Annotated in this window: 148 protein-coding genes and 5 pseudogenes (2 of these 153 cut by a window edge); 77 read left to right on the top strand and 76 right to left on the bottom strand. The window is 74.3% G+C overall.

Going from position 1 to position 230,686, the window contains the following annotated elements:
• Positions 1-179, top strand: the final stretch of a protein-coding gene (locus AC3CHW_RS02860; RefSeq protein WP_459250291.1) for a 2OG-Fe(II)-dependent halogenase WelO5 family protein. Its footprint begins 646 nt before the window's first position; 179 of the gene's 825 nt are visible here — the last part of the coding sequence; the start codon falls outside the window, past its left edge; it ends in the stop codon at positions 177-179.
• A complete protein-coding gene (locus tag AC3CHW_RS02855) occupies positions 176-817 on the top strand; it encodes a LysE family translocator (protein WP_488470946.1) in 642 nt (213 codons plus the stop codon). Before AC3CHW_RS02860 ends, AC3CHW_RS02855 begins: the two co-directional genes overlap by 4 nt.
• A 966-nt stretch (positions 818-1,783) precedes the next feature.
• Here AC3CHW_RS02855 and AC3CHW_RS02850 read toward each other — a convergent pair.
• The 6 genes from AC3CHW_RS02850 to AC3CHW_RS02825 all read right to left on the bottom strand — a co-directional run bounded on the left by AC3CHW_RS02850 (position 1,784) and on the right by AC3CHW_RS02825 (position 6,445).
• Positions 1,784-2,752, bottom strand: coding sequence for a pirin family protein (locus AC3CHW_RS02850; protein WP_459250289.1), 969 nt, complete (start codon positions 2,750-2,752; stop codon positions 1,784-1,786).
• A 32-nt stretch (positions 2,753-2,784) separates the two neighbouring features.
• The gene (locus tag AC3CHW_RS02845) at positions 2,785-3,585 is read right to left on the bottom strand and encodes a phosphatase PAP2 family protein (protein WP_488469448.1); all 801 of its coding nucleotides are present in this window, start codon (positions 3,583-3,585) and stop codon (positions 2,785-2,787) included.
• A gap of 134 nt (positions 3,586-3,719) precedes the next feature.
• Positions 3,720-4,652 carry a M56 family metallopeptidase gene (locus tag AC3CHW_RS02840; protein WP_398606991.1) on the bottom strand — a complete coding sequence of 311 codons (933 nt, stop codon included), beginning with the start codon at positions 4,650-4,652 and terminating at the stop codon, positions 3,720-3,722.
• Positions 4,653-4,835: 183 nt separating this feature from the next.
• The gene (locus tag AC3CHW_RS02835) at positions 4,836-5,009 is read right to left on the bottom strand and encodes a DUF6191 domain-containing protein (RefSeq protein ID WP_488469447.1); all 174 of its coding nucleotides are present in this window, start codon (positions 5,007-5,009) and stop codon (positions 4,836-4,838) included.
• A gap of 168 nt (positions 5,010-5,177) precedes the next feature.
• Positions 5,178-5,570 (bottom strand): VOC family protein, encoded by a 393-nt coding sequence (locus AC3CHW_RS02830; protein WP_488469446.1) that lies wholly within the window; start codon positions 5,568-5,570, stop codon positions 5,178-5,180.
• Between the two features lie 191 nt (positions 5,571-5,761).
• Complete coding sequence (locus tag AC3CHW_RS02825) at positions 5,762-6,445, bottom strand: glycerophosphodiester phosphodiesterase (protein WP_459250287.1); 684 nt, start codon at positions 6,443-6,445, stop codon at positions 5,762-5,764.
• A 391-nt stretch (positions 6,446-6,836) separates the two neighbouring features.
• Between AC3CHW_RS02825 and AC3CHW_RS02820 the strand changes: the two genes are divergently transcribed.
• The 3 genes from AC3CHW_RS02820 to AC3CHW_RS02810 are packed head-to-tail and all read left to right on the top strand — an operon-like array spanning position 6,837 to position 10,116.
• On the top strand, positions 6,837-8,234 hold the full coding sequence (locus AC3CHW_RS02820) for a DUF6421 family protein (protein ID WP_488469445.1): 1,398 nt from the start codon (positions 6,837-6,839) through the stop codon (positions 8,232-8,234).
• Positions 8,235-8,269: 35 nt separating this feature from the next.
• Complete coding sequence (locus AC3CHW_RS02815) at positions 8,270-9,049, top strand: SDR family NAD(P)-dependent oxidoreductase (RefSeq protein WP_488470945.1); 780 nt, start codon at positions 8,270-8,272, stop codon at positions 9,047-9,049.
• Positions 9,028-10,116, top strand: a complete 1,089-nt coding sequence (locus AC3CHW_RS02810; RefSeq protein ID WP_176165217.1) for a threonine aldolase family protein — start codon at positions 9,028-9,030, stop codon at positions 10,114-10,116. The genes AC3CHW_RS02815 and AC3CHW_RS02810 overlap by 22 nt, the downstream gene beginning before the upstream one ends.
• A 102-nt stretch (positions 10,117-10,218) precedes the next feature.
• Here the strand turns inward: AC3CHW_RS02810 and AC3CHW_RS02805 are convergent, their stop codons facing one another.
• The gene (locus AC3CHW_RS02805; protein WP_488469444.1) at positions 10,219-10,938 is read right to left on the bottom strand and encodes a lysophospholipid acyltransferase family protein; all 720 of its coding nucleotides are present in this window, start codon (positions 10,936-10,938) and stop codon (positions 10,219-10,221) included.
• Between the two features lie 226 nt (positions 10,939-11,164).
• Here AC3CHW_RS02805 and AC3CHW_RS02800 point away from each other — a divergent pair, with 226 nt between their 5' ends.
• The 6 genes from AC3CHW_RS02800 to AC3CHW_RS02775 all read left to right on the top strand — a co-directional run bounded on the left by AC3CHW_RS02800 (position 11,165) and on the right by AC3CHW_RS02775 (position 17,485).
• A complete protein-coding gene (locus tag AC3CHW_RS02800; protein WP_176165219.1) occupies positions 11,165-11,479 on the top strand; it encodes a TlpA family protein disulfide reductase in 315 nt (104 codons plus the stop codon).
• A gap of 242 nt (positions 11,480-11,721) precedes the next feature.
• Positions 11,722-12,228 (top strand): flavin reductase family protein, encoded by a 507-nt coding sequence (locus AC3CHW_RS02795; protein ID WP_488469443.1) that lies wholly within the window; start codon positions 11,722-11,724, stop codon positions 12,226-12,228.
• Between the two features lie 187 nt (positions 12,229-12,415).
• Positions 12,416-13,201 carry an electron transfer flavoprotein subunit beta/FixA family protein gene (locus AC3CHW_RS02790; RefSeq protein WP_176165221.1) on the top strand — a complete coding sequence of 262 codons (786 nt, stop codon included), beginning with the start codon at positions 12,416-12,418 and terminating at the stop codon, positions 13,199-13,201.
• Positions 13,202-13,357: 156 nt separating this feature from the next.
• Positions 13,358-14,320 carry an electron transfer flavoprotein subunit alpha/FixB family protein gene (locus tag AC3CHW_RS02785; RefSeq protein WP_488469442.1) on the top strand — a complete coding sequence of 321 codons (963 nt, stop codon included), beginning with the start codon at positions 13,358-13,360 and terminating at the stop codon, positions 14,318-14,320.
• A gap of 190 nt (positions 14,321-14,510) precedes the next feature.
• Positions 14,511-15,884 (top strand): DUF6986 family protein, encoded by a 1,374-nt coding sequence (locus AC3CHW_RS02780; protein WP_488469441.1) that lies wholly within the window; start codon positions 14,511-14,513, stop codon positions 15,882-15,884.
• A gap of 140 nt (positions 15,885-16,024) precedes the next feature.
• The gene (locus AC3CHW_RS02775) at positions 16,025-17,485 is read left to right on the top strand and encodes an AAA family ATPase (protein ID WP_488469440.1); all 1,461 of its coding nucleotides are present in this window, start codon (positions 16,025-16,027) and stop codon (positions 17,483-17,485) included.
• A gap of 123 nt (positions 17,486-17,608) precedes the next feature.
• On the opposite strand, the gene AC3CHW_RS02770 is transcribed toward AC3CHW_RS02775, so the two are convergent.
• Positions 17,609-18,256: a maleylpyruvate isomerase N-terminal domain-containing protein gene (locus AC3CHW_RS02770; RefSeq protein WP_488469439.1), complete on the bottom strand. Its 648-nt coding sequence runs from the start codon at positions 18,254-18,256 to the stop codon at positions 17,609-17,611.
• An 83-nt stretch (positions 18,257-18,339) separates the two neighbouring features.
• Positions 18,340-19,410: a LacI family DNA-binding transcriptional regulator gene (locus AC3CHW_RS02765; protein ID WP_488469438.1), complete on the bottom strand. Its 1,071-nt coding sequence runs from the start codon at positions 19,408-19,410 to the stop codon at positions 18,340-18,342.
• A gap of 216 nt (positions 19,411-19,626) precedes the next feature.
• Between AC3CHW_RS02765 and AC3CHW_RS02760 the strand changes: the two genes are divergently transcribed.
• From AC3CHW_RS02760 to AC3CHW_RS02745, 4 genes are all read left to right on the top strand, one after another.
• A complete protein-coding gene (locus tag AC3CHW_RS02760; protein WP_488469437.1) occupies positions 19,627-20,634 on the top strand; it encodes an ROK family protein in 1,008 nt (335 codons plus the stop codon).
• 104 nt (positions 20,635-20,738) lie between these two features.
• Positions 20,739-22,877: a serine/threonine-protein kinase gene (locus tag AC3CHW_RS02755; protein WP_488469436.1), complete on the top strand. Its 2,139-nt coding sequence runs from the start codon at positions 20,739-20,741 to the stop codon at positions 22,875-22,877.
• A gap of 698 nt (positions 22,878-23,575) precedes the next feature.
• Positions 23,576-24,610: an NUDIX hydrolase gene (locus AC3CHW_RS02750; RefSeq protein ID WP_398607003.1), complete on the top strand. Its 1,035-nt coding sequence runs from the start codon at positions 23,576-23,578 to the stop codon at positions 24,608-24,610.
• Between the two features lie 716 nt (positions 24,611-25,326).
• Positions 25,327-26,187 (top strand): MerR family transcriptional regulator, encoded by an 861-nt coding sequence (locus AC3CHW_RS02745; RefSeq protein ID WP_488469435.1) that lies wholly within the window; start codon positions 25,327-25,329, stop codon positions 26,185-26,187.
• A gap of 199 nt (positions 26,188-26,386) precedes the next feature.
• On the opposite strand, the gene AC3CHW_RS02740 is transcribed toward AC3CHW_RS02745, so the two are convergent.
• Positions 26,387-26,734 carry a hypothetical protein gene (locus AC3CHW_RS02740; protein ID WP_488469434.1) on the bottom strand — a complete coding sequence of 116 codons (348 nt, stop codon included), beginning with the start codon at positions 26,732-26,734 and terminating at the stop codon, positions 26,387-26,389.
• A gap of 280 nt (positions 26,735-27,014) precedes the next feature.
• Entirely contained in the window at positions 27,015-28,403 is a 1,389-nt protein-coding gene (locus AC3CHW_RS02735) for a dipeptidase (RefSeq protein ID WP_398607006.1), read from the bottom strand.
• 169 nt (positions 28,404-28,572) lie between these two features.
• On the opposite strand from AC3CHW_RS02735, the gene AC3CHW_RS02730 reads away from it, so the two are divergent.
• Positions 28,573-29,784 carry a geranylgeranyl reductase family protein gene (locus AC3CHW_RS02730; protein WP_176166587.1) on the top strand — a complete coding sequence of 404 codons (1,212 nt, stop codon included), beginning with the start codon at positions 28,573-28,575 and terminating at the stop codon, positions 29,782-29,784.
• A 371-nt stretch (positions 29,785-30,155) separates the two neighbouring features.
• On the opposite strand, the gene AC3CHW_RS02725 is transcribed toward AC3CHW_RS02730, so the two are convergent.
• Entirely contained in the window at positions 30,156-30,740 is a 585-nt protein-coding gene (locus tag AC3CHW_RS02725; RefSeq protein ID WP_488469433.1) for a nitroreductase/quinone reductase family protein, read from the bottom strand.
• A 162-nt stretch (positions 30,741-30,902) separates the two neighbouring features.
• Between AC3CHW_RS02725 and AC3CHW_RS02720 the strand changes: the two genes are divergently transcribed.
• From AC3CHW_RS02720 to AC3CHW_RS02710, 3 genes are read left to right on the top strand one after another with little or no spacing between them, the layout of a single operon-like run.
• Positions 30,903-31,607 carry a TetR/AcrR family transcriptional regulator gene (locus AC3CHW_RS02720; protein ID WP_459250273.1) on the top strand — a complete coding sequence of 235 codons (705 nt, stop codon included), beginning with the start codon at positions 30,903-30,905 and terminating at the stop codon, positions 31,605-31,607.
• A gap of 57 nt (positions 31,608-31,664) precedes the next feature.
• Positions 31,665-32,918, top strand: a complete 1,254-nt coding sequence (locus AC3CHW_RS02715; RefSeq protein ID WP_488469432.1) for a sensor histidine kinase — start codon at positions 31,665-31,667, stop codon at positions 32,916-32,918.
• Entirely contained in the window at positions 32,915-33,580 is a 666-nt protein-coding gene (locus AC3CHW_RS02710) for a response regulator (protein WP_488469431.1), read from the top strand. Before AC3CHW_RS02715 ends, AC3CHW_RS02710 begins: the two co-directional genes overlap by 4 nt.
• A 144-nt stretch (positions 33,581-33,724) precedes the next feature.
• On the opposite strand, the gene AC3CHW_RS02705 is transcribed toward AC3CHW_RS02710, so the two are convergent.
• From AC3CHW_RS02705 to AC3CHW_RS02695, 3 genes are all read right to left on the bottom strand, one after another.
• Positions 33,725-34,666 carry a DUF2797 domain-containing protein gene (locus AC3CHW_RS02705; RefSeq protein ID WP_488469430.1) on the bottom strand — a complete coding sequence of 314 codons (942 nt, stop codon included), beginning with the start codon at positions 34,664-34,666 and terminating at the stop codon, positions 33,725-33,727.
• A gap of 546 nt (positions 34,667-35,212) precedes the next feature.
• On the bottom strand, positions 35,213-35,848 hold the full coding sequence (locus AC3CHW_RS02700; RefSeq protein WP_488469429.1) for a GNAT family N-acetyltransferase: 636 nt from the start codon (positions 35,846-35,848) through the stop codon (positions 35,213-35,215).
• A 120-nt stretch (positions 35,849-35,968) separates the two neighbouring features.
• Positions 35,969-37,294: an MFS transporter gene (locus tag AC3CHW_RS02695; protein WP_488469428.1), complete on the bottom strand. Its 1,326-nt coding sequence runs from the start codon at positions 37,292-37,294 to the stop codon at positions 35,969-35,971.
• A gap of 17 nt (positions 37,295-37,311) precedes the next feature.
• Between AC3CHW_RS02695 and AC3CHW_RS02690 the strand changes: the two genes are divergently transcribed.
• Complete coding sequence (locus tag AC3CHW_RS02690) at positions 37,312-38,580, top strand: ROK family protein (RefSeq protein WP_488469427.1); 1,269 nt, start codon at positions 37,312-37,314, stop codon at positions 38,578-38,580.
• A 232-nt stretch (positions 38,581-38,812) separates the two neighbouring features.
• Here the strand turns inward: AC3CHW_RS02690 and AC3CHW_RS02685 are convergent, their stop codons facing one another.
• Together AC3CHW_RS02685 and AC3CHW_RS02680 are read right to left on the bottom strand one after the other, a co-directional pair.
• Positions 38,813-43,891, bottom strand: coding sequence for a trypsin-like peptidase domain-containing protein (locus AC3CHW_RS02685; RefSeq protein ID WP_488469426.1), 5,079 nt, complete (start codon positions 43,889-43,891; stop codon positions 38,813-38,815).
• Between the two features lie 23 nt (positions 43,892-43,914).
• Positions 43,915-44,241, bottom strand: a complete 327-nt coding sequence (locus tag AC3CHW_RS02680) for a trypco2 family protein (RefSeq protein ID WP_488469425.1) — start codon at positions 44,239-44,241, stop codon at positions 43,915-43,917.
• Between the two features lie 234 nt (positions 44,242-44,475).
• Here AC3CHW_RS02680 and AC3CHW_RS02675 point away from each other — a divergent pair, with 234 nt between their 5' ends.
• Positions 44,476-44,769 (top strand): SHOCT domain-containing protein, encoded by a 294-nt coding sequence (locus AC3CHW_RS02675; RefSeq protein WP_488469424.1) that lies wholly within the window; start codon positions 44,476-44,478, stop codon positions 44,767-44,769.
• Positions 44,766-45,026 (top strand): annotated as a pseudogene (locus AC3CHW_RS02670) (ATP-binding cassette domain-containing protein); the annotation flags it as partial. The gene AC3CHW_RS02675 and the pseudogene AC3CHW_RS02670, both read left to right, overlap by 4 nt.
• Before the next feature lie 55 nt (positions 45,027-45,081).
• Here AC3CHW_RS02670 and cds1 read toward each other — a convergent pair.
• Positions 45,082-46,185, bottom strand: a complete 1,104-nt coding sequence (gene cds1, locus AC3CHW_RS02665; RefSeq protein WP_488469423.1) for an L-cysteine desulfhydrase Cds1 — start codon at positions 46,183-46,185, stop codon at positions 45,082-45,084.
• A 179-nt stretch (positions 46,186-46,364) separates the two neighbouring features.
• On the opposite strand from cds1, the gene AC3CHW_RS02660 reads away from it, so the two are divergent.
• The gene (locus AC3CHW_RS02660) at positions 46,365-46,691 is read left to right on the top strand and encodes a hypothetical protein (RefSeq protein ID WP_398607018.1); all 327 of its coding nucleotides are present in this window, start codon (positions 46,365-46,367) and stop codon (positions 46,689-46,691) included.
• A gap of 180 nt (positions 46,692-46,871) precedes the next feature.
• Entirely contained in the window at positions 46,872-47,432 is a 561-nt protein-coding gene (locus AC3CHW_RS02655; RefSeq protein ID WP_488469422.1) for an ATP-binding protein, read from the top strand.
• 138 nt (positions 47,433-47,570) lie between these two features.
• Here AC3CHW_RS02655 and AC3CHW_RS02650 read toward each other — a convergent pair whose 3' ends face one another.
• Positions 47,571-48,410 (bottom strand): DeoR/GlpR family DNA-binding transcription regulator, encoded by an 840-nt coding sequence (locus AC3CHW_RS02650; protein ID WP_381159886.1) that lies wholly within the window; start codon positions 48,408-48,410, stop codon positions 47,571-47,573.
• A gap of 198 nt (positions 48,411-48,608) precedes the next feature.
• On the opposite strand from AC3CHW_RS02650, the gene AC3CHW_RS02645 reads away from it, so the two are divergent.
• The gene (locus AC3CHW_RS02645) at positions 48,609-51,209 is read left to right on the top strand and encodes a hypothetical protein (protein ID WP_488469421.1); all 2,601 of its coding nucleotides are present in this window, start codon (positions 48,609-48,611) and stop codon (positions 51,207-51,209) included.
• A 12-nt stretch (positions 51,210-51,221) separates the two neighbouring features.
• Here AC3CHW_RS02645 and AC3CHW_RS02640 read toward each other — a convergent pair whose 3' ends face one another.
• The 5 genes from AC3CHW_RS02640 to AC3CHW_RS02620 form a co-directional block, all read right to left on the bottom strand.
• Positions 51,222-53,654, bottom strand: coding sequence for a right-handed parallel beta-helix repeat-containing protein (locus AC3CHW_RS02640; RefSeq protein ID WP_488469420.1), 2,433 nt, complete (start codon positions 53,652-53,654; stop codon positions 51,222-51,224).
• Positions 53,655-53,948: 294 nt separating this feature from the next.
• Entirely contained in the window at positions 53,949-54,326 is a 378-nt protein-coding gene (locus AC3CHW_RS02635; RefSeq protein ID WP_488469419.1) for an ATP-binding protein, read from the bottom strand.
• Positions 54,327-54,367: 41 nt separating this feature from the next.
• Positions 54,368-55,177 carry an MEDS domain-containing protein gene (locus AC3CHW_RS02630; protein WP_488469418.1) on the bottom strand — a complete coding sequence of 270 codons (810 nt, stop codon included), beginning with the start codon at positions 55,175-55,177 and terminating at the stop codon, positions 54,368-54,370.
• 213 nt (positions 55,178-55,390) lie between these two features.
• Complete coding sequence (locus AC3CHW_RS02625; RefSeq protein WP_398607023.1) at positions 55,391-56,221, bottom strand: MOSC domain-containing protein; 831 nt, start codon at positions 56,219-56,221, stop codon at positions 55,391-55,393.
• Positions 56,222-56,456: 235 nt separating this feature from the next.
• Positions 56,457-56,915, bottom strand: coding sequence for a DUF6643 family protein (locus AC3CHW_RS02620; RefSeq protein WP_176165249.1), 459 nt, complete (start codon positions 56,913-56,915; stop codon positions 56,457-56,459).
• A 219-nt stretch (positions 56,916-57,134) separates the two neighbouring features.
• Here AC3CHW_RS02620 and AC3CHW_RS02615 point away from each other — a divergent pair, with 219 nt between their 5' ends.
• The gene (locus AC3CHW_RS02615; RefSeq protein ID WP_398607122.1) at positions 57,135-58,457 is read left to right on the top strand and encodes a TerD family protein; all 1,323 of its coding nucleotides are present in this window, start codon (positions 57,135-57,137) and stop codon (positions 58,455-58,457) included.
• Between the two features lie 51 nt (positions 58,458-58,508).
• On the opposite strand, the gene AC3CHW_RS02610 is transcribed toward AC3CHW_RS02615, so the two are convergent.
• The gene (locus AC3CHW_RS02610; RefSeq protein WP_488469417.1) at positions 58,509-59,759 is read right to left on the bottom strand and encodes a glycosyltransferase; all 1,251 of its coding nucleotides are present in this window, start codon (positions 59,757-59,759) and stop codon (positions 58,509-58,511) included.
• 291 nt (positions 59,760-60,050) lie between these two features.
• Here AC3CHW_RS02610 and AC3CHW_RS02605 point away from each other — a divergent pair, with 291 nt between their 5' ends.
• Both AC3CHW_RS02605 and AC3CHW_RS02600 read left to right on the top strand, forming a co-directional pair.
• Positions 60,051-60,833, top strand: coding sequence for a glutamate racemase (locus AC3CHW_RS02605; RefSeq protein WP_488469416.1), 783 nt, complete (start codon positions 60,051-60,053; stop codon positions 60,831-60,833).
• A 107-nt stretch (positions 60,834-60,940) separates the two neighbouring features.
• Positions 60,941-61,510 carry a hypothetical protein gene (locus AC3CHW_RS02600; protein WP_488469415.1) on the top strand — a complete coding sequence of 190 codons (570 nt, stop codon included), beginning with the start codon at positions 60,941-60,943 and terminating at the stop codon, positions 61,508-61,510.
• A 32-nt stretch (positions 61,511-61,542) separates the two neighbouring features.
• Here AC3CHW_RS02600 and AC3CHW_RS02595 read toward each other — a convergent pair whose 3' ends face one another.
• A complete protein-coding gene (locus AC3CHW_RS02595; RefSeq protein WP_488469414.1) occupies positions 61,543-62,550 on the bottom strand; it encodes an O-antigen ligase family protein in 1,008 nt (335 codons plus the stop codon).
• A gap of 350 nt (positions 62,551-62,900) precedes the next feature.
• On the opposite strand from AC3CHW_RS02595, the gene AC3CHW_RS02590 reads away from it, so the two are divergent.
• A complete protein-coding gene (locus AC3CHW_RS02590; protein WP_488469413.1) occupies positions 62,901-63,383 on the top strand; it encodes an NUDIX hydrolase in 483 nt (160 codons plus the stop codon).
• 141 nt (positions 63,384-63,524) lie between these two features.
• Here AC3CHW_RS02590 and AC3CHW_RS02585 read toward each other — a convergent pair whose 3' ends face one another.
• Positions 63,525-64,805 (bottom strand): MFS transporter, encoded by a 1,281-nt coding sequence (locus tag AC3CHW_RS02585; protein WP_488469412.1) that lies wholly within the window; start codon positions 64,803-64,805, stop codon positions 63,525-63,527.
• A gap of 55 nt (positions 64,806-64,860) precedes the next feature.
• Between AC3CHW_RS02585 and AC3CHW_RS02580 the strand changes: the two genes are divergently transcribed.
• Positions 64,861-65,388, top strand: a complete 528-nt coding sequence (locus AC3CHW_RS02580) for a CGNR zinc finger domain-containing protein (RefSeq protein WP_398607030.1) — start codon at positions 64,861-64,863, stop codon at positions 65,386-65,388.
• Positions 65,389-65,535: 147 nt separating this feature from the next.
• Here AC3CHW_RS02580 and AC3CHW_RS02575 read toward each other — a convergent pair whose 3' ends face one another.
• The 7 genes from AC3CHW_RS02575 to AC3CHW_RS02545 all read right to left on the bottom strand — a co-directional run bounded on the left by AC3CHW_RS02575 (position 65,536) and on the right by AC3CHW_RS02545 (position 75,262).
• Complete coding sequence (locus AC3CHW_RS02575) at positions 65,536-66,888, bottom strand: preATP grasp domain-containing protein (protein ID WP_488469411.1); 1,353 nt, start codon at positions 66,886-66,888, stop codon at positions 65,536-65,538.
• Positions 66,889-66,926: 38 nt separating this feature from the next.
• Positions 66,927-67,349 carry a thioesterase family protein gene (locus tag AC3CHW_RS02570; RefSeq protein ID WP_398607032.1) on the bottom strand — a complete coding sequence of 141 codons (423 nt, stop codon included), beginning with the start codon at positions 67,347-67,349 and terminating at the stop codon, positions 66,927-66,929.
• Positions 67,350-67,368: 19 nt separating this feature from the next.
• Positions 67,369-68,514, bottom strand: coding sequence for an acyl-CoA dehydrogenase family protein (locus tag AC3CHW_RS02565; protein WP_488469410.1), 1,146 nt, complete (start codon positions 68,512-68,514; stop codon positions 67,369-67,371).
• A 99-nt stretch (positions 68,515-68,613) separates the two neighbouring features.
• Complete coding sequence (locus AC3CHW_RS02560) at positions 68,614-69,861, bottom strand: aminotransferase class III-fold pyridoxal phosphate-dependent enzyme (protein WP_488469409.1); 1,248 nt, start codon at positions 69,859-69,861, stop codon at positions 68,614-68,616.
• Positions 69,862-69,917: 56 nt separating this feature from the next.
• Positions 69,918-70,898, bottom strand: coding sequence for a 3-oxoacyl-ACP synthase III family protein (locus AC3CHW_RS02555; RefSeq protein WP_488469408.1), 981 nt, complete (start codon positions 70,896-70,898; stop codon positions 69,918-69,920).
• A gap of 1,144 nt (positions 70,899-72,042) precedes the next feature.
• A complete protein-coding gene (locus tag AC3CHW_RS02550; protein WP_488469407.1) occupies positions 72,043-73,623 on the bottom strand; it encodes an amidohydrolase in 1,581 nt (526 codons plus the stop codon).
• Between the two features lie 316 nt (positions 73,624-73,939).
• Positions 73,940-75,262, bottom strand: a complete 1,323-nt coding sequence (locus tag AC3CHW_RS02545) for a lysine N(6)-hydroxylase/L-ornithine N(5)-oxygenase family protein (RefSeq protein ID WP_488469406.1) — start codon at positions 75,260-75,262, stop codon at positions 73,940-73,942.
• A 136-nt stretch (positions 75,263-75,398) separates the two neighbouring features.
• Here AC3CHW_RS02545 and AC3CHW_RS02540 point away from each other — a divergent pair, with 136 nt between their 5' ends.
• The 8 genes from AC3CHW_RS02540 (at position 75,399) to AC3CHW_RS02505 (ending at position 132,584) form a co-directional block, all read left to right on the top strand.
• Complete coding sequence (locus AC3CHW_RS02540) at positions 75,399-76,355, top strand: methionyl-tRNA formyltransferase (protein ID WP_488469405.1); 957 nt, start codon at positions 75,399-75,401, stop codon at positions 76,353-76,355.
• Between the two features lie 171 nt (positions 76,356-76,526).
• A complete protein-coding gene (locus AC3CHW_RS02535) occupies positions 76,527-77,513 on the top strand; it encodes a FecCD family ABC transporter permease (RefSeq protein ID WP_488470944.1) in 987 nt (328 codons plus the stop codon).
• Positions 77,510-78,658: a FecCD family ABC transporter permease gene (locus tag AC3CHW_RS02530; RefSeq protein WP_488469404.1), complete on the top strand. Its 1,149-nt coding sequence runs from the start codon at positions 77,510-77,512 to the stop codon at positions 78,656-78,658. Before AC3CHW_RS02535 ends, AC3CHW_RS02530 begins: the two co-directional genes overlap by 4 nt.
• Before the next feature lie 121 nt (positions 78,659-78,779).
• Entirely contained in the window at positions 78,780-78,998 is a 219-nt protein-coding gene (locus AC3CHW_RS02525; protein WP_277318848.1) for an MbtH family protein, read from the top strand.
• A complete protein-coding gene (locus tag AC3CHW_RS02520; protein ID WP_488469403.1) occupies positions 78,995-81,013 on the top strand; it encodes a multicopper oxidase family protein in 2,019 nt (672 codons plus the stop codon). Before AC3CHW_RS02525 ends, AC3CHW_RS02520 begins: the two co-directional genes overlap by 4 nt.
• 150 nt (positions 81,014-81,163) lie before the next feature.
• Positions 81,164-98,962 (top strand): amino acid adenylation domain-containing protein, encoded by a 17,799-nt coding sequence (locus tag AC3CHW_RS02515; protein WP_488469402.1) that lies wholly within the window; start codon positions 81,164-81,166, stop codon positions 98,960-98,962.
• Complete coding sequence (locus AC3CHW_RS02510; RefSeq protein ID WP_488469401.1) at positions 98,959-115,188, top strand: non-ribosomal peptide synthetase; 16,230 nt, start codon at positions 98,959-98,961, stop codon at positions 115,186-115,188. The genes AC3CHW_RS02515 and AC3CHW_RS02510 overlap by 4 nt, the downstream gene beginning before the upstream one ends.
• Positions 115,185-132,584, top strand: a complete 17,400-nt coding sequence (locus tag AC3CHW_RS02505; protein WP_488469400.1) for an amino acid adenylation domain-containing protein — start codon at positions 115,185-115,187, stop codon at positions 132,582-132,584. The genes AC3CHW_RS02510 and AC3CHW_RS02505 overlap by 4 nt, the downstream gene beginning before the upstream one ends.
• A gap of 258 nt (positions 132,585-132,842) precedes the next feature.
• On the opposite strand, the gene AC3CHW_RS02500 is transcribed toward AC3CHW_RS02505, so the two are convergent.
• Positions 132,843-133,838 (bottom strand): ABC transporter substrate-binding protein, encoded by a 996-nt coding sequence (locus AC3CHW_RS02500; RefSeq protein WP_488469399.1) that lies wholly within the window; start codon positions 133,836-133,838, stop codon positions 132,843-132,845.
• Positions 133,839-133,966: 128 nt separating this feature from the next.
• Between AC3CHW_RS02500 and AC3CHW_RS02495 the strand changes: the two genes are divergently transcribed.
• From AC3CHW_RS02495 to AC3CHW_RS02475, 5 genes and pseudogenes are all read left to right on the top strand, one after another.
• On the top strand, positions 133,967-134,770 hold the full coding sequence (locus tag AC3CHW_RS02495; RefSeq protein ID WP_488469398.1) for a siderophore-interacting protein: 804 nt from the start codon (positions 133,967-133,969) through the stop codon (positions 134,768-134,770).
• 143 nt (positions 134,771-134,913) lie between these two features.
• A complete protein-coding gene (locus AC3CHW_RS02490; RefSeq protein WP_488469397.1) occupies positions 134,914-136,656 on the top strand; it encodes an ABC transporter ATP-binding protein in 1,743 nt (580 codons plus the stop codon).
• Complete coding sequence (locus AC3CHW_RS02485; RefSeq protein ID WP_488469396.1) at positions 136,649-138,487, top strand: ABC transporter ATP-binding protein; 1,839 nt, start codon at positions 136,649-136,651, stop codon at positions 138,485-138,487. Before AC3CHW_RS02490 ends, AC3CHW_RS02485 begins: the two co-directional genes overlap by 8 nt.
• Positions 138,488-138,854: 367 nt before the next feature.
• Positions 138,855-139,806 (top strand): annotated as a pseudogene (locus tag AC3CHW_RS02480) (serine/threonine-protein kinase); the annotation flags it as partial.
• 104 nt (positions 139,807-139,910) lie between these two features.
• Complete coding sequence (locus AC3CHW_RS02475; protein ID WP_488470943.1) at positions 139,911-141,461, top strand: WD40 repeat domain-containing protein; 1,551 nt, start codon at positions 139,911-139,913, stop codon at positions 141,459-141,461.
• A gap of 87 nt (positions 141,462-141,548) precedes the next feature.
• Here AC3CHW_RS02475 and AC3CHW_RS02470 read toward each other — a convergent pair whose 3' ends face one another.
• The 5 genes from AC3CHW_RS02470 to AC3CHW_RS02450 form a co-directional block, all read right to left on the bottom strand.
• Positions 141,549-141,932 (bottom strand): VOC family protein, encoded by a 384-nt coding sequence (locus AC3CHW_RS02470; protein ID WP_488469395.1) that lies wholly within the window; start codon positions 141,930-141,932, stop codon positions 141,549-141,551.
• Between the two features lie 194 nt (positions 141,933-142,126).
• On the bottom strand, positions 142,127-142,534 hold the full coding sequence (gene dhaM / locus AC3CHW_RS02465) for a dihydroxyacetone kinase phosphoryl donor subunit DhaM (protein ID WP_488470942.1): 408 nt from the start codon (positions 142,532-142,534) through the stop codon (positions 142,127-142,129).
• Positions 142,535-142,557: 23 nt separating this feature from the next.
• Positions 142,558-143,169 carry a dihydroxyacetone kinase subunit DhaL gene (gene dhaL / locus AC3CHW_RS02460; RefSeq protein ID WP_488470941.1) on the bottom strand — a complete coding sequence of 204 codons (612 nt, stop codon included), beginning with the start codon at positions 143,167-143,169 and terminating at the stop codon, positions 142,558-142,560.
• Between the two features lie 211 nt (positions 143,170-143,380).
• Positions 143,381-144,373, bottom strand: a complete 993-nt coding sequence (gene dhaK / locus AC3CHW_RS02455) for a dihydroxyacetone kinase subunit DhaK (RefSeq protein ID WP_488469394.1) — start codon at positions 144,371-144,373, stop codon at positions 143,381-143,383.
• 470 nt (positions 144,374-144,843) lie between these two features.
• Positions 144,844-146,025 carry a PP2C family protein-serine/threonine phosphatase gene (locus AC3CHW_RS02450; RefSeq protein WP_488469393.1) on the bottom strand — a complete coding sequence of 394 codons (1,182 nt, stop codon included), beginning with the start codon at positions 146,023-146,025 and terminating at the stop codon, positions 144,844-144,846.
• 98 nt (positions 146,026-146,123) lie between these two features.
• Between AC3CHW_RS02450 and AC3CHW_RS02445 the strand changes: the two genes are divergently transcribed.
• Positions 146,124-146,621 (top strand): MarR family winged helix-turn-helix transcriptional regulator, encoded by a 498-nt coding sequence (locus AC3CHW_RS02445; protein ID WP_398607051.1) that lies wholly within the window; start codon positions 146,124-146,126, stop codon positions 146,619-146,621.
• Positions 146,622-146,782: 161 nt separating this feature from the next.
• On the opposite strand, the gene AC3CHW_RS02440 is transcribed toward AC3CHW_RS02445, so the two are convergent.
• From AC3CHW_RS02440 to AC3CHW_RS02420, 5 genes are read right to left on the bottom strand one after another with little or no spacing between them, the layout of a single operon-like run.
• Positions 146,783-148,006 carry a PP2C family protein-serine/threonine phosphatase gene (locus AC3CHW_RS02440; protein ID WP_488469392.1) on the bottom strand — a complete coding sequence of 408 codons (1,224 nt, stop codon included), beginning with the start codon at positions 148,004-148,006 and terminating at the stop codon, positions 146,783-146,785.
• A 13-nt stretch (positions 148,007-148,019) separates the two neighbouring features.
• Positions 148,020-149,048 carry a SpoIIE family protein phosphatase gene (locus tag AC3CHW_RS02435; RefSeq protein WP_488469391.1) on the bottom strand — a complete coding sequence of 343 codons (1,029 nt, stop codon included), beginning with the start codon at positions 149,046-149,048 and terminating at the stop codon, positions 148,020-148,022.
• Positions 149,033-149,497 carry an ATP-binding protein gene (locus AC3CHW_RS02430; protein WP_398607054.1) on the bottom strand — a complete coding sequence of 155 codons (465 nt, stop codon included), beginning with the start codon at positions 149,495-149,497 and terminating at the stop codon, positions 149,033-149,035. The genes AC3CHW_RS02435 and AC3CHW_RS02430 overlap by 16 nt, the downstream gene beginning before the upstream one ends.
• Positions 149,481-149,891, bottom strand: a complete 411-nt coding sequence (locus AC3CHW_RS02425; RefSeq protein WP_387596297.1) for an STAS domain-containing protein — start codon at positions 149,889-149,891, stop codon at positions 149,481-149,483. Before AC3CHW_RS02425 ends, AC3CHW_RS02430 begins: the two co-directional genes overlap by 17 nt.
• A complete protein-coding gene (locus AC3CHW_RS02420) occupies positions 149,888-150,766 on the bottom strand; it encodes an STAS domain-containing protein (protein WP_488469390.1) in 879 nt (292 codons plus the stop codon). The genes AC3CHW_RS02425 and AC3CHW_RS02420 overlap by 4 nt, the downstream gene beginning before the upstream one ends.
• Before the next feature lie 352 nt (positions 150,767-151,118).
• Between AC3CHW_RS02420 and AC3CHW_RS02415 the strand changes: the two genes are divergently transcribed.
• Positions 151,119-151,580 (top strand): hypothetical protein, encoded by a 462-nt coding sequence (locus AC3CHW_RS02415; protein ID WP_488469389.1) that lies wholly within the window; start codon positions 151,119-151,121, stop codon positions 151,578-151,580.
• 181 nt (positions 151,581-151,761) lie between these two features.
• Here AC3CHW_RS02415 and AC3CHW_RS02410 read toward each other — a convergent pair whose 3' ends face one another.
• Complete coding sequence (locus tag AC3CHW_RS02410; protein ID WP_488469388.1) at positions 151,762-152,280, bottom strand: hypothetical protein; 519 nt, start codon at positions 152,278-152,280, stop codon at positions 151,762-151,764.
• Positions 152,281-153,113: 833 nt separating this feature from the next.
• Complete coding sequence (locus tag AC3CHW_RS02405; RefSeq protein ID WP_488469387.1) at positions 153,114-154,373, bottom strand: MFS transporter; 1,260 nt, start codon at positions 154,371-154,373, stop codon at positions 153,114-153,116.
• Between the two features lie 89 nt (positions 154,374-154,462).
• Here AC3CHW_RS02405 and AC3CHW_RS02400 point away from each other — a divergent pair, with 89 nt between their 5' ends.
• A complete protein-coding gene (locus AC3CHW_RS02400; protein ID WP_488469386.1) occupies positions 154,463-155,440 on the top strand; it encodes an ArsR/SmtB family transcription factor in 978 nt (325 codons plus the stop codon).
• Positions 155,441-155,536: 96 nt separating this feature from the next.
• Here the strand turns inward: AC3CHW_RS02400 and AC3CHW_RS02395 are convergent, their stop codons facing one another.
• Entirely contained in the window at positions 155,537-156,661 is a 1,125-nt protein-coding gene (locus AC3CHW_RS02395; RefSeq protein ID WP_488469385.1) for a GlxA family transcriptional regulator, read from the bottom strand.
• A 70-nt stretch (positions 156,662-156,731) separates the two neighbouring features.
• On the opposite strand from AC3CHW_RS02395, the gene AC3CHW_RS02390 reads away from it, so the two are divergent.
• Complete coding sequence (locus AC3CHW_RS02390; RefSeq protein WP_488469384.1) at positions 156,732-158,087, top strand: MFS transporter; 1,356 nt, start codon at positions 156,732-156,734, stop codon at positions 158,085-158,087.
• Positions 158,088-158,228: 141 nt separating this feature from the next.
• On the opposite strand, the gene AC3CHW_RS02385 is transcribed toward AC3CHW_RS02390, so the two are convergent.
• The 11 genes from AC3CHW_RS02385 to AC3CHW_RS02335 form a co-directional block, all read right to left on the bottom strand.
• Positions 158,229-159,143, bottom strand: a complete 915-nt coding sequence (locus tag AC3CHW_RS02385; protein WP_398607062.1) for a sulfotransferase — start codon at positions 159,141-159,143, stop codon at positions 158,229-158,231.
• Between the two features lie 8 nt (positions 159,144-159,151).
• On the bottom strand, positions 159,152-160,054 hold the full coding sequence (locus tag AC3CHW_RS02380; protein WP_398607063.1) for a family 3 encapsulin nanocompartment shell protein: 903 nt from the start codon (positions 160,052-160,054) through the stop codon (positions 159,152-159,154).
• 154 nt (positions 160,055-160,208) lie between these two features.
• On the bottom strand, positions 160,209-161,357 hold the full coding sequence (locus AC3CHW_RS02375) for an NAD-dependent epimerase/dehydratase family protein (RefSeq protein ID WP_488469383.1): 1,149 nt from the start codon (positions 161,355-161,357) through the stop codon (positions 160,209-160,211).
• A gap of 110 nt (positions 161,358-161,467) precedes the next feature.
• Complete coding sequence (locus AC3CHW_RS02370; RefSeq protein ID WP_488469382.1) at positions 161,468-162,754, bottom strand: transaldolase family protein; 1,287 nt, start codon at positions 162,752-162,754, stop codon at positions 161,468-161,470.
• Positions 162,751-163,440 (bottom strand): HAD-IA family hydrolase, encoded by a 690-nt coding sequence (locus tag AC3CHW_RS02365; RefSeq protein ID WP_488469381.1) that lies wholly within the window; start codon positions 163,438-163,440, stop codon positions 162,751-162,753. Before AC3CHW_RS02365 ends, AC3CHW_RS02370 begins: the two co-directional genes overlap by 4 nt.
• 94 nt (positions 163,441-163,534) lie before the next feature.
• Positions 163,535-164,977, bottom strand: a complete 1,443-nt coding sequence (locus AC3CHW_RS02360) for a sulfate adenylyltransferase subunit 1 (RefSeq protein ID WP_488469380.1) — start codon at positions 164,975-164,977, stop codon at positions 163,535-163,537.
• Between the two features lies 1 nt (position 164,978).
• Positions 164,979-165,932 carry a sulfate adenylyltransferase subunit CysD gene (cysD, locus tag AC3CHW_RS02355; RefSeq protein ID WP_488469379.1) on the bottom strand — a complete coding sequence of 318 codons (954 nt, stop codon included), beginning with the start codon at positions 165,930-165,932 and terminating at the stop codon, positions 164,979-164,981.
• Positions 165,929-166,489, bottom strand: a complete 561-nt coding sequence (gene cysC, locus AC3CHW_RS02350) for an adenylyl-sulfate kinase (protein WP_488469378.1) — start codon at positions 166,487-166,489, stop codon at positions 165,929-165,931. The genes cysD and cysC overlap by 4 nt, the downstream gene beginning before the upstream one ends.
• 1,686 nt (positions 166,490-168,175) lie before the next feature.
• Positions 168,176-168,643, bottom strand: a complete 468-nt coding sequence (locus tag AC3CHW_RS02345) for a MarR family winged helix-turn-helix transcriptional regulator (protein ID WP_488469377.1) — start codon at positions 168,641-168,643, stop codon at positions 168,176-168,178.
• Positions 168,644-168,830: 187 nt separating this feature from the next.
• Positions 168,831-169,496 carry a hydrolase gene (locus AC3CHW_RS02340; protein WP_488469376.1) on the bottom strand — a complete coding sequence of 222 codons (666 nt, stop codon included), beginning with the start codon at positions 169,494-169,496 and terminating at the stop codon, positions 168,831-168,833.
• A 115-nt stretch (positions 169,497-169,611) separates the two neighbouring features.
• Positions 169,612-170,292 (bottom strand): SDR family NAD(P)-dependent oxidoreductase, encoded by a 681-nt coding sequence (locus AC3CHW_RS02335; RefSeq protein WP_488469375.1) that lies wholly within the window; start codon positions 170,290-170,292, stop codon positions 169,612-169,614.
• 501 nt (positions 170,293-170,793) lie between these two features.
• Between AC3CHW_RS02335 and AC3CHW_RS02330 the strand changes: the two genes are divergently transcribed.
• Positions 170,794-171,189 (top strand): winged helix-turn-helix transcriptional regulator, encoded by a 396-nt coding sequence (locus AC3CHW_RS02330; RefSeq protein ID WP_488469374.1) that lies wholly within the window; start codon positions 170,794-170,796, stop codon positions 171,187-171,189.
• 318 nt (positions 171,190-171,507) lie between these two features.
• Positions 171,508-172,050 carry a VOC family protein gene (locus AC3CHW_RS02325; RefSeq protein WP_398607072.1) on the top strand — a complete coding sequence of 181 codons (543 nt, stop codon included), beginning with the start codon at positions 171,508-171,510 and terminating at the stop codon, positions 172,048-172,050.
• Positions 172,051-172,118: 68 nt separating this feature from the next.
• Here AC3CHW_RS02325 and AC3CHW_RS02320 read toward each other — a convergent pair.
• A pseudogene (locus AC3CHW_RS02320) lies at positions 172,119-172,265 on the bottom strand (alcohol dehydrogenase catalytic domain-containing protein); the annotation flags it as partial.
• A gap of 41 nt (positions 172,266-172,306) precedes the next feature.
• Between AC3CHW_RS02320 and AC3CHW_RS02315 the strand changes: the two are divergent.
• Entirely contained in the window at positions 172,307-174,121 is a 1,815-nt protein-coding gene (locus AC3CHW_RS02315) for a protein kinase domain-containing protein (protein WP_488469373.1), read from the top strand.
• A gap of 58 nt (positions 174,122-174,179) precedes the next feature.
• On the opposite strand, the gene AC3CHW_RS02310 is transcribed toward AC3CHW_RS02315, so the two are convergent.
• The 5 genes and pseudogenes from AC3CHW_RS02310 to AC3CHW_RS02290 all read right to left on the bottom strand — a co-directional run bounded on the left by AC3CHW_RS02310 (position 174,180) and on the right by AC3CHW_RS02290 (position 177,688).
• Entirely contained in the window at positions 174,180-174,611 is a 432-nt protein-coding gene (locus AC3CHW_RS02310) for a PPOX class F420-dependent oxidoreductase (protein ID WP_187089120.1), read from the bottom strand.
• A gap of 190 nt (positions 174,612-174,801) precedes the next feature.
• On the bottom strand, positions 174,802-175,935 hold the full coding sequence (locus tag AC3CHW_RS02305) for an AraC-like ligand-binding domain-containing protein (protein ID WP_488469372.1): 1,134 nt from the start codon (positions 175,933-175,935) through the stop codon (positions 174,802-174,804).
• Positions 175,936-176,220: 285 nt separating this feature from the next.
• Positions 176,221-176,679 (bottom strand): hypothetical protein, encoded by a 459-nt coding sequence (locus AC3CHW_RS02300; RefSeq protein ID WP_488471269.1) that lies wholly within the window; start codon positions 176,677-176,679, stop codon positions 176,221-176,223.
• A gap of 101 nt (positions 176,680-176,780) precedes the next feature.
• Positions 176,781-177,200 (bottom strand): annotated as a pseudogene (locus AC3CHW_RS02295) (alpha/beta hydrolase); the annotation flags it as partial.
• A 341-nt stretch (positions 177,201-177,541) separates the two neighbouring features.
• The gene (locus AC3CHW_RS02290; RefSeq protein WP_176165380.1) at positions 177,542-177,688 is read right to left on the bottom strand and encodes a hypothetical protein; all 147 of its coding nucleotides are present in this window, start codon (positions 177,686-177,688) and stop codon (positions 177,542-177,544) included.
• A 288-nt stretch (positions 177,689-177,976) separates the two neighbouring features.
• Here AC3CHW_RS02290 and AC3CHW_RS02285 point away from each other — a divergent pair, with 288 nt between their 5' ends.
• The 6 genes from AC3CHW_RS02285 to AC3CHW_RS02260 all read left to right on the top strand — a co-directional run bounded on the left by AC3CHW_RS02285 (position 177,977) and on the right by AC3CHW_RS02260 (position 183,434).
• A complete protein-coding gene (locus AC3CHW_RS02285) occupies positions 177,977-180,247 on the top strand; it encodes a serine/threonine-protein kinase (RefSeq protein ID WP_488469371.1) in 2,271 nt (756 codons plus the stop codon).
• A 71-nt stretch (positions 180,248-180,318) separates the two neighbouring features.
• Entirely contained in the window at positions 180,319-180,804 is a 486-nt protein-coding gene (locus tag AC3CHW_RS02280) for a nitroreductase family deazaflavin-dependent oxidoreductase (RefSeq protein WP_488469370.1), read from the top strand.
• Entirely contained in the window at positions 180,804-181,514 is a 711-nt protein-coding gene (gene aroQ / locus AC3CHW_RS02275; protein WP_488469369.1) for a gamma subclass chorismate mutase AroQ, read from the top strand. The genes AC3CHW_RS02280 and aroQ overlap by 1 nt, the downstream gene beginning before the upstream one ends.
• 239 nt (positions 181,515-181,753) lie before the next feature.
• The gene (locus AC3CHW_RS02270; protein ID WP_398607079.1) at positions 181,754-181,993 is read left to right on the top strand and encodes a DUF397 domain-containing protein; all 240 of its coding nucleotides are present in this window, start codon (positions 181,754-181,756) and stop codon (positions 181,991-181,993) included.
• A gap of 201 nt (positions 181,994-182,194) precedes the next feature.
• The gene (locus AC3CHW_RS02265) at positions 182,195-182,743 is read left to right on the top strand and encodes a GNAT family N-acetyltransferase (RefSeq protein WP_488469368.1); all 549 of its coding nucleotides are present in this window, start codon (positions 182,195-182,197) and stop codon (positions 182,741-182,743) included.
• A gap of 193 nt (positions 182,744-182,936) precedes the next feature.
• On the top strand, positions 182,937-183,434 hold the full coding sequence (locus tag AC3CHW_RS02260) for a hypothetical protein (protein ID WP_277318813.1): 498 nt from the start codon (positions 182,937-182,939) through the stop codon (positions 183,432-183,434).
• Positions 183,435-183,544: 110 nt separating this feature from the next.
• Here AC3CHW_RS02260 and AC3CHW_RS02255 read toward each other — a convergent pair whose 3' ends face one another.
• Entirely contained in the window at positions 183,545-185,551 is a 2,007-nt protein-coding gene (locus AC3CHW_RS02255) for an N-acetylmuramoyl-L-alanine amidase (RefSeq protein ID WP_488470940.1), read from the bottom strand.
• A gap of 247 nt (positions 185,552-185,798) precedes the next feature.
• Complete coding sequence (locus tag AC3CHW_RS02250) at positions 185,799-186,908, bottom strand: aminoglycoside phosphotransferase family protein (RefSeq protein ID WP_488469367.1); 1,110 nt, start codon at positions 186,906-186,908, stop codon at positions 185,799-185,801.
• A 422-nt stretch (positions 186,909-187,330) separates the two neighbouring features.
• On the opposite strand from AC3CHW_RS02250, the gene AC3CHW_RS02245 reads away from it, so the two are divergent.
• Positions 187,331-188,809, top strand: a complete 1,479-nt coding sequence (locus tag AC3CHW_RS02245; protein WP_398607082.1) for a DNA-binding protein NsdB — start codon at positions 187,331-187,333, stop codon at positions 188,807-188,809.
• Positions 188,810-189,136: 327 nt separating this feature from the next.
• Here AC3CHW_RS02245 and AC3CHW_RS02240 read toward each other — a convergent pair whose 3' ends face one another.
• Complete coding sequence (locus tag AC3CHW_RS02240) at positions 189,137-190,594, bottom strand: PP2C family protein-serine/threonine phosphatase (RefSeq protein WP_488469366.1); 1,458 nt, start codon at positions 190,592-190,594, stop codon at positions 189,137-189,139.
• Between the two features lie 309 nt (positions 190,595-190,903).
• Here AC3CHW_RS02240 and AC3CHW_RS02235 point away from each other — a divergent pair, with 309 nt between their 5' ends.
• The 5 genes from AC3CHW_RS02235 to AC3CHW_RS02215 all read left to right on the top strand — a co-directional run bounded on the left by AC3CHW_RS02235 (position 190,904) and on the right by AC3CHW_RS02215 (position 200,105).
• Positions 190,904-192,331, top strand: coding sequence for a HEAT repeat domain-containing protein (locus AC3CHW_RS02235; RefSeq protein ID WP_488469365.1), 1,428 nt, complete (start codon positions 190,904-190,906; stop codon positions 192,329-192,331).
• A 364-nt stretch (positions 192,332-192,695) separates the two neighbouring features.
• Positions 192,696-193,841, top strand: coding sequence for a glycosyltransferase family 4 protein (locus tag AC3CHW_RS02230; RefSeq protein ID WP_488469364.1), 1,146 nt, complete (start codon positions 192,696-192,698; stop codon positions 193,839-193,841).
• On the top strand, positions 193,838-195,148 hold the full coding sequence (locus tag AC3CHW_RS02225; RefSeq protein WP_488469363.1) for a glycosyltransferase: 1,311 nt from the start codon (positions 193,838-193,840) through the stop codon (positions 195,146-195,148). Before AC3CHW_RS02230 ends, AC3CHW_RS02225 begins: the two co-directional genes overlap by 4 nt.
• On the top strand, positions 195,145-196,320 hold the full coding sequence (locus AC3CHW_RS02220) for an SGNH/GDSL hydrolase family protein (RefSeq protein WP_488469362.1): 1,176 nt from the start codon (positions 195,145-195,147) through the stop codon (positions 196,318-196,320). The genes AC3CHW_RS02225 and AC3CHW_RS02220 overlap by 4 nt, the downstream gene beginning before the upstream one ends.
• 143 nt (positions 196,321-196,463) lie before the next feature.
• Positions 196,464-200,105 (top strand): hydantoinase B/oxoprolinase family protein, encoded by a 3,642-nt coding sequence (locus AC3CHW_RS02215; protein ID WP_488469361.1) that lies wholly within the window; start codon positions 196,464-196,466, stop codon positions 200,103-200,105.
• Between the two features lie 98 nt (positions 200,106-200,203).
• Here the strand turns inward: AC3CHW_RS02215 and AC3CHW_RS02210 are convergent, their stop codons facing one another.
• A complete protein-coding gene (locus tag AC3CHW_RS02210; protein WP_398607089.1) occupies positions 200,204-200,824 on the bottom strand; it encodes a PadR family transcriptional regulator in 621 nt (206 codons plus the stop codon).
• Between the two features lie 111 nt (positions 200,825-200,935).
• Between AC3CHW_RS02210 and AC3CHW_RS02205 the strand changes: the two genes are divergently transcribed.
• Entirely contained in the window at positions 200,936-202,318 is a 1,383-nt protein-coding gene (locus AC3CHW_RS02205; RefSeq protein WP_488469360.1) for a carotenoid oxygenase family protein, read from the top strand.
• 516 nt (positions 202,319-202,834) lie between these two features.
• Here the strand turns inward: AC3CHW_RS02205 and AC3CHW_RS02200 are convergent.
• The 3 genes from AC3CHW_RS02200 to AC3CHW_RS02190 form a co-directional block, all read right to left on the bottom strand.
• Positions 202,835-203,722, bottom strand: a complete 888-nt coding sequence (locus AC3CHW_RS02200) for a 5-oxoprolinase subunit C family protein (RefSeq protein ID WP_488469359.1) — start codon at positions 203,720-203,722, stop codon at positions 202,835-202,837.
• Positions 203,719-204,483: a 5-oxoprolinase subunit B family protein gene (locus tag AC3CHW_RS02195; protein WP_488470939.1), complete on the bottom strand. Its 765-nt coding sequence runs from the start codon at positions 204,481-204,483 to the stop codon at positions 203,719-203,721. Before AC3CHW_RS02195 ends, AC3CHW_RS02200 begins: the two co-directional genes overlap by 4 nt.
• Positions 204,484-204,590: 107 nt before the next feature.
• Entirely contained in the window at positions 204,591-205,370 is a 780-nt protein-coding gene (locus AC3CHW_RS02190) for a LamB/YcsF family protein (RefSeq protein ID WP_176165397.1), read from the bottom strand.
• Positions 205,371-205,745: 375 nt separating this feature from the next.
• Between AC3CHW_RS02190 and AC3CHW_RS02185 the strand changes: the two genes are divergently transcribed.
• The 7 genes from AC3CHW_RS02185 (at position 205,746) to AC3CHW_RS02155 (ending at position 217,208) form a co-directional block, all read left to right on the top strand.
• Entirely contained in the window at positions 205,746-206,486 is a 741-nt protein-coding gene (locus AC3CHW_RS02185) for a GntR family transcriptional regulator (protein WP_398607092.1), read from the top strand.
• A 294-nt stretch (positions 206,487-206,780) separates the two neighbouring features.
• Positions 206,781-207,491: a DUF969 domain-containing protein gene (locus AC3CHW_RS02180; RefSeq protein WP_176165399.1), complete on the top strand. Its 711-nt coding sequence runs from the start codon at positions 206,781-206,783 to the stop codon at positions 207,489-207,491.
• Positions 207,488-208,456, top strand: coding sequence for a DUF979 domain-containing protein (locus tag AC3CHW_RS02175; protein WP_488469358.1), 969 nt, complete (start codon positions 207,488-207,490; stop codon positions 208,454-208,456). Before AC3CHW_RS02180 ends, AC3CHW_RS02175 begins: the two co-directional genes overlap by 4 nt.
• 108 nt (positions 208,457-208,564) lie before the next feature.
• Positions 208,565-209,356 (top strand): pyroglutamyl-peptidase I, encoded by a 792-nt coding sequence (pcp, locus tag AC3CHW_RS02170; RefSeq protein WP_488469357.1) that lies wholly within the window; start codon positions 208,565-208,567, stop codon positions 209,354-209,356.
• Between the two features lie 56 nt (positions 209,357-209,412).
• Entirely contained in the window at positions 209,413-210,945 is a 1,533-nt protein-coding gene (locus AC3CHW_RS02165) for a hypothetical protein (protein ID WP_488469356.1), read from the top strand.
• A gap of 229 nt (positions 210,946-211,174) precedes the next feature.
• Positions 211,175-212,131, top strand: a complete 957-nt coding sequence (locus AC3CHW_RS02160) for a hypothetical protein (RefSeq protein ID WP_398607096.1) — start codon at positions 211,175-211,177, stop codon at positions 212,129-212,131.
• Between the two features lie 178 nt (positions 212,132-212,309).
• Positions 212,310-217,208: a hypothetical protein gene (locus tag AC3CHW_RS02155; RefSeq protein WP_488469355.1), complete on the top strand. Its 4,899-nt coding sequence runs from the start codon at positions 212,310-212,312 to the stop codon at positions 217,206-217,208.
• Between the two features lie 429 nt (positions 217,209-217,637).
• Here AC3CHW_RS02155 and AC3CHW_RS02150 read toward each other — a convergent pair.
• Positions 217,638-217,988, bottom strand: a pseudogene (locus AC3CHW_RS02150) (hypothetical protein); the annotation flags it as partial.
• A 349-nt stretch (positions 217,989-218,337) separates the two neighbouring features.
• Between AC3CHW_RS02150 and AC3CHW_RS02145 the strand changes: the two are divergent.
• The 4 genes from AC3CHW_RS02145 to AC3CHW_RS02130 are packed head-to-tail and all read left to right on the top strand — an operon-like array spanning position 218,338 to position 222,399.
• A complete protein-coding gene (locus AC3CHW_RS02145) occupies positions 218,338-220,992 on the top strand; it encodes a nitrate- and nitrite sensing domain-containing protein (RefSeq protein WP_488469354.1) in 2,655 nt (884 codons plus the stop codon).
• The gene (locus tag AC3CHW_RS02140) at positions 220,989-221,405 is read left to right on the top strand and encodes a roadblock/LC7 domain-containing protein (RefSeq protein ID WP_176165406.1); all 417 of its coding nucleotides are present in this window, start codon (positions 220,989-220,991) and stop codon (positions 221,403-221,405) included. Before AC3CHW_RS02145 ends, AC3CHW_RS02140 begins: the two co-directional genes overlap by 4 nt.
• 9 nt (positions 221,406-221,414) lie before the next feature.
• On the top strand, positions 221,415-221,810 hold the full coding sequence (locus AC3CHW_RS02135) for a DUF742 domain-containing protein (protein WP_176165407.1): 396 nt from the start codon (positions 221,415-221,417) through the stop codon (positions 221,808-221,810).
• Positions 221,791-222,399: a GTP-binding protein gene (locus AC3CHW_RS02130; protein ID WP_176165408.1), complete on the top strand. Its 609-nt coding sequence runs from the start codon at positions 221,791-221,793 to the stop codon at positions 222,397-222,399. The genes AC3CHW_RS02135 and AC3CHW_RS02130 overlap by 20 nt, the downstream gene beginning before the upstream one ends.
• 100 nt (positions 222,400-222,499) lie before the next feature.
• Here the strand turns inward: AC3CHW_RS02130 and AC3CHW_RS02125 are convergent, their stop codons facing one another.
• Entirely contained in the window at positions 222,500-223,231 is a 732-nt protein-coding gene (locus AC3CHW_RS02125) for an MIP/aquaporin family protein (protein ID WP_488469353.1), read from the bottom strand.
• A gap of 506 nt (positions 223,232-223,737) precedes the next feature.
• Positions 223,738-224,133, bottom strand: a complete 396-nt coding sequence (locus AC3CHW_RS02120) for an Mpo1-like protein (RefSeq protein WP_398607099.1) — start codon at positions 224,131-224,133, stop codon at positions 223,738-223,740.
• Between the two features lie 269 nt (positions 224,134-224,402).
• On the opposite strand from AC3CHW_RS02120, the gene AC3CHW_RS02115 reads away from it, so the two are divergent.
• Positions 224,403-225,212 (top strand): M15 family metallopeptidase, encoded by an 810-nt coding sequence (locus AC3CHW_RS02115; protein WP_488469352.1) that lies wholly within the window; start codon positions 224,403-224,405, stop codon positions 225,210-225,212.
• Positions 225,213-225,277: 65 nt separating this feature from the next.
• On the opposite strand, the gene AC3CHW_RS02110 is transcribed toward AC3CHW_RS02115, so the two are convergent.
• Positions 225,278-227,650, bottom strand: coding sequence for a glycoside hydrolase family 31 protein (locus AC3CHW_RS02110; RefSeq protein ID WP_488469351.1), 2,373 nt, complete (start codon positions 227,648-227,650; stop codon positions 225,278-225,280).
• Between the two features lie 379 nt (positions 227,651-228,029).
• Between AC3CHW_RS02110 and AC3CHW_RS02105 the strand changes: the two genes are divergently transcribed.
• Together AC3CHW_RS02105 and AC3CHW_RS02100 are read left to right on the top strand one after the other, a co-directional pair.
• Complete coding sequence (locus AC3CHW_RS02105; protein WP_488469350.1) at positions 228,030-230,048, top strand: acetoacetate--CoA ligase; 2,019 nt, start codon at positions 228,030-228,032, stop codon at positions 230,046-230,048.
• Between the two features lie 241 nt (positions 230,049-230,289).
• Positions 230,290-230,686, top strand: partial view of a hypothetical protein gene (locus AC3CHW_RS02100; RefSeq protein ID WP_488469349.1) — the beginning only. Its footprint extends 518 nt past the window's final position; only the first 397 of its 915 coding nucleotides appear in the window; the start codon lies at positions 230,290-230,292; its stop codon lies beyond the right edge, outside the window.

Genomic DNA, 230,686 nt, shown 5'->3' with positions numbered 1-230,686 from the left:
CCCGAAGCCTCGTGGAGAACAGTCCGCGCGTGAGTGTCCGAGCGGAGACAGGAGACGCGGTCTTGTTCGATCCGCGTAACTATCATCGTGTCGAGCCAAACGCGGCCGCGGGGCGCCGGGCAACGCTTTCGTTCTTCCTCGGTGTCATGGCCGACGGGACCCTGACGGCTTGGTCGTGACCGCACCGCCCAGCTCCATTGTCAGCTTCGCCGGGATTGCCGCTCTCTTGGTCATGGCTCCAGGCGTCGACTTTGCCCTCGTGTTGCGGGCCTCTTTGATATCCCGGCGAAGGGGTCTTATCAGCAGCCTAGGAGTGGCCAGCGGCCTAGTGCTCCATACCGGCCTCGCGGTGGCCGGAGTCAGCGCACTGCTGATGACGTCAACCGCGCAATTCTGGCTCTACCTGGTGAGTGGCGTCTTCCTCGTCTACCTGGGGGCGCGGGGGTTGGTCGGACTTTCGGCACAGCTGCGTCGTGGGGCTTCCAGCACGCCCGCATCAGGAGAGAGCGACGCCGCCTCCGACAGGTCTGCCTACCAGCGCGGCTTTCTAGTGAACGCGCTCAACCCGAAGGCCCCGGTACTTTTTCTGAGCATCATGCCGCAGTTCGTACCGGAGCGCGGTGACAATCTCATGTATACGACGCTACTTGGCTCCATCGTCGTGATCTGTGCCCTTGTATGGTTCCCGTTGGTCGCAATAACTTCCCACCGGCTAAGTCGGTGGCTGTCCCGGCCATCGGTATCGCTCATGGTGAACACCGTGACTGCGGGAGTCATCCTGACACTCGGTATCCGGCAGCTGCTGGAACTGCTGTAGAAGGCTGTGAGATGGCATGTGTTCTGGCCCCGGCTGTGGAGAGCCAGGGCCAGAATCGTCGGTCAGGGCAGTCCGTTCCTAGCCGTCGAGGTGGAGGCGGAAGTCGAAGAAGGGACAGCACTGCTCTTCGTCGGGGGCGAGAACTGTCACCGCGGCGGGCGGCGCGAGCCGGAGGCCGCCGGAACGGCAGCCCGTACGGCGCCGTCGCCTCGGCATAGTGCCGCTGGGTGGTGCGTTCGCTCAGGCCGTCGCCGGTCAGTGAGCAGGCCACCTGGACGCTGGGCCGTCGTTCGTTCCGCGTCCTGCTCGGCGGCCTGGCGGCTGGGCGAGAGGACAACGTCCGCCGGCCGGGGCCCGGCGGAGGGCGGTGCGGAGGTGAGGAACCCGCACCCGGGGTCGCAAGGCTCGGCCCGGTCGGGGCAGCGCGTCGGAGGCAGGGCGGGGTGGTGTGCAGCGAGGTGGTGAACGCGGCCGGCTCGGCGGCGCGGAGGCCGTCTTCGGCCTGACCAGCGACGATCCGCTGGAACCGTCAACGGCCCGACAGCGCCCTCGAGTACGCCCAGCTGCCTGGGCTCGACGCTGGAAGCCGCCGCGCCAGCCAGCCGGCCAGCTCGGCAGCAGCCTCGTCCCCGCCAGCCGCAAGGCGTCGCAGCAGGGCGACCGCGGCGCACGCCTCGCCCGGTGTCAGCAGCACCCGCTGCTCGCTCGGCGCCTCCAGCTGGATGGGCGGCACCAGCTCGCCGCTGGGCTGTGGCGCGGTGGCCGGCCTCCAGTCGGGGGCGACCGACCCACCGTGCCCGTTCCTCAGCAAGTGGTCTGCGAGACATGGCTACACCGGCCTGAACTTCGGAACGCGCGATGCCCCGACGGGGCGGTGCCGGAGCCTTCGCTCCATCGGCTCCGCCAGGGCCTCGGCGTCTGCGCCGCGCAGCCGCCGCCGCGCGGCTCGCAGCAAGAAACGCCAGCTCAGCGCGTGCGCCCCCGCGCCTTCAGCGGCACCGGTGGCAGTTCGGGGGCCGGTAGGGGCGCGCCCTCGTACGAGCTGACCTCGCCGAAGCGGGTGCCGGATGCCCAGTCCTCGCGGGCCTGGGCGATGTCCTCGTGGGTGCGGCCGACGAAGTTCCACCACATGACGATGCGCTCCTCGAACGGCTCGCCGCCCAGCAGCATGAACGCGCTGTCGACCGTGGCCCGCAGGGGGAGTTCCCGGCGACCGCAGCCGAGGTAGAGCAGGGAGCCGGGGGCCAGGCGTACGCCGTCCACCTCGGCCTCGCCGGACATCGTCAGGGCCGCGTACTCGAAGTCGGGTTGGAGCGGCAGGCGGGTGTCGGTGCCGGCGGCCAGGGTGATGTCGGCGCCCATCAGCGGGGTGAAGGTGGTGCCGGGGGAGCGGGCGCCGTCCAGGTCGCCGAGGATCACCGTGGCGCTGAGCCCGCCGCCGCCGCTCACCTGGGGCAGTTCCGCGTGGTGTTCCCACGACGGGGCTGTGTGCCGGTGGGCGTCGGGCAGGGCGACCCACAGCTGGGCGCCGTGCAGCAGCTTCGCGTGCTCGCGCGGGGACTGTTCGGCGTGCGCGATGGCCCGGCCCGACGTCATCAGGCCCAGTTCCCTCGGCCGCAGGACTTGCTCGCTGCCCAGGCTGTCCCGGTGCAGCACCTCCCCGTCGTGCAGCCAACTCACCGTCTGCAGGCCGATGTGCGGGTGCGGCGGCACCTGCATGCCGGGCTCGCGCTCGATGTCGTCGGGCCCGTAGTGGTCGACGAAGCACCACGCGCCCACCATGCGCCGTCCCATGCTGGGCAGCAGCCGGCGGACCTCGGTGCTCTCGCCGAGCATGACCGGCTTGGCCGCGAGGAGGTCACGCACGGGTTGCGCGGTGACGTCGGCGCGCCCGCCACAGACGGTCGGGGCGGGACGCAGATCCAAGTTGCTCATGAGGAGCACTCTGCCACGCCACCGCCCCGCGCCTACGTCCCGTACGGCCGGTCCGCGCGCGGACTCGGGCGCTCCGTAGCGCCGTCCGGCGCTGGCGTGTCCCCCTTCGGCGCGCCCGCCTGCGGCGCGGGGCCGGGTGCCGGGTCCGCCGCGTACGGGTACAGGAGGATGGCCACCGCCGTGAGCGCCAGGCCGATCAGCCAGCCGGCCAGTACGTCGGTCGCCCAGTGCACGCCCAGGTAGACCCGGGTGAAGCCGACCCCGAGCACGGAGACTGCCGCCGTCGCCGCGGCCAGCCCCCGCCACAGGCGGCGGACCGGGTGCACCGCGAGCAGCCACAGGAGCAGCCCACAGGCCAGGGTCGCGGTGAGGGCGTGGCCGGAGGGGAAGGCGGCGTAGTGCGCGGAGTCCACCGGGTCCGGCCACCTCGGTCGTTCGCGGCCGACCGCGGCCTTGAAGCCCTGTTGGAGCGCCGTGCCGATCGCGGCGGTCGCCGCCAGCCACAGGGCCACCGGCCAGCGCCCCCGCCACAGCAGCCAGCCGGCCACGACGGCGAGCAGCGCGCGCATGGTCCACGGGTCCCAGACCCAGTCGGTGAGGACGCGGTTGGTCCGTGTCCAGTCGTCGTGCGTTACGGCGGAGCGGTGCAGTCCGCTGGCGATGTCGCGGTCCACGGACAGCAGCGGCCCCCACTCGGCGGCGACCAGCACGAGCAGCACCGCGAACAGCCCACCCCACACCGCCGCGGCCACGGCCCAGCCACGTCGTGGCACGGGCGGCCGGGGTGTGGGACGGGTGGGACGGCGGGCGGCGGGGCGGGGCGGCGGTCGCATGGGGGAAATGATCGCGGATCGGAGGGGCGAGCGGCAGCTTGTCGTACGGGTATCGGGTCACTCGCGTGCCGCGTGGCCACCCACCGCCCCGTGCCGCGTACGTCGCCGCGTCCCCAACCTCGCGGGCAGTACAGCTAACCCAGCGCGCGCAGCGCCGGTACGAGGGTGACCAGCACCGGGACCACCGGCACCAGGGCCGCCGCGGCCGTCATCCGCCAGCGGCGGGCCGTTGTGAAGCGCTGCCCGGGAGCCAGCAGGCGGTTGACCCGGCGCGGCACCTCGGCGACCCCGGGGCAGGGGCCGAAGACGCCGCGCTCCTCGTTGAGTTCGACCAGCGCGAGGGCGATGGCCAGCCGGCCGAAGCGGCGTGACGCGACGTCGTCGGCGGCCAGCTCCACCAGCCGGTGCACCTGGTCCCGGAACGCGGCGAACACGGGCACCTGCGGGAAGCCGCCGGCCAGCGCGGACGAGGCGTTCAACAGCCAGTGGTGGCGGGCGTGGGCGTGTCCCTCCTCGTGCGCCAGCACGGCGTCGAGCTGCCGCTTGTTCAACCGGCGCAGCGCGGCTGTCGTGATGACCAACTGTGGCGCCGTACCCGGCAGCCACCACGCGTCGGGGCGGTCACCCTCCAGGACGACCAGCCGGTTGCCGCTGGACTCCTCGCCGGGCAGTTGGGGGGAGCGGACGAGCAGGTCCGCGCGGCGCTGCTTGCGCCGCGCCCGCGAGCCGCGCACCTCTCGGGTGAGCATGACGACGGTCCACACGGCGCCGCAGGCCAGGACGACGGCCACCGGCGCGGCCCACGGCCCGTAGGCGGTGAGCGCGTACGCCTCCATGACGCCGTTCGGCGCCGGGGCGAAGATGTTGCCCCGTACCGCCTCCCAGGCCGCCGCCGCGCTCAGCGACATGGCCAGCGCGCAGCACATGATGACGCCGACCACCACGCACTGCCACACCCACAGGGCGAGCACCGGTTCGCGGTCGGGCCAGTCGGAGCGGGTCAGCATGCGCGGCGCCAGGGCCGCGGCCACTGCTCCAAGCGCCAGCAGCGCCAGCGGGACCATCATGTCGCTCAGCCTATGAGGGGCTGGACGGGCGCCGGTACGGTCACAGCACCGAAGTGACGCACGACACGCGGGGTGGAGGATTGCGGAGGGCGACCCTCCGCGTGCGACCCGCCGCGCGGCGCCGCCCCCGCGGCGAGCATCGGAACACGGCCGCGGAGTGGTGTGCGTGTCGGGTGGGTCGCGCTAGCGGGTCGGGCTCGGCGCGCGGCGTATCGTCACCCGGCCCGAGGCGAGGTCGATGGGGCCCCGGCCCGGGTCGCCGTCGCCGACGTCGTCCACGCACAGCTCCAGCCGCTCGCGTTCGTCCTGGGCGTGCTTGCGGCCGGGTGCGAACAACTCGTCGACCAGGTTGAACACCGTGACCTCCCCTGTGACTGCGGCGGCCGAGCCGCCCCGGCATGAGGTGTCGGGGCGCTTGCCCTCTCGCGAGCGTACCTGGGGGAGTCCCGTAGGCGGCGTGGGTGTGAGGGGGGTGACGGGGCTGGGGTGGGGCGCGGGTCGGGCCGGGGCGGGGGAAGCTGGGAGTCAGAGGCCGGGGCGGTAGCGCAGTGGGTGGTCGACGGGTACCTCGACCAGGGCGATCTTCACGCCGTCGGGGTCGGCGATCCACATCTCCACCAGCCCCCACGGCTCCTGCAGCGGCGGGCGCAGCACCTCCACGCCCTGCTCCGACAGCTCCTTGTGCGCCGCCGCCACGTCCGGAACCTGGAGCCAGAGCTGGAGGCCGGGCGCGGGCGGGGTGTCCGAGCGTCCGGAGACCTCGAGGAAGCCGCCGCCCAGGAAGTAGACGGTGCCGCGCTCGGGCCCGGTGCCGAACTCGCGGGCGACCTCGAGGCCGAGGGCGCGCCCGTAGAAGCGGCGCGAACGGTCGGGGTCGGTGGGCCGCAGGAGGACGCGGCTGCTCAGCACATGCACCATGGTCGTGACCCTACGCATCCGACGGCGCGAATGCGGGCGAATCCGTCAGTTGACGTAGTGCGGCCGGAATCGCCCCCCTGGCGACATCCGCCCCGTACGCCGCTCGCGCGCGCCTGCGCCCGGCGCACGCCCCCGCCAGTGGGCGGTCGTGGGCGGGGAGCGCGCTGGTGGGCAGGGTGGGGCGGGCCAGGTCAGGCCGGGTCGCGCGGCGTGTTCTTCAGCTCCGGGTAGTCGGTGGTGATGCCGTCCAGGTCCATGCCGTGCGCGACCTGGAGGTGCTCGGGCGTGTTCACGGTCCAGGCGGTCACGCGCAGGCCCGCCGCGTGCGCCCGGTCCACCAGCTCCAGGGTGAGCCGGCGGATGTTGAGGGCGAGCAGGCCGGCCTCCGCGGCCAGGGCGCGGTCGATCACGTCGAGGCCGTAGCGGCTGGCCACCAGGCCGGTGCGTACGTCGGGGAGCAGGGTGGCCATCTCGGCGACGGCCTCGTCGTGGAAGGAGATGACCTCGACGCGGTCGGTCAGGCCGCGCTCGGTGAGCACGTCGGCCAGCGCGCGGGCCGCCGCCGCGTCCTTGATCTCGGCCTGAATGGGGGCCTTGACGGCGTCGACGACCTCCTCGAAGACGGGAATCCGCTCGCCCTGGCCGGCGTCCAGCTCGCGCAGCTCGGCCAGGGTGAGATCGCGGATGCGCCCCGAGCCGTCGGTGGTGCGGTCCACCTCGGCGTCGTGCATGACGACCAGCGCCCCGTCCTTGCTCAGGTGCAGGTCGAGTTCGATGACGTCAAGCCCCTCGCGATCAGCGCGGACGAACGAGCGCAGGGTGTTCTCGGGCTCGACGCCCATGACGCCGCGGTGTCCGATGGTGAGGAAGGTCAACGCTGGCTCCTGGGGATCGGCGGCGGTCCGCGCGGGCCGGTGACGCGGTGGGTACGGGGGCGCCCGAGGGGCCGGGTTCGGGGCGTACGCCGCGCTCCGCGCGCGGGGCGGCGGTCAGCCTAACGGTCCCTTTCGTACGGACGGTGTACGGCGCAAAACCATCGGGGAACAGCGCCGGACCGGCCGCCCCGGACCGCTGACGCGGGGCGAGCGGGCGCGGTGCGGAAAAGGGCTCCGACGGCTGTTCTTGATCACCGAACCCGCCCGTGACAGGAAAATCGGCGGTCTAAACCGGGTGTGAGCAGGATAATTTTTCGAGGTCCCACTTGAGGCGGTGATCGCTCCGTGGATACGGTGGCCCCACGCGAGGTTCTTCCGTGGAGGAGTGATCATGACGAAAATTCTCGCGCCGGAGACGGCGATCGATGGCGTTCTGTCCGCGGAGCGCGTGGTGGAGCACCCGGCATGGGCCGTGCTGAAGGATGCCGTCGAGACCATCCGGCCGTGGCAGTCCAAGGACGGTTCGGTCGATCTCACGGCGGAGGGCGCGCCCACGACCGAGGCCCTGCGGCAGCAGGTCGAGCGCTGCGTCGCGGCCATCGGCGAGCTGGCCCCCCTGCTCCCGCACAACGCGGCGTACCACGAGGCGGTCGCCGCCGACCTGCGCCGCTGGGCCGACACCGGCTACGGCGTCCCGGACTTCCTCGACTCCCTGCTGGCCTTCCAGCCCGCGCGGCAGCGCGTCGACGGCCTCCAGCACCTCGTGCTCTTCCCGATGTACACGCAGAACGGGAACCCCGACCGCAACTTCGAGGCCGTCGTACTGCGCGTGGTGTGGCCGGAGTGGCTGGCGGAGCTGGAGCGCACGCGCTACGACAACCCGCTCTTCCTCGGCATCACCTTCGAGGACTTCACCTCCGGCTACGACACCAACTCGGCCGTCCTCTTCCCGGAGACCATCGCCGTGCGCGAGGCGCCCGAGCGGTTCAGCTGGGGCGGCATCTTCTGCGACCGGGAGGCCGCGCGCTTCCGCCGGGTCAGCGAGGCGGCGGTGGAGACGCTGGGCATCGACCTGCCGGCCGAGGCCCGCGACCTGCTGGCCGACCAGCACCGCTGCCAGCAGGCGTTCGTCCTGTGGGACATGGTCCACGACCGCACGCACAGCCACGGCGACCTGCCCTTCGACCCGTTCATGATCAAGCAGCGGCAGCCGTTCTGGATGTACGGGCTGGAGGAGCTGCGCTGCGACCTGACCGCCTTCAAGGAGGCCGTGAAGCTGGAGGCCGAGGGCTACCAGCAGGCGCGGGACGTGCAGTACGCGGTGATCTTCGACCGGATGTTCCGCTTCCCGGTCACCGGCGGCCGGACGCGCAACTACGACGGCCTCGGCGGCCAGCTCCTCTTCGCTTACCTCCACCGGCACGACGTCGTACGCTGGACCGACAACACCCTGCACATCGACTGGGACCGCGCGCCGCAGGTCACCAACCAGCTCTGCGGTGAGATCGAGAAGCTCTACCGCGACGGCATCGACCGGCCCAAGCTCGTGCACTGGTTCAAGGCGTACGAACTGGTCGCCTCGTACCTCGCCCCGCACCCCGGCTCCACGTGGGCCAAGGGGCCCGACGCGCTCGATCTGTCGCTGCCGCCCCGCAAGCTGGTGGACGACGTGCTTCCGGACGAGTTCCCGCTGAGCATGTTCTACGAGGCCCTCGCGAAGAAGCTCAAGACCGTGATCGCCTCGACCAAGGGCATCACGGCCGAGAACGCGGACCGGGTGGCCGCGTGACCCCGTCCGAGCAGTCCGACCAGGAGGCGACGATCATGACCGACAACACGGCGGCCGGTGCGGCGGCACAGGGCAGGGGAGCGCTGGAGGGAGCGGTCGTCGCGGTGGCCGGAGCCGCGGGCCCCGCGGGGCGCGCCGCGCTGCTGCGGCTCGCGGAGGGCGGGGCCACCGTCGTCGCCGCCGACGCGGACGCGGCCCGGCTGGCCGAGGCGGTGGACGCCGCGCGGTACGCGCACGGTGGTGCCACCGTCACGGGCGACACGGTGGACCTGCTCGACCCGCTCGCCGCCCGCGAGTGGGCGACGCGCACCGAGAAGGAGTTCGGCCGCATCGACGGCCTGGTGCACCTGGTCGGCGGCTGGCGCGGCTCCGCGACCTTCGCCGAGACCGACCTCGACGACTGGAACGTGCTGCACGACCTCCTCGTCCGCACCGTCCAGCACACCTCGCTCGCCTTCCACGACGGGCTGCGCCGCAGCGACAACGGCCGGTACCTGCTGATCAGCGCCGCCGGGGCCAGCAAGCCCACCGCGGGCAACGCCGCCTACTCCGCGGCCAAGGCCGCCGCCGAGGCGTGGACGCTGGCGCTGGCCGACGCCTTCCGCAAGGAGGGGGGCGAGGAGGGGCCGTCGTCCGCGGCTGCCATCCTGGTGGTCAAGGCGCTGGTGCACGACGCCATGCGAGCCGAGCGCCCCAACGCGAAGTTCGCGGGCTTCACCGACGTCAAGGAGCTGGCCGACGCCATCGCCGCAGTCTGGGAGCAGCCCGCCCGAGAGGTGAACGGAAACCGCCTGTGGCTGACCGCGAAGCCGTAACGCCCCGCACGACCGACGCCCGTCGCCGACACGACCCGCGGGTACGCGGCTTCGCCAGCGACAACTACGCCGGCGCCCCGCCGGAGATCATGGCCGCCCTCGCCCTGGCCAACGAGGGACACCAGGTGGCCTACGGCGAGGACGACTACACCGTCCACCTGCAGGACGTCATGCGCAGCCACTTCGGCCCGCTGGCGGTGACCTACCCGGTCTTCAACGGCACCGGCGCCAACGTCGTCGCCCTCCAGGCGCTGACCGACCGCTGGGGCGCGGTCATCGCCGCCGACTCGGCGCACATCCACGTCGACGAGTGCGGGGCCCCGGAGCGGGTCGGCGGCCTCAAGCTGCTCACCGTGCCCACCCCGGACGGCAAGCTCACGCCCGAGCTCATCGACCGGGAGGCGTACGGCTGGGAGGACGAGCACCGGGCGATGCCGCAGGTCGTCTCGATCACCCAGAGCACCGAACTGGGCACCCTCTACACGCCCGACGAGGTGCGCGCCCTCTGCGACCACGCCCACGAGCGCGGCATGAAGGTGCACCTGGACGGTGCCCGGATAGCCAACGCCGCGGCCTCGCTCGACGTGCCGATGCGGGCGTTCACCTACGCCGCGGGCGTGGACGTGCTCTCCTACGGCGGCACCAAGAACGGCATGCTCTTCGGCGAGGCCGTGGTCGTCCTGAACCCGGACGCCGTACGCGCGATGAAGCACCTGCGCAAGCTGTCCATGCAGCTCGCCTCCAAGATGCGGTTCGTCTCCGTGCAGTTGGAGGCGCTGCTGGCCAAGGACCTGTGGCTGCGCCAGGCCCGGCACGCCAACACCATGGCCCAGCGGCTCGCCGACGGGGTGCGCGGCGTGGACGGCGTGGAGATCCTCCACCCGGTCCAGGCCAACGCGGTCTTCGCCCGCCTCCCGCGCGAGGTGAGCGAGCGGCTGCAACAGCGCTACCGCTTCTACTTCTGGGACGAGGCCGCCGGCGACGTGCGCTGGATGTGCTCCTTCGACACCACCGAGGAGGACGTGGACGGCTTCGTCACCGCGCTCAAGGAGGAGTTGGGCAGGTAGCCTTCCCGACCCAGCAAGCCCGACGGCCGACCGGACGCCTCGCGTCCGGTCGGCCGTCGCACGTCGCGGCGGCTCGCCGCCGTCGTCAGTGACCCGCTGTCGTCAGTGGCCGGCGGGCTGGACGGGCGCCGGCGCGGTGCCGCCCAGGTGCGCGGGCACCCACCACGTGTCGTCGGGGTCCTTGGGGCGTACGGGGTAGGCCCGCTGCGCCGCCTCCAGGAGTTCCTGCACCCGGGCGCGCAGCCGCTCGGTGAGGGAGTCGACCGACTCGCCGGGCTCCGCGGACATCGGCTCGCCCACCCGCATGGTGATCGGGAAGTGGTTGCGGCCCAGGTCGCGCTTGTGGCCCTTGGTCCACAGCCGCTGCGTGCCCCACAGCGCCATCGGCAGCAGCGGCACGCCGGCCTCCTGCGCCATGCGCGCCGCGCCCGACTTGAACGTCTTGAGCGTGAACGACTGGGAGATCGTCGCCTCCGGGAAGACGCCGATGATCTCGCCGGAGCGCAGCGACTTCACCGCGTGCCGGTAGGCGTCCACGCCCTGCTTGCGGTCGACCGGAATGTGCTTCATCGCCCGCATCAGCGGCCCGGAGACCTTGTGGCGGAAGACCGACTCCTTGGCCATGAAGCGCACCAGGCGCTTGGCCGGGCGCGCGGTCAGCCCGGCGAAGACGAAGTCGAGGTACCCGATGTGGTTGCTCACCAGGACCGCACCGCCACGGCGTGGGATGTTCTCCGTGCCCTGGATGTCAAAGCGCAGGTCGAGCGCTTTGAACATGGTGCGGGCCATGCCGATCACCGGTGGGTAGACGAGCTCTGCCATCAAGGGACCCTTCTGCCATTCCTTTGGGAGGGTTCTCCCGGCGGAAGTTACGCGGCCGTAGGTACGGGCTTTCCGCTGATCGTGCCTGATGTCGGGCGCTGCGGCCAGCCTCTGGAGGACCCGGGAGAGAGATCCTCATCACGGGAGGCAACCAAAAACGCCGTCGCGCGGTCGGCCTTTCGTTGTGACGACACCTGCCCCGCCTCGCGTGCCGCATGCTTGGTGTATGACGCAACGACTGACGGCCGTCGAACTGGAGACCGCCCGGCTCGGTGAGCGCGCCACGCTGGTCCAGTTCTCCAGCGCGTTCTGCCAGCCGTGCCGAGCCACCCGGCGGGTGCTCGCCCACGCCGCCACGCTGGTCGACGGCGTCGCGCACGTCGAGATCGACGCCGAGGCCAAGCTGTCCCTGGTGCGGCGCCTCGGCGTGCGGCGCACCCCGACCGTCCTGGTGCTCGACGCGGACGGCCGGGTGGTGTCCACGGCCGAGGGGCAGCCCCGCACCGCGGACGTCATCGCCGCCATCGGCCGGGCCGTCTGACGGTCCGTGATGGATCTCGCACCGACCGGCACGGTCTTGACCGCGGCGTCCGCGCCTGGTCACCCTGACGTGATGCGGCCTCGTCTCCTTCTGTACGGACGCGCCCACGGGGACCCCGTCCGCCGTGCGAGCGCGTGCTGTCCGCCTCCCTGAGCGCCGACGGCAGGACACCCCGGTGGGCCCGGTCCGAGAGTGAGGGCACTGGTGGACGACAGCACTCCCCGCAGCGCAAGGAACCCTTCATGACCGCCTCGCCCGAACTCGACACCTCCCAGCTCGCCGCCACGGACGTCTTCCGCGCGTTCTTCCGCCGCCAGGCCGCCACCGTCGCCGTGATCACCGCCCACGGGTCGCGCCCCGTGGGGCTGACCGCGACCTCGCTGACGTCCGTCTCGGCCGAGCCGCCGCTGCTCTCCTTCGGCGTGGGCACCGGGTCGTCGAGCTGGCCGGTCCTGTCCACGGCCCGCCACGTCGGCGTCCACCTGCTGGGCGAGCACCAGCGGGGGCTGGCCACCACGTTCGCGACGAGCGGCGTCGACCGGTTCGCCCCGCCCACCCGCTGGCGCCTGGGCCCGGAGAACGTGCCGATCCTCGAAGGCGTGCTGGCGTGGGCGGTGTGTGAGGTGAGCGCGCGCGTGCCCGCCGGCGACCACCGCGTGGTCATCGCGCGGGTGGTGACCGGCGACCCGGCCGGGGCGGGTCGTCCGCTCCTGTACCACCAGGGACGCTTCAACGCGCTGCGGGACTGAACGGCCCGTGGCGCCGTTGGCAAGGTCACAGTTCAACGGCCTTGCGAACGGGGAAAACCGTGGGTGTACTGACGAGTAATATTTCGTTCGAGGGTGCGAACCGCCCCGATCGGGATCTGCCCCTGAAGGCGCCTATGCTGCCAGCACACGGCAGTTTGCGAAGAGACGATGCAGTAGGAGAGCCGGCGTGAGCTTGAGGATCGTTGTCTGTGTGAAGTACGTGCCCGACGCCACCGGCGACCGGCACTTCGCCGAGGACCTGACCACCGACCGCGACGCGGTGGACGGCCTGCTGTCCGAGCTGGACGAGTACGCCGTCGAACAGGCTCTCCAGATCTCCGAGGACGCGGACGACGCGGAGATCACCGTGCTGACCGTCGGCCCCGAGGACGCGAAGGACGCGCTGCGCAAGGCGCTGTCGATGGGCGCCGACAAGGCCGTACACGTAGAGGACGACGACCTGCACGGCACGGACGCGCTGGGCACCTCGCTCGTCCTGGCCAAGGCCATCGAGAAGGCCGGCTACGACCTGGTGGTGTGCGGCATGGCCTCCACCGACGGCGTGATGGGCGTGCTGCCCGCGCTGCTGGCCGAGCGCCTGGGCGTGCCGCAGGTGACGCTGCTGTCCGAGGTCTCCGTGGCCGACGGCAAGGTGACCGGCCGCCGTGACGGCGACACCGCCAGCGAGCAGCTCGAGGCGGCCCTGCCGGCGGTCGTGTCGGTGACCGACCAGTCGGGCGAGGCCCGCTACCCCTCGTTCAAGGGCATCATGGCGGCGAAGAAGAAGCCGGTGGAGTCCTGGGACCTGGAGGACCTGGAGCTGGAGGCCGACGACCTCGGCCTCGCGGGCGCCTGGACCGCCGTCGACGCCGTGGCCGAGCGCCCGGCGCGCACCGCGGGCACCATCGTCAAGGACGAGGGCGAGGGCGGCAAGCAGCTCGCCGAGTTCCTCGCGGGCCAGAAGTTCATCTAGGTCGCGCACGCGCCCGCCAGGCGGCGCGCGGTCCGTGGCGGGCCCGAGCCCCGCGGACCGGCGCCCGCCGGCGCGGCCGGCGACAGCGGCCCCTGGCGGGGCGCACAGCCCACGCCCCCTCACCGTCTCGCACTTTCTTCGCAGGAGAGCAGATCCATGGCTGAAGTACTCGTCTATGTCGACCACGTGGACGGCGCCGTCCGCAAGCCCACCCTCGAACTGCTGACGTTGGCCCGCCGCATCGGCGAGCCGGTCGCCGTGCACCTGGGCCCCGGCGCGGACTCCGCCGCCGCGGTGCTGGCCGAGCACGGCGCCGTCAAGGTGCTGGCCGCCGACGCGCCGGAGTTCGCCGACTACCTGGTCGCCCCGAAGGTGGACGCGCTGCAGGCCGCGTTCGAGGCCGTCACGCCGGCCGCCGTGCTCGTCCCGTCGTCGGCCGAGGGCAAGGAGATCGCCGCCCGCCTCGCGGTGCGCGTCGGCTCCGGCATCATCACCGACGCCGTCGACGTGGAGGCCGGCGACGAGGGCCCGGTGGCCACGCAGTCCGTGTTCGCCGCGGCCTTCACCACCAAGTCCCGCGTCACCAAGGGCACACCGATCATCACCGTCAAGCCGAACTCGGCCCCCGTGGAGGCAGCCCCGGCCGCCGGCACGGTCGAGCAGCTCGCCGTCACCGTCGCCGATGGCTCGAAGGGCACCAAGGTCGTTTCGCGTACCCCGCGCGAGTCGAGCGGGCGTCCGGAGCTGACCGAGGCCGCGATCGTGGTCTCCGGTGGCCGTGGCGTCGGCGGCGCCGAGAACTTCCCGATCGTGGAGGGCCTGGCCGACTCGCTCGGCGCGGCCGTCGGCGCCTCGCGCGCCGCGGTGGACGCGGGCTGGTACCCGCACACCAACCAGGTCGGTCAGACCGGCAAGTCGGTCTCCCCGCAGCTCTACATCGCCGCGGGCATCTCCGGCGCCATCCAGCACCGGGCCGGCATGCAGACCTCGAAGACCATCGTGGCCATCAACAAGGACGCCGAGGCGCCCATCTTCGAGTTGGTCGACTACGGCGTGGTCGGCGACCTCTTCGAGGTCGTCCCGCAGCTCACCGAAGAGGTAAAGTCCCGCAAGGGCTGACCCCGTCGACCGGTCTCCGCGACCGGTGACCGCTCCACCCCGCCAGGCCCCGCGCACGCCCGCGCGGGGCCTGGCGCGTTTCCCCCGGCTGCCGGCGGGAGAGGGGGTGTTGACCCGGGTGAAGGGTGCGGATAGCTTCGCTGCGCGGATGTTGCATTTCGTCTTGCGGAAGTAAGAAAGGGGTGCGGGCATGGAGCGGCACGAGACGGTGGCCACCACTCTGGCGCGTTCGGTGCGCGAGGAGATCGGGGCCGCGCTCGCCGGCGTGGACGCGGAGTTGGCCCGCCGCTACCCCGGCGACCCGGGCACCAGGCAACCCGTGCACACCGTCTACGTCCCCGGCGACGCCTTCGCCGCCGACACCGTGCGCTCCTGGGGCGACCAGGCCCTGCGCGCCCTGGACGCACACGCCCCGGACCCGGCCGCCCTCGCCGCCGTACTCGGACTGCCGGACGACCTCGCCGAGCCGGTGTACGCGCGGGTGCGCGCCAAGCTGGAGCGCGAGCCCGTCGAGGACCTGCGCGTCGACTTCGAGGACGGCTACGGGACGCGGCCCGACGCCGAGGAGGACGCCGCCGCCGCCCGCGCCGCGCGCCTGGTGGCCGCCGCCAGCGCCGGCGCCGGGCCCCGCGAGGCCGCCCCGTACGTCGGCATCCGCATGAAGTGCCTGGAGGCGGCCGTACGCGAGCGGGCCGTGCGGACCCTGGACGTCTTCCTGACCGCACTCGTGGACGCGGGCGGGCTGCCCGCCGGGCTCGTGCTCACGCTGCCCAAGGTCAGCCACCCCGAGCAGGTGCGTGCCATGGTCCGGCTGTGCGAGGAGTTCGAGCGGGCGCGCGGACTCGCGGCGGGCCGCCTCGGGTTCGAGATCCAGATCGAGACCACCCAGGCCATCGTCGGCCCCGACGGCCGCGCCACCGTCGCCCGCCTCATCGACGCCGCCGCCGGCCGCGCCACCGCCCTGCACTACGGCACCTTCGACTACAGCGCCTCCTGCGGCGTCAGCGCCGCCCACCAGTCGCTCGACCACCCGGCCGCCGACCACGCCAAGGCCGTCATGCAGGCCGCCGCGGCCGGCACCGGCGTGCGCCTCTCGGACGGGTCCACCAACGTGCTGCCCGTCGGCCCCACCGCACGGGTGCACGACGCCTGGCGCCTCCACTACGCCCTGGTACGCCGCTCGTTGGCCCGGGCCTACTACCAGGGTTGGGACATGCACCCCGGCCACCTCCCCACGCGGTACGCCGCCGTCTACGCCTTCTACCGGGAGGGGCTCGAAGAGGCCGCCGGCCGCCTCGCGGCGTACGCACGGCGCGCGGGCGGCGCCGTACTGGACGAGCCCGCCACGGCCCGGGCGCTCAGCGGCCATCTGCTGCGCGGCCTGGACTGCGGGGCGCTGGACGGTGCCGAGGTGAGCCGCCTGACCGGCCTGGACCGGGCCGATCTGGACCGGCTCGCGGGCCGGCCCACCCCGACCGCCGACGCGGCCCGGGACGCGGGGGCGGGCCCGCGCGTCGCGAGCGGGCCCGACGCGGGCGCTGACCAGCCCGTACACCGCCGATAAAAGGAGCGGCCCGGGCCGCCGCCCGACCCGTACGATGCGCGGGGTGGTGCCCGCTGGTCGCGCACCACCGGGCCGGCGGCGCGCGGCCCCGGGACAGGCCGGGGGGACCACGGGCGCCGCGGAGGGGGAGTGTCGCAAGCATGGACAACACCGAGATCGCCGAGTTCGGCAAGCTCTTCAGGCAGTTCCTCGACCAGGTCGTCCACCGCGAGCACGTGGACCCGGCACGCTCGCTCGACCGTCGACTGCGCGACCACCTCGGCCAACCGCCGGAGGAGGCGCCCATCGTCAAGGCCAGCTACCCGGCGTACGACCACGCCAACGTGCACCTGGCCGTCGAGCGCTGGTTCACCGAGCCCGGCCGCGGCCACGAACTCATCGGCGTCGCCTCCGAGAGCTACCGCGGGGACTCCCTCGCGGAGATCGTCGAGGCGACCCAGCGCTACGGCCGGCACGCCGTCGGCGCCGTCGACTACGCGTACCTGCCCATCTCCACCGACGAGGAGTTGGCCTGCGTCGCCTTCGGCATCTACCTCGGCACCGACGACGGCGTGCCGTACGTGGTGCTGCTGCGCGGCCCCGACGAGGAGTACGGGCGGAACAAGGTCGAACTCGACGTGCTCACCGCCGACCGGGACGCGGCCAAGCGACTGCTGGCGGGCGTGGACCGGCTGATCCACGAACACAACGTCTTCCGCGGCAAGGTGCTCTCCTTCCAGAGCAGCCCCTTCGGGGACGGCATCGGCCCCTTCCGGTTCCACCCCAGGCCCGCGCTCGCCGCCACCGACATCGTGCTGCCCGACGGGCTGTTGGCGCGCGTGGAGCGGCAGGTCGTGGGCGTGGCCAGGCGCCGCGAGCGCCTGCGCGCGCACGGCCAGCACCTGCGCCGCGGGCTGCTCCTGTACGGGCCGCCCGGCACCGGCAAGACGCACAGCGTGCGCTACCTGCTGTCGCAGTTGCCCGAGTTCACAGTGGTCGTGCTGTCGGGCACGAGCATCCAACACGTCGCCGACGCCTGCTCGCTGGCCCGCCACCTCCAACCCGCGCTGGTCGTCCTGGAGGACTGCGACCTCATCGCGGAGTCCCGCGACTTCGTGGACGACGGGCAGCCGCTGCTGTTCCAGGTCCTCAACGAGATGGACGGACTCGGCGACGACGTGGACGTGGCCTTCCTGCTCACCACCAACCGGGCCGACGTGCTGGAACCCGCGCTGGCCCAGCGCCCGGGCCGGGTCGACATGGCCGTGGAGATCCCCCTGCCGGACACCGACGGCCGGCGCCGGCTGCTCGACCTGTACGGGGCCGGCCTCGGACTGCCCGAGGCGGCGCTGACGGACGCGGTGGCGCGCACCGCCGGCACCACCGCCTCCTTCGCCAAGGAACTGATGCGCCGGACCGCGCTGTTCGCCGCGGAGCGCGAGGCGGCGACCGTGACGGCCACCGACCTCTCCGCCGCCCTGGACGAACTGCTCTCCGACCAGGACGCGTTGACCAGGCGCCTGCTCGGCGTGCCCGACCCGCACGCCACGCCCGGCACCGGCGCCGAGGCGCTCCCGGACGGGGAGGCGGACGAGTTCGACGACGACCGGTTCCTGGAGTAGGTCGCGCTCGGCCCGACGGAATCCGCGTCCGCTGTCGTGCGGCGAGCCGTGTTCGTCACGCGGGGAGAGGCGTGGTCCGCCGGCAGTGACGGCGGACCTGCACGCGGCCCCCGTCTCACGGGGTCAGCGTGGCGCGCCGTACCAGCGCCACTTGGTCAGCCGCGGGTGGTCGGGCAGTTCGGCGCGTCCGGTGGACCAGAGCAGGGTGGGCCAGGGGGCCGTGGTGTGTGGGGCGTCGGGGAAGAGGCGTGCCAGTACCCGTGCGCACACGTCGGCGGGTGGGGTCCAGTCGAGGCCGAGGCCCTCGGCCAGGTCGTGGGTGTGCACCAGCGTCTCCACGAGCCCCATCGCGGCGAAGCCCTCCGGGTCGGAGGCGCCGAAGACGTGGTGGGCGCGCACCTGTGGTGGCTTCGTCCGCACCATGGCGACCAGCAGCGCGCCGCTGGCCTCCAGTACCTGCAACAGGCCGTCGGGCCCCGCCGCGCGGTCGGCGTGGATGGCGTTCGCGGGGCCGCCGGGCCTGCGGCTCTCCCAGACGAACGGGACGTCGCCGGTCAGTGGGGGTGCGGCGGGGCCCAGTTGGGCGGCGTAGGCGAAGAGGTCGTCGCTGAGGTGTTCCACGGTCTCCCAGCAGTCCCACTCCAGCGTGCCGGCCTTGCTCTCCCACGCGGCGGCGGGCGCCTGCCGGAGCGTGGCGACGGATTGGCGTACGGCTTGTTCGAGGTCGTCCGCGGTGACCGGGGCGCGTGGTGCTTCGGTGGGTAGACGCATGTCGGGAACCTTAGCGAGGGGGTTCGGAAGGGCTCCTCCGCGCGGTCCGCCGGAGCCGACCGCGGCGTTGCCGGGGTCGGCCGCTACGAGGCCACGCGGTGTGCGGGCGGGATCTCGCCCGAGCCGCGGGCGATCAGCCGGGTGGGCAGCACGACCTGTCGGGGCTCCTCGTCGGCGCCCTCCAGGCGGCGGAAGAGCATGTTCGCCGCGGTGCGGCCGAGTTGGGCCGCGTCCTGCGCCACGACGGTGACCCCGGGGGAGAGCAGGTCGGCGAGTTCGAAGTCGTCGAAGCCGACCAGCGCGGCCCGGCCGGGCCGGGCCGCCAGCACGCGTACGGCCGTGACCGTGACCCGGTTGTTCCCCGCGAACAGCGCGGTCACCGGCTCCGGTCCGGACAGCATCGCCTCGGCCGCGGCCAGCACCCGGCTCGGGTCGGTGGCGCCCAGCGACATCCACGCCTCGTTCACGGGCAGGCCGGCGACGGACATCGCCGCACGATAGCCGCGCAGCCGCTCGATGGCGGTGTGGATGCGGGGTTGGTCGCCGATGAAGCCGATGCGCCGGTGCCCGTGCGCGATCAGGTGGGCTACCGCGTCCCGGGCGCCGCCGAAGCTGTCGGAGAGCACAGCGTCGCAGTCGATCCGGCCGGCCGGGCGGTCCACGAAGACGGTGGCGACGCCGGCCGAGATCTCCGGCTCCAGGTAGCGGTGGTCGTCGCCGGCCGGGATGACCACCAGGCCGTCCACCCGGCGGGCGCACAGCGCGAGCACCAACTCCTGTTCCCGGGCCGGGTCTTCGGCGCTCGAACCGTTGATGAGCAGTGCCCCGTGGTCCCGGGCGACCTCCTCTACGGCCCGGCTGAGCGGCCCGTAGAAGGGATCGGCCAGGTCCTCGAGGACCAGGCCGACGCTCGCGGTGCGGCCCTTGCGCAGGATGCGGGCGCTGTCGTTGCGGCGGAAGCCGAGGGCGGTGATCGCTTCCTGTACGCGGCGTTCGGTGTCGGGCGTCACCCCGGGCTCGCTGTTCACCACGCGGGAGACCGTCTTCAGGCCGACCCCCGCGCGGGCCGCGACGTCCTTCATGGTGGGCCTGTTGCCGTAGCGAGGAGAGGTGGTGCCGTTGCGTTGTGTGGTGCCCCGGGCCGGGTCAGTCACGGTGCGCTCGTCCTGTCGCTGGATTGTCTGTTGGCGGCGTCGGGTTGAGCATAGCCTCTAGACAACGTTGTCAAATCCGGCGGAGACTATGACCGGAACCGGGGTGCGCACGCCCACGCCCCGCCGCCGGGCCGCGTACATTCGGCTCCCGCCCGTCCCACAGGACCGTTCCGGGCACGCCAACCAGCCCCTCATCGCCTGTCAGGAGACCGCCCCATGTCAGATGAGCTCGTCGCCGCGCTGGACATCGGCGGCACCAAAATCGCGGGCGCGCTCGTGCGGGAGACCGGCGCGCTGACCGTACGGGCACGACGGGCCACGCCGGCACGCGCATCCGGGCCCACCGTGATGGCCGCTGTGCGCGCCGTGCTCGACGAGTTGACCGCGAGCCCCCAGTGGTCGCGGGTGGTCGCCGTGGGCATCGGCAGCGCGGGCCCGGTGGACGCCTCGGTGGGCACCGTCAGCCCGGTCAACATCCCCGGCTGGCGCGACTACCCGCTGGTCAGCCAGGTGCGCCAGGCCGTGGGCGGGCTGCCGGTCACGCTGGTGGGCGACGGCGTCGCGATGGCGGCGGCCGAGCACTGGCAGGGCGCGGCACGCGGCTGCGCCAACGCGCTGTGCATGGTCGTGTCCACCGGCGTCGGCGGCGGCCTGATCCTCGACGGTCGGCCCCACCTCGGCCCCACCGGCAACGCCGGGCACATCGGGCACATCAGCGTCGACCTCGACGGCGACCCGTGCCCCTGCGGCAGCCAGGGCTGCGTCGAGCGCATCGCCAGCGGCCCCAACATCGCGTCGCGGGCCGTCGCGGACGGCTGGCGGGCGGGACCCGAGGGCGCGGGGGCCGCCGCCGTGGCCGCCGCCGCCCGGGCCGGCGACCCCGTCGCCCGCGCCTCGTACGAGCGCGCCGCACAGGCGTTGGCGGCCGGCATCGCGGCCACCGCCACCCTGGTGGAGATCGAACTCGCGGTCATCGGCGGCGGCGTCGCGGGCGCCGGAGAGGTGCTCTTCGACCCCCTGCGCCACGCCCTGCGCGACTACGCGCGACTGTCCTTCGTCCGGGAGCTGTCCGTCCTGCCAGCTCAGATGGGTACGGACGCCGGCCTGGTCGGCGCGGCCGCGGCTGCCGCGCGGGCCAGCGACGTCGCAGGCTTCGGCGCGGCGGCCCAAGCGCGCTCCGAGCGGTGCGTGGGGCCACGAGGTCCGCGACGGCTCGGGGCCTAAGCTGAGCCCCACGCGGCGCCAGCACACCCGCGCGAGGCGCCACCGCGCGCGGGACGCGCGGGGCGGACCAGGGCGCGGCACGAGTGCGTGAGGGGAACAGCACGGTGAGTACGGGGGACGGCGCGGACCTGACCGGCAGGGTGCTGGGCGGGAGATACCGGGTCACACGGCAACTCGGGCGCGGCGGCATGGGGGTGGTCTGCGCGGCCGTGGACGAGGTGCTCGGCCGCGAGGTCGCGGTCAAGGTGCTCCGTGCCTTCACCGATGCCGGGCCGGCGGAACTGGCCGACCTGCGGACCCGGATGCGCCGCGAGGCGCGCGCGGCGGCCCGCATCCGCCACTCCGGCGTGATCACCGTGCACGACGTCGCGGAGGAGAACGGGCTGCCCATCATCGTGATGGAGCTCATCGACGGGCCCTCGCTGGACGACGTGTTGACGGCCGAGGGCGTGCTGGACCCGACGCGGGCCGCCGCCATCGGGGCGCGGGTCGCCGAGGCCCTTGGCGCCGGTCACGAGGTGGGCGTGCTGCACCGCGACGTCAAGCCGGGCAACGTGCTGCTCGACCGCGCGAGCACGCCGGGGGCGTACGGCGGCTCGGCCCAACTCGGCGCCGGCCGGGTCGTCCTCACGGACTTCGGCATCGCCAGCATGGACGCCCCCGACGACGGAGCGGCGACCAAGCTCACCCGCAGCGGCGAACTCATCGGCTCACTCGACTACCTGGCCCCCGAACGTGCCCAGGGACACGAACCGGGCCCGGGCTCCGACGTATGGGCGCTGGGCATGACGCTGTACGCGGCCGTCGAGGGCTCCTCCCCCTTCCGCCGCACCTCGGTGTGGTCGACGCTGACCGCCATCGTGACCGAGCCGCTGCCCGAGCCGCGCCGCGCGGGGCCGCTGACCCCGGTGTTGTGGGCGTTGATGGCCAAGGACCCGGCGGCCCGCCCGACGGCCGCCCAGGCCGCCGCGATGCTCGACGCGGTGGCCGCGGGGCACGCCGCACCGCTCGCCGCGGGCCCGGGCGGTGCGTACGGGGCGCCGGGCGTTCCGGCGCACGGCTCGGGCGGCGACTGGGGCCAGCGGCCCGCCGGCACCGGCCAGCAGGCGCCCGGACCCGGCACCTTCGGCGCGCCGGCCCAGGGGAGCGGGGCGAGCGCGTACGGCGCGGGCCCGGCCCTTGGCGCGGCGGGCACGGGCGGCGCGTTGGGCGGGTTCGGTGGTTCGGGCGTGGCCGGGGCCGCGGGCGGGCCGGGAGATTCTGGCGGGCCGGGGGTTTCCGGTGGGCCAGGGGCGGTTGGGGTTTCCGGTACGTCGGGTGCGGGTGCGGGTGCGGGTGCGGGTGCGGGGGTGCCCGGGGTGGCGGGGGTCGCTGGTGCGACGGGAGCTTTTGGCGCGGCTGGGGTAGCGCGGCAGGCGCAAGGGGCCGGTGGGGCACCCGGGCACGGTGGGCACGGTGAGGGCGCCGGGGAGACGCTGGTGGCCGGCGGCGGTAGGGCCACGCGGCGGCTGCCCGCTCGCCGGCGCGCCCGACGCGGCACGCTGGCCGCGGTGACGGCGGCCACCGTGCTGGTGGGCGGCGGGCTGACGTACGCGCTGATGGACCGGGGCAGCGGCGACGAGACGCGAGCGGGCGGCGGGTCCTCCGGACACCCCACCGACGACGCCGAGCCGGGCGCCGTCGACCCGAACGGCGGGGCGGGCGACCCCGAACAGGGCGGCGCCAAGGGCAAGCGCGGTGCGGAGGCCAGCGCGTCGCCGACGCCCACGGGCTCGGGCGAGCCCACGGAGCGGGGCGACGACGAGCGGGACAAGGACGACGCCGACAAGCGCGACAAGGGCGAAGGGGACGGCGCGAAGGACGCGGACCGGGACGCGGCGGGGGAGGAGCGCGAGGGCCGCGACCGGCCGAGCGCGTCCGAGCCCGGGCCCGGCGCCTCGTCCCAGGCCCCGGCGCCGGCGTGCCACCCCTCGGGCGCCGGTGCCGGCAAGCACGACTGCACGGTCTGGAAGTCCGCCTCCTCCTACACCCGCGACGGCGCCCAGGTGGGGACCCTGAACCAGGGCACCAACTACTTCTTCTGCCAGGAGAACCTGGGCCGCCGCGAGACGTCGGGCGCTTGGACCAACGTGTGGTGGGCCAAGACCGACGACGACAGCGGCAATGCCGGTGTGTACGTCAGCGTCGTCTACGTCAAGGGCGGAGCCAACGACCAGCCCGTCCCGGGACTGCCCGTGTGCTGACCGCCCCGCGCCGGCCTGGCTCGCCCTGGCTCTGAACCTGGCCTCGGGGCTGTTGCTCGGCCTGGCCTCGACGGCGGCGTCGGCTGCGGCCTTGGCCGCCGGGCCCGGAGCCGAGCCGTCCGGGGGCGGTTGCGTGCCGTGGGGGTGTCCGACGGCGGGAAACGACACGGCGAAGTGACGCGGTGTCGGGCGCGTGGGTGCAGTCGCGGAGCGCAGGGGCGCGTACGGAGGAGCGCAGGCGCGCGGGCCTGGGCGGATGACTGCCGCTCGGGCCCGCCGAGGCCGAGGCGCGATGGCGCGCCCGCCCCTCCCGCGCCACGGCTCCGCGAGGCTCACGCGGCGGCGCACGGCGCGCCTCGGCGGGCCGCCGCTCGGCCCCGGCGCGCGCTCGCGTGAGCCGCGCGGTGGCACCGGACGGTGCTGCCACGAACCCCGACCCGCCCACCGCCGACCGCCGCGTGACCGGCGGTTTCCTGGGGGACGGTGGGGCGGCGGTGCAGCCAGGGGTTCGCGGCCGGCCGGGCACGGGCCGACCGGCGCCGGGGCGCCGCGCGACGGGCCCGTAAGCCCCGTCGTCGGCCTCCGCCACCCACTCGACGGTTCGCCGTCGGCCCGGGCGCGCCCCCTCCGAACCGCACACGTTTTCGTGGCACGGTGATGCGGGCAACTGTCTGGGGGCTACGGAGGAGGGGGAACCCGTGATCGTCTGGCTGAACGGCACGTTCGGTGTGGGGAAGACCAGCACGGCCCGTGAGGTGTGTGAGCTGCTGCCCGACAGCACGTTCTTCGACCCCGAACTGATCGGCGGCGGCCTGCGCGCGATGTTGCCGAGCAAGCGCCTCGCGGAGGTGGGCGACTACCAGGACCTGCCCTCCTGGCGGCGGTTGGTGGTGGACACCGCGGCGGCGCTCCTCGCGGAGGTGGGCGGAGTGCTGGTGACGCCCATGACACTGCTGCGGCAGGACTACCGGGACGAGATATTCGGCGGCCTGGCGTCCCGCCGCATCCCCGTGCAGCACATCCTGCTCCATGCGGAGGAAACGATCCTTCGCGAGCGCATCGAGGGCCGGGCGCTCGTTCCCGACCAGCCCGAGGGCGACGCGTCGATCCGGAAGTGGTGCCTGGACCACCTTGAGCCCTACCGCGGGGCGCTGTCCTGGCTCACCGCCGACGCACACGTCATCCGCACCGACCGACTCACCGCGGGCCAGGCCGCGGAGCTGGTGGCCGACGCGGTACGGGACGGCGCGGGCGCCTGCACGATGGTGCAGACGCCGCACCCGACGGCGGAGACGGTGGCCTCGGGGGTACTGCTCTTCGACGAGGACGACCGCGTCCTGCTCGTCGATCCCACCTACAAGCCCGACTGGGAGTTCCCCGGCGGCGTGGTGGAGCCCGGCGAACCCCCCACCCGCGCCGGAGTCCGCGAGGTGGCCGAGGAGTTGGGCATGCGCCTCGCCGATCCGCTGCGACTGCTGGTCGTGGACTGGGAGCCGCCGAACCCGCCGGGATACGGCGGGCTGCGCCTGCTCTTCGACGGCGGCCGGCTCAGCGAGAGCCAGGCGGGCGAACTGCTGCTCCCCGCGGACGAACTCCGCGGCTGGCGCTTCGTCACGGAGGACGAGGCGGCCGACCTCCTGCCCCCGCACCGCTGGCACCGACTGCGCTGGGCCCTCCGCGCCCGCGAACGCGGCTGCCCCATCAACCTGGAGCAGGGCCTCCCCGTCACCTGAACCCCCACGCGGCGTCGGTCAGTGCAGTGCAGTGCAATGAGTCTCCACCAACGTGAAAGTGCGGGTCAAAGGGCTGGTGTGACGGTCTTCCGGGGTGCGCGCGCTGGTCATGGGCGGCTGTCTACGGCACAGATCGTCCGTCAGCGCGGTCGGTTCGCCGGTTTCTGCCGGCTGTGGCCTGGTGGCCTTCTACGATCCGGTGCCTGGATCCGAGCTGATGGAACGCGTCACCGTCCGGCGCGCGGAACTGGACGCACCGCACCGCACGTTCGGCGTGGCGGAGGGGGCTCTGCCGTCGGGCTACCGGCGCGTTCTCACCGCCGTGTGGCAGGGCGCCGGACCAGTCATGGCCCGGCAGGTCGGCGAGATGCTGGGAGGACACCAGCGTGCGGGCCGGACTGGAGTCGCCGCGCGGGAAACTGGTCAGGCTGGCCGACCGCGACTGGCTTCGAGAACTGCCCAACGGCCGGCTCACCGTTCGCCTGTGCCCAGGGACGCTGCCGCCCTGACGGCGCCCGTTGATTGCATTCCCCACCCCCCCCGGGCTGTTCCCCAGGTCTGCTCATCTGGTGCGTCTTCTCCACCCGTGCAGCGGTCCGTACGGCTTTGATGGTGCGGAAGCCCCGGCGCACGCCCCCACGACAGAGGGGTTTGCACGTGCCGTAGCGGCATGTGGTCCAGTAGGCGGCGAGCACGACATCGAGAGGTTCCCTCGCATGCCCCTTCCTGCGATTCCCCGCCGGGTCAAGATCGGTGATGCCGCCGCGTTCGCCGGGACCACACCCCGCGCCATCCGCCACTACCACGCCATCGGGCTCCTCGCCGAACCGGAACGCGGCAGCGACGACCGCCGCCGCTACGGATACGACGACATGATCCGCCTGCTGTGGGTCCGCAGGATGGCTGATGCGGGTATCTCCCTGGACGACATCCACGCCGCCTTCGAGGGCACCAGCGGCATCGAGCAGTCCCTGGCCCGTCTGGAGGAGTCCCTCGCTTCCAAGGCTGCCGCCATCGAGGCCCAGCGGGCCGCCGTGAAGCGTCTCCGCGAGGTGGGCAGCCCTCTTGGCCTGCTCTCACCGCTGGTCACTGGCCGCCTGCGCGACCTGCCGCCCGGAGCCCTGCGCTCCGCCGACCTCGATACCCTCCTGGTCACGGAGCGCGTCCTCGGCCCACTGGGCGCCGCCGTCCAGGCCGACCGGTTCATCGTCCTGGCCACCCATCCCGAGCTGCGGGCCGAGGAGGACCGACTGGCCGAGGCCGAGGCGGCCCTGGACGACACCATGTCCCCCGACGACCCCCGCGTCGAAGACCTGGCCGCCCAGCGACGTGATCACGAGACCGCCCTGGCAGCCGCCATCGAAGGATCCGGCCTGGAAGAGGCCCTCAACGACCTCCTGGACCGGGAGGACGAGCACGCCGGCGAGGAGGAAGAGGGGGCGAGGATGAGCGTGATGGAGGCCGTCGGCAAGATGCCGTACGACTTCTCCCCGGCCCGCGTCCGGTACGAGGAACGTGTCATCGAACTGCTTCACTCGGCCGATCAGGCCGGCGACAGGGACCAACGGACCTGCTGACTGGCATCGCGCCCAGAACGAGCCCGACAAGAGCAGCCCTGAGTGGCGCGGCGCGAACGTAAACCCGGTGCCCCCGAGGGCCGTTGGAATCGTGTGACGAAAACCGAAGGTACGCCGAGGGCACCTGCCCGCTTGCTCACCTGTGCCGCCGGCCGCTGTCCACGGGGACCGTCAACCACCTCGCTGATCTGCTGCGACGTCACCTGAAAGCGATCCGGTTCCGGTGGCGGATCCTGCCACCGGGAAGATCGCGGTGCTCGTCCCGGCCGTGTTGCGCCACGACCGGCGCCTGGCCGACAGGGCCGGCGGCGACCACGTGTCCGAGCCCACCGTCCGCCGCCGGCGCGACGAGCTGATCACCCTGCTCGCCGCCGGCCTCCAGACCCTGGCGGACCTGGGCCTTCGCGGCCTGGACAACGACGTACTCGATCCCGTGATCGTCACCGGCTGCCACGCCAGCCGCACCCACAAGCTCACCCCTGGCGAGAAGACCGCCCACCGCGCCCTCGCCGTCGGACGGGCACCGGTCGAGCACGGCTTCGCTCACCTCAAGAACTGGCGGATCCTCACCAAGCTCCGCAGCGATCCCGCCCGGGTGCCGCTGGCACCCGGCGCGGGGCGCGACGAGGTCGGCCGGCCCGTCCGCTCGCCCGGCCGCTCGCCCGCCCGTGCGCCGGACGCCCGGCGGGCCGAGCCGTGCGGTCTGCCGACATCGGCCCCCTGGGCCCGCAACCACGGCACTTCCGGGGGCATGCCGCTCCTGCCGCTGCGATCAGTGCGTCGCTGCGGGCGGGCGGGGCGTCGTCGGCCGGAGGGCGGTGGCCGTGTCAGGCCGCGTCGGTTGCCGCGTACTCGACCAGGAACAGGGCCTCCGCGAGCGAGAGCCGCTCCAACTCCTGCGGCGACACGCTCTCGTTGACCGCGTGGATCTGCGCCTCCGGCTCGCTCAGCCCGATCAGCAGGATCTCGGCCTCCGGGTAGAGCGACGCCAGGGTGTTGCACAGCGGGATGGAGCCGCCCATGCCCGAGATCTGCATCTCCTGGCCGTCGTAGGCCAGGCGCATGGCCTTGGCCATCGACGCGTAGGCCGGGCTGCTGGTGTCGGCGCGGAACGGCTGACCCTGGCCCACCTGCTCCACGGCGATCCTCGCGCCCCACGGGGTGTTCGCCTTCAGGTGCGCGGCCAGCAGGTCGGTCGCCTCGGCGGCGTCCACGCCCGGCGGCACGCGCAGGCTCACCAGCGCGCCGGCGCTCGCCTGCACCGAGGGGGTGGCGCCGACGACCGGCGGGCAGTCGATGCCGAGCACGGTCACCGCGGGGCGGGCCCAGATCCGGTCCGCGATGGTGCCGGAACCGATGAGCTCCACTCCGTCGAGCACCTTGGCGTCCTTGCGGAACTCCTCCTCCGCGTACTGCAACCCCTCCCAGCTCGCGTCGGACGCCAGGCCCCGCACGGTGGTCGAGCCGTCCTCGGCGCGCAGCGAGTCCAGCGCCCTGATCAGCGCGGCCAGCGCGTCCGGGGCGGCGCCGCCGAACTGGCCCGAGTGCAGGTTGCCGCCCAACGTGTCCACCTGCACGCGCATCAGCGTCATCCCGCGCAGGGTGGCCGTGGCCGTCGGCAGCCCCACCCGGAAGTTGCCCGCGTCCCCGATGACGATGGTGTCCGCCGCCAGCAGCTCGGGGTGGGCCTCCGCGTACCGCTCAAGCCCTCCGGTGCCCTGCTCCTCGGAGCCCTCGCAGATCACCTTGACGTGAACCGGTATCCCGCCGTTCTCCTTGAGGGCCCGCAGCGCCGTCAGGTGCATGATCAGGCCACCCTTGCAGTCGGCGGCCCCGCGTCCGTACCAGCGGCCGTCGCGCTCGGTGAGCTCGAACGGCGGCGAGAGCCAGGCGGCCTCGTCCAGCGGGGGCTGCACGTCGTAGTGCGCGTACAGCAGGACGGTCGGGGCGCCTTCGGGGCCGGGGAGGAAGCCGTAGACCGACTGCGTGCCGTCGGGGGTGTCGAGGAGGGCGACGTCCTGGAAGCCCTCGCCGCGCAGCGCGTCCGCCACCCAGTTCGCGGCGGCCTCGCACTCGCTCCGGGGGAACTGGGCCGGGTCGGCGACCGACTTGAACGCGACCAGTTCGGTCAGTTCCGCACGGGCCCGGGGCTGGAGTGCGGCCACGGTCTGGGCGAGCGTGGCGTGGTCGGGCTGGCGGACGGAGGCTTGCTCCATGGAACGCTCCTTGTGGGCGCGGCGTTATGTCCGTACGTACGGGCGAAGGGTGCACCGATCTTCCCACAGCGGGGCCGCTGAGCGGCGCGCCGTAGGATGCGAGCGGTAGCCGAAGCGAGTGGTCGAGCGGGAGTAGAAGTACATCGTGAGCAGCGACAACAGCGGCGAGATGGGTCTGCACGGCGGCGACGCGGCCGACGACGGCGAGTCGGTGTGGGACGTCGTGGTCGTGGGGGCGGGCCCGGCGGGCGCCTCCGCCGCGCACGCCGCGGCCTGCGCGGGCCGCAGAGTGCTGCTCCTGGAGAAGGCGGAGCTGCCCCGCTACAAGACCTGCGGCGGCGGGATCATCGGGCCCTCGCGCGAGGCCCTGCCGCCAGGGTTCGAGATGCCGCTGCGGGATCGTGTGCACGCCGTGACCTTCTCGCTCAACGGCAAGCTCTCGCGCACTCGGCGGTCCAAGCAGATGCTCTTCGGGCTGATCAACCGGCCCGAGTTCGACGCCGCGCTGGTGGAGTCGGCCACGGCCGCCGGGGCCACCCTGCGCACCGGCGTGACCGTCTCCCGGGTCGAGCAGCACGGGCCCTCCGTACCCGACCGGCGCACCGTCGCCGTCGTGCTCAGCGACGGGGAGACCGTGCTCGCCCGGGCCGTCGTCGGGGCGGACGGCAGCGCCAGTCGGATAGCGGGGCACGTGGGTGTCAAGGTCGAGCAGGTGGACCTCGGTCTGGAGGCGGAGATCCCGGTGCCGCCGACCGTCGCCGAGGACTGGGCGGGCCGGGTGCAGATCGACTGGGGGCCGATCCCCGGCAGTTACGGCTGGGTCTTCCCCAAGGGCGACACCCTGACCGTGGGCGTCATCTCGGCGCGCGGCGAGGGCGCCGAGACCAAGCGCTACCTCCAGGACTTCATCGCGCGCCTGGGCCTCGCGGGGTTCGAGCCGAGCATCTCCTCCGGCCACCTCACACGCTGCCGCTCCGACGACTCGCCGCTCTCGCGCGGTCGCGTACTCGTCTGTGGGGACGCCGCGGGGCTGCTGGAGCCGTGGACCCGGGAGGGGATCTCCTTCGCGCTGCGCTCCGGCCGGCTGGCGGGGGAGTGGGCCGTGCGCATAGCGGAGGCGCACGACGCGGTGGACGCGCGGCGGCAGGCGCTGAACTACGCCTTCGCCATCAAGTCGGGCCTCGGCGTGGAGATGGGCGTGGGGCGCCGCCTGCTGTTGGCCTACGAGCGGCGGCCGGGCATGGTGCACGCGGCGATCACCGGTCTCCGCCCGGCCTGGCGGGCGTTCGCCAAGATCACGCGTGGTACCACCACGCTTGCCGAGATCGTCCGCACCCACCCCTCCGCACGTCGCCTGATGATGGTGCTCGACCGCGGCTGACGCGCCGACCCCGCTCCGCCACGGGGAGGGCCGCGGGGCGTCGTGACGCGTCGGCCCCGCGCCCAGGGCGCGACGCGGGTGGGCTTCCGCCGCGTCGACCGGCGGGTGGCTGGCTCCGCCGCTGGGCAGCGGGCCGTGGTGCGTGCGCGGCGCGCCGCCCAGCCCATCGGTGTGCCGGTCGCGCCAGCGCACGGGAACGAGACGACTCCGCGACCTCAGCCTCAGCGCGTGCGCGACGGTGCGGGCGAGGGCGGCGAGTGGCTGGCGGGTGCTGGGTCGGCGAGTGGTGGCGGCCCAGCGGGCGTGTCCGGCGGCCGTGAGGAGGGGCGCTCGGGAGCGTCGGGCCGCCTCGCGAGTGCGTCGCCGGGCCGTCAGGGGCGCGTGGCGCTCAGCGGCTCGGGGGTGGGGTGGGTGACGCGGCCTGCCGCGTCGCTGGCGTCGTCCGGGGTGCTCGGCCGTGATCTCGCGGCGGGCGCGCGCCGGGGAGAGTGTGCTGTCCATGCCTCATCGTCCGCGTAGGTCAACGTGAAGATCGGGTGCCGCCGGGCGACCTCGGCCAGCTTCTCGTCGCTCGATGTGCCCGTGGCACCGTCGAAGAACCTGCCCACCTCGAAGCCCCAGCGCTTGAGGTAGGCCCGGAGCACCCGGGTCTTCTCCGCGCCCTCGGGCAGCTCTATCGCGCGGAACGGCCGCACGCCGCGCCCCTTCCTGAGCTGCCCGCCTCCCGCCGCCCGCATGTTGCGCACCCACTGCGTGGTGCCTCGGGCCGACACCAGGTAGTGCGCCCCGTCGAGGTGGAGCGGGTTGACCGGAACGCTGCGCCATTCACCGCTGGTCCGGCCGCGCACCGACAGCTCCGCGCTGCCGTAGAGCGAGACGCCGCGCCGGGCCAGCCAGGCGATGCCGCCGCCGATCACCCGGGCCTCGAACCAACTGGGCTTCGCGTAGTGCGTCATGGTGAGCCTTCCGTAGGAGAGGTGAGCCTGCGCGGCAGGGCCTCGCGATACCGAGAGAGCAGTGCTCTCGCTTGAGATCAGTGTGCACGACTTGGCGCCCCGAAACAAGAGCGGTGCTCTCTTTTCTGGTTGGTGCTCCGTCGCGGTGGCACACTGGCCCGCATGAGTGCGATCAAGGGGGCCAGAGAGCGGGCCCGTGACGAAGTGACCGCCGCGATCAAGGAAGAGGCGCGGCGACAGCTCGCCCGCGAGGGCGCCGCCAAACTGTCGCTCCGGGCGGTCGCCCGCGAGCTGGGCATGGTCTCCTCCGCGCTCTACCGCTACTTCCCCAGCCGGGACGACCTGCTGACCGCGCTGATCATCGACGCGTACGACGCGCTGGGCGCCGCGGCCGAGGACGCGCTCGCCGCGGCCAGTGGAGGCTCTCCCGACCAGCGGTGGACGGCCGTCTGTCGTGCCGTCCGCGAGTGGGCGCTCGCGCACCCGCACGAGTACGCGTTGATCTACGGCACGCCCGTCCCCGGCTACACCGCCCCCAGCGACACCACGGGCCCCGCCGCCCGCGTCGGCCTCGCCCTCATATCCGTACTCCGCGACGCGCACGAGGCGGGGGAGCTGCGCCCGACGGACGCGTCGGCGACGCCCGCACCGGTGCGGGAGGACGCGCGGCGACTCGGCGTCGAACTCGGTGTCGACCTGCCCGCACCGGCGCTGGCGGGTCTCACCGCGACCTGGGCGCAACTGTTCGGGCTGGTCAACTTCGAGGTGTTCGGCCAGTTCAACCACGTCGTCGAGGCGCGGGACGAGTTCTTCGACCAGGCCGCCGCCGGACTGGCCCGCCAGGTCGGCCTACTCCCCGGGGAGTAGACGCGCGCACCGCGTCGGGCTGACGCGGGGCGTCGTGGCGCGGTCTAGCGTTGCGGCATGAGCACGGAACGAGTCCACCGCGTGGGCGAGGAACAGGCGCCCGGCCGGTGGGCGGGCCAGGGGCCACCGTGGCGCCGTTGGGGCGCCGCGCCCTCCGGGCGGCTGCCGTGGCTGTCCTCGCTGGCCGTCGCGGTCTTCCAGTGCGTCGGCACCAACTTCGCCTCCCACCGGCAGGCCGACCGGGTCGATCTTGACCCGCTGGCCTGGCTGCTGCTGGCGCTGGGTCCCGCGTTCCTCGTGATCCGACACCGCTACCCGCGCGTCACCGTCTTCGGCACCTGCGCCGTGGTCACGGCCTACCTCGCGGCCGGCTACCCGTACGGGCCGATCTTCCTGAGCGTGGTCCTCGCCTGCTTCTCCGCCGTCACCTCGGGCCATCGGCGGGCCGCCTGGAGCGCGGTCGGCCTGGCCTGGCTGGCGCACGCCCTGGTGACACACTGGCTCTACCGGTGGCTCCCGCCGGGCGGCGACGGCGCGGCGGGCTGGTGGCAGGAGATGGGCATCGCCGCCTGGGTGCTGGTGGTCCTGGCGCTGTCCGAACTCGCCCGGCTGCGCCGGGAGCGACTGGTGCGCGAGCGCGTCGAGCGGGAGGCGGCCGAGCGCCGCCGCGCCGACGAGGAGCGGCTTCGCATCGCCCGCGAACTGCACGACGTCCTCGCGCACAGCATCTCGGTGATCAACGTGCAGGCGGGCGTCGGCCTCGCGCTGCTCGACCAGGACCCGGAACAGGCGCGGACCGCGCTGACCACCATCAAGGGAGCCAGCAAGGAGGCGCTGGGCGAGGTGCGACAGGTGCTGGACAGCCTGCGCACGCCCGGGAGCGCGCCCCGCTCGCCGGCCCCCGGGCTCGACCGCGTACCCGAACTCACCGAGCAGGCGGCCGCCGCCGGTCTCCGGGTCGAGGTGCGCACCGAGGGCCGCCGCGCGGACCTGCCGCCCGGCGCCGACCTCGCCGCCTTCCGCATCGTCCAGGAGGCCCTGACCAACGTCATCCGCCACTCGGAGGCGCGCGCCGCGCGCGTCGTCCTGCGCCACGGCGCGAACGCCCTGCACGTGTCGGTCGACGACGACGGCCCGGCCAGCTCCGCTGCCGGCGGTGGGCGCGCGGACACCACGTCCGGCGGTAACGGGCTGGTCGGCATGCGGGAGCGGGCCGCCGCGTTCGGCGGCACCGTCGAGGCGGGGCCGCGCCCCGACGGTGGGTTCCGCGTCCTGGCCCGCATCCCCCTGCCACCCGAGGAGACACCGTGATCCGCGTCGTACTCGCCGACGACCAACTGCTGGTCCGCGCCGGTTTCCGGGCGCTGCTCGCGGCCCAGCCCGACATCGAGGTGGTCGCGGAGGCCGCCGACGGCGAGCACACCGTGCGGAAGGTCCGTGAACTGCGGCCCGACGTCGTCCTCATGGACATTCGCATGCCGGTGCTCGACGGCCTCGCCGCCACGCGGCGGATCACCGAGGACCCGGCGCTCGGCGACGTCCGGGTGGTCATGCTCACCACCTTCGAGCTGGACGAGTACGTCTTCGAGGCGATCCGTTGCGGAGCCTCGGGCTTTCTCGTCAAGGACACCGAGCCGGAGGAGTTGCTGCGCGCCGTACGGGCCGTCGTGGCGGGCGACGCGCTGCTGTCGCCCGGCGTCACCCGCCGCCTGATCGCGGAGTTCGCGGCGCGCTCCAAGGAGCCCGCTGCCGCCGTCGGCCTCACGGAACTCACCGACCGCGAACGCGAGGTGATGGCGCTGGTAGGCATCGGACTGTCGAACGAGGAGATCGCCCGGCGCCTCGTCGTCAGCCCGCTCACGGCCAAGACACACGTCAGCCGCGCCATGGTGAAGCTCGGCGCCCGCGACCGGGCCCAACTGGTCGTCCTCGCCTACGAGTCGGGACTCGTACGCCCGGGTTGGCTGGGCTGAGCGGGCCGAGCGGCGTCGCCTGCCCGCCGTACGCGCCTGACCGGGCGACGTGGGCCGAGCCGGCATGGGCCGGAGGCCACCAGCCGGATGCCCGAACGTGGGCCCGGGGCGGAGAGGTGCGTGGCGGCGCGGGAACGGCGGCGCTCAGAACAGGGGCTCCGGGGCCGGAGGCGAGGGCGGGGGCTCGGCCGGGCGCACGGGCGCGGTGGTGAGGGCGGACGGGTCGGCTGTGGTGAGCGGCCACCCCGCCAGTTGGCGGGTGTCGAGGATCAGGGCGCGGCCGTCCGCGTCGCGGAGCGAGATGTCGGGGCCCGCGACGGCCTCGACGGTGCCGGCCACCGTGGCGTGCGGGGCGAGTTGGACGAGGCCGGCCGGTCCCGGCGGCCGGGGCCGGTCGAGCGCGAAGGCCGCGTCGTGGTGGACCGGGGCGCACGGCAGGACCTGGAGCGACTCCGGCAGCGCGGTCAGCGCGCGGGCCCGCGCGTGCAGTTCGGCCAGTTCGGCCGCTCGCTCCGGCGGAGGCGGCACGGCGTCCCGGGCCGCCCGCTTGGCCGCGTACGGAATCCGGTCGGGTACGGCCAGGGCCGCCCCGAGCACCGACTCGGCGCGGCGGGCGGCCATCAGGGGGCCGCGCCCGAGCAGCACGTAGGAGAGCGCGGCCTGTTCGAGCAGCCGGGCTCCCTCGCGCTCGGTCGCGGTGATGCCCACCTTGATCCAACCGGGCCCGAACCAGGCGAGGTAGACGTCGTAGGGGCGCGGGTCGTCGGCGCGGGTGTCGGCCGCCACGGAGTACGACCGGTCGAGGCGCGCGCACTCGGGGCACTGGGCGGACACCGCCGTCGGGGGGATCGCCGCGGCCGTCGGGCAGGCGGTGTGCCGGTCGCCCCTGCGCACTCCGACGCAGCGCCGGGCCGCGCCCGTGGTGAAGGCGATGGGTCGGCCGGGGGACAGGGCGGAGGCGCGCTCGCCGCGCTCGGGGTGGCGCCAGAGCAGGGCGGGCTCGGCCGGGAGGCTCCAGCGCAGTCCGGCGCACCGCCAGCCGGAGTCGCCGGATCGCGGCTCGCGCGGCACGCGGTCATCGGTCATGGCCGGGCCCCTGGTCGCCGTGGCGTGGGCATCGGCGAACGGTCGACCGTGTCGCCGGGACCAGTGCAGTCGTGCGACGACGCGAGCCCGTCCTCTCGCGCGGTGTGCGCCGCGCTGCGTGGAGCCCCGTCTCGGTTCCGCTCGCCCGGTACGTGGGCCCGGAACCGGGCTTCGGCGGCGAGCGGCGTCCCCTCTGGGGCAACGACCTCGATCAGCTTCCCGTACTCCATGTCCGGGAGTGTGCCAGCCGGCACTGACATCGCTCCGGCGCGACTGCCAGCCCGAGGGTGGACGAGGCGGGGGACGCGCGTCGGCGGCCGGCAGCGATCCCGCTTCAGGGTGGTCCGGGACCGCCGGGTCGGACTGTCTGGTGCGGACGGCGCCCGCGTCGTCGCGGACCGCGCGCCTGTGTACCGGTGCCACCGGCGTGCACCGGCACCGGACAGGGGCGCGACTACGGGCGCTCCCCGTCTGCCGGCTGGCGAGTCTGACGCGGGCGCAGTGCCGGTGGAGACCCTGTCGCGTGAGCTGGACGCGGCTCGGGCTTCAGCTGCCCGGGCCTCGGCGGGCTCTCGCGTTCTGGTCGGTGTCGAGGCCGTGGCGGTCCCCGTCCGTGACCACGGAGGAGTCACCGGGCCTGCCCGGTGAGAGGAACACGACGACGTCCGTCTCGTTGCCCGGTAGGGGGGCGGGTTCCCGCCAACCGATGCGGCGGTAGAACGCGAGCGTCTCGTGCGCCTGACTCCAGGTCAGCAACCACGCCCGGCCGCCGGGCGCGGTGTCGACGAGGGCGGAGAGCAGCCGCCGCCCCAAACCGGTACCGCGGGCGTCTGGCCGCACCCCCAGCTCGTCGACCTCGAAGGCGCCCACCAGCAACTCGTCCACCCGCTCGGCGCCGAGCCGCGTGGTCACCTTCCCGTAGGCACGGTCAGTGCGGAACGGGGCCTGAGTGGTCCAACCCGTGACGAAGCCCTGCACCCTGCCATCGTCCGACGTGGCCAGTACGGCCCGAAAACCCGGGCGGTGCGCGTCCGTCGCGAGCCGCTCCCGAAACTCCGCCCGGGTCGCCTGCGCGTCGCGGTCCTCCCAGGGCGGGGCGGTGAAGACGTCGACGTACGCATCGGTGAGTTCGTCGGCGGCGTCGAGGACGTCGGGGCCGAAAAGCGGCGTAGCCAGCACCATATCCTCCGAGGTTCACCGGTCATCTATGTGGCGTAGCGATTCCTCAGATTACACGTGCGGCCCGCTGGGTGCCGTCGGCCCGGGGCACGCGCGGGCGAGAGGCCCCGTGCGGGCGCGCGGTCAACCCGTGGGCGGGCGGAGCGCGTTGCGGCTGGCGTAGGCGACGACCGCCGCGACCGCCGCGAGCAGGGCGACGGTCGTCAGGGCCGTCGGTAGCGAGAACCAGTCGGCGACGAAGCCGATCGCCGGCGGGCCGCAGAGCATGCCGCCGTAGCCGAAGGTGGAGGCGGTGGCGACGCCGCTCGGGCCGTTGAGCGCGCCGGCGCGTTCGATGGCGATCGGGAAGATGTTGGCCAGCCCGAGACCCGTGACCGCGAAACCGAGCAGGGCCAGCCAGACCGTGGGGGCCAGGGAGCCGAGGAGCATGCCGGTGGCGGCCGTCGCGCCGCCCGCCACCAGGGCGCGCGTCTGGCCGAGGCGTTCCAGGAGCGCCGTGCCGGACAGCCGGCCGATGGTCATCGTGGCGGCGAAGACCGAGTAGCCGGCCGCCGCGACGCCCGGGTGCGCGTCGAGATCCTGCTCCAGGTGGAGCGCGCCCCAGTCGGCCAACGCGCCCTCGCCGTAGGCCGTACACAGGGCGATCAGCCCGAAGACGGCGACCAGCCGGCGCGTACGCCGGGCCGCGCCCCGGCCCGCCGCCTGCCCGACGGACTTGCCTCGTTCGACGGGTTCGGCCCGCGCCGACGACGGGCGGCGGGCGGGATCGGTCGCGTCGGCTCGTGGCGGGCGGCTACGGGGCGCCGTGGCCGGCCGCTCGTGTTGCCGCCGGGGCACCGGGTGGGCCAGGAGAGCGCGGCCGGCGAAGGCCGTGAGGGCGAGCCCGCACACGGTGAGGGCGGTCAGGTGCGTGGTGGCCGAGAGTCGCCCCGCGACCAGGCCGCCGAGGCCCGCCCCGAGCATGCCGCCGAGGCTGAAGGCGGCGTGGAACGTGGGCATGACCGGCCGGCGCAGCGCGGCCACCAGGTCCACCGCCGCGCTGTTCATCGCGACGTTGAGACCGCCGTAGCCCGCGCCGAAGACGAGGAGTACCAGGCCGAGGGCGAGCGCCGAGTGGGTGTGCGCCGGCAGCGCGACGCTCAGGGACATCACGACGGCGGCGACGACGGTCATCGGTTGGTGTCCGAACCGCTGGCAGAGCCGGCCGGTGACCATCATGGTGGCCACCGCGCCGGCGGAGACGCCGAGCAGGGCGAGCCCGAGATCGCCGGTCGAGGCGCCGGTTTGTTGCTTGATGGCGGGAATGCGGACGACCCAGCCGGCGAAGACGAAGCCGTCCAGGGCGAAGAAGAGGGTGAGCGCCGCCCGCAGGCGACGGATGGCGGGGTCTACGGTGGCGTGGCTCCACCCCCACGGAGTGGCCGTCCGTATTTTGTTTAGCGTCGGCACAAAGCCAGAATAGGGGCGTGACCCAGACACGGACAAGACTGGAGCGGGGCCGCGGAGCACTCGGCCCGGCGCTGGAGCTCGTACACACCGGTCGCGCCCCCACGCGCGCGGTGCTCACGGCGGAGCTCGGCGTGACCCGCGCGACCGCGGGCGCCGTCGCCGCCGAACTGGAGGCGCTCGGCCTGATCCGGGTGGACTCGCGGCCGGGCGCGGCTGCCGGCACCCAGGGCCGCCCCTCGCACCGGCTCACCGTCGCCCCGGACGGCCCCGTCGTGCTCGCCGCGCAGGTGCACGTGGACGGGTTCCGGGCGGCGCTCGTCGGCCTCGGCGGCCGGATCGTGGCCACCGCACCGGGCTGCATGACGGTGCCCGCCGACCCCGCGGCGGTGCTCGACGCCGTCGTCGAGGCCGGCGCCGGGCTGCTGCGCGCCAGCGGGCGCCGCTGCCTCGGCGCGGGACTGGCCGTGCCATCGGCCGTCGCCGAGCCGGAGGGCACCGCGCTGAACCCGCTGCACGTGGCCTGGCAGGCCGGCGCGCCGGTACGGGAGCTGTTTCGGCGCAGCCTCGCCCGCGCGGGCGTCCCCGGACCCGGCGACGCCACGGCCGCGCCCGCCGGCCCCCCGGCCGCCGACTCGGCGCCCGACGCGCCGATCGGGCAGACCGGCAACGACGTCAACCTCGCGGCGCTGGCCGAGTACCGCCACGGAGCGGGCCGCGGCGCCCGGCAACTGCTGTGCGTGGCCACCGGCCACCGTGGTGTGGGCGGCGCCCTGGTGCTCGACGGGCGACTGCACACCGGGAGTTCGGGGCTCGCCCTGGAGGTCGGGCACCTGACGGTGCACGAGGAGGGGCGCGCCTGCCACTGCGGCAGCCGTGGCTGTCTCGACGTCGAGGCCGACCCGCTGGCCTTTCTCACCGCGGCCGGACGCGAGCCCGGCCCCGAGGTGTCCCTCCTCCAGCAGGCCCGCGACCTGCTCCGCGACGAGTACGCCGACCCGTCCGTGCGCGCCGCGGCCCACCTGCTCATCGACCGGCTCGGCCGCGGCCTGGCCGGGCTGGTCAACATCCTCAACCCCGACCGGATCATCCTCGGCGGGCTCCACCGCGACCTGCTCGACGCCGACCCGGAGCGGCTGCGCGCGGTCGTCGCGGAGCGCAGCCTGTGGGGACGTAGCGGCGGGGTGCCCCTGCTGCCGTGCACGCTCGACTACAACAGCCTGGTGGGCGCGGCCGAACTCGCGTGGCAGCCGGTCCTCGACGACCCGTTGCGGGCGCTCGGCGCCTGATCCGGCCAACGCGGCGGGGCACCGACTGCTCGGCGCCGCGTGTCGGGCGCCCGCGCGTACGCCGGGTGCGCGGTTGCAGGGCGCGGCGTGGGCCGTACGCCGGGTGGCGCCGTATCGGCGTACTGGCGCGGAGGTGCGCCGGGTGGTGCCGTACCGGCGTACCAGCGAGCGGGCGTACGCCAGGTGGCGGGCCACGGCCGGTACCCAGCCGGGGCGACCGTGGGCGCGGGCGTCAGCCGCCGGTCGGGGAGGCCGCGTCCGGTGCCGGTGCCGGCGCCGGACGTTGCGGGTCCGGGGCGGGGCTCGGTTCCTCGGGCTGGGCGGCCAGGTGTGCGGCGACGCGCTCGGCCACGGTGTGCTCCGGATTGGCCGCGAGCCAGCGCCGGGCGTACGCGGTGGCGTGTCGCCGCTGGTCGGGGGTGCACTCCGCGCGCCCGAGCAGCGCCTCCACCAGCGAACCGACGCCGCCCGTCGGCTCGCGCGCCAGCAGCCAGTCCAGGCTGTGGCCGATGGCGCGCGCCGCCTGCTCGGCGGTCAGCCGCTTGCTCAACACCAGCCGCAGCAGCGGCTTGGCCTCGCTCGTCTCGGCCCCGTCGACCTGCCGCAGGGCCCGTTCGATCGCGGCCTGTTCGTGCTCGTGGGACAGCTCGCGGTGGCGCAACAGGGCCAGCAGCACCGGGCGGGTCTTGAACGTTCGGCCGCTGGTCCTGGTCAGCAGCGCGAACGCCTCCTCGGCCGCGTCCCACCGCTGCTCGACCGTGAGGTCCGTGGTGCGCAGCAGCGCGATGATCACCAGCCGGGTCTTGACCGCTCCCGGTGACCGCAGGTACGCCAGCGCCTGTCCGGCCACTGCCCGCCGCTGTTCGGGCCGCAGGTCCTCGTTCTCCAACAGCGCGACGAAGTCCCGCCAGCTCAACACGGTGGCCAGCGCGGCGTGCACGGCGGACAGCATGAGCCGCCGGTCCCAGTCCCCGCCGCCCGGCCCGCCGCCCGGGCCGTCGTCGCCCGGGCCCCGCGCCGCGTCGGTCGCGTCGCCTGACCGGGCGGCCGGCACGTTGGCGGGGTGGGGCTCGTCGGGCCGTGCCAGCAGGCGCAGCAGCACCGCTCCGCGCTCCGGGTCGTCCGGGTGCGCCAGCAGCCAGGCCCGGGTCTCCTCCACGCCGCGTAACCAGGCGCCGAAACCGTCGTCCCCGTGATCGGTGAGGAAGGCGCGGACCTCCGGGGCCCACGGGCGCTCGGAGTTGACCGCATACCAGTTCAGCGCGTGGGCGTTCAACGCGCGCCGCTGGCCTTCGGTGAGCCCCGGCCGCTCGGCGAGCGCGAACAGGGCCCGGGGCGCGTCGGCGAGCCGCTCGCACGCGGCCAGCCAGCCGCACCCGAGGGCCGTCGCCCGCGCGTGGACGGCCTCCGGCAGCGGGCGGTCGAGCAGCGCGAGCAGCGGGCCCAGCGTCCCGGCGGAGCGCTCCGCCGTCACCAGGCGGGTCGCCAACTCCACGGCGCCCGCCTCCTGCCGCGCGGTGAGCCGTGGCAGGCGCAGTACGGCGGTGACGGCGGCGCGCACCGCGCGGGTGGGCGCGCTCCCCTCGGCGCCCAGGGCCAGTGCCCGGTCGGCCAGGTGGGTCGCCTCGGCCGCCGTCAGCTCCGGCTGGCCCAGCAGCGCGGCGAGGTCGCTCAGGTCCGGCTCGGGCAGCGGCCCGTTGCCCTGGGGCCAGCCGCGGTTGCCGCCGCTCCAGCCGCGCGCCCGCAGCACCCGCAGCCACAGGTACCCGCGGTCGCGGTGGCGGCGGGAGCGGCCGAGCCAGTCCGCCGCGTGCTCCAGCGCGCGCGCCTCCTGCGCCAGGCGCAACTCGGCCGTGCCCAGCAGCAGGCGCAGCGTCGACCCCACCTCGTCCGCCAGCCCGGCATCCGCCAGCCCCTCGGCCGACTGCTCCCCGTTCGCCGGCTCGCCGTCCCTCAACTCCTCGCCGGGGACACCGAGTTCCGCGCCCGGGCCCGTCGTGTCTTCCTTGGTCTTGGCGGCCGGGATGGGGGCCGGGCCCGCCGCCCCCAGCGCGGACGCGCCGGCGTCGAGAGCGTCGGCCGAGCGCGCCGGCGTGTGCGTCCGCAACCAGTCCAGGGTCGCGTCGGCGGCGCGGCGGAGCTGGTCGCGGCGTATCTCCCGGCAGGCGAGGGCGGCCCGGTGTACGGCGGCGCCGTCGGCCTCGGTGCCGTACGACTCCAGCCAGTGCAGGGCGAAGTCGGCGCTGCGGTGCAGCCAGTCGCCCGGGGCCGCGCCGCCGAGCAGCGCGCTCAGCACCGCCGGGGCCTCCGACGCCCGCGGATGGGCCTGCGCCCAGGCCAGCGCGCGCTCGGCCAGGTCGGCCGCGCGCTCGCCGAGGCCGGCGGCGTCGGCCAGCAGGGGGCGCAGCACGTGCCCCGCGGCGAGCGAGTCGCCGTAGCCGCTCACCCACTCCCACGCCATCGCGATCACCAGGGCGCGCTGCCCGCCGGTCAGGGCGGGGTGTGGCAGCAGCGGCCCGAACACCTGGGCCGCCGCGAGGGTGGCGGCGTGCCCGTGCTGGAGCCAGAGCACGGCTTGGTCCACGGCGCGCCCCGCGCGCAGCTCCGCCAGATCCTCCCGCCGCAGCAGCGCCCGCAGCACGAACCGGGCCACCGGCTCCGCCTCGTTGTGCGCCAGCCAGGTCAGCGCGAGCCCGGCGGTCTGCTTCTGTTGCTGGCGGCTGAGCTCCGGATGGGCGGTCAGCGGGGCCAGTACGAGGCTGGCGGCGCGTTGCGTGCCGTGGCCGTGCCCGATCCAGGTCAGCGCCGCCGAGACGGCCCGCCGCGCGGCGGCCCGGTCCACGTCCGCGCGCGCCAGCAGCCGGTGCAGCACGTGGGCGGCGTCCGTGGTGGCGTGGACGTGCAGCCAACTGAAGGCGTACTGGACGGCCGCCACCAGCCGCTCCGTCCCCAGGGCCCGGTCCTCGCGCAGCAGCGCGCCGATCACGAACCGGGCCGAGCGATGCCGCTTCCACAGCCCCAGCCAGGCCAGCGCGTAGTCCGTGACCCGCGCCTCGTCCGGCGCGCTCAGGTCGCGGCGCTCCAGCAGGGCGTGGAGCACGTGGTGCGAGGTCTCCGCCTCGGGCCCGCCCCGGTACAGCCACGTCAGAGCCGCCTCCACCAGCCGCTCCGGCACCGGTCCGGTGGCCGACTCGACGGCCTGGGCCAGCAGGGTCCGCGCGGTGGGCGAGTACTTCTCGCGCTCCAGCCACGGCTGTGCCACCTCGTCCCAGGCCCCGTCCACCGAAGCCTGCCAGGGGCGCCGGCTGAGCAGCGTGAGCAGCGCCTGCCGGCCCTCCTCGCCGGCCCGCTTGAGCAGCGCGCCGACGCGGGGCGCCGCGGCCCGCAGCCACTCGCCGCTGAGGCGGGCCACCTGGCGGCCGTCCGCGTCGTCGAGGTCGGCGGCCAGCCGCGCCAGGTGGCCCGCGAAGCCACCGAAGGTGCGGGCGCTGATCAACGAGGTGGAGAACACGGCGTGCAACGAGCCCGGGTGCACCGGCCCGGCGGGCAGCAGCAGTTGCCGTACGAGTTCGTCGGTGACGATGTCGTGGACCACCATGAGCTGGTCCTCGTGCGGCTCCTCAAGCCAGCCGAGTTCGGTCAGGCTGCGCACGACGTAGTCGCCGTCGAGCCCGCTGTCCCGGCCTTCGAGGAAGGCGTCCACCGTGGCGACGACGGCGTCCCGTGGCTGCGGGCAGGCGTAGGCGGCCACGGTCGCGGCTAGTTGCCGGTCGCTGGGCGGGCGCGGGGCCCCGCCGTCCGCGTCGGCGTCCCAGTCGGTGGCCTCCGGGGGGCGCAGCCGGTCCTCCTGGAGCCGGGGGTCGAGCCAGGCCAGCAGGTCGTCGCTGCGCCAACCGGTCAGGTGCGGGAGGTCCCGGCGGGCCAGGTAGCGGCGTTCGATCTGGCCGGCGACGAGGAGCGCGATGATCGGCCGGTTGCCGCACGCCGCCCGCAGCGCGCCCCGCCCCAGGCCGTCGAGGGCGTGCGGGGCGACCACCGGCAGCATCGCGTCGATCACTGCGGCCTGGTGACCGCTGTCCTGACGTAGCGTCACCTCGTCGAAGTGCTGTCGCACGCCGCGCTTGCGCAGGACGGGCAGCGTGCCGGGGCGGGTCGACGCCACGCAGGTGACCCGGATGCCGCGTTCGGCCGCGCCGAGCATGAACTCGTCGGCCAGCGCGCCGAGATCGAGCTGCGCGCAGGTGTCGAGGTAGTCCAGGACCAGCAGCACCCGCGGCTGGCTGGCGTCGAAGACAGCCTGTTCGAGGTGGGACACGGTCAGCGAGCGCTGCCGGTCGGTGCGTACGTGCAGGACGTGCCAGCCGTCGTCGTGCGCCGCCTGCGCCACCTCGAAGCAGGTACGGGTCTTGCCCGTGCCCGCCGCGCCCACCAGCAGCACCCCGCGCCCCCGCTCGGAGTCGACCAGCCGCTCCAGGAGACGGCGCGGCGCGGCCTCGCTGCCGGGGCCCGGGCTGACGAACGGCAGGTGCTCGGGCAGCAGGTAGCTGCGCGTGCCGCGCAACTTGGCCAGCACGCTCTCGTGGGTGCGCACGTTGCTGGGCAGGCCGCGCGGCGCGCCGCCGGGCAGCGGGACGTCCACCGGCTCCGGGGCGACCTCGTGGGCGCGCAGGTAGCGGGTGAACTTGCCGGCGTCGGCCAGCGAGTCGACGCGGGTGGCGATGGTGGAGCGGGCGCCGGCCGGGGTGAGGTGGGACGCGTACACGCCGACGACCAGGCGTTCCGCGCGCGGGCCGGGCCCGCGCGGGGCGAGCACCGCCGCCCCGGAGAACCCCTCCCACGGCGAGCCGGCGCCGGGGAGGTCCGCGGGCTGCGCGCTCTCGTGCCACAGGTCGAGGCCGCCCGCGCCCGGCCGCGAGGCGAGCTGGATGGTGCCGGTCGCCTGCCGGCGTCGCGGCCGGCCCGCCTCGCGCGCGTACCGGGGGAAGCCCATGGCGTGGAAGGGCAGCCTGTCCAGCGCGTGGGGCAGGCGCCCGAAGCGCATCGGCGCCAGCGTGTCCACCGCCTCGTCCAGGACCAGCAGCGCCAGGTCGAGTTCCCCGTGCGGCACCACCAACTCGACGTCGGCCGCGCTCGCGCCCCGGCGTGGCTCGGGCCGCACCACCCGGTACGCGTACGCCCCGTCGTCCACGACGTGGTGCGCGGTCAACACGAGTTCGCCGGTCAGCAGGAAGCCGGAGCCGCCGTAGTGCACGCCGCCGTCCGCGCGGCTGACCCGCACCACCTCGACGGCCCGGTCCGGCAGGTCCCGCACGCCATCGCCCTCCCCAACCACCGTCAGTCAGGCCGCCGTTCGGGCGTGGCGGCGATCCGCACGTGATCGCCCGCGGCCGTCTCGGCGGCGAGCTGCAACGACAGGGAGTGGGTGGTGGCGGTGGACGAGGAAGCGCCGCCATCGGCCGACACGACCCAGAACCTGAGCCCCGCGTGTCCCTCCCGCGCGTTCTCCACGGCCACTTGGAGATCGAGGCTGATGGACTCGATACGGAACCTGATCGTCTCGTCCTCGCCGTCGGCCATCGCCTCCGCCAACTCCGCCCGCAGTCCGCGGATGGCCCGCGCGAGCCCGATCTCGGTGCCCATGCCGTCGCTCCCCTCAAGCAAGAACACTCACCGTACAACGCGCTGACCGCCCGCGATCACCCTCTTCCGGCCACGCCGCCACCGGTCCGGACCCCTCGTATCACCCCCGCGTCGCCGGGCGATGTAGCCGCGCCCCGCGCGCGTACTCCCCGGGGGGTACGTCAGGTGCCGCTGGCCGTACGACGACGGGAGGGCCGCCGCGCAGCAGGCTCGGTCGTGACAGGCACAACCCATCCACCGAGGAGTCCGATCACCATGAACACGCTCGCGCACGGCTGGGGCGACGGCGGGGGGCCCGGCCCCTGGATCCTGCTGTTCCCCCTCGTCTGGGCCCTGGTCGTCGGGGGCGGCATCGCCCTGTGGCGGCGCACCGTCCGGCGTGGTCGCGGGCCGTGGGCCCGGGCCTCGGCACCGGCCACCCCCGGGGCGCACTCGCCGCTGGCCATCCTCGGCCGCAGGTTCGCCGCCGGGGAGATCGACGAGGACGAGTACTGGCGCCGACTCTCCGTCCTGAGCGAGGAGTTCGGCGACCGGGGCGGTACGGCGTGACCACCCACCCCACCGCCGCGTCGGTCGCCGCACACCGTGCCGCGACCGACGACACCGCCTACGCCGCCCGGGTGTCCGACGCCGTCAAGGTCCACGGGGCGGGCGAGACCGAGGTGCGGGCCCTGGACGGGGTGAGCGTCGGCTTCCCCACCGGGCGGTCCACCGCGATCATGGGCCCGTCCGGCTCCGGCAAGTCCACCCTGACGCACCGCGCCGCCGGCCTGTCCACCCTCACCTTGGGCAGTCCGAGCCCGGGTCCGGGTCAGCCGGCGCGACCAGGCGGTGACGGCGCGCGCCGGGGGGTGCGCGCCGTCACCGCCAGACGCCCTCCGCCAGGAAGCGGTCGAGGGTGGCGGCGTACGGCGCGATGTCCAGGCCCTGCTCGGCGAGCCAGGCGTCGGAGTAGTACTTGTCCAGGTAGCGGTCGCCCGGGTCGCACAGCAGGGTGACGACGCTTCCGGTGCGCTGGGCCGCGACCATCTCCGCGACGATCCGCAGCGCGCTCCACAGCCCGGTGCCGGTGGAGCCGCCCGCCTTGCGGCCGATGGCGGCCTCCAGGGCGCGCACGGACGCCACGCTCGCCCCGTCCGGCACCTTCATCATCCGGTCGATCGCGCCGGGCACGAAGCTGGGCTCCATCCGCGGGCGGCCGATGCCCTCGATCCGCGAGCCGCCCTCGACGCACGCGTCGGCGTCGCCGGTGACCCAGCCGTCGAAGAAGCACGAGTTCTCCGGGTCGGCGACGCACACCAGCGTGCGGTGCTGCATGTAGCGCACGTACCGGCCGATCGTCGCCGAGGTGCCGCCGGTGCCCGCGGTGGCCACGATCCAGCTCGGCTCCGGGTAGCGCTCCAGCCGGAGCTGCTGGTAGATCGACTCGGCGATGTTGTTGTTGCCCCGCCAGTCGGTGGCCCGTTCGGCGTAGGTGAACTGGTCCATGTAGTGGCCGCCGGTGGCCGTGGCGAGCGCGGCGGACTCCGCGTACATCGTCCGCGGGTCGTCCACGAAGTGGCACTGACCGCCGTGGAACTCGATCAGTCGGCACTTCTCGCGACTGGTCGTCCGCGGCATCACGGCGATGAACGGCACCCCGATCAGGCTGGCGAAGTACGCCTCGGAGACGGCCGTCGAACCGCTGGACGCCTCGATGACCGGCTTGCCCGGGCGAATCCAGCCGTTGCACAGCCCGTACAGGAACAGCGAGCGCGCCAGGCGGTGCTTGAGGCTGCCGGTGATGTGCGTGGACTCGTCCTTGAGGTAGAGGTCGATGCCCCACCGCTCGGGCAGCGGGAAGCGCAGCAGATGGGTGTCGGCCGAACGGTTGGCATCGGCCTGGACCTTCCGCACGGCGTCGCCCAGCCAGGCGCGGTAGTGCGGGTCGGTGCGGTCCACGTCGATCGTCTCGGTGCTGTCCATGCCACTCCTCGTGCTGTTCCCGGGACCGGTGGTGGACCTGACCCGATTTCGATCATAAAGCGGCTCTGGTGCCCGGCTCGTACGGCAGGCAAACTGCCCCTTGGACGTAGGGTGGCGGCGAGTCCGATGAGCGGATGGCCGGCGGGCACGGGCGCCCGGGCGATGGGGAGGCGTGAATCGTGGCGGAAACCGAGTTCAACGCGACCGGGGTACGGATCGAGCGCTCGCTGCGCTCGGTGACCCGCGCCGGACAGGTGTTGATCAAAGACGGCAGACTGAAGCTGCTGACCAGCTACGGCAGCGAGATCGACAGCGCCCCGCTGCGCTCGGTGCAGGCGGGCAAGCCCTGGTTCGCCGCCCGCGACCAGGCGCGCGCCATCGTCAACGGCACCCGTTACGTGCTGACGCTCGGTCAGCGCGAGACGGGCGCGACGGACGGCCCGGCCGCCGCGCGGCGCTTCCTGGACGTGATCCGCTCGGCCCAGGGCGAGCCCCGCACGAGCTGATCGCGAGTTGCGCGGTCGCGCCGATGGCGGGACGCTGGACGCGCATCGGTGTCACCGAGAGTTCACCAGTGGTTACGCTGTGAACCAGCGCGCTGGTCGGGCGCGGCGGGTAGTCCCGCGCGCCCCACTCCCGCTCGCACCTGATGCAGGCTAGCCCTACTTTTCCAGGGAGTTGCGGCCGTGATCAGCAGCCCGAGCAGGCATTGCACCGTGGAGCTCCAGGCTCTCCCGGAGCGGATCGGCCAGGTCCGCAGGATCGTATCGGCGCAGTTGCGCCACTGGCACTTGGAACAGCTCATCGAGTCGGCGGTCCTCGGCGTCTCCGAGCTGTTGACCAACGTCCATCTGCACGCCGAACCCGACAAGCGCTGCACCGTGGACCTGGAGTGGGCCCTCGACCGGCTCACCGTCTCCGTCCGCGACCGCGACGCGCGCGAGCCGGCGGCACCCACCCTCGATCCGCTGGGCACGCACGGACGGGGCCTCGCCCTGATCGCCGCGCTCAGCCAGAGCTGGGGCGTGCGCGGGATGGCCGACGGCGGCGGCAAGACCGTGTGGTTCACGCTGCCCGCCGCGCAGACCACCCCGCGGCCGACGCGGCGCCCGGCCCGCCAGGCCGCCGTGCCGCTGGGCCCGCCCAGCACCGGCCCGGCGAGCGATCGGCCGACCGCGGCGGCGACACTGGGCGCCTACCCCAGACCGCCGCTGGAGCGTCACCCCGCCGAGGCCGCCAGCCGCTGAGCCACCACCCCGGCCAGGCCCCCGCGACCGCGCGTCCCCTGGCCGGGCCACGGCCCGTACGCCCCCGCCGATGGCCCGGGCCGCGCGCGCCGCGCCCGCCGGGGGCACGCGCCGCCGGGGCACCGGGCGGTGGGGCGCCTACGCGCCGGCGAGCACCAGCTCACGTAGGTGCTCCGCCATCTCCTCGCGCGCCGCGCGCGGCAGCCCCGCGTCGGTGACGAGCACGTCCACCTCGCTCAGCGCGGCGAACGAACTCAGGCCCACCTTGCCCCACTTGGTGTGGTCCGCCACCACGACCACCCGGCGCGCGGACCGCAGGAAGTGCCGGTTGGTCTCGGCCTCGGCCAGGTTCGGCGTCGACAGGCCGGCCTCGGCCGACACGCCGTGCACCCCGAGGAAGAGCACGTCGAAGTGGAGCGAGCGGATCGCCGCGTCGGCCACCGGGCCCACCAGCGCGTCCGAGGGCGTGCGCACCCCGCCCGTGAGCACCACGGTCGCCGCGCCGAAGGACCGCTCCCGACCACCCGCACCCTCCGAGGCGGCGTCGGCCGCCCGCCGCGCGCTGTGGAACACGTCCGCGATGCGCATGGAGTTGGTCACCACCGTCAACCCCGGCACGTCCACCAGGTGCTGCGCCAGCGCGTAGGTCGTCGTACCACCCGAGAGCGCGATGGCCGAGCCCGGCACCGCGAGCGGAGCCGCCGCGCGCGCGATGTCCTCCTTCGCGCTGAGCTCCATCCCGGACTTCGCCTCGAAGCCCGGCTCGTGCGTGCTCGCCTCGGCGATCGGCACGGCACCGCCGTGCACCTTCTCCACCACCCCGAGCCGGGCCAGCGCGTCCAGGTCACGGCGCACCGTCATGTCCGACACCTTGAGCTTGCGCGTCAGTTCGTTGACCCGCGCCCCACCGTGCCGCCTGACCTCATCGAGAATCAGGGCACGTCGCTGCTCCGCGAGGAGGTTCTGATTCTCGCTCACCCCGCCCGTCCCTTCCGCCCAGCCGCCGATGTCCGCGCACATCTTCGCACGCGGGTAGGCGACCGCCGGAGCGGGCACAATCGCGACAGCGGGGCCCCCGCGGGCCCGATCAGCGGCGCCGTACCGCAACCGCCGCCGTCCGCCGCGGCGTCCCATCGAGCGCGGCATTCCCGCACCCACACCGGATCGGGGGACACGGTGGCGCCGACGAAGCGGCCCGACGACGAGACCAACCCAACCCGTGCGCACGCGGCGGCCAGGACCGGCACCGCGGCACCACCACCCACCGCGGCCCACGCCGTACCGCCCGCCGCCCCGGTCGCGCCCGACGCCACCCCCGGGCCGGACGCGACGCCCCCCTGCGACGCGCTCGCGCTCGAACTGCTGGTGCACGGCGTCGGCGGCGCCACCCCGTCGACGATGCTCGACGACGACCCGCGCGTCCACCGCGTCACCGGCGACGAGACCGCGGGCGTCTACCGCCGCACCGAGGACGCCGACGCGGAAGCGCGCCCCGCCGACTACCGCGACCGCCCGGTGCCCGAGGCGTACTGCTGGTCCGGCCTCACCTCCGGCGACGGCAGCCGCGCGCTGTGGCTGCTGCTGCTCCCGTTCATGGTCATCAACCTCGCGCACTGGTCCCGCCCCGCCGCCGACCGCCGCGAGCGCACCGTGCGGCTGTACGGCGTGCTGGTGCGGCTCATCGCGCTCACCCTGACGGTCCTGTTCGTCGCCGCCGTCTGCGAGGTGGCGCTCGACCTGACGGCCTGGCAGTGCGCCGGCTCGGCCGCCTGCGCCGACGGGCGGTCCTGGCTGGGCTTCGCGTCACCGACCGGCGGCGGCTGGTGGAGCCAGCCCGGCCGCCGGATCGCCCTGGCCGCCGTCGCCCCGCTGGCCGTCATCGCGCTGCTGTGGCTGCTGTCCACCCGCACCTGGAGCGCGTACGAGTCCGCCCCGCCCATCGAGCGCCCGCTCAACGAGGACGACCCGTCGGCCGCCCACCGACCCGCCCTGCACCTGCCCGGCTTCTGGTACGGCCGCCGGCTCGTGGCCCGGCTGCGGGCCATCCACACGGCCACCGGCTTCCTCACCGTCGCCGCCGTTCTGACGGCCGCCGCCACCCGCTACGACCGCGCGCCCGGCGGCTCCGCCGTACTCGACGCCACCGGCTGGGCGCTGCTCGTGGCCATCCAGGCGAGCGGCCTCGCGGTGCTGTACGCGGTGTGCCGCAGGGGCCGCAGCGAAACCACCCTCGACCGCACGCTGGACCGCGTCACCGACAAGGTGGTGCCCGCCACCTCGCTCGTCCTGCTGGGGCTGTCCGTGCTGCACGCGGGATGGTCGCGCCCGGGCTGGACCTCCAGCGGACGGCTGCCGGGCGACCCGGCGTTCGGCGTCATCGCCCTCACCCAGATCGCCCTCATCCTGGCGCTGGCCGTGGTCGCCGCGGCGCTCTACCGCTCGGCCGCCCGCGACGGCCACACCGGCGGGCTCGACCCACGGCACGGACACGAGCCGGTCCCGCCCTCGCGGGTGCGCACGCCGCTCGCCGGGCTCGCCGGCCCCGCCGTCGCCGTCCTCGCCTGCGCCATCGCCGGCGTGCTCACCGGCGGCGTGGCCCAGCGCTTCGCGGACTGGCTCGACGGCGGCGCCACCCCCGGCATGGGCGACGGCCCGATCGCCGGGCCGCCCATCCTGCTGTCCTGGCAGGCCGCCGTGATCCCGCCGCTGCTGGTCATCCTGGTACTGCTGCTCCTGGCCTTCGCATGGCGCGTCAACCGGGTGCGCAAGGGCTTGGAGCGCACCGTGCCCGACGGCTACCCGGACGAGCGCCCCGACACCGTACGCACCAGGAAGATCGCGGGCACCATCGCCCGCGCCGGCCTCACCGACTCCGTGCCCTGGATCATCGGCCCCGTCGCGGCGCTGACGCTGCTCCTCGGCTGCCTCGCGGTGGCCGGGGCCTGGGGCACCGGCGAGGTGCCGGGACGGGCCGCCGACGGCGCGCCCGCGATCATCGACGCCGCCGCGCAGGCCGCCCAGGCGATGGGCTCCTGGCTGGTGGGCGTGGTCTACGCCGTCCTCCTCGCCTCCGGCCGACGCGCCTACCGGGACCAGGGGGCCCGCCGCACGGTGGGCATCCTGTGGGACGTCGGCACCTTCTGGCCGCGCGCCGCGCACCCGTTCGCGCCGCCCTGCTACGCCGAGCGCGCCGTCCCCGACCTCACCTGGCGCATGCAGACCTGGACCGCGGAGACCGGTGGCCGCCTGGTGATCTCCGGCCACTCGCAGGGCAGCGTGCTGGCCGCCGCGGCGGTGTGGCAACTCGACCCGCGCACCCGGGGCCGCGTCGCCCTGCTCACCTACGGCTCGCCGCTGGAGCGGCTGTACGGGCGCTGGTTCCCCGCGTTCTTCGGGCCCGCGCAGTTGTCGGCCCTCCACCGGGAACTGCACTACTGGCGCAACCTGTGGCGGTACACCGACCCGATCGGCGGGCCCATCGAACCCCCCGGCCTCCTCGACGCCCGCCCCGGGGACGGCCGACCGCCCATCGACCGGGGCGCGCTCAAGGACCCCCTGGCCTACGGCCGCACCGCCGAACACCCGCTGCCCGCGCCGATCCTCGGCCACTCCGACTACCAGGCCGACCCGGCGTTCGCCCAGGAGCGCGCCGGCCTGCTGGCCCGGCTCGCCGGCGAAGGAGTGCCCCGCCCGAGGGCGAAGGCGGCCGGTCACACGGCGTCGGGCGCGGCGACCGGCGACCCGACGGCGGGCCGCGGCGCGGCACACGCGCCGTGACCCGCCCGGAGGCTAGGGCAGCTCCGGCAGGTCCTCCGGGTACAGCAGCGTGAGTTCGTCGGTGCTCGGGTCCGGGTGCTGCGCCACCCGGCCCGCGTGCCGCTCGACCATCGCCTCGAACGTCTGCCGCGCGGTGCGCCCGTTGCCGAACGCCGCGTCCTTGGGGAAGGCCGTGAAGTACTTGAGCAGCGACTCGGCCGTGCCCTCGGCCAGCCGGTACTCGTGCTCCTCCGACTGCTGCTCCACGATCCGCAGCAACTCGTCGGGCCCGTAGTCGCCGAACCTGATGGTCCGCGAGAACCGCGAGGCCACGCCCGGGTTGACGGACAGGAAGCGGGCCATCTCCTCGGTGTACCCGGCGACGATGACCACCACCGAGTCCCGGTGGTCCTCCATCAGCTTCACCAGCGTGTCGATGGCCTCGCGCCCGAAGTCGCGCCCGGAGTCCTCGGGCGAGAGGGCGTACGCCTCGTCGATGAACAGCACCCCGCCGCGGGCCCGCTCGAACGCCTCCTGGGTACGGATCGCGGTGGAGCCGATGTGCTCGCCGACCAGGTCGACGCGGGAGACCTCGACCAGGTGCCCGCGCTCCAGCACCCCGAGCGAGGCCAGGATCTCCCCGTAGAGCCGGGCCACGGTGGTCTTGCCCGTGCCGGGGGAGCCGGTGAAGACCAGGTGTCGGCGCACGGACGCGGCCTTGAGCCCCGCCTGCTGGCGCCGCCGCCCCACCTCGATCATGTCGATCAGCGCCCGCACCTCGCGCTTGACGCTCTCCAGGCCGACCAGCGTGTCGAGTTCGCCCAGCACGTCGTCGGACGCCCTGACCGGCTCGGGCTCCGGTACGGAACCCGCCCGCGGGGCCGCGACGGACTGGCTCGGCACGCCGCCGAGGAGCCCGACCGTCTGCACGGCGGGCTGCCCGAGCGCGCCGGTCGGGCCGGAGCCGCCACCGGCGGTGGGCGGCGGTGGGGCGTGCGTGGCGCTCTCGTCGCTGGTGCAGTCCTCGCTGGTGGGCCCGGGCTCGGCGAACTCGTACCCGCCGCGCGCGCAACGCTCCGTACGGCAGCGGGTCAGCGTGGCGCGGCAGCCGTCGATGACGTGGAAGCCGTAGCCGCCGCTGCCGGTCACCCGGCAGTTGTGGAAGGAGCCCCGGCCCTCGGCCGAGACGTAGAACCCGGCCTCGGACGGCGAGGTGACGGTGCAGCGCTCGATCGTCGGGTCGGCGCCCTTGGTGACGATCACCCCGGTCGAGACGGAGTCGATGGTGCAGCCGGCCAGGGTGCCGCCGCTGCCGTGGTCGCGGAACCAGGCACCGGTCGCCGCCTCGCGTATCCGGCAGTCGTCGAGCTGCGCGCTGGCGCCGTCGCTGACCGACACGGCGGTGTTGCGCACCTGCGACAGGTCGCTGTCCACCACGTCGACGCGGGAGCCGCGGTCGAGGACGAACAGCGCGTCCGGCACGTCGTGCACCCGGCACCCGTCCAGCACCGCGGCGGCTCCGTCGCTCACCCACACCGCGGGGTAGTCGCCCGTACTGTCGTAGATCTCGCACTGGTTGGCGTCCACCCGGGTGCCCGGGTCCCACACCGAGAGCCCGTTGCGCCCGAACCGCCGCACCGTGGAGCGGGTCAGCGTGAGCACCGAGCGCGAGCGCAGGTCGATCGCGTTCTCCGGCACGTCGTGCAGGTCGCAGTCGGCCAGCGTGAGCACCGCGTCCGTGTCGAGGTTGACCCCGTCGGCCGTGGTGCGGTGGACCTGGCAGTCCGTCAGCAGCGCGGCGGCGCGGGCGGAGACCTGCACGCCCGAGCCCTTGATCTCGTACACCTCGCAACCCACGGCCTCCAGCGTGCTGCCCTCGCCGGTGACGGAGAGCCCGGCGCCGCTGGCGTGGTGCACCCGGCAGCGCTCCAGGCGCGGGTGGGCCCCGCCGCGCACCGAGACACCCGACTGGCCGGCCGCGACCACCTCGCACTCCTCGAAGATCCCGGCCGCGCCGTCCAACACGCTCAGCCCGATGCCCGCCGGGTTGTCCACCGTGCAGCGGCGCACCGTGGGCCGGGCCGTGCCGCGCACCTCGATGCCGACCGCCGAGCGCGTGGCGACCCGCACGTCCGCCAGGTCCGGCGAGCCGTCCTCGACCAGCAGGGCCGGGGCCGCGGAGTCCTGGCCCTCGATGTGCACGTCCCGCACGACCGCCGAGGCGCGCACGGTGAGCGCGACGCCCTCGGTCGGGGCGATCCGCACCGCGCCCCGCGCCCCCTCCGGGCCGCAGAGCGTGACGGCCCGCGTCAGCACCACGTTCTCCCGGTACGTGCCCGGGGCCACGGTGAGCAGGTCGCCGTCCCCCGCGGCCTCCAGGGCCGCCGTGAGCGAGGCGTACTCTCCCGTGCGCCGCCGCCACCGCGACGTGCCGCTGTGCGTCACCTGGACCGAGCCCTGAGCCATGGTGTTGTCGTGCCCCCACCTCGTGCGTGCGTCGACCGGTGTACGGCCGTGTGGTGTACCGGAAGGACCACCGTAGCGTGCGACGTGTGGGGGAGTTGACCAGTGCGCATCCGGTGCCCGGCATGCCCCGATCCGGGCCGGCTCGCCCTCGGCGGCACCCTGCTTCAGCGCGCCCTCGGTGCGCCGCCGTGCGCCGTCATCGCCGCCGTCCGCGACCGTCGGCTCGGGTGGTCGCGCCGCGCCCCGCGCCCGCTTCGGGCCCGCGCGCCTGCTTCCGCGCGGGCGGCGCCGGGCCTAGCGCACGCGCATCGCCAGCGTGACGACGGCGCCGACGCTCCCCGCCCTGACCGCGAGCCGGTCGGAGACGAGTCGGGTCAGCCACAGGCCGCGCCCGGTGTGCGCCCCGTCGAGCCCCGGGAGCACGTCCGGGATGACCTCCTCGCTGAAGCCGGGGCCGTTGTCGCTGATGGTGCACTCCAGTTCGCCGTCGACGCGGCGCAGCACCAGGTGGCCCCGGCCGCCCGCGTGCTCGATCGCGTTGGTGGCGATCTCGTCCACGGCCAGTACGAAGTCCCCGCGCCGGGCCTCGGGCAGCCCGGCCCACGCGGCGCGCTCCTCCACCAGGACCCGCAGCAACGGCAGGTCGCGCGCGGTGAAGTGACGGTCCAGCAAGCGTCCGTCCGCCTCGCCGTGGGAGGGGCGGCGGAAATCGGCTAGCACTGACGGCTCACCTCGATCAACGCGAGCTGGGGGAGGGCATCGGAGCCGAGTCGGCGCAGCGTGCGCGCCACGAGCGGGGAGCACGCGACCGACAGCCGAGGGCCGCCCACGGCCGCGAGCGTCAGCAGATCGGTCGCGCACCCCAGCGAGAGGAAGTGCAGCCGCGACAGGTCGATCGTCAGCAGGGCCGACCGGTCGGTGCGCGCGAGCGCGGCCCGTACGCCGCCGGTGAAGCGCGCCCGCCCGCTGACGTCGGCCTCGCCGACCACGAGCAGCGTGCCGTCGGCCGCGGTGATGCTGAGCAGCCCGAGCCGGTCGAGCAGCCGGCAGGGGTGTGCCTCGGCCATCTGGTCGAGTACGCCCCGGGCGAACCAGCGTCGGTCGTAGGCGCAGATCTCGCTGTAGTGGCCGTCGGCGAACAGGTGGTCGGCGTGGGTCTCGCGGTGGATGACCACCGCCACGTCGGCATTCAGGTCGGCCACCCAGGCCATGTCGATGAAGGCGCGGAAGCCGGTGTACCCCTGGTGCAGGGCGCGCTCGGTCTCCTCGGCCAGCCGCGACTGCTGGCGCCGGACGGTGAACTCGCGGTCCGGGCTGAGCAGCGCCCGCATCGTGCTGAACTCCACCTGGCCGCGGCCGAGCGCGGGAGCCATGGACGGGCCACGGGCGTGCACCGCGTGCCGCATCTCCCGTTCGTCGAGGCGGGGGTCGGCGTAGATCGTCACCTTCTCGCCGCGTGCGACACCGAGCCAGGCGTAGGTCGCCATGATCTGCGAACGGGACTCGCCGTCTCCGTAACTCACGAAGGCATGGTCTCCAGGTCGCATGTGGTGCACGGGCATCAGGCGGCTGCCCTCCACCTCCGAGGCAGGCATCTGTCTCTCGGCCCCCTGTCGGCGTCGGCAGCGCTGCTGATGGCGTCGCGGCGCCCGCGGGGGCGCTCTCAGCGAGAGCTGACACTACGGCGTACGGGACGATGCGCCCTTGTTCTGATCTGAATTGCCCGAAACTGGTCACTACTCAAGGATCTTGACTGGGTCGCCTACCCGTACGGTCCCGGTGTGTTCGGGAATGAGGTTCTGTCCGAAGACCACCTTGTTGTCGATCCGGTGGTGTTGGGCCAGCGTGCGCAGCGGCTCCTTGCCGCGCTCGGCCGTCCGCTGGTCGGTGGTGGTGATCACGCAGCGGGAGCTGGGCTTGGCCACGCGGAAGGCGACGTCGCCGATCAACAGCTTGCGCCAGCCGTCCTCGGCCCACGGCTCGACGCCGTCCACGACGAGGTTGGGGCGGAAGCGGTTCATCGGCAGTGGGCCCTCGTGCGCGTGATCCCCCCGCGCGATCAGGGAGTTGAGGTCTGCCAGCGAGGCGGTGGTGGTGACCAGGAAGGGCATGCTGTCGGCGAGGGAGACCGTCTCGCCGGGGCGCGCGTACCGCGGGTTGATCGGGCGCCGCCGCGCGGGGTCGTCGAGGTGGGCGAGGAAGACCTCGCGGCCGAGGAGTTCGCTGAACCACGCGCTGCCCGCGCCCTCGGTCCACACCAGCTCGACCGGGTCCTGGAAGACGCGCACGGTGGAGACGCGGTGCGTGCGCGGATCGGGCACCGGCACCGTCAGGGGCTCCAGGCCGGCCGCGCTGAGGGCGATGCCGCCGTCCGGCAGCGGCTCGGCGGTGCCCAGCGCCATGCGCGGCAGGTGTCGCTGCGTCAGAAAGGTGCCGTCGGGCTTGACGAGCAGCCAGCGCCGGTCACCGGCCAACCCCCACGGCTCGACGGCGGCTTCGCCGAGTGCGCACCCGCCCACGGACTTGACGGGGTAGACGTGGACCGCGCTGAGCTGAGCTTCGGACATGGCCCCATCTTGCCAGCCGACCCCGCGCGCCCGGCAGCCGGTGGGTCGGTGGGTGGCCCGCACACGTGGCGTACGACACGTGGCGCGTGGCGGCCGGCGGCTCGGCGGCGTCGGGGTCGGCGGTACGTCCCTCGGTTCCCCGCATCGCCCGCGGCGTGACCGCGGGCGATGCCGACCGTAGCGGCGGTGCGATCGGACGGGTGTGGCGCGGGCCCGCGCGGGGTGGCGGGCCGGCTCAGTAACCCTGGCCGGGGTGCTGGCGGCCGTACTGCTCGGGGTAGGGCGCCGGGTTGGGGCGCGGGGCCGCGGGCCGGGCCGCGATCGGGCGCATGGCCTCGTACCCGTTCGGGGCCGCCGGGCGCGGCTGCTGGGCCTGCTGCGGGCCCGGGTAGCCGCGCGGGCCGCCCGCCTGCGGCGGGATGTAGGGTGCGGGCGCCTGCTGGAGGGCGGGCTGCGGCGGACCCTGCTGGCCGTAGGGCGGCGGGGTGTGCTGGGAGGGGCCGGCCGGGAGCGCGGGGAGCGCCGACGGCAGGGCCGGTGGGAAGTGGCCGCCCGCGTCGTAGGGCGACGGGACGCGGATGGGGGCGATCTGTGGTGTGCCCCGCTCGGCGACAAGGCTGTCGTAGATCGGGGTGTCAGGGAAGTTCGGCGCGGGATAGTAGCCGCCGCCGTAGCCGCTGCGGGGGAGGGTCATAGCCCTTAAGTTAAGCCCACCATGTGCCGGTTGGGGAGTCGGATAAGAAGCTTGTTACGCGTGTTCCGGCCGGTCGTGGTTCCCAATCCGCGTGAATTCGGGAAAATCGGTCGCCGGGGTACGTTGAGATCCTGTAAAGAGCGCGTTCTGGACGGGTTGCCGGCAGTTGTCCTGTGTCTTGGCGTCCGGTGAGTGAAAGGAAAGTGGGGGAACATGACGATGCGCAAGGGCATGAACGTGCCCGTGCCGGCCTCGGCGGTACGGATCGAACTGAGCTGGCGCGGCGGGGCGGGAGTGCCTGACGTGGACGCGTCGGCCCTGCTGCTGGCCGGCGGAAAGGTCCGCTCCGACGCGGACTTCGTCTTCTACAACCAGGCCGAGCACAGCTCCGGCGCCGTGCGACACGAGGGCAAGCGCACCGGCGCCGAGGTCACCGACAGCCTGTCGGTGAACCTGACCCAGGTCGAGCCGGCCATCGAGACCATCGTGCTGGCCGCCTCCGCCGACGGCGGAACCTTCGGCCAGGTGCCCGGGCTGCACATCAGAGTGCTGGACGCCGCGGGCGGGGCCGAACTGGCCCGGTTCGACAGCGACGACGCCTCCGTGGAGACCGCGTTCGTCCTCGGCGAGCTCTACCGACGCCAGGGCGCCTGGAAGTTCCGCGCCGTCGGCCAGGGGTACGACACCGGCCTCGGCGGCCTGGCCACCGACTACGGCATCACCGTCGACGAGCCGCGGCCCGGCCCCGCCGACACCGCGGCAGCCGCCCCCGCCGCGGCCCCCGTGACCGCCCCGCCCCCGCCGCCCACCGCGCCCGCCGCCCCGCTGCCGCCCCCGCCCGTCGCCCCGGCCGCGCCCGCGCCGCCCGCCGCGCCCGCGGCCCCGGCCCCCGCCGGCGGGCCCGTACGGCTCACCAAGGTCACGCTGACCAAGGAGGCGCCCACCGTCTCGCTCACCAAGCAGGGCGGCACCTCGGGCGCGATGCGGGTCAACCTCAACTGGCAGGAGCACAAGCAGTTCAAGAGCTGGGGCCAGAAGCTGGGCAAGGCGATGGCCCTGCACTCCGACCTCGACCTGGACCTCGGCGCCTTCTTCGAGCTGGCCGACGGCAGCAAGGGCGTCGTACAGGCGCTGGGCAACTCCTTCGGCGCCCTGCACCAGCCGCCCTTCATCCACCTGGACGCGGACGACCGCACCGGCGCCCGCAGCGAGGGCGAGAACCTGACGATCAACCTCGACGCCAAGGACCTCTTCCGCCGCATCCTGGTCTTCGTCACGATCTACGAGGGCGCCCGCAGCTTCGCCAACCTCAACGCCACCGTCACCCTCAGCCCGCAGCACGGCGCGCCGGTGGACTTCTCGCTCGACGAGTGCACCGTGCCCTCCAACGTCTGCGCGCTCGCGCTGATCACCAACGACAACGGCGACCTCGTCGTCCAGCGCGAGGCCCGCTACCTGGTGCCCGACCGGGGCGTCAGCCCGCAGCGCACCCTGGACCGCGCGTACGGCTGGGGCATGAACTGGACGCCGGGCCGTAAGTGACACCAGGCCCGGACGGGTGCGCGGGGCGGCGCTCGCCGCGCCTCACCGCGCTCACGGCGCGGCCTCGGGACGGGCGTAGGTGCGCCCCTTCCAGGCCGCGCCCCGGCCCCGGTAGTGCTGGATCGCCGAATCCACCGTCATCAGCAGGTACAGCGCCGCCATGAGCGGCAGCAGCGGCGCCCACCACAGCGACTGCCGGTAGTAGCGCAGCATGGGCAGGAACGTGCCGGCCATCACCGCCCAGGCCAGCCCTCCGACCAGCCACGTCACCCGCTCGCCCCGCCAGGCCCCCACGCCCACGGCCACCGGGGGAGCGAGGTAGACCACGGCGAGCCCGACCACGGTCAGCGCCAGCAGCGCCGGGTTGTGCCGCAGTTGGGCGTACGCGCTGCGCGAGACCATCCGCCACAGCTCGCGCGGGTGCGGATAGGGCCGCACGCTGTCCACCCGCTCCGCGAGGCCGAGCCAGACGCGCCCACCGGCCGCGTGCCCGCCCGGCACGCCCGGCGCACCCGCCGACGCTCCCGCACCGCGCGCCGTCGGGCCCCGCCCGGCGCGCTTGACCACGCGCGCCAGGGCCACGTCGTCGATCACCGACTGGCGAATGCTCTCCGGGACGCGCGCCCGCTCGGCGGCGTCGGCGCGCAGCAGCACGCAGCCACCGGCCGCCGCGGCCGTCCGCGCCCCGGGGCGGTTGACCCAGCGGAACGGGTAGAGCTGGGCGAAGAAGTACACGAAGGCCGGCACGATCAGCCGCTCCCAGACCGTCTCCACCCGCAGCCGCGCCATCTGCGAGACCAGGTCGAGGTCGCGCGAGCGGGCGGCGCACACCAACTCCCGCAGGCTGTCCGGCTCGTGCGCGATGTCCGCGTCGGTCAGCAGCAGGTACTCCGGCGCGAGCTGGGCCCTGGCCAGGGTGATGCCGTGCCGCACCGCCCACAGCTTGCCGGTCCAGCCCGGCTCCAGCGCCCCGGGCGAGGCCACCACCAGCGGCAGCCCCCGCTCGCAGTTGGCGGCCAGCACGCGCGCGGTCTTCGCGGTGCCGTCGGTGCTGCCGTCGTCGATCAGGAAGACCACGGCCCGGCCCGGATAGTCCTGTTCCAGTAGGGACGGCAGGCTCATCGGCAGTACCTGCGCCTCGTCCCGCGCGGGGACGACGATGGCGACGGTGGGCCACGCCCCGTCCGCCGGCGCGCCGCGCGGCGGCAGCCTGATGTCCGTACGCCAGAAGAGACCCTGCCCCAGCAGCAGCCACGCCCAGGCGGCCAGCGAGGCCAGGGCGATCCAGGTAAGCGCGCTCACCCCTCGCAGTCTGCCCCAGTGAACGCCGTGTACGGGGGCAGTGCCCGCGATCCGGTGCGGCGGGCGCGCCAGCGCGGGCCCGTGGGGGCCGGTGTCCCGACGTGTCCCGACGTGTCCGGCCGGCGCCCGCCCCGTGGCCCGGCCCGCATCCGCCGGCGGGACGGGGTGGCCCATCGACTAAAGTGACCGGGTGCCGCGCTCAGGTGGCGTGCCGCACGGGGCCACGCGCCGCCGCCCGCGACAGCGGCCGGGCCCACCCAGCGACGGACCGGTAGGCGAGGCGGTACGGCAGTGAAGATCGCGCTCATGGACTCCGGCCTCGGCCTGCTGGCGGCTGCCGCCGCCGTGCACCGGCTGCGCCCGGACGCCGATCTCGTCCTGTCCAGCGACCCCGACGGCATGCCCTGGGGCCCGCGCACCCCCGACGACATCACCGCGCACGCGCTGGCCTGCGCCAGGGCCGCCGCCGCGCACCGCCCCGACGCGCTGATCGTCGCCTGCAACACCGCGTCCGTGCACGCGCTGCCCACCCTCCGCGCCGAGCTGGAGCCCGCGCTCCCGGTGATCGGCACGGTGCCGGCCATCAAGCCGGCCGCCGTCGGCGGCGGCCCGGTGGCTATCTGGGCGACGCCGGCGACCACCGGTAGCCCGTACCAGACCCGGCTGATCCGAGAGTTCGCCGCCCAGGTCAGCGTCGTCGAGGTGCCCTGCCCCGGCCTCGCCGACGCCGTGCAGTACGCCGACGAGCAGAGCATCGACGCCGCCGTCGGCGCGGCGGCCGGACTCACTCCACCGGGCGTACGCGCCGTCGTGCTCGGCTGCACCCACTACGAGCTGCTCGCCGACCGCATCCGGGCCGCCGTCCAGGCCAAGGCCGCCGAGCCGGTGACGCTCTTCGGCTCCGCCGACGCGGTGGCCGCGCAGGCGCTGCGCCGGATCGGCGCCCAGCCCACCCCGGACGCGGCCCCCACCGGGGCCCTGACGGTGCTGTCCAGCGGGCGCGAGTCGGCGCTGCCGGCCGAGGCGCTGGCCTATCCCGAGGGCGGCCAGCTCGTCCGCGTGGGCGCCGTCTGACCTGGGCCGGGGAGCTGCGCCGGGCCCGGTAGCGCGCCGGCGGCACGGGCGGCGTCAGGGCCTGGCCCGCACTGCCCGCGCGCGGCGCCGAGCGTAGGCTGCGCAGCATGAGGCACCCCTCCAAGGACGAGCCGCCGCGGGCAGCCGGGCAGCACGCCGAGGTATGGACCGGGCGGGCGACCAACCGGCTCCAGTGGGCGCTGGCCGCCGTCGGCGCGGCCTGCATGGCCCTCGGCATCCAACTGGCCGTCGACTCCGCGTGGACCCCCGGCCCGGTCCCGCTGCTCATGTCCGTGATCGGCTGCGTCGCCGCCGGGCTGCTCATGCTCTTCGGCACCCTCGCCTTCGTCCACGTCGCCGTCCGCGTCGACGCCGAGGCCCTGGAGGTGCGCTGCGGGCACATCGGGCTGCCGCGCTGCCGCATCCCGCTGGAGCAGGTGATCGGGGCCGAGTTCGCGCCCCGGGTCACCCCGCGCCAGTGGGGCGGCTGGGGCTACCGCTGGCGGCCCGAGCAGGGCACCGCCGTGGTGGTCAGGCGCGGCGAGGGGCTGGTGCTCAGGCTCGGCGACGGCCGCGTCTTCACGGTGACCGTCGACGACGCGGAGGCCGCCGTGCGCGTCATCCGTGGCCGCCTCCGGCCATGCGACGGCCACCCCGGCCGCCCCTCGCCCGCCTAGCCACCCCCGCCGCCCGGGCCGTGGCCGTGCCGTCAGGCGTGGGCGGCGCACTCCCTGCGCGCGCTCGCGTCCTCGCTGACCAGGTGCGCCGTGGCGACCCCGGCCAGCAACCCGGCGCCCGCGGTGACCTCGGAGAAGCTCAGCACGTTGCCCACGGCCGCCGCCACCGCGAGCGCGGTCAGCGCCGCCCCCGCGGTGAGCACCACCGGGGTCGTACGGGAGGAGCAGCGCAGCGCGTACAGCATCCAGCCGAAGGCGGCGGCGAGCAGCGCGACGCCCGGCACGCCCTGCTCGGCGGCCTGCTGGAACGGAGCGGAGTCCGGGCGGCTGGCCGGCTCGGCCGTCTGTCGCGCGGTGGGGCTCAGCTCGGCGAACCGGCCGGGGCCCGCGCCGCGCACCGGATGGCTCGCGGCGATGCCGATCGCGTCCTGCCACAGGTGCACCCGCTCCTCGGTGAGCTGGCCCTGGAGCGAGGTGGACAGGCCGGCGGGCAGCGCGCGCTCGGCGGTGGCCCAGGAGGTGCCCGTGGCCAGCGCGGCGCACAGGGCGAACCCGACGAGGCCGAGCAGCCGCCGGGGTCGCCGCGCCACCAACGAGAACAGCGCGATCGCCGTCCCGGCCAGGCCGCCGGGCACCGAGCCCACGCCGAAGGCGGCGACCACGACGGCGAGCGCGAGCAGGGCGCAGCCGACGCGCACCGGCGTGGACGTGCTGGCCCAGGCCGCGCAGCAGGCGGCGCCGACGGCGAGCGCGGCGTACGCGACGAGCAGCCCCGCGGGCCCCGGCGTGCCGGCCTGCCCCGAGTGCGGGGTCACCAGCACGAGCCCCAGGCCGACCACGGCCGCCGCCGCGGGCGCGACCACCGGCAACAGCGCCCCGACGATCCGGCCGCCCGCGTACCCCGCCGCCACCGCGAGGACGGCGAGGAGCACGCCCTCCGGCCGCGCGGGGCGACCGGCCGCGCACAGCAGCGCCCAGGCGGCGCACGCGCCGAGGATCACCACGCCGGCGCGGTCGGACCGGTGGCGCGTCGTGAGCACAGGAGACACGGCTGAAGAGACCATCCCGTCGACCCCCCGAGTCGAAGCGGGCACCGCGCGGCGGGACGAACGTCGCCTGCGGGCACGGACTTTGGGCCACCGTATCGGGTGCGGGGGAGGTTGTGGACATCCTGCGCAGAAACGATGCGGCGCCGGTGTGCGCGCCCGCGCACCGAAGCCGGCGCGCGAGGCCCGCGGGCAGCGCGCGCCGCGCCGCCCGCGCGCCGCGGGGTCGCCGGGCGGCGCTGCCGGGCCCGGGGCCCGGGGAGGACGCGGCCCGCCCGCGCCGCGCGGGCGGGGGACGGCCACCCCACGTCCGGACACCCCGGCCGGGGGCATACGCTCGGCTCATGGCTACCCCTGACTTCATCCGCACGTTGCGGGCCAGCGCCGGCCAACAGTTGCTCTTCCTGCCCGCCGTCAGCGCCATCGTCTTCGACGACGACGGCCGGGTGCTCCTCGCCCGCCGCTCGGACAACGGCCGCTGGTCGATCATCGGTGGCATCTCCGAGCCGGGCGAACAGCCGGCACGCACGGCGGTGCGGGAGGTGTACGAGGAGACGGCGGTGCACTGCGTGCCCGAGCGCCTGGTCCTGGTGCAGAGCCAGGACAAGCCGATCACCTACCCCAACGGCGACGTGTGTCAGTTCATGGACATCTGCCTGCGCTGCCGCGCCGTCGGTGGCGAGGCACGGGTCAACGACGACGAGAACCTTGAAGTCGGCTGGTTCGACCTGGACGCCCTGCCGGCGTTGGAGGAGTTCGCCACCTCGCGGATCAAGATGGCGCTGAGCGAGGGACCGGCCTGGTTCGAGGGCATCGACGAGGGGTGAGGGCGGGCCCGCCCAGCCGCGTGGTTCCGTCAGCATTGACCTGACCGACGGGTACGAGCGGCGCGCGCACGTGATGCCACGTCAACCACGAACGAACCTCACTGTCATCCTGACCTGCGAAAAGGAAGGACTGCCGGCGTATCAGGTGGGTGGCGTGTCCGTTCGTCGCGTTGTCCCGTCGGGCTCGGGAGGGGCGGCGAAGGTCGGCGCTGTGGATTTGTCGCGCGTGGCGTGCTCGCCGGCCAGAGAGAGCGTTCCGATGAGCATGGTGGTCAGGACGCAGGCAAGGAACGCCGTGCTGGGCGTGGAGGTGTGCAGCAGCACGGCTGCCATGAGGCCAGCGACCCCGTAGCCGAGCCCGGCCGCGGCGTACAGGACGGAGAACCCGGTGGCCCAGGCCGCTTGGGGGAGACGACTCTGCAGTGCGAGGTTGCGGATGACCATCAGCGGACTGAAGAGCAGGCCGCCGAGAGCGAAGGCGGTCGCGAAGGACCACGGTTGGCTGGTCAACGCTGGTAGTGCGAACGCGGCTGCGAACACGGGGAGCAGCCATGCCGTTTGGGTGAACGGCGTGCCAGGCCACTGCCGGGCCCCGTAGACGAGGCCGGAGGCGATGCTGGCGACCGCGAAGGCGGTCATGACGGGGCCCGCGAGGGCTGGTGAGGCGCCGGTGTCCGCCAGGCGAGGAGGCAGCAGGACGTCCGCGGTGCCGATGAGGAACATGATCGCGACGGACAGCAGGGCCGTGGGCCAGACGATGCGCAGGACTTCGGTGGCCCGCATTCCCGCGACGGTTTCCGTGGCGCTGGGAGCCGCGGGATCGGCGTGCGGGATGTGTCGGGCGAAAAGGAGCGGCGCTGCCGCGGACACCGCCATGACCAGGAGGACACCGGAAGCCCCGGCCCAGGTGTAGAGGACGGCCACGAGAGGTGGGGCTACGGCCCAGGTGGCCTGGCTGAGGGAGCCCTCCAGCCCGAGCGCGGCTGGTCGCAGGTGCTCCGGTGACGCGGCGGACAGCTGTGCGCGCATTCCTCCGGGGGCTCCGGATGCCGCCGCGCCCGCGAGGAAGGCGATCGCGGCCAGGAGCGCGACGGACACGTGGCCGGCGACGAGAGCGATGACCGCGAAGGCGACAGCCTCGGCGCTCAGGGAAAGGCGCAGTTGTGCGAGGAAGGGGCGGGTGTCGAAGCGGCGGCCCATCAGGGGTGCGCCAGCGGCTTCGCCGATGGCGTGGGTCGCTGCCAGCAGGCCGCCGACGGCGAAGGACTGCGCCTCGTGTCCGAGGAACACGAGGGCGAGGGGCGCCATGACGACAGGTAGCCGGATGAGGGCGGACGCCGTGTACCAGGTCTTGTGCCCGGGAAGGTCGAGAACCGCACGGAGGCTGGACTGTGGTTCGCTCGACGAACGTTTACCGGTCATAGCGATAGATGGTAACGCTCGTTGGCTGGCTCTGTTTACCACCTATCCTGGTTGCATGACTGCGTCGACGATTGAGGACGAGGACACACAGGAGCTGCGGAGCTTTCTGAACAGCTGGCTCATTCCGAACGACACGCGGACGCCAACGGAGACGCTTCCCGCCCTCGTGGAAAATCCCTCAGCGTGGCACGAGGCGTTCGCCAAGGTTCCGCTGCCGGGCGGGCGTCAGGTCGCGGGACTGCTCGTGCTGCGCGACGACCTGCGTGCCGACGTGGCCGAGGGCTCGAGTCGACGGTTGGATGGCTGGCTGGAGAAGTGCCCACTGCGGGTGCGTGTGGTGGACGGGGAGCTGGAGTTCTCCGGCGATGGCAGCCCCCAGGCATGTCTCCTCGGGCTCGCCACCCGTACGGTGCTGGAAGGCCGCTGGAAACGTCTGCGGTCCTGCCCGGACTGCAAGTGGGTGTTCTACGACCAGTCCCGGAACAACTCCCGCACGTGGTGCAGCATGTACGCGGGCAGCACGGGCCGTGCCTGCGGGAGCATCGCCAAGGTGAGACGGGCACGCGGTCGCCAGTCCGCATGAGTCGGGCGGGCTTCGCCATGCGGAGTGGAAACACCGGCCACGTTGCCACCTGGAGACCGGCGGCGTCGCGCATGACCAACCGCCGTCCGCACCGCCCCTGCGCGTGGGGCGCGGTGCGGACGGCGATCTCCTGGGCGTCCTGTTTCTCTACCGGGGCAGGTTCCGCAGCCGCCGCTCGGCTTCCTGCGCCAATTCGACGGACGAACCGTAGACGAGGTACTGCACGACCTCGTTGTACGGGGTGTCGTCGACCAGGAGGAGCGCCCCGGACTGGCCGTCCTCCCCGCTGAGCAGCGGGTCACCGTCGATGGCCTTGGCCAGGGCGGTGAAGTCGCGGCAGGGGAGATCGTTGCGCGTGAGGAGGGTGTACTTCCTCATGTAGTCAGGTCCGAGGACACGTACCGCGGCGTGGTGGAGGTGGGTGCAGCCGCCGACTCGGGCGTTGACCTCGCTGAAGTACAGCGTTCCGTCCGGAGTCAGGATCGAGTCGCAGTTCACCAGACCTCGGTAGCCGGTGGTCTGGAGGTAGCTGGCCATCTTCGCCGACCACATGAGCATGTCGGCCTCGACCGCTCGCGGAAGGTCCAGCGGCGGCAGCTCGAAGCCGTTCCAGACCGGTTCCATGCGCATCCCGCCCCAGTTGAGGATCTCGGGCTCCTTCGGCGGGGCGGGAACGTGGACCTCGCTGTAGAAGGTCAGGCTCCTTCCGTAATAGACCTCCACGACGGCCTCGGTGGGGCGTAGACCGGCGGGGAAGTCCCTGGTCTGCTCAACCGTCGGAAAGGACTCCGCGAGCAGCCTGTCGATCTCGGACTCAACGGTTCCCGGGGCGATGACGTGCACGATGGACACTCCGATACCGGGAAGCTCACCGTCGGTCGTGAACAGGACGTTCCCCATGCCGCTGGCACTGAAGTCCTGCTTGACGATGACCGACCCGGTCTCGGGCAACAACTCGGCTACCGCCGCGGCTGTGGCGGCACGGTTGCGCGTGACCTGGCCGCGGGGGACCGGTACGCCCAGACCGCTGCTCCACGCGCGGAAGAAGGACTTGCTGTTGAAGATGTCGCTCCCGCCCTCGGCGAAGAACGGCGGGTTCGCCTCATCGTCGAGGCCGAGCCGTCTGCCGAGGGTGGCGATCGTCCGATCGTGGATGTAGGGCGTCAGCGACCAGTCGGGGCCGACGATCTGCCGCAGCCGTTCGAGCATTCCGGGCTCGAACAGGCTGGGATGGTCCAGGAACTCCGAGCCCGAGGCGTTCTTGTCATGGGTCAGGAAGGTGACGGTCCGCAGGTCGAGGCCGAGAACACGTTCCAGGTACTGAAGGAAATCAGGGGTGAGAGGGCGGTCGGTGAGCATGGCGTCGCCCTCGTGCAGCAGCCAAGCCGTTCGGGTGGATTCGGCGTGGCGCTTGTTCAGTACCTTCGGCGAGAAGGAGTCGACCGAGCTCTGGTAGGTGTACTCGGTGGTAGCGTTTCCGATAACGAGCTGCTGGCGCACAGTGTGCTCCTACGCGACGTGGGTGCGACGGACGACTGTCAGCTATGCGTGCGGTGGGCGAGCTTCTCGACGAACCTGGGGCGGTCAACGACCGCCCGCTCGTGCTGGCCTCGCAAGACCGTGTCCACGGAGTCGTGGCCCACCACGTCGAAGACCAGACGCCGGCCTTCGACGGCGGTGAGCTCGGCGGTGAGGGTCACGGTGTCCCCGGTGGGAGTTGGCGCCAGGTGCTGGGAAGCGTGACTGAGGCCGACCGTCATGGAAGGTTCCGTCACGGCGTCGCCGAGCACCTTCATCGCGGCGATCTCGCTCAACCACAGCAGCACGGGCGTGGCGAGAACATCGATGTCGTTCCCCCACTGGCGCGCCGAGTCGGCCTCGGTGACGACGTGGGTCAGGGTCGCCGTGCGGCCGACGAGCGCGGCCAGATCGGTGCGCGGGACGGGCTGGGACGAGTTCATGATCACTCCATGGGAAGGGTCAGTGGGTGGAGGAGAGTCGGCGCATCTGGTTGAAGACGTTCTTGCGCTGTATCTCGGCCGTGCCCCCGGCGATCACCGTCCCCAAAGCGTCCTTCAGGGCCTGGGTGTGCGGGCCTTCCATGTAGCCGCGGTGACCCATGACCCGCAGCGCGGTCTCGGTGCCCAGCTTCAGGGTCTCGCCGGCGTGGTACTTGGCGACCGAGCACATCAGCGACGTCTGGGGCGACTCCTTCAGGAGAGCGTCGAGCGCCCCGTAGGAGACCCAGCGGGTGGCCTCAACCGCGAACTTCGCGTCGGTTATGCGCCCTTGCACGTACTGGTGGTCCGCGATGGGGACGTTGAACGCCGTTCTGGAGCGTGCGTAGGCAAGCACGTCCTCGAGCAGCGGGTCGAGGTACGCGGCGGCGAGAACGCCGTACAACAGTCGGTCGAGGGAGATCGTGTTGTAGATGGCTTCGATACCGGCGCCGATGCCGCCGATGATGTTCTTGGCGTCCACGCGTACCTGGTCGAAGGTGATGGGGCCGGTCGGGCTGGTGCGGTTGCCCATCATGTTCTCGACGGGACCTCTGGTGACGCCCTCGGAGCGCAGGTCCAGCAGGAACAGGGTGATGTCCCGGTCTCCGTGCTCGGGTACGCGGCCGAGGGTCAGGGCCACGTCCGCCACGGGCCCGTTGGTGATGTGGTCCTTGTGCCCGCTCAGGAGAAAGTGCCCCTGGTGCTGGCGGGCCGCCGTGCGTATCCGGGTCACGTCGGACCCCCCGGTGGTCTCCGTGAGCGCGGTGGCGCCGACGGAGCCGCTCATGAGGGGAGGCAGCCAGGTTTCCTTCTGCTCATCCGTGCCGTAGAGCAGGATCGACCGTATGAGTCCTGCCTGAGCCACCAGTGACAGGTTGAAGCCCAGATCGCGGCCGCCGGCGGCGATCCCCTCGAAGGCGGCGACGAAATCCCACCAGGTGCCTCCGGTGCCGCCCCACCGGACGGGCACAGGAAGTCTCCACAGACCTTCATCGCTCAGTTCCTGCCACGAGTCACGGTCCAGGCGGCCGTCGGCGGCGCAGCTCTCGGCTCGCTTGCCCACCGAATCCGCAGCCATCCCCATGTACCGGGGACGTAGGGCGGAGTCCGCGAAATGACTGATCATGTGAGTGTCCTTGGTCGTTGTGAGGTTCGGACGCGGGTGTGCCGGGCGAGGAGGGGCGGGGCAAGGGGAAGGGGCGCCGGCAGACGGACGCGACCGGCATCAGGAGCCCGGAGTCGGCGAGAGGCACGACAGTGCGCCGTCGAGCCGACGAGCCAGTTCGTCGAGTTCCGCGTCGGTGCTCGTCAGAGGCGGGGCGATGAGTACGGACTCCGTGACCGGAGTGCAGCCCGCGGGGTACACCAACAGCCCCTTGGCGCGCGCGGCTTCGGTCAGGTCCAGGCTGATGCCCGGGAAACGCTCCGGATCGCCGTGCAGTCCCAGCCCCCTCTGAAGACCGGTGCCCCGGACGTCCTTCACCAACGGATGACGTTGGCAAAGCCGCTTCAGCAGGCCAGCCAGGTGCTCACCGGCCACCGCGGCACGCGCCGCCAGGTCATGGGTCACCAGGTACTCGGTGACCGCCAGCGCCGCTGCCGCGGCGAGCGGCGCCCCTGCCATGGTGTGACCGAAGACCAACGAGCTGACCGGCCGGTCCAAAGCCCGCACGATCCTGTCGGATACCAGCACCGCGGAGATCGCCGCGTAGCCAGCGGATATCCCCTTCCCCAGCACCATCACGTCGGGGGTGATGCCGGCGTGGTCACACCCGAACCAGCGGCCGGTGCGACCCATCCCGGTCATGACCTCGTCGGCCACCAACACGAACCGCTGCTCGTCCGCCGCATGGCGGAGGAAGCGCAGCACCTCCGGATCACAGGGAGCCGCGCCACTCGCCGCGCCGCCCACGGGCTCGATGATCACCGCTCCCAGCCGGGCGGGGCCGATCCTGTCGACTGCCTCTTGCCAGTCCTCCACGCTCGCTCGCAGAGCACCGTTCTTCGGTCGTACCCGCGCAACGGTCGCCTGGTTGGCGAGCAGGGACTGTAGATCCTTCCTGCGCAACGGATGCCCTGACGCTCCCAGTGCGCCGGCCGTCATCCCGTGGTAGCTCGGCTCCTCGGTCAGGACGACACACTTCAGCGGATTGTGCTTGCGCGCGTGTAAGAGCGTGACGAGACGGAGCGCCATCTCGATCCCCTCCGAACCGGAGTTGGTGAACTCCACGTGGTTCAGATCCCCGGGGGCGAGATCCACCAGTCTCTCGGTGAGCTCCAGCAGGGGCTGTGACCTGAACTGGGTGCGGTAGACGAAATTCACTCGGTCCAACTGCTCGTGCATGCGCTTGGTGATGTCCGGCAGACCGTGACCCAGGTTGACGTTGATGGCTCCGGAGCACCCGTCCAGATATTCCCTGCCCTCGGTGTCGAACACGAAGACTCCGGATGCGCGGCTGACAACAGGCAACACGAGGTGACCTCCTATAGCGACGGAAAAGCGATGTCTGGAACGATCTTCTGAGTGGTTCAGAACCAGGTCAGGCACATGGCCGCAGCGGTCATCCCGCCGCCGACCGATGCCAGAAGAACCCGCTCGCCGCGGCGCAGCCGACGCTGATCGTTCTCGCGGGCGAGAGTCAAAGGAATCGAGGCCGCTGCCGTATTTCCCCAAAGAGGTGCGGTCAACGCGACTTTCCCTGTCGCTATTCCCAGCTCCGCGGCGAGCGACTGCACCATGCGGGTATTGCCCTGATGGAAGACGACCCGGTCAAGGTCGCCTATCGACAGGCCGGCCTGAAGTAACGCCTCGTGTACGACCTTCGGGACGAACTGCAGCGCCCATTCCCTGACAGCACGACCCTCCATCCGAAAGAACCGACCACCTGACGCGACAGCTTCGGCATTGAGAGGGGAACGTGACCCCCCACCCTCGACCCGCACGTACTGCGATGCGGAGCCATCCGCGATCAAGGACCGCCCCTGGATCCCGTAACCGTCAGGAACCTGCCCCAGGAGCACCGCTCCCGCGCCATCACCGAAAAGGCTGACGGTGCGTGGATCGGACTTGTCCATGATCGAGGAGAACTTGTCCGAGCCGATGATCAGCGCGTTCCCTGTGATGGAGTGCGCGGACATCAGCCCTTCACCCACCGACAGCGCGTAAAGGAAACCCGAGCAGACCGCATTGACGTCGAAGGCGGGGATCGGGGGGAGGCGCAGGCCCGACTGGACGAAGCTGGCTGTCGCGGGTTGCGGCTGATCCGGCGTGGCGGTGGCCACGATGACCGCCCCTACGTCCTGCCGCACCGAATCGTCTCGCAGGAGGGGTTCGGCAGCGCGAACGGCGAGGTCAGACGTCGCGAGCTCGTCTGCTGCGTACCGTCGCTCAAGAATGCCGGTCCGGCTTTCGATCCACTCCTCGCTCACTCCGGTCTCACTGGCGATCTCGGAGTTGCTGATCACCCTTTTCGGTATGTACCCGGAGACAGAAACAATCCCGACTGGCATGCGTCTACCCCTTGGTAGGAAAGTCATCGATTCAAAAAGCTTACCAGTGAAAACTTACAGCGGTAAACGCGTGGTGGCATTTTACGCCAGCGTCTCACGAGCAATGCGTCCGGTTTCGCGCGCGCTCGTCTGGCGGCGTGATTCACGTCGCTGAGAGGGGGTCGAATGCGTCACGGATGGATGTTCAGTTCTGCTGATTCGGGGCACCGGTTGGCTGTTGGCCTCGATGGGCTCTCGGCGCATCAACAACGCGGATCAGCTCTGGATGGCGGTTCCCACGAGGAGGCGTGTCCGGCCATGCGTCACGCGCCACTGAGCCCGAATGCCTGTGATGTCGCCCTGATCGTGTCAGTTGTTTCACGGGGCGGCCGTTGGCTATGTGAACTCGTCAATGGCGTGTAGTGGGTCCTGGATCCCCTTGTCGTCGCCCTCGATATCGGCGGCAAGTTGGTCGAGTTTCGCGGTATCGAGGCTTCCGATTTCCCGCTGCCCTCTGCGTTCGCGGGAACGCGACCGGAGAGGGGGGCGCCTTCGGTGCCCGGGTCCGGGTACGGAGGAAAAGAGAAGGTTGTTGACGCGTGTTCCGGGGCAGCACGGCGCGGGCAACGGTGACTGCCTGCGTCACGGTGGCGCCGGCCGGCACGGTCAAGGCGCTGAGCAGCCTCCCGAGCGTGATGACCAGAAGGCGGATAAGGGCGGTACGGGGTTTGAGGACCTGCCCCGAGGGCGGTGGCGGCGCGAGTAACGAGGTTGCCATGTGTGCTCGTGTCCTTCCACGGTCACTGAACGCACCCCAGAAAAGCGGCGTGCGAGTGACAGCGTTCGCATGACTCGTGGGCGACGCTAGTCGCATTGGCCCGAAGCGTGGAGTCAGAAACCGACCGGCGGCGCAAGACGACAGGTTGTTGCACGAGGAAGTCATGGGGCGAGAAACGTGCACGCGCCCGCGACAGCGTGCGGTTGGTTGGTGTCCACCCTGGGCTGAGCATGCCGGGTTCGTCGTCGGCTGCGCCGCCAACAGGTGCTGCTCAGGCTGGCGAGAGCGGGGTTTCGGCGGGGTGCTCCGGTAGACCGCCACCCCGCCGAAGGGCGGCGAGGCACGAGGTGGCGACGTGAGCTTCTGCGATGTGCCAGGCCCGCGCCCTCACCCCAGCCCCACCCCGCCGTACACCGGCACGCCCGCCGAGAACGTGGTCAGCACCTCGATGGCGCCGATCCGTGACGGGGCGACCCGGTGTGGGTCGTCGGAGAGGACGACGAGGTCGGCGTGGTTGCCGGGGGTGAGGCTGCCCAGCGCGTGTTCCCAGTGGCAGGCGCGGGCCGCGTCGATCGTGTAGGCGCGCAGGGCCTCGTCGACCGAGAGGCCCTCGTCCGGGCCGATCACGCGGCCCGAGTGGGACCGGCGCTCGACCATGAACTGGATGGCCCGCAGCGGGGCGCCCACGGTCACGGGGCGGTCGGAGCTGCCGGCGAGGGGGATGCCGTGCGTCCGGAAGGCACGGCCACGGTAGAGCCAGTCGGCCCGGTCGGCGCCCATGAGCTGTGCGTAGTCGTCGCCGAAGCTCCACAGGAAGGAGGGTTGGACGACCACGGTCGCCCCGCTGCGGGCCAGGCGCGGGAGTTGGTCGGGCCGCACGAGGCCGGCGTGCTCGATGCGGTGCCGGGCCCCAGGGCGCGGCCTGAGCCGCTGGGCCTCGGCCAGTGCGGACAGGGCTACGTCCACGGCCCGGTCGCCGATGGCGTGGATCGCGAGCTGCCAGTCGGCCAGGTGCCCGGCCACGATGGTCGCCGTCAGTTCGGCCGGGTCGGCGAACAGCGCGCCGCCGTGGTCGAGCCCGACATACGGCCTCGTCAGCGCGGCCGTGCGCGGCATCATCCCGCCGTCGGTGAAGACCTTGAGCGCGCCGATGGCCAGCCGGTCGTCGCCGAGCCCGGTGCGCAGGCCCAGGTCGATGCCGTGGCGCAGCCCGTCGTCGGGATGGGCGGCCACCTCGCGTAGCAGGTCGGCGGCGACCATCAGCCGCATGCGCAACGGCAGCTGGCCGGCGTCGTGGGCGCGCTGGTAGGCGGCGAGTTCGATGGCGCTGTGCGCGATCAGGCCGCCGCCGATGCCGGCCTCGGCGGCGGCGGTGACGCCCTCGGTGAGGCAGGCGCGGCCGGCGTTCTCGATCGCGTCGGTCAACTCGGCGAGCGAGTACGGCATCCGCGCGGCGCGCGCCGCCGCCATGCCGCTCTCCGCGAGCAGCCCGTCGTGGTGCGCCGTGCCGGGTGGCAGCAGCGCCAGCACGGCGCTGCTCACGACGCACGCGTGCCCCGAGCGGTGGGCGACCAGGACCTTTCGGCCGCCGCCCGCCTCGTCCAGTTCGGCGGCGGTCAGGTCCCGGCCGAGTGGGCGCTGGTCGTAGTCGGCGACGTCGACCCAGGCGTCGGGTGGCGCGTGCGCGGCGGCCCGGCGGATGACGGCCAGGACGGAGGCCGCGTCGCGTTGGCCCGCGACGCTGGTGGCGCGGGCGGCCAGGCCGGTCCAGGCGAGGTGGACGTGCGCGTCGATGAAGGCCGGCAACACGGTGGCGCCGGCGAGGTCCACCTCGTGCGCGGCGGGCAGGTCGGCGATCGCCTCGTCCACGCCGACGATCCGGCCCCGCCAGATGCCCAGCGAGCGAGCCCGGGGGCGGGAGCGGTCCATGGTGTGGAAGGCGCCGTTGGTGAGCCGGAGATCGAGCATGTCGCTCGCCTTCGCTGGGGGGCGCCGCCGGGGGCGCGCGGGGTCGCGGGCGCGGCGAGGCGCCCGCGTGGGCCCTGCCCCGTACGTCGACCGACGAAACCGTACGGCGGTGGTGGGGTGGAACGGGGGCAGCCCCGCGTGCGGCGGCCTGCCGGCCGGTGCGGGCAAGTGGCGTACGCGCGCGGCGCGTTGGGGTCGGCGCGCCCCGCCTCCTCTCTGGTGGGGGTGGGGGTGGGGCGTGGGGCGCGCCGGGCCGCGTGGGGTGTCGCCGTTCGGTCGTACGGCGAGCGGCGGACGGTGGGGGTTGGGGGGCGGGTCAGACGCGGGGCTTGGACGGCTCTGGTCGGTGGCGGCGGCTGAGGAGCGAGTCGCGTATCTCGCCCACCCTGACGGCCGTGTGGGACAGCAGGGTGGAGGTGATGCCGTGGGTGTGTTCGGTGGAGCCCTGGAGGTAGATGCCCGCCGTCACGTGATCGGCGACGGCCACCCGGTGGTCGCGGGTGACGCTCAGCTCGCCCCGCTCGTCGCGCAGGCACAGCGTGCCCGCCTCGCCGAGCAGCGGGCCGGGGTCCGGCGGTTGGTAGCCCGTGGCGTACACCAACAGGTCGGCGTCGAGCACCTGTTGTTCGCCGGTGGGCAGGAACTCCACGGTCATGCGCAGGCCGTCGGCGTCGGACTCCACGGAGCGCAGCCGGGACACGTTGAGCATCCGCAGCCGCTCCTTGCCCTGGACCCGCTCCTGGTACTGGGTGCGGTAGAGGGACTCGATCAACTCGATGTCGACGGCCGAGTAGTTGGTGCTGCGGTGGTAGCCGAGCAGGGACTTCTTCACCTCGGTCGGCGCCTGGTAGTAGGCGTCCACCGCCTCCGGGTCGAAGATCCGGTTGGCGAACGGGCTGTCGTCGGCCGGCGTGTAGCCGTACTTGGCGAACACCGCGCAGACCTCCGCATCGGGGAAGGCGCGGTGCAGGTAGCCGACGGTCTCGGCGGCGGACTGGCCGGCGCCGAGCACGACGACGCGGTGCAGCGGTTGACCCGCCAACTCGGTGACCCGGGGCACCAGATCGCGGTTGTGCAGCACGCGGTCCGAGAGCGGCGCGCCCTCCGGCAGGCGGTGTCGCATGCCGGTGGCCAGGCAGATGTCGCGGGCGCGCCGCACGTGCAGGGCGTCGCCCTCGCGGCTGGTCACGTCGAAGTAGCGCACCTCGCCGTCGACCGTCACCGGTGTCACCGCGACCACCTCGGCCGAGTAGTCCACCAGGTGGGCCAGCCGGCCGGCCGCCCACTCGAAGTAGTCGTGGAACTCGATGCGGAGCGGGAAGAGCGTCTTCTGGTTGAGGAAGTCGACCAGGCGGCCCTGTTCCTTGAGGTAGTACAGGAAGCTGTAGTCGCTGGTGGGGTCCCGCATCGTGACCAGGTCCTTGGGAAAGGACACCTGCATGGTCGCGTCGTCGATGAGCATCCCCCGGTGCCAGCCGAACGTGGTCTGTTTCTCGAGGAATCGGGCGCGGATGTGGTCCTGGGTCCGGGCGTGGGTGTTGTGCTCCTCAATCGCGATGGCGAGCGCCAGGTTGGACGGCCCAAAGCCGATTCCTAGCAGGTCGTAGATGGTTTCCGTGTCGCTGCTGACATGGTTCAACGCAGCATCGCCTCCCTAGCCGGGGCAATCCTAGGTAAGGTTAGCCTTGCCTTGCAACGGCGGTGTGGCTCGTTCAGGTCACGCCATTCCGGCTGGCGTATGACGGAGCGTCATCCAACTCCAAGGGAGCTGCTGTATGCGGATCGCCATGTTCGGCTACCAGACCTGGGGGCACCGCACGCTGCGTGCGCTGCTGGATTCGGGGCACGAGGTATGCCTGGTGGTGACCCACCCCAAGAGCGACCACGTCTACGAGAAGGTGTGGGACGACTCGGTGGCCGACCTGGCGGCCGAGCACGGCGTCCCCGTCGTGCTGGCCAGCCGGCCCGACGCCGAACTGGTCGAAACCCTCGGCGAGAGCGCCCCCGACCTGATCGTCGCCAACAACTGGCGCACCTGGATACCGCCGGAGATCTTCGACCTGCCTCGGCACGGCACCCTGAACGTGCACGACTCGCTGCTGCCCGGCTACGCCGGCTTCTCGCCGATCATCTGGGCGCTCATCAACGGCGAACCCGAGGTGGGCGTCACCGCGCACCGGATGGACGCCACCCTGGACGCCGGCGACATCCTGCTCCAACGCTCCGTGCCGGTGGGCCCCACCGACACCGCCACCGACCTCTTCCACGCCACGGTGGACCTGATCGCCCCGATCGTCACCGAGGCCCTCGAACTCATCGAGTCGGGCAAGGCGGAGTGGACGCCACAGGACCCCTCGAAGGCCAGCTTCTTCCACAAGCGGGCCCTTGAGGACAGCCGGATCGACTGGAGTTGGCCGGCCGAGGACCTGGAGCGGTTGGTGCGCGCCCAGTCTGACCCGTATCCCAACGCCTTCACCTACCACCGGGGGCAGCGGCTGCGGATCGTCTCCGCGGGGCTCTCCAGGGGCGCGTACGGCGGCACGCCGGGGCGGATCTTCATCAAGGAGGGCGACGGCGTGGTCATCGTTGCTGGCTCCGAGGCCCGCCGTGGGCGCAGCCGGGGGCTGCTGGTCAGGCGCGTACGCACCGAGGACGGTACGGAGTTGGCGGCGACCGACTACTTCCGCACCATGGGTGGCTACCTGCGCGGCCAGCCGGAAACGGCTGGGTGAGTCACCGCCGTGGCACAGCCAACCGCCGGGCCGCCGGGCCCGGCCCGTCACCCGGGCGCCGTGGCCTCGCCGCCGGCGCCCGGGAGCCCCACGCCGGGCCGTGACCGTGCTCGGGCCCACGCCGCCGGCGGCCGGGAGGCCGCGCCCGACGGCGGCGCGGGCCGCGCCGCCCTGCGCGGCGGCGGACTGCTGGTCCTGGGCGGGCTGCTCCTGCTGCTGACGGTGGTCAGCACGTGGGTGGGGACCAAGGACACCTCGCTGGCCGAGGTGTGGCGGGCGCTGTGGTCGGACGACGGCTCGTACACCACCGAGGTGATCAGGGAGCTGCGGCTGCCGCGCACCATGGTGGGCCTGATGGCCGGCGCCGGGCTCGGCGCGGCCGGGGCGATCATGCAGTCGCTGACCCGCAACCCGCTGGCCGACCCCGGGCTTCTGGGGGTCAACGCCGGCGCGTCGGCCGCGGTGGTCTTCGGGCTCGGCGTGGTCGGCGTGAGCGGCTACCCCACGCTGGTCTGGTTCTCCTTCGTCGGGGCCGCGCTGACCACCGTCGTCGTCTACGTGCTGGGGGCCTCCGGGCGCGGTGGCGCCTCGCCGGTGCGGCTCGCGCTGGCCGGCGCCGCGATCAGTGCCAGCCTGAGCGGGCTGATCGCCGGGCTCACCGTCTTCGACGCGGCCACCTACGACTACCTGCGGTTCTGGATGGTCGGCTCGCTCGCGGGGCGGTCCTCGAACCTGGTGCCCCAGATGCTGCCGTTCGTGACCGTGGGGCTGGTGATCGCGCTGTTGCTGGCCCGGCCGCTGAACGCGTTGGCGCTCGGTGACGACCTGGGGCGGGCGCTGGGCGCCAGGATCGCGCGGACCCGACTGCTCGGGGTGGTGGCGGTGACGCTGCTCACCGGTACGGCCACCGCCGCGGCCGGCCCGATCGGCTTCGTGGGACTGGTCATTCCGCTGGTCGCGCGCTGGTTCACCGGCCCTGACCTGCGCTGGGTGCTGCCGTACTCGATGCTGCTGGCGCCCTGTCTGCTGCTGGGCGCCGACATCGTGGGGCGCGTCGTGCTGCCACGGGGGGAGTTGGAGGTCGGCGCGGTGACCGCCGTGATCGGGGCGCCGGTGTTCATCGCGATGGTGCGCCGCCGCAAGGAGGTGTCGCTGTGACGGCCACGGGCGTGGCGCCGCGCGAGCGGGCCGCGAAGGGGGGCGCGGGCACCCGGCCGGTGCGCCTGTGGTCGGGGCGGGTCTCCTTCCGTACGCACCCGCGCACCGCCTGGGTGTGCGGCGTCGGGCTGCTGGTCAGCGGGTTGCTGCTGACCGTGAGCCTGTGCGTGGGGGCCTATCCGGTGCCGGTGCCCGACGTGGCGCGGGCCCTGTTCGTCGGCACCGGTGATCGGCTCGCGGTGCACTTCGTCAACCAGGAGCGGCTGCCGCAGGCGCTGCTCGCGATCCTGGTGGGCGGGGCGCTGGGGATCAGCGGGGCCGTCTTCCAGAGCCTGTCCCGCAACCCGTTGGCCAGCCCGGACGTCATCGGCTTCAACAGCGGGGCGGCCACCGGGGCGATCGTGGTCATCGTCGCCTTCGGCGGCAGCGCGGCCCAGGTGGCCACGGGCGCCATCGGCGGCGGGCTGCTGACGGCCCTGGTGGTGTACCTGCTGGCCAGCAAGGGCGGGGTGCACGGGGTGCGGCTGGTGCTGATCGGACTCGGGGTCACCGCGATGCTCGGCTCGGTCAACTCGTACCTGCTCACCCGCTCCACCCTCAACAGCGCGCAGAACGCGCACATCTGGCTCATCGGCACGCTCAGCGGCCGGACCTGGGGCTCGGTGCGGACGATGGTTCTCGCCCTCCTGGTGCTGCTGCCGGCGACCGTGCTGCTCGGGCGGCGACTGCGCATGCTGGAGCTGGGAGACGAACTGGCCAGCGGTCTCGGGTTGCGGGTGAACCGGGCCCGGCTGGCGCTGACGGTGCTCGGCATCGGGCTGTGCGGGGTGGCGGTGGCCAGCGCGGGGCCGGTGCCCTTCGTGGCCCTGGCCGCCCCGCAGATCGCCGCCCGGCTGACCAGGTCGCCCGGGGTGAGCGTGGCCGCCGCGGGGGTGACGGGGGCCGCGTTGCTGTCGGCCGCGCACCTGGCGTCGAACCAGTTCTTCGCCGTGCTGGCGTGGGTGGGGGACCGGGTGCCGTGGCTCGCGGTGGTGGACGACAGCCAGCGCAACAGCCAGTTGCCGGTGGGCGTGACGACGGCCGTGCTCGGCGGGCTCTATCTCGCCTGGGTGCTGTTCAACCGGCGCGGCGAGGGACGGCGTTAGCCGTTCCGCGATGTGAACCAGCACTCCTTTGCGGCTCTTGAAGCAACCGAAAAAGCAAGGTTAGGCTTACCTAAATTGCGGGTCCGGGTGTCACGGGCCGGCCGACGACGTGGAGGTTTCGGTGACCAATCCGTTCGAGGACGAAGACGGGGTGTACCTGGTGCTCGTCAACGATGAGGGCCAGCACTCGCTGTGGCCCAACTTCGTTGACGTACCCGAGGGTTGGACCGTCGTCCACCCCGAGGACACCCGGCAGGCGTGCCTGGACTACATCGAGCAGAACTGGACCGACCTGCGGCCCAAGAGCCTCATCGCGAGCATGGCCGACGACCCGTCATGAGCTTCACGCCGAAGCCCCGTAGCGGCCTGGGCAGACGGCACTTCCTCGCCGGCGCCAGCGCCGTCGGCGGGCTCGCCATCGGGGTCGCGGCGGCGGTGCCGGGGGCCTCGGCGGCGCGCGCCGCCGGCCCCCGGCCCGACCTGATGACCGCCGCGCTCGGCACCCCCGTACGGGACCTGCCACACCTGCCGGCCACCCGTCCGGCGGGCGCCGCCGCGGCTCGGGCGGCCCGGGCGGCGACGGCCCTGCGCACCCTGAGACCCTTCCTCGACCCGCTGCCGATCCCGCGCGTGCTGCGCCCGCGCGGGACGCTCACGCTGCCGCTGGAGCGGGCCCGGGTACGGCTGCACCGCGCGCTGCCCGCCACCCACCTGTGGACCTACGGCGGCAGCCACCTCGGGCCCACCATCGAGGTGCGGCGCGGCCGGCGGCTGCGGGTCGCCTGGGAGAACCACCTCGAAGGCGACTTCCCGGTGACCGCGGTGCGGGTGCCCTTCGCGTACGACCCCGAACAGCCGCTGATGTGGGACCGGCCGGGCCGTGAGGGTGGCGCGCCCCGTCAGGAGGTCGCCGCGCTCCCCCCGTGGGCCGTGGTCCACCTGCACGGGGCGGTCACCGGCGGCGGCAACGACGGCTGGGCCGAGAACGCGGTCTCACCCGGACACGCCCAACTGGCCGAGTACCCCAACGACCAACCCGCCGGCCACTTCTGGTACCACGACCACGCCATGCACATCACGCACCTGAACGTGATGACCGGGCTCGGCGCCGGCACCTACCTCATCCGCGACGAGGAGGAGGACGCGCTGGACCTGCCGGCGGGCGAGCACGAGATACCCCTGGTCTTCCACGACCGCAACCTCGACGCCGACGAGAGCGGCGAGCTGACCGGTGACCTGCTCTACAAGGGCATCGTCGTCGCCGACGACCCGTACGAACTGGTCCGGCCCTTCACCGGCCCCTTCACCCTCGTCAACGGGGTCATCTGGCCCCACCTGGACGTCGAGGCCCGCTGGTACCGCTTCCGGGCCCTGAACGCCGCCAACAACCGGCCCTACCGGCTGCGCGTCGTGGACGAGGACGACAGGCCCATCCCGGCGGGCGCCTTCCTCCAGATCGGCGGGGACGCGGGCCTGCTGCCGAGGCCCGTCCCGCTGGGGGAGGGCATTACCCTCACCCCGGCCGAACGCGCCGACCTGCTGGTGGACTTCCGCGCGCTGCGCGGGCACAGGCTGCGGCTGGTCAACGCGCTGCCCGAGCCGGGCGCCAGGCCCGACATGATGGAGTTCCGCGTCGCCTCGCGCGCCAGCCACGGCGGCGCCACCGCCCCCGCGCCGGGCACGACCCTCTCGCCCTCCTACCGCCGGCGCAACGAGGCGGACGTGGCCGACGCGACCTCACGCATGGTCGTGGTCACGCCGGTCTACCCCAAGGACCCGGAGCTGTGGGAGATGGAGCGGGTCAAGGCGCCCGACGGGCCCTTCCCCATCGACGGCGTGATCCAGTTCGAGCACCCCGACGGCACCGTGCACACCTACAAGCGGGTCTCCAACACCTTCGACGACCCGGTGCGCTTCACCGTGCCCAGCGGCTCCACCGAGCGCTGGAGCTTCCTCAGCCTGGAGAAGTCCGAGGGCAGCTACCCACACCCGATGCACCTGCACGCGGTCGCCTTCCAGGCACTCGGCCGGGACCGGTATGACGTCAGCACCTTCGAATTCTTCGAACTGCCCGGCGGCGGCTACGGCGCCGGCACCACCTCACCCCTCAAGCGCAAGGGCGGCGGCACGCTCACCCCCGGCGAGCGCGGACCGAAGGACGTCATCAGCCTCGGCCCCGGCGAAATGGTCAACGTGGCCGCCGAGTTCACCGGCCCCGCAGGCCGCTTCATGCACCACTGCCACATCTACGAGCACGAGGACATGATGATGATGCGCCCCTTCGTCGTCATGCCGCCCGAGGTGCTCGCCGCCGCGCCGCCCGGCCACGGCGCCGGCCCGGCCCACGGCCACTAGCCCCGCAGTCCCCGGGTCCACCCACCGCCGCACGGCGCCACCGCACCCCCCGCCGCCCGCCCCCGGGCGGACGGTTCCCTCCGCGCGCCCGGCCACCGCCGCGCCCCGTTCCGTCATGGCCGTACGAGCTGTACCGCTGGGAGATTCCGCATGAGTCAACGCCGCGCCACCCGCCTGCCGCTCACCGCGGCCCAGCTCGGACTGTGGTCCGCCCAGCAACTCGACCCGGCCAGCCCCGCCTACCTCACCGCGGAGTACGTCGAGATCCGGGGCGCCCTGGACGAGCGGGCGTTCCTCGCGGCGCTGGAGCACACCATCGCCGAGGCGGACGGGCTCGCGGTGCGCTTCGTCACGGAAGACGAAGAGGCTTCAAACAAAAGGGGATTGACGGCTAGTCAGCGTGGTGACGGGTTGCCCGGGCCCGGGGGCGCGGCGGTCCGGCAGGAGCTGGGGGGAGCGCCGCCCCCGCCGCCGCTGCGCGTCGACCTGCGCGGTGAGGCGGACCCGGACGCGGTGGCCGCGGCGTGGATGGACGGCGACCGGGCGGTGCCGGTCCGTCTGGAGGGCGGCGACCTGGTGCGGCACGCGCTGCTGCGCGTCGGCGAGCGGCGCTGGCTGTGGTACCACCGCTGCCACCACATCCTCCTCGACGGCTACGGCTTCTTCCAGTTGGCCCAGCGCGTCGCCGCCGTCTACGAGGCGCTGGTGGCCGGCGCCACGCCACCCGCCAGCCCGTTCGGTTCGTTCCGCGACGCGGTCGCCGCCGACCAGGCGTACGAGGGCTCCGACGGGCAGCGGGCCGACGCCGCGTTCTGGCACGAACTGCTCGCCGACCGGCCCCGGCCGACCTCGCTCACCGAGCGCACCGCGCCTCCCGGGCACACCTTCCTGCGTCACCGCGGCCGGCTGGACGCGGACCAGGCCGCCGCGTTGGAACGCTTCGCCAAGGCGTGCCGCGCCTCGTGGCCGGAGGCGGTGTTCGCGGCCAGCGCGCTCTACCTCGCCCGCCTCACCGGCAGCCAGGACGTCGTGCTCGGGCTGCCGGTGATGAACCGCACCGGCACACCGCTGGCCCGGGTGCCCGCCACCGCCGTCAACGTCGTACCGCTGCGCGTCCCCGTCGCCGAGGGCGCCCCGCTGGCCGCCCAGGTACGCCGGGTGACCGAACTGCTGCGCGCCCAGCGCCGCCACCAGCGCTACCGGGGCGAGCGACTCCGGCGCGACCTCGGCCTGTTCGGCGCGGGCCGCAGGCTGGTCGGGCCGCAGATCAACGTCAAGCCCTTCCCGCCCGAGCTGCGCTTCGGCGCCGCCACCGGCACCACGCACTACCTGGCCGCCGGCGCCGTCGACGACCTGACGCTGACCGTCAGCGGCATGCCCACCGGCGGCCTCGCGCTGACCCTGGACGCCAACCCCGCCCTCTACTCCGCGACCGAACTCGCCACGCACGCCGACCGGTTCACCGCGCTGCTCGCCCGCCTCGCGCGGGCCGACGCCACGGCGCCCACGGGCAGGGTCGAAACGCTGGGCGCGGCCGAGCGCCACCAGGTGCTCACGGAGTTCAACGCGCCGGGCGCCGGTGGGCAGAAGGGCGTCGACCTGGACGCCGCCCTCGCCGCCTGGGCCCGGGAGCGGCCGGACGCGGTGGCCGTGCGCGGCGGCGACCAGGCGGTGACGTACGCCGAACTCGACCGCCGAGTCGATGAGTTGAGTGGGCGGCTGCGGGCGCACGGGGCCGGGCCCGGGCGGCTGGTGGCCGTGGCGTTGCCCAGGACGCCCGACCTGCTCGTCGCGCTGCTCGCGGTGGTGCGCGGCGGCGCCGGCTACGTCCCCGTCGACCCGGACTATCCCGCCGACCGGATCGGGCACATGCTGCGCGACGCGGCCCCGGTCGCCGTGGTCAGCGACCCGCACGCGGTGGGCGCGGCCTGCGCCGCGGCGGTGGCCGCCGGCCCGTGGACGGTGTTGGGCACCGAGCCGGCCCCCGACGCGCCGGCAGCCCCCCACGCGTCCGGCGACGACGCGACGCCGGCCGGCCCCGCGCGGGGCGAACACCCCGCGTACGTGATCTACACCTCCGGCTCCACCGGCCTGCCCAAGGGCGTGGTCGTGCCCCGGCGCGCGCTGGCCAACCTGCTGGCCGCTCTGCGCGCGGAGCTGCCCCTCACGGCCGATGACCGGCTGCTCGCGGTGACCACCGTCTCCTTCGACATCGCCGCCCTGGAGCTGTTCACGCCGCTGCTGGCCGGTGGCACCGTGCTGCTGGCCGGCGCCGAGCAGGTGCGCGACCCGTTCCTGCTGCGCGACCTGATCGACGCCACCCAGCCGACGGTCATGCAGGCCACGCCGTCGCTGTGGCGGGCCCTGACCGACGCCGCGCCCGAGGCCGTCGTCGGCCTGCGGGTGCTGACCGGCGGCGAGCCGCTGCCCCCGGACCTCGCCGGGCGGCTGGCCGGGCTCGGCTCGTCGGTGGTCAACCTCTACGGGCCAACCGAGACCACCATCTGGTCCAGCGCGGGCGAGGTGAGCCGCACCCCGTGCATCGCGTCCGAGACGACGACCGCGCCGCACGCCGGGGGCCCGATCTGGAACACCCGCCTGTACGTGCTCGACGCCGCGCTCACGCCGCTGCCCCCGGGCGCGACCGGCGAGCTGTACATCGCGGGCACCGGCGTCGCGCTCGGCTACCTCGGGCGGCCCGGGCTGAGCGCCGAGCGCTTCGTGGCCGACCCGTTCGGGCCCGCGGGCGCGCGCATGTACCGCACCGGCGACCTCGCCCGCTGGCGCGCCGACGGCACCCTGGACCTACGCGGCCGGGTGGACCAGCAGCTCAAGATCCGCGGCCACCGCGTCGAGCCGGGCGAGATCGAGACGGTGCTCCTCACCCACCCGCTGGTGCGCGAGGCCGCCGTGGTCGCCAGGCCGCTGGGCGAGGAGGGAGGGGAGGAGAGCGCGGCGCTCGCGCTGGTGGCGTACTGCGTCCTGACGGAGCAGACGGAGCAGACGGAGCAGGCGGGGCAGGCGGGGCAGGCGGGGCAGGCGGGTGTCGGGAGCCCAGCGCCGGCCGAGGTCGTCGCGGCGCTGCGGGCGCGTCTGGCCGGCGCGCTGCCCGGGTACGCCGTGCCCGAACTCCTGGTGCCGCTCGCGCGGCTGCCCCGTACCCCCAACGGGAAGCTCGACCGCAACGCCCTGCCCGCCCCCGGCCGGCGGGCGCGGCCCGCCGGCCGGGCGCCGGCGACCGACGCCGAGCGCCTGCTGTGCGGCCTGTTCGCACGGGTGCTCGGGCTGCCCGAGGTCGGCGCCGACGACGACTTCTTCGCCCTGGGCGGGCACTCGCTGACCGCCGCCCGGGTGGTGGCCGCGCTGCGCGCCGAGGCCGGCACGGAGCTGCCCGTACGCGCCCTGTTCGACCACCCCAGCGCGGCGGCCCTGGCCGGCGAGCTGGAGCGGGCCCGCACCGCCCGCGCGCCGCTCACCGTCCAGCCGCGCCCGGCCCGGCTGCCGCTGTCGGCCGGCCAACGCCGGCTGTGGTTCCTGCACCAGGCCGACGGCCCGACGGCCACCTACAACGTGCCGCTCGCGGTGCGCGTCAACGGCCCGCTCGACCCGGCCGCGCTACGCGCCGCCCTGCGCGACCTGACCCAGCGGCACGAGGTGCTGCGCACCGTCTACCCCGCCGTGACCGGCGCCGACGCCGAGCCCCACCAGCGGGTGCTGGCCGCCCCGCAGGCCCTCGTCCCGATGACCGTGACGAGCGTCGCCGAGGACGAGCTGGAGCGGGCCGTCGCGGACGCGGCGCGCCGACCCTTCGCCATCGAGCGGGAACTGCCGCTGCGCGCCCACGTCTTCTCGCTCACCCCCGAGCGGCACACCCTGCTGCTCGTGCTGCACCACATCGCCGGCGACGAGTGGTCGCTGCCGCCGCTGCTGCGCGACCTGGCCGCCGGCTACCGCGCCCGCCTGGCCGGGACCGCGCCCACCACCGCTCCGCTGCCCGTGAGCTACGCCGACTACGCCCTGTGGCAGCGCGCGGGCGCCGCCGAACGGGAGGCCGAGTCCCTCGCGTACTGGCGCGCGCGGTTGGCCGGCGCCCCGGAGCGGATCGCCCTGCCGTGGGCCCGGCCGACGCCCCAACACCCCACCGGCCGCGGCGACGTGGAGCGCTTCACCCTCGACCCGCGGGTCTACGCCCGGGTCAGGGAGCTGGCGCTGCGCACCCGCACCAGCACCTTCATGGTGGTGCACGCCGCGCTGGCCGCCACCCTCTCCCGGCTCGGCGCGGGCCAGGACATCCCCGTCGGGGTGCCGGTCGCGGGGCGTGGCGACGCCGCCCTGGACGACCTGGTGGGCTTCTTCATCAACACCCTGGTGCCGCGCGTCGACCTGAGCGGCGCGCCCACCTTCCTCGACCTGCTCGCCCGGGTCCGGGACGTGGACCTGGCGGCCATGGCCCACCAGGAGGTGCCCTTCGAGCGCGTGGTCGAGGAGCTGAACCCGACCCGCGGCCGGGAGCTGAGCCCGCTGTTCCAGGTGCTGCTCGCGGTGCGCGAGGAGTTCGCGGCGGACGAGCCGTTCCCCGGCCAGGACGGGCGTCCGCGCCTGGTGGAGACCGGCACGGCCAAGTTCGACCTGCAGATCACGGTCACCGAGGACCCGGCCGCCGGCCGCGCGAGCGGCCAGGTCGAGTACGCCAGCGACCTGTTCGAGGCGTCGGACGTGCGCCGTCTGGTGGCCGCGCTGCTGCGGCTGCTGGACGCGGTCACCGAGCGCCCCGAGTCCGTCGTCACCACCGTGGACGTCACGGGCCCGGCCGAGCGGCGCCGGCTGCTGGCCGCGCCCGGTGGCACCGAACGCGACGTGCCCCCTGCCGGCATCGCCGATCTGGTCGCCGCCCAGGCGGCGCGTACCCCGGACCGTATCGCCCTGCTGGCCGGCCGCGACCGGCTCGACTACCGCGAACTCGACGCCCGCGCGGCCCGGTTGGCCGGCCTGCTGGCCGCGCGCGGCGCGGGCCCCGGCGACCTGGTGGGCGTGCTGCTGCCGCGCGGCGCCGACCTGCTGGTCACCCTGCTCGCGGTGGCCCGCACCGGCGCCGCCTACCTGCCCCTCGACCCCGACTTCCCGGCCGAGCGCATCACGTACATGCTCGCCGACGCCGCCCCGGCCCTCCTGGTCACCGACCGCGCCACCGCCGACGGCCTGGTCCCGGCGGCGGGGCCGCACCCGCTGTTCGCGGCGCGCCCGATCGTGCTGGACGACGAGCCGACCGCCGCGCTGCTGGCCGCGGCCGAACCGCTGACCCGGCCCCGCGCCGCGCACCCGCTGCACAGCGCGTACGTCATCTACACCTCGGGCTCCACCGGCCGCCCCAAGGGCGTGGCCGTGCCCCGCGCGGCCGTCGCCAACTTCCTCACCTGCCTGCGGGACCAACTCGGCCTCACCGGCGACGAGCGGCTCCTCGCGGTGACCACCGTCGGCTTCGACATCTCCGTGCTCGAACTCTTCCTGCCGCTGACCCGTGGCGGCACCGTCGTCCTGGCCAGCCGCGCCGAGGTGCGCGACCCCGCGCTGCTCGCCACCCTGCTGCGCACCAGCGGCGCCACCCTCGTCCAGGCCACGCCCTCGCTGTGGCGCGCGCTCCTTGAGGCCGACCCCGAAGCGCCGCGCGGCCTGCACGTGCTCAGCGGCGGCGAGGCCCTGCCGCCCGGCCTGGCGGCGGAACTGGTCGCGCTCGGCGGGCGGGTGGTCAACCTGTACGGGCCCACCGAGACCACCATCTGGTCCACCGCCGCCGTCATCGGCCCGAGCGAGGCCGGCGCGCCGCCGGTCGGCCGCCCGCTGTGGAACACCCGCGCCTACGTCCTGGACCGCGCGCTGGCCCCGGTGCCCACGGGCCTGACCGGCGAGCTGTACCTGGCCGGCGCCGGCGTGGCCCGCGGCTACCCGGGCCGGGCCGCGCTCACCGCCGAGCGTTTCGTGGCCGACCCGCACGGCGGTCCCGGTCAGCGGATGTACCGCACCGGCGACCTGGCCAGGCAGCGCCCCGACGGCACCCTTGAGGTGGTCGGCCGCGCCGACCAGCAGGTCAAGATCCGCGGCCACCGGGTGGAGCCCGGCGAGGTGGAGGCGGCGCTGCGCGCCGACGCCCGGGTGCGCGACGCGGCCGTCATCGCCACCACGGCCGGTACCCCCGAGGGCGGCGGCGCGCGCCTGGTGGGCTACGTCGTGGGCCCGACCGACGCCGCCGCGCTCGACGGCCTGCGCGCGCGGTTGGCCGCCGCGCTGCCCGACCACCTGGTGCCCGCGCTGCTGGTGCCGCTGGAGGAGCTGCCGCGGACGCCGAACGGCAAGCTGGACCGCGCGGCGCTGCCCGCCCCACGGTTCGACGCGGTCGCCGGGCGCGCGCCCACGGGCCAGCGCGAGGAGGTGCTGGCCGGCCTGTTCGCGCGGGTGCTCGGGCTGCCCGAGGTCGGCGCCGACGACGACTTCTTCGCCCTCGGCGGCCACTCGCTGCTCGCCGCCCGGCTGGCCGTCGGGGCGCGCGCGCTCGGGCTCGACGTCTCCGTACGCGCCGTCTTCGAGGCCCCCACCGTGCGCGCGCTGGCCACGCTGGTCGCCGCCGACCGGCCGGCGGCGCCCGAGCTGACCGCCCGCCCGCGACCGGAGCGGCCACCGCTGTCCCCGGCCCAGCGCCGGCTGTGGTTCCTGCACCGGCTCGCCGTCCCGGGCGCCGCCTACCACCTGCCCTTCGTGCTCACCCTGACCGGCGACGCCGACCCCGACGCGCTGCGCGCCGCCGTCGGCGACCTGATGGGCCGGCACGAGGTGCTGCGCACGGTGTTCGCGGAGACCGAAGAGGGCCAGCCGTACCAGCGCGTCGCGACCGACTGGCAGCCGCCGTTCGAGATACGGACCGTGCCGGCCGACGCGGTGGAGGACACCCTCGACGCGCTGGCCCGCCGGCCGTTCGACCTGATGTCGGAGTTCCCGCTGCGGGTGAGCGCGCTGCGGAGCGAGGGCACGTGGACGGTGCTGCTGTTGCTGCACCACATCGCCGCCGACGAGTGGTCGGTCGAGCCGCTGCTCACCGACCTGTCCGCCGCCTACGCCGCCCGCCGCGCCGGCCGCGCCCCCGACCACGCGCCGCTGCCCGTGCAGTACGCGGACTACGCGGCCTGGCAGCTCGAACTCCTCGACGGACCGACCTGGGACGGGCAACTGGCCTACTGGCGGGCCGCGTTGGACGGCGCCCCGCGCGTGCTTGAGCTGCCGACCGACCGGCCGCGACCCGCGGTACCCAGCGGGCGCGGCGGCTTCGTCCCCTTCGAGGTGCCGGAGCCCACGGCCACGGCGCTGCGCGCGCTGGCCCGCGAGCGGGGCGTGACCCCGTTCATGGTGGCCCAGGCCGCCGTCGCCGCGCTGCTGCACGCGCTCGGCGCCGGCGACGACATCCCGCTGGGTGTGCCCACCGCGGGCCGCGACGCCCCCCACACCGAGCGGCTCGTCGGCTTCTTCGTCAACACCCTGGTGCTACGCGCCGACCTGAGCGGCAACCCCACCTTCGCCGACCTGCTCGCCCGGGTGCGACGCGGCACGCTCGACGCGTTCGACCACGCCCAGGTGCCCTTCGAGCGGGTGGTCGAGGAGCTGAACCCGGACCGCTCCCCGGCGGCCAACCCGCTGTTCCAGGTGATGCTGACGTACCAGAGCCGCGACGAGCCGCCGTTCGCCGCCGAGGGCGCCGAGGTGGACTTCGCGCTACGCGAGACGGACACGGCCAAGTTCGACCTCATCGTCGGCTTCACCGACCACGCCGGGACGGGCGCGCTGACCGGGGCGCTCAACTACGACGCCGACCTGTTCGACCGCTCCGCCGCCGCCGACATCGCCGCCCGCCTGGTCCGGCTGCTGGCCACGGCCGTCGCCCGGCCCCACACGCCGGTGACCCGGCTGGCCGTGACCACCGCCGCCGAGCGGCACACCCAGCTCACCGAGTGGAACCCCACCGGCGAGCACGACGGCGAACCCGACCTCGTCGAACGCTTCGCCGCCGTGGTGCGGGCCGACCCCGACGCGCCCGCCGTCAGCCACGCCGGGCACACCCTCAGCTACCGCGAACTCGACGCCGCCTCCCGCCGCCTGGCCGCCCGGCTCACCGACCGGGGCGTGGGCCCCGAGGACCGCGTCGCCCTGCTGCTGCCCCGCTCGCCGCTCACGGTCGTGGCCATCGTCGGCGTGCTGCGCGCGGGGGCCGCGTACGTGCCCATCGACCCGCGCTACCCGACGGACCGGATCGCGTACACGCTCGCCGACGCCGCCCCGGCGGCCGTCCTCACCACGGCCGAGCGCGCCGACGACCAGGCCCTGCGCGGCCACCCGGTCCTGACCCTGACCGAGGACGGCGACCCCCTCGCACCCGAGGCCGCCGCGCCCGAGACCGCGGCGCCCGAGGCCGCCGCGCCCGCGCGCGCCGGCGGCCCGGCGCCCGCGCACCCCGAGCACGCCGCGTACCTCATCTACACCTCGGGCTCCACCGGCCGCCCCAAGGGCGTGGTGGTCTCCCGGCGCAACATCACCCGCCTCTTCGACGCCACCCGCGAGCGCTTCGCGTTCGGGCCCGCCGACGTGTGGACCATGTTCCACTCGTACGCCTTCGACTTCTCCGTCTGGGAGCTGTGGGGCGCCCTGCTGCACGGCGGCCGGCTCGTCATCGTCCCGCACGACACGGCGCGCTCCGCCCCGGACGTGCTGCGCCTGCTCGCCGACGAGCGCGTGACCGTCCTCAGCCAGACGCCATCCGCCTTCTACCAGCTCACCGACGCGCTGGGCGACGCAGCGCCGCCGGCCTCCGTGCGCTGGGTCGTCTTCGGCGGCGAGGCCCTCGACCCGCGTCGCGTCACCCCCTGGACGGCCGGGCCGGGCAGGCCGGGCGGGCCACGGCTGCTGAACATGTACGGCATCACCGAGACCACCGTCCACGTCACCGAACACGAGCTGACCGGGCGACAGGAGGCCGCACCCGACGCCGAGGTGGCCAGCCCCATCGGCCGGGCCATCGACGACCTGCGCCTGTACGTCCTCGACGACGGGCTGCGGCCGGTGCCACCGGGCGTGCGCGGCGAGCTGTACGTGGCCGGCGGCGGCCTCGCGCGCGGCTATCTGCACCGCCCGGGTCTGACCGCGAGCCGCTTCGTGGCCAACCCCTTCGGGCCGCCCGGCAGTCGGCTCTACCGCAGCGGCGACCTGGTGCGCTGGTCGCGCGACGGGGTGCTGCGCTACCTGGGCCGCGCCGACGACCAGGTCTCGGTGCGCGGCTTCCGGGTGGAGAGCGGCGAGATCGAGGCGGTGCTGCTCGCGGTCGCCGGCGTGCGCGCGGCGGCCGTGGTGCTCCGCACCGACCTGCCCACCGGCGAGGGCCTCGTCGCCTACGTCGTCACCGACCCGACGGGCCCCGCCGACGCCACCACCCGCCACCCCCGGGAGACGGACGCCACCACGCTGCGCGCCGCGTGCGCCGCCGCGCTGCCCGAACACATGGTGCCCGCCGCCTTCGTCACCCTGGACCAACTGCCGCTCACCACCAACGGCAAGCTCGACCGGGCCGCGCTGCCGCTGCCCACCCGCGCGCCGGCAACGGCCGGACGGGCGCCGCGCACGGCGCGCGAGAGGGCGCTCAGCGCCGCGTTCGGCCAGGTGCTCGGCGTCCCACCGGTGGGCCTGGACGACAACTTCTTCGCCCTCGGCGGCCACTCGCTGCTGGTCACCCAGCTCGCCGGGCGCATCCACGCCGACCTCGGCGTACGCCTGCCCCTCCGGGCCCTGTTCGAGGCCCCCACGGTCGCCGCGCTCGCCGAACGCGTCGCCGCCGCCGACCGGGCCGAGCGCGCGCCCTGGCCCGCGCTGACCGCCGCGCCCACCCGGCCGGCCGCGCTGCCGCTGTCCCCGGCGCAGCAGCGGCTGTGGTTCCTGCACCGGCTCGCCGGCTCCGGCACCACGTACACGGTGCCGCTCGTGCTGCGCACCCGCGACCGGCTCGACCCGGCCGCGCTGCGCTCCGCGCTGGCCGAACTGAGCGCGCGGCACGAGGTGTTGCGCACCGCCTTCCCCGAGCGCGACGGCCGCGCGACGCAGCGCGTGCTCACCCCCGAGGAGGCGGCGCCCACCCTGCACACCGGCGCGGTCGCGGCCGACGCGGTCACGGCCGAGGTGCGTCGGCTCGCCGCGTACGAGTTCGACCTGGCCGCCGAACCCCCGTTGCGGGCCCACCTGTTGCGCACCCGGGACGGCGAGAGCGTCCTGGTGCTGATCCTGCACCACATCGCCTGCGACGAGTGGTCGGTGGGGCCGCTGGTCGCCGACCTGGCCGCGCTCTACGCGGCCGGCCTGCCCGGCGCGACCAGCGCGGCGCCGCCCGCGCCGGTCACGCAGTACGCCGACTACACGCTGTGGCAGGCCGCGGCCCTGGCCGACCGGGAGGAGGCGCTGACCGACTACTGGCGCGCGGCGCTGGCCGGCGCCCCTGAGGAGATCCCGCTGCCCCTCGACCGGCCCCGGCCCACCGAGGTGGACCAGCGCGGCGACTCGGCGGAGTTCACCATCGACGCGTCGGCCCACCGCGCGGCGGCCTCCCTCGCGGCCGAGTCGGGCGCGACGCTGTTCATGGTCGTCCAGGCGGCCTTCGCCGCGCTGCTGACCGCCCACGGCGGCGGCACCGACCTGCCGATCGGCACCGTCCTCAGCGGGCGCGCCGACCAGGCCCTGGCCGAACTGGTCGGCCTGGTCTCCAACACGGTCGTGCTGCGCACCGACACCTCGGGCGACCCCACCTTCCGGGAGCTGGTCGAGCGGGTGCGCGCGGTGGACCTGGACGCCTTCGACCACGGCGAGCTGCCCTTCGAACGCCTGGTGGACCGGCTGAGCCCGGAGCGCTCGCTGTCCCGGCACCCGCTGTTCCACGTCGCCCTGGTGCACCAGAACGCGCCACGTCGCACCGTCGCGCTCGGCCCCGCGCGGGCCACCGTCGAACTGGTCGAGACCCGGGGCGCCAAGTGGGACCTGACCCTGGCCATCGTCGAGGAACACGGCCGGCACGGGCTGCGCGCGGCGTTCAACTACCGCACCGCGCTGTTCGACCGGGCCACCGTGCGGGCCCTCGCCGACCGGCTGTGCGCCCTGCTCGACTGGGCCTGCCACCACCCGGACGCGCCGCTGAGCGCCGCGAGCCTGCTGACCGCCGCCGACCGGCGGCGGGCGCTCACCGACTGGAACGACACCGCCCACCCGCTGCCCCCCGCGACCCTGCCCGGCCTGGTCCGCGCGCAGGCCGCCCGCACCCCGGCCGCGACCGCGCTCGTCGCCGGCGAACGGAGCTGGACCTACGCCGAGTTCGACGCGGCGGCGGACGCCTTCGCGCGCCTGCTCGCCGCCCCGGACACCGGCGCCGGCCACGGCGCCCGGCTCGGCCGCGGTGACGTGGTGGCCGTCGCGCTGCCGCGCTCGGCCGCCCTGGTGCTGGCCGCGCACGCCGCGCAGCGCGTCGGCGCCGCCTACCTGCCCGTCGACCCGGAACTGCCCCGGGAGCGGGCCGCCGCGCTGGTGGCCGACGCGGGCGCCGGCGCCCTGGTGACCACGCCGGAACTGGCCGAACGGTGGTTCCCTGGGGCGAGGGGCGCGGGCCAGTGGGCCGTGGCCGACGGCGCGGGAGCGGACGGCGGCGCGCTGCCGATGCTGCGGCTGAGCACGCCACCCGAACCCGCCCCCGCCGACGCGCGAGCGCCCGAGCTGACCGCGCCGCGGTCCGGCGACGCCGCGTACGTCATCTACACCTCCGGCTCCACCGGCCGCCCCAAGGGCGTGCTCGTCACCCACGACGCCATCGCCAACCGGCTGCGCTGGATGCGGCACGCCTACCCGATCGGCGCCGACGACCGGGTGCTGCACAAGACGCCGGCCAGCTTCGACGTGTCGGTGTGGGAGCTGTTCTGGCCGCTGCTCGCCGGCGCCACGCTCGTCGTCGCGGGCCCCGACGACCACCGCGACCCGGCCACCGTCGCCGCCCTCATCCGGGAGCGGGCGATCGCCACCGCGCACTTCGTGCCCTCGATGCTCGCCGCGTTCACGGCCGTCGCCCACCCGGACGACTGCGCCAGCCTGCGCCGCGTGTTCGCCAGCGGCGAGGCGCTGCCGCCGGCCGCCGTCGCCACCTGGCGTCGCCTGGCCCCGCACGCCGAACTGCACAACCTGTACGGGCCCACCGAGGCCGCCGTGGACGTCACCGCCTGGCAGACGGAGGCGGCCGACGCGGACGCGGTCCTGGTGCCGATCGGGCGGCCGGTGTGGAACACCCGCACGCTGGTCCTGGACGCCGCGCTGCGCCCGGTGCCCCCGGGCGTGCCCGGCGAGCTGTACCTCGCCGGGAGCCAACTCGCGCTCGGCTACCTGGGCCGGGCCGCGCTCACCGCCGAGCGCTTCACCGCCGACCCGTACGGGCCCCCAGGCTCCCGCCTCTACCGCACCGGCGACCTGGCCCGCTGGCGGCGCGACGGCAGCCTGGACCACCTCGGCCGGGCCGACGACCAGATCAAGCTGCGCGGGCTGCGGGTGGAGCCCGGGGAGATCCAGGCGGCCATCGACGCGCACCCGGCCGTGGCGCACAGCGCCGTGGTCGCCCACACCGACCCGGCGACCGGCGCCGCGCACCTGATCGGCTACGTCGTCCCGGCCGCGCACCCGGCGCCGGGGGAGCACCCCCCGCTGGACGCCGCCGCGCTGGCCGACCTGCGCGACCACCTGGCCACGGTGCTGCCCGCGCACCTGGTGCCCACCGCCCTGATCGGGCTTGAGGCGCTGCCGGTCACCCGCAACGGCAAGCTCGACCGCGCCGCGCTGCCGGCCCCCCGCCTCGCCGAGGAGGCAGGCCGGGTACCGGCCGAGACCCCCGACGAGCACCTGTTGGCCGGCCTCTTCGCCGAACTGCTGCACCTGCCCGAGGCCGGCACCACCGACAGCTTCTTCGCGCTCGGCGGCGACAGCATCCTCTCCATCCACCTGGTCGGCGCCGCCCGCCGGGCCGGCCTGCGCTTCACCCCGCAGGACGTCTTCCGCCAGCGCACCGTGCGCGGCCTGCTGACCGTCGCGGAGCGCGTACCGGTGCCAGAGCCGGATGCCGCGCCGGCCGCCGCGTCCGGCGCCGACTGGCCGGTGACGCCGCTCCAGGAGGGGCTGCTGTTCCTGTCCCGGTACGACGAGAGCGCGCTCGACCTCTACCACGTCCAGGTCGCGCTGCGCCTGCGCGGCGCCGTGGAGACGGAGCGGTTGCGCGCCGCGCTGGACGGCGTCGTCGACCGGCACGCCCCGCTGCGGACGGCGTTCTCGCCCGTCGAGCCGGGCGCCGACCAGGACCCGGGGTCGGCCGGCGGCTGGGTGCAGCGGGCCGCCGAGGTCGCGCGCGCCGAGGTCAGCGAGCGGGACCTGCGCCGGTACACCCGGCGCGAACGCGAGCGGCGCGCCCGCCGCGCCGCCGAGGACGACCGGCTGCGCCGCTTCGACCTGAACGCCCCACCGCTGCTGCGCTGCACGCTGCTCCGCCTCGACGACACCACCAGCGAACTCGTCCTCACCGGCCACCACCTGGTCCTCGACGGCTGGTCGATGCCGCTGCTCGTACGGGAGTTGCTCCAGGGATACGCCCGCGCACGGGCGGCCGACGGCGACGCGCCGCCGGTGGGCGACCCGCCGGCCGCCCCGCACTACCCGCACTACCTGCGCTGGCTCGCCGCCCAGGACCGTACGGCGGCCGGCGCGGCCTGGCGCACCGCCCTGGCCGGCGTCACCGAACCCACCCTCCTCGCGCCCGCCGCCGCGCGCGCCGCGGCCGGGGTGCCCGAGGAGCTGACCCAGGTCCTGGACGCCGACCTGACCGCGGGGTTGGCCGCGTTCGCGCGGCGCGGCGAACTCACCCTGGGCACCGTCGTGCAGACCGTGTGGGCCCTGACCCTGGCGGCCTGCACCGGCCGCGGCGACGTCGTCTTCGGCACCGTCGTCTCCGGCCGCCCCGCCGAGGTCCCCGGCGTCACCGACATGATCGGCCTCTTCGTCAACACGGTCCCGGTCCGCGTCCGGTTGCGCCCCAGCGAACCGCTCGGCGCGCTGCTCGCCCGCGTCCAGGACGAGCTGACCACCCTGCTGCCGCACCAGCACCTGGGCCTGGCCGACATCCAGCGCGAAGCCGGCATCGGCACCCTCTTCGACACGCTGACGGCCGTCGAGAACTACCCCGTGGACGACCTGGCGGAGCTGACCGATGGCACCGGCCTGACCGTGGCCGACGTCCAGGGCTGGGACGCCACGCACTACCCGCTCACCTGCGTCGCCATCCCCGGCGACGCGTTGACGCTGCGCCTGAGGTACCAGGGCGACGCGCTGGACGCCACGGCCGTACGGCGGATCGCGGAACGCGTCGTAGCGGGCCTGCGGGCCGTCGTGACCTCGCCCGACACCCCGATCGGCGCGCTCGACCTGCTGCTGCCCGCCGAACGGGCCGCACTCGCCGAACACGGCCAGGGCCCCACGGCGCCACCCCCCACCACCTGGGCGCGCCTGGTCGGCGACCAGGTACGGGCTAACCCGCGGGCCATCGCCGTGACAGGGCCCACCGGCGAACTCACCTACCGGGAACTCGACGCGCGGGCCCGGCACCTGGCCGGGCGGCTCGCCGCGCACGGCGCGGGCCGCGGGCGGCTGGTCGCCCTGCTGCTGCCGCGCTCCGTCGACCTGACCGTCGCGCTGCTCGCGGTGCAGTACGCGGGCGCGGCGCAGGTGCCCATCGACCCCGACTACCCGGCCCAGCGCATCGCGTTCATGCTCGCCGACGCCGCCCCGGCCCTGGTGCTCACCACCCGCGCCCTGGCCGACCAGGTGCCCGCGACCGACGCCCGCCCGCTGCACATCGAGGACCTGACCACCGGCGAGGACCCGACCGCCGGCAAGAACCCGCCCAGCGGCCCGGGGGAGCCCGAGCCGAGCGGCGCGCCCTCGCCGCGCGACGCCGCGTACGTCATCTACACCTCCGGCTCCACCGGCCGGCCCAAGGGCGTGGTGATCGAGCAGCACGGCCTGGCGGCGCTCGCGCGGGCCCAAGCCGAGCGGTTGGCCGTCGACCCGGACAGCCGCGTCCTCGCGCTCGCCTCGCCCTCCTTCGACGCCTCCGTGATGGAGACGCTGATGGCCCTGGCCACCGGCGCGACGCTGGTCGTCCCGCCGCCCGGACCGCTGGCCGGCGAACCGCTCGGCGAGGCCATCGCCGAGCACCGCGTGAGCCACGCCCTCATCCCGCCCACCGCGCTCACCGGCCTCGAACCCGCCGGCCTGGACTGCCTGCGCACCCTGGTCGTCGGCGGCGAGGCGTGCCCGGCCGACCTGGTGGCCCGCTGGTCGCCAGGGCGGCGCATGGTCAACGCGTACGGGCCGACCGAGGCCACCGCCTGCGTGACCATGAGCCGGCCGCTCGCCGGCGCCGCCTCACCCCCGATCGGCAGCCCGCTGCCCGGCACCACCGCGCACGTCCTCGACCCGCTGCTGCGCCCGGTGCCGCCCGGCGTGGTGGGGGAGCTGTACGTGGGCGGCGACGGCGTGGGCCGCGGCTACCTGCGGCGCCCGGGGCTGACCGCGCGACGCTTCGTGGCCGACCCGTTCGGAGCGCCCGGCACCCGCCTGTACCGCACCGGGGACCTGGTCTCCTGGGGGCCCGACGGCCAGTTGCGCTACCACGGCCGGGGCGACGACCAGGTCAAGGTCCGGGGCTTTCGGGTCGAACTCGGCGAGATCACCACCGCCCTGACCCGCTCGCCCCAGGTGCGCGCGGCTGCCGTCGTGCTCCGCGCCGACGGCGGCGGCCCCAAGCGACTGGTGGGCTACCTGGTCCCGGCCGCGCGGCCCGAGGCCCCGAGCGGGCAGCGGTCAGGCGCGGTGGACACCGAAGCGCTGCGGGCCGAACTCGCCACCACGCTGCCCGAGCACATGGTGCCCGCCGCCCTCGTCGTGGTGGACCGGTTGCCCGTCACCGCCAACGGCAAGCTCGACCAGTCCGCCCTGCCCGCGCCTGACTTCGCCGCGGCCATCGGGCACGCCAGGCCGGCCGGGCCGACCGAGGAGTTGCTCGCCGAACTGTTCGCGGCGGTGCTCGCGCTGCCGACGGTCGGCGCCGACGACAGCTTCTTCACGCTCGGCGGCGACAGCATCCTGTCCATGCACCTGGTGGCCCGGGCCCGCGCGGCGGGCCTGCGGATCAGCCCGCGCGAGGTGTTCGAGGAGACGACCGTGCGCCGGCTGGCCGCGCTCGTCGCCGACCGGGCCGAGCCCGCGCCGGCCCCCGAACCCACCGCCCCGCCCGCCGCGCCGGCCGGGCCCGCCCCGCTGACCCCGATCATGCGCTGGCTGGCCGAGCGCGCCGGGCCCACCGGCCGCTTCAGCCAGTCGATGCTGCTCACCCTGCCACCCGGCATCGAACGCGCCGAGCTGGAGACGGTGTTGGCCGCGCTGGTCGACCGGCACGCGATGCTACGGGCCCGCGTGGACCTGACCGCCGAGCAAGGCACCTTCGACGTACCGGAGGCGGCCGACGCGGCCCCCGAACCGCCGCTGCGGCACGTCGCCGACACGCGACCGCTGACCGAGGCCGCGACCCAGGCCGCGGTCGAGGCGGCGGCCGACGGGCTCGACCCGGCGCGCGGGCGGATGGTGCGGGCCGTGTGGTTCGACCACGGGCCCGCGCGCCCCGGCCGGCTGCTGCTGGTCATCCATCACCTGGCCGTGGACGGCGTGTCCTGGCGCGTCCTGGTCGACGACCTGCGCGCGGCGTGGCAGGCCGTGGCCGCCGGGCGGCGCCCCGCGCTGCCACCGGTACCTACCTCCTTCCCGGCCTGGGCCGCCGACCTGCCGCGCGTCGCCGCCCAGCGCCGGGCCGAACTCCCGCTGTGGCGCCAGGTGTTGGCGGCCCCGGCCGGGTTGCCGGGCGGGCGGGCCGACGGACCCGTCACCGACACCGTGGGCGCGGCCCGACACCGCGTCGTGGTGCTGCCACCGGAGGCCACCGGCCCGCTGCTGACCACCGCGACCGAGCGGTACCGCGCCGGGGTCGGCGACCTGTTGCTGACCGCGCTGGCCAGCGCCGTCGGCGCGTGGGGCGGCGCCGCGCGGGCCCGGTTCCTGGTGCACGTCGAGGGCCACGGCCGCGAGGAACACATCCGCCCGGGCGCCGACCTCTCGCGCACCGTCGGCTGGTTCACCAGCCTCTACCCGGTCCTCCTGGACGCCCCCGTCACCGGCCCCGTCAGTGAAGCGGTGCGCCGCGTACGCGAGGCGACGGCCGCCATCCCCGACAGCGGCATCGGCTACGGGCTGCTGCGCCACCTCGACCCCGAGGGACGGGCAGCGCTGCGCGAGGCCCCCACGCCACGGATCGCCTTCAACTACCTGGGCCGCTTCGCCGCCGCGTCCGACGACCGGCCCTGGTCGGCGGCGCCCGAGGCCGGCGTGCTCGGCGGCGCCATCGACGGCGCGCTGGCGATGGCCCACCCGCTGGAGCTGAACGCCGTCACCCGGGAGACCCCGGACGGACCCGCCCTGCACACCCGGCTCACCTGGGCGCCCAGCTCGCTGACCGAGGCCGAGGTGACCGAGCTGGGCGCGCTGTGGCTCGCCGCCCTGGCCCGCCTGGCCCACGGCGACCCGGTCGACCAGAGGGGCCCGAACGGCCCAGCCAGCCCAGCCGACGCGGCCGGCCAGCACCCGCACGACAGCGCCGAGCCACCGCGGCCCGCGAGCGCGCGGCCGACGCCGGCCGAGCCGCGGCCGGCGCCCGCACCCGAGCGCGGGCCCGCCGGGCCGCCGCTCTCCCCGCTCAGCCCAGAACAGAGCGCCCTGCTCCAAGCACGATGGAGGAACCGGTGAGTGAGCACGACGGCCTGGACGACATCCTTCCGCTGTCCCCGTTGCAGGAGGGCCTGCTGTTCCACTCCGCGTTCGACGCGCGGGCCCTGGACGTCTACACCATGCAGCTCGCCTTCGACCTGCGCGGCCCCGTCGACGGCCGGGCCCTGCGCGCGGCCGGCCGGAGCCTGCTGCGCCGGCACGCCAACCTGCGCGCCGCCTTCCTCCAGGACGGCCTGGACCGCGCCGTCCAGGTCATCCCGCACCACTGCGAACTGCCCTGGTACGAGCACGACCTGTCGGCGTACCCGGCGGCCGAGCGGGAGCGCGAACTCGCCCGGCTGACCGAGGCCGACCGGGCCCGCCGCTTCGACCTGACCGAACCGCCGCTGCTGCGACTCACGCTGATCAAGCTCGGCGACCAGGCGTGGCACCTGCTGCTGTGCGCCCACCACATCCTCATCGACGGCTGGTCGGTGCCGCTGCTCGGCAAGGAGCTGTTCGCCTGCTACGCGGCCGGCGGCTCGGACGGCGCGCTCCCGCCGGTCCGCCCCTACCGGGACTTCCTGGCCCACCTCGCGGGACAGGACGACGCGGCGGCCGAGGCCGCCTGGCGCGCCGCGCTCGCCGGCCTCGACGAGCCGACGCTGCTGGTCCCCGGGCCCTTCGCCGGCGTACCCGAACTGCCCCACCAACTCGACCTGACCCTCCCCGAGGGCACCGGCGCCGGGCTCGCCGCGCTGGCCAGCGCGCAGGGCCTGACCACCAGCACGCTCTACCAGGCCGCCTGGGGCGCCACGTTGGCCCGACACACCGGCCGCCCCGACGTCGCCTTCGGCACCACCGTCTCCGGCCGCCCCGCCGAACTCGACGGCGCCGACGCCATGATCGGCCTGTTCATCAACACCCTGCCGGTGGTCGTACACGCGCCCAACGCCCGCGCGCTGACCGACGTCGCCCACACCCTCCAGCGCGACCAGGCCCGCCTCCTGGACCACCAGCACATCGGCCTGGCCCGCATCCAGCAGGCGGCCGGCATCGGCGAACTCTTCGACACGCTCCTGGTGGTGGAGAACTTCGCGGTCGACTCCGACGGGCTGGCCGCCGCCCAGGCCGCGGGCGGCGTACGGGTCGCCTCCGTACGCGGCGAGGACGCCACCCACTACCCGGTCACCGTCGTCGTCCACCCGGGGCCTAACCCGCGCGTCGCGCTGCGCTACCGCCCCGACCAGCTCACCGCCGAGCGGGCGCGGGCGCTGGGCGCGGCGTACGCGCGCGTGCTCGGCGCGTACGCGCGGGCCGCGGACCGCCCGGTGGGCTCCGTCGAACTCCTCGCCCCGCACGAGCGCCGCCGCGCCCTGTCCGACGGCGCCCCGCTGACCATCGAAGCCCCGGCGGACGACGACACCCTCACCGCCCGCTTCGCCCGCGCCGCCCGCCGCGACCCCGACGCCACCGCCGTCACGCACGGCACCATCCACCTCAGCTACCGCGAACTGGACGCCCGCTCCGACCAGTTGGCGGCGCTGCTGCGCGAGCACGGCGCGGCCCCCGGTGAACTGGTCGCGCTCGCCCTCCCGCCGTCCACGGACCAGGTCGCCGCCGTGCTGGCCGTACTCAAGACGGGCGCCGGCTACCTGCCCCTGGTCGCCGACGGTCCCGCCGACCGCGCCGCCACCGTGCTCCGCGACGCGGCCCCCGTCGCACTGCTGACCCGTGGCGAGACGTTCCCGCAGGAGCCCGGCGGCGTGCCGCGCGTCGCCCTGGACGCCCCGCACACCGCCGCGCGCCTCGCCGAACTGGCCGGCGCGCCGGCCCCCGCGCCCCGGCTGACCGCCGCCCACACCGCGTACGTCATCTACACCTCGGGTTCCACCGGCGCCCCCAAGGGCGTCGTCGTCCCGCACGGCAACGTGCTGCGCCTCTTCGACGCCACCCGCGAACTCCTCGCGTTCGACCACGCCGACGTGTGGACCCTCTTCCACTCCTACGCCTTCGACTTCTCCGTCTGGGAACTCTTCGGCGCCCTGCTGCACGGCGGGCGGCTGGTCGTCGTGGACCCGGCCACCACGCGCGCGCCGGAGGAGTTCCGCGCCCTGCTCGCCGCCGAGCGGGTCACCGTCCTCAGCCAGACCCCGTCGGCGTTCCACCAACTCGCCGAGGTCGAGTGCGCCGCCCCGGCCGACGCCGCCCCGCTCACCCTGCGCACCGTCGTCTTCGGCGGCGAGGCCCTGGACCCACCCCGCCTCGCGCCGTGGCAGGCCCGCTACGGCGCGGACGGCCCCGAACTCGTCAACATGTACGGGATCACCGAGACCACGGTGCATGTCACGCAGCACATACTTGAGGCCGAGGCCAGCGGGGTCGGGGAGACTTCCGAGCCTGCCGAGGCCGGGGAGGCTGTCGAGGCCGGCGAGAGCGCCGAACACGCTGGGGGAGCCGCCTCGCGACCGCTCAGCCCCGTCGGCCGGCCCATCGACGACCTCGGCGTCTACGTGTTGGACTCCGCGCTGCGGCCCGTTGCCCCCGGCCACCCGGGAGAGCTGTACGTCACCGGGCCCGGGCTCGCCCGCGGCTACCTGGGGCGGCACGCGCTGACCGCGACCCGCTTCGTGGCCGACCCGTTCGGCCCGCCGGGCGCCCGCATGTACCGCAGCGGCGACCTGGCCCGCTGGAGCGACGACGGCGAACTCGACTACCTGGGCCGGGCCGACGAACAGGTGCAGATCCGCGGGTTCCGCGTCGAGCCCGGCGAGGCCCGCGCCGCGCTCGCCGCCGACCCCGAGGTCGCCGACGCCGTCGTGCTGGCCCGCCCCGCGCCCGACGGCGGCACCCGCCTGATCGGCTACGTGCGCCCCGCCACCGACCACCTGGACGTGGACCGGCTGCGCGCCCGCGTCGCCGACCGGCTACCCGGCTACCTGGTGCCGGCGGCCGTCGTGCGCGTCGAGCGGTGGCCGCTGACCGGCAACGGCAAGCTCAACCGGCGGGCGCTGCCCGAGCCCGAGCGGGCCGGGCCGCGCGCCGGGCGCCCTCCGCGCACCCCGCAGGAGGAGATCGTCGCCGGCCTCTTCCGCGACCTGCTCGACGTCCCGCACGTCGGCGTGGACGAGGACTTCTTCGCCCTGGGCGGGCACTCGCTGCTCGCCACCCGACTCGCCTCCCGGGTACGGGCCGCCCTGGACGCCGACGTGTCGGTGCGCGACGTGTTCGAGGCGCCCACCGTCGAAGGGCTCGCCCGCCGCGCCGAGCCCGGCAGCTCCCGCCGCGCGCCGCTGGTGCCGCGCCCGCGCCCGGAGCGGGTGCCGCTCTCGCCGGCCCAGCGCCGGCTGTGGTTCCTGCACCAACTGCACGGTCCGAACGCCACGTACAACATCCCCTTCGTCGCCCGGCTGACCGGACCGCTGGACGTGCCGGCGCTGCGCGCCGCGGTGCGCGACGTCCTTGAGCGGCACGAGAGCCTGCGTACCGTCTTCCCCGCCGCGGACGAGCGGCCCCACCAGGCTCTCGTGCCGCTCGCCGAGATCGGCGAGGTGCTGCCGGTGCGCGCGGTCGCGCCGAGGCTCCTGGAGCGCGAGTTGGCCCAGCTCACCGGCGCCGCCTTCGACGTGGAGCGGGAGATACCGCTGCGCGCCACGCTGCTCGCCCTCGACGCCGAGCAGCACGTCATCGCCCTCGTCGTGCACCACATCGCCGCCGACCAGTGGTCGGCCCGCCCGCTCCTCACCGACCTGGCCACCGCCTACGCCGCCCGCCGCGAGGGCGCCGCGCCCGCCTGGGCCCCGCTCCCGGTCAGCTACGCCGACTTCACCCTCTGGCAGCGCGAGGTGCTCGGCTGGGACGAGGACGGTGCGCTGCCCGGCGGCCCCCTCGAAGCGCAGGTCGCGTACTGGCGTACCCAACTCGCCGATTTGCCCGACGCGTTGACCCTGCCCACCGACCGGCCCCGGCCGGCCCAGCCCAGCTACCGGGGCGGCTTCGTGCGCTTCGGCGTCCCCGCCGCCACCCACCGGGCCCTGCGCGAGGTGGCCGGCGCCGCCTCCGGGTCGCTGTTCATGGCCGCCCACGCCGGGCTCGCCGCCCTGCTGACCAAGGTCGGCGCCGGCACCGACGTGGTCATCGGCACCCCCGTCGCCGGCCGCGCCGACGCCGCCCTGGACGACCTGGTCGGCTTCTTCGTCAACAACCTGGTGCTGCGCACCGACACCTCGGGCGATCCCACCTTCCGCACGCTCGTCGACCGCGTCCGGGCCGTGGACCTGGCCGCCTACGCCCACGCCGACGTGCCCTTCGAGCACCTGGTGGACGTGGTGAGCCCGCACCGCTCACTGGCCCGGCACCCGCTGTTCCAGACCATGCTCGCCTACGAGAACCGGTCCGCCGCCGAGATCGGGCTGCCCGGCGTGCGGACCACGGCCGTGCCCGCGCTCGGCGAGGCCGCCAAGTTCGACCTGACGTTCACGCTCGCCGAACGGGCCGGCGCCGACGGCATCGACGGCATCCTCGAGTACGCCACCGACCTCTTCGACCGGCCCACGGCGGAGGCGCTCGCCGACCGCCTGGTGCGCCTGCTGACCGCCGCGGCCCACGAGCCCGACGTCCCGCTGCACCGACTCGACGTGCTCTCGGCCGCCGAGCGCGCGGCACTGACCGGCACCGCGCTGACCGGCGCCGCGCCGGCCGCCCCCGTGCGCCGGCCGGCCGCCACCGGGCCCGCCGCGCACGGCCGTGCTCTGCCCGCCGGCGGTCCGTCGACCTTCCCCGCGTTGTTCGCCGCGCGCGTCGCGGCGGACGGCACCGCGCCCGCCGTCGCCGGCCCCTCCGCGCTCACCGGCGACCACCTCGCCCTCACCTACCGCGCGTTGGACGACGCGGCGAGCCGGCTCGCCCACACCCTCATCGCGCACGGCGTACGGCCCGACGACCGGGTGGCGGTCGCCCTGCCGCGCACCGTCGAGGCCGTCACCGCGCTGCTCGCCGTGCACAAGGCGGGCGCCGTCTACCTGCCCGTCGACCCCGACTACCCCGCCGAGCGGGTGCGGTTCACGCTCACCGACGCCGCGCCGACCCTGGCCCTCGTCGCGCCCGGCCACCACCTGCCGACCCCCGCCGGGCTGCCCACGCTGACCCTGCCCGCCACGCCCACCGACCCCGAGCCGGCCACCGACCCCGCAACGTGGCGGGCGCTGCGCCCCGACTCGGCCGCGTACGTCATCTACACCTCCGGCTCCACCGGCCGCCCCAAGGGCGTCGTCGTCACGCACGCGGGGCTGCCCGCCCTCGCCGACACCGTCATCGACGGCTTCGGGGCCGGGCCCGGCTCCCGGGTCCTCCAGTTCGCCTCGCTGAGCTTCGACACCTCCCTGTGGGAGATCGTCATGGCGCTGCTGTCCGGCGGCTGCCTGGAGATCGTCCCAGCCGAGCGGCGACTCGGCGAGCCCCTGGCGCGGTTCGTCGCCGAGCGCCGGATCACCCACCTGACCGTGCCGCCCGCGGTGCTCGCCGCCCTCCCCGAGCGGGCCGTCGCGCCCGGCACCACCGTGATCGTCGCCGGCGAGGCGTGCGCGCCCGAACTCGTACGCGCCTGGGCGCCGCACACCCCGATGTTCAACTCGTACGGGCCGACCGAGACCACCGTGGACGCGACGCTGTGGCGCTGCGACCCGGGCGCCCTGCGCGGCGGCCCCGTACCGGTGGGCCGGCCCGTCACCGAGACGGCCACCTACGTGCTCGACGCCGCGCTGCGACCCGTGCCCCCCGGCACCCCGGGCGAGCTGTACGTCGCCGGTACCGGCCTCGCCCGCGGCTACCACGCGCGCCCCGGCCTGACCGCGCAGCGCTTCGTCGCCGACCCGTACGGCCCGCCAGGCGCCCGCATGTACCGCACCGGCGACCTGGCCCGCTGGACCACGGCCGGCGTCCTGGAGTACCTGGGCCGCGCGGACGACCAGGTCAAGCTGCGTGGGTTCCGCATCGAACTGGGCGAGATCGAGGCCGCGCTCGGCGCGCTGCCCGGCGTACGGCAGGCCGCCGTGCTGCTCCGCGAGGACCAGCCCGGCCAACCGCTGCTGGTCGGCTACCTGGTGGCCGACCGAGGCAGCGGCGACCCGCTGGACAGCGCCGCGCTCCAGACGGCCCTGGCCCGGACGCTGCCCGACTACCTGGTCCCTGCCGTCCTGGTGGAGCTGGACGCCTTCCCGCTCAGCCCGAACGGCAAGGTGGACCGCGCGGCACTGCCCGCGCCCGTCGCGACCGCCACCGACGAGCGGCCACTCGAAGGCACCGCCGCCACGCTGGCCGCGCTCTTCGGCGAGGTGCTCGGCCGCGCGCCGGCAGGCGGTGACGACAGCTTCTTCGCCATCGGCGGCGACAGCATCTCCTCCATCCAACTCGTCAGCCGCGCCCGGGCGGCGGGCCTCGCCCTGAGCGCCCGACAGATCTTCGAGTACCGCACCCCGCGGGCGCTGGCCGCCGTGGTCGGCCCCCTCGGCGATGCCGAGCCCGCCGCGGCGGGCGCCCGCGAAGGCGGCACCGTGCCGCTGACCCCGCTCATGCACTGGCTCGCCGGCCGGCCCGCCGCCTGGCGCACCTTCCACCAGTCCATGCTGGTCCGCGTCCCCGGCACGCTCACCGAGCCGGCCCTCGCCGCCGCCCTGGGCGAACTGGTCGCCACCCACGGCATGCTGCGCGCCACCGTGGTCCGCGACGCCACCGGCGCACCCGCCCTCACAGCCGACCGGCCCACGGGGGCCGCGACCCGTGACGCGTACCAACTCACCGTCGTGGACGCGGCCGACGCCGGTCCCGAGCGGCTGCGCGCCCAGGTCGCCGAGCACTCGGCCGCCGCCGTCGAACGGCTGGACCCGGAACGAGGCCGACTGGTCGAGGCGGTGTGGTTCGACGCCGGCCACGGCGAGAGCGGCCGACTGCTGCTGACCATCCACCACCTGGTCGTGGACGGCGTCTCCTGGCGCGTCCTGCTCGCCGCCCTCGCGGCCCTCCTCGGCGACCACCCGGGCGACGACACCGGGCCGGGCGCCACGGCCACCGGCGGCGCCCGCACGCTGGCGGCTCCCGGCACCTCCTTCGGCCACTGGGCCAGGGAACTGCGCGCCGGCGCGGACCGGCACGAGGACGAGCGCGCGCACTGGGAGGCGACCCTGACCGGCGCCGAACCCCCGCTGGGGACGCGGCCCCTGGACCCCGCGACCGACACCGCCGCCGGTTGCCGCACGCTGCGCACCGTCCTCCCGCCCGAACTGGCCGGCCCGCTGCTCGGCGCGGTGCCCGCCGCCTTCCACGCCACCCCCGAGGACGTGCTGCTCGCCGCCCTCGCCCTGGCCGTCACCGCGGAACGGGACGACGGCGAAGGCGACCACCAGGCCGCCGACTCCCTCCTCATCGACCTGGAGTCGCACGGCCGCCACGAGGAACTGGTCGAGGGCGCCGAACTCTCCCGCACGGTCGGCTGGTTCACCACCCAGTACCCGGTCCGCGTCGCCCCCGGCGCGGTCGGCGCCGCCGCCGCGGTCAAGCGCGTGAAGGAACAACTGCGCGCGGTGCCGCGCCAGGGCACCGGCTACGGGCTGCTGTACGCGCAGGCTCCCAGCGGCGCCCAGGTCGCCTTCAACTACCTGGGCCGCTTCGACGGCGCCGCGCCCGGCGGCGACCCGGTCGGCGGAAGCTGGACGCCGGCCCCCGAGTCCGACGCCGTCACCGCCCCCACCGACCCCCGCCTCCCCGCCGACCACGCGCTGGACGTGCACGCATCGGCCATCGGCGGACCACACGGCCCGAGCCTGACCGTCCGCTGGACCTACCCGCCAGGCCCGCTGGACGCCGAGCGGGTACGCCGTATCGCCGACCGCTTCACCGCGACCCTGCGCGAGCTGGCCGAGCACGCGGGCCACGGCACCTGCGGCGGGCACACCCCCTCCGACTTCCCGCTGGTCCGCCTCGACCAGGCGCGGATCGACGAGTTGGAGCGGGCCCACCCGGACCTGGCGGACGTGCTGCCGCTGTCACCGCTCCAACAGGGCCTGGCCTACCACGCGCTCGCCGACACCAACGCCCTCGACGTCTACGTCGTCCAACTCGACCTGGAGCTGACCGGTGCGCTGGACACGGACCGGCTGCGCCGGGCCGCGCAGGCCGTCGTGGACCGGCACGCGAGCCTGCGCGCCGGGTTCCGACAGCTCGCCGACGGCACCCTGGTGCGCTACACGACGGCGACCGCGCCCGTGGCCTGGCGCCAGCGCGACCTGCGGGCCGAGCCCGACCCGCTCGCCGCGCTCGCCCAACTCACCGAGGCCGACCGCGTCGAGCGCTTCGACCTGGACCGGCCGCCACTGCTGCGCTTCACGCTGGCCCGGGTCGCCCCCGACCGGCACCGCCTGCTGTTCACCAGCCACCACCTGCTGATGGATGGCTGGTCGGCGCCGCTGCTGCTGACCGACCTGTTCGCCGCGTACGCGCACCAGCCGCTGCCCACCCGCCGCCCGTACGCCGACTACCTGCGCTGGCTGGCCGGGCGCGACGCACAGGCGGCGCTGGCCGCCTGGCGGCGGGCGCTGGCCGGGTTCGAGCGGCCCACGCTCGTCGCGCCGGCGGGCGGCACGGGCGTGGCCGCCGTCCCCGGCGAGACCGAGCTGACCCTGTCCCCACGGGCGACGGCCGCCGTCGACGCCACGGCCCGGGCCGTCGGCGTCACCCTCAGCACCCTGGTGCGGACCGCCTGGGGCCTGGTGCTCGGCCAACTCACCGGCCGCGACGACGTGGTGTTCGGCGCCGCCGTCTCCGGCCGGCCCCCGGAGCTGGCCGGCGTCGAGTCGATGATCGGCCTGTTCGTGAACACCGTGCCGGCGCGCGTACGGCTCGCCCCGGGGCGCCCGCTGCGCGAGCTGGTCACCGAGGTGCACGCCGAGCAGGTCGCGCTCCTGGACCACCAGCATCTGGGCCTGGCCGACATCCAGCGGGCCACCGGGCACGGCGAACTCTTCGACACCATGATGGTGTTCGAGAACTACCCCTTCGACGACGAGGCACTCAGCGGCAGCGAGCGCGCCGCCGGCCTCGCGGTGCGCGGCGTCGGCGGCCGGGACGCCACCCACTACCCGCTCACCCTCTCCGTCACCGCCCAGGCCGGCCGACTGCGGCTCGCGCTGAAGTACCGCACCGACTTCTGCGACGCCGACGCCGCGCGCGACATCACCCGCCGCGTGGCCGCCGCCATCGACCACCTGGCGCGCGCCCCCGAGGCCCCGGTGGGCTCCGTGGACACCGTCGACCCGCACCGCCCGCCGCGCTGGCGGCTGACCGGCGCCCCGGCCCGCCCGCTGCCGGCCCTCGCCCAGGCGTCACCGACCGCCCCGCGTGACGCGACCGGAACGGGCATCGCCGCCGCGTTCGCCGCCCAGGCCGCGGCGACCCCCGACGCCACGGCCGTGCGGCGCGCGGACGGTACCGGCCGGCTCAGCTACGCCGAACTCGCCGCCCGCGCGGCCCACCAGGCCGAGCGGTTGCGCGCGGCCGGCGCGGGCCCGGAGGCCGTGGTCGGCGTGTCGCTGCCGCGCTCGCCCGCACTGGTCACCAGCCTCCTCGCGGTGGCCTGGGCCGGCGCCGGCTACCTGCCGCTGCACCCGAGCTGGCCGGCCGAGCGCTGCCGGGCCGTGCTCGCCGCCGCCGGGGCCATCGCCCTGGTCGCCGCGGCCGACGACGCCCGGGCGGCCGAGGCCGCGGGCGCGCTCCCGATCCTGCCCCCGCCCCCGGCCGGCCCGGCGCCCGGTCCCGCCGGCGCCCCGTGGCAGCCGCCCGCGCCCGCGCACCCCGGACAACTCGCCTACGTCATGTACACCTCCGGCTCCACGGGCGCGCCCAAGGGCGTGGCCGTGGAGCAGGCGGCCGTGCTGGCGCTGGCGGCCGACGCCCGCTGGGACGGCGCGGCGCACCGCGCCGTGTTGCTGCACTCCCCGCACTCCTTCGACGCCGCCACCTACGAGCTGTGGGTGCCGCTGCTGCGCGGCGGCGAGGTGGTCGTGGCGCCGGAAGGCGACACCGACCCGGCGGCCTGGCGGTCCCTGTTGCCCGCCAGCGGCGCCACCGCGCTGTGGTTGACGGCGGGCCTCTTCGCGCTCCTGGCCCACGAGGCACCGGAGGCGTTCCACGGCCTGCGCGAGGTCTGGACGGGCGGCGACGTCGTCTCGCCCGCCGCCGTACGGGCCGTGCGCGCCGCCGCGCCGCACCTGCGGATCGTCAACGGCTACGGCCCCACGGAGACCACCACCTTCGCCACGTCGAGCCAGTTCACCACCGGGCCCGCCGGGCGAGACGAGCAACCCGAGCCCGCCGAGCCCGGCACGACCGGATCCGCCACCGCCGATCCCGTCACCGTCGAGGCCGACGCGCCGCTGCCGATCGGCACCCCGCTGGACGGGATGAGCGCCAGCGTCCTGGACGGGGCGCTGCGGCCGGTGCCGGACGGCGTGCCCGGCGAGCTGTACCTCGGGGGCGCCGGTCTGGCCCGTGGCTACGTGGGCCAACCCGGGCTGACCGCCGAGCGGTTCGTCGCCGACCCCGCGGGCCCGCCCGGCGCGCGCCTCTACCGCACCGGCGACGTGGTGCGGGTGCGCGCCGACGGGCGGCTCGACTTCGTCGGCCGCGCCGACGACCAGGTCAAGCTGCGCGGCTACCGCGTCGAACCCGGCGAGACCGAGGCCGCGCTGCGGGCCCTGCCCGAGGTCGCGCACGCCGCCGTCATGGCCCGCACCGACCTGCCGGGGGGCCCGGCCCTGGTCGCGTACGTCGTGCCGGCCGCCGCGCCGGCCGGCCAACCGACGGCCGCCGCGGGCGCCACCCCGGCCGACGCCCCGGCTGGCGACGGCACCGCCCCGGCTGGCGACGGCGACGCCCTCGGCCGCGCGTTGCGCGAGCGGCTCGCGCGGACGTTGCCGGAGTACCTGGTGCCCGCGGCCGTGGTCTGCCTGGAGCGGCTGCCGCTGACCGCCAACGGCAAGCTGGACCGGGCCGCGCTGCCCGCCCCGCGACGGGCCACCGCCGTGCCCGCCGCGCCGCTCGGGCAGCGCGAGGAGTTGCTGTGCCGGCTGTTCGCCGACGCGCTCGGCGTCGAGTCCGTCGCCCCCGACCAGGACTTCTTCGCCGCCGGCGGGCACTCGCTGTCGGCGATGCGGCTGGTGGGCACCGTACGGGCGGCGCTGCGCGTCTCGCTCGCGGTGCGCGACCTGTTCACCGCCCGCACCCCCGCCGCCACCGCCGCGCTGCTGCGGCCCGCGACGCACCAGCGGGCGCCGTTGGTGGCGGGCCCGCGCCCGGCCGAGCTGCCGCTGTCCCCGGCCCAGCGCCGACTGTGGTTCCTCGACCGGCTCGACACGGGGACCGCGGCGTACAACGTGCCCATCGCGCTGCGGCTGACCGGGCGCCTGGAACTGCCCGCGCTGCGCGCCGCCCTGCACGACCTGGTGGTGCGGCACGAGGCGCTGCGCACCGTCTTCCCGGACACCGACGGCGTGCCGCGCCAGCACGTCGTGCCCGCCGACCAGGCCCGGGTGGAGGTCGAACTCGTCACCACGCCCCCGTCGGACGGCGCCGCGCTGGACGCCGCGCTGCACGCCGCCGCCGTACGCCCCTTCGCCCTGACCCGCGACCTGCCGCTGCGCGCCACCGTGCTGCGCCCGCGCCCCGCCGCCACCGGCGCGCGCCCCGACGAGGCCGCCGCCGACACCGCCGCCGACACCGCCGACGCCGCCGGCGACACCGAGGGCGACACCGAGGGCGACACCGAGGGCGATGTCCTGCTCCTGGTGCTGCATCACATCGCGGGCGACGAGTGGTCCGTACGGCCCCTGCTCGGCGATCTGAGCAGCGCCTACGCCGCCCGGGTGGCCGGGCACGCGCCGCGCTGGACGCCGCTGCCCGTGCAGTACGCCGACTACGCGCTGTGGCAGCGGGAGGTGCTCGGTGCCGAGGACGACCCGGACAGCGGCATCGGCCGGCAGACGGCGTACTGGCGCGAGCGGTTGGCCGGCGCGCCGGGCGAGCTGGCGCTGCCGCTGGACCGGCCGCGCGGCGACCACGCCGGGTACGACGGCGAGGTCGTGGAGTTCGCCGTCCCCGACGACGTGCGCCGTGGGCTGCGGGAGCTGGCCCGGCGCACCGGCGCCACGCCGTTCATGGTGGCGCACGCCGCGCTCGCCGCACTCCTGGAGCGCCTGGGCGCCGGGTGCGACCTGCCGATCGGCACGCTCATCGCGGGGCGCGACGAGCACGCGCTGCACGACCTCGTCGGCTTCTTCGTCAACACCCTGGTGCTGCGCACCGACGTGAGCGGCGACCCGACGCCGGGCGAGCTGGTGGAGCGGGTCAAGGCCGCCGACCTGGAAGCCTTCGACCACGCCCAGGTGCCCTTCGAGAAGCTGGTGGACGCGCTCGGCGCGGAACGCTCGCTGTCCCGGCACCCGCTGTTCCAGGTGATGCTGAACCACCAGACGCGCACCCCGGCCGGGCCGCGCCTGGCCGACCTGGACAGCGCGCCGGTCGCCGTGCACACCCGTACCGCCAAGTTCGACCTGACGTTCACGCTCGTCCAACACCCGGGCGCGGACGGTCCGTTGACCGGTGGCATCACCTACCGCACCGACCTGTTCGACGCGGCCACGGCGCGCCGGCTCGCCACCCACTTCACCCGCGTGCTCGCCGCGTTCGCCACCCACCCGGACCGCCCCGTCACCGCGATCGACCTGCTGACGGGCGACGAGCGGCGACGCGTGCTGCACCAGTGGAACGACACCGCGACCCGGGTGGCACCGGCCACCGTGCCGCAGGCGCTCGCCGATGCGGCGGCCCGCACGCCCGAGGCACCCGCCGTCATCGCCGACGACGGCACGCTCAGCCACCGCGAGCTGTACGAGCGGGCCGCCCGGCTCGCCCACGCGCTCGCGCGCCGGGGCGCCGGCCCGGACCGCCTCGTCGCGGTGCTGCTCCCGCGCTCGGCCCGCTCGGTGCTCGCCGCGCACGCCGTGCAGCACGCGGGCGCCGCCTACCTGCCGCTGGACCCCGCGCACCCCGTCGAGCGGCTGGCCGCCCTGCTCGCCGACACCGCCCCGGCGGTGGTCCTCACCGACGCCGCCACCGCCGCGACGCTCGCCGGGGCGCTGCCCGCGCCCGGCGCCCGCACCGTGCTCCTCGACGACCCGGCGCTGGTCGCCGAGGTCGCCGCGCACCCGACCACGCCACCGGCCGCGACCCGCCCGCCGCACCCGCTGAACACCGCGTACGTGCTGCACACCTCGGGATCGACGGGCCGCCCCAAGGCGGTGGCCGTCCCGCACCGGGCGCTGGTCAACCGGCTGGTGTGGAACCAGCGGCGCTTCCCGCTCGGCCCCGGTGACCGGATGCTGCACAAGGCGGCGCCCGGGTTCGACGTGTCGGTGTGGGAACAGTTCGGGCCGCCGCTCGGCGGCGCGGCCCTCGTCGTCGCCCGCCCCGACGGCCACCTCGACCCGGCGTACCTGGCCGAGACGATCCGCACCCGGCGGATCACCGCCGCGCACTTCGTGCCCTCGATGCTCGCGCTCTTCGCCGCCGAGCCGGCCGCCGCCGACCTCGGCGGGCTGCGCTGGGTCTTCAGCGGCGGCGAGGCACTGCCGGGCCAGTTGGCCGACGCCTGGCACAGAGACCGCGACGCGGCGCTGATCAACCAGTACGGGCCGACCGAGGCGGCCGTGGACGTGACCGCGCGCAGCGCCGAACCCGGCCAGCCGGGGACCGTGCCGCTCGGCGCGCCGGGCGACAACACCCGCGCCTACGTCCTGGACGCCGCGCTGCGCCCGGTGCCGGTCGGCGTGGTGGGGGAGCTGTACCTCGCCGGCGCCCAACTCGCCCGTGGCTATCTCGGCGAACCCGTGCGCACCGCCGAGCGGTTCGTCGCCGACCCGTTCGGCCCGCCCGGCACCCGGCTCTACCGCACCGGCGACCTGGCCCGCTGGAACGCGGCGGGCGAGCTGGAGTTCGCCGGCCGCGCCGACGACCAGGTCAAGCTGCGCGGCGTACGGATCGAGCCGGCCGAGGTACGCGCCGCGCTGCTCGCCCACCCGGCCGTCGCCGACGCGGCCGTCATCGTCCGCGAGGACCCGCCGGGCGCCGCGCGCCTGGTCGGCTACGTCACCCCGGCCGGCGGGCCCGCGCACCCGGGCGACACCCCCGCCATCGACACCCCCGCCATCGACACCTCCGCCATCGACACCGCCGCGTTGCTGCGGCACGCCGCGACGCTGCTGCCGCCGGCGCTCGTCCCCGCCGACCTGGTGGTCGTCGACGCGTTCCCGCTCACCAGCAGCGGCAAGCTGGACCGCGCCGCGCTGCCCGCCCCCCGGCGGGCCGAACCCGGCGCGCCGGCGCGGCCGAGCACCGACGCCGAACGGGTACTGGCCGCACTGGTGGCCGCGCTCCTCGGGCTCGACGACGTCGGCGCGCACGACAGCTTCTTCGCGCTCGGCGGCGACAGCATCTCCTCCATCCAACTCGTCAGCGCGGCCCGCCGCGCCGGACTGGTGATCACCCCGCGCCAGGTGTTCGAGCACCGCACCGCCGCCGCCCTGGCGCTGGTGGCCGAGCCCGCGCCGCGCGACGCGGCGGCCGAGCACGACGACGGCACCGGAACCGTGCCGCTCACCCCCGTCATGCACGCCCTGTTCGAGCGCGGCGGCGACCCGCGCGCCTACAGCCAGTCGCTCCTGGTCACCCTGCCCGCCACGGTGGACCACGCGAGCCTGCTCACCGCCGTGCGGACGCTGCTCGACCACCACGGCATGCTGCGCGCCACCCTCCGGGCCACCGGCCCCGACGCGCCGCCACACGCCCCCCGGGCGCTTGAGGTCCCCGCGCCCGGCACGGTGGACGCCGCGCGGTGCCTGCGCCGGGTACGCGTCGCGCCCGACGACCCCGACGCGCTGCGCGCGGCCGTGCGCGCCGAGTCCCGTGCCGCCACCGAGGCGCTCGACCCCGAGCGCGGCCGGGTCTTCGCGGCCGTCTGGTTCGACCTCGGCCAGGCCGTCCCCGGCCGGCTGCTGCTGCTCGCCCACCACCTGGTGGTCGACGCCGTCTCCTGGCGGGTACTGCTGCCCGACCTGGTCCAGGCGTGGGAGGCCGCCAGCGCCGGGCGCACGCCGGAACTGCCACCGGTCGAGGTGTCCTTCCGTACCTGGGCCCGCGCCCTGGCCGCCCAGGCCCCGGAGCGCGGCGCCGAACTCCCTTACTGGCACGAGGTGTTGGCCGCCCCCGACCCGGCCATCGGCGACCGGGAGCTTGACCCGGCGCGCGACGTGCCCCAGACGGTGCGCCGGCTCACGGCCACCGTGCCACCCGAGCTGGCCGAGCCGCTGCTGACCGAGGTGCCGGCCGCCTTCCACTGCGGGGAGCAGGAGGTGCTGCTCGCGGCGCTGGCGATGGCCGTACGGCGGTGGCGGACCGGGCGCGACGCGGTCCTGGTGCTCCTGGAGGGCCACGGTCGCGGTGACGCGGTACTGCCCGGGGGCCGCGAACCCGCCCGCACCGTCGGCTGGTTCACCAGCCTCTACCCGGTGCGGCTGACCGCCGACGGCGTCGGCCCGAGGGCCCCGTACGAGGACCCGGAGACGGCTGGGCGGCTGCTCAAGCACCTCAAGGAACACCTGCGCGCGGTGCCGGCCGGCGGGGTCGGCTTCGGCCAACTGCGCTACCTGGACCCGGCGGCCGGCGCCGAACTGGCCAAGGGGCCACGCCCGCAGATCAGCTTCAACTACCTGGGCCGCTTCGACGTGGGCCCCGCCGAGCCGACGCCGGCCCCCACGGGCGGGCCGGAAACCGGGCCGGCCGGCACGCCCGAGGGCACGCCCGACGGCACGCCCGACGGCACGCCCGGCGGGCACGGGCGGCCGTGGACCCCGGCCGCCGAGTCGGGCGCGCTGTGGCGGGACGAGGCGACGGTCGGCGTGGACACCGCGCTCGACCTGAGCATCGCCGCGCTGCGCCGACCGACCGGCACCGAACTGTCGGTGACCTGGCACCACGCGAGCCTGCTGCTCGACGCGGCCCAGATCGCCGAACTGAACCAGTGGTGGCGCGAGGCGCTCCAGGCCCTGCTCGACAGCGCGCGGGGCGGCACCACGGCCGGGCACACACCGTCCGACCTGGGACTGGTGTCCCTGAGCCAGGACGAGATCGACGAGTTCGAAGACGAGTGGAGGAATCTGTGAGCAGGGCGAGTTCGGGGCTTTTGGACATCCTGCCGTTGTCCCCCCTGCAAAAGGGCCTGTACTTCCTCTCGTCGTACGACGAGAGCGCGCTCGACGTCTACACCGTCCAACTCGGCTTCGACCTCGACGGGGAACTGGACACGGGGCGGCTGCGCGCCGCCGCCGGCGCCCTGCTGACCCGGCACCCCAACCTCAAGGCGGCCTTCCGGCAGCGCAAGAACGGCGAACCGGTCGCGCTGATCCCCGCCCAGGCCGAACTGCCCTGGCAGGAGGCCGACCTGTCGGCGCTGCCCGAGGCCGCGCGGCGCGAGCGACTGGCGCGGATCACCGACGCCGACCGGCGGGCCAGGTTCGACCTGGCCAGCCCGCCGCTGATCCGCTGCACCGCCGTCCGCCTCGGCCCCACGCGGCACCGGCTGCTGCTGACCCACCACCACCTGCTGCTCGACGGCTGGTCGACGGCCAAGGTCGTCCAGGAGCTGTTCGCGCTCTACGCCGCCGACGGCGACCCCTCCAGCCTGCCGCCCGTCCGCCCCTACCGCGACTACCTCGCCTGGGCCGCGGCCCGGGACGCGGAGGCGGACGAGCGGGCCTGGCGCGCCGGCCTGGCCGGGCTCGAGGGCCCGACGCTGATCGCCCCGGGCGCCGCGGAGCAGCCCCCGGCGGAGCCGGGCAGCGTCGCCGTCGAGCTGGACCCGGACCTGGCCGCCGCGCTGACCGCCACCGCGCGCCGGCTGGACGTCACCGTGCCCACCGCCGTGCAGGCGCTGTGGGCCCTGGTACTCGCCGGCCTCACCGGCCGCCAGGACGTGGTCTTCGGCTCCACCGTCTCCGGCCGCCCCGCCGAACTGCCGGGCGTGGAGTCGATGGTCGGCCTGTTCATCAACACCGTCCCGATCCGCGTCCGACTGCGGTACGAGGAGACGCTCGCCGCCCTCATCGGCCGCCTCCAGTCCGAACAGGCCGCCCTGCTGCCCCACCACCACCTCGGCCTCGGCGACATCCAACGCGTCGGCGGCGTCGGCCCGCTCTTCGACACCCTCGCGGTCTTCGAGAACTACCTCGTGGAGACCCCCGACACCGATACCGACACCGCCACCGACACCGATACCGGCGCCGGGGACGGAGCCGTCTTCGCCGGTGTGCGGGTCAGCGCCGTCACCGGGCAGGACGCCACCCACTACCCGCTGACCCTGGTCGCCGCGCCCGGCGCGACCGGCGGGCTCGGCCTGACCCTGCGCTACCGCTCCGACGCGCTGTCGCGACGGGAGGTGCGGGGCGTCGCCGAGCGGCTGCGCCGCGCCGTGCGGGAGTTCACCGCCGACCCCCACCGCCGCCTGGCCCAGCTCGACCCGCTCACCCCCGCCGAGCGCCAGCAGGTCACCCGCGCCTGGAACAGCGACGTCACCCCGGTCGTGCCGCGGACCCTGCCCGAGCTGTTCCAGCGCTGGGCGCACGAGGTGCCCGAGCGGCCAGCCGTCGCCGACGGCGCCGTCGAGTTGACGTACCGCGAACTCAACGAGCACGCCAACCGGCTCGCCCACCAGCTCGTCCGGCTCGGCGTGGGACCCGAGCGGCCCGTCGGCGTGGCCCTGCCGCGCGGCGCCGACGTCTACGTCGCCCAACTGGCCGTTGGCAAGGCGGGCGGCGTGTTCCTGCCGCTCAACCCCGACTACCCGGCCGAGCGGCTGCGGGCGCTGGTCGACGACGCCCGCCCGCACCTGATCCTGGCCGCCCCGGGCGTGACCGCAGGCCCCTGGGCGCGGGGCACCCCCGTCGTCCGCCTGGCCGACCTCCCACAGGACGGGCCCGCGCACGACCCGACCGACGCCGACCGGCTGGCGCCGCTGCGGCTGGAGAACGCCGCGTACGTCATCTACACCTCCGGCTCCACCGGCACCCCCAAGGGCGTCCTGGTCGCGCACCGGCCGCTGGTCGACCTCGTCGCCTGGGCCCACGCCCGCTTCGGCACCGCGCCGGGCGACCGGGTCACCCAGTTCGCCTCGCCCAGCTTCGACGTCACCTTCTGCGAACTGGCCAACTCCCTGTTCGCCGGCGCCACCCTGGTCGTCGTGGACGAGGAGGAGCGGGCCGGCGCGCCGCTGGCCGACTTCCTGGTGCGGGCCCGGATCACCCTCGCCGTCATCCCGCCCACCGTGGTGGCCTCGCTGCCCACCGAGGCCACGCTGCCCGCCGACATGACGCTGATCGTCGGCACCGAGGCGCTGCCCGCCGAGGTGGTCCGCACCTGGGCCCGCCGGCACCGGCTGTTCAACGCGTACGGGCCCACCGAGGCCGTCGTCAACTCCGCCACCTGGCTCGTGCCCGCCTCCTGGGACGGCGGCCCGATCCCGATCGGCCCGCCGGACGTCAACAAGCGGGCCTACGTCCTGGACGGGGCGCTGCGCCCGGTGGCGCCCGGCGTGCTCGGCGAGCTGTACGTCGCCGGGCCCGGCCTCGCCCGTGGCTACGTGGGCCGGCCCGGCACCACCGCGGAGCGCTTCGTCGCCTGCCCCTTCGGCCCGGCCGGCACCCGCATGTACCGCACCGGCGACCTGGCCCGCTGGAACGCGGCGGGGGAGTTGGAGTACGCCGGGCGCACCGACCACCAGATCAAGATTCGCGGCTTCCGCGTCGAGCCCGCCGAGATCGAGGCGCTGCTGACCGACCACCCGGCCGTCGCCCGCGCCGTGGTCATCGCCCGCGCCGACGCGGCCGGCACCAGGCGCCTGGTGGCCTACGTCGTCTTCGAGGCCGGGGCCTCGGCGCCGGCCAGCGAGCTGACCGCGTGGGTGGCCGCCGCGCTGCCCGAGCACCTGGTGCCGGCGGCCTTCGTCGCCCTGGACACGCTGCCGGTGACCGCCGCCAACAAGATCGACCGCGCGGCGCTGCCCGCGCCCGACCTCACGCCGGCCAGCGAGGGCACCGCCCCGCGTACCGAGCGCGAACGGGTGCTGGCCGAGCTGGTCGCCCAGATCCTCGGCCTCGCCGAGGTCGGCGTCCACGACAGCTTCTTCGCGCTCGGCGGCGACAGCATCTCCTCCATCCAACTCGTCGGCGCGGCCGGCCGACAGGGCATCAGGCTGCGCCCCCGCGACGTGTTCGAGCGCCGCACCGTCGCGGCCCTGGCGGCCGTGGAGCAGCGGCCGGCCGAACCCGCGCCGCCCACCGTGCCCGCCACCGGCAGCGCCCCGTTGACGCCCATCCTGCGCTGGCTCGTGGAGCGCGGCGGCCCCATCGCCGACTACCACCAGTCCACCGTCCTGCGTACCCCCGCCGGCACCCGGCTCGACCACCTCGTCGCGGGCCTGGGCCAGGTCGTCGACCACCACGACGCGCTGCGCGCCACGCTCACCCGTACCGCACTGGAGATCCCCGCGCCCGGCACGCTCGACCCGGCCCGCCTCGTCGCGCGCGTGGACGCCGCCGAACTGCCGCCCGAGGCGCACGCCGATGCGCTGCGCGCGCACGCCGCCGAGGCCGCCCGCGCCCTCGACCCCTTCGGCGGCACCATGCTGCGCCTGGTGTGGCTGGACGCCGGGCCCAGGCGACCCGGCCTGCTCGCCGTCCTCGTCCACCACGCCGTCGTGGACGGCGTCTCCTGGCGGGTGCTCACCGAGGACCTGGCCGCGGCCTTCCGGGCCGCCGCCGACGGCCGCACGGCCGCCCTGCCGCCGGTGGGCACCTCGCTGCGCGCCTGGGCCACCGGCCTCGCCGAGGAGGCCGCCTCCGAGCGGCGCGGCGCCGAGCTCGCGCACTGGCGCGCCCTGGCCGACGGCGACCCGCTCCGGATCAGCCCGCTGCCGCTGGACCCGGCCACGGACACCCTCGACACGCTGCGCACCGTCGCCGTCGAGCTGCCCCGGGCGACCACCCAGTCGCTGCTGACCGAGGTCGCCGACGCGTTCCACACCGGCCCCGACGCGGTGTTGCTGACCGCGCTCGCCCTCGCCCTGGCCGCCTGGCGCGGCCAGCCGAGGCCGGTACTGGTGGACATCGAGGGCCACGGGCGCGTCGAGGAGGCCGTGCCGGGCGCCGAACTCTCCCGCACCGTCGGCTGGTTCACCAGCGTCCACCCCGTACGCCTGGACCTGACCGGACTCGACCCGGCAACCCCCGTCCACCCGGGCGCCGCCCTCAAGCGGATCAAGGAACAGGTGCGGGCCGCCCCCGACAGCGGCATCGGCCACGGCCTGCTGCGCCACCTGCGCCCCGGCCCGGAGGGCCGGCTCGCCGCGCTGCCCACGGCCACCATCGGCTACAACTACCTGGGCCGCTTCGGGGCCGGTGGCGACGCCGAGCGCGACTGGGCGCCCGCCGCGCTCACCGGCTCGCTCGGCGGCGGCGCCGACGGCAGGCTGCCCGCCTCGCACACCCTCCAGCTCAACGCCTCGACCCTGGACGGGCCCGAAGGCCCGAGGCTTCAGGCCGCGTTCACCTTCCCGGGCCGGCTGCTGCCCGCCGACGAGGTGGAGCGGCTGGCCCAGCACTGGCTCGCGGCCCTGGAGGCCATCGCCGCGGCCGGCACCCGCCCCGGCGCCGGCGGGCACAGCCCCGGCGACTTCCCGCTGGTGACCGCCGGCCAGGCGGAGATCGAGACGATCGAGGCGGAGACCGGCGCGCTCGCCGAGCTGCTGCCGCTCTCGCCGCTCCAGCAGGGCCTGTTCTTCCTCTCCTCCTACGGCGCCGACGGCGCGGGCCCCGACGTCTACACCACCCAGCTCACCCTGGAGGTCGAGGGGGAGGTGGACACCGCGCGCATGCGGGCGGCGGCCGACGCGCTGCTGGCCCGCCACCCCAACCTGCGCGCCGCCTTCCGCGCCAGGCCCGACGCGGAGCCACTGCAAGTCATTCCCGAGCGGGTGCGCATGCCCTGGCGCGAGGTGCACCTGGACGACGGCCCGGTCCCTGACGACGGCGCGGCTCCCGGAGCCCCGGCGGCGGCGCGGCCCGACGTCATACCGGAGGCCGTGCGCGCGCGGGCCCGCCAGGTGCTCGCCGAGGAACGGCAGCGGCGCTTCGCGCTGGACGTGCCGCCGCTGACGCGGCTGACCCTCGTACGCCTGGGCGAGCACACCCACCTGCTCTCCCTCACCTCGCACCACCTGCTGCTCGACGGCTGGTCGGGCCCGCTGCTCATCCGCGACCTGCTGGGCCTGTACCACGGCACCCCCGAGCCGGCCCCGCGCCCCTACCGGGACTACCTGCTCTGGCTCGCCGACCGGGACCGGGCCGCCACCGCCGACGCCTGGCGGGCGACCCTGGCCGACATCGACGGGCCCACCCTCCTGGTGCCCGCCGCGTCGGCCGCGCCCGCCAGTGTGCCCAGCCGCGTCGCGGTGGACCTGCCGGCCGACCTGGCCGCGCGGATCACGGCCTTCGCCCGCGCCGAGGGCGTCACCGTCAACGCCGTGCTCCAAGCGGCCTGGGCCGTCCTGCTCGGTTGGCTCACCGGCCGTACCGACGTCGTCTTCGGCGTCACCGTCTCCGGCCGCCCCGCCGACCTGGACGGCGCCGACCGCATGATCGGCCTGTTCATCAACACCATCCCCACCCGCGTCGCGCTCGCCCCGGGCCAGCGGCTGGCCGAGGTCGTGCACGCCGTACGCGACCAGCAGGGCCGCATGCTGGACCACCAGTACGAGTCGCTGGCCGAACTCCAGCGGGCCAGCGGGCACCGGGAACTCTTCGACACGCTGCTGCTGTTCGAGAACTACCCGGTCGACTCCGAGCAACTGCGGGCCACCGAGCGGCGCGCCGGGCTCGCCGTCACCGGCGCCCAGGGGCACGACGCCACCCACTACCCACTGGTGCTCGTCGCCCTGCCCGGCACCGACCGGCTCGGCCTGGCCATCGACCACCGGCCCGAACTGCTGCCGCGCGAGCGGGCCCAGGCGATCGGCGCGCACCTGGTCGACGTGCTGGACCGCATCGTCGCCCGGCCCGACATGCCCGTGGCCGCGCTGCGACCGGCCGCCGACCAGCGGGGGCTACGCGGCCCGACCGAGCCGATCACGCCCGAGGGGCTCGCCGACCGGTTCGCCCGCCAGGCCACGGCGACCCCCGACGCCACCGCGCTGATCGTCGGCGACCAGGAGCTGACGTACCAGCAGCTCGACCGGCGCGCCGGCCTCATCGCCGCCCGCCTGCTCGCGCGCGGCGCGCGCCCCGAGCGGTTGGTGGTCGTCTCGCTGCCGCGCTCGGCCGACCTGGTCGCCACCCTCGTCGCCGTCGCCCGCACCGGCGCCGGCTACGTGCCCGTCGACCCGGAGTTCCCCGCCGAGCGGATCGCCTACCTGCTCGGCGACGTCCGCCCCGTACTCGTGGTCGACGCGGCCTCCCCGGTGCTCGCCCCACCGGAGCCCCACGAGGCCCAGGCGCCCGACCGGCGGGCGCCGCACCGGCCGGACGGCGTCGCGTACGTCATCCACACCTCCGGGTCCACCGGCCGGCCCAAGGGCGTCGTCGTCACCCACCGGGGCCTCGGCAACCTCCTGGAGGCGATGGCCGACCTGCTCGACACCGGGGCGGGCGACCGGCTGCTCGCCGTGACCACCGTCGGCTTCGACATCGCGGCCCTCGAACTCTTCGTCCCGCTGTGCACCGGCGCCACCGTCGTGCTGGCCGACCGCGACGAGGTCACCGACCCGCGCCGGCTGGCCCACCTGGCCGAGCGCACCGGGGCCACCCTCATGCAGGCCACCCCGTCGCTGTGGCGCGCGGTCGCCGAAGCGGTGCCCGAGGCGCTGACGGGACTGCGCGTCCTGTCCGGCGGCGAGCCGCTCGCCCCCGACCTCGCGGCCACGCTGGCCGCGCGCGGCGCGCGGCTGGTCAACCTGTACGGGCCGACCGAGACCACCGTGTGGTCCACGGCGGGCGACCTGACCGGCGACGAGGCGCCACACATCGGCCACCCGCTGCGCAACACCGATCTGCACGTGCTCGACCCGTGGCTGCGCCCGGCGCCCGCCGGCACCCTGGGCGAGCTGTACATCGGCGGCGCCGGCCTGGCCCGTGGCTACCTGGGCCGCCCGGCGCTGACCGCCGAACGCTTCGTGGCCTCGCCGTTCGGGCCGCCCGGCGCCCGGCTCTACCGCACCGGCGACCTCGCCGCCTGGCGGGCGGACGGCACGCTGCGGGTGGCCGGCCGCGTCGACCACCAGGTCAAGATTCGTGGCCACCGGGTGGAGCCCGGCGAGATCGAGACCGTGCTGCGCGCGCACCCTCGGGTCGAGGACGCGGTCGTGGTCGCCGCCCCCGACGCGTCGGGCACCCAGCGCCTGGTCGCCTACGTCACCGGGGCGCCCAGCGGGCTCGTCGAGTTCCTGGCCGACCGGCTGCCCGCGCACCTGGTGCCCTCGCTGACGGTGCCGCTGGAGAAGCTGCCGCTCACCCCAGGCGGCAAGGTGGACCGGGCCGCGCTGCCCGCACCCGAACTGGCCGCGGCCGAACGGGCCAGGGCGCCCCGCGACCCGCGCGAGGCCGTGCTCGTCGGCCTCTTCGCCGACCTGCTCGGCCAGCCCGACGCCGGACCCGACGACGACTTCTTCGCCCTCGGCGGGCACTCGCTGCTGGCCATGCGACTCGCGGGCCGCGTCCGCTCCGCGCTCGGCGTCGACGTCGCCATCCGCGACGTCTTCGACCACCCGACCCCGGCCGCGCTCGCCGAGGTCGTCCTGCCGCGCGGGACGCGCCGCGCGCCCCTGACGGCGGGGGAGCGCGGCGAACGCGAGCCGCTGTCCTTCGCGCAGCAGCGGCTGTGGTTCCTGCACCGGCTGGAGGGGCCGAGCGCCACCTACAACCTGTACTTCGCGCTCAGGCTGACCGGCGACCTGGACGCGGGCGCGCTGCGCGCCGCCTTCGCCGACCTCGTCACCCGCCACGAGCCGCTGCGCACCGTCTTTCCCGAGACCGAGGCCCCCACCCAGGGCGCCGCGCCGGGCGGCGACCCGGACGGCGTGCCCTACCAGCACGTGCTCGACCCCGCCACCGGCGCCGAGGCCCTCGGCGACCTGGCCCCGGTGCCGGTCAGCGCGGAGCGCCTGGACGCGGAGCTGCGCGCGGACGCCACGGCCGCCATCGACATCACGCACGAGATCCCGCTGCGGGCCCGCCTGTTGCGGGTGGGTGACGACCACGTCCTGTCGGTGACGCTGCACCACATCGCCGGCGACGAGTGGTCCATGCGCCCGCTGATCGAGGACCTGCGCACGGCGTACGCGGCCCGCCGCGAGGGCGCCGCCCCCGCCTGGCAGCCGCTGCCCGTCGCGTACGCCGACTACGCCCGCTGGCAGCGCGAGGTGCTCGGCTCCGAGAGCGACCCGGACAGCCTGCTGTCCCGACAGGCCGACTACTGGCGCGAGGCCCTGCGCGACGCGCCCGAGGAGTTGGCCCTGCCCTACGACCGGCCGCGCCCGGCCGTGGTCGACAACCATGGCGGCGCCGTCACCTTCGAACTCACCCCCAGGACCCACCGGGCGCTGCGCGCGCTCACCGCCGAGGCCGGGGCCAGCGTGTTCATGGCCGCGCAGGCGGCGCTGGCCGCGCTGCTGAGCGCGCACGGCGCCGGCACCGACATCCCCGTCGGCACGCCCGTCGCCGGCCGGGGCGACGCCGCCCTCGACGACCTGGTGGGCTTCTTCGTCAACACCCTCGTGCTGCGCACCAGCGTCGCGGGCCGGCCCACCTTCCGCGAACTGCTGCACCGGGTACGCGACACCGACCTGTCCGCCTTCGAACACGCCGACCTGCCCTTCGAGCGGCTGGTCGACCTGCTCGCGCCCGAGCGCTCGCTCGCCCGCCACCCGCTGTTCCAGGTGATGCTGGTCTTCCAACACGTCAGCGGCGAGTCCGTCACGCTGCCCGGCGTCGAGGTGACCCCGCTCGGCGCCGACCCCGGCGTCTCCCGCTTCGACCTCGGCTTCACGCTGGCCGAGCGGCCCGGCGGGCAGGGCATCGCCGGCCTGCTCCACTTCCAGAGCGCCCTGTTCGACGAGGCCACCGCGCGCACGCTGGCCGACCGGTTCGCCGCCCTCGTCGCGCGACTCGCCGAGCAGCCGGACACCCCGCTGCACCGCGTACCGCAGCTCACCGCGGACGAGCACGCCCAAGCCCTGGCCAGCGCCGCGGGCGCGGCCCGCGAGCTGCCGGCGCGGACCCTGCCGGCGCTGGTGGCCGCCGCCTGCGCCAACGACCCACGGGCCACCGCCCTCGTCGCCGACGACGAGGACGGCGGCGCACACGCCCTGAGCTACGCCGAGTTCGACGCCCGCGTCGGCCGGCTCGCCGCCGTGCTGCGCCAGCGCGGGGTCGGCCCGCACACCCGGGTCGCCATCGTGCTGCCCCGCTCCCTCGACCTGGTCGTCGCCGTGCACGCGACGCAGCGTGCCGGCGGCGCCTACGTACCGGTCGACCCCGGCTACCCGGCCCACCGCGTCGCCCACATGCTCGCCGACAGCGCCCCGCGCGTGACCGTCACGGACGCCGCGCACGCGCCGGCGCTGCCGGCCGCCTGCCACCCGCTGGCCCTCGACGCGCCCGAGACCGCGGCCGAACTCGCCACCGCCGACCCCATCGCGGCCCCGCCCGCCGAACTGACCGGCGGCCACCCCGCGTACGTCATCTACACCTCCGGCTCCACCGGCCGGCCCAAGGGCGTCGTCGTGCCGCACGCGGCGGCCGTCAACCGGCTGCTGTGGATGCGCGAGGAGTACGCGATCGGCGCCGGCGACCGGGTGCTGCACAAGACGCCGGCCAGCTTCGACGTGTCGGTGTGGGAACTGTTCCTGCCGCTGCTCGCCGGCGGGGCGCTCGTCGTCCTGCCGGACGGGGCGCACCGCGACCCCGCCCTGGTCGCCGCCGCGATCGAGCGCCACCGGGCGACGGTCGCGCACTTCGTGCCGGCCATGCTCGCCGCGTTCGCCACCCACCTCACCGACGCCGGGGCGGCCGGGGCCGGGGCCGGGCCGAGCACGCTGCGGCTGGTCTTCGCCAGCGGCGAGGCGCTGCCGCCGGCCGTCGCCGCCGCCACCCGCCACGCCCTGCCCGGCGCCGCGCTGCACAACCTGTACGGGCCCACCGAGGCGGCCGTGGACGTCACCGCCTGGCCCACCGGGCCCGCCGACGAGGGCGCCGTACCCATCGGGCTGCCGGTGTGGAACACCCGCGCCCTGGTGCTCGACCCCTGGCTGCGCCCGCTGCCCACGGGCGTCGTCGGCGAGCTGTACCTCGGCGGCGACCAACTCGCCCTCGGCTACCTGGGCCGGCCCGCGCTGAGCGCCGAGCGCTTCGTGGCCGACCCGTACGGCCCGCCCGGAGGCCGCCTCTACCGCACCGGCGACCTGGTGCGACGGCGCGCGGACGGGGCCCTGGTGTTCGTCGGCCGCGCCGACGGACAGGTCAAGCTGCGCGGACTGCGCGTGGAACTCGGCGAGATCGAGGCCGTGTTGGGCGAGCACCCGCGGGTCGCCGCGTGCGCGGTGGTCGTACGCGAGGACCAGCCGGGCCAGCGCTACCTGGCCGGATACGTCGTCGGCCCGGCCGGCTCCGCCGTGGACACCGACGAACTGCTGGCCCACCTGGCGCGCCGGCTCCCGGACCACATGGTGCCCACCGCCCTGGTGGTCCTGGACGCGCTGCCGCTCGGCCCCAGCGGCAAGCTCGACCGGCGCGCGCTGCCCGCGCCCGACCTGGCCGGTGCCGCCACCCGGACCGCGCCGCGCGACGCCCGCGAGGCGCTGCTGGCCGAGCTGTTCGCCACGCTGCTGGGGATGGCCGAGGTGGGCGTCGAGGACAGCTTCTTCGCCCTGGGCGGCGACAGCATCCTGTCCATCCAACTCGTCGCCCGGGCCCGCAAGGCCGGCCTGGTGATCACCCCGCGCGACGTCTTCGAGCACAAGACCGCCGCCGCCCTGGCCCGCGCCGCCACCCCCGTCACCGGCGCCCGGGCGCTGCCGCGCGTGGCGCCGACCGGCCGGATGCCGCTCACGCCCATCATGCGCTGGGCCCTGGCCCGGGCCGACATCGACCACCTGCACCAGTTCACGCACCTGGTCGCCCCGCCGGACGCCGACGCGGCGTCCCTGACCACCGCCCTGGACTGGCTCCTTGAGCGGCACCCCATGCTGCGCGCCCGGCTCGTCCCCGCGGACGCCGAGAACACCGAGCCCGCCCTGGAGGTGCCGCCCCCGGGTGCCGTCACCGGGGCGCGGGTGCTCACCCGCGTCGACGTGAGCGCCGTCGCGCCCAGCGAACTGGCCGCCCTGGTGGCCGAGCGCGCGGCCCGCGCCGTCGAGGAACTCGACCCGCGCGCCGGCGACATGCTGCGCGCCGTCTGGTACGACGCCGGGCCCGGCGTGCCGGGGCGGCTCCTCCTGGTGGCCCACCACCTGGTGGTGGACGGCGTGTCCTGGCGCGTCCTCACCCCCGACCTGGCCGCCGCGCACGCGGCGGCGCGCGCCGGGCGCGAACTGCCGGACGCCACGGCGGGCGGCACCTCCTTCCGACAGTGGGCCCTCGGCCTGGCCGCCGCCGCCCGCCGCCCCGCCGTTCAGGCCGAGGCCGCACTGTGGCGCTCCCGGGAGGCGGTGCCGGTGCCGGCGCTCGGCCGCCGCCCGTTCGACCCGGTGACCGACACCGCCGACACCCGCGTCCACGTCGAACGCCAGCTCCCCACCGCCCTCACCCAGGCCCTGCTGACCACGGTGCCGGCGACCGTGCACGGCGCCGTGCCCGACGTGCTGCTGGCCGCGCTCACCCTCGCCCTGGCCCGCTGGCGCGCGCTGCGCGGCGAGGCGGACGGCGGCTGGGACGTGGTCGCCGTGGAGGGGCACGGCCGAGAGGAGAGCGCGGTGCCCGGCGCCGAACTCTCCGCCACCGTCGGCTGGTTCACCACCTGGTACCCGGTGGTCCTCGACCCCGCGGGCGCCGACCTGGACGAGGCGCTGCGCGGCGGGCCCGCCGCCCGCACCGTGCTCGCCCGCATGAAGGAGCAGCTCAGGGCCCCGGCCGAGAACGGCATCGGCTACGGGCTGCTGCGCTACCCGCCGCGCGACGCCAAGGCCACCGGCGACCAGCCGCGCGACGCCGAGGCCAGCGGCGACCAACCGGCCGGCGCCACCGGCGACCAACCGGCCGGCGCCGGCCCGGTGCCCGCGGACGCCGCGCCCGGCCGGTCGACCACCGACACCGCCCCGCCCGTGGTCTTCAACTACTTCGGCCGCTTCACCGGGGGCGCCCCGACCGACCCCGAGCACACCGCCGCCTGGGCCCCCGCCCCCGAGACCCTGCCCACGCCGAGCCCGGGACGTGGTCGGCTCCCCATCCTGTTCCCGCTGGAGATCAACGCCTCCACCGTGGACGGCCCCGAAGGGCCGGTGCTCGGCGCCCGCTGGTCCTGCCCGGCCGGCATCCTCGACCAGGCCGAACTGACCGAGCTGGCCGACCTGTGGGTGGCGGCCCTGAGCGGCCTCGCCAGCCACGCGGGACCGGCCACCCACACCCCGTCCGACTTCCCGCTGGTACGCCTCACCGAACGCGAGGTGGCCACCTTCGACGAGCGCCACCCCGGCCTGACCGACATCTGGCCGCTGACGCCGCTGCAGGAGGGCCTGGTCTTCCTGGCAGGCATGGCCGACGACACCGACACCGACACCGGCACCGACACCGACACCGACACCGGCACCGACACGGACACCGGCACCGGCACCGACGGCGCGGCGGCCCCGGACGACGCGCCGGTGGACGTCTACACCATGCAGCTCGCGCTGCGCCTTTCCGGCCTCATCGACACCTCGGCGCTCCGCGAGGCCGCAGCCGAACTTCTGGCCCGGCACGACAACCTGCGCACCGCGTTCGTGTCCACCGCCGCGGGCACGCCCGTACAACTGGTCCTTGACGAGGTCGAACCCGACTGGTCCGTCACCGACCTGTCCGACCTGCCGGCCGACGAGCGCGACGCCCTCCTCACGAGGATCACCGGCGCCGACCGCGCCCGCAGGTTCGACCCGAGCGCCCCGCCGCTGCTGCGCCTGCACCTGGTGCGCCTGTCCGCCGACCGCAGTGTGCTCGTGGTCACCAACCACCACCTGGTGCTCGACGGCTGGTCGCTGCCGCTGATCGTGCAGGAACTGTTCCAGCTCTACGCGACCCGCACCTCCGGCGCCCCGCGTCCGCCCCGCCGCCGCCCCTTCCGCGACTTCCTCGGCTGGCTGGTCGCGCGCGAGGCGGGCGAGGCCGAACAGGCGTGGCGGGCCGCGCTGGCGGGGGTCAGCGAGCCGACGCTGCTCGCCCCGGCCGACCCGGCCCGCCGCCCGGTGCTCTCCCGGCACCTCCCGTACCAGCTCCCGGACGCGCTCGACCAGGCCCTGACCGACCTCGCCCGGAGCAGCGGTGTCACCCTCAACACCGTCGTCCAGTTCGCGTGGGGCGTGCTCGTCGCCCGCCTCACCGGGCGCGACGACGTGGTCTTCGGCGCCACCGTCTCCGGCCGGCCCCCGGAGATCGAGGACGTGGAGACCATGGCCGGGCTCTTCATCAACACCCTGCCGGTCCGGCTCGACCTGCGCCCCGGCGGCACCGTGCGCGAGGCGCTGGCCCGGCTCCAGGACGAGCAGTCGGCGCTCTCGGCCCACCAGTACCTCGGGCTCTCCGCCATCCAGCGCGTCGCGGGGGTCGGCGAACTCTTCGACACCCTGGTCGTGTTCGAGAGCTACCCGGTGGACGCCGACGGGCTGCGCCGCGCCGAGGAGTCCGGGTCGCTCGCCGTCACCGGCGGGGACAGCGCGGACGCCACGCACTACCCGCTCACCCTGGCCGTGGACCCGGGCAACGCCAGGCTCACCCTGGAGTACCGGCCCGACCTGTTCACCGACGCCGCCGCGCGCACCCTGCTGCGCCGCCTCACCCGGGTCCTCGAGACGCTCGCCGCCCGGCCCGACGAGTGCTGCGCGCGCCTGGAGATCCTCGACCCGGCCGAGCGGACCCGGATCACGACCGACTGGAACGCCACCGACCACCCGTACGCCGACCAGACCCTGCCCGCGCTGCTCGCCGACCGGGTCCGGGCCGCTCCCGACCACACGGCCCTGGTCTGCGGCGACGTCAGCCTCACCTTCGCCGAGCTGAACCACCGGGCCAACCAACTCGCCTGGGAACTCATCGACCGCGGCGTCGGCCCCGAGGACGTGGTGGCCCTGCTGCTGCCGCGCACCGTCGACCCGGTGGTCGCGCTGCTCGCCGCGCACAAGGCGGGAGCCGCCTACCTGCCCATCGACCCCGACTACCCCGCCGAGCGCATCGACTACCTGCTCGCCGACGCCACGCCCCGCCTCCTGCTCACCACCACCCGCATCGCGGCCGGCCGACCGGAGCCGGCGGTCCCCGTCCTGACCCTGGACACCGACGCCGTACGCGCCCGGCTGCGCGCCCGACCCGGTACGGACCCGACCGACGCCGACCGGGTGCGCCCCCTGCACCCGCTGCACCCGGCGTACGTCATCTACACCTCCGGCTCCACCGGCGCGCCCAAGGGCGTGCTGATCTCGCACCGCAACGTGCTCAACCTCTTCCACAGCCACCGCAGGGCGCTGTACGAACCGACCGTCGCCGCCACCGGGCGCGCCGCGCTGCGCGTTGGCCACGCCTGGTCGTTCTCCTTCGACGCCTCCTGGCAGCCGCAGCTCTGGCTCTTCCACGGGCACGCCGTGCACATCCTCTCCGAGGAGCTCCAGGGCGACCCGGAGGCGATGGCCGACTACCTGCGCACGCACCGCGTCGACTTCGTCGAACTCGCCCCCTCGGTGCTGGCCCAGGTGGAGCGCGCCGGCCTCACTGAGGGCGGGCGCTGCCCGCTGGCGCTGCTGGGCGTGGGCGGCGAGGCCGTGCCGGACGCGCAGTGGACCCGCCTGAGGCGGCTGCCCGACACCCGCGGCGTCAACCTGTACGGGCCCACCGAGTGCACCGTAGACTCGCTCCTCGCCCGCGTGGAGGACACCGACCGGCAGGTCATCGGGCACCCGGTGGACAACGCCCGGGTCTACCTGCTCGACGCGGGGCTACGGCCCGTGCCCCCCGGTGTCAGCGGCGAGCTGTACATCGCCGGCGCGGGGCTGGCCCGCGGCTACCTGGGGCGGCCCGCGCTGACCGCCCAGCGCTTCGTCGCCGACCCGTTCTCGCGCACCGGCGGGCGCCTGTACCGCACCGGCGACCTGGCGCGCTGGACCGAGGACGGGGCGGTGGAGTTCCTGGGCCGCGTCGACGACCAGGTCAAGATCCGCGGCTTCCGGGTCGAGCTGGGCGAGATCGAGACGGCCGCCACGGGCCACCCGGACGTCGCCCAGGCCGTGGTCGTCGCCCGCGAGGACGCCGGCGTGCGCCGCCTGGTGGGGTACGTCGTGCCGCGCGCGGGCGCCACCGCCGACCCCGCGCGCCTGCGCGCGCACGTCGCCGAGCGACTGCCGGCCCACCTGGTGCCCGCCGCCTTCGTCGTCGTGGACGCGCTGCCGATGACCGCGCACGGCAAGCTCGACCGGGAGCGGCTGCCCGCGCCCGACTTCGGCGCCGCGGCCGTCGGCCGGGAGCCGGAGGGCGACCGGGAGCGGGCCCTGTGCGCGGCCATGACGGGCGTGCTCGGCCTGCCCAGGATCGGCGCGGACGACGACTTCTTCGCGCTGGGCGGCGACAGCATCGTCGCCATCCAACTCGTCAGCCGGCTACGGGCCGACGACTGGCGGCTCTCGCCGCGCCAGGTCTTCCTGCTGCGCACGCCCGCCGCCCTCGCCGAGGTGCTCACCGGCGCGGCGCGCGGCGCGGCCGAGGAGGAGTCCGCCGGCGTGGGCACCGCGCCGAGCACCCCGATCGTCGAGTGGCTGCGCGAACTCGGCGGCCCCATCGGCGAGTACTCCCAGTCCACCGTCCTCCAGGTGCCGGCCGCGCTCGGCCTGACCGAGCTGACCGACGCCGTCCAGGCGCTGCTCGACCGGCACCACCTGCTGCGCGCCCGCCTCGTGCGGCACGCGGCCGAGCCGGCGTCCGGGGCGGGGGAGCGATGGGAGTTCGACATCCCCGGGCCCGGGACCGTGCGGGCGGCGGACCTGGTCGAGCGGATCGACGTGTCCGACGTCCCGCCCGGCCGCGAACTGGCCCACGTCATGGGCGAGAAGCTGCTCGGCACGGTCGGCGAACTCGACCCGGAGGCGGGCCGGATGGCACGCCTGGTGTGGTTCGACGCGGGCCCGGGCCGCCCGGGGCGGCTGCTGACGCTGCTGCACCACCTGGTGGTGGACGGCGTCTCCTGGCGGGTGCTCCACCCGGACCTGCGCGCCGCCTGGGAGGCGGCCCGCGCGAGCGGGCGGGCGACGCTGGACCCGGTGCCCACCTCGTTCCGTACCTGGTCCCGCGCGCTGGCCGAGGCCGCGACCCGCCCGGAGCGCGAGCGCGAACTGCCGCACTGGCGCGACACGCTCGCCGCCGCGTCGGCCCCGCTGGCCGCCCGCCAGCTCGACCCGGCCCGCGACACCGTACGCACCCTGACCCACCTCAGCGTCGAGCTGCCGCCCGAGCACACCGGACCGCTGCTGACCCGGGCCGTGCGCGAGACCGGCGCCAGCGTCAACGAACTGCTGCTCGGCGCCCTCGCGGTGGCCCTCGCGCACTGGCGCGAGCAGCGCGGCGACACGCGGGCCCGGAGCACGGTGGTGGCGATGGAGGGCCACGGCCGCGAGCAGGACATCGCCCCCGGCACCGACCTCTCGCGCACGGTCGGCTGGTTCACCTCCGTCTACCCCGTACGACTCGACGCGGCCGGCGTGGACCTCGCGGAGGCGCTGACCGGGCGGGGCGGCGGGGCCAAGGCGCTGCGCGAGGTGGTGGGCCGGGTCGGCGACCAACTGGCGGCGGTGGCCGACAACGGCATCGGCTACGGCCTGCTGCGCTACCTCAACCCGCGCACCGGCCCCGAACTCGCCGCGCTCGGCACGCCCGAGGTGCAGTTCAACTACCTGGGCAGGTTCGCCGGCAGCGCGCCGACCGCGTCCGGCGCGCAGGCCACGGCCGGCACTGACGGCACCGATGGCACCGATGGCGCGGCCGGCACCGGCGGCACCGGCGGACAGCCGGACGCCGGGCCCGACGGGCGCGGCGACTGGGCCCCGGCCCCCGAGGCGGGGGTCATGGGCGGCGGCCGGGACCTGGACATGCCGGTGGGCTACCTGCTGGACATCACCGCCTCCACGGTCGACGGCCCGGACGGGCCGCGGCTGAGCGCGGGGTGGGTCTGGCCGGGCGAACTCCTCCCCGAGGCGAGCGTGCGCGAGCTGGCCCAGGCGTGGACCACGGCCCTGCGCGCCCTGTCCTGCCTCGGCGACACGGCGCCGGACGCGGGGGAGGGGCTGGCGTAACGGGCGGACGCCGTACGGGCGGTGGTGCGCCGGGGCCCGCGCCCCGGCGCACCACGGATACGCGGCGGGACCCGGGGGCGCCGCCGCGCCGGGAACACACGACGCGCCCCGGGACGCTGGTGGTCCGGTGGGTCTCCCGGGGCGGCGGCGCGACAGGGCCCCGGGCATGCGTGGGCCCCGCCCGGCCGGGACGGCCGCGCGGGGCGTGACGGCCGGACGCGGGGGCGGTCGTCGCCACCTCCGCGCCCGGCCCGCGCGTCACAGCTTCCGCAGGATCTTCTCGATCTCGTCCACCGCGCCGTTGGCCCAGCGGTAGGAGCCCACGGTGTAGTGCTTGATCGGGAAGGCGTGCCCGGCCTTGACCGCGCGCACGCCCTTCCAGACCTTGTTGTCCAGCAACTGCTGGGTGAGGGCGGGGGCCTTGCCGTCGAAGAGCTGCGGGTAGAGCAGCACGTCGCAGTCGTCCAGGATCTCCAGCTCCTCGTACGACTTCTGGACGAACCCGGCCTCGTCCTTGGCGATCTTCGCGCCGATCCGCAGGCCCAGGTCACGCATGACGGTCAGCAGCGGCGAGCCGAGGAAGAACGCCCCGTTCTGGCCGCCGCTGAGCGGGGCCCAGGTGGTCTTGGAGATCTGCGCGGCGTGGGCGTCCTTGACCTCCTTCAGCCGCCGGCGGTATTCCGACTTGGCGTCGGTGAGCGCGTCGCGCCGGTTGACCGCGTCGGCGACCTTGTCGAGCTGCTCGTACCAGAGGGCCCCGCTGTCGGACCAGTTGAAGTACGCGACCGGGGCGATGGTCTTCAGCGGCGCGGTCTTGTCCTTGTAGAACTGGTCGACGATCAGGTCGGGCTTGAGCGCGCCGATCGCCTGCGCGTTGGGCGTGCCGGCCACGCCGATCGTCTTGACCCGGCGCAGCTTCTGGTAGACGTCCGCGGGCAGCGCGGCGGGGTTCGCGATGCCGTCGGGGATGCCCACCGGCACGATGCCGAGGTCGAGGAGCATCAGGGTGTCCCAGTTCTCGCAGGCGATGACGCGCTGGGGGTGGGCCGGGGCCTCGATGGTGCCGTTGTCGGTCCTGACGCTGCGGGTCTCCTGCTTCCCGCCGCCCTCGCCCCCCTTGTCGTCCTTCTTGTCATCGTCGTCGGATTCGCTCACCCCGCAGGCGGTCAGTCCAACGGCGGCGGCTGCTCCGGCCAGTCCGCCGAGGAACGCCCGGCGCTTCACAGGCGTGAACGGGGTGGCGGATCGGGTCATCTCGGTTCTCCTCGCACGTCGAATGCGGCGCGACGATGCCGCGCATCAAAGGTTAGGCTTGCCTAACTTACTCCTTGACTGCAAGATCTAAGGAGTTGGCCACCGTTGAGGAGTGAGGAGCCCACAGGATGAGCGGGGCGTCGACCCAAGAGCACCAGTACGCGAGCCGTCGGCCAGGCAGGCTGAACGTCACGAGGGTGCGCCGGGTGCGCCGGATCACCCCGCATATGGCCAGGATCACCTTCGGAGGTGACGACCTGTCAGGCTTCCTGAGCAACGGCACCGACCAGCACGTCGCGCTCTACTTCTACGAGCCGCACGTCGAACTGCCCCGCCCCTTCACCGCCGACGCGGCCCGCGCCCTGCTGCCCGTCGCCCGCCCCCGGCTGCGCCGCTACACCATCCGCCACCACCGCCCCGAACAGGCCGAGGTGGACATGGACTTCGTCCTGCACGGCGCCGACCAGCTCGCGTCGGGCTGGGCCGAGACCGTACGGCCGGGCGACGAGAGCATCTGGTTCGGGCCCAGCCCCGCCTACCCGCTCGACGCCGAAGCCCCCTGGCACCTCTTCCTCGGTGACGAGACGGCCATCCCCGCCATCGCCGTCACGCTGGCCGCGCTGCCCGCCGGCGCCAGGGCCCGGGTGCTCATCGAGGTCGCCGACGCGCAGGAGGAGCAGCCGCTGCCCACCGCGGCGGACGCCGAGATCACCTGGCTGCACCGCGACGGCCGCCCCGTGGGGGAGCCGCTGCACGACGCCGCGCTCGCGACGCCCCTGCCGCGTGGGGCCGGCCGGGTGTGGGGCGCGGCCGAACGCGGCGTCGTCAGGTCCCTGCGTGACCACTACGTCCGCACCCACGGCCTGGACCGGGCGCACACCCACCTCACCGCGTACTGGACGCGGGGCGAGACCCAGGACAGCGAGGTCTGAGCCCGCCCCATGCGCAGCCACCACCCCCGAGCCGGCACCCCGGCCCCCGGGCTCGCCCGTGCCCACCAGCCGCGACGCCCCCACCCAGCACGGCCAACGGAGGTCAACCCGACCATGCCCACACTCCCCGGCGGGAGCGGCACATGACGCGCCCGACCGCCGCCGTGCCCAAGCCCCCGGATTCCGCCGCCCCCGCGGCCTCCGCCGCACGGTCGGGCCCCGGCGGCCTGTTGCTGTGGTGCCTGCGCGACAACGCGGGCCGCATCGCCGTCGCGGTCATCGGCGGGCTGCTCTACCAACTCGCCCTGATCGGCCTGCCCTGGTGCGTCGAACGGGCGGTTGACCAGGGCATCACGGTGGACGACCCGCCCGCGACGCTCCGCTGGGCCGGCGTCATCGCCGCGGTCAGCGTGGCCGCCGCGCTCGGCGAGATCGTCCTCGGCTGGCAGTCCACGGTCAGCGCGACGCTCACCGGAAACCGGCTCTACCTGCGCCTCGCCGACCGGATCGGCGTACTCGACGAGGCCGCCCTGGACCGGTACGGCGAGGGCGACCTGAGCATGCGCGGCACCCGCGACGTGGACCTGATGCGCACCTGGCTGATGGGGTTCGCCTCCTTCGTCACCGGCGTCGTCGGCTTCACCGTCATGATCATCGCCATCCTCGGGCTCGACCCGCTGCTCGCCGTCGTCGGGCTCGCCTGCGTACCGCCGCTGGTGATCATCAACACGGTGCTGTTCCCCAAGTGGTTCGGAGCGGCCAACGCCGACCTGTCCGCCGCGCACGGCGCCCGGGCCGACGCCGTCGAGGAACTGCTGTCCGCCAGCGCCGCCGTACGCGGCCTCGGCGGCGAGCGGGCGCTGGTCGAACGGCACGACGAGCGCAGCTCCCACGTCACCCGGCACACCCTCGTCACCGCGCGCGTCTCGGCGAGTTGGGCCGCCGCCTCGCCCTTCGTGCCCGGCCTGGCCATCGGCGTCGGCCTCGCCGTCGGCGGCCTGGCGGTGCTGCGCGACGACATGTCCATCGGCGGCATCGTGGCCTTCACGAGCTGGATGAGCATGCTGGTGCTCTGGGTCGGCGTGCTCACCCTGCGCCTGAGCCAACTCAGCCAGGCCCGCACCGCCGCCCGCCGCCTGATGGAGGTCTTCGCGACCGAACCCGCCCTGGCCGGGCCGACCAACCCCACCCCGCTGCCCGCCACCGGGGACTTGGTCGCCGACGGCGTCACCGTCCGCCGCGAGGGCCGTACGATCCTCGCCCCCACCAGCCTGACCGCACGCCCCGGCGAACTCGTCGCCCTCACCGGACCGATGGCCTCCGGCAAGACCACGCTGCTGCGCGTCCTCGCCCACCTGGGCGCCCCGAGCGAGGGCACCGTACGGTACGGGGCCGTCCCCCTGGGCCAGGCCGCCCCCGACGAGCTGCGGGCCCGCGTCGCGTACGTGCCGCAGCGGCCGGTCACCGTCAGCGGCACCCTCGCCGACAACCTGCGCCTCGGCGGCGAGTTCAGCGACGAGGAGTTGCGCGAGGCGTGCCACCTCGCCGCGCTCGACGACTACCTCGCCGAGCGCCCCGACGGCCTGGAGACCCCGCTGGGGGAGGGCGGCAACACCCTCTCCGGCGGCCAGTCCCAGCGGCTCGCGCTCGCCAGGGCGCTGCTGCGCAAGCCGTCCGTGCTCCTGCTCGACGACGTGACCTCAGCGGTCGACACCGAAACCGAGAAGGCCATCGTGGAACGACTCACCAGCCGCGGCGACGGGATCACCGTCGTGTTCGCCACCCACCGCCCGGCGGTGCTCGCCGCCGCCGACCGCGTCATCACCCTGGAACACGCCGCCGCCCCGGCCGCGACCGACGAGGAGCGGGTGAGCGCGGGTGGCTGAGCAGCCAGGGCTCTCCGAGACCCCCGACCAAACCGCCGTCCTGCGCCGTGCCTGGCCGTACCTGCGCTCCGAGCGCCGCGGCATCGTGCTGGCCCTGGTCAGCAGCGCCGCGGCCACCGCCTGCACGGTCGCCGTGCCGGCCGTCATCGGCGCCGGTGTCGACCAGCTCATCGAGGACGACCGCGACGGCCTGCTCACCGCCGCCGGCGTGCTGGTGGGCCTCGTCGTGGTACGCCTCGTACTGTTCCGGCAGTCCGAGATCTGGCTCACCGCGGTCGGCGAACGCGTCGTGCGCGGCCTGCGCGAACTGGCCGTACGACGCCTGGCCCAGGCCCCGCTGCGCTTCCTTGAGGCCCATCGCTCCGGCGACCTGCTGCGGCGCACCACCACGGAGATCGCCGACCTCGCCAACTTCGTCCGCAGCCAGTTGCCCGAGGTCCTCACCGTCCTCGGCTACCTGCTGTTCACCACCGTCCTGCTGCTCAGCTACTCGCCGCTGCTCACCCTCGCGCTGCTCGTGGTGTTCGTGCCCGGCATCGTGTGGGTGCTGCGCCGCTTCAAGCGCGCGGCGGGCCCGGCGTTCGCGGCCGAGGCCGCCGCCGCCGGCACCGTCGCCGCCACCTACCGGGAGCTGGTGACGGCCCGCGAGATGCTGCAGACCAACAACGGCGTGGACGGCTGGCGGCAGCGGTTCCTCGCCGACAGCGAGCACCGCTACCAGGCCGCGCGGCGCACCCAGAAGTCGCTGTTCATCATCAGCCTCTCGCGCGTCGTGCAGGGCCTGACCACGGTGGTCCTGCTGCTGCTCGGCGGCTGGCTGGCCGCCGACGGCCAGATCAGCGTCGGCACCGTCGTCGTGTTCATCCTGGCCACCCGGCAACTCTTCGACTCGGCCACCCAGGCGTCCAACCTCGTCGGCCAGTTGCAACTCACCAAGGTCGGCCTGGCCCGACTGCTCGACCTGCTGACGATGACCGCCCCGCACGCCACCGAGCCCGCCCCCGACACCGCGCCGTCCGACGCCGCACACCCCCGCCATCCGACGGACGCGCCCCCGAAACGGGCGTCCACGGACCAGGCGGCCCCGCCGGACCGGCCGCGACAGACCGTACGCGACACGGTGCCGGCCCCCCCAACGACGCCCGAGCGGGGCGACCTCGAGGTGCGCGACGTGCGCTACTCCTACGTCGCCGACGCCGAGGTCCTGCACGGCCTGAGCCTGTCCGTCCCGGCCGGCGACCGGGTGGCCCTGATCGGCCCGACCGGCGCTGGCAAGACCACCCTGGCCAAGCTGATCACCGGCCTGTACACGCCCGACGCGGGCAGCGTCAGCTACGCCGGCGTCGACCTGCGCGCGCTGCCGCCCGGCGAACTGCGCCGGCGGATCGTCCTCGTGCCACAGCGGGTACACCTGATCAGCGGAACCCTCCAGGACAACCTGGCCCTGGTCCCGCGCCGGCCGACCGACGACGAGGTCCGACAGGCCGTGGCCCGCCTCGACCTGGAGGACTGGGTGGCCGGCCTGCCGGACGGCCTGGCGACCCGACTCGGCGGCGGCGAGGGCCGACTGTCGGCCGGCGAGGTCCAGTTGATCGGCCTGGTACGCGCCGCCCTGGTCGACCCCGCCGTGCTGGTCCTGGACGAGGCCACCGCCGACATCGACCCACGCACGGCCCACAAGCTGGAGACGGCCATCGACGTACTCCGCACCGACCGCACCCTGATCGTCATCGCCCACCGCGAGACCACCATCGAGCGGCTGCCCCGCGTGATACGCCTCGAACACGGCGGCCTCGACCCGCTGCCGGCACCCCGGATCGCGCGGCCTTAGGTGACCCGGGGAGCCGCGGCCTTCTCGTAGCCGGTGGCGGTGCCGCTCCATGCTGGTCGGCCCGCCCGGGGGCGTCATCGAGTGCCGAGCGCGTAGCCCGTGCCCCGAGCCGTCGGTGTCTTCGGTGCGGGGCACGGGCCTCTCTGTTTCGCGTGGCGCACGTTCGACGGGCTTGCGTACCGCGCGTGTTTCTTCGGGCCCGTGGTGGTCGCCCGTGTCACCGCCCCCGCTCAGCCACGGACGGATCGGCGGCAGTGGCCCCGCGTGCCCCGGACGGGCCCGACGCGTACGCTGGCCAGCGCGGGGGCCGTTAGGATCATGTGCGGGGCACTGCAGCGGAGTTGACGACTCAGGGAGACCGACCGGCATGGCCGAACAGGAAGCAGACCCGGGTGCGAGTCCGCAGGTCGCGGTCTTCCTACCGCTTGAGCCGGGCGACCCCACCCACTTGGGTGACTACGTCCTCGCGGCCCGGCTCGGCGCGGGCGGCATGGGCACGGTCTACCTCGCGCACACGTTGGCCGGACGGCCGGTCGCCGTCAAGGCGATCCGCCCCGAGTTGGCGGACAACCCGGACTTCCGGCGCCGCTTCCGCCGCGAGGTGGCCGCCGCACGACGGGTGCACGGCCTGTACACGGCGCCCGTCGTCGACAGCGAGATCGATGCCACTCCGCTCTGGCTCGCCACGGCCTTCGTGCAGGGCCCCACGCTTTCCGCGGCGGTCTCCCGGCACGGCACGCTTCCTCTCCCGTCCGTCCTGCTGCTGGCCGCGGGCGTGGCCGAGGCGCTGCACGCGGTGCACGGGGAGGGCATCGTGCACCGTGACCTGAAGGCGTCCAACGTGCTGCTGGCCGCGGACGGCCCTCGGGTCATCGACTTCGGCATCGCCTGGGCCGTCGACACGACCGCCCTCACCCACACCGGGGCCACCGTGGGCACGCCGTCCTTTATGTCCCCTGAGCAGGCCCTGGACCGGGAGATCGGCCCGGCGACCGACATCTTCTCGCTCGGCCAGCTCGTCACGTACGCCGCGAAGGGCACTCCCGCGTTCGGGGAAGGCCAGTCGTACGGCGTGCTGTACCGCATCGTGCACGAGGAGCCGGACCTGACCGATGTACCCGAGGCCCTGCTACCCCTGCTGAACCGCTGTCTGGACAAGGACCCCGGCAAACGGCCCTCCCCAACCGAGGTCATCGGTCTGTGTCGGGCAGCCTCCGAAGGCGGCATGCTGCGGCGCACCGGAAACTGGCTCCCCGAGGCAGTCACCGCGGACATCACACGGCATCAGGACATTCCGCACCAGCGGTCCGCTGGGCGTGGGTTAACGGGTGCCCGGGACAGTCGCGGTGGCGGGGACACGGATGCCGGCACGGGCCCTGGCACCGTCACCGCGGCGGGGGCTGAGGACACCTCCGGGGCCGCGGTGCAGGCTCGGACGGCTCACGGGCCGCGGGGCGACACGACGGTGAGCGGCCCCAGGTACGCCCCGTTCCGCCCGCCTTTTCCGGCTCCCGCGCCGTCCGCCAGGCGTGCCGACGCCGTCGGCGCGGACCTCGCACCGACGGAGTCCTCCGCCAAGCGCTCCACCGCCGCCGGTACGGGCCACGCGCCGACGCAGCCGTCCGTACAGGCCCCGCCAGAGAGTATCTCGGTAGCCCCGTCGGAAAGCCGGACCCCAACGCCCACGGAGCCGCCCGCTCCCGCAGCCCGTGACGCCGACCGGTCCGACGGCGACCGGTCCGCTGCCGCCCGTGCGCCTCGACGGTCCAACGACAGACCACAGCCGCCCCGGAAAACGATCCCCCGCCGAGCTCTTCTCACCCTCGGTGCCACAGCGCTCGCGGGTGCGGCGGGCACGACCGCCGTCATCGCTCTGCGAAAGGATTCCGACCCCAAGGGCTCCGAGGCCGCTACGCCGAAGAAAATCACCGTGAGCTCGACGGCGCGACTCACCGCACACAAAGGTAACGTCAATGACGTGGCATTCAGCCCGGATGGTGCCATCTTCGCCACGGCCAGCGACGACAAATCGGTAATCCTGTGGGATGCGAAGACGGCACGCCCCACAGGCTCTCTCACGGGACATCAAGAGGGTGTCAACCATGTCTGTTTCAGTCCGGACGGCGCGACCATCGTCACCCGCGAAGACGACCGGTCAGGAACTCTGTGGAACGCGAAAACACGTCGGTCCATAAAGCAGCTGACCTTCCGCAACAGCAGCGTCAGTGTCGCGCGCTTCAGTCCGAACAGTGAACACGTCGCCACCGCCGGAGACGGGACGACGGTACTCCTGTGGGACGTGGCGGCACCAGATTCCCCACACTCTCTCACCGGCCACACGGACTTCGTCCTAGACCTGTCGTTCAGGCCGACTGGTGACCTCTTAGCCACCGCGAGTTTCGACGGCACGGTGATTCTCTGGGACGTCGAGACACGGCAATCCGCAGCACGCCTGCGCGGCCACGACGACACCGTCACGTCCGTGGCGTTCAGCCCGGACGGTGGGATTCTTGCCACCGGAAGTGCCGACGGCACGGTACTACTGTGGAATGCCGAAAGCCGGAAATCCACAAGACTGCTCAACGGCCATCGCTCAGATGTCTATCTTCTCGTCTTCAGCCCGGACGGCAGGACTCTCGCCACCGTGAGTCATGACGACCAGGTGCTCTTGTGGGACATGGAAACACGCAAGCGCACAGCGTCCCTGGCCGGCCATGACAGCTTCGTCTCCGCACTGGAGTTCACCCGGGACAGTAAAACCCTCGTTACCTCCGGTGGCGATGGGAGGATACTCCTGTGGGACGTGACGACACGGCAGCACGCCAAACCTCTCACCGGCCATACGCGTTCTGTCCTCGATGCGACACTCAGTCCGGACGGCAGGACTCTCGTCACCGCGAGTAAGGACAAGACGGTGCGCCTGTGGAAGGCCACCGGAAATACCCGCATTTCGGCAGCGCGCATCAATGCGTAGTCGGGAGTCGGTGGGGCCGGGGCGGTCGCGCCGCAGCGGCGCGCCCGAGCAGTATCGTGTGGCGCCTCGGCGATTGAACGAAACCGCCTAGAGGGGCCGAACGCGGGCGTGCAGCAGGCAGAACACGTTGCCCTCCGGATCTGCCAGCACGTGCCAGTCCTCGGCGCCGGTCTGACCGACATCGGCGGGCGTAGCACCGAGCGCGAGCAGCCGCTCCAACTCCGCGTCCTGGTCGCGGTCGGTGGGGTTGACGTCGATGTGCAGCCGCGGCTTCGCGGCCGGCGGGACGTCGCCGGGGCTGAGGATGATGGTGGGCTGCGGGCCGCCGAAGCCGACGTCGGGCGGACCGATCTCGATGCCCCCGTCGTCCTCCCGGCCGATTTCCACGTAGCCGAGCACCTCGCACCAGAAGGCGGCGAGTCGCTCGGGGTCGGTGCATTCGAGGATCAGCTCACTGATGCGGCATGCCATGCCGGGCAGTGTACGGAGCCCTCGCCGCGCCGGGTGATCATGTGTCGCCGCCTGGCGCACGCCTCCCACCAGGCAGTCGGCGGCGAGGCATCGGCAGCCGGGCCCCGGGGCGTCGAGGCGGGGACGCCGTGGGGCGGGCGGGGAAGGAGCCCGGTGGTTCGCCGGCCCCCGAGCCCCCGGGGGCCGGCGCCGGGTCACACCTTGCGGTAGCTGTACGCCTCCTCGGCCGCTGCCGCCACGGCGTCGAGGTCGGCGCCGGTGGCCGCGGTGACCACCGCCGCCACCGCCCCCTCCACCAGCGGCGCGTCCACCAGCCGGGTGCCGGCCGGCAGTTCGTCGTCCTCGGCCAGCAGCGCCTTCACCGTCAGGACGGCGCTGCCCAGGTCCACCAGGAGGGCCACGCCCGCGCCGCCGTCCACCGCCCGCGCCGCCTCGACGACGAGGTCCGCGCTCGTACCGAGACCGCCGTCCCGGGTGCCGCCAGCCGGCGCGACCGGCGCCGACGTCAGCCCGGCCAGCCCGCGCGCCAGCTCGGCGACCGCCTCCGCGACCGGCCCGCTGTGCGAGACCACGACCACCCCGACCCGCCCCTCCTGCGCCACCCGCTGCACCGCGCTCACCGCGCTCACCGCGCCACCTCCGCCAATGTCGCGAACAACAGGGCCGACGAGCTGGCCCCCGGGTCCAGGTGTCCGACGCTGCGCTCGCCGAGGTAGCTGGCCCGGCCCTTGCGGGCCCGCAGTGCCTCCGTGGCCCGCGCGCCCTCCTCCGCCGCGGCCCGCGCCGCGCCGAACGGGTCGCCCGCGGCCTCGGCGCCGCCGAGCGCGTCCGCGCCGGGCACCAGCGCGTCCAGCATCGTCTTGTCACCCGGCGCCGCGCCGCCGAGCTGCGCCACCGCGGCGACGCCGGCGCGCAGCGCCGCACCCAGCTCGGCGACGCTGACCCGCCGCGCGTCACCGAGCTCCTTGCCCGTACGCCGCAACAGGGTCCCGTACAGCGGCCCGGAGGCGCCGCCCACCGTCGAGATCAACTGTCGCCCGGCCAGCGCCAGCACCGCCCCCGGGGTGCCCGGTGGGTCCGCGTCCAGGGCGGTGGCCACGGCGGTGAAGCCGCGCCGCAGGTTGCTGCCGTGATCGGCATCGCCGATCGCCGCGTCGAGTTCGGTGAGGTGGTCCGCCTCGCGGTCCACCGCGGCGGCGACCGCCGCCAGCCACCGCAGGAAGAACGCGGCGTCCAACCCCTCGTCGGGGCCGCCGCCCGACCCCGCGTCGGGGTGGGCGCGCGCGGGGGAGGGGTCGCTGTTGGAGGCGGATGCAGTGCCGGACACGGGTGGGTCCCTTCGCTCGTACGATCGGCCGGGCCGGTCGTTCTCCGTCGCTCTACGCCAGCGTACGCAGCGCCCGCGCGTCAACCGCCCGCCGCCGCGCGCCACACGCGCGGGCGCGGGGTCACAGCCCCCACCGCAGCGCGGGCGTGCGCACCGGCGCGTCCCACAGGCGCAGCAACTCCTCGTCGGCCTGGCACAGCGTCACCGCGCACCCCGCCATGTCCAGCGAGGTGACGTAGTTGCCGACGAGGCTGCGCAGGACGGGCACGCCACGCTCGGCCAGCACCCGGTGCACCTCGGCGGCGAACCCGTACAGCTCAAGCAGCGGCGTCGCCCCCGCGCCGCCCACCAGCAGGAGCACCGGGTTGGTGGGCCGCAGGTCCTCAAGGACGGCGTCCACGGAGAAGTCCGCGATCTCGCGCGAGGTCATCATGGGCCGCCGCTCCCGGCCGGGCTCGCCGTGGATGCCCACCCCCAGCTCCAGTTCGCCGTCGGGCAGCGCGAACGTCGGCCCGCCCTTGGCCGGCGTCGAGCAGGCGCTGAGCGCGACCCCGAAGCTCCGGGACGACGCGTTGACCTGCCGGGCGATGGCCTCCACCCGCTCCAGCGGCGCGCCCTCCTCGGCAGCGGCGCCCGCGATCTTCTCCACGAACAGCGTGGCCCCGGTGCCACGGCGGCCCGCCGTGTGCGTACTGTCCGTCACGGCGACGTCGTCGTCCACCAGCACCCTGGCCACCCGCACGCCCTCGTCCTCGGCGAGTTCCATGGCCATGTCGAAGTTGAGCACGTCGCCGGTGTAGTTCTTGACCACGAACAGCACCCCCTGGCCGCTGTCCACGGCCGCCGCCGCCTTGACCATCTGGTCCGGCACGGGCGAGGTGAACACCTCGCCGGGACACGCCGCGTCGAGCATCCCGGTGCCCACGAACCCCCCGTGCAGCGGCTCGTGCCCGGACCCACCGCCCGACACCAGGGCCACCTTCCCGGCCACCGGCGCGTCGCGGCGTACGATCACCCGCCCCTCCACGTCCACGGTCAGCTCCGGATGCGTGGCGGCCATCCCGCGCAACGCGTCGGCGACCACGGTGTCGGGCACATTGATGAGCATCCTCAACTGTCTCTCCTCGGCAGGTCAAAGACGGGGTTGCGAGCTGTGTCCGTGCAGGTCAGAGCGATGCCAGCCGTTATTTTGCTTGGTGCTTCACGGTGGTCGAAGGTGGGTTCCAGCGATACTGGTGCCGACTTTCCTGACAAGGCGTCAGGCGTTGGTGCTCGGGCCCGGGTTTCCAAGAGCGAACACTCGAACCAATATCAGGCGCGGGCGTCTCTTGGCCAGGATGGCGTCACCACTCCAGGTGGCCTCTGATGCCGCGCTCGCCGCGCCCTCACCGTCTGGTGACGAACGTGCTCATCCAGGCAGGTCCTCACCGCCCGGGCAACAGCAGGCGGAGAGGACCAACTCGGTGAGGCCCAGCGCGTCAACGCCGAACACGCCGATGACGACTCAGCGGGAAGAAGAGATCGCCCCCACACCTCGCTCGCCATCGGATGCCGCTCCCATGTCGAGGCTCCGTTAGGGCTGTGTCAGTCGGTGCCCGGGCGGCCGTGCCAGTCCAGGCATACGACCAGGGCGTCGTCCGCCGCCGGCCCGGAGCCGCGGTGTCCCAGCAGCTCCTGCAGCATCGTCCTGGGTACCTGGGAAGCGGGCAGGAGACGTGTACTGGTGATGGCTCTGGCCAACGCCCGCTGGCCGTACTTCTCACCGGCCGGTGAGAGGGCGTCGTAGACGCCGTCACTGATGAACAGCAGCCGGTCCCCGGACTCGACCTTGAAGCGCTGCGTGGTGTACGTCGTGTCCTCGAACATCCCCAGGGGTATCTGCGCATCGAATTCGATGGTCTCGACCACGTCCCGGCGAAGCCGCCAGATGCGGGGTGAGCCAGCGTCGATGATCTCCACGTCTCCGGTCGGAAGGCAGAAGCGGAGCATGAGCGTGGACAGAAACTGCTGGCCGCGGTGCTGGCCGTAGACGGCCTGGTCGGCCAGGTACGCCTGGTCGGCGAGGTTCAGTCCGGCGCGGCGGGCGTTGCGCAGGGCGTTGGTCGCGAGGTTCGTGAGCAAGGCCGCGTCGATGCCCTCGCCCATGCCATTGCTCACGGTCACGAGGAGGTCGTCGGCGGACGACGACCAGTCGAAGCTGTCACCGAAGATCGCGTAAGCGGGTTCCAGCTGCGCGCCGAGGCTGTACTCGGGCCGCGAGCACGAGCGCCCGGGCAGGAGCTGCCACTGCATCTCGGCGGCGAGGGTAAGCCGTTCCGCGCGGCGGGCCTGCAGGAAGAGATCGGTGTCCCGCTCCGCGACGGCGATCTCGTGCGCCAGCGCGGCCGCGCACTGCGCGAGGTCCGCCAGCGTCCCGGGGGCGATGTCGCTCTCACAGCCGGGCAACCGCACGCTGAGCACGCCGAGCCGGTCACCACGGACGCTGACCGGCAGATGGACCGTTACGGTGGAGGACGCGACGCCGGGCACACAGTGCGCTTCCTGGGCGATGAAGGCATGACCCGGGGCAGTGTCATGGACCGGCAGCGAATGGTGGGTGTGCGGGAGAACGCCTACGGGCTGCAGTTGTGTCATGGCATAGTCGGCCATCAGGAGGTCGACCGCCACAGCGCCGTGTCGCTGCTCGATCACCGAGCGGACCACGTCGAAAACCTCATGGGGCGCGGCCTCGCGCAACAGGCGCTCAACCGCGCTGGGTCTGTCCACCGGTATCGGACCTTGCCTTCCTTGACATATCTTCATTCATGCGACTTCTTATACCGACCAGCTGGATCGAGCACAAAACGCTCACACGGGAGTGTCACATGCGCGAGGACCCCATGGCTCTCCAGCAACAGGCCACTGCCGCCGTGCCTGAGGTCAGCCGTGTCCTTGAGCTCCTGGAGATCGCCTGGGAACGGGGCCGGGACGCCCTGAGCACCGCTCCTGTCTCCACGGCACAGATTCGTGTGATGTACATCATCGAACGCGAGCCCGGCATCAATCTCAGTGCCCTCCGTCGCCACTTGGCGGTGGCCGCTCCCACGGCCACGCGCCTGTGCGACCGCCTCCAGGCCGCCGGGTTCCTTCGCAGGACTCCCCGCCCCGGGGACCGCCGCGAGATGCAGCTGACGCTCACCGACGCCGGCACCGCGCATCTACGCGAGATCCGGCGACGCCGTGAGCAAGCCCTCCGCCAGGCGATGAACCGGATGACCCCCGCCACACGCGACGCCTTGGTCACCGGCCTCGCCGCCCTCTGCGAAGCCGTCGCCGAGCCCCTCCCGTATGCGCGCGAGCAGCTCGTCGAAGAGAGCGGCTGAGCACAGCCCCGGGAGGCCGATCCGGGCCGTGCGCACCGCACGAGTCCGAGGGTCGGGCGGCCCTCGCGGCCGGTTTGGTGCGGTGATCGCCACGCACCCGGATGGTGAGTCGTCGGGGACACGTGGATGACCGTCTGGAGGCGGCGGTTCGGGGCACCTGGTCAGTTCCCGGGGCGGCCCATGCGAACGACGAGGGCGAGCGTGTCGTCCGGGTGCAGTACGACCGTGCGCATGTCTCCCGCGATGGCTCCGGGAAGGGACGCTGTCGGGTCCCGTGACCGCTTCCGGGCCGAGTCGATGAGGCGCGCTTCGCCCTCGATGGGATCGCGGCGACTCTCGGTGAGGCCGTCGGTGTAGAGCACCAGCAGATCGCCCGGTTCCATCCGGGTCTGGAGCACCCTGTCGCTGCCGGCCAACGGGTAGCCGATGCCGCGTCCTCGTACGTTGAGGAAGTCGGCCCGGCCGTCCGAGCGGACGAGGAGCGCTGGCGGGTGGCTGCCGTTGGCCAGGCGGAGTTCGCCCGTCGCCGGGTTGAGCCGGGCCAGGAGTACGGTGGCCAGGAGACCGCTGTCCAGAGGCATGAGTATCTCGTCGGCCCGCTTGACGATCGCGGTCAGCGGGTGCCCGTCCAGCGCCAGGGTCCGCACGGCGTGGGTCACGTTCAGGGCGCTTCGCGTGCTGGTGATTCCGTGTCCGAGGGCGTCGACGACCGTGATGTGGACGGTTCCGTCGGGCAGGTGGAACCAGTCGTAGAGGTCGCCACCGGTGGGGTCGTGCGTGTTGGCGGGTTCGTAATGGACGGCGAGTTCCAGGCCGTCCACCGCCAGGGGAGGGGGGCGAAGGGCGTTCTCCATCTCCTGCAGCATCCGCCCGTGCGCCTGGCGCAGTTGCTCGTCACGTTCTTCGAGCTGGATGTACAGGGCGAGGACGCCGCTGTTGGTCTCGGCCAGTTCGTGCTTGAGGACCCGGTGTTCGGCGGCGAAGGCGTCCACGCGTGCGAGCGAGGCCCGTAGTTCCTGTTCCAGCTCCTCGGTCTCCGATTCCCGCACCACGCGCGGTGTGCATGCGCCGGGGGGCGGCTCGGCTCCTTCCGGGACAGGCACGTGCCAGGTGGCCGTGGTGTCGCAGACCGCCTGCGCGGCAAGAGGGAGCCCGGCCAACGGCAGCGGGCTCCGCGACGCCGGCGACACCAGGCTGACGGAGAGAAGCGTCGGCTGCCCCTTCTTGGAGCCTGGCTGACAGGCGGAGCCGAGCCTGACCGTGCGTCCGGCTCGCAGTTCGTGGCCGGCGACACCGCTGATCGAGAGAACGAGCCGCGCGCGCACTTCGAGGGGGAGGCCGTACGCGTCGGCCACCTGGCGCAGGGCGCGGCGCAAGGAGCGCAACGTCCGGAAGGTGTCAGACAAAACGGCCACCGGGTGCCCTGGCGGCGAGGAAGGTCGCGTCGTCCCGCGTCGAACGGTGAGCGTGAGCCACCGCCGCCGCGAGCAGCGCGGGCGGCAACCGGAGCAGGAAGCGCGAGGGTGCGTGGGCCCATCGCGGGTGGATCCCGTCGGAGTGCAGCACAGCGATGACTCCCGGGCCGGTGGGCAGGGTGTGTGTGCGCGGGGTCGGCATGTTCCACCCGACGACACCGGGCAGGCCGGTCATCCCGTGGCGGGCGGTCTCGGGAGTCACGACCAGGGCGCGGACGTTGCCGACGCCGCAGTACTCGGTCCGGTCGTGGTGCAGCCGCATGACGCCGACTGCGGCACCGCGGGTGTGGCGTAGCGCCCGGTGGACGGCGAAGAGCATGTCAGGAAGCGCGCGGTCGGGTGCGCGGTGAAACACGCGCAGGGCGGCCTGTGCCGCCTCCGACGCCTCAGGGCCGTGTCCGAGGCCGTCCACGACGAAGGCCGTACGACAACCGTCGGTGTCCGCCGAGGCGCACGCGTCGCCGCAGGGCTGTTCACCGTCGATGGGAAGACAGAGGGAGCCGATCTCCTGATGAGCCCTCGGCCGGTGGTCGGCATCGGTGAGCCGGGCACAGGCAAGGGTCGCGGTGCCTGGCTCGGTGCGGATGGTGAAGTCCGTGGCGATGCGACGGACGGCGCCCAGGCCGGCGCCGAGGGTCGCGGTGGTGCTGTATCCGTCGGTGAGGGCGCGGGAGAGGTCGTCGATGCCGGGCCCGCGATCGGCGGCGAGAATCTCCATTCCGCCTCCGAGGAGGAGCGGCTGCAGATAGACCGAGCCGCCGGTGGCGTGCTTGGCGAGGTTCCCGGCGAGTTCCGACGCCAGCACGGCGGCCTGGTCGGGGAGGGAACCGGTCAGACCGCACGACTCGGCGACTGTGCGGGCGGCTTCCGCGGCGAGCTGGACGGCGCTGTGGTGGTCGACACGGACCTGGACGGTCGACGTGGCGGGTGCCGGTGTCACGGTGTCGTCCATCGGGTGGCCGTGACGGTGGTACCCCGGCCCGGCGCCGAGTCGATACCGAAATCGTCCATCAGCCGTCGTGCCCCGCCCAGCCCATGGCCCAGCCCGGCCCCCGTGGTGTACCCGTCGGCGAGAGCCTGCTGGACGTCCTGGATACCTGGCCCGTCATCGCTGATGACGAGCCGTAGGCCCCGTGCGCCCGGACGTTCGAGCAAGGTGAGGGTGAGGGTGCCGCCCCCGCCGTGGATGTAGGCGTTGCGTACGAGTTCGCTGGCGGCGGTGACGATGCGGGTCTGGTCGACGATGCCGAACCCGAGGGCCAGGGTGGCCGCGCGAACGGCGTGACGGGCCGCGAGCAGGTCCTCCTCCGTACGCACCGGGTACGAGTTCGGCTCGCCCGGCCGTGGGTCGGGGCGGGGGGCGGTTTCGAAGGAAGCGGATTGTTCAGTGGAGCGCAGCACTGGGTGCCCCCTCGGGGAGCTGGCGGTTTTGTTGCCATCCGAGCAAAGCCATGCCCCGTTCGGCGTTGAGCGCGGTCTCGACCCCGTCCAGGCGCAGACCCAGTTCCACCAAGGTGATCGCCACCGGAGGAAGCATGCCCGCCACGATGACCCGAGCTCCGAGGAGCCTGGCCATGGTGGTGAGCTCCATGAGCGTGCGGGCGACGAAGGAGTCGATGATCTCCAGTCGGGAGATGTCGATGAGGACCCCGCTCGCGTCCTCCGCCGTGATGCGCTGGGTGAGTTCGTCGGTGAAGGCCAGGGCGGCCTTGTCGTCGAGTTCATCGAGGAGCCCGGTGACCAGTACGTTGCCCAGCCGCAGTATGGGCACGCCTGCCACGGGCCGGGCGTTCATCGCGCTGCCGATGATTCGGCCTTCAGCTGATCACCTTCGGTGATCTTGATGGCGACGGACAGGGCATCGGCGAGGGTCGACCGGGTGAGGATGGAGGAGAGGTCGATGCCGAGCTGGGCGATGGTCACCGCGATGGGGGGCCGGATCCCGCTGATGACGCAGTCGGCACCCATCAGCCGTACCGCGTTGACCGTCTGCATCAGGTGCTGCGCCACGGCCGTGTCCACCGTGGGAACAGCGGTGATGTCGATGATCGCGACGAGCGCCTCGTGATCCTGGATTCCCTGCAGCAGGTTCTCCATGACCACCTGGGTGCGTGCGGTGTCGAGGGTCCCGATCAGCGGTACGGCGAGCACGTGACGCCACAGACGCACCACGGGTGTCGACAGCTCCAGCAACTGCCGGCTCTGCCGCCCGATGATCTCCTCCCGGCCCTCGACGTAGGTGTTGAACGAGAGTGCGCCAGCGGCGTCCAGCAGCCTGTTGATCAGCAGCGCGACGGCGAGCGCGTCGTCGGCGGCCCGCACGGACTCCTGTACGGACTCCAGCAGGGCTTCCTTGAGAGTGAGGACCGCGAGGGACGTGTCGGTGGGTGAGGCCCCGCCCCGCGCGCGGCGCAGCGAGAGTTCGGTGATCGCGCGGTGCAACTCGGGGTGCGCCGTCACGACGCGCTCCACCGGCAGACCGCCGGCCAGGCTCGCCGAGAGGGCGGCGACCACGGAGTCCGCCTCCTCATGCAACTCCGCTTCACTGATCCCGGATCCGGCCTCGCTACGCTGTAGTTGCAGCTGCACCCACCGGTCGGCGATCTTGTCGGCACGCTCGTTGAGTGCGTTACTCACGCGCTCTCGCGTGGCGGTCTCACTACTACTCACCAGATGCTCCTCGCTTGCGACGCCCAGCACACCGTCACGAGTCGGAGTCGAGTGGTGCGGAAGAGCGGGTACCTCCTGCGCCGAACAATAGTTGCCGGCGGCTAAATATTAGCGACCTGCGCAGTACGCGCAAGCGCGCATGACGCGATGGGCCCGTAGCGATACGGGACTTATCGGCCCAGAGCTGGCGGCCACGTGCCATGGATGGACGGCTGGGAGGCCGCGCTGCTGGCTCACTCGGGACCAGGATCAGGACCGGGGGCGGGACCAGGGCCGGGACCGGGGCCAAGTCTGGGGCCGGGGCCGGGGCAGGGGAGCCTGGAGACCGGTCTCGTGGCGAAGGGGAGGCGCCATGTTCGACCGCCTTGAGGGACCAGCCCATGCTGGGAACCCGCGCTTTCACGCCGGCGCGGGGTTTCTGCGTGTCGACATGTACGCCGCCCACAAGGAAACCGTCGAAGCCGAGCAGAACGCCGACCGCGCGGAGCGGTACGCCGACGACCTCGCGATGCCGAGCGGCGCCCCGTTGCGCCGCGCCCGCGACGCCGTGGACCACGCCGTTCGTGCCCAGACGGCCGCCGGAGTCGAAACGACGGCCGCTGACGCGCGGGTCGAACTGGAGCGACAGCCGACCCCGGCCGAGTACGCCGAGCAGGAGAGCACCCGCCGTCACCAGGAAGCCGAGCGGGAGGCGGAGGAGCGGGCGGCCACCGGCACGGCCCGGGAGAACCGTGACCGGGCGGCGAACAACCAGTACCTAGCGGAACGCCATGCCACCGAACTCGGTGGACGGTGGGGCACGCTGGTGTGCTGAAGGCCGCCGCGTGCGGCCAGCGCGGCCCGTCTTGCGGTGAGAGTGGAAGGCGCCGGTGGCTCGGCATGCGGGTAGCCACTGAAACCATCGGTGTGCCAGTTGGTCAGAGAGGCACGAGGGCATGACCCTGCAAGGGGGCGGGGCCCCGAGCGGGTCTGACCCGCTCGGCCACGGGCAACGGTCATCGACCGCAGTAGGTATTGCGCAACAGCGTGTTGATCCGCTTGCCGTTGGCCTCGGTCACCTTGTGGCTCCCGGTGCTGAACCGCCGCGCGGCGACCTCGTCCGGCTTGTCGACGTTCCGCTGGAGGTCGGCGCACTGCGCATCGGCCTTGGCCAGGTCCTCGGGCGCGCCGAGCGCCGGATCGATATAGCGCAGGCCGCTTTGAAGGGCGCCGACGCGTGCCGCGCCAAACGCCTCGTCGACAAAGTCGCTCGCGCTCGTAGCCGGCTCCGACTCCGGCGGGAGGCTTTCGCCGGCAGGGCGGGACGGGGGCGAACTGGTCGGACTCTGGGTCGGCGTCGTGCTCGGACCTGGTGATCGCGCTGCTGTGCTCGCCGACGTTCGGGCCGCGCTCGGCTGCTCCGGGGCGGACTTGTCCGTCCCGTCGCTCCCGCACCCCGTCAGCAGCAGTGCCACACCCGGCGCGAGGAGTACGCCGAAGATGCCCGAGCGGCCTGTGAAGAGCTTCCGACGCATGGGCTCCGCTCCATGATGTTCCCGGCTGTCCTTGGTGAACCCAGGATCGCGTACCGCACCCGGGACCCGTCCCGCTCGCGGTACGCGACCACGACCGGGATCCAATTCCCGCTGCGCAACTGAGCCAAATGCTCATGGACGCGCGGGCACACCTGGACGGCACGTTCTCAAGATCCCGTGACTCGCTAGCCGAACACAAGGTCGGGGCGACGTACGCGTCCTCGTTCCCAGTCGCCGGCGGCCCCGCAGCATCGCCCTCTTGAGCCCCTGATCGCACGCGCCACGTGTCGGGCGACGCGGAATCTCCTGCGGAGCGCAGCGGGGCCACCGAGTCGTAGCATCACGGCGTCGCCGTCGCGGATGACGGCGTCGATGGTGAGCCGGACGACGCAGCTCAGCGGCTGTGCGTAAAGGAGAACGATGACTCCGGCAACGCGAAGTCGCAGTTGTGGACTGTGTCGGCGCAGGACAGAGCCGATGTAGTGGGGTTGTTGACCTCGGCGGTCGGTGGCGGATGGAGTCGGGTTCCGACGGTACTGGTGCTGACTTACCTGGCGACTTGTCAGGTAATGGCGTCTGGTTTGGGTTTTCCAGGAGCGCACACCCGAACCAGTACCAGGCGCGAGCGTCTCTCCGCCAGGGGGCGTCACCCACCCCCGGGGCACCATCTGTCGTGCTCCGGCCTGCCGTTGCTCGTGCGGCGGGGCGGCGGGCACTCGGCCGGAGAGCCGCCCCGGGGCCAGGCGCGTGACGGCGGCCGACCTGAGCTGCGACGGTTACTGCGCGGCAGAGTTACACGCAGGCTGTTCGGCGTCGCTCTCCGATCCCCTTGGCTAGTTCGGGACGGGGGCCTGGGAGGTGGGTGGGTGCCAGGTGAGAATCCAGCCGGCGGTCAGCGCCACCGCGCCGCCCGCCAGGGCGATGGCGCCGCCTGTTCCGATGCCCGCGGCCACCGAGCCCAGGCAAACCGGCCCGACGCCCTGAAGCGTCATGCTGCCGGAGCCGAGCAAGCCAAAAGCCTGCCCTTGGCCATCCTTCGGCAGGGCGTCCAGGAACGGGCGTTGCAGGCCGAGGTTGTAGGCGTACCCGAGGCCGCTGAGCAGCAGCAGACAGGACGAGACGGCCACTCCGGGCTCGGCGGCGAAGCCGATCAGCGGCAGGCCCGCCAGCGCGACCAACGGGACGGTCAGCCGCTCCCGGGCGCGTGGCCGTAGCAGCCGGCCCACCAGCAGGTCGCCGACGAGCATGCCAACCGGCAGACAGCCCATCAGCACCGCGTACCAGCCGGGCGCGAAGTGGCGCTCTCCCGCGTAGGCGACGATGAGGCCCTCCGCGCCCGTGACGAACGCGGGCGGTAGCCACTGGGCCAGCAGCAGTCGTCGCACCGTGCGCCCGCGCAGCAGCACTCCCGCACTGTGCAGGCTCGCCCGGACAGCCCCGCCATCGCCCCCAACGCCGCTGGATGTGCCGCCGAACTGCCCCGGCCGCAGCCGGGGTAGTCGGACGCGGACGGCGAGCGCGCAACCGATGTAGAGGACGGCGCTGACCGCGAGCGCCCGGCGCGGGCCGAGTGCCGCGACTGCCGCACCTCCCAGTGCCAGGCCCAACAACTGCGCGCCGGCGCCGGCGATGTTGTTCAGCGAACGGCCCAGGACGTAGGCGTCGCCCTCCAGCGACTGCGCGACCAGCCGACTCGACGCGCCGTGAAACACCGGTGTGGCGAGGGAGACCAGCGCCACGACCCCGAGGCTCGCCGCGATCGGCATCCGCACCAGGGCGAGCAGCAGGGCGGCGGCGCACGTCAGGGCGTAGCCGCCGGTGATGAGCGCGCGGGGCGGCAGCCGGTCGGCCAGCGAGCCCAGCAACAGCGAGCCGAACAACTGCGGAATGAAGCCGATGCCGAAGGCCACCGCGCTCAGCAGTGCGGAGCCGGTGGCCGCGAAGACCAGGACCGAGAACGTGGTGATCCGCAGCGCGTCCGCGGTGATCGCGACGGCGCGGGTCCAGAAGAGCAGCCGGAACAGCGGCTCGGCCAGCACCTCCCGGTAGGTGGCACGACGGTTGCCCTGCGCGGGCTCGGCAGTTGGGGTCATGGCGCCCAGCCTCACCGTGCGCGCACGCCACTCACCAATGATTCGTCACTGGACGAATCGGAACGGACGCCCCTCGGTAACATGGCGGAGTGCTGCGCTTCGAAGTCTCCGTCGAGGACCTGCTGCGCAGCCGCTTCGCGATGTCACCCGCGCTGGACCTCTGCCTACTGCTGCGCTCGCTCGCCGGTCACGACCGGCCGTTGCCGCGAGCCTGGGCCACCCGGCTCCTGCCCGCCTTCGAGCGCCTTCGTCGCGAGAGCGAACTGGACGCCGTCCTCGCGCTGCAGACCCCACAGTCCGGACCGAACTTCGTCGCTCCGCCCCCGCGCGGCCTCAACCAGACCTGGGCTGACGACCTGGCCATGATCCGGGCCACACCGCTGGAAGCGGCCCGTCATGAGTTTCCCGCCACCACGACCGGCACGTTCGCCCGTGATCCCCGCGTACGCGCGGTGCTGGACTCGCCGGACGCCGTCTCCAGGGTCGCCGAGGCGATGGATCAGGCGTGGCACGAACTGCTCGCCCCGGACTGGCCGCAACTCCGCGCTATCTGTGAGCGCGATGTCGTGCACCGGGTGGGTGTGATCGGCGAACACGGATGGGTGACGACCATCGAGAGCCTGCACCCGGGCATCACCTGGCGAGCCGGCGGCATCGAGATCGGCTTCTTCCGGGGCGGAACGGTCCGCCTCGCCGGCGACGGGCTCCTGCTGATCCCGTCGGCCGTCGTCGGACATATCGCCGCCCATACGGAAGACCCCTGGCCCAGAACCCTGGTCTACCCTGCCCGTGGCACCGCCGCCCTGTGGGACGAACAGGAGACCGTCCCCCGACCGGGCGCCCTGACCGCTCTGGTCGGCCAGTCCCGCGCTCGGCTGCTGTTGGCGCTGGACGCCCCGGCCAGCACCAGCCACCTCGCCCGCAGCCTCGCCATGACACCCGGCGCGGTGGGAGACCACCTCGCCATCCTGCGGGGCGCGGGACTGCTGGTCCGCGCCCGGTCCGGACGGTCGGTGCTCTACCGACGCACCCCGCTCGGCGAGGCCCTGGCCGCCGGTTCGGGCTGAGGAGCCGGACCAGTTCGGCTCTCATACCGATGACGATGCCGCCCTGGCCGTCTCAGGCCGCGGGCGGGCCCCGAGGGCCAGGCGGTGTGATCCCGGTCAGGTCGTACGGGCCGGCGCGGGGCCGGCCGGAGCGCCCGGGGGCGGTGCGGCACGGGTGGCGGTGTCCGCCCCGGGCGCGGTGGCCCCGGGCGCGGTGGCCCCGGTCGTGGCGGCCCGGCCCGGCGGCGGCGTGGGTGGGGCGGTGGGCGGGCGTAGGTCGCGGGCCTCGGTGAACGCGCGTCGGTAGGCGATGGGGGAGACGCCGACGATGCGGTGGAAGTGCCGGCGCAGGGTCGTCGGGGTGCCGATGCCCACGCGCTCCGCGATCCGGTCGACGCTGTCGTCCGTCACCTCCAGCAGCTCCTGGGCGCGGCGGACGCGCTGGGTGAGCAGCCACTGCAGCGGGCTGGTGCCGGTGACGGCGGCGAACCGGCGGGTGAAGTGGCGCGGGCTCATACCGGCCCTGCGGGCCAGCACCGCGACCGCGACCGGCTCGTCCAGGTGCTCCAGCGTCCGCTCCAGCAGCCCGGCCAGGTCGTGCCGGTTCGTGCTGGGCGCGCCGTCGTCCGGGCCGGGGAGCGGGGTCGCGACGAACTGTGCCTGGCCGCCGGCCCGGTGCGGGGCCACCACCAGTCGTCGCGCGAGCCGGTTGGCCGTGGCGGCCCCGTGGTCGGTACGCACCATGTGCAGGCACAGGTCGATCCCCGCGGCCTGCCCCGCTGCCGTCAGCACGTCACCGTCGTCGATGTAGAGCACATCGGAATCCACCTCGACGTCCGGGTAGCACTCGGCGAGCCTCGGCGCGTACATCCAGTGGGTGGTGGCGCGGCGACCGGTGAGGAGTCCGGCGGCGGCCAGGACGAACGCGCCCGTGCAGATGGAGGCGATGCGCGCGCCCCGTTCGTGGGCCGCGCGGACGGCCTCCACCAGGTCGGCGGGCGGCTGGTCCATGGCGTCGTCGCAGGCGGGCACGATCACCGTGTCGGCCTTCACCAGGTCGTCCAGCCGGTGTGAGGTCTCGGCGCGCAGCCAGCCGCCGATCACGGCCCCTGGCGGGGCGCAGACGGTCAGCTCGTAGCCCGCGCCGACCGCTTCCGGGTTGCCGGGGCCGAAGATCGTGCAGGGAATGGCCAGCTCGAACAGGGGCATCCCGTCGACTACGGCCAGAGCCACGGAGGTCATGGCCCAAATTGTACGCGTGTTGGCATTCCGGCCCATTGCGAGGAGTGGTGGGCGCCGTCACTGTCGGTATATGACCGATCAGACAACGCGTGTCGACCGTGAACCACCGGCCAGTCGGGCCCGGCCTCCCGGGGCCGGCGGGCGCGCCTGGCTGGCGATCGCCCTGGGGGTCGCCGCTGTCGGTTGGGGAGCCAACCAGTTCGCGCCGCTGCTGCTGATGTACCGCTCCGAGCTGGGCGTTTCCACGGCGACGGTGCAGGCCACGTACGCCCTCTACGCGATCGGGCTGATCCCCGGGCTGTTGCTGGGCGGCCCGCTGTCCGACCGGTACGGGCGCCGCCGCATGCTGGCACCGGCGCTGGGCGTCTCGGCGCTGGCCAGTGGCCTGCTGATGCTGGCGGACTCGGGGCTGGCCTGGTTGTTCGTCGGGCGGCTGGTCGCCGGCGTCGCCAGCGGGGCGGCGTTCAGCGCCGGCACCGCGTGGATCAAGGAGCTGACGGTCCACGGCTCCGGCCAGGACGCCCACGTCGGGGCCCGGCGCGCGACGATCGGCATGACCACCGGCTTCGCGGTGGGCCCGCTCGTCGCCGGGCTGCTGGCGCAGTGGGCGCCCCATCCGATCGTCACCTCCTACGTCCCGCACGTGCTGCTCGCCCTCGTCGCCCTGCCGCTGGTGCTGCGCGCCCCGGAGACCCGGCAGGCCGAGGCGAACACCGTACTGTGGGCCCGGCCGCGCCTGTCCCGGGAGAGCGGTCGCCGCTTTCGCCTCGTGGTGGTGCCGCTGGCCCCGTGGGTCTTCGGCGCGTCGTCGATCGCGCTCGCCTATCTGCCCGGCCTGGTACGCGAGGAACTGGGCGATGACGCGCTGCTGTTCAGCGCGGTGGTCACCGCTCTGACCATGGTCGCCGGGATCCTCGTGCAGCCGCTCGCGCGCCGGGTCAGCCGCCCCGACAAGCCGTACCTGATCGCCACCGCGTTGGGCATCGTGGTCGTCGGACTGGTGCTCGGCGCGATCGCCGCGGCGGACGCGCGCTGGTGGCTGGTCGCGGCGGCGGCGCTCGTACTGGGCGCGGGGTACGGCTGCTGCCTGGTGTACGGCCTGATGGAGGTGCAGCGCATGGCGGGCCCGGAGAACCTGGGCAGGCTGACCGCCATCTTCCAGGCCATCGCCTACCTCGGCTTCGGCGCGCCGTACCTGCTGGCGGTCGCCGAACACGCGCTGTCCGTGAGCGCGTTGCTGGTGCTGACCGCCTCTCTCGCGGTCCTCACCCTCGCCTGGACCACCTACCGGGTGGCGCGCGAACCCGCCCGCGCCCCGGAGAGCCAGGGCAGCGCGCCGCCCGCCCCCGAGGCCGTCCGGGCCGGTGCCGACGGCTCGCGGGGCGCGCGCGGGGCGCGCGGCCCGGCCGACCGGGGGCGCGGCTGACCGCCGCGACCACCCGGCCGGCTGCCGCCCACGGTGCGGCCGGCCCCCGCGCGGCCGGCCGGCCTGCCGTACGGGGCCATGCGACGGCGGGCCGGGCGCGTGGCCCGGCCCGCCGCTGGTCACGGGCCCCGGTGATGGTCGCTACCGGTGGTACCCGTACCTGAGCATGAGCGGCGCCACACCGGCGTAGGCGGCCGTCCGGCCCGGCGCCGACATGGTCTCCCGCCATGGCTCGGTCGTCCTGATCTCGATCGTGCCCTGCCGGAGGCGGTCGGGATTGCCGGTGACCGTGTGGTTGGTGCCGAGCACGACGGACCGCTCGGACGCGAAGTCGATCGCCGAGGTGTCCTCGGTGCCGGCGAACCGGGCGATCTCGTCGATGACCGCGCGCGGGGCGCGCGTGAAGTCCTCGTACCGCAGCCGCAGGTAGCGCCTGTCGCCGAGCGTGCCGCCGACGGCCTCGGACGCCACGTTGAACGCGGCCCAGTAGGACAGGGTCCGCGCCGCGCTCATCCGCTCCAGGTAGTCCTTGGGCGCCAGGTAGGACGTCACCGTGGCCCGCGGGTCGCGCACCAGGTGCAGCAGCCGGACGTCGAGGTCAGGGCGCCGGGCGAGCACGGCGGCGTCGGCCGCGTTCTTGGAGCTGTCGATGACCAGCGGGGCGCCGCTGGCCTCGGCGACCCCGCGCAGCGTGTCGGCTATCGCGTCGCTCAGCTCCACGACCTCGGGCGGTGGGTCGCGGTGGCCGCGTAGCTCCGCCAGCCGTGGCGCGGTGTGCCGGGTGCGCAGGAAGCGCTGTTGCAGGTCCCACAGCCGTCGGGCCTTCCACCCGCCCGGGTCCCGCAGCCGCCCGGACCACACCTCGCACTCCAGCAGGTCGCGCCCGCAGCCGCACAGGGTGTTCGTGCCGTCCCTGAGCAGCGCGTTCTTCCACAGGAAGTACCGCTCGCCGATGTGTACCGCGCCGGGCATCTCGTTCAGGACGTTGCCGACGAAGGTGCTGCCGCACCGCATCATGCCCGTGATGTACAGGACACGCGGTTTCTCCTCCGGCACCGCGCCGCTCACCCCTCGTGGCTGTACAGCAGGAAGTGCTGCGGCACGTGCACCGCGAGCCCCAGCCTGGTGCGCGCGGTGATGACGCGGCGGTCCGGCGCCTTCGGGTCCTTGCTGAGCGTCAGCGTGGACACACCCGGGTTCAGCAGGGTCGCCCCGGCCCGGAAGTCCGCGAGCAGCGCCTTGCCGCGCGGCATCATCCTGGTGCGCGACACCGTCACGCCCGCGTTGCGGAACCGGTCCAGGAAGCCGCTCTCGGCGGCCAGCCAGTACAGCTCGGGGTGGACGACGACGCCGTCGCAGGAGCCGCCGGTCTCCTCCACCTCGCAGGCCGCGAGGGACAGTTCGCGGTGGATGTCCCCGCTGCCGGTCTGCCTGCGCAGCCCCTTCATGTTCATCAGGCCCTCGACGTGGCCGTCCTCGCTGCCGTAGAGGAGTATCTCGTTCTCCTGCGTCCACATGCGCACGAACATCCGGTAGTCGATGAAGCTGGCCAGCAGCCCGGGCCTGCGGACGAAGTCCACCGGCACGTTCAGCGTCATCTCCACGTCGGTGAACCGCGCCGTCCGCAGCTCGGAGCTGAAGGTGGACTCCGGCGTGGCCTGGTACGCCGTGCCGCTGGGGCCCCGGTCGGTGTGGGTGAACTCCTCCAGGTAGGCGCCGTTCCCGTCGCGGACCCGGCCCACCTTCAGCAGGTGGCGCACCATGTAGCGCGGGCGGGTCTTCAGCAGCGGGAACGAGGCGGGCAGGTACGCCTGGAACGGGACGACGACCTCGTCCTCGTCGGTGCGTGCGGCGACGGCCCGCGCGAAGTCCTCACCGGGGGTGAGGTTCTCGTTGTTCGCGTCCTCGTAGGCGATCTCGATCTCGCTGCCCAGGGGCTGGGTGGTCATCGCGTTCTCCTTCGTCATCGGGTGGATCGTGGACGACCGGGTGGTCACGGGTACGACCGGGCGCGCGCCGGGGGCCCGCGGGCGGCGCCGGGCGCGTGTCGGGCAGGACGGCGGGCCGCGCGGCGCGGGGGCGGCGTGCGGGCGGGTAAGGAGCGCGGGGACGGGCGGTGCCTCAGGCGGTGACGCGCTCGGCGAACTTGCGGTACTTGGCGCCCAGTTCCTCCGCCCACTCGCCGCTGTCCTCCAGGCGCATCGTCCGGCACTCGTAGCCCAGCAGGTCCTTCATGACGGACATCTCGCGCGCGGAGAAGGTGACCGTGCCGTCGGCGTGGATACGGTCGATGCCGTCCGCGCGCTGGCAGTCCTCGTTGATGGCCACGGCGAGGTCGAGCGGCACGTCGGCGGGCAGGTCCAGCGCGATGCCACCGGCGTCGACGCGTACCGGGTAGCCGCCAGGCAGCCCGCCCGGCGCGGGAGCGTGCGCCGTCCGCTCGCCGCCGCCCGCCAGCGCGTGCACCACCCGCATCGCCGACGAGGCGGTGAGCAACTGGCCGGCCTCCCCACCGAGCCTGCGCAGCCGCCCGCTGAGATGGGCGAAGACCGCGCGGTGCGGGATGTCGTCGAGGGGTTCGCCGTTCACGGTCGCCGACAGGTGGTAGCGCCCGTTGCCCTCGTCGCCGAACCGGGGCACGTAGTGGCTGAAGTAGTGCTGGGCGATCAGGCGTACGCGCACGTCGGCCGGCGCGACCCCGGCCTCGATGGCGAAGCCGAAGGTCAGCGCCGGGATGATGTTGGCGACGTTGCCGATGCCCGCGGTGGGGGCCAGGCCCACCGTGTCCAGCACCGGGCCCACCGCGTCGGGGAACGCCGCGTTGAGTACCACCGGCGTGGTGCCGGACTCTCGGACGGCCTTCGCGAGCCGGTGGTTCAGCGTGAGGTGCATCGGCAGCCAGGGGCCGAACTGCGCCTCGTCCAGGGCCTCGAAGTGCTCCCTGGGGAGCTGGGTGATGACCCGCCAGGACTGGAGCGACGCCGTCATCACGACGATGTCCGGGCGCACCCGGGCCAGCGTCTCGGCGGTCGCGTCGACGTCTTCGAGGTCGACCCGCTCGACGCCCACCTCCCCGACGAGCCCCAGGTTCGCGGCGGTGAACCGGGCGAGGTTCGCCGTCCGGGTCAGCCTCTCCTCGTCGCGGCCGGTGATCACCACGTGCTGGGTCTCGGGCGTCTGGAGCAGCATGGTGAGCAGCCGCGACCCCAGATCACCGCACCCCACCACCATGATCAGCGGCTTCTCGCGCTGTGCGGCCTTCGGTGACATCCTTCCTCCTCTTCCTTCCGCCGGGTTCCTTCGCCGGGTTCCTTCCGCTGCTGCCGCCGCCGTGGCCACGGCTCGCGCCTCGGTGCGCGGCCGAGCGGGCGGGCGGCCGGTCAGCCGCCGCGCACTCCGGCCGGCAGCTCGTCGATCTGGTGCCTGACGAAGTCGATGAGGCGGCAGGTGTTCCGGTGCACCTCGCTACGGGTGGCGGCGAAGGCGCCGTGGTCGGCGAACTGCTCCGGCCGCATGCCGCCCGGCTCGACGGCGCACCGGAAGTAGGGCAGTCGGTTGAGCCGGCCCAGCACGTCGGCGGGGACCGGGCGCCGGATGGCCTCCGGGTCGAACCGGGCCAGCTCGCCCTCGCGCCGCGTGACCGCCTCCACGAAGGCGGGCTTGCAGGTGTAGACGATGTCCGCGCCGGCGGTCTGCTCCAGGTGCATGCTCAGCACGCCGGGGGCCGCCACGGGGTCCTCCACCTCCAGGCTCGACAGCAGCATCTTCACCGGGTGGTGCTCGTCGCCGAGCAACTGGGTGATCCGCTTCAACACCGCCACCTCGGCCCAGCGCACGTCCAGCGGGCCCAGCTCCACCCCGTACTCCTCGGCCTCCCTGAGCAGGTCACCCTGGGAGCCGAAACGGCCGATCATGTGGGTGATCACGGCGCGCCAGCGGTCGGTGCCGATCCCGGCGCGCTCCGCCACCGCGCGCCCCTCCTCCACCGCCCGCACGCACTCGAGAAACTGCGGCACGGTGTAGGTGAGCGTGTTGTTGATCGAGACGCCCCGGCTGACCAGCTCCCTGATGACCACGTAACCGGCGGGCGTGCCCGGCACCTTGACCATCACGTTGGGGTTCACCTCGGTCAGCGTCAGGGCCTCGGCGAGCATGCCGCGCCAGTCGAACATCAGGCGCGGGTCGAGCTGGGCGGAGACCCAGCCGTACCGGCCGTCGGTGTGCTGCCACAGCGGCAGCATCGCGTGCGAGGACTGGGCGACGACCCCCCGGTAGATCAGCCGGAACACCGACTCGGCGTCGAACTTGCGTTGCTGCGTCGCCTGCCGCCGGACCTCGCGCGACCACTTCCGCGGCGCGTTCAGCACGCTCTTGGCCACCAGCGAGGGGTTGGTCGTCACCCCGCGCACCAGCGAGTGCTCCGGGTCGTCCAGGGCCATGAACCGCTCGAAGTGCCGGGCCCACCGGGCCCGGAGCACCGGGTCGGGGGCGCGATCGAGGACGGTGTCCCGCCAGGCGGGGAAGTCCAGCGGCGGGGAGTCCCACCAGATCTCGGTGGACGCGTTCGCCTGCTGGAGCTTCTCCAGGACGCTGCGGTCCGCGTCGTCGACCTCGTGGTGGGCACGGGCGGCGGGTGTGGTGCCGTAGTAGCCCTGGAGCGTGGTCACCGACACACCTCCCGCGCGGGCGTGGCGGCGTCGGGGAGCGCCGCGTGCCAACGCCGCAGCAGTTCCGGAAGCTCCCGCATGGAGTGGAACACCGTGACGTCCTCCTCGGCGAACGCCGCGACGCCGTTCGGCGCGTAGCCGAACACCGTCATGCCGGCGCGCAGGCCGGCCCGGACACCCGGCGTGCTGTCCTCCACCACCGCGCACCGCTCCGGCGGGACGCCGTGGGCCCGGGCGGCGTGCAGGAACAGACCCGGGTCCGGCTTCCACACCCCTATCTCGTAGGCGCTGTAGAGGTGTTCAGCGCGCAGGTGGCGCAGCAGACCGGTGCGGCCCAGGACGTGCCGGATCTTCTCCAGCGGGGCGCTGGAGGCGCAACAGAACGCCAGATCCAGGCCGGACAGCAGCTCGTCGACCCCGTCGACGGCGAGGAGTTCGCGGTCGAACGCCGCCGCGCAGCGGCTGCGGAACTCGGGTACGAAGGCGTCGGACACGGGCCGGCCGGCCAGCTCGCCCAGTTCCGCCACCCATTCGGCGACCCTGCGCCCCTGGATCATCGCGAGCGCCGTATCGCCGGCGAAGGTCACTCCGAGTTCGCGGGCCATGTCGCGCATGACCCGGGCGGACAGCGTCTCGCTGTCCACCAGCACTCCGTCGCAGTCGAAGACAACTAAGTGATCGGACATTCCTCATCCTGTTCGCGTCGTGGTCGGGGCGTGCCGTGGGCGGGCGCGGCGCACCGCGCTACCGCGCGCGGCACGGCGCCGCACGGACTGGTGCTCAGGTCATGTGGGAGCAGTCCGGTGCCTCGCTTCCCTGGCCGCCGGCCCCCTGCGCGTCGGCCTCCGCCGCCTCACCGAAGGCGCGCCCGGCCATGCCCGCCGTCAGCGTCGTCCCGTCCGACGGGTCGATGAGCAGGAAGGAACCGGTGCGCCGGCAGCGGGCGTACGGGTCGACGGCCAGCGACTCCCGGGTGCGCACCACCACCCGGCCGATGTCGTTGGCCATGAGTTCCCCCGGCTCCGGGTGCTGTGTCAGGTCCGCGAGCACCAGCCGGGACGGGATCTCCTCGACCACCGCCGCGACCGTGCGCGTGGCGTGCCGCAGCAAGACCCGCGCGCCCGGCCGCAGCGGGGCGTCGCTCAGATGGCAGACGGTTGCCGTCAACCGCCGGGTCGGTTCCACCGCCGCGTCCCGTGGCACGACGAGGTCGCCGCGCGCGACGTCGAGGTCGTCGGCGAGGCGCAGGGACACCGACTGCGGGGCCCAGGCCACGTCCACCGCATCGCCCAGGTTGTCGATGGCCTCGATGGTGCTGGTGCGCCCCGACGGCAGCACGGTCACCGGCTGCCCCACCCGTAGCATCCCCGACACCAACTGCCCCGCGTACCGGCGCTCGACGCGCTCGGAGCCGTGGGTGCGCAGGACGTACTGGACCGGCAGCCGGGCCACCTCCTGGCCCGGGTCGTGGGTGACGGGCACCGCCTCCAGGTGCTCCAGCACCGTCGGGCCGGTGTACCAGTCCGTGCGGGACGAGCCGATCACCACGTTGTCGCCGGTCAGCGCCGAGATCGGGATCGTGGTGACCTCGCTCAGACCGAGTGAGGCGGCGTAGTCGGTGAACTCCTTCGCGATGGCGGTGAACACCGGTTCCGCGTAGTCCACCAGGTCCATCTTGTTGACGGCGAGCACGATGTGGGGCACGCGCAGCAGGGCGGCGACGGCGGCGTGTCGGCGGGTCTGCTCGACGACGCCGTTGCGGGCGTCGACCAGGACGACGGCCAGTTCGGCGGTGGAGGCGCCGGTGACCATGTTGCGGGTGTACTGCACGTGGCCCGGGGTGTCGGCGAGGATGAAGCGGCGTCGGGGTGTGGCGAAGTAGCGGTAGGCGACGTCGATGGTGATGCCCTGCTCGCGCTCGGCGCGCAGCCCGTCGGTCAGCAGCGCCAGGTCGGGGCCGTCGTGTCCGCGCTGGCCGGACGCCGCCTCGACGGCCCGCAACTGGTCGGTCAGCACCGACTTGGAGTCGTACAGCAACCGCCCCACCAGCGTGGACTTGCCGTCGTCCACGCTGCCGGCGGTGGCGAAGCGCAGCAGCGTGGTGACCGCCGCGAGCGGGCCGGTTCCGGTGACGGTCGCGGTGCCGGGCCCCGCGCCCGCATCCCGGCGGCCCTCGCGGTCGACCCCGTGCTGGGTCCCGAGTGCGATATCGCGCGTGCCCATGTCAGAAGTACCCCTCGCGTTTGCGGTCTTCCATGGCGGCCTCGGACAGCCGGTCGTCGGCCCGGGTGGCACCGCGTTCCGTCAGCCGCGAGGCCGCGATCTCCGCGATGACCTTCTCGACCGTGTCGGCGTCCGACTCCACCGCTCCGGTGCACGACATGTCGCCCACGGTGCGGTAGCGCATCAGGCGCCGCTCCACCCGCTCGCCCTCGCGCGGTCCGCCCCACTCGCCCGCCGCGAGCCACATGCCGTCGCGCGCGAACACCTCGCGCTCGTGCGCGTAGTAGATGGCCGGCAGCTCGATGCGCCGCCGTGCGATGTACTGCCACACGTCCAGCTCGGTCCAGTTCGACAACGGGAAGACGCGGACGTGCTGACCCGGCGTGTGCCGCCCGTTGTACATCTGCCACAGCTCGGGTCGCTGCCGGCGCGGGTCCCAGCCGCCGAACTCGTCGCGCAGCGAGAACACCCGCTCCTTGGCCCGCGCCTTCTCCTCGTCCCGCCGCCCACCACCGAAGACCGCGTCGAAGCGGTTCTCCTCGATGGCACGTAGCAGCGGCACCGTCTGGAGCGGGTTACGGGTCCCGTCCGGCCGCTCGCGCAGCTCTCCACGGTCGATGAACTCCTGTACGGAGGCCACGTGCAGCCGCAGCCCGTGCCGCTCCGCGACCCGGTCCCGGTACTCGATCACCTCGGGGAAGTTGTGTCCGGTGTCCACGTGCAGCAGGGCGAACGGCGGTGGCTGCGGCGCGAAGGCCCGCAGCGCCACCTGGAGCATCACCACCGAGTCCTTGCCGCCGGAGAACAGCAGCACCGGTCGCTCGAACTCGCCCGCCACCTCCCGGAAGATGTGTGCCGTCTCCGACTCCAGCACGTCCAGGTGGGAGAGCGCGTACGGACTCCCGTCCAGACGCCCGTCGCCGCCGGCGTGCGTGCCGGTCACCGCGATGGTCATGCCAACCCCTTCGTCGTGAGCAGCGCGCGCAACGCCGCGACGGACGCGCCGACGTCCTGTTGGTGCGTCTCGATCACCAGGTCCGGGTCCTCGGGCGCCTCGTACGGGTCGTCCACGCCGGTCAACGCGGAGAGCTCGCCGGCCGACCGCCGCGCGTACAGGCCCTTCACATCGCGCCGCGAGCACACCTCGACGGGGGAGGCCACGTGCACCTCCAGGAACCGCGTCCCGCTGCGGTGGTGCCGTGCCCGCACAGCGGCCCGGCTGTCGGCGTACGGAGCGATGACCGGTACCAGGACCAGGACGTCGTTGCGGGCGAGGACCTCGGCCATCATCCCGACGCGCCGCACATGGGTGTGCCGGTCCTCGCGAGAGAAGCCCGACCCTGAGCACAGGCAGGCACGGACCTGGTCGCCGTCCAGCACCTCCACCCGACGCCCGCGCCCTCTCAGGCGCGTCGCGAGCGTGGTGGCGATGGTCGTCTTGCCCGCGCTGGGCAGCCCCGTGATCCACACTGTCGCGCCGGGCCAACAGGTGCAGACCGGTCCCGACTCCATACTGATCACCTCATCGTCATGGCCTGTCGATGCGTCGACGACGCGATGTGTCGCCGTCGCGGGCGTGTTGACGTGTCGATCCGTCGATGTGTGAGCGCGCCGCCGCATCGATGTCGTGCCGCGCCGGAACGCCGCCACACCGCAGTGCTCGGGCCGGCCCCGGGCGCGGCGGGAGATCCGCTGAACCCGCTGAACGCGCCGCTTCCGCCGAACGCTCGGACCTCACGTCACACGCGGAGCGAGCGGAAGAACCGTCATCAAGGGAGAGGAGGAAGGCCGGTCTTTCGTGCCGTCTTCACCTTTCATTCGGAGAAGCGGTGACGAGGCGCTGCCAGCCGTTCGCTCACCGGACTCTCCGGAAGATCGTGCTCCGTATTCACGCCTACACCAGGAATCGCTGGCGCGCCATTTCGCGGCGGCCCGCGACACGCACTTCGCCGTAGCTCGGTGTCAGTACGGGCGCCTCGCGGAATTCCGCACCGGCGCGCGTTCGTCTTTTAGTGACACCGGCATTTCCTTTTCTGTCGTATCACTGTCCCCCACGCTGCCCAAATCCCTACCGCACGTATCGGCCAACCGCCCGCAGCCGCAAGAAACGCGCCTCGGCCGGAGATCGATAACCGTCGCCCCGAAGCTCGCGCCGTCGACGGCGCGCTTTGCTTGAACCGGTGACGACTAGGCAAAGTGCGCCGGCGGCGCCCGCGTACACGCCTTCGAGAACCGGCCAGATACGCTCCGGCAGGACGGCCGAAGAAGAGCCCCTCGTGGCGGAGAACATCCCCCGGCCGGCAGTCGGATCACTCCAGGGCGAGGGGAGATCGACGCCGCCCGCCGCAGCCGCCCGAGCGGGTGCGTTGGGCCGGCCCGCGTCGCGTGGAGCCGACCAGGAGCCGCCTCTCACACCCACGCTCGGGCTGTCCCGGGGCCGCCGCGACCAGGCGGCCAGAAAGCGCCCTTCATCCGGGCTCAGCACGGTGCCGTGACCAGAGCCCGCGGAGTCCGCGGAACCTCGGGCGCTGGGGTATGGAGGCGGCTGGAGGTGCCACCCTCCTCCTTGAAGACGACCGGGCCCTCGGATTCCGGCCTCGGCCAGGACGATGGACTGCCTCGGCCGGGACGATGTCTGCCGGACGGTCGACTCGTGGTCGGTTCCGGACCCTGACCGGTACGACCTCGCGGGTCCAGGCTTCCGCGTGGGCACACCGGAAGCCGATGTGAGCCGAGGAGGGATATCCGTTGGCCGTCTGGTGCACGGCTCCGGGGGAGAATTCCATGCCCCCAGCACGGACATACTCCCGCACGGAAATCCTGACCATGTGCTGCCGTGAAGGGGCGGTTTCCAGCGTCACGTACGCCGAGCCCCGAAGTGCGTACGCGAATGGCATTATCGTCCAATTTCGAGCACAGATGAAGAATATGTGGATGACACCCGGGCCTGAACCGCTATGACGTGCTGTACGAATGCCACAGTCGTACGCGGCGAGTGCTGGTGTGCTAGAGAAAACCAGGCGCCGGTGAGGCGCACGCATCGGCAACACGGGAGGGAAAAGGCGGGCGGCGCGGCCACCCGGACGATGGTCACGCTCCACCCCCTGCCGACGGCGCGGCCAGGCCACCGGGCGCGACCACGAAGTCGCGCCCCCGGCGCCGCAGCCATTCGGCCGCCGGGGGACTGGCGCGCTCCGCTCAGGTGTCGTTCTCGTCCAGCTTCTCCACCACGCGGACGGAGATCTCGGCCAGGGTACGGAGTTCCGCCGGAGTGAGGTGGTCCAGGAAGAGGGAGCGGACGGCCTGTACGTGCAGTGGGGCCGCCGCCGCGATGGCCTCGCGCCCCGCCTCCGTGATCACCGCGTAGGCGGCCCGGCCGTCCTGCGGGGACTCCTCGCGCGTGACCAGACCGCGCCCGATCATGCGCGTGATGTGGTGGGACATCCGGCTCTTCTCCCACTCCAGCGCCCGCGCGAGGTCCTGGTACTGCCGGCGGCCGTCTGGCACGTCCGTCAGGTTGACCAGCACCGCGTAATCCGTCGCCGAGAGACGCGACTCCGTCTGGAGCAGATGTGCCAGGCGGCCGATGAGTCGCTCATGCAACCGGACGAAGCTCCGCCACGCGTGCTGCTCCTCCGCCGTCAGCCAGTTCACCCCGTCAGTCACGAGGGCGAGTGTAGTGAACTGGTTGACGCGTCACCGGACCGGCTGGGCGTACGAGCCGCCGTGACGTCGCGACCGAGGCGTCCCCGCCCCCCGACGGGTTGACGGCTGGGCGGCTTGGACGGCCGCGTGACGGGTGGGAGCCGGGGGCGGGCACTCCGTGCCGAGGCCGCCCCCGGCTCCCGCGCCGTCAGGCGGTGGCCGTCTCGGCGACCGGGGTGTTCAGAAGCTGCTGCTCCCAGACCGTCGCGATCCCGGTGGCGCCCGTGTGCTCCAGGACGGCCATCTGGTCCTCGGGCGTCACGCGGTCCGTCCGGGCCCAGTCGCGCTGCCACTCGGACATCACGGCCAGCCAGGTGATCGGCACGACCCCGGCCTGGGTCATGCGCCGTACCGCCATGTCGTGAGCCTCGGCCGACACGCCCCCGGACGCGTCGGTGACGGCGTACACGTCGAAGCCTTCCCCCGCCGCCTGGATGGCGGGCATGGCCACGCAGATCTCCGTCCACAGACCGGCGATGATCAGCTTCCTGCGGCCGGTGGCCTTCACGGCGTCCACCACGACCTGGTCCTCCCAGGTGTTGATAAGGGTCCTGTTGATCGGCTTCTGGTCCGGGAAGACGTCCTGCAGCGGCTGGATCAGCAGTCCCCCGCGTTCCTCCACGACCGTGGTCAGGATCGTCGGGACGCCGTAGCCCTTGGCGGCCTTGGCCAGGCCCACGACGTTGTTGGTGACCATCATCGGCTCGTGGCTGTGAAGGTTCGCGAACTGGTACGGCTGGTGATCGATCAGCACCAGGACGCTCTCCTCGGGGGTCAACAGGGCTTCGAGGCCGGCCTTCGGCGACGTGCTCATCGAGATCTCCTTAAGGAGTGCGGTCGCGCACGAACCATTTGGTTGACGCGTCATCTTTCTATATGGCACGTCAACTACTTGTCCACTGCTCTCGGTTCAGGCCCGGCGGGGCCCGTCAGGCGTTGACGACGGCCTCGGAGCGGTCGCGGTGTTCGTGCAGGTCCCAGTACAGGGGGGCGATCTGCTCGGGGGTGGCCGTCGGGCCGCCATCCGGGCCGCCCCCGCCGATCCAGACGTTGATCGCCACGTGGGCGGCGTGCACACCGCTGCCGGCCAGCTCCTTGTTCAGGTTGACCACCCAGTTACGCAGAGCCGCCTGGGCCGCGTTGGCGTTGCCGAACATCGGCACCGGGTCCACGGAACCGCCGCCGGTGGTGAACAACAGGGTCCCGGCGCCCGCCGCGCGCATCGCGGGCAACACGACCCGGGCCGCCGCGACGGCGCCGTAGAAGCCGTACTCGATCATCGGCTGCAGATTGTCCACTGTGACCTCCGACGGAGCGGCCAGGGTGAGGCCGGGCACCGGGGAGTGTGGGGCCGGCGAGTACTCCAGTACGTCGATGCCGCCGAAGCGGGCCTCGGCCGCTTCCAGGGCATCGACGAGTGAGACGCGGTCGAGGATGTCGGCGGGGAACGCGGCGGCCGTGATGCCTTCGTGCCCGAGCTGGGCGACCAGCGTGTCCAGCTTCTCCCTGGTGCGCGCGATCAGGGCGACGTCGAAGCCGCGGCTGCCGAAGGTGCGGGCGATGGCCAGTCCCATGCCGGGACCGGCGCCGACGATGGCGAGAGTGGGCACAGTGGGCTCTCCTTGGTGTGATGGCCGCCGGGGCATAGGGAGTTCGGGTGTCCCGGCGTGCGTGTGGATCGGATGGGTGGGTCGAGCGTGGGCGGCGGGTGTCGCGCAGCCGTCCGGGCCGCGGATCGCCGCGTGGTTGTCGGCGTCGGGGACGGTCGGGTGGGTCGCGTTCCGGATGGGCGCGAGACGCCGAGCGAAGGAGTGGCGCCCCCGAAGCGTGCGGTCCTCCGGGAGGTCGCTGGTCAGGGAGTGAACGGTGGGCCGCCTGCACGTGACCGCTGCGCTCGCGTCGCTCCACGGCCTGATCCCGCCGACGGCCGCCCAACTGCCCTACCAGGGAACGGAGATCTCGGGTCAGGTCTCAACCTCCATGGTCTGACCCCTGTTTCCCGCTGATTGTTCGTCACGCCATAGTGGGCCAGCATGGAAGGCCGTACAAAAGGCACATCGGTGTGCGTGGGGGAGAGGCGGGGCGCTATGCGGGACAGCGCGGATACGGGGATGGCGGCTTCGGTCGGGCCGTGCGCGAGCATCCCCGTCGAGCACATGGACTTCGTCCGCCAGGTGCTGGACCGGGTGGGCGACAAGTGGAGCATGTTGGTCATCGCCGTCCTGGAGAGCGGCCCGATGCGCTACACGGACTTGCAGCGCCAGATCCCGGGCATCTCCCAGCGCATGCTGACCCGTACCCTGCGCCAACTCGCGGAGGACGGATTGGTCAGCCGTGCCGCCTACGCCGAGGTGCCACCGCGCGTGGAGTACGCGCTCGCTCCGCTCGGCGGCGAACTGCGCGACATCGTCCGGCAGTTGATCCGTTGGGCGGCCGACCATCACGACGAGATCCGCGCCAACCGCTCCCGCCCTGACGCCACCGCCCCCTCCGAGGCCCGGCGCTGAAGGCGTCACGCTTGACGCTCGCGGAAGCTGAGTGACTCACGGGGCACGGACCTCAACCGGTCCGTGCCCTCGCCACGTTCCCCCGCGAGGGAGTTCCGCGACTCGCCTCACCTCGCCGAACAAGCCGTAGCAGTCGAGCAGTTCGACGCCCCCAGGCGTGCGATGCCCGCCGGTCGCGCGGCGGCGGAGCGGCGGCACGGTCAGGGTCGGGGATGCGACCAGCGGTGTGCCTCACGCACACCAATGTGCCTTTTGTGAGGCTCCCGTTACTTCCCTACGGTGGGGTTACGCACTAAACGTAACCAAGCGAGGAGTGACATGCCTGTCCAGCGCCTCAACCACGCCGTGCTCTACGTCCGCGACCTCGAACGCAGCGTCGCCTTCTACGCCGACCTGTTGAACTTCCGCGTCAACCACCGCCTCCACGCCGACGGCGACAGGGTGCCCGAGGCCGCGTTCCTGCAGGCCGAGGGGTCGACCAACGACCACGACCTGGCCCTCATGCAGATCGAGGACCCGGCTTCCCCGCAGGGCCCGGGGCGACGTCCCGGGCTCGCGCACCTGGCGTGGGAGGTGGACACCCTGGCCGAACTCCGGCAGATCCGCGGCAGACTGCTGCGGGCAGGTGAGTTGGCCCACGAGATAGACCACGGCACCACCAAGTCGCTGTACGCCAACGACCCGGACGGCCTGCAGTTCGAGGTGTGCTGGCTGGTGCCCGCCGACAGGGTCGACGAGGTGACCCGCGAGGCTTTCGCGCCGCTCGACCTGGACGCGGCCGTCGCACAGTTCGGCGCCGACCTCCCCGGCGGGACCGGCATCTCGGCCCCGGCCCGCCCCGGTCCGCCGCTGAACCGGTAAACGCCGCCCCTCCCCGGCGGGCCCTCACTCGCCGGGCCCGCCGGGCCTCTCGCAGGGCCTCCCCGACCGCCGCAGGAGTCGACGATGTCGCCCACCGCGACGCGGTCGCCGACCGAGAAGGCGGTCACCTCGGGGCCGATCCCGGCCACCACGCCGGTGAACTCGTAGCCGGGCACCAGACCGAAGGGGCTCGTGGGCCCATACGAAGAGTGGCCATTGCGCACACCGCGTCGCCTGGCGTGAGTACGGTGCCGGAGTGACTGGTAATGGGGAACAGCGCGCCATCGCTGACCGATACGTAATCGTCGCCCGCATCGGCAGCGGCGGCATGGGAACGGTGTGGCGTGCCACGGACCAACTGCTGGGCCGCACCGTGGCGATCAAAGAGATCCCCCTGCACACCACGGGAGCCGAGCTCAGCCACCGGATGCGGCGCGCGATGCGCGAGGCCCGTGCCGTGGCCCGGATCTCGCACCCGCATGTGGTGGACGTCTACGACCTGGTGCAGCACGACGGGCGACTGTGGATCGTGATGGAACTGGTCAAGGGCCCGTCCCTGGCGGAGTACCTCGCCTCCAACGGCCCGCTGACGCCCGCTCAGACCGCCGCGGTCGGCCTCCAACTCGTCGCGGCGCTGGACGCGGTGCACGCCGTCGGCGCGCTGCACCGGGACGTCAAACCGGCCAACGTGCTGCTGCGCCCCGACGGCAACGTCGTCCTCTGCGACTTCGGCATCGCGGTGCTCACCGACAGCGACACGGACTCGCTCACCGGGCCCGGCGAGGTGGTCGGCTCCCTCCCGTTCCTCGCCCCGGAGCGCCTGATCGACCAGCCGGTGGGGCCGCCCAGCGACCTGTTCTCGCTGGGCTGCACGCTGTGCGCGCTGGTCTCCGGCCGCTCGCCCTTCGAGCGCTCGGAGGCCGCTGCCATACTGCACGCGGTGGCCCACGGCCAACCGGAGATCCCGCAGAGCGTCGGCCCGCTGCGTCCCCTCATCGAGGCCCTGCTGCGCAAGGACCCCGCCGCACGCCCCCTCACGCCGACGATCCTGGCCCACCTGCGCGCCGTGGCGGGGGACGCGCCGCAGCGGCCCGCCACCGTACGCGACGCCGTGTTCCCCAGCTTGCAGCCCACGCCCGCACCCGCCCGCCGCCGGCTGCCGCGCTGGGCCATCCCCGTGATCGGCGCGCTCGTGGCGGGCGCGGTCGTCGCCGGGGTCCTGGTGAGCCGCTCGCCGGACGGTTCGTCGGCCGCCGCCGGCGCGACGACGCCCTCCGGTGGGGCGGCGCGGTCCGCCGCGCCCCCGGCCGCGAACGGGCGACTGACGCCGGTCGACGCCGTCATGCCCGTCCCCGGCGAGTTGGGTCACGCCGCCCCGGGCACCTACTGGCTGTTCTCCGCCAACCAGTACACCCGGGTCGACGTCGCGAACTCCGGTGCTCCGTTCCGTAAGAGGCACACCACCTCCGCGACCTCGCTGAGCGGGTGGAGCAACACCTTCCAGCGAGCCCCCGGCTTCACGGAGAGGATCGACGCGACGCTGCGCGTCCCCGGCCAGCGGGACCAGTACTGGGTCTTCTCCGGCGACCAGTACATGCGCATCAGGGTCGGCGCGAGCCATCCCCACGCGGACACGCTGCTCGCCGGGCCGCGCCCGCTCGACGACTGGGCCGAAGCCTTCGCCGGCCGGCCGGGCTTCCTGGACGGCATCGACGCCATCATGCCGACCCCGGACGTGCCGAACGAGGTCTGGGTGTTCGCGGGGAGCGAGTACGTACGCGTCCGCCTGCACGACGGTACGGAGCCCGGGGGCGTGGTGGCCCAGGGGCCGTCGAAGCTCAGCGCCTGGTCCGACACCTTCGACGACTTCCCGGACTTCAAGCGGGAGATCCGCGCCGTGTTGCCCGTACCGAACGAGCCGAACCAGTTCTGGGCCTTCTCCGCGCGTCGCGCCATGAGGATCGAGGTCGCTGACGGCGACTACGCCGACGCCGTGCTCGAACCGCCGCGGCCACTCCAGCACTGGGACGACATCGGCGACGGCGGCGACAGCGGCGCCAGGCAGGAGTGAGCCTCCCGGTGCCGTGGCCGGCCCGGGCCCCGGAGGGCGGGCCGGCCGCGACGGGCCGTCAGCGGATCTTCTCGCCGTACACGCGCTCGACCGCCATCGTCATCAGCACCCTGCGGTCGGAGACCATCACGGACCGGTACTCCTCCCAGTTCGGGTGCTCCCCGGCCGCCCGGCGGTAGTAGTCCACCAGCGCCTCGACCTCGACGCCGTGCGGGTCGCTGCCCGGCCCGGTCAGCGTCACGGTCCCCTCGGCGGTGGCCCACGCGAACCCGTCGGGGCCGGTGACCTCCAGGGCCGCGCGCGGGTCACGCCGCAGATTGGCCGTCTTGGCCCGGCCCTCGGTCATCGACACGTAGAGGACCTCGGCCTCCCGGTCGTAGAAGGGCATCACGGGCGAGAGCTGCGGGCGGCCGTCCGACTTGATGGTCGCGAGGACACCGAGCCGGCTTTCGGCGAGCAGCGTGCGCGGATCGTACGAGGTAGCGGTCATGTCCGAGATCAAGCCACGCGCGGGGGGCGGCTATTCCCCCGCGCGGCCAACCCGCCGCCGACGCCCCCGCGGAACCGGCCGATCGGGTGAGGAGATCCGGGCCGCCGGGCCCGGCGCGCCGCGCGCCCACATGGGTACCCGGCCAGCCCGCGCCGTGGCCAGGTCGGGTCCCGCGCGGTGCCGGACGCGGTCACGATCCGCGGGGGAAGCGCCGCGGGCCGGTGCCACCCGCCGACCCGTCGTCCGCGCGCCGGGGGCGCGGTCCCCGCCCCGACTCGTGCCGCCGGTAGGCCGCGCCCGACCCGCCCGGGCCCCAACTCGGCCCGCGCGACAGGCGCTGCCCGTCCCGGTCGGCGCGGTGCCGGAAGTCGCTGGGCGCCATCCCGTACGCGGCGCGGAAGGCACGGCTGAAGCCCGCCGCGTCGGTGTACCCCCAGCGCGCGGCGATGGCCTGGATGGGCACCGCGCGCCACCGCGCGTCGGCCAGGTCGGCACGGCAGCGCTCCAGCCGGCGGTGCCGAATGGTCGCGGCCACGGTGCGCTGTTGTACGCGGAAGAGGGCGTGCAGGAACCGCAGCGAGATGTGGTGGTGCGCGGCGATGGCCGCCGGGGTCAGGTGCGGATGCGGGAGGTTCTCCTCGATGAAGCGCTCGATGCGCGCCACCAGCATCCGGTGGCGCGCCTCCGGCGGAAGCTGGGCGTCGGCGTCGAGGTGGTGCGCGAAGACGGAGGCGGCCAGTTCCACCGCCGTCGCGCCGATCCGCTGCGCGGCCACGGGCGTCAACGCCGGCCCCTGGCGCAACACGCTGCGCAGGAAGTCGGCGAGCACCGCCCCCGTGCCGTGCGTCGCCGACATGTTGCGCACCAGTAAGCGGTCCACCCGGTCACTGGCCAACGGCAGTACGCCGCGCGGCAGTTGCAGGGTCAGCACGCGGGAGTCCTCCCGCCCCGGCCCGCCGCGGTCGGGCGTACGACAGTCGTACGGGCGCGACGTGCTACGCAGGGCGAACTCGCCGGCGGCCAGCAGGATGTCGCGGCGCTCCTGCGCGATGCGCTGCTCGTGCTGGACCGCGAGCACGAGTTCGTACTCCTCGGGATCGCTGCTGTTGATGAGCGCGGCGGTGCGCTGCGCCCTGACCGGCGAGAAGACCAGGGACGTGAGGCGCGCGCCGCCCAGGGCGAGCGTTTCGAGGTGGGCGGAGAAGTCGTCCACGTGCTCACTGCTGACACGAGCCGGTGACACGGTGCGATTGCTCACCTCGCACCACCAGTCGAACCGCTCTTCCCGCGGCAGATCGTCCCCGTGCTGGAAGCTGTACGTCACGCGTCCTCCGTTGATGACGTGCGCGCGTCCGCCGCCCGAGCCCGTGATCGGCCCGCGCCGATGTGCCCTTCCGCGCCGACGCCCCGGTGCTTCGCCTCGGCTCGACGGGCGCTGCCCCTCCCGCGAGGGGCGACGGTCCGCGCTTGACCGGCCCACCGAGTCTTGGGCATCGAACCTTTGTCCTGCAGCCTTTTTCGGGCGCGTCGGACCACACTGATGCGGGTGTGTGACATGGACGTAGCGCTGCCGTGCCCGCCGCGGGCGCGGCAGCCCGTGCCGCGTGCCTCAGCCGTGCAGCCCCGCGAGCAACAGGGGCAACGCGTGCCGCAACTCGCGGTGGCCGTAGGTGCCGGTGTGCGTGCCGGGGTAGATGTGCGTGGTGACCGGTGCGCCCAACTCTCCCAGCCGGCGACTGAGCTCGCGGGTCTCCTCTCCGCAGACCCACTCCGTCACCGAGACCACGTCGTCGGGCATCAACGCCTCCCACTTCTCCGTGCCCGGGATGCGCACCTCGGGCTCCTCGTCATCCAGCGGGCCCGGCCGGCCGTCGCCGGAGCTGAGGTAGAGCGGCGTGTCCCGTAGGCCGTCGGCCCGGTAGTACGGGTCCCAGTCCAGCCAGACCCGCCACTGGTGCCAGGGGTCGCCGAAGATCGCGTACGGGTCCTCGACGCCGAGGAAGGCCGCACCCGAGAGCCACATCTCCGGGTGCTGGATCGGGTGCACGGGGGAGCCGAAGGCGGCCACGGCGCGAAAGAGGCCGGGGACCCGGGCGGCGAACCCCAGGGCCCCGAAGCCCCCTGCGACTCGCCGGCCGCCGCCCGGCGCGGCCCGGCGCCGTAGCGGCGCTCCACGAGCGGCACGACCTCGCGCAGGAAGTAGGTGCGGGTACGGGGCGGGCCGCCGGCGCCGTGGTGCCACCAGTCGGTCCAGAAGCCGAACACGGGCATGGCGGGCATGACCACCAACACGTCCCGCAACTCGGCCAGGTCCTGCACGCGGAACATGCCGGTCCACATGGTGTGGTCGCCGTCCCCGCCGGCCAGCAGGTAGAGCGTCGGCCAGCGGTCGCCTGGGCGGCGGCGGTCCCAGCCACGCGGGGTGAGCAGGCCCACCGGAATCGTGCGGCCCAGGGCGGGACAGCGCAGGGTGAGTTCGACCAGCCGCTCGTCGAGGCGCCGCTCCTCGATCACCCGGCCCGTGGCACCGGCCGCTCGCGGCGACGCCGCCGCGAACAGAGCGGCGCTGGTCAGGGCGGCGCCGGCCATCACGGACCGGCGCGTTGTCGCGTATGTCATGCCAGGGTTGTCGGTAGCGCCTCCCCCCGCCTTGAGGCGGGCGACCCACGATGGCCCAACGCGCTACCGCACTCGGCGTACGCCCCGGGAGCAGGCGGGACCGGTGGCGCCGGCGCGTGACGGCGACCGGGCGGGCCCTGGCCCGGCGACCGGCGCCCCGCTGGTCCGCGCGCCCGGCGGGCGCGCCGAGGGGCGCGCCACGCCGGGCGCCGGCGCGACCTGCCACCCGCTGCCGCCCCCGCGCCCCCGAGCACCCACCGGCGTGCGCGTGCGCACCGACCCGGCCGCCGCGCCACCGGCGCGCGCCGCCCCTAGCGCCGGCCCCGCAGCCGGCGCAGAAGCTGCTGGGCCTGGGCCCGCTTGCGGGGATCGGACGCCGCGCGCTTGCCCCCCGCCACCAGCTTGCGCCCCTGGGGGCTGCTCGCGAACGCCTTGATGCGACTCAGCAAGCCCGACATGGCTCCTCCATCCGTTCGTTGGCCGTACGACACGGCCTCATGGCCGACCATACGCGCCGCCGGCCACGGCCCTGACCCGCACGGCACCCGGCGACGCGCGGACCGTGTACCCGGCTCCACAGGCCGGCAATCGCGCCCAGCCGGTCCCGCCGGGAGCGCCGTCGCGGCCCGCGGCGGCGCAACCGCCCCTTACTCGCCTGCGTGCCGCTCGGCCCGGCGGCCATACTGGACGGACAGGGGAGGCACGGCAACACACGACGGGGGCGACGGCAGCCGATGGCGGATTCGATGGCGGAGACCAGGCTGATCCAGGGCCGGTACCAGCTTCTCGACATCATCGGGCGGGGCGGCATGGGCGAAGTGTGGCGGGCCCGTGACACCTCGCTCGGCCGCCTCGTCGCCGTCAAGTGCCTCAAGCCGATAGGCCCCCAGCACGACGCGTCCTACCTGAGCGTGCTGCGCGAACGCTTCCGCCGCGAGGCGCGGGTGGCCGCCTCGCTCCAGCACCGCGGGGTGACCGTGGTGCACGACTTCGGCGAGCACGAGGGCATTCTCTACCTCGTGATGGAGCTGCTCGAAGGGCGCAACCTCAGCCAGCTCCTCGACGACAGCCAGCCGCACCCGCTGCCCGTGGCCGACACGGTGGACATCGCCGAGCAGGTCAGCCACGCCCTGGCCTACACCCACCAGCAGGGCATCGTGCACCGCGACCTGAAACCCGCCAACATCATGCGGCTGACCGACGGCACGGTGAAGATCTGCGACTTCGGCATCGCGCGCCTCGGCCACGACATCGGCTTCACCTCCCGGCTGACCGGCACCGGCATCGCCATGGGCACCCCGCACTACATGTCGCCCGAGCAGATCGCCGGCGGCCTGGTGGACCACCGCAGCGACCTGTACTCGCTCGGCTGCGTGCTCTACGAACTGGCCACCGGTGCCCCGCCGTTCGACCACGACGACGCCTGGGCCGTGCTCGTCGGCCACCGCGACACCCCGCCGCAGCCGCCGCGCGTCCTCCGCCCCGAGCTGCCCACGCCGTTCGCGGACGTCGTCCTGGACCTGCTGGCCAAGGCCCCGGAGCGGCGCCCGGGCGACGCGGCCACGCTCGCCACCCGCATCGCCGCCAGCCGCGCCAGGATGGCGGCGGCCGGCCAGGTGCCCGCCGGCGCCCCCGCCGCCCGCGTCGCCCCCGGCCCGGCCACCGCCCCGGCCGCCAGCGCCCCGGCCGTCGACCCCGACCTGCCCCGGTGGGCCCGGCACATCACCACCGGCACCAAGGCCATGGGCAGCGGCACGGTCGTCGAACAGCCGCTGGACCGCACCGCGGGCCTCACCGGCGCGTGGACGGGCCCCCACGCCAACCTGCCCGAGGCCCCGCCCGTCCCCGAACCCCAGCGCCCCACCCCGCCCCCGGGCGTGCTCGACCGACTCGCCATCCGCCACCACGCCGGGCTCAGCTTCGCCCGCCTCGGCCGCTGGGAGGACGCGGCCGAGGTGCACCGCGCGGTGGCCGCCGAGCGGGAACAGGCGCTCGGCCCCGACCACCCCGACACCCTGGCCAGCCGCTACGAGGTCGCCTTCACGCTCAGCCGGCTCGGCCAGCCGGCCGAGGCGCTGCGCGAGTACGGGCGGGTGGCCGAGGGCCGCGAGCGCGTCCTCGGCCCGGACCACCCCGAGACCCTCGCGGCCCGCCAGGAGAGCGCGTACGTGCTCAGCCAACTCGGCCGCCACCAGGAGGCGCACGAGGTGTACGGCGTCGTACTCGCCGCCCGCGAGCGCGTCATGGGCCCCGACCACCCCGACACCCTGCGCTGTCGGCACAACCTGGCCTTCAACCTCAGCCGCCTCGGCCGCCTGGACGAGTCGTACCGCATGGCGCGGGAGGTGGCCGACGCCCGGACCAGGGTGCTGGGCGCCCTGCACCCGGACACCCTCGTCACCCGGTACGAGGTGGCCTACGCGCTCGGCCAACTCGGCCGCTCCGAGGAGGCCCTGCGCGCCTACCGGGAGGTGGCCGCCGCCCGCGAGGAGGCGCTCGGCGCCGACCACCCGGACACCCTCGCGGCCCGCTACGAGGTGGGCATCAGCCTCGGCCGACTGGGCCGCAGCGAAGAGGCCCTCACGCTCTACCAGGGCCTGACCGCCGACCGGGCGCGGGTGCACGGCGCCGACGACCCGGAGACCCTGCGCGCCCGACACGGCCTCGGCGTCAACCTCGGCCGCCTCGGGCGCTGGGAGGAGGCGCTGGACGAGGCGCGGGACGTGTGCGCCATCCGCGAGCGCGTGCTCGGCCGCGACCACCCCGACACCCTGGTCAGCCGCCGCGAGGTGGCCGTCTGCCTGGGCTGGCTCGACCGCTGGCCGGACGCGCTGACGGCCTACCACGAGGTCGCCTCGGCCCGCGCCCGCGTCCTCGGCCCCGACCACCCGGACACCCTGGCCAGCCGCAACGACGAGGCCCAGTGCCTGGAGCGGCTCGGCCGCCACGAGGAGGCGGTCGCCGTCTACCGCCAGGCAGCCGCCCTGCACCACGGCGCGCCCCCGCGCGACGACTAGTGGGGGTGCGACCGCGCGGCACCTGTGGTGAGCTACCCCACACGTTCCGTACGCGACGAGGGGTGAAGGCGATGCCGCTAGAGGGTGAGTACGCACCGCATCCGGTGCGGTGGGTGCGCGAACAGGTCGCGTTGTACGAGAGTTCGGGCGGCACCCGGGGGGCGACGCTGTGGGACACGGGCCTGCCCGTCGTCATCCTCACGACGCGCGGCGCGCGGAGCGGCAGGATCCGCAAGATCCCGCTGATGCGCGTGGAACACGAGGGACGGTACGCGGCCGTGGCCTCGAACGGCGGCTCCCCGCGCCACCCGCTCTGGTACGCCAACGTCGCCTCCGACCCGCACGTCGAGCTGCAGGACGGCGCCGTGCGCCGGGACATGACGGCCCGTGAGGTCACCGGGGAGGAGAAGGCCGCGTGGTGGGAGCGGGCGGTCGCCGCGTACCCGCCGTACGCCGAGTACCAGGAGAAGACCGACCGCGTGATCCCCGTCTTCGTGCTGGAGGCCACGCCCCCGACCGGGCCGGCCGACGCCCCACCGCCGGCGACGGGAAGCTGATGCGTGCGGTGCGCGACGTGCCCCGCTCGCGGGCCGTACTGATCGGCACCCTCGCCGTGCTCGCGCTCGCCGCCGCGCCCCGGGCGGCGACGGCCGCGCCGGCGCACGACCGTGGCCCAACACCGTTCGCAAGCGGGGCACTTGTTGTTGAGACATCGAGCCACGCCCCGCCCGCGCCGGCCTGGGCCGGGCCGCGCGGCGCGCTGCGACCGCTGGCCGAGCTGTCGGCGCGGCGGCTGCGGACCGCCGACCTGGTGGCCGCGGCGAAGTGGGGGACCGGGCAGCCCATCGACGACCCGGAGCGCGAACGACAGGTCCTGGCCGCCGTCGCCCGGCAGGCGGGCGAGGTGGGCGGCGACCCGGTGGCGACGGTCGCCGTCTTCCGGGACCAGATCGAGGCGAACAAGCTCGTCCAGCGCGCCCTGCACCGCCGGTGGCGCGCCGCGCCGGACCAGGCCCCGACCGAACGACCCGACCTGGCCCGGGTCCGGGCGGAGATCAACCGGATCAACGGCGGCCTCGTCCGCGCCGTCGCCGCCTCCGAACCCGCCCGCACCGCCTGGCTGTGCCCCGTCGCGCTGCTGCCCGAGGCCGCCCGCGCGCACCGGGACCAGGCGCTGGACGGACCGCACGGCGTGGCCCTCGCACGCGCTCTGCGCTCGGTGTGCGCGCCACCACCCATCGCCTCGGCCGGGACGCTGGCCCCGTAGCCCCGTAGCCCCGTTAGTCGGGACGCGTCGCGTCGTGTGGACGGTCGTCGCCCGGCCATCACGCCTCCGTCGCCGTTCGGTTGCCGATCCTCCCCGTCTTGGGCGCAACTTCTCCGCGCCTCGTACGGGTGTGCGGCTGCTCCTCCCGGTGCGGTCGGGCATCTTCCGCAGTGACCTGTCCCGCGGCCCCGACCCGTGGATAGGCTGACTCCGGATGACGAACCGGGAGGAGCACGGACGTGGCCGACAGCACCACTGAACAAACACTGGCGGGCGGCAAGAAGCCGCAACTCGACCTCAGCGACGCGCAGTGGCAGTCGAGCAGCCAGGGATCGGGTGACGTCCAGATCGCCTTCGTCGAGGGGTACATCGCGATGCGGGACGGCCGTCACCCGGAGGGCCCCGCGCTGATCTTCACCCCTGCCGAGTGGCGTGCCTTCGTACTCGGCGCGCGTGACGGCGAGTTCGACCTGACCTGACCCAGGGGGCCACCCGCCGTGGCCCACCGCCGGGCCCCGCCGGCCCGGCCCGCAGGACCCCGCCCGGCGCCGCACCGGCGTCAGGGCACACGAGCTGCCCCGGCCGCGCACCAGCGGCCCGGGCAGCTCGCGCGCGTCCACGCCAGCCCACGGCCCACACCGCCGCCATCCGCAGAGCGGCCGTCTGCCTAGGGTGCCCCCATGACCGTGCCCACGCCCTGGCCCGCCGCGACCCCGCTGACGACGCCGCGCCTGCGCCTGGAGCCGCTCCGCCGCGCACACGCGCGCGAGGCGGTGGGCGTCTTCGACGACGTCCGGCTGCACACCTGGACCGGCGGGGCGCCCAGCTCGCTCGCGCGGCTCGAAGACCGGTACGCCCGCCAGGAGGCGGGCCGGTCGCCGGACGGCAGCCAGGGATGGCTGAACTGGATCCTGCGCCGGAGAGCGGACGGGCAGGTGGTCGGCACCGTCCAGGCGACGCTGAACCGCCCGGCCACGGGAGGGCTGGAGGCGTCGCTCGCCTGGGTGGTCGGCGTCCCCTACCAGGGCAGCGGCTACGCGCGCGAGGGGGCGCTCGCGATGGCGAGTTGGCTGCGGAACCTGGGAGTGACCGGGCTGGTCGCGTACATCCACCCACGCCACGACGCCTCCATGGCCATCGCCCGGGCGCTTGGCCTGACCGCGTCCGACGAGGTGGTGGACGGCGAGATCCGCTGGAACACCACGGGCGGGCCGCGCGCCACCCCCTGAGCCCGCGCGCCCGCCGAGCCGGCGACCGGAGGCCCGCCGCCACCGGCGGTCAGCGGTCCGGCACCGCCGGTTCTTCTGTAGTCGTGGATAAATTAACCGGGGCTTTCGATCTTCGATAACCGTGGCCGAGGGATCGCGCTGGGCGACTCCCCGGGCGCCGCACGCCCTCCCTCCGGGCACGTACCATGTCGGCATGTCGTTTCTCCGCCGCCGCAGCGCCGCCACGCCGACAGGTCCGGACTTCGATGTCCTCGCCATGGACCCGGGGGACTGGCCCGGCGACCTGGGGGCCGGGCTGCTGCCCGCGCCGGACGGTAGCTGTCAGGGCGTGTTCCTGCGGTACGACCTGTTCGGCGGACGCGGGCCCGCGATGATCATCGGGAACCTGCCGGCCGGCTCGCCCGTCCGCGAGGTGGGCGAGGGCGTGCCCTTCGAGGTGACGCAGCTCCTGGACGCGCTGGGCAACGACGAGCCCGTGCAGGTCGTCTCGTCCGAGGACAGCCCCGTGATGCACGAGGACAACCTGCTGATCGTGCGCCGCATCAAGCTCTCCGAGAGCCGGGTCTCCTGCGTGCAGTTCGACCGCAGCGACGGCGTCCTGGTCACCATCGCGAGCTGGGACCGGCCCATCACCGACGACCTCTACCGGCTCCTGAAGCCGCTGCCGGCGGAACTCTTCCAGCAGGGCTGACGACAGGCGAGCCACGACCGGGCGAGCCCCCGACGGCGAACCCGCGACATCCGACGAGGCCCCCGGCGCATCGGCGCACCGGGGGCCTTCGCCTACCCCCTCCCGTCCGGCTACCGCCCCGAGGGCCGCACCGTCACGTCCGCCGCCCGCACGAACGCCACCCGGTGCCCGAACTGGATCTGGTAGTACGTCTCCTCGCCGCGCACCACCTTGTGCCCGGCCGGGTCGAAGGTCGTCGCCCACAGGTACTCGCCCCGGGTCCGCAGCCCCACCGCGTACCGCTGGCCCGCCTTCAGCGCGTACGGCAGCGGCGACACCGCCTGTACCGGCACGCCCTGCGGGTAGGCCGCCGGCTCCGGGTACGCCCGGCCGTACACCGGCACCTCGCTCCTGCCGGGCCGTGGCGTCACCACCCAGCCGGCGGCGTGCACGGCCGTCGGCCGCTGAGCGGGGTTGTGGAACCACGCGCGCTGGCCCAGGTACCAGATCGCCGTCCAGTCGCCCTCGCGCCCGGCCACCGCGTAGCGCTGACCGGTGGAGGCGCGGGCGCCGGTGTCGTTGACCCCGGTCGTCGCCGGCGACCCGTCCGGGCGCAGCCCCACGTCCGAGACCAGCGGCGCGTCCGCGCGCGGCGCGGTGTGCAGCCGCACGGCGCCGGAGCCGTGCGGCGCGCACGGCTGGCCCGGCTTACCGCAGTCGGTGTAGTCCGGCTGGTGCCGGTCGTAGTCCGGGCGGATGGTGACCAGCCCGCCGTCGGGCCCCGCCGTCTGCCGCAGCGGGGCGCCGAGCAGCCGGAAGTAGTGCGCCCAGTCCCAGTACGGGCCGGGATCGGTGTGCATGCCCCTGATGGACGAGGTGACGGTGCCCGGCACGTTGTCGTGGCCCAGGATGTGCTGCCGGTCCAGCGGGACGTCGTACCGCCGGGCCAGATAGCGCACCAGCCGCGCCGACGACCGGTACATCGCCTCGGTGTACCAGGCGTCCGGCGCCGTCAGGAACCCCTCGTGCTCAAGGCCCACCGACTTGGCGTTGACGTACCAGTTGCCGGCGTGCCAGCCGACGTCCCTGGTCGGCACGTGCTGCGCGATGTGCCCGTCCGAGGCCCGCAGGGTGTAGTGCCAGGAGACGTACGTCGGGTCCTGCACCAGCTTGAGCGCGGTGTCCCAGTAGCCCTCCGTGTCGTGCACGATGATGTAGTCGATCCGCTGCGACGCGGGGCGGTCGGCCTTGTCGTGGTTGCCGTAGTCGCCGTCCCCGAGCTCCTGGTACGGCGCGGGCACCGACTCGCAGGACACGCCGCGCGGACACTCGACGCCCGGCCCCCGCTCACCGGCGGGCAGGCCGAGCCGGCGCAGCGTCGCGACGTCGGGGCGCAGGCCGGGGTGCCGGTCGAGCCGCACCCGCTCACCCGCGTCGGTGGTGCGCTGGGCCCCGGTGCGCAGCACCGCGTACACCTCGTCCGCGAACGCTTTGGCCGTCGCGGTGTCGGCGGCCCCGGCGTAGTCGGCGACCGCCGCGTACCAGCGGGCCGGATCGGGGCTGAGCGGCAGGTTGAGACGTTTCTGCGCGGCGGCGAGCAGCGCCGCGCCGCCGTGCACGTTGGCCGCGGGGCTCTCCCGCAGCTCCCGGGCCGGCAACCCGGTCAGCCGCTGGGCCCGCTCCAGGGTGCGCAGGCGCGCCGGCAGGTCGTCCGCCGCGGGCGGCTCGGGTGGTACGGGGGTCGCCCTCCAGGGCGTTCGCGCGTCGTCCCCCCGCGGGTCCTCGGCACCGTGCGCGTGGTGCGTGGCCGAGGTCAGCGCCGTGGCCGCGTCGGTGAGGTGCATCGGCCCGTAGCCACCGCCGACGCTGGGCGCGCCCCGGTGGCCGTCCCAGCGGGACTGGAGGTACGAGACGCCGAGCAGCACCTCGCGCGGCACGTCGTAGCGCTCCGCCGCGGCCGTGAACGCCTGCTGGAGCCCGCCGCCGCGCGGCTGGTCGGCCGTGGCCGTGGGGGCCGCGGCCAGCAGCGGCAGGAGCAGGGCGATCGACGCCGTGGCGCTGAACGCGCGCGATGACGGCCGGGCACGACGGCCGGCGTAGCCGCTCGCCGCCGTTCGTTTCCGGGTGAATCCTGGCAACCTTGGCAACGCAGCCTCCTCAAGCTGAGCCGTAGCTCCCACGCGGGGTGGCGCGCGGGAGCGATCGGGCGTGCGGGGCTGAACCCACTTAGAGGTAGCTGCTGGCGAGGGGCTCGTCAATCACGTCCGAGCCGGTTTCTCAACTGACCTTCGTGCCAGGGCGCGTTGCCCCTGTCGGCGCCGTGTCGCGGCGGCGCCGGCAGGGGCGGTGAGATCCACGCCGGCTCAGCGCCGGCTCAGCGCCGGCTCAGCGCGTGCCGACCGCGGCGCGCACGGCACGCCGCGCGAGCGCGCAGTCGTCGTGCAGCCGCCGCAACAACAGTCGCTGCCGCTCACCGGCCCCGGCGCCCGGCTCGCCGGGGGCCGCCGGGGCGGGATCGCGCATCGTGCGCTGCACGGCCGTCTCGTACATGCGGATCTCCCGGGTCAGCACCAGCATGAGGTTGACCAGGAACGCGTCCCGCGCCGCGCACCCCGCGCTCTGCGCCAACTGGGAGATCTGCCGCCGCGCGAGCGCGGCGTCGGCGCCCACCACCACCCACAGGGTGGCCAGGTCGTAGCCCGGCAGGTACCACCCCGCGTGGTCCCAGTCGATCAGCGCCGCCCCCGACGGCGTGAACAGCATGTTCGAGAGCACCGCCTCGCCGTGGCAGAACTGCCCCTGGGTCTGCCGGCCCTGGGCCTGCGCGATGCCGTGCAGCAGCTTCTGGAGATCGCCGATGTCCCGGTCGGTCAGCAGCCCCAGCTCGTGGTAGCGGGCCAGTCGGGCGGCGTAGTCGATGGGAGCGTCGAACAGGCCGGGCGGCGGGCGCCAGGCGTTGACCCGGTGGATCGCGGCGAGCGCGCTGCGCAGGTCGGTGCGCGGCGGCGGCTCGGTCGGATGCCGTTGCGGGGTCGTGACCCGCCCCGGCACGCGCTCCATGACCAGCGTGCAGTTGTCGGGGTCGGCGGCGATGAGCCGTGGTACGCGCACCGGCGGGCGGTGCCGTACGAAGGCCCGGTAAGCAGCTATTTCGTGATGGAACCGGTCCGCCCAGGCCGGGGAGTGGTCGAGCAGACACTTCGCGACCGCCGTGGTCCGCCCCGTCGTGCCGACCAGGAGGACCGAGCGCCCGCCGCGACGCAACACCTGGACGGGGTTGAACTCGGGACAGACCCGGTGCACCGCCGCGATGGCCGTCCGCAACCGGGCCCCCTGCGGGCCGGACAGGTCGAGCCTCCCGTTCAGCGGCTGGGGAAGGGCGCCCTCAGCGCGTCGCGCCCGTCCGCCGCGGCTGGGATCGAGGTACGGCCCGCCGCCGGCGTGTGGGCGATGCGGCCGAAGAGGGGCGGACACGGGGGACGGTGCTGTGTACATGGGCGAGACAGATCCCTTCGTGTGCCGGCAAGTGCGTGCGCTCCAGACCCGGAGGTGACCGCACCCTGGGGAATGCGGTCCGCCTGCCGGGCTGGTGCCCCGGCGCGCGGACACGGTGCGCAAGCCCGGAACAGGGTGGCGCCGCCGTGGCGGGCCCCGGCACTGTCGTGACGGTTCCTGGGAGGGGCCGCGCCGGCTCGGGAGCCGGCACGCCACGCGCCGCCCTGCCGCGAAGCCCGCGACATCACCGCACGTGGTTGCGTCACCTGAGCCCGAAAGCCAGGGGAGGGTGGCGCGTTCCTACAGGACACCCGCGCACGGGTGGCACACCATCTGGCGGACCCTGGCGAACCCTGGCGAATGCTCGCTACCCCCCACCCCTGGGGCTACTGTCAACTCAGCCGAGAACCTGGGGGCTTGACGTGACGAGGGAACCCAACACCCGTCTTTCGGACCTGTTCGGCCTCGCCGGCTGGTCCAAGGGGGAACTCGCGAGACTCGTGAACCGGCAGGCGGCGGCCATGGGCCATCCGCAACTGGCGACCGACACCTCGCGGGTGCGGCGATGGATCGAGACCGGCGAGACGCCTCGCGATCCCGTACCGAAGGTGTTGGCCGCCCTGTTCACCGAGCGACTCGGTCGTGTCGTGACCATCGAGGACCTCGGATTCGGCCGCCATGGACGCGCGGGTAAAGGGCAAGCCCACGACGCTCTGCCCTGGGCGCCCGGGCGTACGGCCCAGGTCCTCACCGAATTCACGGGAATGGACCTCATGTTCAACCGACGCAGCCTGGTGGGCGCGGGAGCCGCGCTCACCGCGGGCTCCGTGCTCAGCAGCGCCATGTACGACTGGCTGCACGCCGATCCCGCCCTGTCAACCGACGCCCCCTTCCACCCCGGTTCGCACGCCGCCGACCACGCCAGTTTCGACCGCTACGAGGCGGCGCCCGTGGGCTCCGCCGAGATCGAGGCGCTGGAGAAGTCCGTTGACATCTTCCGCGCCTGGGACGCCTCCCGTGGTGGCGGACTCCAGCGCAAGGCGGTGGTGGGCCAGCTCAACGAGGTGGGCGGCATGCTCGCCTACCACCACCCGCCGCATCTCCAGCGCAGGTTGTGGGGGGTGGCGGCCAACCTGGCGGTCCTGGCCGGCTGGATGTCCCACGACGTGGGCCTTGAGCCCACCGCCCAGAAGTACTTCGTGATCGCCGCCCACGCCGCGCGCGAGGGGGGCGACCGTCCCCGGGCCGGTGAGGCGCTGTCCCGGGCCGCACGGCAGATGGTGCACCTCGGACGGCCCGACGAGGCCCTGGACCTCATGAAGCTGGCCAAGTCCGGCTCGGGCGAGGAGGCCCTGCCGCGCACCCGCGCCATGCTGCACACCATCGAGGCGTGGGCCCAGGCGTCGATGGGCCGAGGCCAGGCCATGCGCCGCACGCTGGGCGAGGCGGAGGAACTCTTCGTCTCGGACAAGGGCGACGTGCCGCCGCCGAGTTGGATGCAGATGTTCGACGAGGCCGACCTGCACGGCATGCAGGCCCTGGCGTACCGCACGCTCGCCGAACACGAGCCCGGTGCCGCGGTCGTCGCGCAGCACCACGCGAAGGAGGCGCTGCGGCTGCGCGTGGGGGGCCGGGAGCGGTCGCAGATCTTCGACCACATCTCCATGGCCTCGGCCTGCTTCATCGACGACGAGCCGGAAAAAGGCGACCGCTACGCGCGGTTGGCCCTGGTCACCATCGGCGAGACATCCTCACTGCGCACCTGGGACCGGCTGCGCGAGATGTACCGGCTCACCGGACAGTACGCGAGCCAGGCGCAGATCCGGAACCTGCGGGAGGAGATCAAGGAGGCGCTGCCGCATCGCGGTGGCGAAGGACCGGAGCGCGGGGCCACCGTCTGACGGCCCGTCGCCACGACCTTCACCCTCTCCCGAGGCCCTCGTCACGCAGGCCGACGCGGGCCCGTACGCGATGGCCGACCCGACTGCGGGAGTTGACCCGGGGTCACCCAGGTCCGAGCCCGCCGGTGGGCGGGGCCACGTAAGCGCATGGCACACCGGTCAGCGACGCGGTCGCCGCGAGCGGGGCAGGCACGGCCGCCGTGGGGCACTGTGGCGTGACCAGCGCGCGCCCACCACCGTGCCGGGTGGCCGGGGCCGACGCACGACCGACGGTGTGGTCGTACCTCGCACGAACCCCCGCCGTGGCGGTGTGCGGGCGGTGGCGGCTCATGCGTCGGGGCCGATCCGGGCGATGAGGACACACGCGTCGTCCTCGCGCTCCTCGTTGCCGAAGATCTCGGCGACGCTCCGCACGCACTCCTGTGCCGTACGGGCCGAGGCGAACCGGTCGGCGAGGCGCAGCAGCCGCTCGGCTCCCGTCGCGTCACCGACCAGCGGGCCTCGGGGCGCCAGCCCGTCGGTGTGCAGGACGAGCATGTCGCCCGGCTCCAGCACCTCGGTGCGCTGGGTGTACGTCGCCCCGGAGGTGGCGCCGAGCAGCACGCCCTCCGGCGGTCGCAGCGACCACCCCGCTCCGCCGCGGAACAGCAGCGGGGCGGGGTGACCGGCCTGGGACCAGGTGAGGGTGTGGGCGCGGGGGTCGTAGAGGGCGCAGATGGCGCTGCCGAGCGCCGGTTGGGGCGCGGCGTCGAGCATGTGGTTCAGGAACCCCATCAGCGGGCCCGGCTCCACGCCGGCCACGGCCATCCCGCGCAGCGCGCCGAGCAGGGTGGCCATGCCCGAGGTGGCGGCCACCCCGTGGCCGGTCAGGTCGCCGACGCTGAGCAGGGTGCGCCCGTCGGGCAGGTGCAGCGCGTCGTACCAGTCGCCGCCGATCAGCGCGCTGATGGCGGAGGGGAAGTAGTGGGCCGCGAGGTCGAGGGAGTCCTCGCCCGTCGGGTGCGGCAGGCGCAGCGAGCCGCGCCAGGGGGGGAGGACGGCCTCCTGGAGTTCGACCGCGAGGCGGTGCTCGGTCTGCGCGATGTGCCGCTCGCGCTGGAGGGAGTCGCGGGACTCGCGCACGGCCTGCTGGCTGCGGCGCAGCGCGCTGACGTCGCGCAGCACGGCCCACATGGAGCCGGTGCTTCCGTCGGCTTCGAGGACCGGCTCGCCCATCATGTGCACCGTGCGCTCGCGCGGGCCCGGGCCCATGATGCGGAACTCGCCGTCGATCGGCGTGCCGTCCACCAGGCAGTCGGTGACCATCGCGGTCAGCGCCGCCTGGTCCGCGGGGTGCACCCACGAGGGCAGCTCGTCCAGGGAGAGGCCGCCGTCGGCCGGCTGCCGCCCGAAGATCTCGTAGAGCTCCGGCGACCAGGTCACCTCGTCGGTGAGCAGGTTCCACTCGGCGCTGCCGACGCGGCTCAGCAACGAGCGGTGCTCGGGCTCCGGCGGCGCGGCGGGGCGGCGCTCGCGGGGCGGCGTCTCCTCGAGGTCGGTCGGCACTCCCTCGCGAAGCTGTCCCAGGTGCTCGCCGAGATCGTCCAGGTGGTGGACGGCCAACTCGCACAGGGCGCGCTGCCAGCGGGCGCGCGGATCCTCGAAATGCTCGTCCTCGACCCCGGACCCACGGCGGACGGCGTCCAGGCCGCCGCGCAGTCGGCGGGTCTGCGAGATCAGTGCGTCGAGGGCGCCGCGCTCGGGCGGCTGCGGTGCGGGACGGTCCGCGAAGAGGGGCGACGGCATGGGACGTACTCCGATACAGGCGCGGCGCGACCAGATTGGACGGAAGGGCCGGTGACGACTGTCGCACAGGCTGCGACGGACTGTAAGGGATTTGGCAATACCCGATACGGTGGTGCTCTTGACATATGCCAGCGGCCTCCCGTGGATATGCCGGGCACATTCGCGGAGCGAGGGCTTCCGGGTAGGCTGCGGCGCTCGGGACGCGTGGCCGCTGCCGTTCATCAGGCATACCGGCGCGGACATCGGCAAGAATGCCGATCGAAGGAAATCCCGTTGCCAGCCCAACCCCCCGCCCCGGATGCTGACCTCATGTTCGATCCAGACATAGCGCCCAGCGGCTCCCTACTCGGCCTCCTCCAGCGAGGCCGCGGTGACGGGACCCTGCACGCCCTCGCGGCACCGCGAGCCGAGGCGCTCGAAGCGCTGCACCACTGCGTGCTGCGCGATCCACGCCGCGACTGGCAGGTGGAGAACCGCTCGCTGTACTACGCCAGGCTCTGCATGGAGCTCGACGGCGGACTTGAAGAGATCGAACAACACCTCTTCCACCCGGACGACCTCATCGACACCGCCGAGGAGCGCACCGGGCTCGCCCTCGCCGTCCTCGGCCACCTCGCTTCGTACGGGCGCGATGACGCTCTGCACCTGCTGCGCCGGTACGCGGCGACGGGCGGCAACTGGCAGTGGGCCCTCGACGAGTTGGCGCTGCGGGACGACGACAGCGGGCTGCGCGCCCTCAGCGGCCTCGTGCTGGCCCGCTTCCCGCACACCCCCGAGGGGGAGGCCGCGCTCGCGACGGCGGCCAGGGACGCCTTCGAGCCACGCCCCTGGCGGCTGTGGGCGGAGGACACGTCCGAGCCGGGCAACGCCGCCCGCGTGCGCGCCGCCCTGGAGAGCGGCTGCTTCGACCGCTGGCAGCGGCAGCTCAGGCCGACCGGGCCACGGCCGGGTTGGAGCGTACGGGAGGTGCTCGACTGGGCCCAGCAGGGCCTGGACCAGCACCCCACGCAGGACCGGCAGGGACCGGCCGCCCGCTGCCTGACGGCCGTCGCCGGCCCCGACGACCACCCGGCCATCGTCGCCGCGGCCACCCACGGCCCCGACGCCGCGCGCGCCACCGCCCTGCGGTACCTGGCCGAACAGCACGCCCCCGAGTCGCTCGCCCTCATCGAGGCGGCGGCCGAGTCCCCCTCGTCCCTGGTGGCCGACGCGGCCATCGGCGCCTTCGAGCGCATGCGCAGCAACGCCTCGCTGATCAGGGCCCGGAACTGGGCGCGCCGCGACGACGCGCTCGGCTCCGCCGCCGCCTCGCTCCTCGCCCGCAGGGGCGGCCAGCGCGACGCCACCGTGGTGCTGAGCGCGCTGCGCCGCGTGGCGCGCACCGAGGGCCCCGACGCCGCGCCGCTGTGGGACCTGGTGGACGGGGCGGGCCGGCTCACCATCGCCTGCGCGGCGCCGGTGCTGCGCCACATCTACCGCGAGACCTCGTCCTCGCAGCTCCGCGGCAGGTCGGCGCGTGCGCTGGCGGCCACCGACCCGTCCTTCGCGGCCGGGTTCGCGGTGGAGTGCCTGTGGGACTGCGAGGAGTCGACCCGCGAACTCGCCGCCCGGCACGCCGCCACGGCCGACTCCCGCGTCGTGGACCAGTTGCGCCGGCTCGCCGCGGACCCGGCCGAGGAGGCCGAGGTGCAGACCGCCGTGCGCAGCCGGATCGACCCGGACACGGCCTCCCTCTGACCCCCCGGCGCCGGCCCTCGCCGCGCTGATCGCGAGCCGTCCCGAGCGCGGCCCCGGCGCACGCCCGCGCGCCTGGCCCGGGGCCCGACGGGCGCCCCCGCCGTACGCCCACGCCGTACGCCCCGACCACGGGCGCGGGTGGCGCGCCCGTCCGCCCCGGCCGCGGGTGGCGCGGGCACGGCGGGCGGGGGCGGCACCGGGCCGCGGGTGGTGTCGGGGGCGACGTGCCGTGGGGGCGTTTTCCGGACAGACCCGTCCGGCAGGGCAGAACCCGCACCCACCAGCGGCGAACGCTCATGGGACGTTTCCTGATCGGAAAGATCCACGTGGCCCGGGTCACGTTCCGCGCGCCGACAACACCGGTATGCGTGTCGCCATCGTCACCGAATCCTTTCCCCCCGACATCAACGGCGTCTCCCACTGCGCCCTGCAGACCGCCCAGCACCTCGCCCGGCGCGGCCACCAGCCCCTGGTCCTCGCCCCGGCCGGGGCGCACGACTGCCCGGCGGACAACGACGGCACCCACCCCTACCCGGTCGTCCGCGTCCCCTCGCTGCCGCTGCCCGGCTACCCGCAGGTGCGCGTCGCCCTGCCCAGCCGCCGGCTCGCCACCACCCTGACCGCGCACCGTGCCGACCTCGTCCACCTGGCCAGCCCGTTCATCCTCGGCGTACGCGGCATGGCCGCGGCGACCCGGCTGGGCGTCCCCGCCGTCGCCGTCTACCAGACCGACATCGGCGGCTACGCGCGCACCTACCTCGGCACCGGCGAGTCCGCCGCCTGGCGCCGGATACGGGCCGTGCACGCCGCCGCCGACCGCACCCTCGCCCCGTCCACCGCCGCCGCCCGCGACCTCGCCGAGCACGGCGTGCCACGGATCGCGCTGTGGCCACGCGGCGTCGACACCGCCCGCTTCCGCCCCGCGCTGCGCGATCCCGAACTGCGCCGTGGCCTCGCCCCGGGCGGCGAGCTGATCGTCGGCTACGTCGGCCGGCTGGCGCCCGAGAAATGCGTCGAACTGCTCGCTCCGGTGGCCGCCCTGCCCGGCGTGCGGTTGGTCGTCGTCGGCGACGGGCCGAGCGCGGCCGGGCTGCGCGCGGCGCTGCCCGGGGCCCGCTTCCTCGGCCGCCGCACCGGCGACGAACTCGCGCGCGTCTTCGCCTCGTTGGACGTCTTCGTGCACACCGGGCCGCAGGAGACGTTCTGCCAGACCGTGCAGGAGGCGCAGGCCAGTGGCTTGCCGGTGGTCGCCCCTGCCGTGGGCGGGCCGCTCGACCTGATCGCGCACGGGCGCACCGGGCTGCTGGTGCCCCCGGGCGACTCGGCCGCCGTGCTCGACGCGGTCGCGCTGTTGGCCGAATCACCGCGGCTGCGAGCCGACCTCGGCCGGGCCGGCCGCGTCGCCGTGGAGGGGCGCACCTGGGAGATGGTGGGCGACCTCCTGCTCGACCACTACGCCGAGGTCCTGGCCGAGCGCACGGAGCGGGTCGCGGAGGGCAGGGCGGCATGACGGAACTCCACTCCCCCCGACACGCCTCGCCCTCCGCGCCTCCCTCGCTGTCCACGGCTCCCGTACCCGGGCCCCCGGCCCCGCACCAACCGCACCCCCTACGCCCGCTGCGCATCGTGCGGCTCGCCAACTTCGTCACCCCGACCTCCGGCGGGCTGCGCACCGCGCTGCGCGAACTCGGCGCCGGCTACCGGGCCGCGGGCCACGAACCGGTCCTGGTCATCCCCGGCGAACGGGCCTCCGACGAGGCCACCGCGCAGGGGCGGGTGATCACCGTCCCCGGCCACGAGCTGCCCGGCACCGGCGGCTACCGGGTGCTCACCGGCCGACGCCACCTGGCCCGACTCCTTGAGCGCCTCGCCCCGGACCGCCTTGAGGTCTCCGACCGCACCACGCTGCGGTGGACGGGGGAGTGGGCCAGAGCGGCCCGCGTGCCCGCGGTCATGGTCTCCCACGAGAGCGCCGACGCCGTGCTGCGCACCTGGGGCGTCCCGCCGGCCGCCGCGGGCTACGCCGCCGACCGGCTGAACCTGCGCACGGCCCGGGCGTACGCGCGCGTGGTGTGCACGACGGAGTGGGCCGCGCGGGAGTTCGTACGGCTCGGCGTGCGCAACCTCGTCCGCGCCCCGCTCGGCGTCGATCTGCAGAAGTGCCACCCCGCCTGGTACAGCGCCGCGCTGCGGGCCCGCCACGTGAGCGGGGCGACCAGGCTCCTGGTGATGTGCTCGCGGCTGTCGCCGGAGAAGCGGCCGGGGCGGGCCCTGGACGCCGTGGCCGCGCTGCGCCGGCGCGGGGTCGCCGTGCACCTGGTGGTGGCGGGGGACGGGCCGCTGCGCCCCCGGCTGGCCGAGCGCGCCCGCGTCGAGGGGCTGCCGGTCACCTTCCTGGGCCACGTGGCGCACCGGGCGGAGCTGGCCGCGTGGCAGGCGAGCGCCGACGTGGTGCTGGCGCCCGGGCCGGCCGAGACGTTCGGGCTCGCCGCGCTGGAGGCGTTGGCCTGCGGTACGCCGGTGGTGGTCAGTGCCTCGTCGGCGCTGCCTGACATCGTTGACAGGGCGGGCGTCAGCGCCGCCGACGACGGCTCGGCCTTCGCGGACGCCGTCGAGGACGTGCTGGCCCGCCCGGAGCCGGCCCGCCGCGAGGCGGCGCGGGCGCGCGCCGAGGAGTTCGGCTGGCCGCTCGCGGTGGCCGCCTTCCTGGCCGCGCACGACGCGGGACCGCCAGCCCCGACGGAGCCGGCGCCTACGGCGGACGCCGTGGTCGCGGCGGCGCGGGGGCCCAGGCCGCCGGGGGGAGGCGGCTCATGACGGCGTGGTGGGCGCCCGGCGGGCCACCCACGGCGCCGCTTCCCGACGCCGGCACCCCGGCTGACCTCGGCGCCCCGGCTGAACCCGGCACCCCGGCCGACCGCGACATCGCGGCCGGCCGGGGCCCGGCGGGGCCCGCGTCGGCCGCGCCGGGCCCCGCCGACCGGGCGGCCCCGTTCCGGTTCGTGGCCCTGGGCGACTCGCTCACCGCGGGCGTCGGAGATCCCGCGCCCGGCGGGGGCTGGCGGGGCTGGGCCGCGCTGCTGGCGGGCGCCCTGGTCCCCGACGACGCCCCGGGCCGCGCCACCGAGCCCGTCGGCGGGTGCGCGGGCGTGGCCGGGGCGGACCCGGACCCGGCCCGGTCCGGTGACCTGGCGGGCAGCCCGTACGTCGGAGTGGGCGGGCGGCTGGAGGGGCGTCCGCGCCGGGTGGAGTTCACCAACCTCGCCCGTAGCGGGGCGCTGGTCGCCGAGATGGTCGAGGCGCAGTTGCCCGCCGCCCGCCGGTCGCGGCCCCAGTTGGCCTCCGTGGTGGTGGGCGGCAACGACACGTTGCGCGCGGCGTTCGACATCGGGCAGTTCGCGCGGGCGCTCGACCTGGCGATGCGCGGCCTGCGCGCCGACGGCGCCGTCCTGCTCACCGCCTGCCTGCCCGACCCGGGGCGCGCGCTGGGCCTGCCGCGCCCGCTGGCCGCGCCCCTGACCCGTCGGATACGGGCCCTCAACACGGTGGTGCACGTGCTGGCCCGGCGGTACGGGGCGGTCCACGTGCACCTGGCCGGGTGCGCCTGGGTGACGGACCGGGCGGCGCGCGGCGTGGACCGGCTACACCCCAGCGAGCTGGGCCACCGGCTGCTGGCCCGGGAGTTCCACGCGGCGCTCGGCCGGCGGGGCGCGCGGCTCGGGCCCGCGCCCTCGGTCGAGTCCGACGGCCCGCCGCCGACGTTCGCCGGCGGCACCTGGTGGCTGGCCACGCGCGGCACGCGCTGGGTCTTCGACCGGTGCCGCGACCTGCTGCCGGACCTGGTCCGGCAGGCCGCCCTGGAGAGTGGCCACCACCTGACGGGCACCGCGCACCTGCTGGACGCGCGGGCGCGCGCGGCCACCCGCGGCGCGCTGACGGCCACGCGTGGCGCGCCCGCGCACGCCCTGGGCGCCGGCAGCGCGGCGTGACCCCGCCCGTCCCCGTCCCCGCCCCTCCCGATCCCGGCGACGCCCGACAGGCGCCCCGCGCCCCTACCCCCGTACCGGTCCAGATCACTCGCCCCCCGGCCGCGTACCCGCTCCGTACCGCTGTGCGCTGTGACAATGCGGGGATGACGACGGGACGCTGGGAGTTCTGGATCGATCGGGGCGGCACCTTCACGGACGTCGTGGGCCGGCGGCCGGACGGGCGCCTGGTGACCAGGAAGCTGCTGTCGCACCACCCCGAGCGGGCGCGGGACGCGGCCGTCGCCGGCATCCGCGACACGCTCGGCCTCGCGCCCGGGCAGCCGCTGCCCGCCGAGCGGATCGCCGTCGTCAAGATGGGCACCACGGTGGCCACCAACGCCCTGCTCGAACGCTCGGGCGAGCCCACCGTCCTGGTGGTGACCGAGGGGTTCCGGGACGCGCTGCGCATCGCGTACCAGAACCGGCCGCGCATCTTCGACCGGCACATCACGCTGCCCGAGGCGCTCTACGCCCGCGTGATCGAGGTCCCCGAGCGGCTCGGCGCGCACGGGGAGGTGGTGCGACCGCTGGAACTGGACGCCGTGCGGCGGGAGCTGCGGGCCGCTCACGGCGACGGCCTGCGGGCCGCCGCCGTCGTCCTCACCCACGGCTACCGGTACCCCCAGCACGAGCGGGCCGTCGGCGCCGTGGCCCGGGAGGTGGGCTTCGCCCAGGTGAGCTGCTCGCACGAGGTGAGCCCGCTGATGAAGCTGGTGCCGCGCGGCGACACCACCGTCGTCGACGCGTACCTCTCGCCCATCCTGCGGCGCTACGTCGAGGAGGTGGCCGGCGAACTGCGCGGCATCCGGCTGATGTTCATGCAGTCCAACGGCGGGCTGCGGGAGGCGGCGCACTTCCGTGGCAAGGACGCGGTGCTCTCCGGGCCCGCCGGTGGCGTCGTCGGCATGGCCCGCTCGGCGGCCGAGGCCGGCCACGAGCGCGTCATCGGCTTCGACATGGGCGGCACCTCCACCGACGTGTCGCACTACGCCGGCGAGTTCGAGCGGGTCTACGGCACCGAGGTGGCCGGGGTGCGGATGCGGGCCCCGATGATGAACATCCACACCGTCGCCGCGGGCGGCGGCTCGGTGCTGCGCTTCGACGGCCAGCGCTACCGGGTCGGCCCCGACTCCGCCGGCGCGGTACCCGGCCCCGCCTGCTACCGCCGCGGCGGGCCGCTGACCGTCACCGACGCCAACGTGATGCTCGGCCGTCTCCAGGCCGACCACTTCCCCGCCGTCTTCGGCCCGCACGCCGACCAGCCGCTGGACGTGGCGGCCGTGCGCGAGGGGTTCGCCGCGCTGGCCGCCGAGATCGCCGCCGCGACCGGTGACCGTCGCGGGCCCGAACAGGTCGCGGCCGGCTACCTCGACATCGCCGTGCTCAACATGGCGACCGCCGTCAAGAAGATCTCCGTACAGCGCGGCCACGACGTCACGCGGTACGCGCTGACCACCTTCGGCGGCGCCGGCGGCCAGCACGCCTGCGCCGTCGCCGACGCGCTCGGCATCAACACCGTCATCGTCCCGCCGCTGGCCGGCGTGCTCTCCGCGTACGGCATCGGGGTGGCCGACGCCACCGCGATGCGCGAGGCGGCCGTCGAGGTCCGCGTCGACGACCCGGCGGGCATGGACCGGGTGCGTTCGGTCAGCGCGGAACTGGCCGAGCGCACCCGGGCGGAGCTGGCCGCCGACGGCCTGCCCAGCGAGGCGATCACCACCGTGACCCGGGTCCACCTGCGGTACGCCGGCACCGACTCGGCCATCGCCGTGCCGCTGGCCGACGCCGCGGCGATGACGGCCGACTTCGAGCGCGAGCACCGCGCCCGCTACGCCTTCACCATGGACAAGCCGCTGGTCGCGGAGGCCGTCGCGGTCGAGGCCAGGTGCGCGGCGGCGCCCACCCACGTGAGCACCGGGCCCGCCGCGCGCGAGGACGCGGCGGGTGCGGCGGGCGTGGTGGGCGTGGGGGGAGCGACCCAACCGCCGCCCACCGTCCGGATGTTCGCCGACGGCCGCTGGCGGCCGACGCGCCTGTACCAGCGCGCCGACCTGCGCCCGGGCGACACGCTCGGCGGGCCCGCCCTCGTCGTGGAGGCGGACGCCACCACCGTCGTCGAGCCGGACTGGCGGGCCAGCGTCGGCGAGCGGGGGCACCTGCTGTTGACCCGGGTACGCCCCCGGCCGCGCACCGTCGCGGCGGGCACCGGCGCCGACCCGGTGCTCCTTGAGGTCTTCAACAGCCTCTTCATGGCGATCGCCGAGCAGATGGGGGTGCGCCTGGAGAACACCGCGCACTCGGTCAACATCAAGGAGCGCCTCGACTTCTCCTGCGCGCTCTTCGACGCCGAGGGCAACCTGATCGCCAACGCCCCGCACATCCCGGTGCACCTGGGCTCGATGGGCGAGTCGATCAAGGAGGTGCTGCGGCGCAACGCCGGCGCGATGCGCCCGGGCGACGTCTACGCGATCAACGACCCGTACCACGGGGGCACCCACCTGCCCGACGTCACCGTGGTCACACCGGTCTTCGACGACGCCGGGCGGCGACTGCTGTTCCTCGTCGCCTCGCGCGGCCACCACGCCGACATCGGTGGCAGCACCCCCGGCTCGATGCCCGCCTTCAGCCGCACCATCGAGGAGGAGGGCGTCCTCTTCGACAACTGGCTGCTGGTGCGCGGCGGGGAACTGCGCGAGCGCGAGACGCGTCACTTGCTCACCTCGGCCCGCTACCCCTCCCGCGCGCCGGAGACCAACCTGGCCGACCTGCGGGCCCAGATCGCCGCCAACGAGAAGGGCGTCGGGGAACTGCGTCGGATGATCGACCAGTTCGGCCTCGACGTCGTGCACGCCTACATGCGCCACGTGCGGGCCAACGCCGAGGAGTCGGTGCGCGCCATCATCGCCGGCCTGCGCGACGGTTCGTACCGCTACGAGACCGACAGCGGCGCCGTCATCCAGGTCGCGCTGCGCGTGGACCACCGCACGCGCGGCGCCGTCGTGGACTTCGCTGGCACCTCCGCGCAGCAGCCGGGCAACGCCAACGCGCCAAGCTCGGTGGTGATGGCCGCGGTGCTCTACGTCTTCCGCACCCTGGTCGCGCACGACATCCCGCTCAACAGCGGCTGCCTGGCCCCGCTCGACGTGCGCATCCCCGCGGGCTCGATGCTGGCGCCGACGTACCCGGCGGCCACCGTCGCGGGCAACGTGGAGACCTCGCAGGCGGTCACCGGCGCGCTGTACGGGGCCCTCGGCGTGCAGGCGGAGGGCTCGGGGACGATGAACAACATCACCTTCGGCAACGACCGGGTGCAGTACTACGAGACGCTGGCCAGCGGCTCCGGGGCCGGCGACGGCTTCGACGGCGCCGACGCGGTCCAGACCCATATGACCAACTCCCGGCTAACCGACCCCGAGGTGCTCGAATGGCGCTACCCGGTGCGCGTGGAGACCTTCGCCGTGCGGCGGGGGAGCGGCGGGCGGGGCCGCTGGCGCGGCGGCTGCGGGGTGACGCGGCGCATCCGCTGCCTCGAACCGATGACCATCGCCCTGCTCACCGGCCACCGCGGGGTCGCCCCGTGCGGCATGGCCGGCGGTGAGCCGGGCGCCCTCGGGGTCAACCTGCTGGAGCGCGCCGACGGCGGCGTGCGCACGCTGGCCGGGTGCGACGTGGTGCGGGCGGCGGCGGGTGATGCCCTGGTGGTGCACACGCCGGGGGGCGGGGGCTACGGGAAGCCCGAGGAATAGCCCCCACGGTTTTTCCCCGGAGCCGGCGCGCTATCGGCGACCGCGAGCCGTGACACCCGACGCCTCGGCACACCGACACCCGCGTACCGAGCCTCGGATCACTGCTGCTCGCCATCCGCCTCGGCCACCGGAACGCGCGGGTCCACCACGTCGGCGCCGCGCTCGGCGATCTCCGACCAGAAGTCGATGGCCATCCGCTCGAACCGCAGGCCGTACGCCAGGGCGGCGGCCTGCGGGGGCTGGAAGGTCAGGCCGAGCCCAGGAGGGTCCGCCGGGGGTTCGTCCGCGGCCGGGGCCGTCGCGAGGATCGTCTCGTACTCGGCGAGCTTGCGGCGGTGCGCGAGCAGTTGCTGCTCGGCGAGGCGTCGCACCTGGTCCGCGCCGGACGAGCCGCCTTGCTGGAAGTAGAGCCGCAACAAGCCCTCGTCGTGGATCTCCGTGGGCCGATCCGCCGGGCCGGTGAGCCACGTGGCGAGCAGGTCCCGCCCGGCCGGGGTCAGTGACAGCGTCCGGCGCCGGCGCCCCGAGCCCTCCCGCTCCTCCACGACGAGCCCGTGGCGCACGAGCCGGGCCGCCTCCGCGTAGATCTGGGACCTGGGAAAGGCCCAGAAATGTCCGATGCTCTGCTGGATCTCGCGGTCGAGCGCGTACGGCGTGGCGGAACCCGACTGTGCGAGGAGACCGAGCACGACGTAGGCGCTGGCGGAGAACGTTGGCATCCCTTGCCCCGATCCGGATGGTCTGAACCTCAGCATTGCACGCGCGACGCCGGGAGTTGGAGTATCCGAACAGTACACATTGCACCGTCACATCTGACGATCGGAGTTCCGATGAGCGCCGCGACCCACAACCCCTACCTGAACGGCAACTTCGCCCCCGTCGCCGACGAGGTCAGCGTCGACGACCTCCCGGTGACCGGGGTGCTGCCCCCCGAACTGAACGGCCGCTACCTGCGGATCGGCCCCAACCCCACGGCGCCCGAGGAGACCGGTCGGGGCCACCACTGGTTCGTCGGGCGGGGCATGGTGCACGGCGTCCGCCTGCGCGACGGGCGCGCCGAGTGGTACCGCAACCGGTTCGTACACGGTGACGTTCCCGAGGACTCGCCCAACACCAACATCCTGGCCCAGGGCGGCCGGCTCCTCGCGCTCGTCGAGGGCGGCGGGGCACCGGTGTCGATCGCCCCCGACCTGAACCGGATGGCGACCTGGGACGCCGACGGGGCGTTACGCACCGGCTTCACCGCCCACCCGAAGACCGACCCGGTGACCGGCGAGATGCACGCCGTCAACTATCTGATCAGGCCCGACGCCGAGCACCTGCGCTACGTCGTCCTGGACGCCACCGGAAAGGCGACACACACCGCCGAACTGCCCGTCTCCGGGGGCCCAATGGTCCACGACATGGCGCTGACCGCCACCCGGGTCGTGCTGCTCGACCTGCCGGTGACCCTGTCGACGGACGCCGTCGGCCGCCTGGAGGCGGGGGTGCCTCAGACGGGCGACGCGCTCCCGATGCGCTGGAACGAGGAGCACCCCTCGCGGGTGGGAGTGCTGCCGCGCGGCGGCACGGCGCGGCAGGTCACGTGGTGCGACGCGCCGCGCTGCTACGTCTTCCACGTCCTCAACGCGTACGACGCCCCGGGCGGTTCGATCGTCATGGACGTGGTCCGCTACGACACGGTCTTCCGCGACGTGTTCGGCGGGCCCGCCGACGGGCTGCCCGCGCTGGCCCGCTGGACCATCGACCCGGACCGGGGGACCGTCTCCGAGCAGATCATGTCCGACCGCAGTGTCGAATGGCCCCGGATCAACGCGGAGTGGCTCGGGCGCCCGCACCGCTACGGCTGGTTCGGCGGCACCGGCCCCGCCAGCCTGCGCCTGTCCGACGACGTCAACCGCGACCTCGGCGGCAGCTTCGAGCCCGGCCCCCTGGTCAAGTTCGACACCACGACCGGCGAGGCGTCGACACACGACTTCGGGGCCGGGCGCGTGACCCAGGAGCCGACGTTCGTGGCGCGCCCCGGCGCCACGGCCGAGGACGACGGCTGGATTCTCTCGGTCGTCCACGACGGCAACACCGGTTGCGGCGAACTCGTCGTGCTCGACGCCGCCGACGTCACCGCGGCTCCCGTGGCACGCGTCCACCTGCCGCGACGCGTCCCCTTCGGGTTCCACGGCAACTGGATAGCCGACAACGAGATCGGCGCGTAGCCGTCAGACGGCGGCCAACCGGGGGGGACGGGCGCGCGCCAAGAAGGCGCCCCCGCCCGGTCGGTCGGCGGACGGCGCGCCCTGTGGACATACGGTTCGGCGAGGCTCGCGGGGATCCGCCGGGCGTCGCGTCAGCGCGCGGGGGCCGGGTGGGAGGGCGGATGGGCTCCGCGCGGTCTCAGCGCGCGGAGCCCATCGGCAGCGATGGCCGGCCCAGGCTCGCCGCCTGGCGGCGACTGCCGTGTGGGCTCGGGGGCCGACGCCGCACGGTGCCTGACACCGCACGTGTGGCCGTCCCCCGCACACGGGCCGTTCCACCCTCCCTGGATGCCCCCTGGGAATCGCCGCGAAGGGCGGCCCATTCCCCATCCACGGCCCAGCGTCGCGGGGCGCGGCCGTATCGACAAATCCTTAGAGCCGTTTGAAAAGGTCAGCCGCCAGGCCCGGACGACATGTCGACCAACCGGCCCTGGCGGCGCCGGCCGTCGTCGTACGACGCGGCCCCGGCGACCCCCGTCAGACGTGTGCCACCGAGCGCGCCCGGCGGGGCACGAAGCGCACCGGCGTGCCCGGCACGGCCTGCGCCGCCGCGGCCAACCAGCGCTCGGGGACGACCCCGATCACCGGGTAGCCGCCGGTCGTCGGGTGGTCGTGCAGGAAGAGCACCGGCCGGCCGTCCGGCGGCACCTGGAGCGCGCCGAGTGCCATGCCCTCGCTGGGCAGTTCGCCCTCCCGCGCGCGTTCGAGCGCCGGGCCCTCGGTGCGCAGCCCGATCCTGTTGCTCGCGGGGGAGACGGCGTACGCGGCGCGGCCCAGCGTGCGTAGCGCCCGCGCCGTGAACCACGCGTCGCGCGGGCCGAGCAGCAGGGGCAGCACCAACTCGCGCGCCGGCCCGGGAGCCGGCGCCGCGTCCAGGCGCGGCACAGCGCCCGTCGGTGGGCCGAGCCGCAGCACGGCACCGTCGGCCAGCGGGTCGGGCCCGAGCCCGGAGAGCACGTCCGTGGAGCGGCTGCCGAGCACGGGGGCCGCGTCGACGCCGCCGGCGAAGGCGAGGTAGCTGCGCACCCCGTGGGCGGCGGCGCCGACGTCCACACGGGCCCCGGCCGGCAGCCGGATCGGCGCGCCCCAGGGGGCGGGCCGGCCGCCCACCCGGACCGGGCAGGGCGCCCCGGTGACGGCGACGGTGACGGGTCGGTCCACGCGCACGGCGCAACCGGTGAGGGTCGTCTCCAGGGTCGCGGCCTGCTCCGGGTTGCCCACCAGGCGGTTGGCGAGCCGGTGCGCGGGCTCGTCCAGGGCGCCCGAGCGCGGCACGCCCAGATGCGCGTGGCCCGCGCGCCCCAGGTCCTGCACGGTGGTGAGCGCCCCGGCGCGCACCACCTCCAGGGTGGTGAACTCGCTCATCGGCGCGCTCCGTTCACCGCGGGGCGCCGGCCGGGGGCCGGCAGGTCGGCCGTGGGGTGCGCGGGGGCGCCGCCGGGCGGGCCGGCGCCGTCCTCGTGCGCGGGGCGGCGGTCGTCGCACGGTACGAAGCGGACCCGGGTGCCGGGAGCGAAGAGCGCCACGGGGTCGCGGGTGGCGTCCCAGAGCACCGCGTCCGAGGTCCCGATGAGCTGCCACCCGCCGGGCGAGGGCCGCGGGTAGACGCCGGTGTAGGGGCCGGCGAGGGCGAGGGAACCGGTCGGGACGCGGGTGCGCGGGGTGTCGCGGCGCGGCACGTGGTAGCGGCTGGGCAGCCCGGTCAGATAACCGAAGCCGGGCGCGAACCCGCAGAAGGCGACGCGGAACTCGGTGCCGGAGTGGATGCGTACGACCTCGTCGGGCGTGACGCCCCACACCTTCGCGACCTCGGCCAGGTCCGGGCCGTCGTAGCGCACCGGGATCTCCACGGCCGTTCCCTGGCCGCGCGTGGGCGCGGGGATGTGCCAGCGGGCGGCCAGCGCGGCGGTGCGCGCGGGGTCGGCCAGGCCGTCGAGGAGCACGGTGCGGGCGGCGGGGACGACGTCCCGCACGGCGGGCAGCTCCGCCGTGCCGAGCCGCCGCAGCACCTCGGCGTGCAGGGCCTCGACCGCCTCGTCGGAGTCCACCTCGAGCAGCAGCGCGTTCTCCCCCACGGGCAGGCCGCGCACGGCGAAGCCGCCGCGGTCCGGTGCCTGGTGCGGCATGCCGGCCACCTCCTCGATGTGCCGGGTGTGCTCGGCGTCGTGTGCCGGGGTCGGCCCGCCGTCTCCCGATGGCGGGTGCGTCGTGGGCGCGTGCGGCGCGTGTTCCCTCACGCGAAGGCCCTGAACCTGACCCCGGCCGCCGCCAGTTCGGCCCGCACTCGGCGGGCGGTCGCCGCCGCGCCCGGGGTGTCGCCGTGCAGGCACAGCGACCGCGCGTGCACGTCGACCTGTTCCCCGTCGATGGTGGTCACGGCTCGATCGCGGGCGATCGTCAGCGACCGCTTGACCACGGCGTTCGGATCGTCGATGACCGCTCCGGGGGTGCCGCGCGGCACCAGCGTGGCGTGCGCGGTGTACGCGCGGTCGGCGAACGCCTCGGGGACGGCCGGCAGTTCGGCCGCCCTGGCCGCCGCGAGGAGTAGCGAGCCGGGCAACCCGAGCACGGGCAGCGGCGCGTCGCTCGCCAGGCGCACGCCGTCCACCACGGCAGCCGCCTGCCGCTCGTCGTGCACGCACCGGTTGTAGAGCGCGCCGTGCGGCTTGACGTAGGCCACCCGGGCGCCGGCGGCGCGCGCGAAGACGTCCAACGCGCCGATCTGGTACGCGACCTCGTCGGCCAGCTCGCGGGGCGGTACGTCCATGGCGCGCCGTCCGAAGCCGGCCAGGTCGCGGTAGGAGACCTGGGCGCCGATCACCACGCCGCGCTCGGCGGCCAGATCGCACACCCGCCGCATGGTCGACGGGTCGCCGGCGTGGAATCCGCAGGCGACGTTGGCGCTGGTGACGACGGAGAGTAGGGCGTCGTCGTCGGTCAGGTGCCAGCGACCGAAGCCCTCTCCGAGATCGGCGTTGAGGTCGATCGCAGGTCGGTCCGCGTCGTCGGTCATGTCCGTCCGTTCGGGCAGGCGCGCCGTGCGGCGCGCGACGTCGTGGCAGGGGGCGGGCGCCGGGGCGTGGCCGCTGGCGCGCGGGGCCGGGGGTGGTCGGCGGGTCTGACGCCGGCGACGCCACGCTCCCCACGGGGCGCGGAGCCTGACGCCGTGGACCGGTCGACCCGCATCCGTAGAACTCTCCGCTGTCGTGCAACCGGGCCGACCGGCCGACACTCAACGTAGACGATTGTTGAACGATCCGACAAGGGATTGTTGTGATCGCGGGTACATCTCGGCTTGACTTCTGTCGCGCCGAGCCGAGCGCCGGCGCGCTCAACAGGGCAGACGCGGTCATCCCACGATGGTCGCACCGGGCGAGGGAGAACCAGCGTGACAAGCGGTGCGGACGAACGGCTCACGGCAGTGATCGACGTCTCCAGGCTGGAGACCGACCGGCTGCTGCTCGGACGCACGAGCACCGCGGAGCGGGTGGCCGACGTGCTGCGCGACCGCATCGCCGAGGGCTTCTTCCCGCCCGGCACCAAGCTCTCCGAGGACAGCATCAAGGGGGCCCTCGGCATCTCGCGCAACACGCTCCGGGAGGCGTTCCGACTGCTGACCCGCGAACGTCTGCTGGTGCATGAGCTCAATCGCGGAGTGTTCGTACGCGTCGTGACGGTCGAGGACCTCGGCGACATCTACCGGGTTCGCGCGCTGGTGGAGTGCGCGGCGGTACGCAGCGTGGGCGAGCCCCCGTACACGGGCGCGGTCGCCGAGGCGATGCGGGCGATCGAGGCGGCCGTCGTCGCCGGCGAGGAGGCCGCGCGCGGGCGCGCCTGGCAGGACCTGTCCACCGCCAACATCCGCTTCCACCAGGGCATCGTCGCCCTGGCGGGCAGCCCGCGGACGAACGACCTGATGCGCGGCGTGCTCGCCGAACTCCGCCTGGTCTTCCATGTGATGGCCGACCCGCGCCGCTTTCACGCGCCCTATTTGACCCGCAACAGGCAGGTTTGGGAAGCGCTGGATGCGGGGCGCGTCGCGGAGGCCGAGGCGCTGCTCGCCGACTACCTGGCGGACTCCCGCAGCCAGCTCTCGGGGGCGTACGCCCAGCAGATGGCGACCGACTGACCCGCGCTGACCTGGGGCTGGGCCGGTCAACTCGGCCTTCCTGGCCGTCGCGTGGCCGCCGGGGCGGGCGCGCGGCCGGCCCGGCGGCGTGGGGCGTGGGGCGGCGGCGCCCAAGCGTGGCGGCGGGGGCCTGGAGTCGCCGCGTGGGGTCGAGGCGGCGGGGTGAACGCGCGGTGGTGGCGCCCGGCCGCTGTGACGTCTGCCTCTCGACCCCTTGTCGGATCGTTGAACAATCGCCTAACCTCCCGTTCACTCTCCTCACGCCCCGTGGGGTCCCACGCGGAAGGCGGACGCATGCTCGTTCTCCTGGGCGTTCTCGTGGTGGTGATCGGATTCGCCACCAGGCGCAACCCCCTCCTGGTCGTAGGAGTGGCCGGCATCGTGACCGGCCTGCTCGGCGGCCTGTCGCCGCGCGAAGTCCTCGCGGCCTTCGGCGACGGCTTCGCCTCCAGCCGAGCGGTGACGATCTTCGCCATCACGCTGCCCGTCATCGGCCTCCTGGAGCGCTACGGCCTCCAGGAACAGGCCCGCACCCTGATCGCCCGGTTCACCAAGCTCACCACCGGACGCTTCCTCGCCCTGTATCTCCTGCTGCGCCAGGTCACCGCAGCGCTCGGCCTCGTCAGCGTCTGCGGACCCGCGCAGACGGTGCGCCCGCTGGTGGCGCCGATGGCCGAGGGCGCCGCCGAACGCGCCCACGGGCCGCTGACCGACAAGGCTCGCGAGAAGGTGCGCTCCTTCTCCGCGAGCGCCGACAACGTGGGCCTGTTCTTCGGCGAGGACGTCTTCCTGGCCGTCGGCTCCATCCTGCTGATCACCGGCTTCGTGAACACCACCTACGACACCCACCTGGAGCCCCTGCACCTGGCGCTGTGGGCGATCCCCACCGCGATCTGCGCCTTCGTCGTGCACGGGTGGCGACTGCTGCGCCTGGACCGCCAGTTGGAACGCGAACTGCTGGCCGCCAACGCCACCCAGCCGACCGCCAAGGAGGCCGCGAAGTGATCAAGGCAGAGTGGTTCTACTGGCTCGTCGGCGCCATCTTCCTGGTGATGGCCGCCCAGATGATCACCGACCGCAGCAACCCCAAGCGGCTGGGCACCGCAACGTTCTGGGGCCTGATCGGCGCGGGCTTCGTCTACAGCTCCTGGGTCGTGGACGACCGCGCCCCGGCCGAGCCGCTGGGCGTCGCCGTGCTGGCGATGGCCGTCCTCGCGGGCTTCGGCTTCACCGGGCGCGGCACCGTACGCACCACCACCGGCGCGGAGCGCACGGCCAGCGCCGCGCGCCTGGGCAACCGACTCTTTGTACCCGCGCTCACCATCCCGCTGGTCGCCATGGCGTGCGCGGTCGGCGTGAAGGAACTGTCCATCGGCGGCGAGCCGGTGCTGCAGAAGGGCAGCGAGACCATCCTGGGCCTGGGCATCGGCGCCATCGTCGCGCTGGCCGTGGGCATGGTGATGCTGCGCGAGAAGCGGATCGCCACCCCCGTGCACGCCGGGCGCTCGATGCTGGAGGCGATGGGCTGGGCGATGCTGCTGCCGCAGATGCTCGCCACCCTCGGCACCATCTTCTCCGTCTCGGGCGTGGGTGAGGAGGTCGGCGAACTCACCACCAAGGTGCTGCCGGAGGACTCCCTCTACCTGGCCGTGGCCGTGTACTGCGCCGGCATGTTCCTCTTCACCGTGATCATGGGCAACGCGTTCGCCGCGTTCCCCGTGATGACCGCGGCGGTCGGCTGGCCGGTCCTGGTGGAACAGGCCGACGGCAACGCCGCGGCGGTCCTCGCCATCGGCATGCTGGCGGGCTTCTGCGGCACCCTGGTCACGCCGATGGCCGCCAACTTCAATATCGTGCCCGCCGCGCTGCTTGAGCTGAAGGACCAGTACGGACCGATCAAGGCCCAACTGCCCACTGCCGTCGTGCTCCTCGGCTGCAACATCGTGATCATGTCCGCGGTGGCCTTCTGACGCACCGCCGCCCCGACCGCCCCGGCGCACCACCCCGCCGCCCCGCCGCGCGCCACCAGGCACCGCTCACCCCACACCGCGCCACCACTGACGAATGAGGCACCACCTATGTCCGCTCTCCCGCCGGAGCCGCAGCCCGTCCCGGTCACCTCGACCCCGCCCCGTACCGGCGGTGACACCGCGACCGCCGGCGGCGGCGCCGGTACGGACCCGGGCGGCGCGGAGAGGCCGGCGGCCGGGGCGGGCGAGGCCCGGCCGCGACGCGTCCTGCTGACCGGGTTCGAACCCTTCGGCGGCGAGGCGGTCAACCCCTCGTGGTCGGCGGTGCGACAGGCCGCCGCGCAGCCGCTGCCCGGCGTGGAGTGGAGCACGGCCGAGCTGCCCTGCGTCTTCGGCGCCGCGCTCGACGCGCTGCGCGAGGCCGTCGCCGCCGCCGAGCCCGACATCGTGCTGTGCGTCGGGCAGGCGGGCGGGCGCCCGGACGTGACCGTCGAACGCGTGGCGATCAACGTGGACGATGCGCGCATACCTGACAACGCGGGCGCGCAGCCGATCGACGAACCCGTCGTCCCGGGCGGCCCCGCCGCCTACTTCGCCGCGCTGCCGATCAAGGCGTGCGTGGCCGCGGCCCGCGCCGCCGGGGCCCCGGCCAGCGTGTCGCAGACGGCCGGAACCTTCGTCTGCAACCACGTCTTCTACGGGCTCATGCACCTCATCGCCACCGAACGCCCCGCCCTGCGCGGCGGCTTCGTGCACGTCCCGTACGCGCCCGAGCAGGTGCCGGACGGCGGCGCCCCGGCCCTCGCGGTCGCCGACAGCGCCGTGGCCCTGCGCGCCATCGCCGCCACGGCCGCCGCCGGCACGCCGGAGCTGCGCGCTGTGGGCGGTGCCACACACTGACCGGCCCCTTGGCGCCGTTTCGTCCGTTGTCAGTGCGACCGCCTACTCTGTGCGACGTGACTTCTCCACCCCCGGGGGCCGCTACGCCCCAGCTCAGTGGCCCACCCCGGCCAGCCCCGGGCCCGGCAGCCGACGAGGGCCTGGCCCGGCGGCTGCGCGCGCTCGCCTGCACGGCGCCGCTGCACGACCTGGACGTGCGCAAGGCCAACCTGGCGGGGGAGTACAGCGGGTACGCGATGGCGGAGGTGGCCCTCGCCGCGATCGACCTGGTCACCCTCACCATGGACTTCGACACCGGCGCCGACCACGAGCAGATCGTGGCCAGGCTGCTGCCCCGGGTCGCCGCCCAGGCCCTCGGCCGCCCCGCCGCCGAGCACGAGCGGGTGGCCCGCTGGGTCCTGGAGAGCCTGATCAACGTGGGCAGCGTGGACCGAGGCTTCCGGGCCGCGTACGGCACGTTCACCCCCGACGGCAGCTACGTGCGCCGGGACTACGACTTCAAGCTCATCGAGGAGGTCCCGGGCCCCGGCGGCACCGTCTACCTGCGCACCACCGACGAGGCGGTCAACGTCCTGGTCGGCGCGCTGGACACGGACGTCACCAGCGCGCAGATCGCGGCCGAGGTCAAGCTGGAGGTGCTGATCAGCCGCGGCCGGCTCGCCGACGCCCAACTGGCCGCGGAGCAGGCCCGTTACCGCACCGTGCAGTACGCGGAGACGCTCCGCAAGACGCTGGAGGCCACCCGGCGCAACGTGCGCGCGGTGGACTGGCTGCGGGCCGTGCCCGACATGATCGCCGAGGCGCTCGACCACATCGCCGAGCGGTACCGGCACGAGAACGCGATCCTCACCAACATCCGCAAGGCCCGCGACGAGGCGGTCGACCAGCGCGGCCCCGACCACAAGCGGCAGGCCGCCGAGCTGGTCGACATCGTCAAGGACTGCATCCGGCGGCACACCCAGTTGCAGTCCCGACTCCTGGACGCCGGCCCCATGTTCCGCGCCGAACAGGACCGGCAGGCGTTCGCCCCGCCCGCCGCGCGCGCCGGCATCGACCTCTACGGCCAACTCGTCGCGCCCCTGCTGCCGCTCCCCGTGGAGCGCGCCATCCGCGTCACCGACGCCTTCTTCGCACGCGGCACCGGACTGCGCACGCCCACCTCGGTGCGGGTCGGCGACCTGGTCGACCTGCTGCTGACGCCACCGGTGGAGCGTGAGCACCTGGGCGCCGAGATGCCCGAGCCCGACCTGATCGCCACCCCCGACGACAACCGGTTCAGCGAGGAGCAGCTCGCCTCGGCCATGGAGCTGCTCGAACTGCCCCCCGACGCGCCCCGCCGGCTCTCCGGCCTGCTCGCCGAGGCCCGCCGCCGCGACCCAGCCCTGCCCTACCTGGTCGCGCTGCTCGCGGTGCACGCGGCCAGCCCCCCGGTCGGCACGGCCTACCGGCAGGGGGAGCCACGGCTGCTGTTCGCCGTGGACGACGGGACCGAGCTGGACGACCCGGAGTTCGGCGGCGCCGACCTCATCGTCGGCACCGCGTTGCTGGACGCCGCGGGCATGGCCGCCGACCGCACGGAGGTGGCGTGATGCCCACGCCCGCCCGTCCGGTGAGCCCGCGCGCCAGCACCCCGCCCCCGCCCGGCCCGACCTCCCACCACCCCCGGCGGCCCACCGGCCCACCGCCCCGCGCCGCCCTCGCGCGCGCCGGCGGCGCCCCGGCCCGCACCCCCGCTTCCCCCGCGGGCGGCCACCGGCCCCGGCACCGCGCGGCACCCGCCCGCGAGGCGGCACCGTTTCACCCCGAGGAGCAGCAACCGTGACCGATCACCGCGCCGACGACGGCGCGCAGCCCGAGCGCTCGTACGGGACGGACGAGCACGGCCGGGGCGCGGCCGGCGGCGGCCCCCCGCACGGCTCCGGCACGCCGGGCGGCTCCGTCACACCGGCCGACGCCGCCGACGCGGCCCGCCTCGTGGCCTTCGGCCTCCAGCCCAAGCTGTTGCCGGCCCGCGACGCCGAGTACGCCGAACTCCTGCGCCGGCACCGCGAGGACCCCGCCTTCGCCCGGCTGGCCGACGCCGTGGCCACCGGGCTCGGCCTCGTCGTCCTGGAGGTGTCCCCGCGCGCCGGCATGGCCGTGACCGCCGCCGACGACTCGGTCTTCGCGGTCCGCATGGGCGAGTACGCCAAGCGCGCCGCCCCGGACTCCGCGGACCGCTTCCTGCACGGCCTGGCCCACCTCGCCGTCGCCGCCATGGCCTTCCCCCGCCCCGAAGACCTCGCCGACGACGGCTACATCGGCCGCATCACGGTCAACGGCGTCGACGGCTTCGTGCGCCAGGCGTGCCGCCGCCTAGAGGAGCGGGCCGCGGAGTCGGGCGAGAACACCGACCCGGCCACGGACGCCCCGGGCCTTGAGGCCGCCTGGCGGGTGTACGCGCGGCGCAGCGCCACCGGCGCCACCAAGGACGCGCGCCGCCTGGCCGGTTCCACCACCGGCATCGTCGGCAAGGCCGTCGCCTTCCTCGTCGACTCCGGTTTCCTCCAACGCACAGGCGACGACGCCGGCGGCGCGTACCGCACCACCGCCCGCTACCAACTCCAGGTCCGCGACATGGCCGGCAGCGCCGCGATGGCCGAACTCCTGGAGCTGGGCGTGGTCCCGGTGGGCGACGGCAGCGCCACGCTGCTGCCGCCCGCGGAGGGCGACGACCTCGACCTGGTCGCCGACGCGGGCCTGCCGTTCTTCGCCGACCAGCACGGTCCGTCCTGACGCCACACCAGGCGCCCCGGCCGACCCGCCCACGGTGATCACCCCGCCCGCCAGTCGGTACGCGGCGGGCCCACGCCGAGGCGGTACGCCCAAGGCCCCGGCCGCCCCGTACGCCCACGCCGCACCCGCCCGACCCCTCGCCGCCACCCGTTCGCCCACCACACCACGAGAGTCCGCCATGTACGAGCTGTCCCGGGTCCGCCTCTACTCCATCGGGCCAGCCGGTGCGCGCTACGCCGACACCGTGCTCGACCTGCGCGGAGTCGGCGAGCCGGTGCCCAGCCCCGCGCCCGCCCAGGCGGAGTTCTTCCAGGAGGAGCCCGTCGGCCCGCCCCGCCGCCCGGCGCCGGCCGGCGTGCTCTTCCTGGAGAACGGCGGCGGCAAGTCCGTCCTGCTCAAGCTGATCTTCTCCGTCATGCTGCCCGGCCACCGCAACACCCTGGGCGGCGCCAGCTCCGGCGTGCTGCGCAAGTTCCTGCTCGCCGACGACTGCGGCCACGTGGTGCTGGAGTGGCAGCACACGATCACCGGCGAGACGGTGGTGGTGGGCAAGGTCAGCGAGTGGCGCGGTCGCCAGGTCTCCAACGACCCGCGTAAGTTCGCCGAGGCGTGGTACTCCTTCCGGCCCGGCCCCGGACTCAGCCTGGACTCGCTGCCGGTCGCCGAGTCCACCGCCGTACGCCCCCTGGTCGAGGGCCTCGTACGACCCGAGACCTCCGGCGCCTCCGGGGCCCGGGGCCGGCGCCGCACCATGAAGGGCTTCCGCGACGCCCTCACCGAGGCCGGCAAGAACTATCCGCACCTCGAAGTCGCCTGGGAGGAGATCCACGAGCGCTGGAACGAACACCTCGGCGACCTGGGCCTCGACCCCGAACTCTTCCGCTACCAGCGGGAGATGAACGCCGACGAGGGCGAGGCCGCCGGCCTTTTCGCGGTCAAGAACGACTCCGACTTCACTGACCTGCTGCTGCGCGCCGTCACCGACACCCGGGACACCGACGGCCTCGCCGACCTCGTCCACGGCTTCGCCCACAAGCTGGGCCGACGGGCCGAACTCACCGCCGAGCGCGACTTCACGGCCGGCTCGCTGGACCTGCTCACCCGGATCAGCGAGGCGGCCGAGGACCGCGCCCGCGCCCGCGACGTCCACACGGCGGCCGAACGCCGCACCCGTGGCCTCGCCCAGCGGCTCACCGCCCGCGGCGCCGCCGAGCGCGAGCGCGGCGCCGACCTCGCCCAGCAGGTCACCGCCGCCGCCCACGCGGTCACCGAGGCCGAACGCGAGCGGGGCCGCAGCTCCCTGATCGCCGCCGAACTCGCCTACCGCAACGCCTCGTTGGCGCTGTCCGCCGCGGAGAAGGGCGCCGCGGCCCAGCGCCGCGAGCTGGCCGACGCCAGGACCCTGCACGCCGCCTGGCAGGCCGCCGAGACCGTGCTGCGCCACCGGGCCGCGGCCGACCGCTCACAACGCGTGGCCGCCGCGATCCGCGAGGCCGAGCGGGACGCCGCCCCGGCGCTCGCCGCCCGCGCCAAGGCCGCCACCGACCTCGTACGCGCCCTGCACGCCGCAGCCGAGGGCGGCGAGCGCCTCGCCGCCGAGGAGGAGGAACGCTCCGCCGCCCTCCAGGAGACCGGCGAGGCCGCCCACCGGGACGCCACCCACGCCGCCACCGCCGCCCAGCGCGCCCGCAGCGAGGCCGAGCACCTGCGCCAGCGGCTGGCCGAGGTCGAGCAGGAGACCGCCGAGGCGGTACGGGCCGGCTGGCTCGACGACTCGGCCCCCGACGCCGACCCGGCCCGCGCCGCCCTCACCGCCAGCGACGCCGAGAAGGCCGCGGCCACCGCCTGGGAGAGCGCCCGCGCCCGCGCCGCGTCGGCCGCCGAGCAGGCCCGCGAGGCGAGCGCGGAACTGAGCCGCGCCGACCTCGCCGCCGCCCGCGCGTCCGACGCCGCGTGCGCCGCCGCCTCCCGCTACGACGCCGAGCGCCGCACCGCCGAGGCCCTCGGCGCCGAGCAACGCCTCGCCGAACTGCTCGGCCTGCCCGGTGCCGCCGCGCCCGACGAAGCCCCCACCGGCGGTGTCACGCCCGATGCCGAGGGCGCCACGCTCAGCGCCGAGGAACTCGACCGCAACGCGGACGCGCTGCGCGAACTCCTCGACGAGAGCGTCGCCGGCGCCGAACGCCAGCTCTTCGAGCTGCGCACGGCAGCCGCCGACGACGCCCGCATCCTCGGCGCCCTCGGCGACGGCGGCCTGCTGCCCCCCGGACCCGACGTGCTGGCCACCGTGGAGTACCTGGGCGAACACGGCATCCCGGCGCTGCCCGGCTGGCGCTACCTGGCCCAGGCCGTCGACCCGGCCGACCACGCGGCGGTGCTCGCCGCGCGCCCCGAGCTCGTGGACGGCGTCATCATCACCGACCCCGACACGCACGCCCGCGCCCGCGAAGCGCTGGCCTCGGCATCGCTGCTGCCCCGCTCCGCCGTCGCCGTGGGCACCGCCGCCGCCCTGCTCGCGCCGACGCCCGGGCCCGGCGCGCGCGACGGCGCCGTCTTCCTCGTACCGCCCAACCCGGCCATGCACGACGAGTTGGCCGCCGACGACGAGCGGCGGGCGCTGCGCTCCCGCGCCATCGCCCGCGACGAGGAGATCAGGGCGCTCGCCGCCCGGCTGGCCGGCGACCGGGCGCTGGCCGCCCGGCTCGCCTCCTGGCGCACCGGCTGCCCGCCCGGCCAGTTGGCCGAACTCGCCGCCGCGGCCACCGAGGCGCGGCAGGCGGCCGAGGCGGCGGAGGACGCGCTGACCGCCGCCCGCACCGCCCGCGCCGAGGCCGACGAACTGGCCGCCGAGGCGGCCCGGGCGCGCGACGAGCGGCAGGAGGAGGCGCAGCGCGCCCGCCGCGCCGCCGACGCGCTGGCCGGGCTCGCCTACCGGCTGCGCGAGCGCGCCACCTGGCAGACCCGGTTGCGCGAACTCGCCGAGGAGGCGGCCGAGGCCGAGGAGCGCGCCGCCGCCTGCGTGGACCGGGCGCGCGCCGCCGACGAGGACCGCCGTGCCGCCCAGCGCGCCGCCGACGACGCCCACCGCACCGCGCGCGCCCTGCGCGCCGAGCGCGCCGAGATCGCCGGCGCCCCCGACGACGTCACCTCCGTACCGACGGGCGCCGAACAACCCGACGAGCCTCGGGAAGGAGCGCGTGCCGCGTCGCTGCCCGCGCTGCGCGAGGCGTACCGGGCCGCCTCCCAGCTCTACGAGAAGGTCGGCGTGGGCGCCGACCTGCGCGCCGAACAGGCCCGCGCGGAGAGCGACGAGAGCGCGGCACTGGCCACCCTGGACCGCCTGACCAACAAGGTGCGCACGCGCGCCGCCCAGCTCCTGGAGGGTACCGACGGCGCCGACGGGCCCTCCCGGCAGGCGGCGGCGGCCCGCGCCGAGTCGCTGGTCCAGATGCTGGAGTCGCGCACGTCGGCGGCGAGCGAACAACTCGGCCGGCTCCGCGGCGAGGCCGAACGGCTGGCCCCCGCCGACGGCGAGGCCCACACCGACCTGCCCGACGACCTGGTGCCCGCCGACGCCGAGCAGGCCAAGGAGTTGCTGCGCACCGCCACCAGCGAACTGAGCGCCCGCACCGACGCGCTGGAGAGCGCCCGCGCGGCCCACGCCGAACTGCTGCGCGCCCACCGGGCCGCCGAGGACGCGGCCAGCGGCTTCGAGGAGGCCGGGGCGCTGCTGCGCGACCTCATCCGGGGCGCCACCGTCGAGGAGGGCGAGCACCCGGGCGGCGGCTGCGAGGAGGAAGCGGCCGAGCCGTACGCCGGGACGCTGGAACAGGCCCGCCAGGCCGCGGCGGAGGCCCGTCGCTCGCTGCGCGGCTGCGCGACCGACCTGTCGGCGGCCGACGCGACCGTCCGCGAGGCGTGCGACGTGCTCGTACGACACGCCAACGCCACCCGCTACGAGCAGGTGCGCACCCCCGCCCGACAGCAGATCAGGGAGCTTCCGGCGGCGGCGCTGCCGGAGCACGCGGCGGCCTGGGCCGAGGCGTTCGCGCCGCGGCTGCGGGTGCTGACCGACGAGCTGGCACAGCTCGAACGCAACCGGGACAGCATCGTGGACCGGCTGCGCGGCCTGGTCGACTCCTGCCTGGCCACGCTGCGCTCCGCGCAGCGCCTGTCCCGGCTGCCCGAGGGGCTGGGGGAGTGGTCGGGCCAGGAGTTCCTGCGCATCCGCTTCGACGACCCCGACCAGGCGACGCTGACCGAGCGGCTGGGCGAGGTCATCGACGAGGCGACCAGGGCGGCCGTGCGCAAGAACTCCGACCTGCGCAGGGACGGCATGTCACTGCTGCTGCGCGGCGTGCACGCGGCGCTGCTGCCGCGCGGGGTGGCCGTGGAGATCCTCAAGCCGGACGCGGTGCTGCGCGCCGAGCGGGTGCCGGTCGGGCAGATGGGCGACGTGTTCTCCGGCGGCCAGTTGCTCACCGCGGCCATCGCCCTGTACTGCACGATGGCCGCGCTGCGCAGCAACGACCGGGGCCGCGACAAGCACCGGCACGCGGGCACGCTCTTCCTCGACAACCCCATCGGCCGGGCCAACGCGACGTACCTGCTCGAACTCCAGCGGGCGGTCGCCGACGCGCTGGGCGTGCAGCTCCTCTACACCACCGGCCTGTTCGACACCACGGCCCTGGCGGAGTTCCCGCTGGTCATCCGGTTGCGTAACGACGCCGACCTGCGGGCCGGGCTGAAGTACATCAGCGTCGAGGAGCACCTGCGCCCGGGCCTGCCACAGACCGAGGCCGGCGCGGAGCAGGTGCACGGGGAGATCACCGCCACCCGCATGTTCCGCCGCCCCGAGCCCGCGCCGGGCGAGCCCACGGCGCCCGACCACCCGGCGCCCGACCCCGCCCCGGCGCGGCCCGGGGCCCCGACACCGGACCAGGGCCCGGACCGTGACGCGGCGCCGGACCGTGACGCGGCCCCGGAGCACCCTCCGGCGCCGGCCCGAACCCCGGCGGCGGCGGAGAGCACCACGCCACCGCCGACGCCGCCCGCTCCGGCGGCTGACACTCCCTGACGAGTCGCGCGAGGTCCGTTCGGCGCGGGCGGGGGCGGTGCCCCGGCCCGCGCCGAACGCGTCGAGCGACCCGATGCCGGCCGCCGCCGGCGCGCCACGCGCCCCTTCGTGCTTTTCGCGACGGTTTCACGGAGTTTCACCGGAAAGGGGTGCGGCACAATCGCGCCTGCGGACGGGTGCCCGATGTGGCTGGTAAAAGGCCGTTTGAAGGGCGGGGGTGTTGTCAAAGGGGCGCCGGGGGCCAGCACGCTGCTCCGCGGGCCCCGAGTCGGCCGCCGCATGGGGTCTGTGGGCTGCCGCGGTCCGGCGCCGGTCCCGGACGCGCCGGCGCGAGCGCCGCGGAGCGTGGGCGGGACCGTGACCTGGGGCCGCGAGCGGGTGAACGGCGCGCGAAGAGTTGGGTGAGGGTGGGGCTCAGGCGCCCGACAGCCGGCCCGGCCGACGGGGGCGCCGCACCGTGCGCGCCGAACTGCTCGGTACCGAGATGACACCGTTGCGCTGCCGCCAGACCTGCCGGGTCACCCACACGTCAAGGACGCCCCAGGTGGCCGCGACGGTGCTGGCTATGGAGCTGAGCACCATCGGGAAGGCGAACCATGACTCGCCGAGCGTGCACAGCACCGCCACCATCGCCTGGACCAGCGTCAACGCGATGATGATGACGGCGCGAACGGCCGCCGTGCGCACCGGATCGGGCAGCCGTAGACGGCGCGCGGGCTCCTCCGTCCACAACGACTGAAGCCGCTCCTGCGGGATGTCGCGATTCTTTTCCATCAACATCTCCCCCTCTCCATGGGTGCCCGGATTGCGTGGTTCCGAAAAGAGGGACATCGGCCGTAATCCGCCCAGGCTTCCCCTTGGATCACGTACGACGATGAACGAAGGTTCCCAGGCTCCCGCGCGTTTCCAGCCACCGCGAACTGGCAGGGTTCTGCCATCCGTGGGAGCGCGGTCGTCGGGGGCCTAGCTGAAAAGTCAGGGCAACAGCGGACAACTAGTGATCAAGGGCGCACCTGATGAGCCGTCAGCGGCTGGACGTGTCTTCGAGTTGGTCACGCGACAGTAGTAGGCTCGCGCCGCTTGTTGTCGGAACATCCCCCGCGTCGGCGGGGTTGACGTTAGGGAGGCCATGCGCTTTCGCGGTAAGTCGATCCGCCGGAAGATCGTGGCGCTGTTGCTAGTGCCGCTCGTCTCGCTGACGGCAATCTGGGCCTTCGCTACAGTGATCACCAGTCGTGAGGCCATCCAGCTCATGGACGCGGCCGACGTCATTGACAAGGTCGGTACACCGGCGGAAGACGCGGTGCAGGCCATCCAGAAGGAGCGTCGCCAGACGCTCATCTATCTCGCGGACCGCAATTCCACCGCCCTCGCCCAACTGCGCGAGCGGCAGCACGCCACGGACACGGTGCTGGACAAGCTGCGCGACAACGCGCGCAGCGAGGACACCCGCGACAGCATGAACTCCGACTCGGAGAGTCAGCTCGCCACGTTCCTCGACAGCACCAAGGGCCTGGACGAACTGCGCGGCAAGGTGGAGAACAACTCCATCAGCCGCGCCAGCGCGTTCGAGAAGTACAACTTCCTGGTGGACGGCGTCTACAACTTCCGTTACGCCCTGCACACCGTGCCCAACGCCGATATCGACAAGCACGGCCGCGCCATCGTCGCGATGATCCGTGCCCGTGAGGCGCTGGCCCGCGAGGACGCCCTGTACGTCGCCGGCGTCACGGCGAAGAAGATCAGTTGGCAGGACCTGCGGAAGATGTCGGACCTGCGGGCCGAGCGCGACCTGATCTACGCCACGAACCTGCCGGTGCTGCCGGTCAAGGAACAGAAGATCATCATGGACTACCGGCGTACGTCGGCCGCCCCCGAGGCGCTGTACAACGTCGAGAACGCCATTCAGAACGCCGGCCCCTCGCGCACCATCGACGTGGTGGACCGCAAGCGCTGGGAAGCCGCGGTCAACCCGTCCCTCGACGACTACGACCGCCTCGGCAAGGAGTACACCGACCGCTACGAGGACGACGTCGTGCGTCCCGAGGCGATGCGGGTCATGCTCCGCGCCGGCGCGGCCGGTGTGCTCGGCTTCCTCGCCCTGCTCGCCTCGCTGTTCGTCTCCATCCGCATCGGCCGCGCCCTCATCCGCGACCTCCAGCGGCTCCGCAAGGACGCGCACGAGGTCTCCGGCGTGCGCCTGCCCAGCGTCATGCGCCGGCTCGCCGCCGGTGAGCAGGTCGACGTCGAGGCCGAGGCGCCCCGCCTGGAGTACGGCGGCGACGAGATGGGCCAGGTGGGCCAGGCCCTCAACACCCTGCAGCGCGCGGCCGTCGAGGCCGCCGTCAAGCAGGCCGACATGCGGCGCGGCGTCTCCGAGGTGTTCGTCAACCTCGCCCGCCGGCACCAGGTCCTGCTGCACCGCCAGCTCACCCTCCTCGACGCAATGGAGCGGCGCACCGAGGACACCGACGAGCTCGCCGACCTGTTCCGCCTGGACCACATGACCACCCGCATGCGGCGGCACGCCGAGGGCCTGGTCATCCTCTCCGGCGCGGCCCCCTCCCGGCAGTGGCGCAAGCCCATCCAGCTCATGGACGTGGTCCGCGCGGCGGTCGCCGAGGTCGAGGACTACGAGCGAATAGAGGTGCGCCGGCTGCCGCGCCTGGCCGTGAACGGCCCGGCCGTCGCCGACCTCACCCACCTCATCGCGGAACTCCTGGAGAACGCGGCCGTCTTCTCGCCGCCGCACACCGCCGTGCAGGTGCACGGCGAGCGGGTCTCCAACGGCTTCACGCTGGAGATCCACGACCGCGGCCTGGGCATGGCCCCGGACGCGCTCCTGGAGGCCAACCTCCGCCTCGCCGAGACCCGCGACTTCGAACTGTCCGACACCGACCGGCTGGGCCTGTTCGTGGTCAGCCGCCTCGCCCAGCGGCAGGGCGTGCGGGTCTCCCTGCAGCCCTCCCCGTACGGCGGCACCACCGCGGTCGTGCTCATCCCCGCGAACCTGCTCTCCGAGGGCGAGGTCGACCAGGGCAACGAGCCGTCCGGCGAGGAGACCCGCAGGCTGCGCCCCTCCGAGACCGGCATCGCCGCGATCGGTCAGGGCTCCGGTGGGCGCAAGGGCAAGCACGCCCGCGCCCTGGACAACGACCCGTTGGATGGACCGGTCGAGCTGGAGGCATCTATCACGCCGTTCGAGGACGAAGAACCGGACGATGTAGAGGGCGGCTGGTTCCAGGGGCGCGGTGTGCCGCAGCCCGGACCGGATGCCACCCCCGCCTCCGAGCACCAGCAGGCGGGCGACGACTACACGTCGCCCTCCGGCGAGCCGATCTCGCTGCCCCGGCGCCGGCACCCCGTACTGGTCTCCGACCACGGGCGTCCGGTGGAGAGCCCGCGTCCCGGGCGCGACCAGCGCCACGGCGGCCAGCCGGGCCGCCCCATGGAGCCGGTGCCCGACCCCGAGCCCACGCTCACGGTGCAGCGCCCCGCGCAGCCCCCGGCCAGGCCCGCGTCGCCGGCCTCCGCTGCCGGACTGCCGCGTCGGGTCAGGCAGGCGAGCCTCGCCCCACAGCTCAAGAAGGAGCCCGCCCACGCGGAGCCGGAACCGCAGCCGGATGACTCGGACCCCCAGCGCGATGCCGAGATGGCGCGGGCCAAGATGGCCTCGCTCCAGCGCGGCTGGCAGCGCGGCCGGCAGCAGCACACCACCTCCGCCGACTCCAACGGCCCGGCGGGCACAGCACCAGGAACGACATGGGAGGGGGACGGTCGATGACCGCACCATTCAACGCCGCGCCGAGGCCATCGAGCGAGCTGAGCTGGCTGCTCGACGAGCTGGTCGAGCGGGTGGGAAGCATCAGCAAGGCACTCGTGCTCTCCGGTGACGGACTGCCCACCGGCGCGTCACGGGACTTGACCCGGGAGGACGGCGAGCACCTGGCCGCCGTCGCCTCCGGATTCCACAGCCTCGCCAAGGGTGTCGGCCGCCACTTCGAGGTGGGCCGGGTTCGGCAGACCATCGTGGAGCTGGACGACGCGTTCCTGTTCGTGACCGCCGCTGGTGACGGAAGCTGCCTGGCCGTGCTCGCCGATGCCGACTCCGACGTTGGGCAGGTGGCGTACGAGATGACGCTCCTGGTCAAGCGGGTCGGCACCCACCTTGGCACCGCTCCGCGGTCCAGTGGGTGATGGTGTGACATGAACGGAGACGGGGAAGACACAGCCCGTTGGTTCGACGACGCGGCGGGGCCGGTTGTCCGGCCGTACGCCATGACGCGTGGTCGCACCCGCAGTCTGACCGAGGAAAAGCTCGACCTGATAGCGGTCGTCATCGCCGACACTCTTCGGAGCCGGTCGGTAGCCGATCAGACCCTCTCCCCGGAGCATCTCGACATCGTCGAGCTGAGCCGGGAGTCCCCGCAGTCCGTCGCTGAGCTAGCGGCCGAACTCGACCTTCCGGTCGGGGTGGTCCGTGTCCTCATTGGCGACCTGCTGCACGCGGCGCTCGTTCGCGTGTCCCGGCCCGTACCTCCGGCAGAACTGCCGGATGAGTGGATTCTGCGCGAGGTGATCAATGGTCTTCGGGCACTCTGACCGCGGCCGTTCCGGTGTTGTCGACCCAGTAACGCTGAAAATCCTGGTAGCTGGCGGTTTCGGCGCCGGCAAGACGACGCTGGTGGGCGCGGTGAGCGAGATCAAGCCGCTGCGTACCGAGGAACTGCTCAGCGAGGCCGGCCGCCCGGTCGATGACATCGGCGGGGTGGAGGGCAAGACGACCACCACCGTGGCCATGGACTTCGGGCGCATCACGCTCCGCGAGGACCTCGTCCTGTACCTCTTCGGTACGCCGGGGCAGGACCGCTTCTGGTTCCTGTGGGACGAGTTGGCGACCGGGGCGCTGGGTGCGGTGGTGCTGGCCGACACCCGACGCCTGGAGGACTGCTTCGCCGCCGTCGACTACTTCGAACGGCGCGGCATCGCCTTCACCGTGGCGGTGAACTGCTTCGACGGGGCGACCAGGTTCCCGGAGGAGAGCGTGCGCGACGCGCTCGACCTGGACCCTGACGTTCCCGTGATGCTCTGCGACGCGCGGCAACGCGAGTCCACCAAGAGCGTGCTCATCTCGGTGGTCGAGCACGCCATGAAGATCGCCGCCGAACAGCGGCAGGCAGCCGGCGGCTGACCGGCTCCACGACGAAGCGGCCCGCATCCCACGCCAGGGGTGCGGGCCGTCGTGCGTCGCGGCACCACCGTCACGCCGGACGCGCGCCGGGTACGCCCGCTCAGAACGCCGCGTTGAAGACGAGCCCCGCCAACACCGCTCCGACCAGCGGGCCGACCACCGGTACCCACGCATAACCCCAGTCCGACGTGCCCTTGTTCGGTATGGGCAGCAGCGCGTGCGCCGCGCGGGGCGCCAGGTCGCGGGCCGGGTTGATGGCGTACCCGGTCGGCCCGCCGAGCGAGAGGCCGATGCCGACCACCAGGAAGGCGACGAGCAGCGTCTTGGTGCCCGACTCGCCGATGCCGTCGTCGAGCCCGAAGGCGAGCAACGGCAGCACCAGGGCCAGGGTCGCGACGATCTCGCTCAGCACATTGGCGACCGGGTGTCTGACCTCGGGGATCGTCGCGAAGATCCCCAACGTCGGCTGCGCGTCGGTGGGGTCGCTGTTGGCGGCGAACTGCGCGTAGTACGCCACGTACGTGAGCGCGGCGCCGATCAGCGCCCCGACGAACTGGCCGGCGAGGTAGACCGGCACGTCGGCCCACTCGCCGGTGTCCACCGCGACGCCGACGGTCACCGCCGGGTTGAGGTGGCTGCCGGAGAGCGGGCCCGCCGTGTACGCCCCGGCCATGACGCCGAACCCCCAGCCGAAGGCGATGGCGAGCCACCCCGCCGACCTGGCCTTCGAGCGCTTGAGGTTGACGGCGGCGCACACCCCGGCCCCGAACAGGATCAGGATGGCGGTGCCGATGGTCTCGCCGACGAAGATGTCGCCCTGGGAATAGCTCATGCAACTCCTCAGCCTCACGCCCGAGGCGCCGCCGGCCCCCGGCCCGGTGTGCGGGGATCACCCGCGACCACGGCGCCGGGGCGGGCCCGGGCGAAGCCCGGACACCCCAGCCCAGCGGGCCGCGAGGCGCGCGCCGTCGACGCGGAACGTGGGCCGCCGCACACCGGCGCACCACCGGTCCGACCCACCGCCGACAGGTGCGCCCCACTCGCCGTGGAGCGAGGCTATCCGCGTAGAACGACGCCTGCCACGGGCAGTGTTCTCCCGCCCTGATGGGCCGTCAAGGTCGGGAACACCGCCGCGTTACCTGGCCACCGTGCCCGCTACACCCACCCGTCACCCCGGCCCCGTCCGATGGCCGGATGTCGCGGGAGTTCCCGCACCGACCGCACCGGCGCCCCGCGCACGCCGGCGCCCGCGCCGCCCTCCTACCGTTCTCAGCACGCACTGCCCTCAGCCCGCGCCGTTCCCGGCCCGCACCGCACCGCCCTCAGCCCGCGCCGCTCTCAGCTCCCGCCGTCGACCGTGGCCCCCGCGCTCCGTCGGTGGTCCCGCTCGGGATGTGCCGCGAGCCACGCGCGCGCGATCCGCGACAGCTCCGCGTCCCGCCCGGTCAGCATCATCGCGATCATCTGCCCGTCGCCGCGCAGCGACCACAGCGGATGCCCGAAGGTGGCCGGATTGTTGCCCTCGATGAGGAAGTGCGCGGGCCAGGCCGTGCCGTACCCGAGCAGCGGCAGGGCCAGCGCCCACCGACGGCGCCCGCGGCCGAGGCCGTACGCCGCGACGGCGAGGCCGCCCAGTGTCCCGGCCAGGTGGACCCAGCGCGTCGCGGGACGCGAGTGCATCGCCACGTAGTAGGGCCAGAACGCGTCATAGGAGGCGGGGCTCTGCTCGTCCATCCCCGCACCGTAGTGGACGCAACCAGCGATCGACTCGCCGCGTCCACTTCATCGTGACCGGTCGGGCGGGGTCCACGGGGGTGGTTCCGTCCGGCCGGTCACACGCGGCAACTCCCGCGCGCGTGGGCGGGTCCGCGGTCGGACCTCCGCGGGCCCCCGCCCGTACCGGGAGCCCGCGCGGCGCCGTACGAGGCCCGGTGCGGGCCGACGCCCGGGAATCGGCCGACCACCCCTTTCGGCCAGCGCGATCGGCTGGTAGACCCTGGGGCATGTCTCGATGGAACGCCGCCGTGCGTACGCTCGCCGCGGGAGTCGCCGCCCTGTTCGCCGTCGTCGCCGCGCCCCCGGTGGCCCAGGCGTCACACGAGCCACGCGCGCCAAGGGAGTTCGTGGCCCTCCAGGACGTCGACCCCACCATCCGCCAGGAGATGCGCTACGTCACGCCGCACAACTTCGTGGGCACCCGCATCGCCGGCTACCGCCAGCCCCTGTGCATCCTCACCGCGCCCGCCGCACGGGCCCTGCACCGGGCCCAACGCACCCTGCTGCGCCAGGGCTACTCGCTCAAGGTCTACGACTGCTACCGCCCGCAGCGCGCCGTGGACCACTTCGTGCGGTGGGCGAAGGACCTGGACGACCAGCGGATGAAGGCGGAGTTCTACCCACGGGTCGACAAGACCCGCCTCTTCGAGGACGGGTACATCGCCGAGAAGTCCGGGCACAGCCGTGGTTCGACCGTCGACCTGACCCTCGTCAAGCTGCCGGCCAAGCCCACCCGCCCCTACGTCCCCGGCGAGCCACTGGCCCCCTGCTACGCGCCGCAGGCCGAGCGCTTCCCCGACAACGCCGTGGACACCGGCACGGGCTTCGACTGCTTCGACACCCTCTCGCACACGCTGGACCCGCGCGTGGTGGGAAAGCAGCGCGCCCACCGACTGCTGCTGAAGGGCGCCCTGGAGAAGGAGGGCTTCCGTAACCTCCCCGAGGAGTGGTGGCACTTCACGTACCAGCCCGAGCCCTTCCCCGACACCTACTTCGACTTCCCGGTCTCGCGGTCCTCGCTCTCCGGCCGGCGCTGACCCCGGCGCCAGCCGGTCCCGGCACCCGTCCGTGGCGGGTCACCCCGCTCGCGCGTCGCGGCTCCTCAGGGCGTCACCAGGCCGACCGCCTCGCCGCGCACCCGCATCGCGTACTTCACGTCCTCCGGGCCCTCCCGCTCGACCGCTACCCGCTCCCCGCGCATCCGCGTGGTGAACCGCACCTCCGTCGGCTCCTCCCAGCCGTCGCCCGTCTCGCTGATCAGCACCCCGCCGCCGGTGCGCCCGACCATCGGCGCCCACACCTCGAGCTCGGTCTCACCCCGCTCGCCCACCACCGGCACCACCGACCCCGCCCGCACCAGCACCGGGACCCGCGACAGCGGGGCGTCCACCACGATCCGCCCCGGGCCCTCGTACGCCTGCCCGGTCGCCTGGTCGTACCAGCGCCCGCGCGGCAACCGCACCGTGCGCTGGCGCACGCCCGGCTCCAGGACCGGCGCGACGAGCAGCGAGTCCCCGAGCAGGAAGGCGTCCTCGCAGTCGCGCAGCGCGCGGTCCCGTGGCCAGCGCCACCACAGGGGGCGCACGTACGGCGCGCCCGTGCGGTGCGCGAGATGGGCCAGGGTCAGGAAGTACGGCGCCAGTCGCTGCCGCTCGTGCAGCGCGGCCCGCGCGTGCTCCAACACCTCGGGCCCGAACTCCCACGGCTCGCGCCGCCCCGCCGTGATCGCCGCGTGGGTACGGAACAGCGGTAGGTAGGAGGCCAGTTGGAACCAGCGCAGGTACAGCTCCGGGGACGGCGAGCCGGTGAACCCGCCCACGTCCGGGCCCGAGTACGGCACCCCGCACAGACCGAGCCCGAGCACCAGCGCCAGCGACGCCCGCAGCCCGGGCCAACCGGTGCTGACGTCGCCCGACCAGGTGCCCCCGTACCGCTGGAGCCCCGCCCAACCGGAGCGCGAGAAGAGGAACGGGCGCTGCTCGGGGCGCAGCTCACGCAGCGCCTCGTAGCCGGCGCGGGCCATCGCGAGCCCGTAGACGTTGTGCGCCTCCCGGTGGTCACCGCCCCGCCCCTCCATCGCGTGCCGCGCCGACAGCGGCAGCGTGGGGTCGCCGAACGCGGCGAAGGACACCGGCTCGTTCATGTCGTGCCACACGCCGGCGAAGCCCTGTGCGAGCCGCTCGGCGTACCACTCGCCCCACCACGCGCGCACCCGTGGGTCGGTGAAGTCGGGGAAGGCCGACTCGCCGGGCCACACCTCGCCGCGCACCTCGCGCCCGCTCCCGTCCCGTACGAAAGCGCCCGCCGCGACCCCCGCGTCGTAGACCGGGTTGCCCGGCTCCGCCTTGACCGCCGGATCGACGATGGAGACCAGCCGTACGCCGTCGTCGGCGAGGTCCGCCGCCAAGCGCGGCAGGTCGGGGAAGCGCTCGCGGTCCACCGTGAACACCCGGTGGCCGTCGTAGTGGTCGATGTCCAGGTGCACCGCCGACAGCGGAAGGCCACGCTCCAGATAGCCCGCGACCACCCGCCGCACCTCCCGCTCGCTGCCGAAGCCCCAGCGGGCGTGGTGGTAGCCGAGCGCCCACGGCGGCGGCAGCGCGGGCGCGCCGGTCAACTGCGCCCAACTGTGCAGCACCCGCGCCGGAGTACCCACTATCACCCAGTAGCGCAGCGGGCCGCCCTCCATCCGCACCTCGCAGCGGCCCGGGCGGTCGTGCCCCGACCCCTCGCCCTCCACGCCCTCGCGCAGCGTCACCGCGCCGTCCCAGGCGTTGTCGTGGAAGATCAGATGGCTGCCCGCGTCGGCCACCACGAGCTGCACCGGCATCGTCAGGTACAGCGGATCGTCCGGCGGCTCGAAGGCCCCACCGGGGTCGGTGTTCCACAACCGGTACGTCCCACTCCGCAGCCGCGGACCCGCCGACCGCCCACCCAACCCGAAGCACCGGGCGTCGGGCGCCACCACCGAACGCTGCGTCCAGCGTGGCCGCGCCCCCTCGACCGGCCCCGCCGCGGGCTCCCACCAGCGCGGCGGCAGCTCGCGCCGGAGCACGACCCCGCCCGGCGTGCGCACCGCGACCGCCCCGTGCCGGGACACCGTCACCGTCACCCGCTCGGACACCACCCGCCACCCGTCCTCCGTGTCGGGTTCGAGGAACGCGCGCTGGTCCACCTCGGGGCACGATCCGGCCAACGCGTACGAGGGTTCGGGCGTCGCCCCGTCCCAGCCGCAGAAGACCGCGCCCCCGGCCGCCACCCGCACCCGCAGCGACGAGCGCGCGAACCGCACCACGCCACCACCCGGCTGCGGCTCCGCACCCTCGGCGAGACCCGGCACACGGGCTCGTTCGGGACCCGACCGGGGCAGTCCGGCCGCGTCCACGCGTTCCCTTCGCCACGCGGCCCGTACGGTCCGCCGCCCCCGCGCCGAACCGATCACTTTCACCGACCGCACCAGGTCACGCGCATCCATGCTGATCACCCTGCCATTGCCGGGACCGGCCAGACGCTTCGTTCAACTGCCGTTCACCCGTTGTCACCCGAGCCCTACACCAACCCGTGACCTTGCGCCCCGGCGCGTCTCATGAACTGGCCGAAACCGCGCCCGTCATGTTCGCGCCCCTGCCCGCCGCGAAGACCGTCCGCCCGCCACCCGTCGCCCGCGGCCCCGCGCGCCACCGCGGGCCGACCGGCCCCGCACGCCGACGCCGAACCCGGACTGCTCTGGTGCGGATGTCGATCACATGGCATCGTCCTGCTGAGCCGCGTCACGCCCGCGCGCCCCACCACGCACCGGGGCCCGTGCCCGTGCGCGAGCGGACGCACACCACGCGCCGAGTCCGGGAGCCGAGATGACCACCGCACCGCAGTCAGCAGCCCAGCCGGAACCCCTGTGGCGGCCCGGCCCCGACCGCATCGCGCAGGCCCAGGTCACCCGCTTCCAGAGCTGGGCGGCCGAGCGGTACGGGGCACCCGCCGCCACCCCCGGCGACCCGGTCGCCAGCTACGCCGACCTGCACCGCTGGTCCGTGGAGCGCCTGCCGGAGTTCTGGGAAGCGGTCACGCGGTGGTTCGACGTGCGCTTCACCACCCCCTACGAGACGGTGCTCGCCGACAGCGCCATGCCCGGCGCCCGTTGGTTCCCCGGCGCCACCCTCAACTACGCGGAGCACGCCCTACGCGCGGCGCAGGACCCCGCCCGCGCCGACGAGCCCGCCCTGCTGTACGTCGACGAGACCCATGAGCCCACCGAGGTGAGCTGGTCGGAACTACGCCGCCAGGTGGGCTCGCTCGCCGTCGAACTGCGCCGCCTCGGAGTACGCCCCGGCGACCGCGTCAGCGGCTACGTGCCCAACATCCCGCAGGCCACGGTCGCGCTCCTGGCCAGCGCCGCGGTCGGCGCCGTCTGGACCTCCTGCGCCCCCGACTTCGGCGCCCGCAGCGTCCTCGACCGCTTCCAGCAGGTCGAGCCGGTCGTCCTGTTCACCATCGACGGCTACCGCTACGGCGGCAAGGAACACGACCGCGCGGAGACCGTCGCCGAGCTGCGCCGCGAACTGCCCTCGCTGCGCGCCGTCGTCCACATCCCGCTCCTCGGCACCCCCGCCCCCGGCGGCACCCTGCTCTGGGACGACCTCACCGCCGCCGACACCGAGCCCGTTTTCGATCCCGTCCCCTTCGACCACCCGCTGTGGGTCCTCTACTCCTCCGGCACCACCGGGTTGCCCAAGGCCATCGTCCAGTCCCAGGGCGGCATCCTCGTCGAGCACCTCAAGCAACTCGGCCTGCACAACGACATGGGCCCCGGCGACCGCTTCTTCTGGTTCACCTCCACCGGCTGGATGATGTGGAACTTCCTCGTCTCCGGCCTGCTCGCCGGCGTGACCGTGGTGCTCTACGACGGCAGCCCCGGCTACCCCGACACCGGCGCCCAGTGGCGGGTCGCCGAACGCACCGGCGCGACCGTCTACGGCACCTCCGCCGCGTACGTCATGGCCTGCCGCAAGGCCGACGTACACCCGGGCCGCGACTTCGACCTCTCCCGCCTACGGTGCGTGGCCACCACCGGCTCCCCGCTGCCGCCCGACGGCTTCCGCTGGCTGCACGACGAGGTCGCCGACGACATGTGGATCGCCTCGGTCAGCGGCGGCACCGACGTGTGTAGCTGCTTCGCGGGCGCCGTCCCCACCCTCCCCGTCTACATCGGCGAACTCCAGGCACCCGGCCTCGGCACGGACCTCCAGGCGTGGGACCCGCAGGGCCAGCCACTCATCGACGAGGTCGGCGAGCTGGTCGTCACCAACCCCATGCCGTCCATGCCGGTCCACTTCTGGAACGACCCCGACGGCAGCCGCTACCGCGACAGCTACTTCGAGATGTTCCCCGGCGCCTGGCGCCACGGCGACTGGATCACCCGCACCTCCCGCGGCAGCGTCGTCATCCACGGCCGGTCCGACTCCACCCTCAACCGGCAGGGCGTCCGCATGGGCTCCGCCGACATCTACGAGGCCGTGGAGCGCCTCCCCGAGATCCGCGAGTCCCTCGTGATCGGCGTGGAGGAACCCGACGGCGGCTACTGGATGCCCCTCTTCGTGCACCTCGCCCCCGGCGCCACGCTCGACGACGAACTGCGCGACAAGATCAAGACCGTCATCCGCGCCCAGCTCTCGCCCCGCCACGTCCCCGACGAGGTCATCGAGGTCCCGGCCGTCCCGCACACCCTCACCGGCAAGCGCATCGAGGTCCCGGTCAAGCGCCTCCTCCAGGGCGTCGCACTCGACAAGGCGGTCAACGCCGGCTCGGTGGACAACATCGAACTGCTCCGCTTCTACGAGCGACTGGCCCGCGAACGCTCCACCACGAACGCCTGACGGTCACGCCCAGCAACCACTGTCAGACCCCCCGGTTACGGTGAGTGAGCATTGATCGATCCGCCGAGGGGGAGCCATGACACCCACGCCCCACGACCGCCCACCCACTGACGACGGACAGCACGGACCCGGCAGGCGCCAGCCTGCCGGGCCAGGCGACACCCACCCCGGACGCCCCAGCGGCTCCACCGGACCAGGCCGCGAGGGCCAGCGCCGACCCGGCGCCACACGCCAACGCTCGGTGACACGCGGCAGCCGCAGAGCGACCCGCCGCGCGCTGCGCCGCGAATCCCCGAGCACCATCGCCGTGCTGGCCAACGCGGTGGACTTCGCGGCCATGCGCCGGTACGAGTCCTTCCCCTTCGCCGACCACGCCCGGTACCTCCGCCAGGTGGAGGGCCTGCTCAGGGCCCGAGCCGCCCACGGCGGACACACCACCGTGGCCCTCTTCGACCCGGCGGCCTACCGCGCCTTCTGCGCCGAAACCGACCTCGACCCCGACCAGCCCACGAGCCGCGCCCGCTACGCCGCGGCATCTCCGGCCACGGGCCCGACCCTGCCGTACGAGGGCCAGTCGCTCGGCCACCTCATCGCGCAGTTGCTCGACGCGGAAGAACACCAGGCCACCCTGACCCGGG

The organism is Streptomyces sp. MGP-BFMKR1 (genome assembly GCF_057766585.1).
This window is presented reverse-complemented; position numbering and strand designations above follow the sequence as displayed.

Bases quoted from the DNA above. Each gene is read 5' to 3' on its own strand.
- AC3CHW_RS02850 (WP_459250289.1), bottom strand. From the start codon at position 2,752: ATGAGCAACTTGGATCTGCGTCCCGCCCCGACCGTCTGTGGCGGGCGC.
- AC3CHW_RS02845 (WP_488469448.1), bottom strand. From the start codon at position 3,585: ATGCGACCGCCGCCCCGCCCCGCCGCCCGCCGTCCCACCCGTCCCACA.
- AC3CHW_RS02840 (WP_398606991.1), bottom strand. From the start codon at position 4,652: ATGATGGTCCCGCTGGCGCTGCTGGCGCTTGGAGCAGTGGCCGCGGCC.
- AC3CHW_RS02830 (WP_488469446.1), bottom strand. From the start codon at position 5,570: ATGGTGCATGTGCTGAGCAGCCGCGTCCTCCTGCGGCCCACCGACCCC.
- AC3CHW_RS02820 (WP_488469445.1), top strand. From the start codon at position 6,837: ATGACGAAAATTCTCGCGCCGGAGACGGCGATCGATGGCGTTCTGTCC.
- AC3CHW_RS02815 (WP_488470945.1), top strand. From the start codon at position 8,270: ATGACCGACAACACGGCGGCCGGTGCGGCGGCACAGGGCAGGGGAGCG.
- AC3CHW_RS02805 (WP_488469444.1), bottom strand. From the start codon at position 10,938: ATGGCAGAGCTCGTCTACCCACCGGTGATCGGCATGGCCCGCACCATG.
- AC3CHW_RS02800 (WP_176165219.1), top strand. From the start codon at position 11,165: ATGACGCAACGACTGACGGCCGTCGAACTGGAGACCGCCCGGCTCGGT.
- AC3CHW_RS02795 (WP_488469443.1), top strand. From the start codon at position 11,722: ATGACCGCCTCGCCCGAACTCGACACCTCCCAGCTCGCCGCCACGGAC.
- AC3CHW_RS02785 (WP_488469442.1), top strand. From the start codon at position 13,358: ATGGCTGAAGTACTCGTCTATGTCGACCACGTGGACGGCGCCGTCCGC.
- AC3CHW_RS02780 (WP_488469441.1), top strand. From the start codon at position 14,511: ATGGAGCGGCACGAGACGGTGGCCACCACTCTGGCGCGTTCGGTGCGC.
- AC3CHW_RS02775 (WP_488469440.1), top strand. From the start codon at position 16,025: ATGGACAACACCGAGATCGCCGAGTTCGGCAAGCTCTTCAGGCAGTTC.
- AC3CHW_RS02770 (WP_488469439.1), bottom strand. From the start codon at position 18,256: ATGCGTCTACCCACCGAAGCACCACGCGCCCCGGTCACCGCGGACGAC.
- AC3CHW_RS02760 (WP_488469437.1), top strand. From the start codon at position 19,627: ATGTCAGATGAGCTCGTCGCCGCGCTGGACATCGGCGGCACCAAAATC.
- AC3CHW_RS02745 (WP_488469435.1), top strand. From the start codon at position 25,327: ATGCCCCTTCCTGCGATTCCCCGCCGGGTCAAGATCGGTGATGCCGCC.
- AC3CHW_RS02735 (WP_398607006.1), bottom strand. From the start codon at position 28,403: ATGGAGCAAGCCTCCGTCCGCCAGCCCGACCACGCCACGCTCGCCCAG.
- AC3CHW_RS02730 (WP_176166587.1), top strand. From the start codon at position 28,573: ATGGGTCTGCACGGCGGCGACGCGGCCGACGACGGCGAGTCGGTGTGG.
- AC3CHW_RS02725 (WP_488469433.1), bottom strand. From the start codon at position 30,740: ATGACGCACTACGCGAAGCCCAGTTGGTTCGAGGCCCGGGTGATCGGC.
- AC3CHW_RS02720 (WP_459250273.1), top strand. From the start codon at position 30,903: ATGAGTGCGATCAAGGGGGCCAGAGAGCGGGCCCGTGACGAAGTGACC.
- AC3CHW_RS02715 (WP_488469432.1), top strand. From the start codon at position 31,665: ATGAGCACGGAACGAGTCCACCGCGTGGGCGAGGAACAGGCGCCCGGC.
- AC3CHW_RS02705 (WP_488469430.1), bottom strand. From the start codon at position 34,666: ATGACCGATGACCGCGTGCCGCGCGAGCCGCGATCCGGCGACTCCGGC.
- AC3CHW_RS02700 (WP_488469429.1), bottom strand. From the start codon at position 35,848: ATGGTGCTGGCTACGCCGCTTTTCGGCCCCGACGTCCTCGACGCCGCC.
- AC3CHW_RS02675 (WP_488469424.1), top strand. From the start codon at position 44,476: ATGAACACGCTCGCGCACGGCTGGGGCGACGGCGGGGGGCCCGGCCCC.
- cds1 (WP_488469423.1), bottom strand. From the start codon at position 46,185: ATGGACAGCACCGAGACGATCGACGTGGACCGCACCGACCCGCACTAC.
- AC3CHW_RS02640 (WP_488469420.1), bottom strand. From the start codon at position 53,654: ATGGCTCAGGGCTCGGTCCAGGTGACGCACAGCGGCACGTCGCGGTGG.
- AC3CHW_RS02625 (WP_398607023.1), bottom strand. From the start codon at position 56,221: ATGTCCGAAGCTCAGCTCAGCGCGGTCCACGTCTACCCCGTCAAGTCC.
- AC3CHW_RS02620 (WP_176165249.1), bottom strand. From the start codon at position 56,915: ATGACCCTCCCCCGCAGCGGCTACGGCGGCGGCTACTATCCCGCGCCG.
- AC3CHW_RS02615 (WP_398607122.1), top strand. From the start codon at position 57,135: ATGCGCAAGGGCATGAACGTGCCCGTGCCGGCCTCGGCGGTACGGATC.
- AC3CHW_RS02600 (WP_488469415.1), top strand. From the start codon at position 60,941: ATGAGGCACCCCTCCAAGGACGAGCCGCCGCGGGCAGCCGGGCAGCAC.
- AC3CHW_RS02590 (WP_488469413.1), top strand. From the start codon at position 62,901: ATGGCTACCCCTGACTTCATCCGCACGTTGCGGGCCAGCGCCGGCCAA.
- AC3CHW_RS02585 (WP_488469412.1), bottom strand. From the start codon at position 64,805: ATGACCGGTAAACGTTCGTCGAGCGAACCACAGTCCAGCCTCCGTGCG.
- AC3CHW_RS02580 (WP_398607030.1), top strand. From the start codon at position 64,861: ATGACTGCGTCGACGATTGAGGACGAGGACACACAGGAGCTGCGGAGC.
- AC3CHW_RS02570 (WP_398607032.1), bottom strand. From the start codon at position 67,349: ATGAACTCGTCCCAGCCCGTCCCGCGCACCGATCTGGCCGCGCTCGTC.
- AC3CHW_RS02565 (WP_488469410.1), bottom strand. From the start codon at position 68,514: ATGATCAGTCATTTCGCGGACTCCGCCCTACGTCCCCGGTACATGGGG.
- AC3CHW_RS02555 (WP_488469408.1), bottom strand. From the start codon at position 70,898: ATGCCAGTCGGGATTGTTTCTGTCTCCGGGTACATACCGAAAAGGGTG.
- AC3CHW_RS02550 (WP_488469407.1), bottom strand. From the start codon at position 73,623: ATGCTCGATCTCCGGCTCACCAACGGCGCCTTCCACACCATGGACCGC.
- AC3CHW_RS02540 (WP_488469405.1), top strand. From the start codon at position 75,399: ATGCGGATCGCCATGTTCGGCTACCAGACCTGGGGGCACCGCACGCTG.
- AC3CHW_RS02520 (WP_488469403.1), top strand. From the start codon at position 78,995: ATGAGCTTCACGCCGAAGCCCCGTAGCGGCCTGGGCAGACGGCACTTC.
- AC3CHW_RS02515 (WP_488469402.1), top strand. From the start codon at position 81,164: ATGAGTCAACGCCGCGCCACCCGCCTGCCGCTCACCGCGGCCCAGCTC.
- AC3CHW_RS02500 (WP_488469399.1), bottom strand. From the start codon at position 133,838: ATGACCCGATCCGCCACCCCGTTCACGCCTGTGAAGCGCCGGGCGTTC.
- AC3CHW_RS02495 (WP_488469398.1), top strand. From the start codon at position 133,967: ATGAGCGGGGCGTCGACCCAAGAGCACCAGTACGCGAGCCGTCGGCCA.
- AC3CHW_RS02490 (WP_488469397.1), top strand. From the start codon at position 134,914: ATGACGCGCCCGACCGCCGCCGTGCCCAAGCCCCCGGATTCCGCCGCC.
- AC3CHW_RS02470 (WP_488469395.1), bottom strand. From the start codon at position 141,932: ATGGCATGCCGCATCAGTGAGCTGATCCTCGAATGCACCGACCCCGAG.
- AC3CHW_RS02445 (WP_398607051.1), top strand. From the start codon at position 146,124: ATGCGCGAGGACCCCATGGCTCTCCAGCAACAGGCCACTGCCGCCGTG.
- AC3CHW_RS02435 (WP_488469391.1), bottom strand. From the start codon at position 149,048: ATGGACGACACCGTGACACCGGCACCCGCCACGTCGACCGTCCAGGTC.
- AC3CHW_RS02425 (WP_387596297.1), bottom strand. From the start codon at position 149,891: ATGAACGCCCGGCCCGTGGCAGGCGTGCCCATACTGCGGCTGGGCAAC.
- AC3CHW_RS02415 (WP_488469389.1), top strand. From the start codon at position 151,119: ATGTTCGACCGCCTTGAGGGACCAGCCCATGCTGGGAACCCGCGCTTT.
- AC3CHW_RS02410 (WP_488469388.1), bottom strand. From the start codon at position 152,280: ATGCGTCGGAAGCTCTTCACAGGCCGCTCGGGCATCTTCGGCGTACTC.
- AC3CHW_RS02405 (WP_488469387.1), bottom strand. From the start codon at position 154,373: ATGACCCCAACTGCCGAGCCCGCGCAGGGCAACCGTCGTGCCACCTAC.
- AC3CHW_RS02395 (WP_488469385.1), bottom strand. From the start codon at position 156,661: ATGACCTCCGTGGCTCTGGCCGTAGTCGACGGGATGCCCCTGTTCGAG.
- AC3CHW_RS02390 (WP_488469384.1), top strand. From the start codon at position 156,732: ATGACCGATCAGACAACGCGTGTCGACCGTGAACCACCGGCCAGTCGG.
- AC3CHW_RS02380 (WP_398607063.1), bottom strand. From the start codon at position 160,054: ATGACGAAGGAGAACGCGATGACCACCCAGCCCCTGGGCAGCGAGATC.
- AC3CHW_RS02375 (WP_488469383.1), bottom strand. From the start codon at position 161,357: ATGTCACCGAAGGCCGCACAGCGCGAGAAGCCGCTGATCATGGTGGTG.
- AC3CHW_RS02365 (WP_488469381.1), bottom strand. From the start codon at position 163,440: ATGTCCGATCACTTAGTTGTCTTCGACTGCGACGGAGTGCTGGTGGAC.
- AC3CHW_RS02360 (WP_488469380.1), bottom strand. From the start codon at position 164,977: ATGGGCACGCGCGATATCGCACTCGGGACCCAGCACGGGGTCGACCGC.
- cysD (WP_488469379.1), bottom strand. From the start codon at position 165,932: ATGACCATCGCGGTGACCGGCACGCACGCCGGCGGCGACGGGCGTCTG.
- cysC (WP_488469378.1), bottom strand. From the start codon at position 166,489: ATGGAGTCGGGACCGGTCTGCACCTGTTGGCCCGGCGCGACAGTGTGG.
- AC3CHW_RS02340 (WP_488469376.1), bottom strand. From the start codon at position 169,496: ATGAGCACGTCGCCGAAGGCCGGCCTCGAAGCCCTGTTGACCCCCGAG.
- AC3CHW_RS02330 (WP_488469374.1), top strand. From the start codon at position 170,794: ATGGCGGCTTCGGTCGGGCCGTGCGCGAGCATCCCCGTCGAGCACATG.
- AC3CHW_RS02325 (WP_398607072.1), top strand. From the start codon at position 171,508: ATGCCTGTCCAGCGCCTCAACCACGCCGTGCTCTACGTCCGCGACCTC.
- AC3CHW_RS02310 (WP_187089120.1), bottom strand. From the start codon at position 174,611: ATGACCGCTACCTCGTACGATCCGCGCACGCTGCTCGCCGAAAGCCGG.
- AC3CHW_RS02290 (WP_176165380.1), bottom strand. From the start codon at position 177,688: ATGTCGGGCTTGCTGAGTCGCATCAAGGCGTTCGCGAGCAGCCCCCAG.
- AC3CHW_RS02285 (WP_488469371.1), top strand. From the start codon at position 177,977: ATGGCGGAGACCAGGCTGATCCAGGGCCGGTACCAGCTTCTCGACATC.
- AC3CHW_RS02280 (WP_488469370.1), top strand. From the start codon at position 180,319: ATGCCGCTAGAGGGTGAGTACGCACCGCATCCGGTGCGGTGGGTGCGC.
- aroQ (WP_488469369.1), top strand. From the start codon at position 180,804: ATGCGTGCGGTGCGCGACGTGCCCCGCTCGCGGGCCGTACTGATCGGC.
- AC3CHW_RS02265 (WP_488469368.1), top strand. From the start codon at position 182,195: ATGACCGTGCCCACGCCCTGGCCCGCCGCGACCCCGCTGACGACGCCG.
- AC3CHW_RS02260 (WP_277318813.1), top strand. From the start codon at position 182,937: ATGTCGTTTCTCCGCCGCCGCAGCGCCGCCACGCCGACAGGTCCGGAC.
- AC3CHW_RS02250 (WP_488469367.1), bottom strand. From the start codon at position 186,908: ATGTACACAGCACCGTCCCCCGTGTCCGCCCCTCTTCGGCCGCATCGC.
- AC3CHW_RS02240 (WP_488469366.1), bottom strand. From the start codon at position 190,594: ATGCCGTCGCCCCTCTTCGCGGACCGTCCCGCACCGCAGCCGCCCGAG.
- AC3CHW_RS02235 (WP_488469365.1), top strand. From the start codon at position 190,904: ATGTTCGATCCAGACATAGCGCCCAGCGGCTCCCTACTCGGCCTCCTC.
- AC3CHW_RS02230 (WP_488469364.1), top strand. From the start codon at position 192,696: ATGCGTGTCGCCATCGTCACCGAATCCTTTCCCCCCGACATCAACGGC.
- AC3CHW_RS02225 (WP_488469363.1), top strand. From the start codon at position 193,838: ATGACGGAACTCCACTCCCCCCGACACGCCTCGCCCTCCGCGCCTCCC.
- AC3CHW_RS02220 (WP_488469362.1), top strand. From the start codon at position 195,145: ATGACGGCGTGGTGGGCGCCCGGCGGGCCACCCACGGCGCCGCTTCCC.
- AC3CHW_RS02215 (WP_488469361.1), top strand. From the start codon at position 196,464: ATGACGACGGGACGCTGGGAGTTCTGGATCGATCGGGGCGGCACCTTC.
- AC3CHW_RS02210 (WP_398607089.1), bottom strand. From the start codon at position 200,824: ATGCCAACGTTCTCCGCCAGCGCCTACGTCGTGCTCGGTCTCCTCGCA.
- AC3CHW_RS02205 (WP_488469360.1), top strand. From the start codon at position 200,936: ATGAGCGCCGCGACCCACAACCCCTACCTGAACGGCAACTTCGCCCCC.
- AC3CHW_RS02200 (WP_488469359.1), bottom strand. From the start codon at position 203,722: ATGAGCGAGTTCACCACCCTGGAGGTGGTGCGCGCCGGGGCGCTCACC.
- AC3CHW_RS02195 (WP_488470939.1), bottom strand. From the start codon at position 204,483: ATGCCGCACCAGGCACCGGACCGCGGCGGCTTCGCCGTGCGCGGCCTG.
- AC3CHW_RS02190 (WP_176165397.1), bottom strand. From the start codon at position 205,370: ATGACCGACGACGCGGACCGACCTGCGATCGACCTCAACGCCGATCTC.
- AC3CHW_RS02180 (WP_176165399.1), top strand. From the start codon at position 206,781: ATGCTCGTTCTCCTGGGCGTTCTCGTGGTGGTGATCGGATTCGCCACC.
- pcp (WP_488469357.1), top strand. From the start codon at position 208,565: ATGTCCGCTCTCCCGCCGGAGCCGCAGCCCGTCCCGGTCACCTCGACC.
- AC3CHW_RS02155 (WP_488469355.1), top strand. From the start codon at position 212,310: ATGTACGAGCTGTCCCGGGTCCGCCTCTACTCCATCGGGCCAGCCGGT.
- AC3CHW_RS02145 (WP_488469354.1), top strand. From the start codon at position 218,338: ATGCGCTTTCGCGGTAAGTCGATCCGCCGGAAGATCGTGGCGCTGTTG.
- AC3CHW_RS02140 (WP_176165406.1), top strand. From the start codon at position 220,989: ATGACCGCACCATTCAACGCCGCGCCGAGGCCATCGAGCGAGCTGAGC.
- AC3CHW_RS02135 (WP_176165407.1), top strand. From the start codon at position 221,415: ATGAACGGAGACGGGGAAGACACAGCCCGTTGGTTCGACGACGCGGCG.
- AC3CHW_RS02130 (WP_176165408.1), top strand. From the start codon at position 221,791: ATGGTCTTCGGGCACTCTGACCGCGGCCGTTCCGGTGTTGTCGACCCA.
- AC3CHW_RS02125 (WP_488469353.1), bottom strand. From the start codon at position 223,231: ATGAGCTATTCCCAGGGCGACATCTTCGTCGGCGAGACCATCGGCACC.
- AC3CHW_RS02120 (WP_398607099.1), bottom strand. From the start codon at position 224,133: ATGGACGAGCAGAGCCCCGCCTCCTATGACGCGTTCTGGCCCTACTAC.
- AC3CHW_RS02115 (WP_488469352.1), top strand. From the start codon at position 224,403: ATGTCTCGATGGAACGCCGCCGTGCGTACGCTCGCCGCGGGAGTCGCC.
- AC3CHW_RS02110 (WP_488469351.1), bottom strand. From the start codon at position 227,650: ATGGATGCGCGTGACCTGGTGCGGTCGGTGAAAGTGATCGGTTCGGCG.
- AC3CHW_RS02105 (WP_488469350.1), top strand. From the start codon at position 228,030: ATGACCACCGCACCGCAGTCAGCAGCCCAGCCGGAACCCCTGTGGCGG.